Here is a 174,301-nt window from a genome sequence, read left to right as displayed (position 1 = left end):
CAGGACCGCTGGCGGTGATGAGGTCCACCGGTGCCGCTCAGGCCACCTCGATCGCTAAAGTCGGGCGCATAGACACCACTTCGGCCACCCCGGCGGCACCCCCGCGCCGGCGGTTCGCGAGTCTGCTTCGGGCGGCGGCACCCGCGCTGCTAGTCGCCAGTGTCGCCGCGCGACTCGGCTGGACATATTTCTCGCCCCACGGTGCGAACTTCGTCGACCTGCACGTTTACCTCGGCGGCGCCGCCGCGATCGACCATCCCGGCACGCTGTACAGCTACGTCTACGCCGATCAGACGCCGGACTTCCCGCTGCCGTTCACCTATCCGCCCTTCGCGGCGGTGGTGTTCTACCCCCTGACCCTGCTGCCCTTCGGCCTGGTCGCCTTCGCGTGGCAGATCGCGACGATGGCCGCGCTGTACGGCGCGATACGGATCAGCCAGCGGTTGATGGGCGTGGCGCCCGGCGTCGACGGCCGCCGCCTGGCCATGGCGTGGACGGCGGTCACGATCTGGATCGAGCCGCTGCGCAGCACGTTCGACTACGGGCAGGTCAATGTGTTGCTGATGGTGGGGGTGCTGTGGGCGGTGTTGACGACGCGGTGGTGGCTGTCGGGCCTGCTGGTCGGCGTCGCTGCCGGAATCAAGCTGACGCCCGCAATCTCCGGTGTCTACCTGCTCGGCGTGCGGCGGTGGGCCGCGGCGGCCTTCTCCTTCGTGGTCTTCGTCGCCACCATCGGCGTGTCGGCACTGGTGGTCGGGGACCAGGCCCGCTACTACTTCACAAAACTGCTGGGCGACGCGCACCGCGTGGGCCCCATCGCCACGTCGATCAATCAATCCTGGCGCGGCGGCATCTCCCGGATCCTTGGCCACGACGCCGGCTTCGGCCCGCCGGTCCTGGCCGCCATCGCCGTCACCGCGGTGCTGGCCATCCTGGCCTGGCGGGCGTTGGACCCGTCCGACCGGCTGGGCAAGTTGCTGGTGGTCGAGTTGTTCGGGCTGCTGCTGTCGCCGATTTCCTGGACTCACCACTGGGTGTGGCTGGTGCCGCTGATGATCTGGGCGATTCACGGGCCGCTGCGCGAGCGGCGCGGCGCCCGGATCGTGGGCTGGGGCTGGCTGGCGCTGACCATCGTCGGCGTGCCGTGGCTGCTGCTCTTCGCTCAGCCGACCATCTGGCAGATCAGCCGGCCGTGGTATCTGGCCTGGGCCGGCCTGATCTACATCGTGGCGGCCGTGGCGACGTTGGCCTGGATCGCCGCCGGCAAGGGCGCCGAGCGTCACGCTGGCGTGACGGTCGAAGACCGGGCCGCGTCGGAGGACTAGCTCCCGACGATCCCGTCGATGTCGTGCGCCATGGCCACGTCCTTCTCGGTTATGCCTCCCTCGGAGTGCGTGACCAGAGCGAAAGTAACTGTCCGCCAACGGATATCGATATCTGGGTGATGGTCCTTACTCTCCGCGTGCTCGCCGACCCGGCGCACCGCGTCGATACCGGCGAGGAAACTCGGGAACTTGATCGAACGGCGCAGGGCGCCGTCGACACGCTCCCATCCGTTGAGATCGGGCAGTGCGGCGTCGACCTGCTCATCCGTTAACACAGCCATGTCTCGACCGTATACCGTCTGGCCATGCCGACCCAGATCGTCGTCGCGGGAGCGGTCATCCGCGGCGCCAGTGTCTTGGTGGCGCAGCGCGTCCGGCCGCCCGAGTTGGCCGGCCGCTGGGAGCTGCCCGGCGGCAAGGTCGCGCCGGGTGAGACCGAGCCCGACGCGCTGGCCCGGGAGCTGGCCGAGGAGCTGGGGCTGACCGTCGGCGACGTCGCGGTGGGCACCCGCCTGGGCGACGACATCGCGCTGGACGGCATGACGCTGCGGGCCTACCGCGTCCACCTGCTCGGCGGCGAGCCGCACGCCCGTGACCACCGGGCGGTGCGCTGGGTGACGGCCGCCGAGCTGACCGATGTCGACTGGGTGCCCGCCGACCGCGGCTGGGTCGCTGACCTGGTACGGACGCTCGCCGGCGGGGCCTCATAACAAGTCCACAGCCTTTCGGCAGCTGACATTCAGCGCCGCAGAAGGTCACGAAGGTGAACTTGGAGATATAACCCAACGTGAACTTGTAGTAAACGACTTGACCTAGAGGTGGGTGCCGACGGCGATCCTGCGCCCGCGCCGAAAGCCTCTGGTCCGCAGAACCCATGCTGAGCAGACGGATTTTCGTTAACAGGCCGCGTACGGCGGAGGTGATAGACCCTTTCCCCGCATCCGATGTGGGTGCGCGGTCCGGGCCGCCGACATCGATCGCGCCGCCGATGCGGCATGGGCCGACGCTCAACACAACGCACCTGGGGTCGAGGCGACGGCCCGGCTACGACGCAGCGATACGGAGTAGAAGGGGTACCTGTTGACTCTCACACCACACGTTGGTGGGGCGCTCGAGGAGTTGCTGGAACGCAGCGGACGGTTCTTCACGCCCGGCGAGTTCTCGGCCGACCTGCGCACGGTGACGCGGCGGGGCGGCCGCGAGGCCGACGTGTTCTACCGCGACAGGTGGAGCCACGACAAGGTGGTGCGCTCCACCCACGGGGTCAACTGCACTGGTTCGTGCTCCTGGAAGATCTACGTCAAGGACGGGATCATCACCTGGGAAACCCAGCAAACCGACTACCCATCGGTGGGCCCGGACCGGCCGGAATACGAGCCGCGCGGATGCCCACGCGGGGCGTCGTTCTCCTGGTACAGCTACTCGCCCACCCGGGTGCGTTACCCGTACGCCCGGGGCGTGCTGGTCGAGATGTACCGGGAAGCCAAGGCGCGCCTCGGCGATCCCGTGCTCGCCTGGGCCGACATCCAGGCGGACCCCGAACGTCGACGGCGCTATCAGCGCGCCCGCGGCAAGGGTGGACTGATCCGGATCACCTGGGCCGAGGCCACCGAGCTGATCGCGGCCGCCCACGTGCACACCATCAAGACCTATGGTCCCGACCGGGTCGCCGGCTTCTCGCCCATCCCGGCGATGTCCATGGTGTCCTACGCCGCGGGGTCCCGGTTCTTCGAGCTGATCGGCGCCCCGATGACGTCGTTCTACGACTGGTACGCCGACCTGCCGGTGGCCTCGCCGCAGGTGTTCGGCGATCAGACCGACGTCCCGGAATCCGGAGACTGGTGGGACGCGGCCTATTTGATGATGTGGGGCTCCAACGTGCCGATCACCCGGACCCCCGACGCGCACTGGATGGCCGAGGGGCGCTACCGCGGCACCAAGGTGGTGACCGTCAGCCCCGACTACGCCGACAACACCAAGTTCGCCGACGAGTGGATGCCGTGCGCGGCCGGCACCGATGGGGCGCTCGCGATGGCGATGGGGCACGTCATTCTCTCGGAATGCTATGTGCAGAAGGAGGTTCCATTCTTCGCCGACTTCGCGCGCCGCTACACCGACCTGCCGTTCCTGATCAAGCTGGAAGAGCGCGGCGACATGCTGGTGCCGGGGAAGAACCTCACGGCGGCGGACCTGGGCAGAGGCTTCGAGGCCGAAGAGAACTCAGCGCTCAAACCGGCGGTGTGGGACGAGGCCACCGACTCGGTGGTGGTGCCGCACGGCTCACTGGGATTCCGCTACGGCGAGGACGGCGTCGGCAAGTGGAACCTCGACCTCGGCTCCCTGGTGCCGGCGCTCAGCGTGCGAAATACGCACGCCGCCAACGGCGATGGCGAAACCGCGCTGGTGCACCTGGCCAGCTTCGACACGATCAACGGGGAAGGCGCCACCGTAAAGCGCGGTGTCCCGGTGCGCCGCGTCGGCAAGCACCTGGTGTGCACCGTTTTCGATTTGATGCTCGCCCAGTACGGCGTGGCCCGCCCGGGATTGCCCGGCGAATGGCCCACCGGCTACGACGACCCGACCCAGCAGAACACCCCCGCGTGGCAGGAGGCGATCACCGGCGTGTCGGCCGCGCAGGCCATCCGCGTCGCAAAGGAATTCGCCCGCAACGCAGAGGAATCCGGTGGCCGGTCCATGATCATCATGGGCAGCGGGATCTGTCAGTGGTTCCACGGCGACGCCATCTACCGGGCGGTGCTCGCGCTGCTGATGCTGACCGGGTCGATGGGGCGCAACGGCGGCGGCTGGGCCCATTACGTCGGCCAGGAAAAGGTGCGTCCGCTCACCGGATTTCAGACGATGTCGATGGCCACGGACTGGGTGCGCCCGCCCCGGCAGGTGCCGGGTGCGTCCTACTGGTACGCGCACACCGACCAGTGGCGGTACGACGGCTACGCGGCCGACAAGCTGGCCAGCCCGCTGGGCCGCGGCCGATTCGCGGGCAAGCACACGATGGATCTGTTGGCCTCGGCCACCGCGATGGGCTGGAGCCCGTTCTATCCCCAGTTCGACCGGTCCAGCCTGGACGTCGCCGACGAGGCGCGCGACGCCGGCCGCGAAGTCGCCGACTATGTCGCCGAGCAGCTTCGCGACCGCAAGCTCAAGCTCTCGGTCACCGATCCCGACAATCCGGTCAACTGGCCACGGGTGCTTACGGTTTGGCGGGCCAACCTGATCGGATCGTCGGGCAAGGGCGGCGAGTACTTCCTGCGCCACCTGCTGGGGACCGACGCCAACATCCAGGCCGAGCCACCGGCCGACGGGATACCGCCCGCCGACGTCGTGTGCGAGGGAGACATCCCCGAGGGCAAGCTCGACCTGATGATGTCGATCGACTTCCGGATGACCTCGACGACATTGGTGTCAGATGTCGTGCTGCCGGCGGCGACCTGGTACGAAAAGGCCGACATCTCCAGCACCGATATGCACCCGTACGTACACGCGTTCAGTGCCGCGACCGACCCGCCGTGGGAAACCCGTTCGGATTTCGAGGCTTTCGGCGCGATTGCGCGCGCCTTCAGCGCGCTGGCCAAGCGTCACCTGGGCACCCGCCGCGACGTGGTCCTCACGGCGCTGCAGCACGACACCCCCGACGCGATGGCCTATCCCGATGGCACCGAAGAAGACTGGCTGCACACCGGCGCGACACCGGTGCCAGGGCGGACGATGGCCAAGCTGACCGTGGTGGAACGCGACTACGGCGCCGTCTACGACAAGTGGCAGACCCTGGGTCCGCTCGTCGAGACGTTCGGGCTGACCACCAAGGGCGTGACCGTGCATCCGTTCCGGGAGGTCGAGGAACTGGCGGCCAAATTCGGTGTGATGAATTCCGGTGTGGCAGCGGGCCGCCCGGCGATCACCACCGCCGCGCGGATGGTCGACGTGCTGTTGTTGCTGTCCGGGACGACCAACGGCCGGCTCGCCGTCGAGGGCTTCCGCGAGCTGGAGAAGCGAACGGGCCAACGGCTGGCGCATCTGGCCGAGGGCAGCGAAGAGCGGCGCATCAGCTATGCCGACACCCAGGCGCGTCCGGTCCCGGTGATCACCAGTCCGGAATGGTCGGGCAGCGAAACCGGTGGGCGCCGGTACGCGCCGTTCACCATCAACATCGAAAACCTGAAGCCGTTCCACACGCTGACCGGCCGGATGCACTTCTACCTGGCCCACGACTGGGTCGAGGAACTGGGCGAGCACCTGCCGGTGTTCCGTCCGCCGCTGGACATGACGCGACTGTTCGGCCAGCCGCAGCTGGGCCCGACGGATGATGGGATCGGCCTCACCGTAAGGTATTTGACGCCGCACTCGAAGTGGTCGTTCCACTCCACTTACCAGGACAACCTCTACATGCTGTCGTTGTCCCGGGGCGGGCCGACGATGTGGATGAGCCCCGGCGACGCGGCCAAACTCAAAGTCCGCGATAATGATTGGGTCGAGGCCGTCAATGCCAACGGCATCTACGTGTGCCGTGCCATCGTCTCGCATCGCATGCCCGACGGTGTGGTGTTCGTCTATCACGTGCAGGAACGCACGGTGGACACACCCCGCACCGAAACCAATAACAAGCGCGGCGGCAACCACAACGCGCTGACCCGCGTCCGCATCAAGCCCAGCCACCTCGCCGGGGGTTACGGCCAGCATGCGTTCGCCTTCAACTACATGGGACCGACCGGCAACCAGCGCGACGAGGTCACCGTGGTGCGCCGCCGCAACCAGGAAGTGACGTACTGAATGAAGGTCATGGCGCAGCTGGCGATGGTGATGAACCTCGACAAGTGCATCGGCTGCCACACGTGCTCGGTCACCTGCAAGCAGGCCTGGACCAACCGTCCCGGCACCGAATACGTGTGGTTCAACAACGTCGAAACCCGACCGGGCCAAGGCTATCCGCGCACCTACGAGGACCAGGAACGGTGGCGCGGCGGCTGGATACGCGACAAGAAGGGCCGGCTGCGGTTACGCGACGGCGGCCGCTTCCAGAAGCTGCTGCGCATCTTCGCCAACCCGCGGCTGCCGATCATCGACGACTACTACGAGCCCTGGACCTACGACTACGAGAACCTGACCACGGCGCCCGCGGGTGACACGTTTCCCACCGCGGCACCCAAGAGCCTGATCAGCGGCGAACCGATGAAGATCTCCTGGGGGCCGAACTGGGACGACAACCTGGCCGGGTCACCGGAGATCCTGGCGGGGGACCCGATTTTGAAGAAGGTCAGCGAGGACGTCAAACTCGCGCTCGAAGAGACCTTCATGTTCTACCTGCCCCGGATCTGCGAGCACTGCCTCAACCCGTCCTGCGTGGCGTCGTGCCCGTCGGGCGCGATGTACAAGCGCAGCGAGGACGGCATCGTGCTGGTCGACCAGGACCGCTGCCGAGGGTGGCGGATGTGCGTCTCCGGATGTCCTTACAAGAAGGTCTATTTCAACCACAAGACCGGCAAGGCCGAGAAGTGCACGCTGTGCTACCCGCGGATGGAGGTCGGGTTGCCGACCATCTGCTCGGAGACCTGCGTGGGTCGGCTGCGGTACCTGGGGCTGGTCCTCTACGACGGGGATCGGGTGCTGGAGGCGGCGTCGGTGGAGAACGAAACCGACCTCTACGAGGCGCAGCGTCAGATCCTGCTGGACCCCAACGATCCCGAGGTGATCACCGCCGCACGCGCGGAGGGCATCTCCGACGAGTGGATCGAGGCGGCCCAACGCTCGCCGGTGTACGCGCTGATCAACAACTTTCAGGTCGCGCTGCCCCTGCACCCGGAATACCGCACCATGCCGATGGTCTGGTACATCCCGCCCCTGTCGCCGGTGGTCGACGCGGTCAGCCGCGACGGTCACGACGGGGAGGACGTGGGCAACCTGTTCGGCGCGCTGGACGCGCTGCGCATCCCCATGCAGTACCTGGCCGAGCTGTTCACGGCCGGCGACACCGCCGTGGTCGAAGGCGTGTTGCGGCGGCTGGCGGCGATGCGCTCCTACATGCGCGACATCAATCTCGGGCGCGAAACCCAGCCGCACATACCGCATTCCGTCGGGATGAACGAAGAGCAGATGTACGAGATGTACCGGCTGCTGGCCATCGCCAAATACGAAGAGCGGTACGTCATTCCGACCGCGTTCAGCCCGCAGGCCCGCGACCTGGAGGAGATGGGCTGCTCGTTGACGGGTGATGGCGGCCCGGGCATGTACGAGTCGGGTGAACCGGTGCCGGTCTCCGTGGAGACGTTCCACGCGCTCAAGCGGCCCGGCGGCGAGGCGGCCGCCAACGGCCAGCGGTCCGCGCGGGTGAACCTGCTGAATTGGGACGGGCGCCAGGTGCCCGCCGGGATGTTTCCCGAAGAGCAGAAGCAATGAGGCTGCTGGCCGGGCGCCGGGGACGCACCAACGCCCTGCAGGACCGACTGGTATGGCAGGCGGCATCGCTGCTGCTGGCCTACCCGGACGACGAGCTGGCCGCGCGGCTGGACACCGTCGACGAGCTGCTCAGCCACATCGGCGCGCCCGAGGCGACGCTGCTCGGACAGACGGTGGCCGCGCTGCGCGCCCGCGAGCCGATGGCCGCCGCGATGGACTACGTTGCGACGTTCGACATGCGGCGCCACTGCACGATGTACCTGACGTACTGGACCGCCGGGGATACCCGCAACCGCGGCCGGGAGATGGTCGAGTTCGCCGCCGCCTACCGGGAATCGGGCGTGCGGCCGCCGCGCGCCGAGGCGCCCGATCACCTGCCCGTCGTGCTCGAGTTCGCCGCCACCGTCGATCCCGAGGTGGGGCGGCGGCTGCTGGCCGAGCACCGTGTTCCCATCGATGTGTTGCGGGGCGCCCTCGCCGACGCGAAGTCGCCCTATGAGCCCACCGTGGCGGCGGTGTGCGCGACGCTGCCCGCCGCGACGGACCAGGACGTGCGCCGCGCGGAGCGCCTGGCGCAAGCCGGCCCGCCCGCGGAAGCCGTTGGGCTGCAACCATTTAACTTGACCGTGCCGCCCCGACGCGAAGGAGCGCCAGGTGTTTAGCAACGTATTGTTCTGGGACATCGCGCCGTACGTCACGCTGACGGTCTTGATCGTCGGCACCTGGTGGCGGTACCGCTACGACAAGTTCGGCTGGACCTCACGTTCCTCGCAGATCTACGAGTCGCGGCTGTTGCAGGTGGCCAGCCCGATGTTCCACTTCGGCATCCTGGCGGTTTTCGCCGGACACGTGATGGGCTTGTTCATCCCGCCGCGGGTGACGCAGATGCTGAAGATGAGCGACCACGTCTACCATCTGCAGGCGGTCATCGCCGGGTCGGCCGCCGGCCTCGCGACCCTGGCCGGGATCGGATTGCTGATCTACCGGCGGTTCACCCGCCCGGCGGTGTCCATGGCCACCACCCGCAGCGACAAGCTGATGTATGTGGTGCTGGTGCTGGCCATCGTGGTGGGCCTGTACTGCGACCTGATCGGCACCGGGCCGCACGGCGGCGAGTTCCACTACCGGTACACGGTCGGGCTGTGGTTCCGCCGGATTTGGATCTTCCAGCCGCACGGCGAGGTGATGATCAACGCGCCGCTGGACTACCAACTGCACGCCTTGATCGGCATGGTGCTGTTCACGCTGTTGCCGTTCACCCGGCTGGTGCACATCTTCAGCGCGCCGATCGCCTACCTGTTCCGGCCGTACATCGTCTACCGCAGCCGCGAATCCAAGGGCGAATTGGTCGGTACGGCGCCGCGCCGCAGGGGATGGTAGGGGGCGCTCGGCGGCCCGTTGAGTGTGCGTCCTGGGCTTTCGTTGTGCGGCCATGGTGTCGACACGCCGGGGCGGGCCGCCCTGGACGCACACCGGACAGCGCGCGGGCCGCACCTGCCAGTTCGCCTTCGAGTTCGCTTTGGAAGGCCCCCCGCTGCCACAATCACCGACGTGCCATTTCGTAACGTCGCCATCGTCGCCCACGTCGACCACGGCAAGACCACCCTCGTGGACGCGATGCTGCGGCAATCCGGGGCGCTGCACCACCGCGGTGACGACACCCAGGAACGCATCATGGACAGCGGTGACCTCGAGAAGGAAAAAGGCATCACCATCCTGGCCAAGAACACCGCCGTGCACCGCCTTAACGCCGACGGCACAGTGACCGTCATCAATGTGATCGACACGCCCGGGCACGCCGACTTCGGCGGGGAGGTGGAGCGCGGGCTGTCCATGGTGGACGGCGTGCTGCTGCTGGTCGACGCGTCCGAAGGGCCGCTGCCGCAGACGCGGTTCGTGCTGCGCAAGGCGCTGGCCGCACACCTTCCGGTGATCCTCGTCGTCAACAAGACCGACCGGCCCGACGCGCGCATCGCCGAGGTGGTGGAGTCCAGCCACGACCTGCTGCTGGACGTCGCCTCCGACCTCGACGACGAGGCCGCCAAGGCGGCCGAGCACGCGCTGGGCCTGCCGACGCTGTACGCGTCCGGCCGGGCCGGCGTCGCCAGCACCACCCAGCCGGCCGACGGCGAGGTGCCCGCCGGCGACAACCTGGACCCGCTGTTCGACGTGCTGATGGAGCACATCCCGCCGCCGTCGGGGGACCCCGAGGCGCCGCTGCAGGCGTTGGTGACCAACCTCGACGCGTCGGCCTTCCTCGGCCGGCTCGCGCTGATCCGCATCTACAACGGCAAGCTGCGCAAGGGCCAGCAGGTCGCCTGGATGCGTGAGGTCGACGGCCTGCCCGTCATCACCAGCGCCAAGATCACCGAGTTGCTCGCGACCGAGGGCGTCGAGCGCAGTGCCACCGACGAGGCGATCGCCGGCGACATCGTGGCGGTCGCCGGGCTGCCCGAGATCATGATCGGCGACACGCTGGCCGATCCCGATCACGCCCACGCGCTGCCCCGGATCACCGTCGACGAGCCGGCGATCTCGGTGACCATCGGTACCAACACCTCTCCGCTGGCGGGCAAGGTGTCGGGCCACAAGCTGACCGCGCGCATGGTCCGCAACCGCCTGGACCAGGAGCTGGTCGGCAACGTGTCGATCCGGGTCGTGGACATCGGCCGGCCCGACGCCTGGGAGGTGCAGGGCCGCGGCGAGCTCGCCCTGGCGGTCCTGGTCGAACAGATGCGCCGCGAGGGTTTCGAGCTCACCGTCGGCAAGCCGCAGGTGGTGACCCGCACGATCGACGGCAAGCTGCACGAGCCGTTCGAGGCGATGACCATCGACTGCCCCGAAGAATTCGTCGGCGCGATCACCCAGCTGATGGCCGCCCGCAAGGGCCGCATGGAGGAGATGACCAACCACGCCGCCGGCTGGGTCCGGATGGACTTCATCGTGCCCAGCCGCGGACTGATCGGGTTCCGCACCGATTTCCTGACCATCACGCGCGGCACCGGGATCGCCAACGCCGTGTTCGACGGCTACCGGCCGTGGGCGGGGGAGATCCGGGCCCGCCACACCGGGTCGCTGGTCTCCGACCGCAACGGCACCATCACGCCGTTCGCGCTGATTCAGCTCGCCGATCGGGGACAGTTCTTCGTCGAACCCGGCCAGGACACCTACGAGGGCATGGTCGTCGGAATCAATCCGCGCGCAGAGGATCTCGACATCAACGTCACCCGGGAGAAGAAGCTCACCAACATGCGGTCGTCGACGGCGGACGTCATCGAGACCCTGGCCAAGCCGCTCGAGCTCGACCTGGAACAGGCCATGGAGTTCTGTGCGCAAGACGAATGCGTCGAGGTGACCCCGGAGATCGTCCGCGTCCGCAAGGTGGAGCTGGATGCCACGACCCGGGGCCGCAGCCGGGCGCGGGCCAAGGCCCGGGGTTAATCGCGCGTGCTTGGGCGGGCTGCTGGGCAGCTGCTCGATACCCTGATCGGCATGCCGAGACGAGTCCGCCGTTTCTTCGTGACGGTGGGCGTGGTTGTCTCGCTGGCCGGATTGGCGCTCGCGGCGTGCACGGTCAACCCCCCGCCGGCGCCGCAGAGCACCGACACGCCGCACAACTCGCCACCGCCGCCGCCGCGGCCGACCCAGATCATCATGGGCATCGACTCGATCGGGGCCGGCTTCAACCCGCACCTGCTGTCCGACCTGTCCCCGGTGAACGCGGCGATCAGCGCGCTGGTGCTGCCCAGCGCGTTCCGGCCGGTGCCCGACCCGGGCACGCCGACGGGTTCACGCTGGGAGATGGACCCGACCCTGCTGGAGTCGGCCGAGGTCACCAGCCAGAGCCCGTTCACGGTGACCTACAAGATCCGGCCGGAGGCGCAGTGGACCGACAACGCCCCGATCGCCGCCGACGACTTCTGGTACCTGTGGCGGCAGATGGTCAGCCAGCCCGGCGTCGTCGACCCCGCCGGCTACGACCTCATCACCGGCGTGCAGTCGCTCGAGGGCGGCAAGCAGGCGGTGGTCACCTTCGCCCAGCCCTACCCGTCGTGGAAAGAGCTGTTCAGCAACATCCTTCCGGCGCACATCGTCAAGGACGTGCCGGGCGGGTTCGCGGCCGGGCTGGCCCGGGCGCTCCCGGTGACCGGCGGCCAGTTCCGGGTGGAGAGCATCGATCCGCAGCGCGACGAGATCCTGGTGGCCCGCAACGATCGCTACTGGGGATCACCGGCCAAGCCCGCGCTCATCCTCTTCCGGCGTGCCGGGGCGCCGGCCGCGCTGGCCGATTCCGTGCGCAATGGTGACACCCAGGTCGCCCAGGTGCACGGCGGATCGGCGGCCTTCGCGCAGCTGTCCGCCATCCCCGACGTGCGCACCGCCCGGATCGTGACGCCCCGGGTCATGCAGCTGACCCTGCGCGCCAACGAGCCCAAGCTGTCCGACGCGCAGGTGCGCAAGGCGATCCTCGGGTTGCTCGACGTCGACCTGCTGGCGGCGGTGGGCGCGGGCAGCGACAACACCGTCACGCTGGACCAGGCCCAGATCCGGGCCCCCAGCGATCCCGGCTACGAGCCGACAGCGCCCCCCGCGATGACGACGCCGGCGGCGCTGGCGTTGCTGGAGGGATCCGGCTACAAGGTCGAGGGCAACTCGTCGGGGTCCCCGGCGCCGACACCGGCGAACACCGCGCCCCCCGAAGTCATCCGCGGCCGGATCAGCAAGGACGGTCAACAGCTGGCGCTGGTCATCGGCGTGGCGGTCAACGACCCGACGTCCGTCGCGGTCGCCAACACCGCGGCCGACCAGTTGCGCAACGTCGGCATCAGCGCCAGCGTGCTGGCGCTGGACCCGGTGACGCTGTATCGCGACGCGCTGAACAACCACCAGGTGGACGCGATCGTCGGCTGGCACCAGGCGGGCGGGAATCTGGCGACGCGCTTGGCGTCGCGGTACGGCTGCCCGGCCCTGGAATCGACGCAGGTTCCGGCGTCCACGGGGCCGACGACCAGTCCTCCTGGCCCGGGCTCGCCATCGACCACCGGACCGGGCACCTCCGCCACCACGCCGACTTCGACGCCGCCGCCCAGCCGCCCGGCCGACCCCAACGCCTTGGTGCAGGCGCCGTCGAACCTCACCGGGATCTGCGATCGCAGCGTTCAGTCGAACATCGATGCCGCGCTGAACGGCACCAAGAGCATCAACGACGTGATCACGGCGGTCGAGCCGCGACTGTGGAACATGTCCACCGTGTTGCCGATCCTGCAGGACACCACGATCGTCGGCGCCGGCCCGAGCGTGCAGAACGTCAGCCTGTCGGGCGCGGTGCCGGTCGGCATCGTCGGCGACGCCGGCCAATGGATCAAGACCGGGCCATAGCCCGCGTCGTCAGTCGGCCGCCCGCCCCGCTCGCGGCGGGATCACGGTGTCGACGATCAGCGCCAGCTCCCGGCGGTTCGGCGGCGATCCGGTCAGCAGGAAGTGCTGGTTGATCAAAGCCGGGCCGATGCGGGCGGTCAGTGGGGTGATCAGCGCCGGATCGAGCTCGCCCTCCGCGACGGCGGCCTGCAGGATCGATTCGACGATCCGCAGGCGGGGGGCCACCACGGCGTCGGCGAAGATGGCGCGCATCTCGGGTTCGTGCAGGAGCTGGTTGACGGTGGCCATGCCGGGGAAGGCGGTCTTCCCGGCGCAGACGTCGCGGTGGGCGCTGAACACCGTCAGCAGGTTCTCCCGGGCCGACCGGCCGGGCCGCGCCTCGGGCAACGGCGGCAAGGTATGGACCAGTGCGGCGTGCACGAGCTCGCACTTGGTCGCCCACCGCCGGTACAGGGCCGCCTTGCCGGTATGGGCGCGCGCCGCGATCCCCTCCATCGTCAGCCCGCCGTAGCCGACCTCGGCCAATTCGGCCAGGGTGGCCTCGTAGAGCGCCCGCTCGAGGACCTCGCCCCGTCGGCGGCTCCGGGCACCGGTCGGGGCGGTCTGGGTGAGCTGCGGCATCCCTCGATAGTAGCCGTATGCGTTCCTATCGGTGGCGACGAGACCGCCAACGGGCCTGCGCTGCGGGTAGGGTGCGTCCATGTCCGAGACGCCACGGCTGCTGTTCGTCCACGCGCATCCCGACGACGAGAGCCTCAGCAACGGCGCCACCATCGCCCACTACACCGCCCGGGGGGCCGACGTGCGCGTCGTCACCTGCACGCTCGGCGAAGAGGGTGAGGTCATCGGTGACCGGTGGGCCGGCCTGGCCGTCGATCACGCGGATCAGTTGGGGGGCTACCGCATCGGCGAGCTCACCGCGGCGCTGCGTGCGCTCGGCGTCGGCGCCCCCCACTACCTGGGCGGCGCCGGACGCTGGCGCGACTCGGGCATGCAGGGAACGCCGGGGCGGGGGCGGCAGCGGTTCATCGACGCCGACGAGCGTCAGGCAGTCGGCGAGTTGGTCGCCGTCATTCGCGAGCACCGCCCGCACGTCGTGGTGACCTACGACCCCCGCGGCGGCTACGGCCACCCCGACCACGTCCACACCCACACCGTCACAACGGCCGCCGTGGCCGCCGCAGGCTCCGGCGACTTCCCCGGCGAGCCGTGGACCGCGCCGAAGTTCTACTGGTCGGTGTTCGCCACCCGCGCCTTCCTGGCGGGCATGCGTGCCCTCAATGGCGAGGACCTGCGGCCCGAGTGGGCGATTCCCCCGGAGGAAGAGTTCGGCTTCGGGTACGCGGACTCCGACATCGACGCCGTCGTCGAGCCCGGCCCGCAGGCCTGGGCGGCAAAGCGGGCGGCGCTCGCCGCGCACGCCACCCAGGTGGTCGTGGGACCGACCGGCCGGGCCTGCGCCCTGTCGAACAACATGGCCCTGCCGATCCTCGCCGAGGAACACTACGTGCTGGCGGCCGGCACGGCGGGGGAGCGCGACGAGCGCGGTTGGGAAACAGATCTGCTTGCGGGGCTTGATTTCACGGCGGCCGGCACGGGGTAGGCTTGCCAATCAGGCAGCCACGGAAGGATTTCGCATGGACCCCGACCTGGACCCTAATCAGCAGCATTGGCAGGACCGGCTCGACAGCCTGCAGTGGGTTATCGGCTCGATACTCTCCAACATCGACAGCGTCCCGACCTGACCGAAACCAAGCCACGCGCCGCATCTCTCGAAGACATCGGCGCGACAGACCCCGCGATACGTTTCGTTGTCCTGGCGCTGTTGGCCGTCGACGGGGTCCTTTCTGCACTGGCCGGGGCCCTGCTGCTGCCTTCCTATATCGGGGCTGTCCCGTTTCCCGTCAGCGGCTTGATTTCTGGATTGGTCAACGCCGCGCTGGTGTGGGCCGCCGGGCGGTGGACCACATCGTCGCGGCTGGCTGCGCTGCCGTTGTGGACGTGGCTGCTCACGGTGGCGGTGATCAGCATGGGCGGCCCGGCCGACGACGTGATCCTGGGGGGTCGCGGCCTGATGGCCTACGGGGCGTTGCTGCTGATCGTGCTGGGTGTGGTGCCGCCGTTCTGGGTGCTGTGGCGGCGCGGGCGCCGGGCCTGACGTTCGTGCGGTCACGCGGGCCGGGATGTCCCCGCTTGCGGGTGTGGCAGTGCCGCTACTGTTGACTGTTGCGCAGACGGGGCCCGCACGGGTCGGAAGATAATTTCACATGTTGGGACACGCGGATGAAATTCGATCGTGGGGAAGTTACACGAAGGTGCCGCTGACTCCGGGCGAGGAGCCTACCGCTCTTCCTAATCCTGTGGTTTTGCCAAAGACCAGCGCCTCGGCGTTGCGACGGGTGTTGCGCCGCGCGCGAGACGGCGTTGCGCTCAACGTCGATGAGGCCGCCGTCGCGCTGACCGCGCGGGGTGAGGACCTCGCGGATCTGTGCGCCAGCTCGGCGCGGGTGCGCGACGCGGGCCTGGCATCGGCCGGCCGGCGTGGCCCCGGCGGCGGGTTGCCCGTCACCTATTCGCGCAAGGTGTTCATCCCGGTCACCCATCTGTGCCGCGACACCTGCCATTACTGCACCTTCGTCACCGTGCCGGGCAAGCTGCGCGCGCAGGGCGCGGGCATGTATCTCGAGCCCGACGAGATCCTCGATATCGCTGGCCGCGGAGCCGAATTGGGTTGCAAAGAAGCCCTTTTCACCCTCGGTGACCGGCCCGAGGATCGATGGCCGGAGGCGGGGCAGTGGCTTAGCGAACGCGGCTATGACTCCACGCTGTCCTACGTGCGGGCCATGGCGATCCGGGTGCTCGAAGAGACCGGCCTGCTGCCGCACCTGAACCCCGGTGTGATGAGTTGGTCGGAGATGGCCCGGCTGAAGCCGGTGGCGCCGTCGATGGGCATGATGCTCGAGACCACGTCGCGGCGGCTGTTCGAGACGAAAGGGCTTGCCCACTATGGCAGCCCGGACAAAGACCCCGCGGTGCGGCTGCGCACTCTCACCGATGCGGGCCGGCTGTCCATCCCGTTCACCACCGGCCTGTTGGTCGGCATCGGCGAGACGCTGACCGAACGTGCCGAAACCTTGCACGCGATTCGTAAGTCGCACAAGGAGTTCGGGCATGTGCAAGAAGTGATCGTGCAGAACTTCCGGGCCAAGGAACACACCGCGATGGCCGCCGTCCCCGACGCGGGGATCGACGACTACCTCGCAACGGTGGCGGTCGCCCGGCTGGTGCTCGGGCCCGGCATGCGCATCCAGGCGCCGCCCAACCTGGTGTCCCGCGACGAGTGCCTGGCGCTGGTCGGCGCCGGGGTCGACGACTGGGGCGGCGTATCACCGCTGACGCCCGATCACGTCAACCCCGAGCGGCCGTGGCCCGCTCTCGACGAGCTGGCCGACATCACCGCCGAGGCCGGATACGAACTGGTTCAGCGACTTACCGCCCAGCCCAAGTACGTCCAAGCCGGGGCGGCGTGGATCGACCCGCGGGTGCGCGGACACGTGATGGCGCTGGCCGACCCTACGACCGGCCTGGCCCGCGACGTCAATCCGGTGGGGCTGCCCTGGCAGGAGCCCGACGACGTCGCGTCCGCCGGGCGGGTGGACCTCAACGCGGCGATCGACACCGAGGGCCGCGCCACCGAAGCGCGCAGCGATCTGGACAGCGCCTTCGGCGACTGGGAATCGATCCGCGCGCAGGTGCACGAGCTGGCCGCGCGGGCCCCCGAGCGCATCGACACGGACGTACTCGCCGCGCTGCGGGCCGCGGAGCGCGACCCCGCAGTCTGCACCGACAGCGAGTACCTGGCGCTGGCGACCGCCGACGGACCCGCGCTGGAAGCGGTTGTCGCCCTAGCTAATTCGCTACGGCGCGACACGGTGGGTGACGACGTGACATTCGTGGTAAACCGCAACATCAACTTCACCAACATCTGCTACACCGGTTGCCGGTTCTGCGCCTTCGCGCAGCGCAAGGGCGATGCCGACGCGTATTCGTTGTCCACCGAAGAGGTGGCCGACCGCGCGTGGGAGGCGCACGTCGAAGGCGCCACCGAGGTGTGCATGCAGGGCGGGATCGACCCGGAGTTGCCGGTCACCGGCTACGCCGACCTGGTCCGCGCCGTCAAGGCGCGGGTGCCGTCGATGCACGTGCATGCCTTCTCGCCCATGGAGATCGCCAACGGCGTGACCAAGAGCGGGCTGAGCGTCCGCGAGTGGCTGATCAGCCTGCGCGAGGCCGGGCTGGACACGATCCCGGGCACGGCAGCCGAGATCCTGGACGACGAAGTGCGCTGGGTGCTGACCAAGGGCAAGCTGCCGACCTCGGAATGGATCGACATCGTGACCACCGCACACGAGGTGGGCCTGCGGTCGTCGTCGACGATGATGTACGGGCACGTCGACAGCCCGCGGCACTGGGTGGGTCATCTCAACGTGCTGCGCGGCATCCAGGACCGCACCGGCGGGTTCACCGAGTTCGTCCCGTTGCCGTTCGTACACCAGAGCTCGCCGTTGTACCTCGCGGGCGCGGCCCGGCCCGGGCCCACCCACCGCGACAACCGTGCCGTGCACGCGTTGGCGCGAATCATGTTGCACGGCCGCATATCGCAGATTCAGACCAGCTGGGTCAAGCTCGGGGTCGAGCGCACACAGGTGATGCTGAACGGCGGTGCCAACGACCTGGGCGGCACGCTGATGGAGGAGACCATCTCGCGGATGGCCGGTTCGGAGCACGGGTCGGCCAAGAGCGTCGAAGAGCTGACCGCGATCGCCGAGGGGATTGGACGCCCCGCCCGCCAACGCACCACGACCTACGCCCCGCGGGCCGCTTAGCAGCCCGCGGCGGCGGGTATACCCGACGCCGTGAACCGACAGATCGACGATGACCGGTTCCCCGAGTGGCGGCCGTTCGTAGACGCGGTGCAGCGGCGCCGGCCCGACGCCGGCACCTGGTGCGAGGCCTGGACGGTGCGCGACATCGTCGTCCATCAGGCCGGAAACGCCGAGGAGATCGCCCGAGTGCTGGCCGCGCACCTGGACGGCGAGCCCGTCGGCACGCGCGGCTTCGAGGAACGTGAGGGACCGCTGCGCGCGCTGAACGACGCGGACCTGTGGGACGCGCTGTTCGACCGGATGGCCACCCTCAACCGGATCGCGGAAGCGGCCGACGACGTGCCCCAGGACACCGACGTCGCGTGGACGGGCCGCACCATGAAGGTGCCCTGGTTCGCCGAACACATGCGCGAAGAGCTCGTGCTGCACGGTTGGGACATCACCGGTGACGCCGACATTCCGGCGGCCCTAGAGACCGGGCTGGCCGAGCCCTGGATGACCTCTCACAGCGTCGTGGCGGTCGGAAAACCGCTGCTGGCCAAGGGGGCCAAGCAATTGCGGCCCGGCGAGCGCGTCGAGGCCAGGCTGCGCGCCGCCGGCACCGATGACGTTGTGATCAGCGCTGAGGCCGACCGCACCGCCATCGGACTCACCGAACCCGAAGGCCCCGCCACTCTGGAAACCGACCCTGCCGCGCGCGTGCTGCTGCTCTGGGGGCGTAAGCCCGCGGACCCATCGCGAATCTGCAGCCGCGTCGGACCTGACACCCTGGGCCGCGTGCGCGGCCTGCTCAGCGGTTACTGAGCGGCGTCCGCTCGGCTCAGAAGTTGTTGCAGGTCGACATGACCGCGTTGACGGTGCCGAAGTACTTCGCGGCACCCGGCATCGCTTGGGCCTGGTCGGCCATCTGCTGGCGCTTGGGCGGCGGGGAAGCGAGGAAGCTACGCAGGAAGTTCTGCGCCATCGGCGACTGGTCGAACTTCGCGGCGGCCGCCGGATCGTTCGCGTTGAGCGCCGCCATCACCTGGCCATAGTTACAGGTCGTGTTGATGGCCGGACCCCAATCGGGGTCTGCGGACGCGATTCCGGCCCCGGCGGTCAACGCCACTGCCGCGCTGCCAACCGCAACGGTCAATTTGGTCAACGACAGCCTCATGTGTGGACACCCTTCCCCAGTTAATGCACCGCTTCACGGCCACGACATCTGCCCCGCGGTTGCCGTCCGCTCGAGGTTACCAGGCGCCGCGATTGTGCTTCCACCGCAATGCATATCGCGGAGCGCCGCGGAAGTGCGACTTTTCGCAGGTCAGCAGGCTGGGCAGCCTGTTCGCCCTCGGCGAAACCGACCCCGGTCGCGGCGTCCGAGACTGGCAGTCTTAAATCGTCAACTTAACGGGCGCGCCAAGTGGTTGACGTGTATGTGCAACGTCTAGTATCAGTAACCGAAAGCTTTGTCCTTGAGCGGCCGGAAGCACCGGGCGCGAGCCGAAGAGCAGCCCACACCGAAGTAGTACATGGAGGAGACGTCTGTGACCTACACGATCGCCGAGCCCTGTGTCGACATCAAAGACAAGGCATGTATCGAGGAGTGCCCGGTCGACTGCATTTACGAGGGCGCGCGGATGCTTTACATCCACCCCGACGAGTGCGTCGACTGCGGGGCGTGCGAGCCCGTCTGCCCCGTCGAAGCGATCTACTACGAAGACGACGTGCCCGAGCAGTGGAGCCAGTACACGCAGATCAACGCCGACTTCTTCACTGAGCTGGGATCGCCGGGCGGCGCCGCCAAGGTCGGCATGACCGAGAACGACCCGCAGGTCGTCAAGGACCTGCCGCCCCAGGGCGAGGGCGACTGAGCGGGCCGGTGCTGGATAGGCCCGGGGTGAGGCCGCGCGCCCCACGCGGGCGCGTGTCGGCGTCCCTGCCGGAATTCCCCTGGGACACGCTGGCCGACGCGAAAGCGCTGGCCGGTTCCCATCCCGACGGGATCGTCGACCTGTCCGTCGGCACCCCGGTGGACCCGGTCGCGCCGATCATCCAGGAGGCGCTGGCCGCCGCCGGTTCCGCGTCCGGATATCCCGCCACCGCCGGCACCCCGCGCCTGCGGGACTCAGCGGTCGCCGCGCTGGCCCGCCGCTTCGGCATCACCGGCCTCACCGAGGCAGCCGTGCTACCGGTGATCGGCAGCAAGGAGCTCATCGCCTGGCTGCCCACCCTGCTGGGGCTGGGGTCCGCGGACGTGATCGTGGTGCCCGAGCTGGCGTATCCGACCTATGACGTCGGGGCGCGGCTGGCCGGAGCGACGGTGCTGCGGGCGGATTCGTTGACCCAGTTGGGCCCGCAATCGCCGGCGCTGGTCTACCTCAACTCCCCGAGCAACCCGACCGGGCGCGTGCTGGGCGTCGACCACCTGCGCAAAGTGGTCGGCTGGGCGCGCGAGCGGGGCAGCGTGGTGGCTTCCGACGAGTGTTACCTGGGCCTGGGCTGGGAAGCGCAGCCGCTGTCGATCCTGCATCCGTCGGTCTGCGACGGCGACCACAGTGGACTGCTCGCCATCCACTCGCTGTCGAAGAGCTCGTCGCTGGCCGGTTACCGGGCCGGATTCGTCGCCGGGGATGCCGATCTGGTGGCCGAGCTGCTGGCGGTGCGCAAGCACGCCGGGATGATGGTGCCGACGCCGGTGCAGGCGGCCATGGTCGCCGCTCTGGACGACGACGCCCACGAGCGAGCGCAGCGCGAACGGTACGAGCGGCGGCGGGAGGCGTTGCTGCCGGCGCTGCGCTCGGCCGGATTCGCCGTGGACCACTCCGAGGCCGGCCTGTATCTGTGGGCGACCCGCGGCGAGCCGTGCGCGGACACCGTCACCTGGTTGGCCGAGCGCGGCATCCTGGTGGCGCCCGGCCACTTCTACGGCCCGCGGGGCGCGCAGCACGTGCGCGTCGCGCTGACGGCGACCGACGAGCGGATCTCCGCCGCCGTGCGGCGGCTGGCCTAGCCGAAACTGAACCGAATCCGAATCCGACCAGCTGCCACCATGGCCCCCGCCAGCGTGCACAATGCATCGAAGGTGTTTCGCCCGCTCAACCTCGGGTAAGGACGGTGGTCGTGACAACTTCGGCCGACAAGCTGCGCATCCCCCTTTCGGTCGGGGACATCGTCAAGCGGGTGTTCCTGGGAAAGCCCCTGATCACTGAGGACATCGCCTCCGAGAAGCTGTCGAATCCGGTTGCCCTGGGCGCGCTTTCGCCGGACGCCGTTTCGTCCGTCGCCTACGGTCCCGAGCAGATCCTGATCGAACTGCTGCCGCATGCCGGGCTGGCCGCCTTCCTGCTGTTGCTTCCCATCACCGGCGTCATCCTGCTCATCCTGGTGCTGGTGGCCGCCTCGTACCGGCAGGTGGTGATGGCTTACACCCGCGCGGGCGGCTCCTACATCGTCGCGCGGGACAACTTCGGGCCCCGGGTGGCGCAAATCGCCGCCGCGGCGCTGCTGATCGACTACGTCGTCACCGTTGCGGTGCAATCGGCGGCCGGGACGGTCGCGGTGGTGTCGGCGCTTCCCGCGCTGGGCCCGTACAGCCTCGAACTCACCGTCGGTGTGGTGCTTGCCATCTGCTACGCGAACCTGCGTGGGCTGAAGGAGGCGGGACTGCCGTTCGCGGTGGCGACCTATTCCTTCATCGTCATGGTCGGCCTGACGATCGTGGTCGGCGTGATTCGCGCATTCGCCGGGAACTTACCGGTTTACGATCCCGCGCACATGGCCGGAACCGTGCCGGTACACCAGGGCAACGGGTTGGTGCTGGGCGCCACGATTTTGGTGTTGCTGCGTGCGTTCGCCAACGGGGGCTCGTCGCTGACGGGGGTCGAGGCCATCTCGAACACGGTCGACTACTTCCGAAAGCCGCAGGGCCGCAACGCGCGCCGCGTGCTCACCGCCATGGCCACCGTCCTGGGCCTCCTTCTGGCCGGCGTCGCCTACCTGGCCCACGTCACCCACGCCACGCCCTATCTCACGGAATACCCGTCGGTGCTGTCCCAGATCGGCCGTGCCGTCTTCGGCAACGGCGTGATCGGCGACGTCTTCTACATCCTGGTCCAGGCCGCGACCGCGGCCATCTTGTTCACCGGTGCGAATACCAGTTTCAACGGATTCCCTGCGCTGGCCAGTTTCGTCGCCGAGGACCGCTTCCTGCCGCGCCAACTCACCAAACGCGGTCACCGGCTGGTCTTTTCGAACGGTATCATCACCCTGACGGCGCTGTCGGTGCTGTTGTTGGTGGTGACCGGAGGGTCGGTCAACGCGCTGGTCCCGTTCTATGCGATCGGTGTGTTCACCGGGTTCTCGATGGCCGGCTACGGGATGACCAAACACCATCTGACACACCGGGAACCGGGGTGGCGACGCCGCCTGGCGATCAACCTGTCCGCGGCGATCCTGTCGACGATCGTGGTGGGCATCTTCGCGGTGGCCAAATTCACCGAGGGCGCGTGGCTGGTGGTCGTCGTCTTCCCGCTGCTGGTGTTCATGCTGATGCGGCTCAACCGCGAATACCGGGCCGAGGCAGCCATTCTCGAGATGTTCCGCACCGACCGTCCGGAGTTGGTGAAGTACGCGCGACACCGGGTGTTCGTGTTCGTCGACTCGGTCGACCTGGCGGTGATCGAAGCGTTGCGCTACGGCAGGGGATTACGGGCCGACGAGCTGACCGCGGTGCACTTCATGGTCGACCCGGCCCACGCCACGCAACTGCGAAAGCGCTGGGATCACTTCGGTCTCGACACCCCGCTGCGGGTGGTGGACTGCCCGGACCGCCGGATCATCCGGGCCGCGCAGCTGCTGGTTGCCAAGGCGCGCGAGGAACAACCCCACACCAATGTGACGGTGCTGCTGCCGCGCCGGACGTTCGGGCGGCTGCTGGGCCGGCTGTTGCACGACCGCACAGCGGACAAGATCTCCAGCGCGGTGAGCCTGATCCCCGATGCGGCGGCGACGATCGTGCCCTACGACGTGGAATCGCGCATCAAGGAGGCCTACCCCGACACCTTCGAGCAGCGGATCGCCCAGGAGATCGACAAGCTCGAGGCGTGGGTGTCCAAGGGTGAGGACGAGAAGGTGGACGCCTACGAGCACCCCGAGCGGCCGGCTTCGGTCATCCTGGTGGCCGGGCTGATCTCGGGGCAGCGGGCCACCGTCGAAGGGCGGGTCAACCAGGTCGAGGACGTCACCGACCGCGGGCGCACCTTCCGACAGGTGGTCGTCGGGGACAACAGCGGGGAAATGACGGTCACGTTCCGTCCCGGTCATGGGGGCGCCGACATTCAGCCCGGCCAGCTATTGCGGATCACCGGGAAGGCGCGCCAGACCGGCAACCGGCCCATCTCGATGATCGATCCGACGTATTCCGTGATCGAGGACCCCGCGAAGGCCGTCGAATCCGGCGAATCCGGCGAAACGTAACGTCGCGCGGCGGGGGCAAAAGTGGCCGGATCTCTCTGCGAATCGCGATCGCCCCGGCCGCGGATTGCGAGACCTTTGCGACCGCGAGCAACCCGCAGCGCCGGCAATCGCTGCGGGACATGGGGATTGAGCATGTCTACGTCTCGCGCCGCGCCAAGTTCGCCGACGACGTAGCTGTTGCAAGCGCGACATCTCGCGACACCCACCTCGGGCTGATTCCTTTCCGAGGCGACCTGTCCCTGTTCGCGGTCGACGTGGCGTTGCTGACGTTCAGCCACTCCGAGACCGTTCGCCGCCTGTTGACCACCGTGTACCAACGCACGGCCGACGGCGAGCTGCCGCTGCCGCGGACCACGCACTACCCGATCCACGACGCGCCGCCACCGTCCGGCTGGTGGGTGCCGGCGCCGGCCCTGCCCCGGATCGCCGAGTGCCGCAACGCGACCCCGAAAACCACCCTAAACTGACCATCTTAACTTGTAGACTTGCCGAAGTCCGGTTTTACTCGTAGGCGATGCCGCGCACGGGCGTTGCCAGGAATGAGCGCGGCGGGGCGCCGGTTGAGAGGACCACGGGCCACGTACCGATGAGGCGTGAAAAGCCGACGAGGAGCTGAGGATGTCCGACAACATCACCTGGCACGACCACCAGATCTCTCGCGAGGCGCGCGAACGGCTCAACGGCCACAAGGGCTGCGTTATCTGGTTCACCGGGCTGAGCGCCAGCGGTAAGAGCACGGTCGCGAACATCGTCGAGCAGAAGCTGTACGAGCGCGGCGTGCGGAGCTACCTGCTGGACGGCGACAACGTCCGCCACGGGCTCAACGCGGGCCCGACTCTCCTCGAAGAGCGCCACGGAGTCGAGTTCGCGAAGCGGTTCGGTCTGGGGTTTTCCGCCGAGGACCGCGAGGAGAACATCCGGCGCCTCGGCGCGGTCGCGAAGTTGTTCTGCGACGCCGGGGTCATCACCTTGACGGCATTCATCAGCCCGTACCGGCACGATCGCGACGCGGTTCGCGCCACCCTCGCCGAGGGCGATTTCCTGGAGATCTTCGTCGATACGCCGATCGAGATTTGCGAGCAGCGTGATCCGAAAGGCTTGTACAAGAAGGCTCGCGCCGGTGAGATTCGGGGTTTCACCGGAATCGACGATCCGTACGAAGCGCCGCTGAGCCCGGAGCTGCGGCTCGAGGGTGGCACGAAGGAGGCGGACACGCTGGCCGAGGAAGTGGTCTCGCATCTCGAGAAGGAGGGCGTCATTCCCGCCCGCGCCGCTGCCGCCCGAGGGTTCGACCCACACCGCGAAGCGAGGTCATGAGATGAACTATCACGGTCACAACGGGAAACCGATCGTGGAAAGAGTGTCCACGGACGGCGCCGCCGGACAGATCAAAGGCCTGCCGCGCGTGCCGATTTCCAAGGCGACCGCGCACGAAGTGATCAGCCTGTCCTACGGGTTCTTCACCCCACTGTCGGGTTTCATGGGCCGGCAAGAGGTCGATGGAACCCTGGACAAATTGCGGCTCCCGGACGGAACGCTGTGGAGCATCCCGATCGTGTTCGACCTGTCGTCCGACGAGGTCGAGAAGCTGGGGGTCAACGAGGGCGGCAGCGTCGTGCTGGAGTACCTCGGCGCACCGATCGCGATCCTCGACGTCACCGAGATCTACGAGTACGACCTGCAGCGCTTCGCCGAGAAGACGTACGGTACAACCGATCCCAGGCACCCGGGTGTGAAGAAGGCGCTCGCGTACGCGAACCGGTTCATCGCCGGTGACGTCACGCTCATCAACGAGCCGGTGTTCAACGAGCCCTTCAAGAGCTTCTGGCTCACGCCCAGGCAGCACCGCGATGCGCTGGCAGACAAGGACTGGAAGCACGTCGTCGCCCACCAGACCCGCAACGTCCCCCACACCGGCCACGAGGCGCTGATGAAGCAGGCGTGGCTGGCCGCGAACGAAGACATGCCCGTCGACAACCTCAACACCGGCGTGCTCGTCAACGCCATCATCGGGCAGAAGCGGGTGGGGGACTACATCGACGAGGCCATCCTGCTGGCGCAGGACGAGCTGAGGAAGAGCGGGTACTTCCGCGAGGACGTGCACAAGGTGACCTTCACGCTGTGGGACATGCGGTACGCGGGGCCCCGCGAGGCGATCTTCCACGCGATCCTGCGGACGAATCTTGGCTGCACGCACCACATGTTCGGCCGCGACCACGCCGGCGTCGGCGACTTCTACGACCCGTATGACTCGCAGAACCTGCTGCAGCAACACCGGTCGGAGCTGGGCATCAAACCGGTGTTCCTGCGGGAGAACTGGTACTGCCCGGAATGCCGGGAGGTGACCAACTCCGCGTTGTGCGGTCACGACTCCCAGGCGCAAAGCTTCAGCGGCAGCCTGATCCGTAGCATCCTCACCGACGAGGTGAAGCCCACCCAGCAGGTCATGCGCCACGAGGTGTTCGAGGTGGTCTTGGACTCCGCCGCCAAATACGGCCAGGGCTCGCCGTTCGTGACCGAGGATTACCTGAAGGACAGGCTGCCGGTGTTCACGCTGAACCGGTTGGAGGAAGCCACCTCATGAGCGGTGCCGAGAAGCAGATCAAGGTCAACGTGTGGATCAACGAGGAACGGCTCGAGGCGCTGGCGCGCGCCGGAATGGCCGACTCGGCCAAGGATGCCTTCGCCGGTATGAAGCTGTTGGAGATCTACACCACCGAAGCGCAGAAGGACATTGTGCTGCAACGCTTCCCGGGGGCCAAATACGACTCCGCCACCACTAAGTCCATCGAATTGCTGCCCAAGAAGGTAAAGGACAGGCTGTTGGAGTTGTCCATCGCGCTGCACTCCACCGGTCCCGACGTGGTGGACCGCTTCCTTGCCGAAGCGCAACCCTAGCCGGAACTAACGCCGTTCAGGCGTCCAGCCGGGTGAACTGCTGCCGGCGGTATTGCTCTACGCAGGCGGCCCGCCGGATCTTGCCGCTCGTCGTGGTGGGAATCGACCCCGGTGACACCAAGACGAGGTCGGCGACATTGAGGCCGTGCGCGCTCGAAATCGCTGCGGTGACATCGTTTTTGACGATGGCAAGCCGGTGTAGCGCCTCCTCGTCGGAATCATCGCGCTGCTTCAATTCGATGATGGTCACCAGCTTTTCGGTCTCGTCCACCGGGACGGAGATCGCCGCAACCCGGCCCCCGGTGATCCCCTGGACCGTCGACTCGATGTCCTCGGGATAGTGGTTGCGCCCGTAGACGATCAGCAAGTCCTTGATTCGGCCGACGATGAACATCTCTCCTTCGGAGACGAAGCCGAGATCGCCGGTGCGCAGCCACGGCCCCTCGGGTGTGCCCGGCGACGTGTCGGCCAGCTTTCCAGCGAAGGTGTCCTGCGTTTCGTCCGGCTTGCGCCAATAGCCCTCGGCGACGTTATCGCCGTGCACCCAGATTTCCCCGACCGTTCCGGCGGGAAGTTCGATGCTCGTGTCGGGGTCCACGATCCGCACCGTCGGCGACTTCGGCATGCCGTAACTGAGCAGCGGTACGCCGGTCCCAGCTGAGCAACGTTCCGCGCTGCCCTCCGACAGCTTCTCGGGTTCGAAGTGAACGACTGCTGGTGCGCCTCTCACACTGCGGGTGGCGACATAGACGGTCGCCTCCGCCAGACCGTAGGACGGGCGCATCATGTGATCGCGAAAGTTGTACGGGGCGAATCGATTGCAGAACCGGTCCAGGGTGGTGGGGTGGATTCGTTCGGCACCGCTGACGATGCCCAGCACGTTGCCGAGATCAAGTCCGGCCATGTCGGCGTCGGTTGTCTTCCGGAGGGCCAGCTCCAAGGCGAAGTTCGGTCCCGCCGAGAAGCGGGGGCTGGGTTTGGCCAGCGCTTGGATCCACCTCGCCGGACGCTGCAGGAAAGCGATCGGACTGGTGAACTCGCAGGGGTAACCGCTCAGGATCGGGATGATGACACCTTGCATCAAGCCCATGTCGTGATAGAAGGGCAACCACGACACGATGGTGGTCTCGGGTGGCGCCATGCCATTCGAGTCCGGGAACAAGTCGAGCATCAGCTGCTGGAAGTTCACCTGAAGATTTCGGTGCGAGATCATCACCCCGGCGGGAAGCCGGGTCGAGCCCGACGTGTACTGCAGGTACGCCGTTTCGGGAGCGCCGCTGATCCGGACGCTCGGCGCGCTGGCGTCGTCCAGATCCAGGGCGTCGACCTCGACGATGGCCGGGGCCGATCCCGGCTGGTGAAAGTACTCGGTGACGGCTTCGACGGCCGTGGACGTGGTGAGGATGACGGTGGGCGTGGTGTCGGCCAGGACGGCGCTCACCCGTTCGTCGTGCGAGCCCGCCGCCGGCACGGACAGCGGCACCGCGATCAGCCCGGCCTGCATCGCCCCCAGGAACGCCACGATGTAGGCCAGGCCCTGGGGAGCGAGGATCACGGCCCGGTCCCCGACGGCGCCGTGCCGCTTGAGCTCGTGCGCGACGTTCAGGGCGCGCTGGTACAGCTGCGCCCACGTCAACGTCTCGGTAACGCCGGCCCAATCCTGTTCGTAGTCGGTATACCGGAAGGCGACGTCGTCGGGCTGCAGACCCGCGCGTTCACGCAGCAGTGACACCACGGACGCGCTCGACATGGACGTTAGGTTACCGCCTCCCGCCACGGTGCACCCGGGAGTCGCAATCCCAGCGAAAACAGCAGCCGCACCTCGGGATCGACCAGCGAAGTCGACATCAACTTCTCGATGCGCCGCACGCGGTAGCGGACCGTGTTGGGATGCACGTGCAGCGACTGCGCGGCGGCGGCGATGTCGCCGAAGCTGTCCAAATACACCCGCAGGGTCTCGGCCAGTACCGGCTCTCGCGCGCGCAGTTCGACGATCCGCGGATCGACCAATCGTTCTTCGCGGCCGACCAGGGTGAGGACCTCGTCGAGCAAGACGGTGGTACGCGCCTCGGCCAGCGATGTCACCTGCGGAATCGAAATAGGATGGCGCGCAGCGCTGTCCAGTACGCGGTCCAGCTCGGTGCGCGCGGCCGCGACCCCGGCGAGGCCGGCGACGGGGGCGGCGATGGCGGCCCGCAGCTGCACCCCCAGCTCGGAGCGCATCGCCGCGATGGTGCCGCGGACCCACGAGGTGACCGAGCGGGTCTGCGTCTGGGGCAGCAGCACATAGATTCGTGATCCACGCGAGGCGATCTGGGCATCCCGCCGAAAAGCACTGGCGCTCAGCGCCATTACGTCGGCCAAGCGTGCCTGACGGGGCGCGCTGTCCGCTGGGGTGTCCGCTGCGTCCCAGCCGATCAGCGCGGCGTCGCCGTCGGCGGCGAGGCCGAGTTCGCGTGCGACGGCGGCCGCGTCGGGCTCGCCGTCGATCAGGCCCAACAGCTGTTGCACCCGCCGCACGTGCGTGGAGGGGCGGGCCGCCAACCGCGCCATGATGCGCGAGGCCAGTACCGCCGCGCCGCGCAGCATCGCCTCGGCGTCGTCGGCCAGCGGTTGCGCGCCCTGCTGCACCCAGATCGTGCCGGCGAACGATGGGGGCCGCCGCGCATCCACCGCGGGCTGGTAGATCCCGACGGCCAGCCGCGGCCGCAGCCCCAACTCCGGACGCTCGGCCACGCGCACCACCTGATCGCTCGCCCGCAGCGCATCGAAAATGCCCCACTGGCCGATCCATTCGAGATGCTCGGGCGGCCCCGCCCGCCCCAGGATGGAAAGGCGGCGCAGCTCGTCGGCTTCGTCGTTGGATGCCGAATAGGCCAGCACGTGCGATTGGGCGTTTTCGATGCTGACCATGCCGTGGATGCGGTCGGCCAGCGACTGCGCCAAACCGAACAGGTCGGTGCCCGAGTCCTCCGCCGCGTCGGCGCGGTCCCCGTGATGCTCCAGCACGTGGTTGACCAACTGGTAGAGCCGCTCCCAGCGGGCCCGCGGCTCGACGGCGACCACCGCCGACCCCGTGCCGACCGCCGCGCTCACCAACGCGGCGGACGGCTCCTTGGCGAAGATCGCCACCGGAACGCGCTCGCGGGCCTGCTTGTCCATCCATCGCAGCGCCTCGTCGTCGGCCACGCCCAGCAGGAAGAACACGTCGGCCGAGCTCGCGGCCGCCGCCAGCCCAAGCCGCACGTCGTCACTGTCGATCAACGCCGCCGAGCCCACCGGAAGGTCCAGGCCCCGCGGCGCGTCCACCAGGCGGACCAGGGTCGCGTCCAGCGCGAGCAACAGCTGACCCAGCCCCACACCCGCCATTGTCCGATCGTACTACCGTACAGCCGTAGTCTTGTCCGATCGGCTAACTCCGCGGGTAGCCGCGGCGAGGATCCTGGCAGCATGGACGCGATAACCCAGGTGCCGCTGCCGGCCAACGAGCCGGTCCACGACTATGCGCCGCACTCCCCGGAACGCGCCCGGCTGCGCGCCGAATTGGCCGCCCTCGCCGATCACCCCATCGACCTCCCGCACGTCATCGGCGGTACGCACCGGATGGGCGACGGTGAACGCATCGACGTCGTCCAGCCGCACCGGCATGCCGCCAAGCTGGGCACCCTGACGAACGCCGTCCACGCCGACGCGGCGGCGGCGATCGACGCCGCAATGGCCGCGAAAGCTGCCTGGGCGGCGATGCCGTTCGACGAGCGCGCGGCCGTCTTCTTGCGCGCCGCCGACCTGCTGGCCGGGCCGTGGCGGGAGAAGATCGCCGCCGCGACGATGCTGGGCCAATCCAAATCCGTCTACCAGGCCGAGATCGACTCGCCCTGCGAACAGATCGACTTCTGGCGGTTCAACGTGGCGTTCGCGCGTCAGATCCTGGCGCAGCAGCCGATCAGCGGACCGGGGGAGTGGAATCGCAGCGACTACCGCCCGTTGGACGGATTCGTCTACGCGATCACGCCGTTCAACTTCACCTCGATCGCCGGCAACCTGCCGACCGCGCCCGCGCTGATGGGCAACGCCGTCGTGTGGAAGCCGTCGATCACCCAGACGCTGTCCGCCTATCTGACCATGCAGCTGCTCGAGGCCGCGGGGCTGCCGCCCGGTGTGATCAACCTCGTCACCGGCGACGGCTTCGCGGTTTCCGACGTGGCCCTGGCCGACCCGCGGCTCGCCGGCATCCACTTCACCGGGTCGACGGCCACCTTCCAGCACCTCTGGCAGCAGGTCGGCGCCAATATCGGCCGTTACCAAAGCTATCCGCGGCTGATCGGCGAGACCGGTGGCAAAGACTTCGTGGTGGCACACCCCTCGGCACGGCCGGATGTACTGCGCACCGCGCTCATTCGCGGCGCGTTCGACTACCAGGGGCAGAAGTGCTCGGCGGCGTCGCGGGCGTTCGTCCCACATTCGGTGTGGCGTCGGATGGGCGACGACTTCCTGGGCCAGACCGCTGCGCTGCGCTACGGCGACGTCACCGACCTGACCAACTACGGCGGCGCGCTGATCGACCGGCGTGCGTTCATCAAGAACGTCGACGCCCTCGAGCGAGCCAAGAGCGCGGCCCATGTCACCATCGCCGTCGGCGGCGAATACGACGACAGCGTCGGCTATTTCGTCCGCCCCACGGTGTTGCTCTCCGATGACCCGACCGACGAAGCGTTTGCCACCGAGTATTTCGGTCCGCTGCTGTCGGTGCACGTCTATCCCGACGACGACTACGAGCGGATCTTGGACGTGATCGACACCGGGTCGCGGTACGCGCTGACCGGCGCGGTCATCGCCGACGACCGCGACGCCGTGCTGGCCGCCCAGGACCGCCTGCGCTTCGCCGCGGGGAACTTCTACGTCAACGACAAGCCGACCGGCGCGGTCGTCGGACGTCAGCCGTTCGGGGGATCGCGCGGCTCGGGGACGAACGACAAGGCCGGGTCGGTGCTGAACTTGTTGCGCTGGACGTCGGCCCGCACCATCAAGGAGACGTTCGTCCCGGCGACCCACCACACCTACCCGCACATGGCGGCCGACTGATGGGCGGCGTGTTCGCCAGCACCATTCGGCCCGCGATCATGGCCGCCAGCCGGCGACCGGGGTTGCGCCGGGCCGCCGAAGGGCTGCCGGTCACCCGTCGCGTGGTGCACCGCTTCGTGCCCGGCGAGACGATCGACAGCGCGCTGGACAGCGTTGCGGCCCTTCGCTCTTCGGGCCGCCATGTCAGCGTCGACTACCTGGGCGAGGACGTCACCGCCGCCGACGACGCCGGTGCGGCGGTGCGCGTCTATTTGGACCTGATCGACCACCTGGCCCGCTTCGGCGACAACGCCGCCGTCCGCCCGCTCGAGGTGTCGCTGAAGCTGTCGGCCCTGGGACAGTCGCTGGATCGCAACGGTGAGAAGGTCGCCCGGGAAAACGCCTTCGTGATCTGCCAAGCGGCGCAGCGGGCGGGCGTCTGGGTGACGGTGGACGCCGAAGACCACACAACGACGGACTCGACGCAGGCAATCGTGCGCGACCTGCGGTGCGAATTCTCTTGGCTGGGCGTGGCTTTGCAGGCCTACCTCCGGCGCACGCTCGACGACTGCGAGGAGTTCGCGGCGTCCGGGGCGCGGATCAGGCTGTGCAAGGGCGCCTACGACGAACCGGCCGCGGTGGCCTACCGCGATCCCGCCGCGGTGACCGATGCGTACCTGCGCTGCCTGCGGGTCTTGATGGCCGGCTCGGGCTACCCGATGGTGGCCTCCCATGACCCGGCGATCATCGAGGCGGTGCCCGCGCTGGCACGCGAATCTGGCCGGGGAGCAACCGATTTCGAGTACCAGATGCTGTACGGCATCCGCGAGGTCGAACAGCGGCGGCTGGCCGCATCCGGCAACCACGTCCGCGTCTACGTGCCGTTCGGCACCCAGTGGTACGGCTACTTCATGCGCCGGTTGGCCGAGCGGCCCGCCAACCTGACGTTCTTCTTGCGCGCGCTGGCGCAGCGCGGTCACTGAGCGGCGTAGCCTTCCGGCCATGAGCCTGGTCATCGAGGAGATGCCCGATCTCGGTATCACCCGGGTCTCGCGCTGGGTCTTCAACTGTTACGTCCTGCACGGCGGCGACGGCGCGGTGGTCGTCGACGCCGGACTGCCGCGGGTCGCCAGCGATCTGGCGCCCGTTCTGGGTCATGTCGGCACCGTGCATGCCGTGGTGGCGACTCATGGGCACAGCGATCATGTCGCCGGCGCGGCGGAACTGACGGCCCGCTATCGCGCACCAATCTGGTTGCCCGCCCGCACACTTACCTATCTGGGCGGAGCCAAGCCGCGCACGCCGACGCCGGCCCGCGCCGCACGTATCTGGCCCACCCTGATCGACCAGCCGCTCGATCGCATCGGTGTGGCGGGGCTGCTCAGCGGCGCCCGGGTGGCGGGATACGGCACGCCGGCCGGCATGCGCTGGACGGGGCAATCCCCAAGCGGTGGCCTTGCCGACGACCAGCCGCTGCCCGGCGCGCCGGATTGGACCGTCATCAACGCGGGCGGACACACCGACGACAGCATCGCGCTGTGGAATTCGACGACCCGAACGCTGCTGTCCGGCGACGCCGTGCTGACCGTTCGCGGCAAGGTTTGGCACACACCGGAGATCGTCGACCCGGCGAGCGCCGCCGCCACCCGCAGGCGTCTCGAAAAACTACCGGTCGCACACCTGCTGCCCGGCCATGGCCGACCGGTTCACGTCGCCGAAACCGTGTGGCCCGAACAGCGCCGTTGATGTTCAAGACCGATCGACCGTGCGCTCACGGCTTTGAGTGTGAACACCCGGCGGCGACACGCCGACCATTCCCGCCCTGGACGCACACTCAACGCCGCCGCGGGCGGTCACCCGCGAAACCGCGCACCACATGCGCGCGCACGAACTCGGCCGCCACCTCGGGATCGTCCATGTCCCGGATCGAGGACGGCGTGCTGAACAGCGAGAAGAGGATGCGCGCAAACCATTCCGCGGCGGCCTCGACGTCGAGGTCCTTGCGCACCTCGCCGGTCAGGCGGGCGGCCGACAGGTAGGGCGCGAAGAAGTCGACGCATTCGCGCAGCAGCACGGCGGCGTCCTTGGTCAGCAACAGGCTGACGGCATCCTCGTCGAAGTACTTCTCGGAGGCGATGGACCGCCGAGCCTGGGTCACGAAAACGGCTGCCTGGCTTAACTTTTCTTCGAGCGAGCCGCCCCGGTCCATGGCTCGGGACATCTCGCGATAGAACCACTCGGAAGCGTGTTCCGCGCAGGCCTCGATGATGGCGCCCTTGTCGCTGAAGTACTCGTAGATGGTGCTGCGGGACACGCCGGCCGTCCGGGCGATGTCGACGATCGTCGCCTTCTGCAGCCCCTGCTTGCGAAAGCAGGCGTATGCGGATTCCACGATGAGCTCGCGCGTATCGGCCGCCTGTGTCAATGCGGAAGCTTCAGTCGTCATGGCACCAACGCACCCCGGGGCACCAGCCCCGCGTCGGCCGAGGCGAAGGCGTCGTTGACGTCGGCCAGATGGAACGGATCGGGCATCAGGCGGTCGAACGGAAAGCTGGTGTGCTGCAGGAAGCTCAGGCCGATCGCCAGCGTCACGGGGTCGTAGAACATGACGCCGCGCACGGATTTGTTGCCGTAGACCAGCGCGCTCGGATCCAGTTCGAAAGTCCGCCCCATGCCGACGTTGCCCACCTCGAGGAGCGTGCCGCCGTTGTTGAGGAACCCGATCCCCTCGGGGATGACGCCCGGCACACCGACGACCTCGAGCACCCAGTCGGCGCCGATGCCGTCGGTGCGCCAGTGGACCTGCTCGGTGACTTGCGCGGTCGAGAGCACGCTCGCGTCGATGCAGTGGGTGGCGCCGAAATCGGCGGCGACGTCGAGTCGTTCGGTGATCTTGTCGATGACGATGACCTCCGCGGCCCCCGCGGTGCGGGCCACGGCCGCGGCGTTGATGCCCAGCCCACCCGCGCCCTGGATGACGACCGTGTCACCGAGCCGCACATCCCGCAGCGCGAAAAGCACCTGCGCCAGAGCGCAGTTCAGCGGGGCGACGGCCGTGTCGGGCAGCTCGTCGGGCACCTTGTACAGCGGTTGGCGCCGGCTGGTGTAGTAGTACTCCCCGTAGGCCGCGACGAAGTGCGGCGCCTGATCGTGCGTCCGGTATTCGCCGGCCATCAGGTTCTGGCACGCATAGGACCGGCCTCGCGCGCAGGCGTGGCATTGACCGCAGAACCAGAAGTACGGTGTCACCACGCGATCGCCGACGGCCAGCGGCTTGCCGGTCGCGTCGGCGGTCAGGCCCTCACCGAGTTCGGCTATCTCGCCGACCATTTCGTGACCCATGGCGAACGGGCACGGCAGCGGCAGTTCGCCGCGGAAGATGTGCAAGTCGGACCCGCAGATGCCGGCCATCCGCAACTTGAGCGCCGCCGTCCCGGGCGCCGGGGTGGACAACGGAAATTCGGCCAGCTCGATGGGCCCGCCGTGGGCGGTCAGCAGCGCGAGCTTCGGCATGATCGTTTCCCTCAGTTGGCCGGCGCCAGAATCAGCCCGCTGGTGGGTACCCCGGTGCCCGAGGTGACCAAGACATGTTCGACGTTGTCGACCTGGTTGTAGGACGTGCCGCGCACCTGGCGCACCCCCTCGGTGATGCCGTTCATGCCGTGGATGTAGGCCTCGCCGAGCAGGCCGCCGTTGGTGTTGATCGGGAACTCCCCACCCAGCGACAGCCGCTCGACGGTGGCGAAGTCCTTCGCCTCGCCGCGCCCGCAGAACCCGAGCTCTTCGAGCTGGGTGAATACGAACGGCGTGAAATGGTCGTAGATGAACGCGGTTTGGATGTCTTGCGGCTTGAGCCCCGAGTCGCGCCACAGCCTGTTGGCCACCACGCCCATCTCGGGCAGGCCGGTGATGTCGTCGCGGTAGTAGCTGGTCATCATCTCGCCGTTGGCGGCCGCGCCCTGGGCCGCCGCGGTGATGATCGCCGGCGGCTGGCGCAGGTTGCGCGCACGCTCGGCGCTGGTGACGACGAGCGCGACCCCGCCGTCGCTTTCCTGACAGCAATCCAGCAGGCGCAGCACCGGTTCGACGATCCAACGCGAATTCTGGTGGTCTTCCAGCGTGATCGGGCGCTGGTAGAACCAGGCATCGGGATTGCGGGCCGCGTGCGCGCGGTCGACGACCGCGATGCGGCCGAAGTCCTCGTTGGTGACCCCGTACGTCGACATGTAGCGCTGGGCGTGCATCGCGACCCACGCTGCGGGAGTCAGCAATCCGAACGGTGCGTAGTGCGCCATGAACAACGGTGTTTCTGCCATGCTGCGTCCGCTGCCACCGAACCGGAAACCGGACCGCTCGTTGAAGGCGCGCCAGCACACCACGACGTCGGCGACGCCCGTCGCGACGGCCATCGCGGCGTGCACCACGGTGCCGGCGGCGGCGCCCCCGCCGTGGTGGACGCGGGAGAAGAAGCTCAGGTCGCCGATCCCCACGTTGCGCGCGATGTCGATCTCGTCGCTGGAGTCCATGGTGAACGTGACCATGCCGTCGACGTCACCGGGCGCCAGGCCGGCGTCGTCGAGCGCGGCGCTGACCGCCTCGCACGCCAATTGGAGTTCGCTGCGGCCGGATTCCTTGGAGAACTCGGTCTGGCCGATCCCGACGATGGCCGCGGCACCGGGCAGCGAGCCGCTCACGCGGCCGTCCCGTCGAGCAGGCTCAGGATCGCGGTGCCCGAGACGTGATCGCCCAGGCTGTTGGAGCCCTTGAACGTCACCTCGACGAAGTTCTCCCCATCGGTGCCTTCTGTCTTGCCGGTGACGGTGCCGGTGAAGCGCAGGGGATCGTCCGGAAAGCACGGCACGCCAAGGCGGATCGACAGCTTCTTGACCATCGCTTCCGGCCCGGCCCAGTCGGTGAGGAACCGCACGCAGTAGCCGTTGGTGGTGAGGATGTTCATGAACAGATTCGGTGAGCCCTGCTTGTTGGCGTAGTCGCGGTCGTGGTGCACGGGCATGAAGTCGCGGGTGGCGATCGCGCCAGCGACGATCATCGTTGTGGTGATGGGGATCTCGAGCGGGGTGACCCCGTCCCCGACGGAGATGTCTGCCCAGCGCAGGGTGGTGGTGCGGCTCGCGGTGGTCGTCATCAATGTCCTTCCGAATACGTTGCGCCGAGGTGGGCCAGCTGTGCGGTAGCCGGGCCGAGCGTGAGCTCGTTGTGCTTGGCCCACAGGAAATAGCGGTGCAGGGGATAGGTGGCGTCGATGCCGATGCCGCCATGGACGTGCTGGGCAGTGGCGGCGACGCGGGCCCCTGCCTCGGCGGCCCAAAACTTCGCGATGCGCGCGGCGCGGCCGGCCGGCCGCCCGTGCGCGACCAGCCACGCCGCGTGCCACGTGGTCCACCGGATGGCTTCGACGTCGATGAACGCGTCGGCCATCCGCTGCTGCACGGCCTGAAAGCTGCCGATGGGCCGGCCGAATTGCTCGCGGCCCGTGGTGTATTCGGCCGCGATCCGCAGGGCTCGCTCCGCGACGCCGAGCTGAATCGCGCACAGCCCGACCAGCGCGCGGGTGTGCAGCGACTCGAGCAGGCCTGTCCCGACGATCAGGTCGGCGTCCGAAACCGTTGCGCCGTCGAGATACACGTCCGCGTGTGGTTCGCGGTTGGTGGTCGCCGCCGGCCGGATCTCGACGCCGTGGGCGTCGGCCGCCACCAGGAACAGGCCGGCCTCACCGCCGTCCATGGCGGCCGGGATCAACACGGTGTCGGCGAGTTGGGCGGCCGGAACCAGCTCCTTGGTGCCGTCGAGCCGCCAATTGCCGCCGTCGCGTCGCGCGGTGGTGGCGGGAGTCGTCGCGTCGGAGCGGCCCGGCTCGGCCAGACCCGCGGTCAGGATGCGGCTTCCGGCGACGACGCCCGGCAGAAAGCGTTGCTGCTGTTCGGGATTGCCGTGCCTTGCGATGGGGTCGGCCCCCAGCGCCAGCGTCGCCCAGGCCGGTACCGGAGCCACCGCCCAGCCCACCTCGGCCAGCAGTACCCCGAGCTCGACGAAGCCGCCGCCGTTACCGCCCACCGACTCCGGCAGCGCGGTGCCCAGCAGGTCGATGGCCGCCAGCTCTTTCCACAGTGCTTCGTCGAAGCGGGTGTCGCCGGCTTCCAACTCGGTCAGGCGCTCTGGCGTGGCGCGTCGCTCGAGGAGGCCGCGGGCGAGCTTGGAGATGGTCTCCTGCTCTTCGGTGAAGGTGAAGTCCATGAGTTCCGCCTAGGTGGCCGGCCGGAACTGGTGCAGCACCAGGTCGTTATCGAAGCTCTGGTAGTACACCTCGACCGGCATCCCGGTTGTAACGTCGGCCGGGTGGATGCCGGTCAGGTTGGACACCAGCCGCACGCCCTCCTCGAGTTCCACCAGCACGACGACGTAGGGATACTCGAAGAACGGAAACTTCGGCTCGTGCGGCATCACGTAGCTGTAGACCGTGCCGCGGCCCGACGACTCGACGGTGCCCCAGTCCAGGGAACGGCAGTGCGGGCACATCGGGCGCGGCGGGTGGCGCAGCTGCCCGCATCCGCCGCAGCGTTGGATCAGAAGCTTGTTGTCCCGCAATCCATTCCAGAAGAACTCGGTGTCCGGGGTAATGGCCGGCGCCAGGCGGGTCGCCATCAGCGCTCCGGCCTGAATCGCAGCACCCGGAATCGCTGCCTTCCCAGGACCTCGCCGTTCTGGTCGGTGTAGGTCGTCAGCCAGGTCAGGAAGAAGCCGGTGCCCAGCGCCGTCTTCTTCTCCTCGGAAACCGATTCGTACACCGTCGTCGCGCTGATGACGTCGCCCAGTCGCGGGTAGCGCTCGATCTCGAACTCCGAGTTGGTCGCCACCGTGCTGGTGTACCCGGCCTCGTCGAGGAATGCCGTTGGATTGCTTTTGATTTCGATGGGTGCGCCACCACGCTCGCCGATGCCCTCCAGGAGCGGTGACGGCATCGTCCAGGTCTGCAGCATCACCGGCGGCGACACGATGCCGCCGAACCGCGACTTCTCGGCGAACTCCGGGTCCAGGTAGACGGGGTTCATGTCGGCCATCGCGTACGCCCAGTGCCGGATCATCGGCTGGTTGACTGGATCCGGGGCCAGCGAGGGCTTTCCGGTGCCGCCGGTCGGCCGGCCGACGAGGGCCTTAACCTTGGCGCTGACGGTTTCTGTGTCGGTCACTGACGGCTGTCCTCCTATGTTGCGGTGGCGCGAAGGTCACGGGGAGCTCGCGGCATGCCCAATCCGGCCATGGCAATGATGTCACGCTGGATTTCGTTGGCGCCGCCACCGAACGTATTGATGACTGCCCATCGGTATGCGGTTTCCAGCGCGCCGCGTAGCGGTGCGTCGGTGCCCTGGCGTACCCCGTTGTGGTCGAGCACTTCAAGCAGCTGGCGGGCGACCTGCTGGGTCAGCTCGGTGCCGAACACCTTGGCGGCCGACGCTTCTCCCATGCTGAGCACGCCTTTGGTCATCGCGGCGTTGATGCGAAGGTTGACCAGTTTGTAGGCGGCGACTTGGGCCTCAACCCGGGCCAGGGCGAGCTGCACCCACGGCTGGTCGATGACGCGGCCGCCGTCGAGGTCGGTACTGACGGCCCACTCCAGGGTCTTCTCGAACAGCGGCTCGAGCGCCCCGAGGTTGCCGAGGGCCGCCCGCTCGAAGTTCAACTGGGTGGTGATCAGCTGCCAGCCCTGGTTCTCACCACCCACCAGCGCGCTGGCCGGGACCCGCACGTCGTCGTAGAACGTGTAGAAGGTGGAGATGCCGGGCATCGTGTGCAGCGGCTGCCAGGAGAACCCGGGCGACGAGGTGGGCACGATCAGGATGGAAATGCCCTTGTGCTTCTTGGCATTCGGATCGGTGCGGGCGGCCAGCCAGATGTAGTCGGCGTAGGCGGCGCCGCTGGTGAACATCTTCTGGCCGTTGATCACGTATTCGTCGCCGTCGCGGACCGCGGTGGTGCGCAGCGAGGCGAGGTCGCTACCCGCTCCGGGCTCGGAGTAGCCGATCGCGAACTCGACACTGCCGTCGAGGATCGCGGGCAGGAACTGCTGCTTCTGTTCCTCGGTGCCGCACTGCATCAGGGTCGGCCCAACGGTGTTGAGCGTCACCAGCGGGATCGGGGCGTTGACCCGCTGCGCCTCTTCGGAGAAGATGAACTGCTCGATCGCCGAGAACCCGCGTCCGCCATACTTTTTGGGCCAACCGACGCCGAGCAGGTCGGCCGCGGCCAGCGCCCGCACGCACTCGCGCACTTCGGGGCCGCCCTCCATACGTGCGCTGAGCGCGAGGCTGCGTTCGGGCGTCATCACCTGTTCCAGCGCGGCGCGGATCTCGGCGCGCAGCCGCTCCTGCTCGGGCGAGTACTCCAAATCCATCGGTTCAGGCCCCCAGCCGCACCGGCATGCGCTTGACCCCGGGAACCATGGTGGCGCGCATCCGGTCCACCCCACCCGCCAGCTCGAGCTTGGGGAAGCGGCGCAGCAGCTCGTCGAACATCACGCACGCCTCCAGCCTGGCCAATTGCGCACCGACACAGGAATGCTCGCCGCACCCGAACGCGATGTGCGGATTCGGGTGCCGGGTCACCTTGAACTCCTCGGAGTCGGCACCGAAGATCTCCTCGTCCCGGTTGGCGGAGCCGTAGAGCATCACGACCACATCGCCCTCGGCGATCCGCTGGCCGCGGATCTCGACGTCGGTCGTCGCGGTGCGCGCCATGTGCACGACGGGGCTGGTCCACCGCAGCATTTCCTCGACGGCGCCCGGTATCAGCGCGGGATCGTCGGCCAGCAGGCGGCATTGGTCGGGGTGCGTGATCAACGCTAGCGTGCCCAGCGCGATCAGGTTGCGTGTGGTTTCGTTGCCGGCCACCAGCAGCAGGTAGGCGAAATTCAGCAGGTCTTCATCGGTCAGCCGGACCCCGTCGATCTCCGCGCCGGCCAACACCGACAACAGGTCGTCGCGCGCGTCCACGCGCCTGGCGGCGATCAGCTTCTGGAAGTACTCGTACAGCTGCCCCATAGCGACCATCGGGTCGAGTTCGATCTCCGGGTCGGCCGTTCCAGTGGCCGCGTCCGACCACGCCCGGAACTGCTCCCAGTCATCGGCGGGCGCGCCGATGAGCTCGGCGATCATTCGGGTGGGCAGCGGAGCGGCGATCTCATCGGCGAACTCGTGCACGGAATCCGGCTCGATGCCGTCGAGGATCCCTCGCACGATCTCGCGGATCTTGGGCTCCAGGACGGCCACCCGCCGCCGGGTGAACCCGGAGTTGATCAGCTTGCGCAACTGCCGGTGCCGGGGCGGGTCGGTGAAGATGAGGTTGCCTTCCTGCACCGCGTTCCCCATCTGCGGATCGGGAATGGTGATGCCCCGGGTGGAGGTGAACGTGGCCGGGTTGGTGGACACGAACCGGATGTCCTCGTACTTCAACAGCGCCCAGAAGTTGGTGACGTCGTTCCAGCACACCGGCGCCGTCGCGCGCAGCTCGCGGTACGCGGGGTACGGATCGCCGGCATAGAAGTCGGGGGAGTGCAACAGAGAAGCGGGCAAAGTGGTCCGCACGGCGGCCTCCCTGAGCAGACGATCCGACACATTGACGTAATGTGTCTTGCGGCCTTGTGTCTACCCCGCGCGGCCCACCCGTGTCAATACCGGCGCGAAACCGGAAAATAGCACGCAATTCGCGTGGTTAGTGATTGACGGCACGGAGGCATGGGTGTACACCAAGTGGTTAGATGACCGACGTTCGGGTGAGGAACCGCATGACCGAGCTGCAAACTCCGCGATCTCTTGTCGACACCTATCAGCTCTACATCGACGGCAGATGGGTCGAGCCGGAGGACGGTCGCTACGACGACATCAACCCGGCCACCGAGGAATCCATCGGCACCGCCCCGGACGCGAGCGTCGCCCAGGTCGGCGCGGCGATCGACGCCGCGCGGCGGGCGTTCGACAGCGGGGCGTGGGGCCGGATGGGCCCCGACGAGCGGGCCGGCTGCCTCAATCAGCTCGGTGCGGCCCTGCTCAAGCACGCCGACGAGATCTTCGCGCTGTCACAGGTCGAATGGGGCTGCGTCACCAACGAACGCATGATGCAAATCGACGGCGCCGGCTACATGTCGATGCATGCGGCCCAGCTCGCGACGAAGCTGGTCGACGAGCCGGTCACCGGGATCGGTGCCGGAACGACGTTGTTGCGCCGCGAGCCGCTCGGTGTCGTATCGATCCTGACGCCGTGGAACTTCCCGCACTGTCTCAACGTGATGAAGGTGAACAACGCCCTGGCCGCGGGCAACACCGTCGTGCTCAAGCCCTCACCGCTGACGCCGCTGGCGGGCCTCGCGCTGGCGCGCATCATCGACGAGGAGACCGACATCCCGCCGGGCGTCGTCAACGTCGTCACGCCGTCGGGCCTCGAGGCCGCCAAGCTGCTCACGACGGATCCGCGCATCGACATGATCAGCTTCACCGGCAGTTCCGCCGTCGGGTGCGAGGTCATGCGGGCCGCGGGTGACGCCATGAAGCGGCTGTTGCTGGAATGCGGCGGGAAGTCGGCGAGCATCATCCTCGATGACACGCAGGTGACCGACGACATACTGCGGCAGATGCTGTTCGATTGCTGCTCGCTGCATGCCGGGCAGGCCTGCATCCTGCACAGCCGGCTGCTGCTTCCCGATTCGTTGCACGACGACGTCGTGGACCGGCTCGTCGCGCTCGCCCGCGACGTCAAGGTCGGCGACCCCACGGACCCGGCGGTGGAGATGGGGCCGCTCATCAGCGCGGCGCAACGCGAGCGTGTGCAAGCGCACGTCGACGGTGCGGTCAACGACGGAGCGAAGCTGGCGACCGGCGGCGGCCGTCCGGCCGGCCTGGATGTCGGCTACTACTTCGAACCGACGATTCTCACTGGTGTGCAACCGGATTCGACGATCGCGCAGGAGGAAGTGTTCGGGCCCGTGCTGTCGGTGCTGCGCTACCGCGACGACGACGACGCCGTCGCGATCGCGAACAACTCGTGCTACGGGCTTTCCGGCGCCGTGTGGGGCACCGACGTGGACCGGGCCGTCGCGGTCGCCCGGCGCATGCGCACCGGTCAGGTCGCGGTCAACGGCGTCGGGCCGGGCGATGCGCCGTTCGGCGGCTTCAAGCTGAGCGGGTTCGGCCGGGAAAGCGGCGGTATCACCGGGCTGCACCAGTACATGGAGGTGAAGGCCATCGGGATCCCGGCATGACGGGACCCCTCACCGGGCTCCACGTCGTCGAACTCGCCAACGAGATCTCAGGTCCTTACGCCGCAAAGCTTTTCGTCGACCTCGGTGCCGAGGTCACCAAGATAGAGCCGCCCGCCGGAGATTCGTTGCGCCGCTGGGGTCCGTTCCCGGGCGGAGTCTGCGACCCGCAGCGCTCCGGACTGTTCGAGTACCTCAACGCCGGAAAGCGCGGCGCCACCCTGGACCTGGCCGAGCCGGGTGATCTGGCGGCGACCCGCGAGTTCATCGCGCCGGCGCACGTGCTCATCGAGGATCTCGGTCCGGGAATGTTGGAACGCCGGGGGCTGGGCCCGGACGCCCTGAGCCGGCTGAACCCAAACCTGGTGTTGCTGCGCATCTCTGGATTCGGTCAGTGCGGGCCCTGGCGGCAGCGGCAAGCCACACCCCTGACCGTGCAGGCGGCGTCGGGATGGATCAGCGCCCGGGATCCGGACCGCCCACCGGTGCAGGTCGGTGCCCGCATCTCCGAGTACGTCGCAGGCGTTTACGGCGCGCTGGGCGCGCTGACCGCCTTGCGGCTGCCGACCGCCGGCCGGGTCAGAGAGGTCGACGTCTCCCAGCTCGAGGCACTGCTGTCGACGCTGCCCTATCCGATGCTGATGGCACAGCGCATGAAAGGCCTCGGCTTGCCCGCGAACCTGCGGTCGGCGCCCATGCTGGGTGTCGTCCGGGCCGCCGACGGCTGGGTGGGCATCAACTGCCTGACGGGCCAGCACTGGCTGGATGTGTGCGCCATGCTCGGCCTGCCCGAGTACGGCGAGCATCAGATCGCGATCATGATGGGCGGCCCGGAGCGCGACGAATTCTTCCGCAAGGCGGAGCCGTTGCTCGCCCAGCAGACCGTCGGCGAGATCGTGGAACTCGCTCAGGCCCTGCGCATTCCGGCCGCGCCGGTCAACGACGGGGCCACCGTGTCGACCTGCCCGCAGTACGCCGAGCGCGGTTTCTTCGTGCAATCCGGTGGGCCCGGTTGGTCGTTCCAGCGGCCCGGGCCGCCGTTCCGTTTCGCGAAAACCCCGGTGCCGCAACCCCGCCCGGCGCCTAACCTGGGCACGGGCCCCGAACCGTGGGCCACCGCGGCGCGCTCGCTTAACAGGACCGAGGGGCCGCTGCCCTTTTCCGGCCTGCGCGTCCTCGACCTGACCACGTTCTGGGCCGGGGCCTACCTGACCTGCTACCTGGGCGCGTTCGGCGCCGACATCGTCAAGGTCGAGTCGATCCAGCGGCCGGACGGACACCGCTACTCCGGCGCCTTCGCCTACGAGGGCGACGACTGGTATGAACGCAGCCCCATCTGGCAGGGCACCAACCTCAACAAGCGCGACCTCACCCTCGACCTGACCTCCGAGCGGGGCCTCGGCATCGCCCGGCGGCTGGCCGCGGAGGCCGATGTGGTGGTGGAGAACTTCTCGCCCCGGGTGGTCGAGCAGTTCGGCCTGGACTACGAGGCGCTGGTGGCGCTGAACCCTGACGTGATCGTTGTGCGGATGCCGGGATACGGCCTGCGGGGCCCGTGGCGCGACTACGTCGGGTGGGCGCTGAACTTCGAGCAGACCTCGGGAATGTCGGCCGTGACCGGTTACCCCGACGGTCCGCCATGCAACCCGCAGGGCCCCGCCGATCCCATCGTCGGCGTGCACGCGGGGGTCGCGCTGCTGGGCGCCTTGGAGCACAGGAGCCGCACCGGTACGGGTCAGCTGATCGAGATCGCCCAGATCGAGGTTGCCGCCTGCGTGACCGCGGAACCGGTGATCGAGTACTCGATGACCGGCGTCGTGCGTCCGCGGGAGGGCAACAGGCGGCGCGGCTACCTGCAGGGCGTGTATCCGACCAGTGTCGACGGGGTGTGGGTGGCGTTGTCGCTGCCCGACGAGGGGCGGCTCGACCACGACGTGTTCGACGAGATGGTCGCCGCGTGGACCCGCACCCAGACCGCCGCCGACATCGTGGAAACCCTGCGTGCACAGGGCATCCCGGCGGAACGCGTGATCACCGGCGATCAGATGTACGACGGCGAGCTGATCGGGGCCCAGCTCGACGCGCGCGGCTACTACGAGGAGCTGGTCCACCCGATCACCGGGCCGCACCGCTTTCCCGGCTGGCCGTTTCGCATCACCCCCGGACCGCCCCGCCACCACCGCGCCGCCCCGCCGACGCTGGGCCAGCACAACGACGACATCCTGGGCGGGTTGGGCCTGTCCGCGGACGAGATCGCGAGACTGCGGGCCGAACGGGTGATCGGTGAGCGGCTGCTCAACGCGTGAGCGGCACCGACACCGTGAATCACGCGGTCGCCCGACAGCCGGTCCGATCACTCTGTTGCTATACCTCTGGGTACTTCATGATGTCCCGGAGTGGGGCGTGTGCCCCAGACGCTACCGCCGGCCGCCGGCCGCAAGTATTCGCCCTTGGCGGGGCCTAGAATTGGGTGACTTGCCCCAGTACGTGTATGACAAACCCAGGAGGCGGAAATGACTGAGCATCGTCACGTCGAATGGGACCCTGACACGCGCCGCATCCTGACGACCCGGCTCTTGTTGCGCCCTTGGCAGCTCGACGACGACACCGCCGCCTATGGGATATACGGGGACGCGGAGGTTTCGCGTTGGCTGTGTCCGGCGCTGCCCTTGATCACCGACGACGCGCACATGCGTCAACTCTTGGGCGCATGGATCGCCGAAAGCGACGCGACCGGCCTGCCCCTGGGCCGATGGGCGATTACCGATAGAGACTCTGGCGACCTGATCGGGGGAGTGGCACTGCTTCCGCTTCCACCTGGCCGCACCGATCTTGAGATCGGATGGCAGGTCGCACCGACGCTGTGGGGTCGCGGCTATGGCGCGGAAGCCGGTCATGCGGTGGCTCATCAAGCATTCACAAATGTTGGTGTCAGTGAGGTCTTCGCAGTCGTGCGGCCAGGCAATCATCGCGGGGTGGCTACGGCGCGGCGAGTGGGCATGGAATGGGTCGGTGAGACGGACAAGTACTACAACTTACCCCTTGAAATCTACCGACTGAGCAAAGCCGATTTGGATTTGCCAGAGCCGGCCTGCGCACCGGCGCCGGGATCGCAGTAGTCCCGAATACCACAGCGGTGCGGCCCTGCGCTGAACAATCTGGACAAGGCGCGGCCTTTAGCTGTCGCAGGGGGGTCGCCCCGGACCATAGACCGGGGGCCCCGCTTCCGATGGGTGGTATGACCCAGAGCGCGGGAGGCGCAGGGGCTTAGCGACTCAATACATGGTAGAAGGTGACCTGGGCCTCGCCGCCTTCAGCGAACTGGGCCAACGCTCCCACGCTGAGCGCGAAGTGTTCGGTCTGGACGTGGAGGTCGACACCGTGCTGGTTTCGGAATCGCTGATAAAGTGTGAAATGTCCTGGCTGATCTCGGTCTTCGTGGAGCCGGAAGGTGCTCACGTCTCCTTCGGCCAGCGACTGCGGGATTAGCTCAGCAAGCGCACGCCGCAAGTCGTCTCCTCTGCCTGGCAAGGCCGTGGCCTCGGTGATCAGCACCACTTCTTCATCTGCGCTGTACATGGTTGACACTCCTTCATTGTCGCCCCAAGGCTGTGAACAATCACGGCACCGAGTAATTAACCTGCGCCCGCCGCCATCTCGTGTACACGTCGTCACATCGGTGGTTGCCTTTAGGCATACGCTCCAACGTCGCCTGTCGCCGCGTGTAATCGCAACCGCCGGCTAAACGTATTCGCAGCCACTTTACTTCCCGGTCTTTGTTTCTGAGCATTACAACCCGCTTCCGTCAATACAGTCATGACTCGCCAGCACCGGCTGCACCGGTTCTCAACTGGGCGCTGGCTCCTCACCGAAGCGCGAAGCTCTCGTCCCCTGATCGCCCGGGTTAATTTCGCGAAGCTTCGCCCCTCACGCGGTGATCGACGGCGAACGCCGTCACGGTATTGCGGTGTCAGCAGTTGATCTCGCGCCGCGCCAGAACTCACCCGGGTGAAACAACGCCGGGGTGATGACAGCTCACCCCGCCGGGCAGCAGATTGATACCAGTTAGAGGTAGACACGCATTGCGCCGGGTGTAATCGCCAGGGCTACAACTGTTCTTGCCGGGTAAAGGGCCCAGCAGGAGTCGCCGAGAATGAACAGCAGAAAGGTCTCACCATGCACTTCGATTCCAAGAAGGTCATCGTCCTCGGGGGCAGTGCCGGTATGGGGCGGCAGGTCGCCGTGGATATCGTGCGGCACGGCGGCAGTGCGGTGATCGTCGGCCGGTCTAAGGACCGCGTTGATGACACCGTGGCCGAACTGACCGCTGGGGGTGGTCAGGCCTGGGGGATCACCGCTGAGTTGACCGATCGGAGCGCGGTCGGCGACGTTCAGCGCGTGGTCTCCGAGCACCACGGCGATGCGACGTTGTTGGTCAATGCGGCTGGATTCTTTGTTCCCAAGCCGTTTCTCGAGTACGACGCGTTGACCTATGACTCGTACATGGAGCTCAACTATGCCTTGTTCTTCCTGACGCAGACAGTCGTTGAGGGCATGATCGCCCGCGGGGAGGGTGGCTCCATCGTCAACATCGGCAGCATGTGGGCACATCAGGCGATTGCTCTGACGCCGTCGTCGGTGTACTCGATGCAAAAAGCCGGGCTGCACGCGCTGACCCACAACCTCGCGATCGAGCTTGCCGAGCACAAGATCCGCGTCAACGCGGTGGCACCGGCCGTCGTGAAGACTCCCCTCTACGAGGGCTTCATCCCGAAGGACGAGATCGACGCCACGCTTGACACTTTTGCGCCGCTTCACCCCCTGGGACGCGTCGGCACCCCCGCCGACGTCGCCAACGCCGTGACGTACCTGCTCTCTGATGAGGCCAGTTGGGTCACCGGCGCGATTCTCAACGTCGACGGCGGCATCATGGCGGGCCGCAACTAACCCGGCAACGACGCTGGACGGGACGAAATACAAAGCGCAGCACACCAAGGCTGCGTGAACGAAGGAGATCGAGTGTCACACAATTACAGCAAGAACCGCGCCGCGGTTGACGCGCTAACCCCCGAGCAATACCGCATCACCCAGGAGAGCGGCACGGAGCTTCCGTTCACCGGCGAGTACTGCGACAACCATGAACCCGGCATCTACGTTGACATTGTTTCTGGCGAACCGCTTTTCGCCTCGGTGAACAAATTCGACAGTGGAAGCGGCTGGCCCAGCTTCACCCAGCCCATCGACGCGGACAGCCTTGTTGAGAAGCACGACCGCAGCCACTTCATGGATCGAGTCGAGGTGCGATCAGCCCACGCGGACAGCCATCTGGGCCACGTATTCCCGGATGGCCCTGCAGAAGCGGGCGGGTTGCGCTACTGCATCAACTCGGCATCTCTGCGATTCATCCACCGCGACGACCTGGAAGCCGAGGGTTATGGGCAATATCTGCACTTGTTCACACAGGATGGATCGGAGCAACACCAAAGCGTCGGCGAGCAGAAATCATGACTGACAATAAGATCGCCGTTCTTGCCGGCGGCTGCTTTTGGGGCATGGAGGACCTGTTCCGCAAGCAGCCCGGTGTGGTATCCACCCGGGTCGGCTACACCGGTGGCAGCAACACGCATCCCACCTACCGCAATCACCCCGGCCACGCGGAGGCACTTGAAATCACCTACGACCCAGACGAGACCGATTACCGGGCACTGCTGGAATTCTTCTTCCAGATCCACGACCCGACCACGAAGAACCGTCAAGGCAACGATGTCGGAACCAGCTACCGGTCAGCGATTTTCTATCTGGACGACGAGCAGAAGCAAATCGCAGTGCGCACCATTGCCGACGTCGAAGCATCAGGCCGCTGGCCCGGCGCAGTCGTAACCGAGGTCAACCCGGCCGGCGAGTTTTGGGAAGCCGAACCCGAGCACCAGAACTACCTGCAGCGGTATCCATCCGGCTACACCTGCCACTACGTCCGCCCGGAGTGGGCGTTGCCCAACCGCGGTGACGGTGCGGGCGGCGCGGGGGCAGTCACGCCGGAACATGCCGAGCCGACTCAATAGCGACGTGGGCTCGGTAACTCCGCCTGATTGGCAGGTGCTGCTGAGTGCGTACGCGCCGTTGGTGCTCTATCGGGCCGTATGTGGTGTGGGATGGGTTCTACCGCGACTCGGCCCCCGGCGAGCGGCGGTGACGGGATGACTCAGAACCCGAATCTGGCTGCACTATCACTGGCGGGGGTATCGGTCTGGCTGGATGACTTGTCGCGCAGCCTGCTGCAGTCCGGCAAGCTGCGGCAGTTGATCGACACGAGAAGCGTTGTCGGCGTGACCACTAACCCGTCCACCTTTGAGCGCGCACTGACACACGGGCGCGCCTACGATGGCCAGATTGCCGAGCTCACGGGCCGCGGTACCGATATCGATACCGCAGTCCGCACGGCGATCACCGACGACGTTCGGGCGGCCTGCGATGTGCTCCGCCCGCAGTGGGAGGCGTCCGACGGCGTCGACGGGAGAGTTTCCATTGAGGTCGACCCGTCGCTGGCGAACGACACCGATGCAACAGTCACTCAGGCCGTCGAGCTGGCCAAGGTCGTCGACCGGCCCAACGTGTTCATCAAAATACCGGCGACCACAGCGGGGCTGCCGGCGATCACCGCCGCGCTGGCCAAAGGTGTCTCAGTCAACGTCACGCTGATCTTTTCTGTCCAACGGCATCGAGCCGTGATGAACGCCTATCTGGCCGGTGTCGAAGCCGCCAGCCAGGCGGGCGTTGACATATCTCAAATCCACTCTGTGGCATCGCTGTTCGTATCCAGAGTGGACACCGAAGTCGACAAGCGACTCGAGGTGATCGGCACCGATGAGGCGCTCAGACTGCGAGGACAGGCGGGCATTGCCAACGCGCGATTGGCCTACGCGGCCTACCAGCAGGTCTTCGAAGCCGAGCCTCGCTTCGCCGCGCTGCGCGCCGCGGGTGCTCGCGTGCAACGGCCGTTGTGGGCCTCCACGGGTGTAAAAAACGCCGCTTACCCTGACACGATGTACGTCACGGAACTCGTGGCACCAAACACGGTCAGCACCATTCCTGAACCGACGCTGGAGGCGGTGGCCGACCACGGCGTCATCGCCGGTGAAACCATGGCGGGCCAGGCGGTGCACGCGCGGGAAGTGTTCGACCGGCTGACGACGGTCGGTGTCGATCTGCCCAATGTGTTCGCCGTACTTGAACACGACGGGGTGTCCAAATTCGCGGCGTCCTGGTCGCGGACGCTTCAACGCTGAATACTTTGCGGCTCTGTAACTGTCACTCAGCTAGGAGACCGATCAGATGTCCCCCTCGGGTGGGTCCTGGATTTGATCGAACAACAAGGAGGGAACTGTGACCGGCTACGTCGCTGGCGTCATTGGTGGCATTGTCGGCGGACTCGCAATCGCCGCGCTAGGCATGGCCTACGGTGCGGCGAGTGGGCGGGGTTTGTGGGCGCTGCCCAACAGCATCGGCGGCCTCATTCTGGGCCCAAGGCGCGCCCACACTAGGATGTTTGGAGTGGCCACCCTCGTCGGCGTCGCCCTCCACGTCCTACTCTCGGCCGTATTCGGCATCGCTATCGTCCTTCTCGCGCAGGATTTCACGCACGCGTACCTCGCGACTGGTCTGGTGGCCGGCGTGGCGCTGTGGCTCATAAATTATGTTGGCATCGGCGCGATCCATGTTGGTGCACGGGGCGTCGCGAAGGTAAATCCCGTGCCGATCGCGCTCGGGCTTCACCTGTTATTCGGATTCATTACTAGCGTGGTCGCTGTTTCGATCCTGCGAGCGTGAGGCCTTTCGGTCACGGAAGACCGCAAACGCAGGCTCGTAATCTATTGCAACTAGGCTTCTTCCAATGCTTCACCAAGTGATTGAAGAACCTTGTTGTGCTGCGCGTTGACAAGCGTGTGGCCCACCACCAACGCAGCGACGACGGGCCATTCCATGATCCCGAACAGGGCCATCGCACCGACGCCGGCATAGAACGCCAGATGTTCCGGTGCCGGTAGCATCAGGCCGATGCTCCAGGGCAACGACGGGGTAACCGTATGCGGGGACTGAGCTCTCGCTTTATCCATCACGTCCCTTGATCTCCCGCCCGATCACATGAACTCGACGACGATGCCCGGATCGTTCTCGACGCGGGTCCGTGCAAACGGCTGTCAGCGCCCCGAGGGGACCATGTAGCGAACATGCAGGATCAGCCTTGCCTTTCACCGTCGATGCCGCCCCGGAACCGTCGTGATCAGCGCCTGCCGGATGCTGTTGGTTGCCTCTGACTGACGCGTTGTCGGTCGTTCTCGGAGCATGGTCGACTGCGGAGTCGAATAGCAATTCGCGCAATTGTTTTCGACCGCGGTTCAGCCTCGAACTTACGGTCCCTTGCCGGGAGTCGGTCATGGCGGCGATCTCCTTGTAGGAGTATCCGGCAATGTCGGCAAAGTACACGACGATGCGAAACTGCTCGGGCAGCCCCATCATTGCCGCCTTGAGGTCGGGGTCTGGCAGCAGTTCGAGGGCCTGGTCTTCGGCCGACCGGAGGCCCCCGCGCGTGTGTGGGGCACTGGCCGCTAGCTGTCGATCGGTGATCTCACCACTCGGATGTTGCGCGGGACGGCGCTTTTGCCTCCTATAGCCGTTGATATGGGTGTTGGTCATGATCCGCCGCAGCCATGCTTCGAGGTTTGTGCCTGGCTCGAACGCGCGGAAACCGGCATAAGCATGGAGCATTGTTTCTTGCACCAGATCCTCCGCGTCCACTCGGTTGGAGGTCATCCGGAGAGCTTGCCGATACAGGGGTTCAAGGAGCGGGACGACGGCGCTTTCAAATTGAGCGGTCAGCGGGACGTCTGGCGCCTTTGTACATTCGGCGCGTACGCGGCCCACGCTACGTTCCCTCCCTCGCGAAAAGCAGTGGCACGCCTAGATACTGGCCATCGCTTGCCCGAGTCAGGCACGACCGAACCGGGGGGGGACCGGTGCGGGAGAACGGTCCGGGCACCCGAGGAACGCGGGGACCAAAAGCGCGAGCGTCTGGATGCGGCGGCGCCGGTCAGTGCATCGTCTTCTTCCGGCCGCTGTACATGCGCTGCCTTGGCCGCGCCTGCGTTCAGGCGCGTTTCTTCCATGGCCGATCCCCGAATCACGCGGCCCTGGCCGCGGGTACGGCATTTTCTTGCGTCCACAACACCTCCGGTTGTCATTCCGGTGCCAGGGTCCACCGCCGCGGGGTGAGTGGTCATCACCCGACGGGGCAATTCATCCGGGTGAGCGGCACGTGGTCGTGAACGCCATCCACAAACTCAACACCAACCGGGTCGTGCATCGACTGCTGCGGTGAACTTGCCGGCCCGCTCCACCGGTCTTGACGATTCGTCTGCCGTCGATCACCCGGGTGAGTGGCGGAGGTGGGCGACGACAGTTCACCCCTCTGCGCGTCATGATCAGAACATCTTCAGCTGCGCAGGTGTGTGCCGTTGTCTCGGCACAGCAGCGGACCCGCCAGCGCAATAAGACCTGGCAGATACGGAATGGAGAGGGCACCGATGGGGATTTCTGAATTCGACGATGTGCAGGCCCATCTCCTCGAACCAGAAGAAAGCCTGGACTCAGAAGAGACTGGCATCGACCTCGACGAGGGCTACTCACCCCCGGAACGGCCCCGTGAACTGCGAGCGTGGGGTCTCACCGCGAGGGAAGCGCGGACCCATGAAAGCCTGGCGCGCCGACTGGCCCGTGAGGTGCCCGAAGTGACCGATCAGTGGGATGGCGACGGAATCGGTGATAGCGCCGACAGCGATGGGGAGCCAATCGACGATCAGGTCGGCGACATGCGCGCAGGTCGGCTCGTCGCGTTCGACGTCGACCCCACGGATCCTGGTGCGGATTACCTTGCCCACGACGTCGGTATTGACGGCGGCGCTGCCTCGGCTGAGGAGGCCGCCATGCATATCATCGGCGACGAAGACACCAGCGCCGGTGGGGAATGGCGTCTCTGATGACCCGTCGTCCGGCCCGTCGGTGAAATTTCACCTGTGGTGACCCGTGTTGTGATCCTCGGCGGCGGCCCGGCCGGCTACGAGGCGGCATTGGTTGCAGCTGCACGAGATCCGGCCGTAGCCCGCGTCACCGTCGTCGATTCCGACGGGGTGGGCGGCGCCGCGGTGCTGTGCGACTGCGTGCCGTCGAAGACCTTTATTACCTCCACGGGGCTGCGCACTGAACTGCGACGGGCAACCCGCCTGGGTTTCGACATCCACATTGACGACGCCAAGATCTGTTTGGCGGAGATCCACCAGCGGATCAAGATGCTCGCTACCGAGCAATCGGTGGATATCACCGCCCAGCTGCTGAGCTTGGGTGTCGAGTTGATCGCGGGCCGCGGCGAGCTGGTTGATGCGGCTCCCGGTCTGGCCCGGCACCGCGTCAAGGTGAGCGCGCGCGACGGCAGCACCACGATCCGCGATGCCGACGTGGTGTTGATCGCCACCGGCGCGAGCCCCCGGGTCCTGCCGTCGGCGCATCCCGACGGCGAGCGCATCCTGACCTGGCGCCAGCTCTACGACCTGGATTCGTTGCCTGATCACCTCATCGTGGTGGGATGCGGGGTGACCGGCACCGAATTCGCCAACGCCTACATCGAACTGGGCGTGACCGTAACGGTGGTGGCCAGCCGCGACCGAGTGTTGCCGTACGAGGACGCCGACGCCGCGCAGGTGCTCGAGGAATCGTTCGCCCAACGCGGCGTCAAACTGATCAAAAACGCCCGGGCGCAATCCGTCAGGCGGACCGGCGACGGGGTGCTACTGACAATGACTGACGGCCGCACCGTAGAGGGCAGCCACGCATTGATGACACTTGGGTCAGTGCCCAACACCGGCCGGCTGGGTTTACAGCGCGCGGGCATCGAACTCGGCCCCGGTAATTACATTGCCGTCGACCGGGTGTCGCGGACATCGGTCGCGGGCATTTACGCGGCGGGGGACTGCACTGGTGTTCTGCCGTTAGCCTCGGTTGCCGCCATGCAGGGCCGGATCGCGATGTATCACGCGCTTGGTGAAGCCGTTAATCCGCTCCGGCTGCGCACCGTCGCGGCGACGGTGTTCACGCACCCAGAAGTCGCGACGGTCGGCGTCTCGCAGACCGCGATCGACGACGGCTCGATTCAGGCCCGCAGCATCATGCTGCCGTTGAAAACCAACGCACGAGCGAAAATGTCGGAGCTGCGCCAGGGCTTCGTCAAACTATTTTGCCGGCAGGACAGCGGCGTGATAATCGGGGGCGTGGTGGTCGCGCCGATCGCTTCGGAATTGATATTGCCGATCGCGATGGCTGTTCAAAACCGGATCACGGTCGACGATTTGGCCCGGACGCTTGCGATCTATCCGTCGCTGTCCGGCTCGATCACCGAAGCGGCGCGCCGGCTCATAGCCCGCGACGATCTGAACTGATGGACGAACTAATTCGGCCGACGCGGGCTCGGTGGTGGCAGGAATGGTTGGTGCCGCATCGCGTCGCTCGACTAGCGATTGCCATCATCGGAGTCCCGGTGGCCCTGTGGTGGCTGCAACCGTGGAAGTTGTTGACCAGGACCACCGCCGATGAACCTCTGCCGCCTGGAGCGCAGACGACCCACTGCGGCGAGTTCACGGGCCACATCCACCGAACCAGCGGGGTTGCGCGCCTGCTAACCCTAGGCGACGGGGCGCAGATTCTGCGGCTGGAAAATCTGCATACCATTTTGGGACCACGACTGCGCGTATGGCTCAGCGATGCACCGGTCGACGATGCCAGATTTCCATGGCGAAAGTTTGGGCATTGCAAGCACATAGACCTCGGGAGCCTACGCGCCAACCGCGGTAACGCCGATTACGCCGTGCCCAACGGTGCCGACACCGGCGCGCTCGGCAGCGTAGTTCTGTGGTGCGAGCGCTTCGGTGTGTCCTTCGGCGCGGCGCAATTGCGACCCCCGACCCAATGAGTCCCTCCGCCCGGCCCGTCGCCAAGCCGTATTAGTCGCGCATCCTGTGCCGCGAGCGCACGATTCACCGCACGGCAGGGCGCCGCGGAGAATCCCTTGAAGCGGGCGTCACTCAATGCATTCGATGCAACAGATCGCAGCTTGCGCGAAATCACCCGGGTGAATCGTGCTGAAGAGTGATGACAGAAGGCCCAGGCCCGGGCGATGCTCGTGCTGGAGATCTCCACAGCCGTCTACCACGCCGCAGTCGAGGACTCCGTGGCCGGCCAAGGAACAGCAGACCTCATGCGATCGATCCCCGACACCAGGTGGATACCCGAATACCAGACAGGAGAAGAGATATGGAGGCGGTCCCAGTTCACCGTCAACCGCAGAAGGCGGAACCGACCACCTCGGTTGTGATCGTTGGCAGCGGGTTCGCCGGTTTCGAGTGCGCGCGCCGACTGGTCCGACGGCTAGACAGGGCGGGTGCCTCGGATGTGAGGGTGACCATTGTTTCACCGGTCGATTACCTGCAGTACACGCCTTTGCTCGCGGATGTGGCCGGTGGGCTCGTCGACCCGCGGTTTGTCTGTGTTCCGCTGGCCGGAACGCTCAAGGGCGTGCGGGCGGTGCGCGGCCAGGTCGATAGCGTTGACTTCGATCGGCATATGCTGTCGTTCATCGATCCGGAGGGTCGGGTAGGGACGCTGTCGTGGGATCGGCTGGTCTTGACACCAGGCTCGGTGACCCGCGTGTTCGATACACCCGGTTTGGCCGAATATGCGCACGGACTGAAGTCGACGGCCGAGGCGCTGTATCTGCGTGATCGTGTGATCGAGCAGTTGGAACTGGCTTGCGTCGACGAAAACGAGGAGCGCGCGGCCGCGCGACGCACGATTGTCGTTGTCGGTGCGTCGTATTCCGGTTCCGAATTGGCGGCGCAGCTCCGCGCGCTCGCCGACGCAGCGGCGAAGCAGATGGGCTTTGATCGGGCCTCGGTGCGGTTTGTGCTGGTGGACTTGGCCAATCAGGTCATGCCCGAGCTGGGGCGGAAGCTCGGCGACGCTGCGATGCGTGTGCTGCGCTCTCGCGGAATCGACGTGCGGTTGGGCACGACCCTCAGGGAAGTTCACGCCGATCATGTTGTGCTCATCGATGGTTCGCGCATCGACGCTTACACGGTAGCGTGGGTGGCTGGCGTGAGCCCGTCACCGTTGATCGCCACGCTGGGATTGGAAACCGAGCGGGGCCGGCTCAAGGTACGGGCCGATTTGCAGGTACCAGGTTATCCCGACTTGTTTGCCGCGGGCGACGCCGCCGCCGTTCCGGATCTAACCCGGCCGGGCAAGATCGCACCGCCCACAGCACAGCACGCGACCCGACAAGGTAAGACACTGGCCCGCAACGTCGCGGCGAGTCTCGGCTACGGCCAGCGAAAGGACTATCGCCACAGCGACCAGGGTATGGTGGTCGACTTGGGTCCGCGCTACGCCGTCGCCAATCCGCTCGGCGTGCACCTGTCGGGCTATGCCGCAAAGTTTGTCGCCCGCGCCTACCATCTTTACGCGCTTCCCCGGCCCGTCAACCGCTGGGCGGTCGCACTCGCATACCTCACCGACGTCTTCTTCGCCCGCACCGTGTTGTCAATGGGATTTGTTTTCGGCGCCAACCCTCAATTCGCGGCCAGCGGAGTCGCCCAGCTACCGAAGGCAGCGGGGGCAGAATGAGATTCAACGACCCCACTGTTGTTTCTGGCCGCGGACGCACCGCCTGTCCTTTCCTCCAACAGAGAACAGATTGCGGTATCCCAGGCGCTGCTGGCGGCGATACGACGGCACCCTACGTGATCGCCGCGGTCGTATTCCAGCAGCACATCCAGCCCCCGCCTTGTTCGGGTTGATCACTACAGCAACACGGAGCACCAATGACTATCGTCAACAAAGGATTTCGCGGACGTCGCGCTGAGTCGGGCCCCGATCTGCCGCCCGGCCAGCATCTGACCGACGACTTCCCTGTCTTGCAAGCAGGGCCGACTCCTCGGATCGATCTCGATCACTGGCGATTCACCATCCGCGACGAGCTTGGCGCCGAACACTCGTGGACCTGGGCGAAGTTCAAGCGCCTGCCCTGCGAGCGTCTCAACGTGGACATCCACTGCGTTACCACGTGGTCCAAGCTGAATACCAAGTGGGAAGGCGTTTCTCTGGACACACTTTTCGAATCGATCGACACCGCAGCCGGATTCGCACTGGTCGGTTCCTACGGCGGCTACACCACCAACCTTCCCTTGGGCGACCTTCTCGGCGGCAAGGCCTGGATCGTCTACGCGTACCAGGGCGCACCGCTTGGCGCGGTGCACGGCGGCCCGGCGCGGCTCTTGGTGCCGCACCTGTATTTCTGGAAGTCCGCGAAGTGGGTGAGATCCATCGAGCTGCGCGACAGTGACACGCCGGGATTCTGGGAGCGGTTGGGCTACCACAGCTACGGCGACCCGTGGCGAGAACAACGCTACGCCGGCGATTGACGGCGGCCGTGGATCTTCAGGTGAAACCGAAGTTGCAGTGGCGGGTTGCCCGCGTGGTGGACTCTGAACCCGAGACGGGGTCCGCGCAAACGATCGGGCTGACCGTGCCGGGCTGGAGCGGCCACTCGGCGGGTCAGCACGTCGATCTCAAGCTGACTGCCGAGGACGGGTACAGCGCGCAACGCAGCTACTCACTGAGCAGACCAGCCGACGGCGAGCGCATCGAGCTCACTGTGCAGCAGATTCCAGACGGGGAAGTCTCGCCCTACCTCACCGGGCTCACCGCCGGCGATGAGGTCGAACTTCGAGGACCCATCGGCGGCTGGTTCGTCTGGCGGCCTGACGAGGGGGACCGGATTCTGCTCATTGGTGGCGGATCGGGAATCGTGCCGTTGATGGCCATGCTGCGACAGCGGGTAGTGATGGGCAGCGCCGACTTTCGGTTGGTCTATTCGGTTCGCAGTCCCGACGACGTGTACTACGCCCAAGAGCTGCGCCGGCTCGAGCGCAACTGTGACTGGCTGCAGATCGCGCTGGTCTACACCAGGGTGGCCGCGCCGCGGACAACCCGGCCGCCCGGCCGGGTCCGCGCCGCTGACCTCGTGTCGACGGATTGGGCGCCCGACCATGTTGCGCGCGTCTACGTTTGCGGTCCAACGGGGTTCGTGGAATCGGTGACCGCGAAGCTGATCGAGCAGGGGCATCAGCCGTCGGCCATCCGGACCGAGCGGTTCGGGCCGAGCAGCTAATCAAGGAAACGAGGAGCGATGACCGAACCAACGCACGTCGACGGCAACGCGGTCGCTGGCGCCTTTGCAGAAGTGCTGGGATTCGACGTCACCGCCGTGACGTTGACCTGCGGGAAATGTTGTCGCAGTGGGGCCTTCGCCGAGAGTCACGTCTATCACCGCGGGCCCGGCATCGTGGTGCGCTGCCCCTGCTGCGAAAACGTCCTGGCCCGGCTTGTGCAAACGCCCACCGATGTGTGGTTGGACTTCCGCGGCGCCGAGTCCTGGCGTGTCCCGATCCCGGCGGACTGATGGAGTCACTCGACGCACTCGCTGGTCGGGTGCGCACCGCCGACATCGTGGACGCCATGGGGCGACTGCACCGACATCGGTGTCATCTCCTCGACCTGGTGAGCCCCACTCCCGATCGCCAGCTGTTCGGCCCCGCCGTGACGATCTCCTACTTCCCGACGTGCCGGGCCGCGCTCCCGCCCGAGCGCTACAACTTCAAGAGGTTGTTCTACGACGCCATCCAAGGTGGCGCCGAAGGGCGCGTGCTGGTCCTGGCCAGCAATGGCTGCACGGACGCGTCACTGGGCGGTGGGACAAAGTTATCGCGGGTTCGAAACCATCGGCTCGCAGGCATTCTCGCGGACGGGCGGCTGCGCGACTTCGCCGAGCTCGAACGCTTCGACATCGCCATCTATTGCCGCGGCGAGACAACGCGGTGGGGCGGCGACTCCGTCACCCCCTTCGAGGTGAACCGTCCCGTCGTGGTCGCCGGGGTGACCGTCCGTCCCGGCGACTACGTCTTCGCCGACGCCTCCGGCGCCGCCGTCATACCCGCCGCCGATGTGCGCGCTGTGCTATGCGCCGCCAACCAAGTCGCGGCGGAGGACGCGGCGGCCATCGCCACCATCAGATGCGAAACTCCAACCACACCGGGAAACAATGAGAACTGAGCGCCCGGTGCGGGAAGAATTTGGGGCATCGGCCGCGGGGGCGACTTGCTCGAGCGCGCCCCAGTCGAGAATCCGCACCGCAGACTCGATTCATCGTCGGCCGCTCACCCGGGTGAATTGCGCAGCCGGATGACGACATCTCGCCCCGTCCGCACCGATAGTGGTCGTTGATCTGAGTCGGTGACCTCCAACGCCTGGACCGACCGCCCTTCTCGGACAACATATCTGGCGCAACAACTCCGGCTCAGGAATCTATGACGAGAGGAAGACCCTATGGACAAGCCCGAATTTTTCGACACACCCGGATACGGCGAGATCGCCCGTACCCGTAACCACTACAGGCAAGCGTTGCGCATCGGCGATCGCATCGAGATCTCGGGCCAAGGCGGCTGGGAGGCGGACTTCTCCTTGTCGGCCACATCCCTGGAAAAGGAGATCGTCAAGGCGTTCGACAACGTCGAAAAGACCCTCGCCGAGGCGGGGGCCACCTGGAGCGACGTCGTGAGCGTCCACTCCTACCACGTTCCCACCGCCGACGAAGCCATTGGTGATGAACATATGTCGGTGATGGTGGACCAGTTCAGCAAGCGGTTCGGCGAAAACCCGCCGTTGTGGACCGCGTTGGGCGTAGAAGCGCTCGCACTACTCAACCAGCATGTCGAGATCGAGGTCGTCGCCATCGTCGGTCCCGGCGGCAAGTAGACGTCGGTATCAGGCCGCCGAAGTCGACGACTCACCCGTGGAACGGAGGCAGCGTGGACCGCATTCTTCATGCCCTGATCGGTGACGCGCCTGGCGCCGTCGATGCCGCCATCAAAACCTCGACCCTGTTTCTCACGGCTGCGATCCTGTTCCGGTTTATGGAGCGCCGCACCCTCGCCGAATTCGCGCCGTTCGACTGGATCGCTGCGGTAGCCGCCGGAGCCATCGTCGGTCGGGCTGCTACTGCCAGCGATAGCTCGTGGCTGAACGCAACCGTGGCGCTCATTTGCCTTCTTGCCGCCCACGCGGTACTTGCGAGATTGCGCTTCATTCCGGGGATTCGACGTTTTATCGATCCGCCTCTTAAAGTGCTGATCCGCAACGGCCGCGTCGACCGACGGAGCCTGCGTCGATGCGGAATGACCACCGCCGATCTCGAGGCTGTACTACGACAGCACGGACACGAAAGCTCCGATCGTGTTCACCTCGCGATCTTCGAAGCCAAAGGTGCCATCTCCATTCTGTTGACGGATGGGGGATGTGATCGGCATGGGGCTCGAGTTTGATGCGCCGGCGGCGATTATCGTGCCCGCCATGTCGGAGTCGATTGCAGCGCATCACCAAAGCGATTGATGTCGATGGATCGATGTCCCAGCCGCGTCCGCTGCACCCGTTCTATGCCGATGGAATTCACGGCATACGAGAAGAAGAGATGGAAATGGATGACACTGGTGACGTTGTGCTGATCGCCGAAGCGACAGCGCGACCCGGTAAACGAGACGAGTTGCTGCGCTCTCTCCTCGATGACCTCATTCCTAAGGCCCTGGTCGAACCGGAGGTCTACGTGTTCCGGCTTCACGAGGACCGCGATCAGGCCGGTCACTTCATGCTCTATGCATGGTTCCACGACGGAGGATCGACCGAATCACGGCTCGCCACAGAATATTCCGCCGCCATATCTAGAGTTCTAGCCGAGGTGGCCGAAGGTGGCCACGCCATGATCACCTGCTACGAGGTGCTCACGGAATAGGGCCGATTCGGTCGCGGCTCCCAACGCTCCGCAATCACGCGCATATCAGCCGGTACCGAGGGGGAGTCGATCTGGAATGGGCGTAGCACCCCACTAAACGGCGTTGGCTTTATGCCACAGACGATGTCAGTTTCAAACAGATTGGAGAAGGGCTCAATGGGCACCGTTAGCAGCATGCTGGATACTTATCCCAGGGATCTCGGTCGTATAGACAGGGCCAAATTGATCCGATGTATCGAGACCTGTCTAGAGTGCGCTCAAGCCTGCACGGCGTGCGCGGATTCTGACCTGAGCGAAGAAAGGGTCGCTCACCTCACGAAATGCGTTCGCACAAACCTCGACTGTGCCGACATGTGCGCGACGACCGGCCGCGTACTGTCTCGTCACACCGAATACGATGCAAATATCACCCGGGCGGTGCTGGAGGCATGCGCGGTCACCTGTAAGGCTTGCGCCGACGAATGCGATCTGCACTCAGCACATCATGAGCACTGTCGCATTTGCGCCGCCGTGTGCCGCCGCTGCGAGGAAGCGTGTCGCGAGCTTCTCGCCTCATTGGGCTGAACGATCCTCGTGCACAACCGGTGTCACTCACGAAGAGATCTGAGTGAGCGGGGCATGGGGGACGCGCTTTCAGCCCGGAAGTCGGCCGCGGGGCGGTGGGAAATTGCGATTAGTGATCCAGCGCAGACCGTCGAGTGCAGCCGCGCAACCGCTGGCTGCGGCGGTGATCGCTTGGCGGTAGCGCCGGTCGATTAGGTCGCCGGCGGCGAATACGCCGTCCACCGAGGTGTGGGTCGTCTCGTCGCGCGTTCGGACGTGACCGCGGCTGTCGAGGTCGAGAAGCCCCTTCAATCGATCCGAGCGAGGCATCTGTCCGACGGCGACGAACACCGCGGCAATGTCGATGTCGTAATCGGCAGTGCTATCGGTGTTGCGCACCCGGAGGCCGGTGACGTGGTGTCTGCCGTGGACGGCCAGCACTTCACTGGACGTCAGGATCGTGACGTTCTGATGGGCGCGCAACCGAGCGACGGCTATTCCCGATGCCCGTAGCCGGGGGCGGTGGTGGACGAGGGTCACGTGGCGGGCCCGGGATGCAAGATAGAGCGCCTCTTCGGCCGCGGCGTCGCCACCGCCGACGACAGCGACCGCGCAACCGGTGAACTGCGCACCGTCGAGTTTGGCGCTGGTGCTAACTCCGTGGCCCAAGAGGTCGCGCTCGCCGGGAACATTGAGCGGCCGGTTGATGGAGCCCATCGCGAGGACGAGGGCGCGGGCGTGGTGCAGTTCGTCGTGTATGGCGATCGTCTTGATGTCGCCATGGAGATCGAATCGGTCGACGTCGCCTGCGTGAAGCTCGGCGCCGAAACGCTTTGCCTGGTCGCGCATCGCAGCCGCCAGCGCGGGTCCACACACGGACGGAGCAATACCGGGGTAGTTGTCCACCGGCCCAGCGGCCATCAGTGCACCACCGGGCGCCTCGCCCTCCATGACGAGGGTGTCCAGTCCGGCTCGCGCGGTGTAAATCGCCGCGGTGTAGCCGGCGGGGCCCGACCCGACGATGATGACATCCCGAACCTGGCTCGCGGATCGCATCAGGTGGTGCTGTGTTGGGCGGGCCGTGCAGCGTTGCGGAGTTGGCCCGTGGTCAGCGCGCGCCTCGCCGTCGGAGTCATAGGTTGATGGCGTGTCCCGTGAGGGCGTGGAAGCATTCCTGTAGTCCTTCGCCGAGCGTGGGGTGGGTGTGCACATTGCGGGCCAGCTCGGTCGCGGTCAAGTCCCAGAGTTGGGCGGCGGTGAGTTCGGGGAGTAGCTCGCTGACTTCGGCGCCGACGAGGTGGGCTCCGAGTAGCTCGCCGTGCGCGGCGTCGGCGATGATTTTGATGAAGCCTGCGCGCTCGCCTAGTCCGTGTGCTTTGGCGCTGGCCTGCATGGGGAAAGTGGCTACCCGTATGTCGTAACCGCTGGCGCGGGCCTGGTCTTCGGTATAGCCGAAGCTGGCGACTTGGGGTTGACAGAACGTCACGCGCGGCATCATGCGGTAGTCCAAGGGCATGGTCGGGGCGCCGGCGATGGTTTCGGCTGCGATGACTCCCTGGGCCGAGGCGACGTGGGCGAGTTGAACTTTGGCGGTGACGTCGCCGATCGCGAAGACGTGGGGAGCCGAGGTGCGCATGCAGTCGTCGATGTCGATCGCCCCACCTGTCGTGAGGTGCACACCCAGCTTGTCGAGGCCGAGATTTTCGACGTTGGGGCAAAAGCCGATGCAGATGAACGCGCGGGCGGCTTCGACTGAGGTGGCGTGGCCGTTGCGGTCATCGTGGGTGACGGTGACGTGGTTGCCGTGGTCGATCACCGAGTCCACCCGGGTGTTGGTGTGGATGGGGATGCCGCGGCGTCGGTACTGGCGGGTCAATTCCTTTGACACGTCGGCGTCTTCGTTGGGGAGTGCACGGTCGGCGTACTCGAGTATTTGGATGTCGACGCCGTAGCTGTTGAGGATGTAGGCAAATTCCATGCCGATTCCGCCGGCCCCGATGATGACGATGGACTCGGGTATTGTTGCGTCGAGGATCTGCTGTTCATACGTCACGATGTTGTCGCTGAGGGTGACCCCGGGCAGCATCCGCACCCGTGAGCCGGTGGCGATGATGGCATTGTCGAAGCGGAGGCTGGTCGTGCCGCCGTCACGTAGCTCTACGTCCAGTGTGTGTGAGCCGCTGAAGCGGCCGCGGCCGTCGATTTCGGTGATCTTGTTTTTGCGCATCAGAAAGTGGACGCCGCGGACTCGGGCGTCGGCAACTTCGCGGCTACGTGACACGGCACGCGCGTAGTCGAGGTGGATGTCACCACGTATGCCGAACTCGTCCGCCTGATGGGTCACGATGGAGGCGATCTCGGCGTTGCGCAGCAAGGCTTTTGACGGAACACACCCGGTGTTGAGGCAGACCCCGCCCCAATAGCGTTCTTCGATGATCGCGACGGTCATGCCGAGTTGGGCCGCGCGGATGCCGGCGACGTATCCGCCCGAGCCGGCGCCCACGACCACCAGGTCATACTGGCCGGGGATTGATGTGCTCATCGCTCGGCGCCTCCCTGTGGTGATGAGTAAAGCGGCTGCGTCGGTTCATCTCTCAACGGCGGGGCGCCAGTGCCGGTGCCCCGCCGTGGTCGCGGGCCAAGAATCAGACCGACAGTGCCTGGCGTTGTCGAGTTGCACTGATGGAGTCCGCCAGCAGCCACAGGGCCAAGCCCAGCAGCGCGATGTCTTTCATGAGGAATTCGCCATTGGCCGACAGGACGGGGAAGCCACCCGCGGTCGGTTCACCGATCCCGGGCGTGCTGACCATAAAACTGAGCGTGCCAAGGAAGAACGCTGTCGCCATCACACCGCCGATCACCGAAGCCTTCGGATACCACGGCCTCAAGGCCAGCAACGCTGCGATCACCAACTCGGCCGACCCTAGTACTCGGCCGAACGCGCTGATCGACATGAGGTGATATACCCAGCTCAAAAACGGGCTGTGGGCCACTAACGGTGAAACGCCGTGGGATTCGTAGTAGGTGAATTTCATTGCGCCGAACCACGCTATGACGACGACCAGCCCGTAGCGCGCGATGAGTGGTGCGGCTCCTACCCGTCGTAACACATGATTCGTCCGCCCACTGTCCTCCGTGGTCTCGCCCACAGCCATGAGATCCCTCTCCTCTCATTGCATTTACTTGCCATTCGCCAGGATCGGCGGTTCTGCACGCGCATCACCCCGAACTGAGGTGTTCGTCCACTCAAGTGGTCAAGGCGATACAAGCCCAACGAGACCGGTGCCTGCGCGGAAAGGATCCGCACGCTTTGTCGACTATGAGCTTGCTGCCGGGCCGGGTGAGATGGCATCACCCCCGAAACCGATTCACCCGGGTGAAGACGATCGGCGGTCTTGGCCCCAAGGGGCGGTGGCGTCCCACAACTCGGGTCTGCGGAGGTGCTGCTTACTGAATGTCCAGCTCTCGTCGATGTCGTACGATTTCGTCGGTGTCGCTGTTCAGCCAATCGGCACGGCAGATCGATCGTTTCCGACATCGGCTTCCTGCGCTGTCGGGCGCCTGTGTCAGATGAGGTGGGCGACGCGAACCCCTACCATGAGATATTTGCCCAGTGCAATACGTATTCTATTCTGCGCCGACATTTTCCAGAATAACTGCTACCGCCTGCCCCGAGCCGATGCAGATCCCAATCACGCCATAACGGGCGCCGCGTTCACGCAATTCGGTCGCCAGCGTCAACAAATAGCGAGTTCCGGTAGCCCCGAAGGGATGCCCGATCGCGACCGCGCCACCGTTGGGCGTCAGCTTGTCATCGGGCACCACGAATCCGCCCAGCTGGTTTGGCAATTCCCGCAGCACGCCGAGCGCCTGGGCGCTGAACGCCTCGTGCACCTCCCACACGTCGATCTGCTCGGGGGTAAGTCCTGCCCGGCGGATCGCGGCCGGGATCGCCCATGCAGGGGCCACGCCCATGATGAGGGGGTCGATGCCGTAGACCGCGCTCGATACCACTCGGGCTAAGGGTTCGACGCCGAGTTCCCTGGCCCGCTCCCCGGAAGCGATGACTACGGCACTGGCGCCATCGCTTAAAGGCGAGGAGTTCGCGGCCGTCATCTGGGTCGTGCCGGGCTGAGCCGGTAACGCCGCGAGCGCCTCGGCGGCGGTGTCATCGCGGATGAACTCATCATGTTCTGCCACTCGGGCAGGTGTTTTCTTCGTCGCCGGGATCGTCACGGGAATAATCTCTTTGGCTAGCCGCCCTCGGTCACGGGCAGCCTTGGCATGTTGCTGGGATCGCAGCGCGAAGGCGTCGATCTCCTCGCGGTTCAGTGAGTAGCGGTCGGCGACATTTTGCGCGGTCTCGATCATGCTGATGTAAGCGTTGCGGGCCAGCAACACCGGGTTGGGCGGACCTCCAGCACCGCTCCACATGGTGTCGAGCATGAGAACCGGACCTCGGGGACTGAACGCGGCGTCGCCCTTCATCAACGCCCACCCCGATCGAGACATCGACTCGACTCCACAGGCGATACCCAGGCCGAGGTCGCCGGCCTTGATCGCGTGGCTGATGGTCACCGCCGCGCTTAGTGATGATCCGCAGAATCTGTTCACGGTGACCCCGGCCACCGTGTCAGGAAATCCGGCAGCCAACGCCGCCCACCGGGCGACGTCGCCCATGCCTTCGTGAGCTGGGTTCACGCAACCCGCCACGATGTCTTCCACGGCATCGAGTGGCACACCCAGCCGGTCGCAGGCGCCCTTCATCGTCATACCCAGCAAGTCATCGGCCCGGATACCCGACAGCGTGCCGCCATAGCGGGTGAACGGAGTTCGTACACCCCCCAAAACATAAGCCTCAGTCATCTCCACCCTTTTCGAATGCATCGAGTCGGAAGGCCTCATTCATCCGTTGGCAGGAGGCCCGAAAATTTTCATCAGCCAGCCGCGCTGTCCGGAGCCGCCGGCGCAGCGGGCCGCGACACGGGACGGAGCAATCCCTGATATTGGTCGGCCACCAGGTCCCGGTATTCAGGATGGCGCAGAATGTAGTCACCCGTGATCTTGCACCGCGGAATGACCGTGTGTCCGGCTCGCCGGATCAGTGCGAGCACACCACTGATCATCGCCGAGGAGACGCCCCGATCGCGCCATTGCGTATCGACTTCGGTGGCCATCAACACGATGTGGCCGCGGTAGCGGCGGTAGGGCTGCCGACCGATCACCTGGTCGCCTAAAGTGGCCTCGAACCGACCGTCTTGGGCGTTGTCTGTGATCACCGTCTGTAGTCCATCGTGGGCACTGCGTTCGATACTGCCCATCGGCCTTGGCGATTCACTCACAATCACGTATCCCTTCCATGTCATCACAGCCGCCAAGTACGGCGGAAATCAAGCGTGGGCAACCGCGGCCACGTGATCGTGCCCGGCCTTGCTAATCGCTGACTGCCTGTCATCCGGTCAGCAGCCGATCAACCTGTGCGCCAGAATATTTAGGGCCGATTCCTGCCTGGCCGCCCGAACGGTTAGTTGCGGCCGGCCATGATGCCGCCATCGACATTGAGAATCGCGCCGGTGACCCAACTGGCTTGTTCGGAGAGCAGATAGGTGACGGCGTTGGCGACGTCGGCGGGGGTGCCCACTCGTCCGAGCGGATGAAGCGGCGCGAATGTCTGCAGGGTGTCGTCGATCTCGTCTTTCGGGATGAACGCTTCATAAAGCGGGGTCTTCACGACCGCAGGTGCCACCGCGTTGACGCGAATGTCGTGCTGGGCAAGCTCGATGGCGAGATTGTGGGTGAGCGCATGCAGCCCGGCTTTTTGCATCGAATACACAGACGAGGGCGTCAAACCAATGGCCTGATGTGCCCACATGGCGCCGATGTTGACGATGGAACCGCCCTCACCGTTGGCGATCATGCCCGCAACGACGGTCTGGGTCAGGAAGAACAAGGCATAGTTCAGCTCCAGATACGAGTCATAGGTGACCGCGTCGAGCTCGAGAAACGGCTTCGGGATGAAGTATCCGGCGGCGTTGACCAGTAGTGTCGCGTCGTCGTGCTGCTCAGACAGCGCACGCTGCACATCCGCGACGGCAGCGCGGTCCGTCAGCTCGGCGGCGATGCCCCAGGCTTGGCCCCGCCGGCTCGTCAGCTCGGCGACGGTGTCATCGACACGGTCCTTCGAGCGTCCGACAATCACCGCGCTGCCGCCGTGATCGACGACGTCGAGCGCGACCTGCCGCCCCATACCGGCACTGCCACCGACCACAACGATCTTCTTGGCCTCAAAATGCATATCAGGTTCCCTTCTAGTTCTCCTCGACGGCTTCGGCTGTGCCGCTGCCCTTCTGGATCCATTCGCCAAGACATACGACGCCCATGCTGCGACGTCCCCACAAGCGGGGCGACAATCCCGCCCGGATCCGTTCGTACTGAGGCTGCGGCCAGGCGAGGTGAGCTGTCATCACCCCAACCACCTATTCACCCGGGTGATCGAGGCGATGTGGTGAAGTTCTCACCTGTCCTGGCGCCACCATCGGGTGCCATCGGCAGTGCCCGTGAGAGTGATGCGCGGGTCGCTAGGTCCGTGCGGATCGCGTCGGCTTCGGCGAATCTGCAGCTGGTGCGCACGTGCCTTCGGTGTTCGACGGCTGCGCTGTCACCTCGGCAGGGGTGGCCTCTCGGCACGGGAGTAGTCGAGACTCACGTCGCCGGAGATGCCGAACGTGGCGGACTGGTGGGTGATGATGGAGGCAATCTCAGCGTTGCGCAGCAGCGCTTTTGAGGGAACACGGCTCCTGTTTTGTTGGCGGCGTGAGGTTCCCGCTAGCAGACGTAACGCGGGTATGGCCGCCATGCCGCGCGCAGCCGACGTCAGCACCTACGCAACCTCATTGGCGGGCGTGTCAGTCCGTTTTAGCGAGCGCCGCCTGTCTGCGGGTTGCGTCGATCGCGTCCGCCAGCAACCACAGCGCCAAGCCTATGAGCGCAATGTCCTTCATCAAGAACTCCCCGTCTGCGGACAAAACGGGAAAGCCACCAGCAGATGCCTCGCCGGTGCCGGGGGTCGTGATCATGAAACTCAGCGTGGTCACGAAGAACAGCGAGGCGACTATGCCGCCCACCACGGAAGCCTTTGGGAACCACGGCTTGACGGCCAGCAGTGCTGCAGTAATCAATTCGATCGATCCGTTCAATCGACCAAAGGCATCGATGGACATGATGCTGTAGAACCAACTCAAGAAAGGGCTATTGGCAACCCAATGTGAAATACCATGGGATTCATAGTAAGTGAACTTCATGGCGCCGAACCAGGCCAGGACTATGACCAGACCATACCGTGCGACGAGAGGCGCAATGGCGGTCGTTCGAGACTTTCCTGGCCCATCAATCTTGATGGCGATGGCCTCATTCTGCGACATGCTGTCTCCGTTCTGCGTGTGTCCTTGCACCGCATGGTCGCTGCCGAACTCGCACTGCCTTCGTTGGCGGCGCAGTTGGTCGAGACGGTGATCCATGCGGTTTGCGGTCGCGGGCAAGATCGACGACCACTATCTCTGCGCATGGGGTGAGTTGTCCTCATCCGGATGCGCAATTCACCCGGGTGAGGCGCCAGGACATCTTCGCAGCGCGGGCAGCGCGATATGTTGCAGGGCAACACGATCAGCGAGTGCGCGGAAGCATCCGACTAGCTGGGTGTGCGGCGTCCCACCGCGCATCGATGCGGGTCACGCGGCGATTCTCCATGACGAGCCACAACGCTCCGGCGACCGCGCCGAGAACGGCGATGAGCACCGTGGTGGCAAGCCATTCGTAGTGCCGGTAGGCGGCGGTTGCCGCCGTACTGATCAGCGCGACCGTCGCAACGGCCAGCAGGATCAACCCTGGCCAGAAGAAGTTGTCCTTCATCGCGATACCCGCGTGCGGTTGCGTGGTCCGGGAGTGATCCGTCGGATCGTCATGCGTGTCTCCCATCACCGATCCTTCCGTCGTTGGACGAGATATCAAAACATTTGCTCACTGCGCGGACCGGGCGACATGGAGGATCGACGCGAACCACCGACGTACATCCATCAGCACAGGCGTGTATGTGGTCACGTCGAGCCGTCCCCGTCGCGGATGAGCAGCTCGGGCAGCGCAATTGCCCCAATCGTTGTCACGAGCCACACCACAACCGTCGTGGCTAGCCAGGATGCCATGCCGTCAATAGTGAGCCCGTGCGTCAATACCGACGCGAAGATCAACGCGACGATCGTCAATGCCAAGCCGGTCCCCCCAAGCAGCAGCGACGCATACCCATGGGGCAACTTCAAGATTGACAGGGACAGGATTGCCTGCGTCACCGCGAAGATCGCTACGGCGACGATGAATCCCGGTACCGACAACCAAACTCTGGGAACGATCCAGGCCGCAACCAATAGTCCGATCGCCCACGATGCCAGAAGCACAAATGCGCGCAGCAGGATTTGCCTGCCGGTGCCGGCTTCGGCGCGCCCGCCGCCGGTGACCGCGCTGCCGTTCCCATCGACGGCGTTGACCGAGGCCCGCGGCCTCATGGCGGCATCGCCGGCGCCGGCGACGACCTTTTTGGCCTCGAAGCCTGTAGGCACGTCCTGATTCCCTTCCCGATCTCCCTGGCGGCGGCTGGGTCAGTGCTCTTTGGCTATGTTCATGAGCCCGCCGACATCTGCTCTTCGATGAGGCTGCCCCCGCGTGGGGTGAATCGTCATCACCCCAACCGTCTGGTCACCCGGGTGATTAACGCGAGGCGTTCTCAGGCGCGACGATCCAGGATCAGCACCGTCCGGCCAGGCCCAAAAGCAGGCCGACTACAACAGGCCGAGTTCTCGCGCTCGGCTGACCGCCGCGCTGCGGTGCTCAACTTGGAGCTTGCGGTACACGGCGCGCTGGTGAGTCTTCACGGTATTGAGCGAGACGTATAGCCGCGCACCGATCTCACGTCGCGATAACCGGGTGGCGAGCAGGCGAAGAACCTCGAGCTCCTTGGGGGTTAGCTCCTCACCGGCCGCGCACCCCTCGTGGCGCGAAGGCACAGCGACGCCCGCGCTCCGCTCGGCCGACGCGAGCAGCGTCGAGCCGATGCCATTGTCCGCGCAATCGCGCACCAGGGTGCCGACCTCTTCGAGGATCGCCTTCGCGGTTTGGTGGTCGCCGTGATGCTTGAAGATCTCCGCTCTGGCCAACAGCGTCTTGGCCACCTCGAGGATTGCTCCACCCTGGCGGGCCGACATGACGGCCATGTCGGCTGCGGCCACCGCTGCAGCCGCATCACCGCGCATACGGAGGACCTCGGCCGTGGCAAGCGACACCATCACGTCCACGAGGTGTTCCGCATCCGCCAGGTCCCGCGAACTGCCGGAAGCCCGGCGGATCTGACGTTCGGCGTCGGCGAGCTGGCCACGTTCGGCCGAAATCAGCGCCAGATGGCCCAGCGCATAGATGCGGGCGCGACGATCGCCCGCCTTCTCGGCCAGCTTTACGGCCCGCTGGAACGCGGCTTGCGCTTCGTGGGTGCTGCCCGAAAAGTACAGCGCGGATCCATAGATGCAGTAGGCAATGGATCGGCCCAGCGGCGCCTCGCCGAGATCGAGGGTGACCGCCTGGCGAGCCGTCTCAAGCGCCGCAGCGACGTCAGCCGTCTTGAACGAGTGAACGGCGCGCAACACGACGACTTGAGCGCCGATGACGCCGCCATCTGCGGTGTCGGCCGCGGCGGCTCGTGTTTCGACTGCCTCGATCCACTCGGCGGCGTCATCGAGTTGACCAACGCTCAGGGCGATCCAGGCGCGGGCTACGCTCAGCCGCGGATCGTGTAGAACGGTCTCCTCGGGAAGCAGATCAAGCAAGGCGGAGACGGTCGACACGCCGCCGCCGTTGAATTCGTCGACCCAATCCGCGGCGATCAGATCGGCACCGCGCGCGATGTCACCGCCAGCAACCAGGTGACGCACCGCTTCATCGATGAGGCCCTCGGCCTCGAACCAGGTCGCGGCGCGTCGGTGCAGATCGGCGACGAGATCGGGCTCGCTGCGACGCAACTCGGTGCGCAGTAACTCTCCGAAGAGTTGGTGATAGCGATACCAGTGACGCGACGCGTCCAGTGGCGCCACAAACAGGTTTTCGCGTTCGATCTTCTCCAAGACCGAGGCCGAGGCAGACGTTTGCAGCACCGCGTCGCACAGCGGACCGCTGAGTCGTCCCAAGATCGAGGTATGCAGCAAGAAGCTGCGCAGGTGCGGAGGTTGACCGTCGAGCACCTCGGCCATCAGGTAGTCGACGATATGACGGTTGTCGCCCGCGAACGTCTTGATGAACGCGGCGGTGTCGGCACGCCCGGCAAGCGAGAGGGCGGCAAGGTAGAGGCCGGCAACCCACCCCTCGGTGCGTCGGTGCAACAGTTGAATATCGGCGTGCGCCAAGCCCAGCCCGAGGACGTCGTTCAGCAGATGGTCTGCCTCAGTGGCGCCGAAACGTAAATCGTCGGTTCGCAGCTCGGCAAGGTCACCGCTGGCCCTCAGCCGCGCTAACGGCAGCAAAGGATCCGATCGGGTGGCTAACACCAAGTGGAGATTCGCCGGCAACCGGCTGATGAAGAACGCCAGCTGCTCATGGACCGCTCGACTTACCACTAGGTGGTAGTCGTCCAGGATGAGCACCATCGGGCTGGCGATCGTGTCGAGATCATTGAGCAGGGTAGGCAGTACAACCTGCACTGGGTCGGCGCCCATCGCGAGGAGTTCGACCGCGCGAATCCCCACCCCGGGACTGACCTTCTGCAGCGCGGCGATCACGTACATCCAAAACCACACCGGGTCGTTGTCGGCGGGATCAAGCGACAGCCAGCCAAACCGCTGGTCCTCGCCCGCGGCCAGGGCCCACTGCGCCAGTACTGTCGTCTTGCCCCAGCCCGCCGGCGCACTCAATAGGGTCAGCTTGCGGTGGCGCCCCGCCGACAGTACGTCTAGCAGGGCGGCCCGGTGAACGAGCTGGGCCCCGATGGCCGGGACGTGCAGCTTGGTGGCGAGCAGCACTGCTCGCGCGGCGGCTTCTCCGGAGTCGTTGTCGCTGCGGCCAGCTGAGCCGGTCATGTCCGAACTCCGCAACTCCGTTGAACCCAGCAGCCGGGCGGGAAAAATCGGCTTTGACGCGCCGTGGCTGGGCGCTGGCGTCTCGGCATCCCAGTTATTCTCCGCAGGGTCGGGCGGGCTCATTCTGCCCGGCAATCGCGGTGATCCTATTGAATCAAATCCGTTCTCCTCGATCACCTCCGGCGCACGCCAGCGGTGCCCGTTTCGGCTGGCAGACGCACGTGCCGCCAACGGCTCGAGGATGTTCTCGTGAGCCGCGCTCACGCTGTGCCCGCTCACCGTATATCTCCTCTTTCCCCATCGATGGGATGACTGCTGCAACTCATGACACCGCGGCGAACGGATGGTGAGCGTCTCAACATGAGGTGATCGAGCGTCTCAAAGTGAGACACCGTGGTGGCGCCGGCAGGCGGCCCTCCGACATCTTCGCGCTCATGGTCGTCGGTTCACCAAGACATACCCACCGACGCCGAACACCACCGGGATCATCATCAACATTCCCAACACTGCGCTCATCATCGATTTCTCAATTCCTTTGCGTAGTTGCTCTTCGGCGCCGGTTCCCCGTTTGGCGGTGGCGATCACGGCGATTCAGAGCTCAATGACTACGTTGGCAGCGCGGGCACCGCCGTCACCATCGCCCAGCGGGTGATCTTTAGGGCCGGCTCGGTGTATGCCTAGTGGGCTTGATATTTGACGGACTGGTTAATCGCCAAGGGCGGATGAGTTGCGGCTATTAGGCGCGCGAAGTGATGGCGCTCTTGGCAAACGCCTTGTGCACGTGGGTCTTTACCGTGTGAGGGGAGGGTTGCAGTTGCTGCGCGATGGAACGGTTCGGCGTCGGTGAGGTTGTCGCACCCCGTTGTTGCCCGCGGGTGAGTGACGTTGCGTCGTAATCGTTCGGTAGCACGAATCATTCGATCATTTCGCTGACCGATCGTGCATCGCGCGCACAAACCGACCACAGCCGAGTTCTCAGCAAGATCGCAGCAGGGGACGCAATCAGAGTCATTGGGCCAAGAACTCTCGTTGATGAAGAACGTCACCGGCGAAAAAAACGGTCGTCACATTGAGTCCTTTTCATGGAATCCGGCGGGCTGAGACGCGCTCACCGCAGCCCCAGCCCGCCGAACGGTCAGATAGCCGACGACGTGTAATCGCCTGCGACGACTCCGAGTAAGGCGGAGGCTGTGCCCAGCCGGGTCATGACACTCGCTCCTCGACGTCGACGGGTGACGCCTTAAACGCCGAATCGCAATGGTCGATGGGGAAGTCGCCGCCCAGCGGGTTTTCCGACGCCGCGGAAGCGGCGGGGTCACAAGCTCCGGAATGGCCATAGTCGACGCTTACCTGGCTCCCGGCCGCGAGCACCGGGTCGCCGGCGGCGATGGCGGAGCTGATGGCTCCGGTGACCACCTGCGGGACTTCATGCAAGAGCGTATGTCCTGCGGTGGGCCGGTGGATGAGCGTAGCTCCGGGGATACCGTCGGCCAGCGCCCGCGCGTGCCACATCGGCGTGAGCTTGTCCGCTCCTCCACTGATGATGGTTGTCTTGGCCGTGATAGAGCTCAGGGTCTGAGTGCAGTCGTACTCCTTTAGACCGCGCAGGAAACCGACTTTAGTCGTCGACGGGGTGGCGTTGATGGCGGCCGCAGACATAGCGACCAAAGACTTCGGAGCGGCTTCACCGTATCCGCCATGTCGGGTCAATGCCGCGCAGACCGGCCGGGCGAGGAATTGAACTATCTCGTCGGTACCAATGCGCGGCATGCGGAGTACGAGGTGGTAGAGCATGCTTGCCGCGGGGGTGTTGAGCAGCCGGCCGAGACCGTGCGAGCAGAGGTTCCCCGCGGCAGTTGCGACGAGAACAAGGCTTTCCGGCTCAATGGGACGTTTGCTCGCTGGCCGGCGAAGATAGGCCAAGGCCGTCATGCCGCCCATCGAGTGTCCCGCCAAGGTGAGTGGGCCCGTAACACCAAGCGCGACAAGCACCTCGGCGAGGTCTTCGGCGAGTCGGTCGATCCGATACGTGTGCATCGACGCAGTGCCGGAGTCGCCGTGGCCACGGTGGTCGTAACTGATGATTCGGATGCTGTTGCCCCAGAGACGGATCAGCTGCGTCATCTGGATGTTCCAGGACTGCATGTTCGAGCAATAGCCGTGGAGAAGTACGACTGTATGGCCAGCGGTGTGAGATCCCCAGTCGCGAACGGACAGCGAGACGCCGTCGCTCGTGGTAACTATGCGGTTGCAGGCCGGCGATCGGCGCGTGCCGGGCATTCGCTTACGGCTGCATCGCGTTTGCGGCGTCTGTGGCGTCATCGCTTCACCAGACATGGCAGTGTTTCGGCGTGTGCATCTCGCGTGCGTTCTGCCAGACCCTGCAAACGATGTGGAAGAAGTAGCAGCAGGCGTTGTCCGGAGAGAATCAGGCAGCTCGGCATCGTCGTTGCCCCTCAGCTAGCTCGACTTGCCTGCGCATCGAGATCTACAGTCCTGCTTGCTGTTCGGTCAGCGAGCTGACGTGGCCGGCGGTCATCGGGACACCATCGCGTACCCAGCGAGACCGAACGCCACTGGCACCATCGCCAGCATTCCAAGCGCCGCATTCAACATTGTTCGCTCTTTCCCTCGTGTGCTCACCGGTATGTGGTTCGGCCTAGCTAGGCCGCCGCTTGGGTGAGAACGTAATTAGATGTCGACTACTACGGTCGTCGTTCGGACAGCGCAAAACCATCGCCCGAGGGTTGATGTTTAGGGCCCGATGGATGCAGTACTAGGCGGCCCCATATTTGACGTGTCAGTCAATTAGCGCCGCGTATGAGCTGGGCCAATTGGGTGCGGGAGGCAATGCCCAGCTTGGCGAATGCGTTGTGGACGTGGGTTTTCACCGTGTGGGGGGAGAGGTTCAGCTCGGTGGCGACGTCGCGGTTGGTCGCGCCGTGTGCGATGAGGTTGATGACCTTGAGCTCGGAGTCGGTGAGGCTGTCCCAGCCCGTTTTTGGCCGCTGGTGCGTGGCGATGCGCCGTTCCACCCCCAATCGGCGCAGCGCGCGGCCGACGCGGCGGGCATCGGCACTCGCTTCGCACTCGATGTAGGTGTCGAATGCCGCGTTGAGCTGGTCGATCGCCTCGGCGTTGCGCTGTGCGCGCGCCAGCTCGCCGCCGGCATCCTCGGCAGCGCTTGCGTAAAGAAGCGGGCGCGAAGACGAGCGAAGCAACTCCGCGGCAGCCACCAATGCTGGAGCGTCACGCCCGAGTATCCCGCGGGCATACTCCGCCACCCCTGCCAACAGCGGCACCGGTGGCTGCTCGCACTCCAGCATCTCGGTGGCCTGCAGAACCCGCGCGCGCAAGCCGGCATCACCGGCGGCTGTGGCCACCTGCGCACTCAAGATCAGCCGATCCAAGGCATAGACCTGCAGTGGTGTCCCGAGTAGGGCGATGTCACCGCCGAGCCAGCGCACCGCTTCATGAATGTCGTCGCGCTGCCACGCCGCAAGCGCGAGCACATACGCCGCTCCTCGACGGATGGCAGGTGAGCCGGTGGAGTAGGCATCGCGTGCCTCATTGGCCATCTGCTGCAACACGTTTCGGTCATCCGTCCGCACCGCCACCGAGGCCATAATCACGATGCGCAGCAGGTCCGGCTCGCTCGCGCCTGTCGGCTGGGGTGACGGCAAGGGCTGAGCCGCGTCGCGAGCGGCCGACAACCGGCCCGCAGCGAGGTGAACAATCCCGCCAATGACAGTCCACATATTGAGGACCATCGCGTTGCCTTCCCGGCGGGCCTGCCCTGCGCCGTCGGCGACCCGGCCCGCCGCGTCGTCCAACCGGCCCAACACTCCCAGTAGGATTGCGTAGTACATTGCGGCATAGTGATGCGCCAAGGCCGCATCATTCGTGTAGCCGAGCGAACAAAGCTGTTCGAGGCGGCCTAGGCCGCGGACCCTGTGCCCCTCACCAATGTCGAGCAAAGCGAGGGTGACCTCCGCCATGATCGTGGCCTCGAGATCACCGGTGACTGCCGCGGCGGCGGCAGCTTCGTCGGCCGCTGTGCGCTGTTGCCCTCTTTTGTCCTGCAACACAAGGTTGTAGGCCAGCCAGGCCAGATGTCGTGCCCGGGTGACCTCGCTGATGTCGCTCAACTCGAGTGCTCGGCGATTCTCCTCCGCCCGCCACTGGGTGCTGTGCTTGGTGTGCGCCGGGAGCCGGAGGCGGATCTCGGCCTCGACTTCGGGCGAGACCGCCTCTGAGAGCGCTACGACGGCTAACTCTTCGGCCTCGCCATGACGGCTGGCCCTGTTGAGCCATTCCACCGTTTCCGCGACCAGGGATCCATGCTCGGCGTCGTCGGCGGGCAACAGCTCCAACGCACGCTTGCTCAAGTCCGCGGCCCCACTCGCATCGCCGCGGCCAACCGATTGGGCGGCTTGCCGCAGTGCCTCGATAGCCTCCCGGTCTCCCGGCTCGGCGCTGCGTGCCAGCTGCGTAGCCACCTCGGCCGGGGCCGCGCCGATACTCAGCATGACCGACGCCGACTGGCGCTCCATCGCCCGCCGCAGCGACTGCGGCAACGCCTGCCGCGTGGCCTCACGCAGCAAGTCGTGTCGAAATCTCAACTGCTCACCGTCGTCGACGAAAAGATCAGCGCGCAGAGCCTCCTCCAGCGCCGACAGCAAGGAGACCGGGCGGCGGTCAAGCATCGCGGCCAACAGCCCGGCCGAGAACCGGTCGGGCAGCACCGCGGCCACCCGCACCACCTCCGAGGCACTATCGGAGAGCACGTCCAGGCGCTGCTGCATGCCGACGCCCAGCCGCCGCGGCAGTCCATATCCGGTGGCCACCACCCGCCCGCCGGTGACAGTGAGCCGGTCCTCCTCGCCCAGCCCCGCGACCAGCTCACGGACCAGAAACGGATTCCCGTGCGCCTTGGCGGCCAAACTGAGCAGCGACGCATCCGCCCTCGCCCGCACCGCGTCTTGGACCATGTCGGCCACCGCGTCCGGCGTCATGGCCGCCAATCGCAAGAATGTGGCATTCGCGCGGTGCAGTACTGCCAAGGTCTCCTGCACCGCCGGCCCGCCGGCCCCGGTGCGGGCGGTAAGCACCCACAGCACTGCCACATCCGGCCGCACGGTGGCCAGCGACCGCAGCGCCAACAGCGTGCCGTTATCGGCCCAGTGAATGTCCTCCAACATGATCGCCAGCGGGGTTTGCGCCGCCGTCGCATGAATCGCTTCGGCCAAGTCGTGCACCACCCAGTAGCGCAGATCGGCCGAGCCGCCGAGTCGGCGCAAGGCCTCGGCGTCACCCACCGGCGGATCGGCGTTCAGCGTGGCCATGAACAGCGAGAAGAATGGCACCGTCTGCTGATATTCGAACGCCTCCCCGAACAAGGTGCGCACACCGCGCTTGTCGGCCAGGGTCAACACCTCGGTCAGCAACCGACTCTTGCCGATGCCGGGCGGGCCTTCGATGACCAGCACGCCCCCGCGCCCCTGGGCCACCGCGGCAACCAGCGCGCCGATCAGTTTCAGCTCGTCTGCCCGCCCCCGAATCGGCGGAGTGACCAGCGGCTGACCGCCGATATCAAAAACGCCGGTTGAAGGCCCCACCGGGTTGTCCTGTCTACCGTTTGCCGGACCGCCACTGCGGTGCTCGTCATTGTAGGCCCGCCCACGTCATCCACCCGATCTGCCGTCGGTCAATCAGCGCCGCGCATGAGCTGGGCCAATTGGGTGCGGGAGGCAATGCCCAGCTTGGCGAATGCGTTGTGGACGTGGGTTTTCACCGTGTGGGGGGAGAGGTTCAGCTCGGTGGCGACGTCGCGGTTGGTCGCGCCGTGTGCGATGAGGTTGATGACCTTGAGCTCGGAGTCGGTGAGGCTGTCCCAGCCCGTTTTTGGCCGCTGGTGCGTGGCGATGCGCCGTTCCACCCCCAATCGGCGCAGCGCGCGGCCGACGCGGCGGGCATCGGCACTCGCTTCGCACTCGATGTAGGTGTCGAATGCCGCGTTGAGCTGGTCGATCGCCTCGGCGTTGCGCTGTGCGCGCGCCAGCTCGCCGCCGGCATCTTCGGCTGCGCCTGCGTAAAGAAGCGGCCGCGAAGACGAGCGAAGCAACTCCGCGGCAGCCACTAATGCCTGGGCGTCACGTTCGAGTATCCCGCGGGCGTATCCGGCGACCCCCGAGAACAGCGGCACCGGTGGCCGTTCACGCTCCAGCGCCTCGGTGGCGTGCAGGACACGTGCGCGCAGGCCGGCATCACCGGCAGCCGAGGCCACCCGTGCGCCCAAGATCACCAGATCTAAGACCTCAGGCGTGAGCGGTGTCCCAAGTAGCGTGATATCGCCCAGCCAGCGCATCGCGTCATGGACGTCGTCGCGCTGCCAGGCCGCCAGCGCGAGCACCTGCGCCGCCGCCCGGCGTACCGTCGATGCGCCGGTGGGATAGGCATCACGGGCCTCAATGGCCATCTGCTGCAGCAAGTTTCGGTCACCGGTATGCACCGCCACTTCGGCCAGAAGGGCCATGCGGATCATGTCCAGGTCGGTCGCGCCTGTCCGCTGTGGGCGCGGCAGGGATTCAACCTCGGCGCGAGCTGCGGACAACCGCCCCGTCGCGAGATGGACCCAGGCGGCGATATTGGCCCAAATATCAAGGGCCATCGCGTTGCGCTCCCTGCGGGCTTGCTCTATTCCGCTTTCGATCTGGGCTGCCGCGTCGTCCAATCGGCCGACCACCGCCAGGAGGTTCGCGTGGTGTGCTGCGAGCAAGTCATGGGCTGCCGTCGGATCACTCGCGCGGGCGAGCGCGCAAGTCTCTTCGAGGTGGCGTAGGGCACGGTCCGCATACCCATCCGCACAATCGAGACAAGCGAGGGTGACATCGGCCACGATCTTCGACTCGAGATCACCAGTCGCTTTAGCAACCGCGGCAGCCTCGTCGGCCGCCCCGCGCTCTTGTCCGCGTTGGTCGAACAGCAGGTTGTACGCCAGCAGGGCCAGATGCCGCGCCCGGGTGACTTCGCCGATTCCGCCCAACTGCAGCGCTCGGCGATTTTCCTCGACCCGCCGTTGGGCACTGTGCGTATTGATCGTCGGGAGCCGGAGGCGAATCTCGGCCTCTTCCTCCGGCGACGCCGCCTCCGAGAGCGCCGCGACGGCCACTTCTTCTGCCTCGCCGTAGCGGCTGGCCCGGTTGAGCAACTCCACCGTTTCAGCGACCAATGACCCGTGTTCAGCGGCATTGGCGGGCAACAGTTCCAACGCACGCTTGCACAAGTCCGCGGCCGCACTTGCATCGCCGCGGCCCACCGACTGAGCGGCCCGCCGCAGTGCGCCGATCGCCTCTCTGTCCCCGGGCTCGGCGCTTCGCGCCAGCTGGGTGGCCACCTCGGCGGGGGCCGCTCCCATGCCGAGCATGACGGACGCCGACTGGCGCTCCATCGCTCGGCGCAGTGACTGGGGTAAGGACTGCCGGGTGGCCTCGCGCAGCAAGTCATGCCGAAATCTCAGCCGCTCACCGTCTTCCAGGAGCAGATCCGCACGCACTGCCTCCTCGAGCGCCGACAGCAATGAGGCTGGCGACCGTTCCAGCATCGCGGCCAGCAAGCCAGCCGAAAACCGGTCGGGCAGCACCGCGGCCACCCGCACAAGCTCTGAGGCCGCGCCGGAGAGCAGCTCCAGCCGCTGGTGCATCGTTGCGCCCAGACGTCGCGGCAGCCCGTCTCCGATGACTGTCGCGTGGCCGCCGGAGAGATTGAGCCGGCCCTCCTCGCCCAGCCCCCCGACCAGCTCGGTGACCAAAAACGGATTCCCGTGCGCCTTGGCGGCCAGATCCAACAGCGGCGCATCCGCCCTCGCCCGCACCGCGTCTTGAACCATGTCGGCAACCGCATCCGGCGTCATCGCCGTCAATTGCAAGAATGTGGCGTTCGCGCGATGCAGCACCGACAAGGTTTCCTGGACCGCCGGCCCACCAGCGCCGGTGCGGGCGGTCAAGACCCACAAAACAGGCACACCCGGGCTCACCGTGGCGAGCGACCGCAGCGCCAACGCCGTGCCGTTATCGGCCCAGTGGATGTCCTCCAGCACAATCGCCAGGGGGGTTTCCGCGGCCGCCGAGTAAATCGCGTCGGCCAGATCGTGCACCACCCAGTAACGGAGATCCGCCGAGCCGCCCAACCGGCGCAAGGCCTCGGCATCACCGACAGGGGGATCCGCCCGCAGGGTCGCCATGAAGAGCGAGAAAAATGGCACCGTCTGCTGGTACTCGAACGCCTCGCCGAATAGCGCCCGAACACCGGCGTTCTCGGCGAGCGCCAAGACCTCGGTCAGCAAGCGGCTCTTCCCGATGCCCGGCGGCCCCTCGATGACCAGTACGCCCCCGCGGCCCTGAGCGACCGCCTCGATCAGCGCGCCGATCACCTTCAGCTCGCCCGCCCGCCCACGAATCGGCGGTATGTGCACGTTGCCCGACGCCCTCGTGGTGCTCACGCGAACCGCCGCCCCCCGACGTGAAGTAGGCGGGCGGAAGACCTCCCCGTTGTGTCGTCCACAGTTCTCGCCACCATTAGCGCTGGTAGCCAGTGTAGGCGTATTCCTCTGACCGATCTCCTGCGCATAGGCGAGACGCAGCGGACCGCGACCGGGATTGTGGGTGTCCATCGAGTATGCCTCGAAAAGCCGCTCTGGTTCCCGGCCCGATCTCATGCTGCCACCTGGACTTCCACAGAGAGGTAGTCGGCTATTTCGTGTGTTGCAGGCCAGTCACCATCGCGCACCGCTCGGCTGAGCAACTCCACTAATGGACTGCAGGCGCCCAACTCGGCCAGCCATGAGGCCACCGTCTCAAAGATTTGATCAGCTTGGACGCGTACGGCGCGGCCGTCGTGCAGGCGATCGGTTAGCTGATAGATAGTCATTTCTCCACGCCTTTTCGCTGGCTTGTGCCGGAATGGCCGACGCGGATCGCCTGACGACCGAGCCGCCGTCGCGTTCGACGCTGTGTGCCGTTGCTGCTTCACCGTCACTCCTCGATCGGTATTAGCTGACATGACCAATGACACCGCCGCGGGCGTAGACTGAACGTCTCAATCTGAGCAGCGTTGTGCGTCTCAATGTGAGACGCCGGTATTGGGGGCGGCTGCACCGCTCGGTCCGGGAGCGAGGTCCATGCGTCGATGAGCTTGCGGGGCGACGTCCCAACCGACGTTCGCCGGGTGCGGGAACAGTTCTTGTGCGAGGGCGCCTTGGAGGCAAAGACCTTGCCCCCAAGCGTGCTGGAATCTTGGCGTCGCTCGCAGGCGCTGCACCTAGACCCCGATCGCGTCGAACTGCCCTATGTGCGCGAACCCGATAGGGGTTCAAGGTTGTCGCGCGCGGCCGCGCCAGTCCTGCAACGGGTCGCCGATGAGCTGGCTGCCCATACTGTCGGCGTTCTCCTGACATCGACCGACGGCGTGGTGGTTGATCGGACCGCCCCAGAAGTGTCCGTCCTCAACGCCTTTGACACGACTAGCATCGCACCGGGCTACAGCTTGTCTGAAGAGGCGGCGGGCACCAACGGAATCGGCACCGCGCTGGAGACTGGACGGCCCGCATTCATCCGCGGCGGTGAGCACTATGTCGCGATGTGGTTCGGTTTCGCGTGCGCGGGGTCGCCGATCCGTGACCCGATAACGGGCAGAATTATCGGCGTCGTCAATCTGAGTTGTCTGTCTGTCCAATCAGATCCACTGTTGCTCGCGCTGGCGACCAGCGCCGCTCACCAAATTGAAGATCGCATGCGCGTGGTGGCTCATGAGGGTGAGACGGCACTGTTGGAGGCGTATCTGCGGCAGGCACGGCGGTCTTCGAGCGGGGTCCTTGCGATGGGTGGCGACGTGGTGTTGATGAACCCCTATCTGCGTCGGACACTTCACGGTAACGATCAGACTGCGCTGCTCGAACATGCCTCGGATCTACTCGGCTCCACGCTCTCGGGCACGGCGCTGGCTGTTCTGCCAAGCGGGCACATCGCCAAGATCACTGCCGCCGACCGCTCGACGATATGCGGTAGCCGGACCAATGTCGTTTTCCACGTTGATCTCTCTTCCCAGACAAGCTCGCAGCGCCCTCAAATCGGCCACTCGGCGCACACTCGAATCCCTGGCCTGGCCGGTCGCGACGGCGCCTGGCTGCGCTGCTGCCAGGAGGTGCGGCAGTGCTGCAGCGACCGTCACTGGGTGATGATCGAGGGAGAGAAAGGATCTGGCCGGGCGCGGCTAGCCCAGGCGGTGGGGCAGCACGTCAAACCGGGCCGAACCGTTCGGGTGCTGCGCGCCGAAACGTTTTCCAGCGTTACGCGTCTCGTCGCCGAGCTGGCGGCTGCGTCCGGCGATGAGGACTTCGCGGTGGTAATCGCCGACGTGGATGCCTTCGATGACGACACACTCGAATCGATCACGTCGATGCTCGGCACCCGCGCAGGCCGGGGGTGGATCGCGGCGACCAAAAGTTCCGCGCCTCCTTCCGCACCGATTAAGCAGATGCTGCCGCTGTTCACCCATACTGTCACGGTGCCGGCGCTGCGACACAGGATTGACGACCTCAAGGAATTGGTGCCGCTTTTGCTGCGCGAGATTACCCGGGGTGCTGATGTGGAGCTGGCACCCGATGCTATGCGCCAACTCAGCAGGCTGCCGTGGCCGGGCAACGTCGCGCAGCTGCGGCGGGTTCTGACCGAAACCGTTGCCCGCCAACGATCGGGCATTATCAGCGCCGACAAGTTGCCACCGGAGTGCCGCTCGATCACGCGGCGGAAGCTGACCCAAATGGAAGCCCTTGAGCGCGACGCAATTGTCCGTAGCCTGCAAGACAACGGCGGCAACAAGCAAGAGGCGGCTCGCGCCCTGGGAATGTCGCGGGCGACCATCTACCGCAAGATAAACGACTACGGCATCGCGTAACACCCGTACGCTGCCGGGCCAAACGCATTGGTCACCAACATCATCGCGAAGCGCCGCGTCCGTCGTCATTTGCTCCCCCAAGCTCCGGATGTCAAAGCGGGGGCGGCCGCCCGCGCCGCGGCCCTCTGCGGCAACCCGATGAACGGGCTGCCCGCTTCCCGATTCGCACCGCGCCGCCGCCTCGACAAACCGGGTGTCAGGTCTGATATCGGCTGACTGCGTGGGCGCCATTGCGAATACGTAATGTCTAGCGAGGTTTTGCCCGGCTGCTCGCAGCACTCGCCAAATCGCCCGGGTGAATCAATTTGCCGGGTGATGACCACTCATCCCACCTCAATGAATGCTGGCGAACAGATCGCGAGCGGAGGGTACGCGGAGCCGACCATCTACCGGATTTGCGTTCGGGGCCGCATACGCGTGCAACGGGTCGCGATGACAGTGGACAACCTTGCTGCGTTGATCACCGCGGAACCCATCGCCACAAATTGGAGAAACCAGATGAAGCCACGCGAATTTCGACGATCGCCTGCTGAATACGGCTCCGGCGCCGCGCGGACACCATGGCTGCTGCATCGAATGCGGGACGCGGCCGCCATTGCCCGGCGTTGGGCGCATCGGAAAGGAGATGCCGCGATGGACACCGTCCCGGCGATTGACGATCAACTTCACGCGCTGCGGCCCATCTGCAGTGCCCAGGGGGTGTCGAGCGGCACCGCATGCGGTGCGCCGGCGGTAGCGATCGCCGAGATACACGCGATCGACGAATGCGACCAGATGGGGCTCACCCCGGACGGCGACCTCGTCGAGACGCTCTGTCAAACCTGCCTGGAAATCGTTCAGTGGGCGATGGCGACCTACGTGGGTGACACACGCGAGATGGCGTCTCGATGTGGCACCCACCCGGCGTGCACAACCTGCGGGCGCCCCACTGGATATTTGCGCAGCGTCTTCGCTGCGCGTCCGATCGGGCTCGCGGGGCTGACATCGTGAGTCGACTACGCATTGCCTCCCTGTTTCTGGCTGTGGTTTCCGGGGATTACGCGGCCCTCAGGCTGATTTATGGTCAACTAGCCGATTTCGGCGTCGCCGTCGCCGTTTGCGCGGGATCCTTGGTCACGGCGGGGTTGATCTCCCATGCCGACAACCGGCGCCGGAAGGCGGTGGCGCGGGGACGAGCGGCCGTCTGGGAACGCCGTGACCAGCAGGCGGCCGCTTCCGGCCAACGGTGCCCGTCATGCGGGGGTGCAGGCCAGAAATTCAGTGAATCACCAAGCTTCGTTGATCGGCAGGGTGCGCGCTTGTGCAATGCATGCGCGCCGGCCCTCAACTCAGGGCCGGCACGATGAGCCCACGGCCTGTCTCGGCGCCAGTTCTGCTCGGTGAGCAATGCGAACGGGCGCGGCGAGGGACGGCGAGCGACGCCTTCACGTCACGTGAATTCGGTTGGGGTCGTGGGGCACCCGATGACCCGGGCGTGGAAGTGCTGACATGAGTGCACCCGCCGCCGTACCGGGTTCGTCGCGGCCCAGTCTAAGAGCAGCCCAGGCACGAAATTCTCGACCGTACCCCGTCCGAGCGGACGCCGTCGTTGACGTCATCCCGGACGGTCCGAGCATGGCCGCGCGCGTCGCCTGGCTGAGCGCCCGGCTGATGATCCGGCCCGTGTTGGGCGTGGGCAGCTACCTGCCCTCGGCGCCGTGGCCATGGGGCGTCGTCGATTTCACCGCCCGGGCGATCACGCCGGCACCGGGCACGGTGCGCACCGGGACCGAACTCACGCACTGCACCGCGCAGCTGATCCGCGCGGCCGGCGTGCTACCGGCCGACGGAACCGGCCGGGTTGTGCTGTATCTGCACGGCGGGGCCTTCCTCACTTGCGGCGCGTACTCGCACGGCCGACTGGGGAGCACGCTGTCCGGTTTCGCCGACAGCCCGGTGTTGGTACCCAACTACCGGAAGATTCCCAAATATTCGATCGGCGATGCGATCGACGACTGCTACGAGGGCTACTCGTGGTTGCGCCGAAAAGGATATAAGCCCAACCAGATCGTGCTGGCCGGTGATTCCGCCGGCGGCTATCTGGCGCTGACGTTGGCTCAACGCCTGCTCGAGTGCGGTGAACAGCCCGCCGCGCTGGTGGCCATGTCACCGCTGCTGCAACTGGCCGCACAACCTAAAACGACGCACCCCAACATCGGCTCGGATGCGATGTTTCCGCCGAGGGCGTTCGACGCCTTTCGTAGCTTGATCATCCGCGCCGCAGCACACCGTGACGCCGACGGGCATTCCGACGGGCTCTACGAGCCGCTCGATCACATCTATCCGGGCCTGCCGCCCATGTTGATCCATGTGTCCGGTAGCGAGGTGCTGCTGCACGACGCGGAGTTGGCGGCTCAACGACTGGCCATCGCTGGTGTACCCGTCGAGGTACAGGTATGGCCGGGCCAAATCCACGTGTTCCAATTCGCTGCGCCGATGATCCCCGAAGCCACCCGCTCGCTGCGCCAGATCGGCGACTACATCCGCAAAGCGACCGGATAACCAAGCGACCCTGAGGTTATCGAAGATGGATTTCGGGGCGCTGCCACCAGAAATCAACTCCGGCCGCATGTATTCCGGCCCGGGCTGCGGGTCGATGCTGGCTGCCGCAGCAGCTTGGGACGGGCTGGCCGCCGACCTGGATTCCACGGCGGCCTCCTATCAGTCGGTGATCTCGGATCTGACCGGCGCAGCATGGCTGGGTGCTGCATCGGTGGCGATGACGGCGGCCGCCGCGCCCTACGTGGCATGGGTGACCACGACCGCTGCGCTGTGTGAGCAGGCCGCCGTCCAGGCCAGGGCCGCCGCCGCCGCGTTCGAGGCCGCGTTTGCCATGACGGTGCCCCCACCGATCATCGCAGCCAACCGCGCGCGGCTGATGTCGCTCATCGCGACCAACATCCTCGGGCAAAACACCCCGGCGATCGCGGCGACCGAAGCCGAATACGGCGAGATGTGGGCCCAAGACGCCGGGGCAATGTATGAGTACGCCGGCGCGTCGGCCGCCGCTTCGGCGCTACCCCCGTTCACCCCGCCGGCGCCCACCACGAATCCGGCAGGGGCCGCCGGCCAGGTTGCTGCGGTTGCCGATGCCAGCGCCACGCCGGCCGGCACCGCGACCCAGACCGTCATGTCGACGGGCTCGCAGCTACTTTCGGCGATACCCGGTGCAATCCAGGGGCTTGCGGTGCCTGCACCCGCCGCCGGGGCTGCTGTCCCAACATTGTTGCAATTGCTGGGCTTACTGAGCCCGGTGAACCTGACCGTTGCATCGGCGTCGACGGCCATCACGTCGACGGGCATGGGCGGGTCGTATGCGGGCCTGGGATATGCGGTGCACTACGACCCGGACGGTGCAAGCAAGATGGATGCCATTCTGGCACGCCTGGGAGCGATTGCGGGGGACCCGGCAACAGGGGAGTTTGCGTCACCGGGTCCGGCAGAGCCGGGGGCGGCCGGCGGCGCGGGACCTGCGTTGTCAGCGGGTTGGGGCCGGGCCTCCTCAATCGGCGCACTGTCGGTGCCGCCGAGCTGGGCCGCGGCCACTCCCACGATCGGACGCGTATCGGTCGCATGGCAGACCACCCTGTCCGGTGCCGCCCCGGCGGTCGTGGCAACGGGCTCGGAAAGCATGCTCAACGAAATGCTCTTGGCGAGTATGGTCGTGCGCGGCATCCGGGGTGCTCCCCGTCAGGGCCGGCCACGATCAAGCTAGCGGTGTCGGGGCGCCCGCCCGGCAACGACGACGGGCCCGGCACCGCGCTGGGTGTGGCACAACGCCGGGCGGCCCGACCGTGGTGGCCCCGCCCCGATGCCTTTCCGCTCACCCGGGTGAATTCGCTCGCCGGGTGATGACGGCTCACCCCGCGCCGGTGAATTCTGATCGGCAGCTGGCGAGCGGAGGGCAAATGCGGCCGACGATGTACCGGATCTGCATTCAAGGCCGCGTGACCGAGCGGCTCGGGTCCGCATTAGAAGGAATGCGGTTCGAGGCCGGTGCGACCGAAACGGTGTTCACCGGTGAAATCCGCGACCAGTCACAGCTTTACGGACTCCTCGACCGGGTCCGTGATCTAGGCCTTGAGCTCGTCAGCGTACAACCGCAGTCCGCGGCCGGCCCCACGACAACAACCCGCATCAGGAAGGACCTGTAATGCAAGCCATCACCGTTTCAGACCGCGACGCCGGTATCGCCGGCCTGTCGTTGACGGACCTGCCCTACCCCCAGGCGGCCGACAATGACGTCGTCGTGCGGGTGCACGCAGCGGGCTTCACCCGCGGGGAGCTTGACTGGCCGCACACCTGGATCGACCGTGCGGGCCGCGACCGGACGCCGAGTGTGCCCGGCCACGAGCTGTCGGGCGTCGTGGTTGAGTTGGGGTACGGCACAACCCTTTTGAGCGTCGGTCAGCGGGTGTTCGGGCTCGCGGACTGGGCCCGCAACGGCTCGCTCGCGGAATACGTCGCCGTGGAGGCTCGCAATCTCGCACCGCTGCCGGCGGACATCGACCATACGGTGGCCGCGGCGCTGCCGATCTCTGGGTTGGCCGCCTGGCAGGGCCTGTTCGACCACGGTCGCCTCGCCGCCGGACAAACGGTTCTGATCCACGGCGCCGCGGGTGGGGTCGGGTCGATCGCGGTGCAACTCGCCCGCGAGGTCGGAGCGCGCGTCATCGGTACCGGTCGGACCGCCGACCGAGACCGGGCGGAGGAGTTCGGCGTCCACACCTTCCTCGACCTGGAGACCGAGAAGCTGGAGGACGCGGGCGAAGTCGACGTGGTGTTCGACGTGATCGGCGGAGATATCCTGGCCCGCTCGGCGGCTCTGGTGCGGGCCGGCGGAACGCTCGTCACGATCGCCGAGCCGCCGAAGACCCTGCCGAGTGATGGGCGGGCGATCTTCTTCCTGGTCGAAGCCGACCGCGCCCAGCTCGCCGACCTCGCCGCGCGAGTAAGGGATGGACGCCTGAAGCCGGTCGTGGGTAGCGTGCTGCCACTCGCCGAAGCTGCCGCCGCATTCGCTCCCGGCAAGCGTATTCCCGGCAAGACGATTCTGCGCGTAGCTGAAGACTGAGAAGGAAAGGCAGCTGAAAATGGCGTTAAAACTGCCACTCGCCGCACTGACTGTTGCGGTGATGCTCGCGCCTGCGGCCCATGCGGAGCCGGCGCCAGAGAACTCGGATCAAAATCCGGTTGTCCGACCAGTTTTCAATCAACCAACAAATGTTCCGGGCAAATCACTTGAAGCAGTGACCGTCAGCTATCCGCCCGGAGCGAAAAGCGGAGCTCACCACCACGCGAAATCGGCGTTCATCATGGCCTACGTGATCTCCGGAGCGATCCGCAGCCAAGTCGAAGGTGAGCCTGCACGCGTCTATCACGCCGGTGAGACGTGGAGTGAAGCCCCCGGCGCACACCACACGATCAGTGAAAATGCCAGCACCACGGAACCTGCTGAACTACTCGCAGTCTTCCTACTCGATACGGGCGACGCCCCGCTCACCACGGCCGACAACGCGAAAAGTGAGGCGTCGCGTTAGCGATCCAAAAGTTTGGATTGCTCGACATCAACGACTTGACGACATCATCCATCTCCGCAATACGACACACAGCTGGAGCAGTCCATGCACACGCATGATCCGAGCCGGGTTGTCCGGATAGCCCTACGATTTTCGCTCGCGGCGGCCTTTCTGTCCGCTGTTGCCGACCGATTCGGTTGGTGGAAGCCGTTTGGGCAGGGTAGCTGGGGGAGCATGGGGGCTTTCGCCGGCTATGCCCACCAGCTTGTTCCGTTTGCTTCTGGATGGTTATTGACCGTCGTTGTGTGGGCTGCCACCGCCACCGAAGCGACCCTGGCAGTCTTGCTGCTGGCCGGCTCGCGGCCAAAACTCGTCGGCATGGCGACTTGCTTGGTGCTCATAATATTTGGAACCGCGATGGCTGTATCCCTCGGTATAGAATCGCCGCTTAGCTACAGTGTGTTCTCCGCAGCAAGCGCAGCCGCGGCCTACGCGATACTTGGCACAACACCGCCGCCTGCACCACACACCCCTGGCGCCTCCTCCAGTCCGGACACTCGCAACCGTCGCCAGCCAATACAGGCTTCCGTAGCGGTCATCGGGAGTGACGGTAGATGAAGGCCGGCAAAGACTTCGACGTGGTCGTCGTGGGCGGCGGGGTCGGCGGCGTGGCCGCCGTGCGGAAGCTTGCGTCGGCAGGCTTTGCGGTAGCGCTCATCGAGGATCGTCTGGTCGCGGGGGAGTGCCATTACTGGGGCTGCAACCCGAGCAAAACACTGCTTCGTCCGATCGAGGTGTTCAATCTAGCGAAGGCCGTTCCTGGTGTGCGAGAGGTCGTTTCGGACGAAGGACTGGACATTGCGGCCGTCTTCGCCAAACGCGACGCGATCATCGAGCACCTCTCGGACCAAGACCGAACAGCATCATTGCGGCAAGCGGGTGTAGCAGTGCTTCATGGGTTCGGCCGGTTGAGCGGCGAGCGAACAGTGCGGGTGACGTGTGCCGATGAGACCCAAGCCGTTTTGGAGGCACGCCACGCGGTCGTTGTGGCCACCGGCACACGTCCTAACGTGCCGGAGATACCGGGGTTGGCGCAAGCACGCCCGTGGACCAATCGGGACTTGACGACCATGACGGAAGTGCCACCTCGCGCGCTGGTGGTGGGTGGCGGCCCCGTCGGTGTGGAGTTCGCGACTATCCTCACCGGTTTGGGCTCGGCGGTAACACTTCTGGTACGCGGGAACGCTCTGCTTCCCGGCTGCGAACCCGAAGCCCGCGACCTGGTCGCGCAGTCACTGCGAAGCAAAGGCGTCACGATCCACTTTGACACGGAGTTGTCGGCGGTAGCCCGCCCCGTGGCGGGCGGGCCCGTCACCGCGACTTTCGACGGCCAGGCCATCGAAGTAGACGAGGTCGTCCTGGCCGCCGGACGGCGCACCAACACCGACGACATTGGACTGGAAACCCTTGGCCTGCCAAGCGGCGGGTTCGTTTCTGTTAACGACCATCTCCAGGCGCTCGACGTCACAGGCGACTGGCTGTACGCCTTGGGCGATACCACCGGGCGTGCTCGGTTGTCGCATATCTCCACCTACCACGGCCATCTCGTGGCCGACATCATCGCGGCGCGGGCCGCGGGGCGAGAACTCAAGGAGAACGAGTTGGCCGCCCGTGATGCGGGCAGCCTTGCGCAGGTTATCTTCACCGAGCCTCAAGTCGTCAGGGCGGGCCGCTCAGAAAGTCAAGCTCTAGCAGAAGGATTCGTGGTGCGGACGCGAACTGCCCGTTACCCCGGCACTCTGTCATTCCTGGCCCTTTTCCGGGATGGTTTCCAGGGATGGGCGAAGTTGGTCATTGACGCCGAGACGAACACACTGCTCGGGGCGACATTTGTCGGCCCGGAGTTCTCCGAATTAGTGCAGGCAGCCACCCTGGCTATTGTCGCGAAGATTCCAGTCAGTCTCCTGCGCCATGCTGTCGCGCCACATCCGACGGTCAATCAGGTCTGGGATCTGCTACTCGACCAAGAGTCCGAACTTGCCCCGTTACCGGAAAACGGGAGGCAGAGAACACAGGACAACAATGGTCAAGCGAATCACCTTGTTTATCAGTCTGGTTAGACAACGATTCTTAAGGAAAACCACAATGACTTACGCCTGGTTGGTCGTCTCACTGTGACCATGCTCGCAGCGGGGGTCCGAGCTTTCGGTGGCGAAGTGGAGACGATCGAAGTGGGCGAACCGCGGCCGTTGGCGGCCGATGAGGTCCTCATCGAGGTTCGCAGTGCCGGAGTTGGCAACTGGGACGACATCATTCGCACCGGCGGCTGGGACGTCGGCATCGGCCCTCCGCTGGCGCTCGGCGTCGAGGCCGCCGGGGTCATCAAGGCCGTTGGTGCCCACCCGAACGGATTCAGTGTGGGTGATGAGGTGCTATGTCATCCGGTGCCGCTGCGCGACCAAGGCACGTGGGCGCCCTTCGTGATCGCAGCCGTAGGATCGCTCGCCCGCAAACCGCAAGGGATTTCGTGGGAGACCGCAGCGATGTTTCCGGTGCCGGCGTTGACCGCTGAGCAGGTCGTCGGCGAGGCGTTGGCCCTTCACGCTGGAGAAACGTTGCTCGTTCACGGCGCGGGCGGGATCACGGGCGGGCTCATTGTTCAGCTGGCCGCCCTACGCGGCGTCGATGTGCTCGCCACTGCCAGCCCGCGCAGCGCCGACCGAGTCTTGGGGTATGGCGCTCGCGAAGTAATCGACTACCGCGATCGGATGTGGCCACAACAGGCAAGGGCGTTGGCGAAGGACCCCATCAACGCCATCGCTAACGCAGTCCCCAGCGGTGCCGCTGCGGCGATGACCGCACTTGCCGACGGCGGCCGGCTGGCCACCATCACTCCCGACCCGCCCGCATCCATCCGTGGCATCGGCGTGACCGCGGTTTACGTCCGTTCCGACGGCGCTCAACTCGACCGCCTGACCGCGCTACTCGCCTCTCATCGGCTGAGCATGCCAACCCCGCGTTCCTGCAGCCTGGATCAGGCCGCCTACGCCCTCGCACAAGTCGTCGCAGGCCACGAGTCCAACGGAGTGGTCATCACGCGGGACATCTCACCCAGTTGACATCACATACCGACGAAAACCTCACAGCACCAAGGAGTCTCGACGTGACCACCATTACCCGTATCCGCACCGGAGTGGCCGATCACATCGGCAAATACGCCGACGCTGTCGCCGTATCCGGCGGCGGCACCCAGATTTTCGTCTCCGGAACGCCCGGGGTGCGCGAAGACGGTACCCTGCCCGAGGACTTCGCCGACGAAGCCCGGCAGTGCTGGGCCAATGTCGAAAAGGCGCTCGCCAAGGCCGGCGCCAAGCTCACCGACATTGTCTACATGCGCCAATGGGTCACCAGCCGTGACAACGCGTCCGCCTACCTGGCGGTGAGCAAAGAGATCATCCGCCACGAACCCGCCGCCATGTTCAGCATCATCGATGGGCTGGTGTGGCCCAACATCCGCGTGGAAGTCGAAGTCACTGCCATCGTGCCGGCATGAGCGATCCGAGCGCCGACGCGAGCCATCCTCGGGCTGCCCGAAAATGTCTATCACGCCACGACCATCCCCACCGCCGACTACACCGCCACGACCTTCCGCCGCGCCAAACCGATTCCGCTCGATGACGTGGTGCATTTCGACCGGTGGTGAGCAGGCGAATTCAAGGAGGACACCCGCGGCCGAACAGCGCCGGCAATGACGCTGCGAGACGCGGCACCGACCAGCCGTGCGATGGTGGTCGCGGTGATGGTGTCAATGGTCGCGTTCCTCGACTCCACGGTCATCAACCTGGCTTTGCCGGCCATCGAGCACGACCTCGGCGGCGGCCTGGCGTTGCAGCAATGGATCATCGATGGCTACCTGTTGGCAACGGCGGCCGCAATTCTGCCCGGCGGGTCCATTTCGGATTTGTTCGGACGCGTTCCGGTGATGAGGTTCGGGCTGTTGACGTTTGGGGCGGGCTCGGTTCTGGCGGCGGCCGCCACCTCACCGGCGATGCTGGTCACCGCGCGCCTCATCCAGGGGCTGGGTGCGGCTTTTCTCGTGCCGGGTTCGCTGGCGCTGATCAACACGATGTTCGACAAGGCACGCCAGTCCGCGGCGATCGGCGTCTGGACCGGGTGGACGGGAACCGCCTTCGCGTTGGGCCCCCTGCTGGGCGGAATGTGCGTCGATTTCTTGGGCTGGCGTTGGATTTTCGTGTTGTCAGCGATCCCCATGGCGGTCGGGTATGCACTGACGTTCTGGCTGTGTCCGATGTCGGGGCGGGTCGAAGGCGCCCGTGTCGATACCGCCGGGGTGGGCCTATCGGCGGTAGGGCTGGCCGCGACCGTATATGCGTTAATCGAATCGCAACGCGACGGCTGGACCGTCCCGACGGTCTTCACACCAGCGGTGATCGGGATCGCCGCACTGGCCGGCTTCGTGAGTTGGCAGCACCGCAGCAGGTCTCCGATGCTTCCGTTGCCGCTGTTCACCTTTCGCAACTTCGCTGCCGCCAACCTCGTCACCGCGTTCGTCTACGGCGGGTTGACGCTGGGATCGCTGGCCATCGCCCTCTACACCCAAGAAATCGGCGGATACTCAGCCACCGCGGCCGGACTGGCCACCCTGCCGATCCCGGCGCTGTCGTTCCTATTCGCCCGCCATGTCGGTCGCATTGCCGCGCGGGTGGGATCACGCGCGTTCCTGATTGTCGGCCCCGCTTTGGCGGGGATCGGGCTGCTGCTGATCCGCCCGAAACCTAGTGGATTCCAGGCGATTACCGACCTGGTCCCCGGAATGACCGTGCTGGCCATCGGACTGGTCGTGACGATCACACCGCTGACGTCGGTGACACTGGCGTCGGTGCCGACCCAACACAGCGGCATTGCGTCGGCGATCAACAACGCCGTCTCGCGTTTGGCCGCGCTGATGTCGATCGGGTCCCTGGGCCTGATAAGCGTTGGCGCGGCGAGCGCCACCGGATTCGCCCACGTGTTAGAGGTGAGCGCGGCACTATTCGCCCTGGGCGCGTTGTGTGCCGCGCTGTTGATAACCAATCTCCCTGCGTGTCAACCTGTGCCCTGCGACATCGCGGCGCTATGCCGCGACCGGCCCGGTGTGCAACCCGCCCTGGCCAGCAGCCCCTCGGCCGCGACCGAACCATCCCCTCCGCAGTAATCGTTCACCCGATCGGCCCAATCCACGCTTCGGTTCACGGCGGCGTACTACTCATCCGGGTGAATAGGTAGGTGGGGTGATGACAACTCACCCCGCCTGGCTGCAGTCTCAGAACGACCAGAACCCGGCGGGAGTGTCACCCGTTTGCGGGCGCCCCAGCCGAGGGCTTTACGCCTGTCTGCGATATGAACAACGGCGGTCCACCCGGAGCCGTCAGGAGAACCAGGGAGGTTCATCATGAAGATCGTAGTCATTGGCGGGCGCGGGCTGATCGGCTCGAAGGTAGCGTCGAAGCTCAGCGTGCAGGGACACGACGTGATCCCCGCCTCACGTCGATCAGGTGTCGATTCACTCACTGGCGAAGGACTCGCCAACGCGGTCGCCGGTGCGGATGTCGTGGTCGACGTCGCCGATTCACCGTTGTTCGACGATGAGCCTGTGATGCATTTCTTCACGACGGTGACCACGAATCTTCTTTCCGCTGAGAAAGAAGCGGGAGTCAAGCACCATGTCGCGTTGTCCGTAGTGGGCGCGCAGATCATGCCAGATAGCGGCTACAACACCGCTAAAGCAGCTCAGGAAAACCTGATCAAGGATTCCGGCAGGCCTTATTCGATCGTGCGGGCAACCCCGTTCTACGAATTTGCCGTTGGCTTGGCCGATTCCGCGACGGACGGAGACATCGTGAGATTGCCACACGCGTTGTTCCGTCCCATTGCAGCCGACGATGTGGCCACCGCGGTGGCCAACGCGGCTGTCGGGCGCCCTACCAACGGAGTAACGGAGATCGCTGGGCCAGAAGCGATGGGGATGGACGACTTTGTCCGCGCGGGCCTTGCCGCCATTGGTGATCAACGCCGGGTCATGACTGACGCCCAGGCGCCGTACTTCGGCGCGGTGATCGACGATCACACCCTTGCACCCGACGAGAACGCCACCATCTTCACCACTCGATACTCCGACTGGATCGACGCACACTCCAGCCGTCGCAGTTAGCGAAATTTTCTGGAACGCGCATGATCCCGATCACGCCAGGCCCGCTCTTGATTGCGTAACAGGCAGGTCTCCAAGTTTCCAATGTCTGGACCGCCCCGCCACCAGCGCGCCGCCCCGCCAGCACAACGACGACATCCTGGGCGGGCTGGGCCTGTCCGCGGACGAGATCGCGCGCCTGCGAGCAGAGCGGGTCATCGGCGAGCGGCTCCTCAACGCGTGAAATCTGTTGCGGTGGAGGTCGACACGCTGATGAGATGGCCGTAAGGGTCGCGCAATAGCATCGACCTTCTGCCCCACGGTTGTGTCGTCGGCTCCATCACCCAGGTCACGCCAATGGTGTCGATGCGCGAGTATTCGACGTCGACGTCGTCGGCTGTGAAGTCGAGAATGGTCTCGCCGTCGTGTGCCCCCAGGTTGGCCTCGCCAAGGGCGCGCGACGCGCGGTCCTCGGTGAAACCGAATCGGGAAAATCCGACCGACGCCGGTCCCGCCGGCATCTCGAGGTAGTGCTCATTGAACGGCACCGAGACGTCGAGCAGCGCCGCGTAGTACGCGGCGATCGGTTCGATCGCTGCCGAGACGAAGCGCACCTGCGTCAGTTCGAGCCGCGGCTCTGGCGTCATACCGCGACCGGAACGTCGAGATCGGTTTGCGCATAGTTGAGGAAGTAGGCGGTAAAGACGGCCAGACCCAGGTACGCGTAGGCCTCCGCGAGTTGTTCGTCGTTCCAGCCGGCATCGAGCGCGTGGCGCCACGTGGTATCGGCAACCTTCCCGCGGTTGGCGGCCGCCTCCCTGACCAGTGCGGCGATCGCATCGACCTTGTCGTCGCCCGTGGCGGTTCCGGCCCGCAGAGCCGCGATCCGCTCGTCGGTCCATCCCGCCAACTGTGCGAGCCGGCTGGTGATCCCGACGACGTAGTCATTGCCCATGGCGCTACCCGCCGCGAGCATCAGAGCGGCGGACAACTGCGGGCCGACAGTGCCGTGTTCGGCGGTCGCCGCACGAAGCGATGTGTAGGCGACGAACACCGCCGGTGAGTGCGCCATTTGCGCATGCAGATTCAGCGGGCGCCCGGTCGGTGAAAATTGGATCACTTGTTCCAGCAGCTTGCGGGAGGCGTGCGGCGCATCGTCAACGGTGTGGGTTGGTATCCGGCTCATTTACTGACCTTCATCTGATCGGTGTGGATGGGTGATTGGAAGGACGCCGCAGCGCCCCGAAATGTGACTCCCTGGGTCGCGGTGTCACATTCGGCCGGTCCATTCCGTCCTTGACTTCATGGATGCTCATGACGACCGGGTGAGCGGTGCATGGAAGGCGAATCGCGCCTATCTGGTGGACCTCGCATTCCGGATGCTTGGCGACGTCGGGGCGGCCGAAGATGTGGTGCAGGAGGCCTTCTTCCGGCTGGTGCAGGCACCAGTGGGTGGCATCAAGGACGAGCGTGGCTGGCTGATCGTGGTGACAAGCCGGCTGTGCCTGGATCACATGAAGTCGGCGTCGTCGCGTCGCGAACGCCCGCAAGACATTGCTGAGCAGCAACGCGATCGCGATTTGTCAGCCATCGATCCCGCCGATCGGGTGACCCTCGACGACGAGGTCCGGCTGGCCCTGCTCATCATGCTCGAACGTCTCAGTCCCGCAGAGCGGGTGGTGTTCGTATTGCACGACGTCTTCCAAGTGCCCTTCGACACGATCGCTGCCACGGTCGGAAGCCACGCACCCGCATGCCGGCAACTCGCGCATCGGGCCCGGCGCAAGATCAACAGGTCTCAATCAGGCCGCTCGGCGGGCTCCGACCTGGTGGAACCGGCCCAGCACCGCGCGATCACCAGGGCATTTATCGAAGCATGCTCGACCGGTGACCTCGACGCGCTGATGGCTCTGCTGGATCGCGACGTTTCCGGTGAACTCGATGTACGCAGTGGAGCTGTCGTGATCGGCGCCCACCAAGTCGGCATCAACATCCTGCGCTACTGGGGCCGGGCCGAAACCGTCCTGGTGGCGCAACCGGTGTGCAATCAACCGGCGATCCTGGCCTTCGTCAACCGCCGGCTTGAGGGCCTGCTGGCGCTGACGATCGAGGACGGCAAGGTAGTAAAAATCCATGTCCTCGTGCGGGATTCGACGCTAGACCCTTTACGCGCCGAACTCGGTAGCGCTCGGTAGGAGTCACATAGTTACCTGCCTTCTCGTCCTCTTATACATGAGTACGCCGGCACGCCAACCAAATCCGGAAACCAGCAACGGACAATTCGTTGCCGTAGGACCCTCGAGGACGGTCCGGTTAATCATCAGGCCGTTGACCAAAGTTCTCAACCCGCTCGTCGGCACGATGGCCGGACGACGCTGCCTGCCGATGATGGCCCGGGTCCAGCACGTCGGGCGTCGATCCCGCACGCTCTACGCCACCCCAACGAGCGCCGCCGTCGCGGGCGACATGATCGTGGTGCCCTTGTCATTCGGCAACCGGTCGGACTGGGCGCGCAATGTACGGGCCGCCGGGCACTGTGTCGTGCAGCTACGCGGCAGGCGTTACCTCGCTGTGCAACCCCAATTCGTGGCAGCGATGGACGCGAAACAGTTGGTGCACAAGGCGTTTAACGCCATCGAACGATTCGGATTCAGGCTGCTGGGCGTCCGGCAGTTTTTGCTGCTGCGCATTCAAACGAGTGAATGAGGAAGATCATGAAAACACTTGCCACACTTGATCGTCCAAACTGGCTGCCGTCCTCGGCGTGGCCGTGGGAGACGTACGCGCTCAGTCATGACCGAGGTCGCATTGCGGTCACCGACATCGGCGGCGGCCCGACCTTGTTATTCGTCCACGTCGGAAGCTGGAGTTTCGTGTGGCGTGATGTATTGCTGCTCCTGCAAAACGATTTTCGCTGTGTCGCTGTCGATGCGCCCGGTTGTGGGCTCAGCGATCGGCTGTCTTCCCCGACGCTTGCCGAAGCGGGTGACGCGGTCACCGCCGTCATCGATGCACTGCAATTGCGCGACGTCACGCTGGTCGCCCACGACTTGGGCGGCCCGGCCGGACTCCTGGCTGCGGCGCGCCGCGCCGATCGAGTGGCGGGCCTGGCGGCGGTCAACTGCTTCGCGTGGACGCCCACGGGTCCGGTCTTTCGGGGCATGCTCGCCGCGATGGGGAGTGCCCTCGTCCGGGAACTGGACGCCGCCACGGGTGTGCTCCCTCGCTTGACGTCGACCAGCTTCGGGGTTGGCCGACACTGGGGCCGCGCGGATCGCACGGTCTTCCGGGCAGGCATCGACGCGTCGGCTCGCCGCGCCTGGCACGCCTATTTCCGGGACGCGAGAGGCGCGCCCGCACTGTACGCAGAAGTCGATACCGCGTTGCAGGGCGCCCTCGCCGACCGGCGGGTGCTGACGGTCTTCGGACAATTCAACGACCCGCTGCGCTTTCAGCCGCGTTGGAAGGCGTTGTTCCCCGCAGCGCGCCAATTGAAGGTCCGTCGCGGCAACCACTTTCCGATGTGCGACGACCCGGATTTGGTGGCCGCGGCGCTGACGTCCTTTGTTCCCTGACCGCACTCCTAGCCGGCCGCCTTACCCGTGAGCCTTTGGTAAACGGCTCGTCACATGCGAGGCTGCTGGCATGGTCATCGCGATCGCCCGCCCCAAGCTCGAAGGAAACGTCGCCGTCGGCGACGACCGCCAGATCGGTTTCGCCGAGTTCGGCGACCCGCAGGGGCGCGCGATGTTCTGGTTGCACGGCACCCCCGGCGCGCGCCGGCAGATCCCGGTCGAGGCCCGGGTCTACGCCGAGCAGCACAACATCCGCCTGATCGGCCTGGACCGGCCCGGCATCGGTTCGTCGACACCCCATCGCTACGAGAACATTCGGGCGTTCGCCGACGACCTGCGGACGATCGCGGACACGCTTGGCATCAACGACATGGCCGTCATCGGCCTGTCCGGGGGCGGCCCGTACGCCCTCGCGTCGGCCGCGGTGCTGCACGAAAGGGTCGTGGCGGCCGGCGTGCTCGGCGGCGTCGCGCCCTTCCTCGGCGACGAGGGCATCACCAGCGGCCTGATGAACCTGGGCAAGCGGGTGGCGCCGCTGCTGCGGCTGGGCGGTGACCCGCTGCGGATCGGCGCGAGCCTGGTGGTCCGGGCGATCCGTCCGGTCGCCAATCCCGCGCTGTACCTGTACGCCGCGATATCGCCCGAAGGCGACCGGCGCCTGCTGACCCGGCCCGAGTTCGGCGCGATGTTCCTCGACGACCTGCTCAACGGCAGCCGCAAGCAACTGGCGGCCCCGTTCAACGACGTCATCCTGTTCACCCAGGACTGGGGATTCCGGCTCGACGAGGTCAAGGTCCCGGTGCGCTGGTGGCATGGCGACAGCGACCACATCGTCCCGTTCGCCCACGGTGAGCACGTCGTGTCGTTGCTGCCCGACGCCGAGCTGTTCGTGCTGCCGGGCGAGAGCCACCTCGGCGGGCTCGGACGCGGCGAGGAGATCCTGTCCACCCTGATGAAGATCTGGGACGAGCGGGACTGACCCGGTGGCCGCCGGGTAGCCTGCTCACGTGCTGCTGGCGTCCCTGAATCCCGCGGCGGTCACCGCCACCGACATCGCCGACGCGGTACGCATCGACGGGGCCGTCTTGAGTCGTAGCGACCTGGTCGGCGCCGCCACATCGGTGGCCGAGCGGGTCGGCGGCGCGAACCGGGTCGCGATACTGGCCACGCCCAGCGCGGCGACGGTGCTCGCGGTGACCGGGTGCCTGATCGCCGGCGTGCCCTTCGTCCCGGTGCCCGCCGACGTGGGTGCGGCCGAACGCCGGCACATGCTCACCGATTCGGGAGTGCAGGCCTGGCTGGGCCCCGTCCCGGACGAGCTGGAGGGACTGCCGCACATCCCGGTGCGGCTACACGCCCGCTCCTGGCACCGCTACCCCGAGCCATCACCCGACGCCACCGCGATGATCATCTACACCTCCGGCACCACCGGCCTGCCCAAAGGTGTGGTGCTGAGCCGCCGCGCGATCGCGGCCGACCTCGACGCCCTGGCGCAGGCGTGGCAGTGGACGGCCGACGACGTGTTGGTGCACGGGCTGCCGCTGTTCCACGTGCACGGGCTGGTGCTGGGACTGCTCGGGTCGCTGCGGGTGGGAAATCGCTTCGTGCACACCGGAAAACCCACGCCGGCGGGCTACGCCCACGCCGGGGGCACGCTGTACTTCGGGGTGCCGACCGTGTGGTCGAGGGTGGTGGCCGACGAGGCCGCCGCCCGCGCGCTGCGCCCGGCGCGGCTGCTGGTCTCCGGGAGTGCGCCGCTGCCGGTTCCGGTGTTCGAGGGGCTGGCCCGGCTCACCGGGCACCGGCCCATCGAACGCTACGGCGCATCTGAATCGCTGATCACGCTGTCGACCCGCGCGGACGGCGAGCGACGCGCCGGATGGGTGGGCCTACCGCTCACCGGCGTGCAAACCAGGCTGCTCGACGACAGCGGCGGCGAGGTGCCGCACGACGGGGAAACCGTTGGCAAGCTTGAGGTTCGGGGGCCGATGATGTTCGACGGTTACCTGAACCGCCCCGAGGCCACCGCCGAGGCGTTCGACGCCGACGGCTGGTATCGCACCGGCGATGTCGCCGTCATCGACGGCGGGGGCATGCACCGCATAGTGGGCCGCGAGTCGGTCGACCTGATCAAGTCCGGTGGCTACCGGATCGGCGCCGGCGAAATCGAGACGGCGCTGCTCGGGCATCCCGGGGTGCGGGAGGCCGCGGTCGTCGGCATGCCGGACCAGGACCTGGGCCAGCGCATCGTCGCGTTCATCGTCGGCGCGGAAGGCCTGAACGCCGACGACCTGATCAACCACGTCGCCCAAGAACTTTCGATGCATAAACGGCCTCGCGAGGTCCGCCTCGTCGACACGCTGCCCCGCAACGCGATGGGCAAGGTGCTCAAAAAGCAGCTGCTGGCCGACGGCTGACACGCAGCAAGTTGCCAGCTTCAGCGAAGAGCGTGACCGTGAAGCTTCACCTACCGTCGTAACCGTGTATCGACGCAACCGGACCGTGAGCGGCGCCCATGGGTGAGCCGGGCACCGCTGCCACCACTCCCATGCGGCGGATAGCGGCGGCCTGTCTCGTGGGCTCGGCCATCGAGTTCTACGACTTCCTGATCTACGGGACCGCGGCCGCCTTGGTGTTTCCCACCGTGTTCTTCCCGCGCCTCGGCCCGACGCTGGCCACCATCGCCTCGATGGCGACGTTCGCGACGGCGTTCCTGTCCCGCCCGTTGGGCGCGGCCGTCTTCGGATATTTCGGGGACCGGCTGGGCCGCAAGAAGACGCTGATCGCCACCTTGCTGATCATGGGCGCGTCGACCGTGAGTGTCGGCATGGTTCCCAGCACAGCGTCGATCGGCATCGCGGCACCGTTGATTCTCATCGTTCTGCGGTTGCTACAGGGATTCGCGGTCGGCGGCGAATGGGCGGGGTCGGTTTTGCTCAGTGCCGAGTACGCGCCGTCCGGCAAACGCGGCTGGTACGGCATGTTCACCCTGTTGGGCGGTGGCACCGCCGGGATCCTGGCCAGCCTGACCTTTCTCGTCGTCAACCTCACCATGGGTGAGAAAAGCACCGCGTTTATGGACTGGGGATGGCGGGTGCCCTTCCTGATCAGCAGCGCGCTGATCGGTATCGCCCTCTATGTACGACTGAACATCGACGAGACCCCGCTGTTCGTGGAGGAGAAGGCCCGCGACGAGCTGCCCAAGGCGCCGCTCGCGGAGCTGTTGCGGTTCCAGCGGCGCGAGATCGTGCTCGTCGCGGGCGCCTTCCTCGGCGGCATGGGCTTCGTCTACCTGGGCAACACCTTCCTGGTCATGTACGCCCACAACCATCTCGGCTATTCGCGGAGCTTCATCTGGGGCGTCGGCGCACTGGCCGGGCTGACCAGCATGGCGTGCGTGTCGTTCTCGGCGTGGATCTCCGATCGGGTCGGCCGCCGCCGGGTGATGCTATGCGGGCTCGCGGCATGCCTGCCGTGGGCGTTCGCGGTCATCCCGCTGCTGGACACCCGCAAGCCGGTGTTGTACGCGGTCGCCGTCCTCGGCATGTTCGCGGCCGCGGCGGTGGCCAACGGGCCCACGGCGGCGTTCGTTCCCGAACTGTTCGCCACCCGCTACCGCTACAGCGGAGCGGCGGTGGCGATGAACCTGGCCGGCATTCTCGGCGCCGCCGTGCCGCCGCTGGTCGCCGGCACGCTGCTGGCCACCTACGGCGGCTGGGCGATCGGGCTCATGATGGCCACCCTGGTCATGGCCAGTTTCGTGTCCGTGTATCTGCTGCCGGAAACCATGGGTACGGCGCTGCGCGCCGCCCCGGCCGCCGAGAAGGTTGCCGCCGACGTATAGCTGCGCTCAGTTGGCGTGCAGGTCCTCGTTGAGGGCGATGCCCTGGCCGCCGCGGGGCACCACTTCGACGGCGCCGCTGACCGAATTGCGGCGGAAGAGCAGGTTGTTGCCGCCGGACAGCTCCAGGGCTTTGAGCACCTGGCCGTCGGGCGTGGCGACCTTGGTGCCCGCGGTCACGTACAAGCCCGCTTCGACGACGCAGTCGTCGCCCAGCGAGATGCCCAGCCCCGCGTTGGCGCCGAGCAGGCACCGCTTGCCGATCGAAATGACTTCCGTGCCGCCCCCGGACAGGGTGCCCATGATGGAGGCGCCGCCGCCGACGTCCGATCCGTCACCCACCACCACGCCGGCCGAGATGCGGCCCTCGACCATCGACGCGCCCAGCGTGCCGGCGTTGTAGTTGACGAAGCCCTCGTGCATGACCGTGGTACCCGGCGCCAGGTGGGCACCCAGCCGCACCCGGTCGGCGTCGGCGATGCGCACCCCGGTCGGCACCACGTAGTCGGCCATCCGCGGGAACTTGTCGATGCCGTAGACGGTCACGGGTCCGTGGCGGCGCAGCCGCGCCCGGACCGCCTCGAACCCTTCGATCGCGCACGGTCCGCGGTTAGTCCACACGACATTGGTCAATACCCCGAACAAGCCGCCGGCGTTCAGCCCGTGCGGCGCCACCAACCGATGCGACAGCAGATGCAGCCGCAGGTAGGCGTCGTAGGCGTCGGCGGCCACGTCGTCGAGCGAGCCGATCACCGTGCGCACGGCGATGCTCTCGGTGCCGCGGTCGTCGTCCCGGCCGACCAGTGCGACCAGCTCCGGGGGGATGTCCGACAGGGCGAGCCGCGACGTGCCGCCGGTGCCCGATTCGGTCAGTTCCGGTGCGGGAAACCACGTGTCGAGGATCGATCCGTCGGCGGCCAGCGTCGCCAGCCCGATGCCTACAGCTCCAGTCACGGCGGTCAGGTTACTTGCCGCCCGGCAGCGGATAACCTGGGACCCGTGCTGGACTTGCGCGGGGATCCGATCGAGCTGACCGCTGCGTTGGTCGACATCCCCAGCGAATCGCGAGACGAGGCGCGCCTGGCCGACGAGGTGGAGGCCGCCCTGCGCGCCCAGACGTCCGGCTTCGAGATCGTTCGCAACGGCAACGCCGTGCTCGCCCGCACCCGGCACCAGCGGCCGTCGCGGGTCCTGCTGGCGGGGCACCTGGACACTGTCCCGGTCGCCGGCAACCTGCCCAGCCGCCGCGCGAACGGCGACCTGTACGGCTGCGGCGCCGCGGACATGAAGTCGGGTGACGCGGTCTTCCTTCATCTGGCCGCGACCGTCGCCGAGCCGGCTCACGACCTGACGCTGGTGATGTATGACTGCGAGGAAATCGAGGCGGCGGCAAACGGTTTGGGGCGCATCGAGCGCGAGCTGCCGGACTGGCTGTCCGCCGACGTGGCCATCCTGGGCGAACCCACCGGCGGCTACATCGAAGCCGGTTGCCAGGGGACGTTGCGCGTCGTGATCTCGGCCACCGGCACGCGCGCCCACTCGGCACGACCATGGTTGGGGGACAACGCTATTCACAAGCTGGGGGCCGTCCTGGATCGGCTGGCCGCATACTCCGCCCGCACCGTGGACATCGACGGTTGCGAATATCGCGAGGGCCTGTCGGCGGTGCGCATAAACGGCGGCGTGGCGGGCAACGTGATTCCCGACGCGGCCGCGGTCGCGGTCAACTTCCGCTTCGCCCCCGACCGGTCGGTGGCCGCGGCGCTCGAGCACGTGCACGAGGTGTTCGGCGGGCTCGACGTGCAGATCGAGCAGACCGACGCGGCCGCCGGCGCGCTGCCCGGGCTGTCCCAGCCGGCGGCCAAGGCCTTGGTCGAGGCGGCCGGGGGGCAGGTCCGGGCGAAGTACGGGTGGACCGACGTCGCACGTTTCGCCGCGTTGGGCATACCGGCGGTCAACTTCGGGCCGGGCGACCCCAACCTCGCGCACACGCGCGACGAGAGCGTTCCGGTCGCCAACATCACCGCCGCGGTGGAGATGCTGCGCGGCTACCTGGGCGGTTAGCGGGCCCCGCAGCGCTGCGCCTGCGCGGCGGCGTCGGCGGACGCCGCGCGCATCCCCACCTTCGCCAGGTCGCCCGACACCGCCAGCAGCGCCGCGCTGTCGCCGGCCGCCAGCGCCTGCGCGTGGGAGAGCGCGAGCTGCCCGGCGGCGCAGTCGATCTCGTCACAGAGCCGGGCCAGCGGATCCGCCGCTCGGATGTCACCGAGCCGCACGGCCTCGTGCCAGGCGCGCACCGCCACCGCCCGTTGCCCGCCGCGCTCGGCCATCCGGGCGGCGTCACGGGCGGCCGCCACCGCGCCGTGCGCGTCGCGCATCGACGAGAGCCGCCATGCCCGCGCGACACCGAGTTCCGGCGCGAACAGCGCCGACTTGGTTCCGTGCCGGGATTCGGCCCGGCCCAACGCCTTCCCCGCGGCCGCGATATCGCCCTGCTGGGCCAGCGCGGTGGCCAGCAGGGTCAACGACAGCGGACCCCACGAATAGCCGGTGCGTTCCAACGTTGCGGCCGTCGGGCCGAGTAGCGCTGCGGCTCGGGCGAATTCGCCGTCGGCGAGTAGCACGTGGGCCAGCAGCACCTCGCCGATCGCGCGGCCCGGCTGCTGCAACTCGGCGAAATCGGTGAACTGCTGGGCGAGTTCGCGGGCCCCGTCGAGCCGGCCCGCCATCAACAACGCGGTGGTCTGTCCCAGTCCGATCGTGAAGCGCAGCAACCCGGGATGTTCGGCGGCCAGCGCGCGCTGGGCCAGCGGCTCGACGTCGCCGAAGCGGCCCTGGCGCGCCGCGCACAGCGCCGCCGCGCTGGCCGCCCAGGCCACCGCCTGGTCGTCGGCGTCCGGGGCGGCGAGCACCTCGTCCGCGACCTTCACGGCGTGCCCGACGTTGCCGGCGTTCATCGCGAACGTGGCGCTCAGCGCGTCCAGCGTGGTGCGCGCGCCCGGATCCGAGACGCGACCGCGGATCGTCCGCAAGAACGCGGTGGCCCGCTCGGGCTCGCTGAGCATCCAGAACTGGTTGGCCGCGCGCAACAGCGTCCAGTCCATCAGCGCGGCTTCGGTCAACGCGGTGGGGTCCACGCCGGCCAGCACCGCGTCGGCCTCGCGGCCGCGGCCCTGCCACGCCAGCGCGTGTGCCAGCGCCAGCCGCGCCGTCAACCCGCCGGAGCGCTCCAGCGCCGAAGCGGCCAACCGTTCGCCGAGGGCCAGGTCGCCCAGGCGCAGCGCCTGCTGCGCGGCGCCGACCACCTCGGCCGTCGGCTGGGAGGCGTCGCTGTCCAGGGCCAGCGCCGCCAACCGGAGCCGGTCGCTGAGGTGGTCCGCCGGATGCTGCGACAGCAGCCGCACCAACTCGGTTCGTCGTTGCTGGGCGCCGTCGCCGCCGAGCGCGGCCCGCGCTCGCTCGGCAAACAGCGGGTGGGCCGTGTACACGACCGGGTCGTCCGACGCTCCGCCGCGCGCCCGCGTTTCCACCGCCCCGCAATCCGTCGCCTCGCCGATCGCGTCCGCGCCGGTAAGGACGCTCAGATCGGCGAGCGACAGCGGCTCCGCGACGGCGAGGTAGTCCAGCACCGACCGGGCCCCGGATGGCATTTCGGCGAGGAACGCGTCGACCTCGGCCGGTGTGGTCATCCCGCCCGGCGGTTCGATGTCGATCCGGGGGAGCAGCCCGTCGGCCCACAGCGCCGCGATGGCGTCGGGAGCCGAGTCGGCGCGGCCGGTGACGATCATCCTGGCCGCGCCCGCCAGCGCGAGCTGGTAGATCAGCGTGGCCGACAGGATGTCCAGGTCGTGGGCGTCGTCGACGACCAGCAGCAGGTCGTCACCGTCCAGCGATGCCCGGGCCGCGCGCAACAGCGCGGCCGGTTTGCCGAGGTCGGCGATCCGCACCAGGTGGCTGAACGCGCCGAACGGCACCGCGCGTTCGGTCGGGGTGCCGGTGACCCAGCGGATGCGCGTGCCGGGGTGCCGGTGGCCGAAGCCTTCGGCGGCCATTCGGGCCAACGTGGACTTGCCGCAGCCGTCCGGTCCCAGCACGACGGCACCCCGCCCATCCGCCAGCGCCGCGTCCAGCCGCTCCAGGGCCGACGCGTGCTGGGGAACGTTCCATCGAATCGGCATCGCCGGATTTTATTGCGCGCGGTGTGCGGCCCGCAGCAAGCCTGGTCTACCTTTCGTTGTATGCGCCCGGAACGCTTTCGTTGTATGCGCCCGGAACGCGAGCCATCAGGCGACTGGGCGGTGTGTGTGTACTGCGCGTCCGGTCCGGAGCATCCCGAATTGCTCGCGGTCGCTGCCGAACTCGGCGAGGCGATCGCCGAGCGCGGCTGGACGCTGGTGTGGGGCGGCGGCCGGGTGTCGGCGATGGGCGCGGTGGCCACCGCGGCGCGCGCCCGCGGCGGCCGGACCGTCGGCGTCATCCCGCAGGTTCTGATGCGCGTCGAGATCGCCGACACCGAAGCCGACGAGCTGATCGTCACCGAGACGATGCATGAGCGCAAACACGTGATGGAAGAGCGCGCCGACGCGTTCATCGTGCTGCCCGGTGGCGTCGGCACCCTCGACGAGTTGCTGGACTCGTGGACCACGGGCTACCTCGGCCTGCACCGCAAACCCATCGTCATGCTGGATCCCCTGGGGCATTACGAAGGCCTGTGGCTCTGGCTGTGCGGACTGCTCGACAGCGGGTACATTTCACAGCCGGCGATGGACCGGTTGCTGCTGGTCGACAAGGTGAGCGCCGCCGTGGAGGCGTGTGCGCCCGATTGAGCCCGCCGGCAATCTGGTGATCCCTACTAGGCTGTCCGCCGAGTTGCTTACAGGAAACGAGGGATGACGTGTCCGATCACGACGGCGGAGCGCGCACGGCGGTCAAACTGACCGATATCGCATCTCGGGCGCCGGGCCTGCTGGCCGACATGCCGGTGATCATGCGCGGGGCGATGACCGGGCTGCTGGCCCAGCCGGGCTCGAAGAAATCGATCGGAACGGTGTTCCAGGAACGCGCGGCCCGCTACGGCGATCGGATCTTCTTGCGGTTCGGTGACCAGCAGCTGACCTATCGCGACGCCAACGCCGCCGCGAACAGGTACGCCGCGGTGCTGGCCGCGCACGGCGTCGGCCACGGCGACGTCGTCGCGATCATGCTGCGCAACTCGCCCAACGCGGTGCTGACCATGCTGGCCGCGGTCAAGTGCGGCGCGGTCGCCGGCATGCTGAACTACCACCAGCGCGGCGAGGTGCTGGCCCACAGCCTGGGCCTGCTCAAGGCCAAGGTGTTGGTCGCGGAGACGGACCTGGTCAGCGCGGTGGCCGAGTGCGGCGGCTCGGGCGACACCGAGACCATGACCGTGGAGGACCTGGAACGGTTCGCCGCCAGCGCCCCGGCCACCAACCCGGCGTCAGTATCGGCCGTGCAGGCCAGGGACACCGCGTTCTACATCTTCACCTCGGGCACAACGGGATTCCCCAAGGCCAGCGTGATGACCCACCTGCGGTGGCTGAAGGCGCTCGCGGCGTTCGGCGGCATCGGGCTCCGGCTGAAGAGCTCCGACACGCTCTACAGCTGCCTGCCGCTGTACCACAACAACGCGCTGACGGTCGCGCTGTCGTCGGTGATCAACTCCGGGGCGACGCTGGCGCTGGGCAAGTCGTTCTCGGCGTCGAAGTTCTGGGACGAGGTCATCGCCGCCGACGCCACGGCGTTCATCTACATCGGCGAGATCTGCCGGTACCTGCTCAACCAGCCACGCAAGGCCACCGACCGCGCGCACCAGGTGCGGGTGATCGCCGGCAACGGGCTGCGACCCGAGATCTGGGACGAGTTCACCAATCGGTTCGACATCGCCCGCGTGTGCGAGTTCTACGCCTCCAGCGAGGGCAACACCGCGTTCATCAACATCTTCAACGTGCCCCGGACCACCGGCGTCTTCCCGATGCCGTTGGCCTACGTGGAGTACGACCCCGACACCGGAGCCCCGTTGCGCGACGACAACGGGCGGGTGCGCCGGGTGCCGGCCGGGGAGCCCGGCCTGCTGCTCAGCCGGGTCAACCGGCTGCAGCCGTTCGACGGCTACACCGACAAGGAGTCGAGCGAAAAGAAGTTGGTGCGCAACGCGTTCCGTGAGGGTGACGTGTGGTTCAACTCCGGTGACGTGATGAGTCCGCAGGGCATGGGGCACGCCGCGTTCGTCGACCGCCTCGGCGACACGTTCCGGTGGAAGGGGGAGAACGTCGCCACCACGCAGGTGGAGGCGGCGCTGGCGTCCGACGAATCCGTGGAGGAATGCACCGTTTTCGGTGTCGAGATCCCCCGCACCGGCGGCCGCGCCGGCATGGCCGCGGTCAAGCTGCGCGACGGCGCGGAGTTCGACGGCAAGTCGCTGGCCCGCGCCGTGTATGGCCAGCTGCCCGCCTACGCGCTGCCGCTGTTCGTGCGGGTGGTCGAGTCGCTGGAGCACACCACGACGTTCAAGAGCCGCAAGGTGGAGTTGCGCGAACAGGCCTACGGGCCCGACATCAAGGACCCGCTGTACGTGCTGGCCGGCCGCGACGAGGGTTACGTGCCGTACTACGACGAATACCCCGACGAAGTGGCCGACGGGAAGCGCCCGCAGGGCTGACGCTGCCGTTGACGACGACCGTGCGGCGCGCCGCACTCCCGATCCCCGGGCCGCACCCGGCGCCGTGACCGGGCACCATAGACGTGTGCAATCCACTTGGTGCGGGCGTCCGGTCGCCGGCGATCGCCCGCTGATCATGGCGATCGTCAACCGCACCCCCGACTCGTTCTACGACAAGGGTGCGGCCTTCAGCGACGAGGCAGCCCGGGCCGCTGCGCACCGCGCCATCGCCGAGGGCGCCGACGTCATCGACGTCGGCGGGGTCAAGGCGGGCCCGGGCCAGGAGGTCGATGCCGAAACCGAGCTCGCCCGTCTGGTCCCGTTCATCGAATGGCTGCGCGGCGCCTATCCGGACCAGCTGATCAGCGTCGACACCTGGCGTTCCGAGGTGGCCAAGGTGGCCTGTGCGGCCGGGGCGGATCTGATCAACGACACCTGGGGCGGCATCGACCCGGGCCTGGCCGAGGTCGCCGCGGAGTTCGGTGCGGGCCTGGTGTGCTCGCACACCGGCGGGGCGCTGCCCCGCACGCGACCGTTCCGGGTGAGCTACGGAACCGCCGCGCGCGGCGTGGTCGACGACGTTATTCGCCAGGTCACCGGCGCCGCGGAGCGCGCGGTCGCCTGCGGGGTGGCCCGCGACCGGGTGCTGATCGACCCCGCTCACGACTTCGGCAAGAACACCTTCCACGGGCTGCTGCTGTTGCGCCACCTGGGCGATCTTGTTAATACCGGATGGCCTGTGCTCATGGCTTTGAGTAACAAGGACTTCGTCGGGGAGACTTTGGGTGTGGAATTGACCGAGCGGCTAGAGGGAACGTTGGCGGCCACCGCGCTGGCGGCCGCCACCGGTGCCCGCATGTTTCGCGTGCACGAGGTCGCCGCCACCCGAAGGGTGCTGGAAATGGTGGCCTCCATCCAGGGGTCACGCCCGCCGGCGCGCACCGTGAGGGGACTGGCATGACGGCATCCGACCTGGTCGGCGACCTCACCGACGACGCGGTGCTGGCCGCCCGGCCCGGCGACACCTGGCTGTCCAATCGCAGCTGGAACCGTCCGAGCTGGACGGTCGCCGAGCTCGAGGCCGCGAAGGCGGGGCGAACCATCTCGGTGGTGCTGCCGGCCCTCAACGAAGAAGAGACCATCGAATCGGTGGTGGAAAGCATCTCACCCCTGGTCAAAAGCTCTGGGGGGCTGGTGGACGAGCTGATCGTGCTGGATTCCGGCTCGACGGACGACACCGAGATCCGCGCCGTCGCCGCCGGCGCCCGGGTCGTCAGCCGTGAGCAGGCGTTGCCCGAGGTACCGACCCGGCCCGGAAAAGGGGAGGCGCTGTGGCGCTCGCTGGCGGCCACCAGCGGTGACATCGTCGTCTTCGTCGACTCCGACCTGATCAACCCGAACCCGATGTTCGTGCCCTGGCTGGTCGGGCCGCTGCTCATGGGCGACGGCGTCCACCTGGTCAAAAGCTTCTACCGGCGGCCGCTACAGGTCGGCGACGTCGGGGGCGCCGCGGGCGCCACCGGCGGTGGGCGGGTCACCGAACTGGTGGCCCGGCCGCTGCTCGCGGCGCTGCGGCCGGAGCTGGGTTGCATCCTGCAGCCGCTCGGCGGGGAGTACGCGGCGACCCGCGAACTGCTGACGTCGGTGCCGTTCGCGCCGGGCTACGGCGTTGAGATCGGCCTGCTGCTGGACACGTTCGACCGGTTGGGCCTGGGCGCCATCGCCCAGGTCAACTTGGGAGTGCGCGCGCACCGCAACCGGCCGCTGGCCGAGTTGGGTGCGATGAGCCGCCAGGTCATCGCGACCCTGCTCTCGCGCTGCGGGATTCCCGATTCCGGGATCGGGTTGACGCAGTTCTTCGCCGTTGGTCCCGAGGGGCCCGATGGTCAGAGCTACACCCAGCACACGTCGCCGGTGTCGCTGGCGGACCGTCCGCCGATGAAGGTCTTGAGGCCGCGCTAAAGCCGCGCTGCGTGGTCGCGCTGTCGGTGGCATAGGGCAGTATCGACGACGTGGCGTTGGTGTTGCTTTACCTGGTGGTGCTGGTGCTGGTGGCGATCGTGCTGTTCGGCGCGGCGAGTCTGCTGTTCGGTCGCGGTGAGCAGCTGCCGCCCCTGCCCCGGGGGACGACCGCGACCGTGTTGCCCGCCTACGGGGTGACCGGCGCGGACGTCGACGCAGTCAAGTTCACCCAGGCGTTGCGCGGATACAAGACCAGCGAGGTGGACTGGGTGCTGGACCGGCTCGCCCGCGAGGTCGAGGCGCTGCGCGGCCAGCTCGCCGCGGTGCCCGCCCCCGCGGCGGCAGAGGACGATTCCCAACCGGTGGAACCCGAGGACGGCCTGGATCGTCAGGACTAGATGTGAGCGATGACGAGCTGGTTCGGTGCAGCTGGGCGGCCATTCGGCCCGGACCTGATTTCGAGTTGTACCGCGACTACCACGACCAGGAGTGGGGCCGCCCGGTGCACGACGGGATGGCGCTGTTCGAGCGGATGAGCCTGGAGGCGTTCCAGAGCGGGCTGTCGTGGCTGATCATCCTGCGCAAACGGGAGAACTTCCGGCGCGCCTTCGCGGGATTCGATTTCGAGCAGGTCGCCGGCTACACCGATGCGGACGTGCAGCGGTTGATGGCGGACACGGGAATCGTGCGCAACCGGGCCAAGATCGACGCGACCATCGCCAACGCGCGTGCCGCCGCCGAGCTGGGAACCTCGGCTGACCTCGCGGAGCTGCTCTGGTCTTTTGCGCCCGCACCGCGCCCCAGGCCGGCGGATGGCTCCGAAGTTCCCTCGGCCACACCGGAATCGAAGGCCATGGCGCGCGAGCTCAAGCGGCGCGGGTTCCGCTTCGTCGGGCCCACCACCGCCTATGCGCTGATGCAGGCGACCGGCATGGTCGACGACCATATCCGGGGTTGTTGGGTGCCTTCCCCCCGGTGACACGCGGCCGGGCAATCGGCGTTCAGCGGCCCCCAGGCCCGGAGAACCGGGTCTTTGTTCAACTCGTGACCTGGATAGGGAACAATAGAGGGGTGATTTGGCAGTTCGATGTCGGGTATGGCTGGAAAATCGCTGGCGGGGCATGCTCGGCGCCGACCAGGTCCGCAACGTCGGACCAGCTCGAACCTGGAGGGAGCACTCGATGGCGGCGATGAAGCCCCGGACCGGCGACGGTCCTCTGGAAGCAACCAAGGAGGGGCGCGGCATCGTGATGCGGGTACCACTTGAGGGAGGTGGTCGACTGGTCGTCGAGCTGACGCCCGACGAAGCCGCCGCCCTCGGTGACGAACTCAAGGGTGTCACGAGCTCCAGCTAAGGCCTGCCGGCGGACCGCGGGGCTACGCACACACCTTTCGATAAATGTCCAGGGTTTGCTCGGCGACGCGGGCCCAGGAGAATTCCTCGACGCAGCGCTGGCGTCCCGCCTCGCCGTAACGCTTCGCCTTTTCGGGGTCGGCGACGAGCGCGTTGACCGCTTCGGCCAGTCTGGTCTGGTAACCGGCCGGGTCTCCGGCGTCGTAGTGCGCCAGCGAACCGGTCACCCCGTCGAGGACCACCTCGGGTATCCCGCCGACATCGGACGCCACCACGGCCGTCGCGCAAGCCATCGCCTCCAGGTTCACGATGCCCAGCGGCTCGTACACCGAAGGACAGACGAAAACCGTTGCCGCCGATAATATTTCACGTATCTCGCCGATCGGCAGCATTTCTCTGATCCAGAACACGCCCTGCCGATCGTGGGCCAGCCGCGCCACCGCGGACCGAATCTCCTCGGCTATCTCCGGGGTGTCGGGGGCGCCCGCGCACAACACCACCTGCACCTCGGGGTCGAACTGGTGCGCCGCCGCCACCAAGTGGGCGACGCCCTTCTGCCGGGTGATCCGGCCGACGAACGCCACCGTGGGCCGGTCTGGGTCGACGCCGAGTTCGGCCAGCACAGACCCGGCATGCGTCGGCCCGGCCGGATGCCAGACGTCGGTGTCCACCCCATTGCGGATGACGTGCACGACGCTGGGATCCAGGGCGGGGTAGACGCGCAGGATGTCTTCACGCATCGCGGAGCTGACCGCGATGACGGCGTCCGCCGCCTGCACCGCGGTGCGCTCCACCCACGTCGACACCTGGTAGCCGCCGCCGAGCTGTTCGGCCTTCCACGGCCGCAGCGGCTCGAGCGAATGGGCCGTCAGGACGTGGGGAATGTCGTAGAGCAGCGCCGCCAGATGACCGGCCATGCCGGTGTACCAAGTGTGCGAATGCACGACGGTGGCCGCCGACGCGGCGTTGGCCATCATCAGGTCCGCGGACAACGTCGACAGCGCCGGGTTGGCGCTCCGCAAGCGTGGATCGGACTGGTGCACGATGGCGTTCGGCCGCGGCGCACCCATGCAATGCACATCGACCGCGCACAATCGGCGCAGCTGGGCGACCAGTTCCGTGACATGTACACCGGCGCCCCCGTAGACCTCTGGTGGGTATTCCCGAGTCATCATCGCCACCCGCATACCCGCACGGTAGTTCGGTCGCGACGAGGAGCGCGAGTCGGGGCCCGGGCAATCGGGGAGCGGCTCGGCGGGCCAAATACCTTGACGGACAGCCGCACAGAACACCGCCAATAGCGCCGTCCCTCTGGCAGCGCCTCGCGGCGGCCGATAGGTTTGAACCATGAGGGAAGCGCCACACGTGCTGGGCATTGTCCTGGCCGGCGGTGAGGGCAAGCGGCTGTATCCGCTGACCGCGGATCGGGCCAAGCCCGCGGTTCCCTTCGGCGGCGCCTATCGGCTGATCGACTTCGTGCTCTCCAACCTCGTCAATGCGCGCTACTTGAGGATCTGCGTTCTCACCCAGTACAAGTCGCATTCACTGGACCGTCACATTTCGCAGAACTGGCGGCTGTCCGGTCTGGCCGGTGAGTACATCACCCCCGTGCCCGCGCAGCAGCGCCTGGGCCCCCGCTGGTACACCGGCTCCGCCGACGCGATCTACCAATCGCTCAACCTGATCTACGACGAAGACCCCGACTACATAGTCGTTTTCGGCGCCGACCACGTGTATCGGATGGACCCCGAGCAGATGGTCCAGTTCCACATCGAAAGCGGGGCCGGCGCAACGGTGGCCGGCATCCGCGTGCCGCGCGGCGAGGCCAGCGCGTTCGGGTGCATCGACGCCGACGATTCCGGCCGCATCCGCGCTTTCGTGGAGAAGCCGTTGGACCCGCCCGGTACACCGGATGACCCTGAGGCGACGTTCGTGTCGATGGGCAACTACATCTTCACCACCAAGGTGCTCATCGACGCGATTCGCGCCGACGCCGACGACGACCATTCGGATCACGACATGGGCGGTGACATCATTCCGCGCTTGGTGGGCGACGGTATGGCCGCGGTTTACGACTTCAAGGACAACGAGGTGCCGGGCGCGACCGATCGCGACCGGGGTTACTGGCGTGACGTGGGGACGCTGGACGCGTTCTACGACGCGCACATGGACCTGGTCTCGGTGCATCCGGTGTTCAACCTCTACAACAAGCGCTGGCCGATCCGCGGTGAGTCGGAGAACCTGGCACCGGCCAAGTTCGTCAACGGCGGCTCGGCGCAGGAGTCGGTCGTCGGCGCCGGCAGCATCATTTCGGCGGCTTCGGTGCGCAACTCGGTGCTGTCGTCCAACGTCGTGGTCGATGACGGCGCGATCGTGGAGGGCAGCGTGATCATGCCCGGCGCCCGGGTCGGCCGGGGCGCGGTGGTACGCCACGCCATCCTGGACAAGAACGTCGTCGTCGGGCCCGGCGAGATGGTCGGCGTGGATCTCGAGAAGGACCGGGAGCGCTTCGCGATCAGCGCCGGCGGTGTGGTCGCGGTGGGCAAGGGCGTCTGGATCTAGTACCCCGTGCTACCCGGGGACCTCCGGGATCAGCAGATGCGCGTCGTAGCGCGGGCCCCAGTGCAGCTTGACGCGACCGCGCGGCGAGCCGGCATAGGCCGCCGGGAGCTGGCCGGTGAGCGGGTTCCTCGGGCACAACCAGCGCCCTGCGACCACCAAGCGCAGCTGCTCACCGGCACGGAACAGCGTCGCCGACGGGCCCAGCGCCACGTTGACCTCGACGACCTCGTGCGCGGCGACGGGCCGCGGGTCTGTGCACGCCGCGACGGGTTCCCATGGCCGCGAAAGGTCGGCATCCAGCGCGCGCAGCGAGATCCGCTGCCAACCGGTGCTCACCCGATCGCGGCCGTAGCCATAGGAGCCTTCGAATCCGACGAACCGTCCGGCACGCCACTTCTCCACGCCGACGAACAGGTTGGCGTCGTCGCAGCCGTCCAGCTCGATCCACAGCCGCGCCGCCATCGGGCCGGTCAGCTCGATATCCGCCGGGACGGCCCAGCTGAAAGCCGCTGCGCCGGAGCGGGTTTCGAACGTGATGCCACTTTCCGCCGATGGCCGCTGGGCGGTCAGCAATCCGCCCCCGGCCAAATACATTGGCCGCCAGTGGGTGCGCGCCAGCGGCCATTCGGCCTCCTCGCGCACTGCTGCGACGGTGTCGCGGTCTTCGCGGACCTCGAGGCGGACGCTGCGGGAAGGGGGCGCCCCGTCCAGCACTCCGCGGAAAAACCTCAATTGCTCGGTCAGCGCGGGCCCGGAGTAAAAGGTCGCCCACTTGCCGGCGCGGTGGGTGTAGAGGCGGGCGTGGCCGGAACCGGCGTGCGTGAACGCGCGGATGGAGCCGCGGCTGTGCAGGTTGTTGTCGGAGAAGCTGCCGCACACCAGCATGGGCACCTTGATCGCGGAGAGGTCCGGGACCAGTGAGCGCCAGAACTCATCGCGCAACGGGTGGGCGTCCTGCATCCGTTCCAGGTCGTAGGCCTGCCGGGTGCCGCGTCGCACGTTTCGCGACCACACCCTGGTGAAGCCGGTCTCGCGAACGCCGCCCGGGAAGGTCAGGTCACGGTAGGCGTCGGTGAAGCCTTCCCACGGGCAGATCGCCCGTAGTGCCGGCGGCTGCAGCGCGGCGACCGCGTACTGGCTGATGGCCAGGTACGACACCCCGAGCATGACGACACGTCCGTCGCTCCATGGCTGTCCGGCGATCCACTGCACCAGGTCGTAGGTGTCCTCGGCCTCCTGGCGCGACAACAGGCGCCCGGTGCCGTCGGAGCGACCACAGCCGCGCGAATCGGCATTCACCACGACGAAGCCCTGCGCTGTCCACCACCCGGGATCGGGCGCCTCCCAGCCGGTCAGCGCCGAGAAGCGCACCGGTTGCGGCTGGCGCAGGATCCGGTACTGCATGGAGAACGTCCACTTGTTGCCGCGCCGCCTCGGCAGATTGTCCTTGCCGTAGGGGTGGATGCTCAGAATCACCGGTCGAGCACCGCTATCGGGCTGCCGGAAAACGTTGACCCGCAATAGTGTTCCGTCGCGGGTCGGCACGCCTACATCGCGTTCGACGTCAAGGTCGGCCGGTGGATCGGTCACCGCGACGGGCGGCTTGGCGACGCCGCGTATCCGGCTAATCGCGTACCGGAGCGCGCCGGGGCGTCGCCACGGCCGATCCCGGGCGGGCGCGGCATTTCGGGCCACGCGAATACCCTAGGCGCGTCGGCCCGGCCGCTACCAGATGTAGGGCATCAACCGATAGCGCACCCGCTGCCGGTATTCGTGGTACCCGGTCAACTCCTGGGTGAGCAGCGTTTCCTCGTCGAGGATGCGGAGGACGAGCAGGATGCAGCCCGGAATGACCAAGAGCAGTGCCCAGTAGGAGCCGAGCGCCAACGGCATGCCGATCATCATGACCACGTTTCCGACATACATGGGGTGGCGCACGAATCGATAGAGACCGTTGGACACCAGCGTCTGGCCCGACTCCACTGTGATAGTGGCTGCGGCGTAACCGTTTTGGACGATCACCAGCATGGCCATCCCGAGTCCCGCTAGCACCAGGACATCACCGAGCACAGACAGCCACGCCGGCACGGACGACCAGCCGAACCGATGATCGAGCGCGCTGAGCACCATCGCCGCGAACAGGACCAGGAATGAGCCGGTGATGATGAATTTCTGGGCCGCCCGGGGTTCGGCCCGCGGGCCCGCATTCATGCGGCGCTGCAGGGCCGCGGGATTGTTCCGCGCCAGGTAGACGACGGGGATGATCGTTGCCGCCATGAACACACCGATGAAAACCCATGCCTGCCAATAACGGAACGTGCCGGCCGGTAGGAATAGGATCAGGCCGAAGGAGACGATCCCCCAGATCGATCGCATCGTCACGCGGATGCCGGTTTTCATAGCGCTCCTAACCACGCAGATCGCGGCGTCGGAAGCACATGACACCGAGGGTAATCAGTCCAGCGTCGATGGCCAACAGCCACAGCAGTGGCGTGGCGGTGAAACCCGCGCCGACCCGGGGAATGTGGGCGAACGGTTCCAAATCGAGCAGCCATTGCGAGAACCCGGCCAACGAACCGATCAGATACAAGGCGATGAACCCGACCAGAACGCCCCAGGCCACCGGTGTGAATCGTGGTGCCAGACCGAACAAGGCGACCGTCACCGCGGACAACAACCAGACTGCGGGCAGTTGCACGGCGGCGCTTGCCACCACGACAGCCACCTTGCCGCCGAGGTCGCCGGCGGCAGCACCGTAGACCAGTCCGCCGGCCAAACCGCTCACCAGCATCGCCGCCGAGGATCCGACCAATGCCGCCAGCAGGTGGCTCGCCAGCCAGCGGGCTCTCGACACCGCACCGGCCAGCGTCGTTTCGGCGCGTTGGCCCGCTTCCTCCTGGTGCAATCGCAACGTCAGCGAGACGGCGAATGCGGCGGCCGCCATCCCCATCATGGTGAACGCGACGGCGATGAAGGCCGCCTCCAAAGCGCTGGTGCCGCCCATCCGGACGACGATGTCGCGCGCGGCATTGCTGCCGCCGAGCTCGTCACCGATGCCGTGCACCACACTGCCCATCAAGACGCCATAGAGACACAGCCCCACGGCCCAGAGCAGGAGCGCTCCACGGTCCAATCGCCAGGCCAGCCCGAACACATTGCCCAGCGCGGGCGCGGCGGAGCCGGGACCGGGGCGTTCGGCAAAGAGCCCGGCACCGACGTCACGGCCGGCGAGGAGCCGGTATGCCACCGCGGTGAGCGCGACGGCTGTCGTCAGATGCAGCGTCAACACGGACCAGTGATCACCCGCGTACGGCCGGACCTGCAGCGACCACCCCAACGGCGAGAGCCACGACAGCGCACCGGAACCGGCGTCGCCGACGGCGCGCAGCGTGAACGCGGCCGCCAGAACTGCGAACGCGGCGCCGCGCGCGAACCGCGCGCTTGGGGACAGTTGCGCGGTCACCGCGGCGACGGCGGTGAACACCAGGCCGGAGCAGGCCAGCGCCGCGCCGAAAGCGAGCGACCCACCGGGGGGGACGTCGGTGGTGAGCAGTCCGGCCGCGCCGATCACGCCGGTGGCGATGGAGGCCCCGAACGACAACATCAGTGCGGCGGTGAGGCTGGCGTAGCGACCGACGGCGGTCGAGTCCACTAGCTCGGTTCGGCCCGCCTCCTCGTCGCCCCGGGTGTGCCGGATGACGGTCAGGATGACGGCCACCGCGATCAGCAGGTGGAACATGCCGGCCTTCCAAATGCCAACGGCGCCAAGGCTATCGTTGTAGACCTGCCCGTAGAGCGCGCGCTGCGCCGGGCTCGCCATGATGGAAGCAGCGAAGCCGGACCGGGCGGCCTGGGTGGGGTAGACCTTTTCGATGCTGCCGACGTACACCGTTGCCAGCGGCACCGACAGCAGGAACACCCACAGCGGCAGCGAGATTCGGTCGCGGCGCAAGTAGAGCCGCAGCATCCCCAGCGTTCCGGAGAAGTTCGAGCCACGTTGCGGCGCGGGGTACGCCGGGCGGTGCGAGCGATCCAAAGTTCCGGTGCTCATGACGCGGAAACCTTGTTCGCCGTGTCGTAGTGGCGCAGGAAGAGTTCTTCGAGCGTCGGCGGCTGGCTGACGAGGCTGCGCACGCCGGCATCGCCGAGTGCCCGGATGAGTTCCCCGAGGCTTTCGCCGTCCACCTGAGCGCGCAGGATGGTGCCCTCGACGCTGACGTCCTCGACCCCCTTGATGCGAGTGAGGTCCCCGGGATCGCCGATCATTTCGGCCTTGATCGAGGTGCGGCTGAGATGCCGCATCGAGTCCAGGGTGCCGCTCTCGACGGCCTTGCCGGCCCGGATGATGGTCACCCGTTCGCACAGCGCTTCGGTCTCGGCCAGGATGTGACTGGACAACAACACCGTCGCGCCGCGGTCGCGCGCCTCGGCCACGCACTGCTGAAAGATGTTCTCCATCAATGGATCTAGGCCGCTGCTGGGCTCGTCCAACAGCAAAAGGCGGGCCCGCGACGAGAAGGCGGAGATCAGGGAGACCTTTTGCCGGTTGCCCTTCGAATAGGTCCGCGCCTTCTTGTGTGGATCGAGGTCGAAGCGCTCGATCAGCTCGTCGCGACGCTTGCGGTCGATGCCGCCGCGCATCCGGGCCAGCAGGTCGATGGTCTCGCCGCCGGTCAGCGTCGGCCACAGCGTGACGTCGCCGGGCACATAGGCGATCTGGCGGTGCAGTGCGACCGCGTCGGTCCACGGGTCGCCGCCAAGGAGCCGCACGCTGCCGCCATCCGCCTTGACCAGACCCAGCAGGATCCGGATGGTCGTCGACTTCCCGGCGCCGTTGGGGCCGAGGAAGCCGTGCACTTCGCCTTCGCGCACGGTGAGGTCCAGGCCGTCCAGCGCCCGCACCGCTCCGAAGTTCTTTGTCAATTGCTGGATTTCGATGGGCGCGACATTGTCAACTGGCATGGTTTTCTCCTTGATCATCTGCGGTCAGGAATGCGTCGTACATGGTGCGGTCGACCATCAGTCCTTCGGTGTAGATCTCCAGCGCGGGCAGCACCATCTCGCGGGCGTAGTCACGGAGGACCGCGCGGATGTCCGTTGGTGTCTCGTGCATCTGCAGATAGAGCAAGAAGCCGCCACCGCCGGTGATGCCCAGATACCGGGCCCGGGCGCGGGGGTCTCGACTGGGCTTTATGGTGCCCGCCCGCACGCCCTCGTCCAGGTACTCTTCGGCGTTGTCGATCATCCTGCGCCACAACATGTTTGCCAGCTCGCCGCCCGACTGCATGCTGCGAACCAGGTAGGCCATCATCGGCGCGTACGACTCGATCTCGGCCATCTGCGCGAACCAGGTTGCCGGGTCGTTCGACTTGAGCGCCTCGGACTTGCTGTTGCGGATTTCTTCGGCGATGTGGTCGTCACACGCCTTGCGCAGGCCCTCCTTGGAGCCGAAGTGGTGAATGACCAGTGCGGCGCTCACCCCCGCCGCCTCGGCGATCGCGCGCAGCCCCACGCCGAACCCCTGCTCGCCGAACTGCTCGATGGCCGCATCCCGGATCCGGGCTGCGGCAGTCAGGTCGGCTGAACGCATGTTCAGTACACTAAACGCACGTTCAGTCACGAGTCAAGGAGGCACCGCGTCAAGAATTCGTAAAGGATCAGTGGCGATCGCGAGCGCGGCGGGTCGCCACCATCGGATCAGTGGCGATCGCGAGCGCGGCGTCGCCGGGCGCGGCGGGTCGCCACCATCAAGTCAGTCGCGCACCGCGGCCAAAATGCCGTCGCCGAGCGGAACCAGTGCCGGGGTGAGCCGCTCGTCCTCGGCGATGAGTCGCGCGGCTTCCCGCACCGCGACCACCTCGGCGTCGCGGGCGGCGGGATCGCCGGCTCGCCCGCCGAGTGCGGCGCGGTGAATCACGATGACGCCGCCGGGTCGCAGCAGCCGCACGCCTTCCACGACGTAGTCCGGCTGGTCAACCGGATCCGCGTCCACGAACACCAGGTCGTAGGACTCGTCGGCGAGGCGGGTGAGGACGTCTTGGGCCCGGCCGCTGATCAGCCGGGTGCGCGACGGCCCGATGCCGGCTTCGGAGAAGGCTTGCTTGGCGAGCCGCAGATACTCGGGCTCGATGTCGATCGTCGTCAAGACGCCGTCGTCGCTCATGCCGGACAGCAACCAGAGCCCACTTACCCCCGCGCCGGTACCCACCTCCGCAACGGCCTTCCCGCCACTGAGCTTGGTCAGCAGGCTCAGCAGCGCGCCCACCGCCGGCGTCACCGCGCCCGCGCCGATGTCCACGGCACGCTCGCGCGCGGCCGCCAGCAACGAGTCTTCGGAGATCGACCCCTCGGCGTGCGCGAACAGGGATTCGGCTCGACTGGGCGCCGGCTGGCCGGGGGTTTCTGCGTCGGTGCCGTCCATGCCCGCAGCGTATTCCACTTCGCTGCGCACCCCGGCATGGCGCGCCTAAGCTGCACCGTTACGACACGCCCGGCGAGGCCGCTGCGTTTAAGCTCACGCCGCGGCGGATATTTCCTGGACAGCGCTGGTAACGATCCGGTTTCTCAGCCTCAGCTCAGACTGCTCATATATCGCACATACGCCGATACGCGATGGTGTCCCTATGGATCGCGGAGCGCGTTGGCACGGGAATACGGACTGGCGGCTACGTGTTGCCGCCGGTGACGACTTGTCGCTGTTCGGCAGGACGGATTCGGAGGATTCGATCATCACCACGCTTTTGGGCCCGACCAGCATGTCGCACGCGCAGGACTGCCCCACGGACGAGTGGGTGAAGGCGTCCGACGAGTTGCAAGGCACCGCGGTCTTCGACGCGACCGGGGATAAGTCCACGATGCCCTCGTGGGACGAGCTGGTGCGTCAGCACGCCGACCGGGTCTACCGGCTGGCCTACCGCCTCTCCGGCAATCAGCACGACGCCGAGGATCTCACCCAGGAGACCTTCATCCGGGTTTTCCGCTCGGTGCAGAACTATCAGCCCGGAACTTTCGAAGGCTGGTTGCACCGCATCACCACCAACCTGTTCCTCGACATGGTCCGCCGGCGCGCCCGGATCCGGATGGAGGCGCTGCCCGAGGATTACGAGCGGGTGCCCGCGGACGAGCCCAACCCCGAGCAGATTTACCACGATGCACGGCTCGGGCCGGACCTGCAGGCGGCTTTGGATTCGCTGCCGCCGGAGTTCCGCGCCGCGGTCGTGCTGTGCGACATCGAGGGCCTGTCCTACGAGGAGATCGGCGCGACGCTGGGCGTGAAGCTCGGGACCGTGCGCAGCCGCATCCACCGTGGACGTCAGGCGCTGCGCGACTACCTGGCCGCCCATCCCGGTGCCGGCCGGGGTGCACTGCACGCTGAGCCGGCGTAGCCGGCGAACACCCAAATCGACACAGCCGGGTCCCCGCCCGGATGTAAGCCACCGGTTTTGTTGTCCTGAGATGCGCTATTGCGCACCCCTCGCGCTACATTCGAGGGGTAGGCGCTACGAAAGGACCCGGTGATGCCCGATCGAGGAGGACATCTCTTCCGCCGCGCGTTCTCCTGGCTTCCCGCACAGTTCGCCTCCCAGAGCGATGCGCCCGTCGGCGCGCCGCGCCAGTTCGGTTCGACCGAGCACCTTTCCGTCGAAGCCATCGCGGCGTTCGTCGACGGTGAGCTGCGGATGAACGCGCACCTCCGGGCGGCGCATCACCTGTCGCTGTGCCCGGAGTGCGCGGCCGAGGTCGACGATCAGAGTCGGGCCCGTGCGGCGCTGCGCGACTCGCATCCGATCCGTATCCCCAGCACGCTGCTCGGAATGCTCGCTGAGATTCCCTACGATTCGCCCGATGACATGACCACCCGGGCGTCCGACCGTTTTGCTGAGCGCGACGCCCGTGAGCAGCGCAAGCGCCCGTAGCTCGACACCGTCTCGCCGAACTCCCCGTGGTTGATCTCGCCGACTTTTGCGCACCCCGCCCGCGCGCTCATGGGCGGCCGGCGCCGAACCGTGGATACTAGGGTGGACACGACCACGCCGGTGTCGGGTATATCGCCCGGTGAAGGGCCTGTCTCAAGCGCTCAAGAAGAGGATCCAAAGGGGTAACGTGACCTCCGATCAAGGCAACGACAGCGGCAAGAACAGCGGCAACCGCTTAGCGCCGCGCCCCATCTCCCGTCCGCCGGTCGACCCCGCATCGCGTCAACTCTTCAGCCGTCCCGACGGGCTGCGCGGATCCTTCGTGGCCGACCGCGTCCGCCCGCAGAAGTATCGCGACCAGGCCGACTTCCGGCCGCACGAAGAAGAGGCCGATCCGGTCCTTCAGGAGGCGTTCAGTCGCCCGGTCGGCAGTCCCGACTCGCTGCAGCGCCACCCCGTCGACGCCGGTGCGCGGGCGGCCGAGAAAAACGGTGCGGAGCCGGACGAGCTCGACGACCCCTGGCGCGACCCGTCGGCGGCCGCGGCGCTGGGCACTCCGGCGGTCGCCCCCTCGGGGCCGCGAGGGCCGCAGGGCTACGGCGGCAAGCTCGGTGTGCGCGACGTGCTGTTCGGCGGCAAGGTGTCCTACCTGGCGCTGCTGGTCTTGCTGCTGATCGCGCTGCTCATCGGGGTGATCGGCGGGGTGGTCGGCCGCAAGACGGCCGAGGTCGCCGAGGCGTTCACCACCTCGAAGGTGACGCTTTCCACCAATGGCAACGGTGAAGGGCCGGCGGGGCGGTTCGCCAAGGTCGCCGCGGCGACCGCCAACGCGGTGGTGACTATCGAGTCCAAGAGCGACCAGGAGGGCATGCAGGGCTCCGGCGTGGTGATCGACGGTCGCGGCTACATCATCACCAACAACCACGTGATCTCCGAGGCGGCCAACAACCCCAGCCAGTTCAAGACGACCGTGGTGTTCAACGACGGCAAGGAAGTGCCCGCCAACCTGGTTGGCCGCGACCCCAAGACCGACCTGGCCGTGCTCAAGGTCGACAACGTCGACAACCTGAGCGTCGCCCGGTTCGGTGACTCGGACAAGGTGCGCGTCGGCGACGAGGTCCTTGCGGCGGGCGCGCCGCTGGGGCTGCGCAGCACCGTGACCCACGGCATCATCAGTGCGTTGCACCGGCCCGTCCCGTTGTCGGGGGAGGGCTCGGACACCGACACCGTCATCGACGCTCTGCAGACCGACGCCTCGATCAACCACGGCAACTCCGGTGGCCCGCTGATCGACATGGATTCGCAGGTGATCGGCATCAACACCGCGGGTAAGTCCTTGTCCGACAGCGCAAGCGGGCTCGGCTTCGCGATCCCGATCGACGAGGCGAAGCAGGTCGCCCAGACCCTGATCAAAGACGGGAAGATCGTGCACCCGACGCTGGGGGTGAGCACCCGGTCGGTGAGCAACGCCATCGCCTCCGGCGCGCAGGTTGCCAACGTGAAGGCGGGAAGCCCCGCGCAGAAGGGCGGAATCCTGGAGAACGACGTCATCGTCAAGGTCGGCAACCGCACGGTCGCCGACGCCGATGAGTTCGTCGTCGCGGTGCGCCAGCTGACCATCGGCCAGGACTCCCCGATCGAGGTGGTCCGCGACGGCAGGCATGTCACCCTGACCGTCAAGCCCGACCCCGACGGCAGCTAAATGTTCGGCAGTCTGAGCTGGGAGCACATCCTGGTCCTCGTCGTGGTCGGGCTGGTGGTCCTCGGGCCGGAGCGACTTCCCGGGGCCATCCGCTGGACGTCGACCGCGCTGCGGCAGGCCCGTGACTACCTCAGCGGGGTGACCACCCAGCTGCGCGAAGACCTCGGCCCCGAGTTCGACGATCTGCGCGTTCCGCTGAGCGAATTGCAGAGGCTACGGGGGATGACGCCGCGCGCCGCGCTGACCAAGCACCTGCTGGACGGCGACGATTCCTTCCTCACCGGGAACTTCGACAGGCCGGTCAACGGGGCGCCCGCCACTCCGTCGGAGCCGTCGACACCGCCCCAGACGCACGCCCCCGGACAGACACCCTTCGACGCCGACGCGACCTAGCGCGGCGATCGCAAGCGCGGCGAAGGGTCGCCCCCATCACGCCTAGCGCCGCGTCGGATCGAGCCCGAGCGACACACCCGCCAATCCACGCCGTCGCGACGACAGGTTGTCGGCCACGTTGCGCAGTTCCTTGCCCGCCGGGGAATCGGGGGCACTCAGGACGATCGGGGTGCCCGAATCGCCCGCGGCCACCAACGCGGGGTCCAGCGGGATCTGACCCAGCAGCGGCACATCGGCACCGACCGCGCGGGACAACCGTTCGGCCACCTGACGGCCGCCGCCCTCACCGAACACCTGCATCGTCGAGCCGTCCGGCAGCGAGAGGCCCGACATGTTCTCCACCACGCCGGCGATCCGCTGCCGGGTTTGCAACGCGATGCTGCCCGCCCGCTCGGCGACCTCGGCGGCGGCCAGCTGCGGCGTCGTCACGACCATGAGCTCGGCGCTCGGGATCAGCTGAGCCACCGAGATGGCGATGTCGCCGGTGCCCGGCGGCAGATCCAGCAACAGGACATCGAGGTCGCCCCAATAGACGTCGGCCAGGAACTGTTGCAACGCCCGGTGCAGCATGGGCCCGCGCCACACCACGGGCGCGTTGCCCTCGGTGAACTGGGCGATCGAGATGACCTTCACCTCGTGGGCGATCGGCGGCAGGATCATCGACTCAACCTGGGTCGGCCGGTCGGTGGTGCCCATCATGCGGGGGATGGAATGGCCGTGGATGTCGGCGTCGAGTACGCCGACCGACAGTCCCCGGGCCGCCATCGCGGCGGCGAGGTTGACCGTGACGGTGGACTTTCCCACCCCGCCCTTCCCGGACGCGACCGCATAGACCCGCGTCAGCGAGTTCGGCTGGGCGAAGGGGATGACGGGGTCGCGGGCGTCTCCGCGCAACTGCTTGCGCAGTTCGGTGCGCTGCTCGTCGTTCATCACGTCGAGGGTGACTTTCACGGCCCCGGTGCCCGGAACGTCGGAGACGGCCTGGGTGACCCGCTCGCTGATTTCGGTCTTCTTCGGGCAGGCGGCGGTGGTCAGGTAGATCGCCACGTGCACGCCGCCGTCGGGCTCGGTGTCAATGCTCTTGACCATTCCGAGTTCGGTGATCGGGCGCCGTAACTCGGGGTCGATCACCTTCCCCAGTGCGGTGCGGATTGCTGCGCTCAGGTCGGCAGTGTCATGAGGGGACATCACCGCCGAGTGTAGGCGCGTGACGTTGGGTAGGTCGGCGGCGACCCGCTTCGCCCGGCAGCACCGCGCTTGCGATCGCCGCTGGGTCAGCCGCCCGTAGCGGGACCCGGCTGCTTCGGCGCCGCCGCGTTCGGCGGGCCGGCCGGCTTGGGCGCCGGTGCGGCCGGGGGTGCAGCGGCGGGCGGGGCAGCCTGCGGGTCCGGAGGCGGCGGTGGGCCCTGCGGTGGGCCCTGCGGCGGCGCCCACGGCGGGGCGGCGGGCGGCGGGCTCTGGGAGCCGACGCAGATCACCGTGCAGCCGGGCTGCCGCGTCGGGGTCTGCTGTTGGGTGGGGGTCATCCACGGGAACATCGGCGGTGGACCGGCGCTCTGCGGTTGGCCGAGGTCGATCAGCGGCATGCGTGCCAGTGGATCGTCCACCGGCAACCCGTTGACGTTCATCGGCAGGTTGGGGCCGAGTCCCTCGGGATGCTCGAGGAATCCGTCGCCGAGCGGAGGCGGCGGACCCGTCATCGGAGGCAGGTCGACCGGAACCACCCCGGTGGCGTACGCCGAGGCCCAGCCCAGCACGTTCTGCGCGTAGGCCATCGAGTTGTTGTAGCGAAGGATCGCGGCCATCACTTGCGACGGGTCGCGGAGGTTGAGGCCGCCGCTGCACAGGTAGCGGGCCGCCGCCAGGGTGGAGTCGAAGAGGTTCTGCGGATCGGCAACGCCGTCGCCCTTGCCGTCGGACGCGTATCGCGCCCAGGTGCCCGGCAAGAACTGCATCGGTCCCATCGCGCGGGCATAGGTGGGGCGATTGCCGGTGCTGCTCTGCAGGATGACCTCGTTGCCCGGCAGCGTGCCGTCCAACGCGGGGCCGTAGATCGGGACGACGGCGGTGCCGCGCGCGTCAACCGCGCCGCCGCCCGCATGCCCCGACTCGATGCGTCCGATCCCCGCCAGCAAGTTCCAGCTGACGCCGCAGTTCGGTGCGGCCACGGCCATCCGTTGCTCGGCACTGCGATAGGCCGCCAGCGCGATGCTCGGGATGCCAAGCGCCCCAGGCGCATTCACGATCATCGCTGGCGGTGGTGCCGACAAGGCGGGTTCGGCGACGTGGAAAGCGGTCGGGGAACGGTCGATGGGGACGACGGCGGGCCCCGACAAGTCGGGAATGCTAGGGGAGACAGCTGCCACCGGGGTGATGTTCGCGTGCACCGGAGGGAGTTTTTCGGGGAGCGAAGGCGCCGCTCCGCTCACGGCTCCGGCGAAAATCAACGGGGTGATGGTCGCGACCCCGAACGCGCGCGTGCGTGTTACCTGAAGCGCTCGTTGCCGCTCCGCAGCGGCGGCCGGGTGTGCACCCCGGCGTCCCCCAATGCGCACTCGACCGTCCTAGGTATGTGATCTGGTCAACTGCTTCTCAGCCGTGAACTAGATCACCATACATAACTCTTGTGACCAGAGTGGCGCAATGGTCGGAACTGGTTTATGCCCTATTTCCTTGCGTTGCGGTCGACGCTGTCATCGCCCTGCACCGCCTCAGAACCCTCGGATTCGGCGTCCAGATTCGCCAGCAGGGAGCGTAGGTCCTCGAGCTCGTGACGCAGATATTCGCGGGTCACGACCTCACCGACCGCCAGTCGCACGGCGGCGAGTTCGCGGGCCAGAAACTCGGTGTCGGCTTTGGTCTGCGCCGCGCGATGGCGATCCTGTTCGAGCGCGACCCGGTCGCGATTTTCCTGACGATTCTGGGCGAGCAGAATCAGCGGCGCCGCATAGGCGGCCTGCGTGGAGAAAGCCAGGTTGAGCAGGATGAAGGGGTAAGGGTCCCACCGCAGACCCACCGCGAACAGGTTCAGCGCAATCCACATCACCACGAGGATGGTCTGCACCAGCAGGTAGCGGCCGGTGCCGAAGAAGCGCGCGATCGATTCGGTGATCTGGCCGACGGCCTCGGGGTCGAGGCGAGGTGAGTACCTGCGCGACGTCCGCGGGGTGTAGAGCCGGCGCGGGGTCGGGGACGTGCTCACGCGGATCCTCCCAGTTCATCGAGCCGGCCGGTGGCGTCGAGCGCCTGCACATCGACCCGCCAGTCGTGCGGCAACAAGTGATCGAGAAGATCGTCCACCGTCACCGCGCCCAATAGGTGGTTCTGGTCATCGAGGACCGGTCCGCACACCAGGTTGTAGGCGGCCAGGTAGCGGGTCACCGCCCCCAGCGGCGTTTCCGGCGTCAGGGTGAGCAGGTCGTTGTCGACTATCCCACCGACCAACTCCGCCGGTGGTTCGCGTAGCAGTCGTTGCAACTGCACACAGCCCAGGTACCGACCCGTGGGTGTGGACGTGGGCGGGCGCACCACGAACACCATGGACGACAGGGCCGGGGTGAGGTCGGGGTCGCGGACCCGGGCCAGCGCCTCGGCGACCGACGTGTCAGGTGTCAGCACCACCGGATCCGACGTCATCAGGCCGCCCGCGGTGTCGGGCGAATGTGCCAGCAGCCGACGTACCGGGGCCGAATCGCCAGGGTCCATCCGGGTCAGGAGCATCTCGGCGTCGGTCGGATTCAGCACGCCGAGCAGGTCGGCGGCATCGTCGGGATCCATCTCCTCGAGCACGTCGGCGGAGCGTTCGGTGCCCAGCTCGGACAGCACGTCGGCCTGGTCCAGCTCGGGCAGTTCCTGCAGGACATCCGCCAGCCGGTCGTCGTCGAGCGCTTTGAGCACCTCGTAGCGCCGCTTGGGCGGCAGCCCGCGGATGGCGTCGGCCACATCGACCGCCTTCCAGCCCTCGAACTGGTTCAGCAGCTGCGCCACCCCCTGGCCCGGCAGCGCCAGCGCCGAAGGGGTCAGGCCCTGCACGTTTTGCCAATCCACGACGTGCACGGGGCCGCGCCGGCCCAGCCGCCGCTGACTGCGGACCGCCACCCGGCTCACCATCCAGTCGCGGGTGCGGATTTGTTCGATGCCCAGGTCGGTGACGACGACGTCGAGGCCGGCCAGCTCAGGCAGCGCGGGGTCGTTGACCCTGACCTGGGTGTCGAGCACCTGGCCGATCGCCAGCACCTCGCCCGGACGCTGTTCGAAGTGGCGCAGGGACACGCTGCCGGTGTTGAGCGTGACCGCCTCCGGCTCGATCGCGGTGACCCGGAGCATCGGGATGAAGATGCTGCGCCGCGTCGCCAAATCGACGACCAACCCCAGCACTCGGGGCTGCTGACGCACGATGCTGATGCTGATCACCACATCGCGGATCCGGCCGAAGGACTCGCCGAGTGGACCCAGCACCAACATCCGCGAGAGCCGGGCGATGTACACCCTGTTGACCGATGCCATGGGGAGAGCCTAGGCAGCGCCGGGCGGCGGGGCAGATGGCGGCGGTGTTGGCCCGCTTACGCGATGGTGCTAACGCGAGTGCATCGCGAAGATCGCGAAGATCAGGCCCACCACCAGGGTCGCGACGCCGATGACGATGCCGGCGACCGCGAGGCCGTAGCCGTCTTGCTGGGTGCGCTTGATCTGATTGAGCGCGACCACTCCCATCACGATGCCCGCGATCGAGCCGAGGCAGCAGCAGAACACGCCGGTGAACGACGAGATGAGCGACGCGATAGCGAGCTTGTTCGTGCCCGGCTTGAGTCCACTCGGCAACCCGTAGCCGCCCAGGTAGTCCGGGGAGGGGTAGTAGCCGCCCGGATAAGACGGTGGCCCGTAGCCGGCGGGCGGCCCGCCGAATTGCGGGGGCACCGGCGGGTACGGCGGTGGGCCGTAGCCCGGCGGCTGTTCGTACCCCGTCGGCTGCCCGTATCCGGGTGGTGGCGGCGGGTATTGGCCCCCATAGCCGGGGTGGTGCTCGGTGGGATACGCCGGCGGCGGATAGGCCGGGGGCGGATATTCCGGTGCCGGCGCCGATGCGGGCGGCTCCCACGGCCTCTCTGGCTGGTCCGGGGCCCCGCTGCCGGCGGGCGTCGGTTTGGCCTGGTCGTCGCGGGCGCGTTCGCCGAAGTCATCGCCGGGCGCTGTCATGCTGTTCAACCTAGCCGATGCTCAAGTGGAGGATTGGCGGCGAATCGCCGCGGACGTGCGGACCGCGGGGTCTTGTTTGCGCAGGTTGGCGTGCGGTCGCTGGATAGGCTACGAGGGCCCGAGATGTGACCTCGGCCAGGGCGGAGGAGAATGAGCACCAATGACTAGTCCTTTCCAGCCCGGTCAAGTTCCAGGCGCCACGCCCCCCGGTGCGGCGGCCGCTCGGCGCGGCGTGCCCTCGCTACCGACCCCGCCCAAGGGCTGGCCGGTCGGCTCTTATCCGACCTACGCCGAGGCGCAGCGCGCCGTCGACTACTTGTCCGAGCAGCAGTTCCCGGTGCAGCAGATGATCATTGTCGGCGTCGACCTGATGCAGGTCGAACGAGTGACCGGCCGGCTGACGTGGCCAAAGGTTCTCGGCGGCGGTGTGCTCAGCGGGGCCTGGCTGGGCCTGTTCATCGGGCTGGTGCTCGGATTCTTCAGCCCGAATCCGTGGGCTGCGCTGGCCACCGGCCTGGTCGCCGGTGTCTTCTTCGGATTGATCACCTCAGCGGTCCCGTACGCGATGGCCCGTGGCACAAGGGATTTCAGCTCGACCATGCAGCTGGTGGCCGGCCGCTACGACGTGCTCTGCGATCCGCAGAACGCGGAGAAGGCACGGGATTTGTTGGCGCGCTTAGCGATTTGAGGCCGCGCGCGAGAGGTGTGAATCGGTGGTGAAACGTCCTGGGCGCCTGCGCCGGATGGGCGTCATCGTGCTGGCGACGGTGACCACCACGGTGGCGCTCTCGGGCTGCGGGTCCGCCGCCAACGGGCTGGTGATCACCTTCTTCACGCCGGCCACCGACTCGGCCACGTTCACGGCGGTGTCCCAGGAGTGCACCAGGCAATCGCGGGGACGGTTCACCATCCAGCACGTGAGCCTGCCGCGGGGTCCCGGGGAGCAGCGAGTGCAGCTGGCGCGGCGGCTGAGCGCCCACGACCGCGGGCTGGACGTGATGGCGCTGGACGTGGTGTGGACCGCCGAGTTCGCCGAGGCAGGCTGGGCCGTGCCGCTATCCGACGACCCCGAAGGGCGGGCCGACGCCGACGCCACCGCTGACACCCTGCCCGGCCCGCTGGCGACGGCCCGCTGGAAGCACAGGCTGTATGCCGAGCCCGTCACAACCAACACAGAATTGCTTTGGTACCGGCCCGATTTGGTGAGCCAACCGCCGCTGGACTGGGACGCGATGGTGGCCGAGGCCGCCCGGTTGCACGCGGCGGGTCAGCCCGCCTGGATCGCCGTGCAGGCCAACGAGGGCGAGGGCCTGGTTGTGTGGTTCAACACGCTGCTGGTGAGCGGCGGAGGTCAGGTGCTCTCCGAGGACGGCCGCCAGGTCACGCTGACCGACACGCCCGCGCACCGGGCCGCGACCGTCAACGCGCTGCGCATCCTCAAGTCCGTCGGTACCGCCCCCGGGGCCGATCCGTCGATCAGCCGGACCGACGAAGGCACGGCCCGCCTGGCGGTCGAACAGGGCAAGGCCGCACTGGAAGTCAACTGGCCGTATGTGCTGGCCTCCATGCTGGAGAACGCGGTGAAGGGCGGTGTCCCCTTCCTGCCGCTGAACCGCGACCCGGCCCTGGCGGGCAGCATCAACGACGTCGGGACGTTCGTGCCCAGCGACGAGCAGTTCCGCATCGCCTACGACGCCAGCCGGCGGGTCTTCGGATTCGCGCCGTATCCCGGTGTGGCGCCGGGCCGGCCGGCCAAGGTGACGCTCGGCGGGTTGAACCTCGCCGTGGCGAGCACTACCCGCCACCGTGCGGAGGCCTTCGAAGCCGTGCGCTGCCTGCGCAGCCTGCAGAGCCAGAAGTACGTTTCGATGGCGGGTGGCCTGCCCGCGGTCCGGACGTCGTTGTACTCCGACCCGCAATTCCAGACCAAATATCCGATGTACACGATCATTCGGCAACAGCTCACCGATGCCGCCGTGCGGCCGGCGACGCCGGTGTATCAGGCGCTGTCGCTGCGGCTGTCGGCGGCGCTGAGCCCGATCGCCGAAATCGACCCGGAGCGAACGGCCGACGAACTCACCGCGCAGGCGCAGAAGGCCATCGACGGCAAGGGGCTGTTGCCGTGACCACAACCGCCGCCGCGCCGCGCCCCCGGGCCCGAAACCAGCTGCCGGAACGGCGACTTGCCTTTGTGCTCGTCGCGCCTGCGGCGATCCTGATGCTGGCGGTGACGGCCTACCCGATCGGCTATGCGGTGTGGCTGAGCCTGCAGCGCAACAATCTCGCCACCCCCAACGACACTGCGTTCGTCGGGTTGAGCAACTACCAAACGATCTTGACCGACCGCTGTTGGTGGACCGCGCTGGCCGTAACGCTGGGAATAGCAGCGGTTTCGGTGTCGCTCGAGTTCGTGTTGGGCCTGGCGCTGGCACTGGTGATGCACCGCACGCTGGTCGGCAAGGGCCTGGTGCGCACCGCGGTGCTCGTTCCGTACGGCATCGTCACCGTGGTCGCGTCGTACAGCTGGTACTACGCGTGGACGCCGGGAACCGGCTATCTGGCCAACCTTCTGCCGCAGGGCAGCGCCCCCCTGACCGCCCAGATCCCGTCGCTCGGCATCGTCGTCCTGGCCGAGGTTTGGAAGACGACCCCCTTCATGTCGCTGCTGCTGCTGGCCGGGCTGGCGCTGGTGCCCGAGGACTTGCTGAAGGCCGCCCAGGTCGACGGCGCCGGGCCGTGGCGGCGGCTGATGCGCATCACCCTGCCCATCATCAAGCCGGCGGTGGTGGTCGCATTGCTCTTCCGGACGCTGGACGCCTTCCGCATCTTCGACAGCATCTACGTGCTGACCGACGGCGCCAACAACACCGACTCGGTGTCAATCCTGGGTTACGACAACCTCTTCAAGGGGTTCAACGTCGGATTGGGCTCGGCGATCAGCGTGCTGATCTTCCTCTGTGTGGGCATCATCGCGCTTGTCTACATCAAGGCGTTCGGCGCCGCGGCGCCCGGTGGTGACGTCGATGGCCGCTAACACGGTGGGCCCCGGGCGGGCCTGGGCCGGCTGGGTCCTGCTAGACACCGTTGTGGTGGTGTACGCACTTGTTCCGGTGTTGTGGATCCTCAGCCTCTCGCTCAAGCCGACGTCAACGGTCAAGGACGGCAAGCTGATTCCGTCGTCGGTGTCCTTCGAGAACTACCGCGGCATCTTCCGCGGTGACTTGTTCAGCTCGGCGCTGGTCAACTCGATCGGGATCGGGTTGATCACCACCGCAATCGCGGTCGGGCTCGGCGCGATGGCGGCCTACGCGATCGCCCGGCTGAACTTCCCGGGCAAGCGGATGCTGATCGGTGCCACCCTGCTCGTCACCATGTTCCCCGCGATCTCGCTGGTCACCCCGCTGTTCAACATCGAACGCTTCGTCGGCCTGTTCGATACCTGGCCCGGGCTGATCCTGCCCTACATCACGTTCGCTTTGCCGCTTGCCATCTACACGCTGTCGGCGTATTTCCGGGAGATTCCGTGGGATCTGGAGAAGGCGGCCAAAATGGACGGCGCCACACCGGCCCAGGCGTTCCGCAAGGTGATCGTCCCACTGGCCGCGCCCGGGGTGGTCACGGCGGCGATTCTGGTGTTCATCTTCGCCTGGAACGACTTGCTGCTCGCGCTGTCGCTGACCGCCACCAAGGCGGCGATCACCGCCCCGGTGGCCATCGCGAACTTCGGTGGCAGTTCGCAATTCGAGGAACCCACCGGGTCGATCGCGGCCGGGGCCGTCGTGATCACGGTCCCGATCATCCTCTTTGTTCTAATCTTCCAACGAAGAATTATCGCCGGGCTGACCTCCGGCGCTGTGAAGGGATAGCGCGATGGCCGAGATTGTGCTGGACCATGTCACCAAGAGCTACCCGGACGGCGCCACCCCGGTAAAGGACCTCAGCATCACCATCGCCGACGGCGAGTTCCTGATTCTGGTCGGCCCGTCGGGGTGCGGTAAGACGACAACGCTGAACATGATTGCCGGCCTTGAGGACATCTCGTCGGGCGAGCTGCGCATCGGTGGAGAGCGCATGAACGAGAAGGCGCCCAAGGATCGGGACATCGCGATGGTGTTCCAGTCGTACGCGCTGTATCCGCACATGACCGTGCGGCAGAACATCGCGTTTCCGCTGACGCTCGCCAAGATGAAGAAGGCCGAGATCGCCCAGAAGGTAGAGGAGACCGCCAAAACCCTTGACCTGACTGAACTGCTCGACCGCAAGCCCTCCCAATTGTCGGGCGGGCAGCGACAGCGGGTCGCGATGGGCCGGGCGATCGTGCGCCACCCCAAAGCCTTTTTGATGGACGAGCCGCTGTCCAACCTGGACGCCAAGCTGCGCGTCCAGATGCGCGGCGAGATCGCACGGCTGCAGAAGCGGCTGGGCACCACGACTGTCTACGTCACCCACGACCAGACCGAGGCCATGACGCTGGGAGACCGGGTGGTGGTGATGCGCGGCGGCGTCGCGCAGCAGATCGGCACCCCCGACGAGCTCTACGAACATCCGGCCAACCTGTTCGTCGCGGGGTTTATCGGCTCGCCGGCCATGAACTTCTTCCCGGCCACGTTGACGCCCACCGGGCTGACGCTGCCGTTCGGGGAAGTGGTGGTGACACCGGAAGTACGACAGGCGATCGCGCAGCACCCCGCGCCGGAGAACGTCATTGTCGGGGTACGGCCCGAGCATCTGCACGACGCCGCGTTGATCGATGGGTACCAGCGCATCCGGGCGCTCGCCTTCGAGGTGAAGGTGGATTTGGTTGAGTCGCTGGGTGCCGACAAGTTCGTCTACTTTTCCACCGCGGGGTGGGCGGCGCACTCCGCCCAGCTCGAGGAGCTGGCCGCCGCCGCCCACGCACACGAAAACCAGTTCGTGGCAAGGGTTCCCGCGGAGTCCAAAGCGGCAATGGGGCAGTCTCTCGAGCTGGCGTTCGACACCGCGAAGCTCGCCGTTTTCGACGCCGGCTCCGGGGTGAACCTGACCAACGCGGTGTCTGGGGAGCGGTGAGCCCGATCCTGGACCAGGTGCGGGCCCACCTGCGCCGCCACTTCGCCGGCGCAGAGCCCGATTCGGCGAGCGTGACCTTCCTGGGTACCGAACCCATCGAGGTACTGCGCTTTCGCGGGAGCGACGGGCTGGTGCACTATGTGTCGCTGGGCTGTTCGCGCTATCCGATGACCGACCCGACACAGATCGTCGACGACCGGACGCGGGGCCCGCGCGCCGAAGTCGTGCTGAGCCTGCGAAATCCGGGGCCGGTCAGCGGCATTGCCCGCAGCCTGGCGGTACTGGCCGCGACACCTGCCGTCGAGGGGTTGGTGCTGACCGCCGACGCGTTGGTCGATCTCGGTTCGCCGCTGTGGGCGCGACCCGGGGGGCGGGTGCCGTTTACCGCGGTGTTGTTGGGCCCCAGCGACATCGACGATCTGCCGCTGGAACCGCCCCGCGACCCGGTGCAATTCCTCGCGGCGACTCCCATCACCGCGACCGAAGCGGCCTGGGTGCGGTTGAAGGGCGCCGAAGCCATGCGACAGGCGTGGCAGAACGATGGCGTCGACGTGCTGAATCCGAATCGACCTGCCGCACAACCTAATTGATAGCTCAGCCGCTGGACTAGAGCCAGTTGAGTTTTCGGAAGCTGAAGTACAGAGTCAGGCAGGCAGTGACCATTATGCCGACCACCACCGGATAGCCCCAGTGCCACTTCAGCTCAGGCATGAACTCGAAATTCATGCCATAGATGCCCGCGAACATGGTCGGCACCGCGATGATGCCGGCCCAGGCCGATATCTTGCGCATATCGGAGTTCTGCTGCATGCCCACACGGGCCAATGCCGCCTGTATGAGCGAGTTGAGCATGTCGTCGTAGCTGTTGATATGGTCCGCGGCCTCGGACTGGTGGTCGGCGACGTCGCGCAGGTAGCGCCGGACTTCTTTCGAGATCAGGTCCTTGTTTTCCACCTGCATTCGGTGGAACGCGCCGGACAATGGGTTGACGCACCGGCGCAGTTCGACGACCTCGCGTTTGAGGAGATAAATCGGTTCGACGTCGAGCTTGCGGCCCGGGGCAAACGCCACCTCCTCGATGCTGTCGATGTCGGACTCGACCAGACCGCTCACCTCGAGGTAATGGTCGACCACGTCGTCGGCGATGGCGTGCATCACCGCGTACGGTCCCAGGCGCATCTGCTCCGGGTCGGCTTCCATCCGCTTTCGCACCTCGGATAGCCCGCCGTGTTCACCATGGCGGACGGTGACCACGAAATCCTTGCCAACGAAGACCATGATCTCGCCGGTTTCGACGATCTGGCGGGCCTTCGTCACCGATTCGTGCGCGACGTAGGTAACGGTCTTCAAGACAAGGAACACCGTGTCGTCGTAGCGCTCAAGCTTGGGCCGCTGATGCGCGCAGACCGCGTCTTCGACGGCCAACGGGTGCAGTCCGAAAACGTCTGCGACGTCCTGCATCTCGGTTTGGTCGGGCTCGCGCAGACCGACCCAGACGAAGGCCTCGTGTCCGAGCATTTCGATCTGGCGCACCTTGTCCCGGGCCGCGGCAGGGCTGAATTTCCCGGGCAGCCGGTGGCCCTCGGCGTAGATGGCGCAGTCGACCAACGTCTCGTTGGGGGAGTTGGGTTGGGGATCGGGATGCGGCGGACGCGGCTCGTGGGCGAGCGGCCGAAGCGCTTCGGGCAATGCGTCAAAACCCTGGAACACATCCACCTCCGATCGCTGCGCAGGTCTGACCGGGCGGTGCTTCATGCTACGCGCCCTGGCTTTGCAAAGCGCGCCGATCCGCGCGCGGCGGAATGGCCGGGCGTCGGACCGGAGGTTGGCAGCCCAGAGGGGTGCGCTAGTTTCGTGCCCAGACCCGAATCTGCATGACTACCTCCACAAGGAGCATTTCGACGTGAGCGCAAGTCCTCTCAAGGTCGCCGTCACCGGCGCCGCCGGCCAGATCGGCTACAGCCTGTTGTTCCGCCTGGCGAGCGGTGCACTGCTGGGCCCCGACCGCCCGATCGAGCTGCGTCTGCTCGAGATCGAGCCGGCGCTCAAGGCGCTCGAGGGCGTCGTGATGGAGCTGGACGACTGCGCGTTCCCGCTGCTGTCCGGGGTGGAGATCGGCGCGGACGCGAACAAGATCTTCGACGGCGTGAATCTGGCACTGTTGGTCGGCGCGCGGCCGCGTGGCCCGGGCATGGAGCGCAGCGACCTGCTGGAGGCCAACGGCGCGATCTTCACTGCGCAGGGCAAGGCGCTGAACTCCGTCGCCGCCGACGACGTCCGCATCGGTGTTACCGGCAACCCGGCCAACACCAACGCGCTGATCGCGCTGAGCAACGCCCCCGACATCCCCAAGGAGCGGTTCTCGGCGCTGACCCGCCTGGACCACAACCGGGCCATCTCGCAGCTGGCCAAGAAGACCGGCGCGAAGGTCACCGACATCAAGAAGATGACGATCTGGGGCAATCACTCCGCCACCCAGTACCCCGACATCTTCCACGCCGAGGTCGGCGGCAAGAACGCCGCCGAGGTGGTCAACGACCAGAACTGGATCGAGAACGACTTCATCCCGACCGTGGCCAAGCGCGGCGCGGCGATCATCGACGCGCGTGGTGCCTCCTCGGCCGCCTCGGCCGCGTCGGCGACCATCGACGCCGCCCGCTCGTGGCTGCTCGGCAGCCCGGACGGTGACTGGTTGTCGATGGCGGTCTACTCCGACGGCTCCTACGGCGTGCCGGAGGGAATCGTGTCGTCGTTCCCGGTGACCACCAAGGATGGCAACTGGTCGATCGTGCAGGGGCTGGAGATCGACGACTTCTCCCGCAGCCGCATCGAAAAGACCACCGCCGAGCTGGTCGACGAGCGCAACGCGGTGACCGAGCTGGGACTGATCTGACGCCACCCGGTCGTCGCGGAACGTCATCCCGCGCAGATTAGGCCTACTAATCGGTAGTCAGTACCCTGGGGCGCGTGTCCGAGTTGATTGAATCGATACAGACGCGCGCCGAACAGGGCGCGATCACCGACGCGGAGATCTTCGAGGCACACGTAGGCGGCAAGCTTTCCGTAGGCCTGACGGCCCCCCTGGACACCCGGCGGGCACTGTCGATCGCGTACACCCCGGGTGTGGCGCAGGTCAGTCGCGCGATAGCCGCCGATCGCAGACAGGCCGCCCGGTACACGTGGGCGAACCGGCTGGTCGCCGTCGTCAGCGACGGCAGCGCCGTGCTGGGGCTCGGCGACATCGGCCCCGCCGCGTCGCTGCCCGTGATGGAGGGCAAGTGCGCCCTGTTTCAGGCGTACGGCGGCCTGAACGCGATCCCCATCGTGCTGGACACCAAGGATCCCGACGAGATCGTCGAAACCCTGGTGCGACTGCGCCCGACGTTCGGCGCGGTCAACCTCGAGGACATCGCCGCGCCGCGCTGCTTCGAGATCGAACGGCGGGTCATCGAAGCGCTGGACTGCCCCGTGATGCACGACGACCAGCACGGGACGGCGATCGTCGCGTTGGCCGCACTGATGGGCGCCACCAAGTTGCTCGGCCGCGACATGACGTCGCTGCGGGTAGCGGTTTCCGGCGCCGGGGCGGCGGGTGTCGCGTGCACGAATCTCCTTCTGGCGATGGGTGTTTCCGACATCACGGTGCTGGACTCACGCGGGATCCTGCACACCGGGCGCGACGACATGAACAGCGTGAAGAGCGTTCTGGCGCAGCGCACGAACCCTGACGGCCTCACGGGAAGCATGGCGGAAGCGCTGCGCGGCGCCGATCTGTTCCTCGGGGTGTCCGGTGGTGTGGTGCCCGAGGAGATGATCGCCACAATGGCGCCCGACGCGATCGTCTTCGCGCTGTCCAATCCCGATCCGGAGATCCATCCGCAGGTGGCGGCCAAGTACGCTGCGGTGGTGGCCACCGGCCGCAGCGACTTCCCCAACCAGATCAACAACGTGCTGGCCTTCCCCGGCGTGTTTCGGGGAGCGCTGGATGTCGGGGCGCGCCGGATCACCGAAAAGATGATGGTTGCCGCGGCCGAGGCGATCTTCTCGGTCGTCAGTGACGACCTGGCGTTCGACCGGATCGTCCCGAGCCCGCTGGACCTGCGCGTCGGGCATGCGGTCGCCACGGCGGTGGCCCTGGCCGCGGACCCCGCAGACATCGCGGGGTGAGGACCGGCCGGCTGGCGGTGCCGCTGCTCGCCGCCCTACTCGTTGTGGCCGGCTGCGGGACCGACGCCGGCGACCACCGCGCCCGTCCGGAACTGGTGGTCGGCTCCGGGACGGATTCCGAGTCGGCGCTGCTGGCCGGCGTCTACGTGGCCGCGCTGCGGTCCTACGGTTTCGCGGCGCGCGCCGAGACCGCCGACGATCCGATGGCGCGCCTGGACTCGGGCGCGTTCACCGTCGTCCCGGCCCTGACCGGCCGCAAGTTGGAGAGTTTGCAGCCCGGCGCGGTGGCGATGTCCGACGCGGATGTCTACCGCGCGATGGTGGCCGCGCTGCCCGAGGGAGTCGCCGCGGGCGACTATGCGACCGCCGCGGAAGACAAGCCCGTGCTGCTGGTGACGGGACCCACCGCTAAGGCATGGGGCGGCAGCGATGTCAGCGCGGACTTGAGCACGCTGCCGAAGCACTGCGCCGGCCTGGTCGTGGGCACCGTCACCGGCCGTCGGGCCCCTTCGAGCGTGGGCACCTGCCGGCTTCCCGCTCCGCGCGAATTGCCCGACGAGACAACGATGTTCGCCGCGGTTCGGGCCGGGCAGCTGACCGCGGGGTGGACGACGACCGCCGACCCCGGCCTCCCTGCCGACCTGGTCACGCTCGCCGACGGCAAACCCGCGCTGATCCGGGCCGAGAACGTGGTGCCGCTGTATCGCCGCAACGCGCTGAGCGATCGGCAGCTGCTGGCGATCAACGAGGTCGCCGGCGTGCTGGACACCGCGGCCCTGGTCGACATGCGCCGCCAGGTGGCCGGCGGAGCCGACCCGCAGGCTGTCGCCGGCGGGTGGTTGGCGGAACACCCGCTGGGGCGGTAAGGCGGGCGTCAGCGCTTGGGCATGAGCTGGTGTACCACCTGCTGCAGGCGCCCCATGACCGGCCCGGCCAGCAGCCGCTCAGGTCTCGAACCGGTCAGCCGAACCACCAGGTCCATAGCCTTCACGTCCGGTCCGACCAGCACCCTGGCCTTGTTCTTCTGCACGGCGCCCAGGATGATCTGGGCCGCCCGTTGTGGTGTGGTCTTGGCCTGCTGTTCCTCGAACTTCTCGGCCAGGCCGTCCTGGTCGAGCCCGTCGGCGAAGATGGCGTTGCGGGCGAACCCCGTCTTGACCCCGCCCGGGTGCACCGTCGTGACCCGCACCGGATGGCCGGCCCGCACCATTTCCTGTCGCAGCGCCTCGCTGAATCCACGTACCGCGAACTTGGCGGAAACGTACGCGGCCTGGCCGGGAGCCGAAAACAGGCCGAGCGCGCTGGAGACGTTGATGACGTGGCCGTCGCCGGAGGCGATCAGGTGCGGGAGGAATGCCTTCGTGCCGTTCACGACGCCCCAATAGTCGACGTCCATCACCCGTTCGATGTCCTCGAACCGGCTGTCTTCGATGGATCCGACGAACGTGATGCCGGCGTTGTTGTAGACCTGGTTGACCTGACCGAAATGCTCGCCGACGGTATCCGCGTAGGCCAGAAAAGCCTCGCGCTCGGTCACGTCGAGCCGATCCGCCTTGACTTCCGTTCCGATCGCCTTCAACTGCGCCTCGGTCTCGGCCAGGCCCTCGACGCCGACGTCGCTGATCGCGAGCCTGGCGCCCGCGCGTCCCAGTTCTAGCGCCAATGCCTGGCCGATCCCCGAACCCGCGCCCGTCACCACGGCGACCTTGCCGGCGAACCCATGCATGCGTACTCCCTCGTAATGGCGTGCTGCGCCAGGCTATCCATTACCCACAGTGCCCGGTGGGGCGGCCATCACTGCTTGGGCATCAGCCGGCCCATGACGGGCCCGAAGAGCTGCTGATATCCGGGGCCGGTCAGCCGCACCAAGGCGTCCAACACCTTGGCGTCCGTGCCGACCAGGACTCGGGCCTTCTTCTTGCGCACGGCCTCCAGGATGATCTGGGCGGCTCGTTGCGGGCTGGTCTTGGCGAGCCGTTTGTCGAACAGGCTGGCCAGCTGGGCCTGGTCGAGCCCCTCGGCGGCGGTGGCGTTGCGGGCGATCGCGGTTTTGATGCCGCCGGGGTGCACGGTGGTCACCGCCACGGGATGCCCGGCCGCCACCATTTCCTGTCGCAGCGCCTCGGTGAATCCCCGGACCGCGAACTTGGCCGAGTTGTAGGCCGCCTGCCCGGGCACCGAGAACAACCCGAACACGCTGGAGACGTTGATGACGTGGCCGTCGCCGGAGGCGATCAGGTGCGGCAGGAATGCCTTCGTGCCGTTGACCACGCCCCAGAAGTCAACGTCCATCACCCGTTCGATGTCCTTGAACTGGCTGACTTCGACGTCGCCGGTGAAGGCGATGCCGGCGTTGTTGTAGATCTGGTTGACCTTGCCGAAGTGCTCCTTGACCGCGTCGGCGTAGGCCAGAAACGCCTCGCGCTCGGTCACGTCGAGCCGGTCCGCCTTGACGTCGGCACCGATCGCCTTCAGCTGCGCCTCGGTTTCCGCCAGGCCTTCGACGTCGACGTCGCTGATCGCGACCTTGGCGCCCGAGCGGGCCAACTCAATGGCCAGCGCTTGCCCGATGCCCGAACCCGCGCCCGTCACCACGGCGACCTTGCCGGCGAATCCCTGCATGAGCACCCTTCCTTGTCGGCTCGTTTGCGTCGAGGCTAGCCGGTACCGGCGGTCACTCGTACCGGCGGGTGGTCGCGTCGCGCCGGGCTCAGGCTCAATTGCCCGGCTCCTCACTCGCACCCTTCGGGCGCTCGCCGTCGCCGGGCTCGGCTCAGCGGAACGCTATGTCGAGGATCTCCTGCTGTTCGACCGCGTGCACCTTCGACGAGCCCGACGATGGGGCCGACATGGCTCGGCGCGAGATCCGCTTGAGCCCGATCAGCTTGTCGGGCAGCAGTTCAGGGAGCTCTAGGCCGAACCGCGGCCAGGCACCCTGGTTGGCCGGCTCCTCTTGCACCCAGAAGAACTCGTTTGCGCTGGGGTAACGGTCGAGCGTTTCGTTGAGCCGGCGCTTGGGCAGCGGGGCGAGCTGCTCGATGCGCACGATCGCGACGTCGTCCCGGTTGTCCTTGGCCTTGCGCGCCACCAGCTCGTAGTAGATCTTGCCGCTGGTCAGCAGGATCCTGGTGACCTTGGTGCGGTCACCGATGCCGTCCTCGTAGGTCGGCTCTTCGAGCACGGAGCGGAACTTGATCTCGGTGAAGTCCCTGACGTCGCTGACGGCGGCCTTATTGCGCAGCATCGACTTCGGCGTGAAGACGATCAGCGGCCGCTGAACTCCGTCGAGGGCGTGCCGGCGCAGGAGATGGAAATAGTTCGACGGCGTCGACGGCACCGCGATGGTCATCGAACCCTCCGCCCACAGCTGCAGGAAGCGTTCGATGCGGCCGGAGGTGTGGTCGGGGCCCTGGCCTTCGTGGCCGTGCGGGAGCAGCAGCACCACGTTGGACAGCTGGCCCCACTTGGCCTCGCCGGAGCTGATGAACTCGTCGATGATCGACTGCGCGCCGTTGACGAAGTCGCCGAACTGCGCCTCCCACAGCACCAGGGCGTCCGGGTTGCCCACGGTGTAGCCGTACTCGAATCCGACGGCGGCGTACTCCGACAGCGGTGAGTCGTACACCAGGAACTTGCCGCCGGTGGGCGTCCCGTCGGTGTTCGTCGCCAGCAGTTGCAGCGGGGTGAACTCTTCGCCCGTGTTGCGGTCGATGATCACGGAATGCCGCTGGGAGAAGGTCCCGCGCCGGGTGTCCTGGCCCGACAGCCGCACCAGCTTGCCCTCGGCCACCAGCGACCCCAGCGCCAGCAGCTCGCCGAAGGCCCAGTCGATCTTGCCTTCGTAGGCCATCTCCCGACGCTTTTCCAGCACCGGCTGCACCCGCGGGTGCGGGCTGAAGCCCTCCGGCAGGGCGAGGAACGCGTCACCGATGCGGGACAGCAACGCCTTGTCCACCGCGGTCGACAGGCCCGCAGGAAGCATCTGGTCCGCCTCGACGGATGCGCTCGGCTGTACGCCGTGTTTCTCCAGGTCCCGGACCTCGTTGAACACCCGTTCCAGCTGACCCTGGTAGTCGCGCAGCGCGTCCTCGGCCTCCTTCAGTGAGATGTCGCCGCGGCCGATCAGGGCTTCGGTGTAGCTCTTGCGGACCCCACGCTTGATGTCGACGACGTCGTACATCGCGGGGTTGGTCATCGACGGGTCGTCGCCTTCGTTGTGGCCGCGCTTGCGGTAGCACAGCATGTCGATGATGACGTCCTTCTTGAACTTCTGCCGGAAGTCCACGGCCAGCTGTGCCACCCATACGCAGGCTTCCGGGTCGTCGCCGTTGACGTGGAAGATCGGCGCCCCGATCATCTTGGCGACGTCGGTGCAGTATTCGCTGGATCGCGAATACTCCGGCGCGGTGGTGAAGCCGATCTGGTTGTTGACGATGATGTGAATGGTGCCGCCGACCCGGTACCCGGGCAGGTCCGCCATGTTCAGCGTCTCGGCGACGATGCCCTGGCCGGCGAAGGCTGCGTCACCGTGCAGCATCATCGGCACCACCGAGAAGGCCTTCTCGTCCCCGTCGTCGTGGGCGCCGCGGTTCAGCAGGTCCTGCTTGGCCCGGACGAGGCCCTCGAGCACCGGGTCCACGGCTTCGAGATGCGACGGGTTGGCGGTCAAAGAGACCTGAATGTCGTTGTCGCCGAACATCTGCAGGTAGACGCCGGTGGCGCCGAGGTGGTACTTGACGTCACCGGAGCCGTGCGCCTGCGACGGGTTGAGGTTGCCCTCGAATTCGCTGAAGATCTGCGAGTACGGCTTGCCGACGATGTTGGCCAGCACGTTGAGCCGGCCGCGGTGCGGCATCCCGATGACCACCTCGTCGAGGCCGTGCTCGGCGCACTGGTCGATCGCCGCGTCCATCATCGGGATCACGCTTTCCGCACCTTCTAGCGAGAACCGTTTCTGCCCAACGTACTTCGTCTGCAAGAACGTCTCGAACGCCTCGGCGGCGTTCAGCTTGCTCAGGATGAATTTCTGCTCGGCCACCGTCGGTTTGACGTGTTTGGTCTCGACGCGCTGCTGCAGCCACTCTTGCTGTGAGGGCTCGAGGATGTGGGTGTATTCCACGCCGATGTGGCGGCAGTAGGCGTCGCGCAGCAGGCCCAGCACGTCGCGCAGCTTCTTGTACTCGCGGCCGGCAAAGCCGTTGACCTTGAACACCCGGTCGAGATCCCACAGCGTCAGCCCGTGGTTGAGGATTTCCAGGTCGGGGTGGCTGCGGAAGCGGCTGCCGTCCAACCGCAGCGGGTCGATGTCGGCCATCAGGTGGCCGCGATTGCGGTAGGCCGCGATCAACTCCATCACCCGGGCGTTCTTGTCGACGATCGAGTCTGGGTTGTCGGTGCTCCACCGCACCGGCAGGTATGGGTTGCCCAGTTCGCGGAAGATGTCGTCCCAGAACGCGTCCGACAGCAGCATCTCGTGGATGGTGCGCAGGAAGTCACCGGATTCCGCGCCCTGAATGATCCGGTGGTCGTACGTCGAGGTCAGCGTGATCAGCTTGCCGATTCCCAGTTCGGCGATGCGCTCCTCGCTGGCGCCCTGGAACTCGGCGGGGTATTCCATCGCGCCGACTCCGATGATGGCGCCCTGGCCGGCCATCAGCCGCGGCACCGAGTGCACCGTGCCGATGGTGCCCGGGTTGGTCAGCGAAATCGTCACGCCCGCAAAGTCTTCGGCGGTCAGCTTGCCGTCGCGGGCCCGGCGCACGATGTCCTCGTAGGCGGAGACGAATTCCGCGAAGCGCATCGTCTCGCAACCCTTGATGCCGGCCACCACCAGCGAACGCTTGCCGTCCTTACCCTGCAGGTCGATGGCCAGGCCCAGATTGGTATGGGCAGGTGTGACCGCGGTGGGCTTGCCGTCGACCTCGGCGTAGTGCCGATTCATGTTCGGGAACTGCTTGATGGCCTGCACCAGCGCGTAGCCCAGCAGGTGGGTGAAGGAGATCTTGCCGCCGCGGGTGCGCTTGAGCTGGTTGTTGATGACGATCCGGTTGTCGATCATCAGCTTGGCCGGGACGGCCCTGACGCTGGTGGCGGTCGGCACGTCCAGCGAGGCTGACATGTTCTTGACGACGGCCGCCGCGGCGCCGCGCAGCGTCTGCAGCTCGTCGCCTTCGGCGGGCGGGGGAGTCGGGGCTTTGGCTTTGGCCGGTGCTGCCGCGGGGGCGCTGGCGGCACCGTTGCCGGCGGCGGGTTGGGCCGGCGCGGCGGTCTGGGCGGACGGCTGGGCGACCGGCGCGGGTTTTGCTTGCGGGGCGCTCGCGGCGGGCTGGCCGTCGCCGGCGGCCGGGGCGCTCGAGGCCGATTCGCCGGTCGGCTCGGGGTTGTAGTCGACCAGGAACTCGTGCCAGCTCGGATCCACCGACGAGGGATCATCGCGGAACTTGCGGTACATCTCCTCGACCAGCCATTCGTTCTGCCCGAATGGTGAACTTATGTTGCTCACGACCGCTGTTCGCCTCAATTCCTCTGTCCTGCAAGCGCTTACGCAGCTGTTGCACGGCGCCTGTACATTTCTCGGGCCTCGGATTGTGGAGCATGTCACAGCAGTGGCGATGCTCAACGATTCCCGCCCTATAAAGGCTAACCTTTCGCCAGCAATTCGCCAGGGAGACGGGGGTCGGAGGGGCGCTAGCCGGCTTCGTGGAACGGCGGCACCAGGTGCAGGGCGCGCGGCCACCGCACGGGCGGGGCGCCGAACGCCCTGTCGGCGTTGCGGACGATCTTCTTGCCCGCGAAGTAGTTGCCCACGGCCCCGACGACGATCCCGATGCCCACCGGGAGCAGTTTGCCGAACACCAGGGCGCCGCGTCGCAGCGCGTACCGCTTGACCCACGACTTGAACAATCGCGAGTTCAGCCGTGACATCGACGACAGCGGCACGGCGGCCACGCTCTCGGAAATCCAGCCGCCGTTGGTACGGCTCGGGCCGAAGAGCTGGGCGACCGCTTCCTTACTGTTGTCGCCGACCAGTACCGACAGCACCAAAGCCCGGCGGCGTTCCCGGTGATCGGCGGGGATGTCGTAGACCACCGCGACGGCCAACACGAAGAACGCGGTGGCCTCTAGGAACGTCACCGTTTCCGCCGCGGCGGCAGACAGCGCGCTCAAGGTGCCGATGCCGGGGATCGTCGCCGCCGCGCCCACCGCCATGCCGCTGGCCGTCACCATGCCCACGTAGCGCTTCTGCAGCTTGGCGAGGATCTCGGCAGGGCTGCTGCTCGGGTGCGCGTTGCGCAGCCGGGACACATAGGCCTCGGCCGCCGGTCCTTGGACCCGCGAGCTCCGCTCGATGACCTGGGCCAAAGCCCGCGCGGACGTCTTGGGCCGGCCGTTGGTGGGCGTCGGCGCCTGCTCCGCGTGCGACATGCTAAAAAACCGGTTCGAAGACCGCTTCCGTCGGGCCCGCATCTTGCCTCTCCTGCAAATGGCGTCCTACCAGGCTAACGTGCGCGCTGCAGAACGCCGACCGAACACGAAACCTTCCCGCGGGGTGTACCCCGGATCGGGTCCGTCGCTGCCCTCAATCGTGTCAGCGGCCATAATGCAGGCTGGATGTCCGTGACGGTCCGGGCCTGTCGACAGACCGGCCCCGTCCAGCCGGGCATCCACGGAAGCTGAAACGAGGTGGGTAGATGACCGCGGCGACGCCTCCGTCGTCCGGGGTAACCCGGCGCGCGGCGCCGAACCCAGCCCAACTCACCAAGCGCTGGAACTTCCTCACCCAGAACTCACCGCAATCCCAGAAGCCCTGGAACGCGCTCTGGGCGATGATGATCGGCTTCTTCATGATCATGGTCGACTCGACCATCGTCGCCATCGCGAACCCGACGATCATGACCAAGTTGCACATCGGCTACGACACGGTGGTCTGGGTGACCAGCGCCTACCTGCTGGGTTATGCGGTCGTGTTGCTGGTGGCCGGGCGGCTCGGTGACCGATTCGGCCCCAAGAACCTGTACCTGATCGGTCTGGTGGTGTTCACCGTCGCCTCGGTGTGGTGCGGGTTGTCGGGCAGCGCCGCCATGCTGATCGTCGCCCGGGTGGTGCAGGGTGTCGGCGCCGGGGTGCTCACCCCGCAGACCTTGTCGACGATCACCCGGATCTTCCCGCCGGAGCGGCGCGGCGTCGCGGTAAGCCTGTGGGGAGCCACCGCCGGGGTCGCCAGCCTGGTGGGCCCGCTTGCCGGCGGCGTACTGGTCGACGGGCTGGGGTGGCAGTGGATTTTCTTCGTCAACGTCCCCATCGGTGTGGTCGGGCTCGCGCTGGCGTACTGGCTGGTCCCGGTGTTGCCCACCCAGGGACACCGATTCGACGTGGTCGGCGTCGCGCTGTCCGGCGTGGGGATGTTCATGATCGTGTTCGGGCTGCAACAGGGTCAGGCCGCGCACTGGCAACCGTGGATCTGGGCGATGCTGGTCGCCGGAGTCGGGTTCATGACGGTGTTCGTGTTCTGGCAGTCGATGAACACCGACGAGCCGCTGATTCCCCTGGTGATCTTCCGTGACCGCGACTTCGGTCTGTGCAACGTCGGGGTGGCCATCGTCTCGTTCGCCGCGACCGGAATGATGCTGCCGCTGACGTTCTACGCGCAGGCCGTGTGCGGGCTGTCGCCGACGCGCTCGGCCCTGCTGATCGCGCCGATGGCGATCGCCAACGGTGTGTTCGCGCCGTTCGTCGGCAGGATGGTCGACAAATACCATCCACGGCCGGTCCTCGGGTTCGGCTTCTCGGTGCTGGCGATAGCGCTGACCTGGCTCACCTTCGAGATGTCGCCGGCGACGCCGATCTGGCGGCTGGTGTTGCCCTTCTTCGCGTCGGGCGTCGGGATGGCGTTCGTGTGGTCGCCGCTGACCGCCACCGCGACGCGCAACCTGCCGCCTCGGCTGGCCGGCGCGGGCTCCGCCGTGTACAACTCGGTCCGCCAGCTCGGCGCGGTGCTCGGAAGCGCCGGGATGGCCGCGTTCATGACCGCACGGATCGGCGCCGAGATGCCGCCGCAACCGTCCGGCGGTGTCGGCGAGGAGGCGCCTGCCACACTGCAACTGCCCGAATTCCTGCGTGACCCGTTCGCGGCCGCGATGTCGCAATCTGTGCTGTTGCCCGCGTTCATCGCGCTGTTCGGAATCGTGGCCGCCTTGTTCTTGCTCGGCTACGCGCCGTCGGCAATGTCTGGCGGCCCATCCGAGGTGGGCGACCTGGTCGGCGACGACTATGACGACGACTACTACGTCGAATTCATCCTTCTTCGGGAACCCGAGGCCGCCCCGGCATCGCGAGCGGCGTACGGGCGCGAAAGCCGTGCAGGGGCGCCGGCCGATCGGCCCGCGCGCCCGCGCCCGCCGTCGGCATGGCACAGTCGGCGCGACGACCCCGTCCCGAACGGTGGCCCAATCGGTTTCGCGCACAACGGCTCCCATGTCGACACCCGTCAGCGCTTCCGTCCGGTAACCGAACTCTCGGCGCGCGGTCACCGGCACCGCGATGCCGACGACGACCCGACCGGCTACGGTCGCCACTCGTCCGGCAACTAGGGCCGGGCCGGTCCTCACGTCGGCTGCGTCAACGCCAGAAACGCGCCCAGGTCGATCAGCCCCGCGGGCGTGCTGGGCAGGTACTCGGTCAGCGACCCCGAGCGAACGATGACAGCTGCATACTGGGCCCGGCTGATGGCTACGTTGAGTCGGTTCCTGTTGAGCAGGAACGACATTCCGCGCGGCACCACGTCCGCGGAAGAGGCCGTCATCGAGATGAACACCACCGGCGCCTGCCCGCCCTGGAACTTGTCGACCGTGCCAACCCGGACCCCGCCGAGCCCGTCGGCGGCCAACCGCCGGCGCAGCAGCGCCACCTGGGCGTTGTAGGGCGCCAACACCAACACGTCGGAAGCGGTCAGGGGCCGGGTGCCGTGCTCATCGGTCCACGGTGTGCCGAGCAGTCGATCGATCTCGGCGGCGATCGCCTCCGCCTCCTCGTGGCTCTCCGTCGAGTTGCCGTGGTGCCCTACGGTGAGCGTCCGCACGCCGGGCCGGTATCCGGCAAGGTGTCGGGCGGCGGTGCACTCGTGGGAATGCAGCCTGCCCTCGTAGGACAGGGCGGACACCGCGGCGCACACCGCCGGGTGCATCCGGTACGAGAGGTCGAGGAAATAGCCCCGTTCGTCGGCCAGCGTGCGCTGGCCGTCCACCAGCCAGTCGAGGGCGGACGTGTCAACCGGGTCGGGATGGGTTCCCTGGCTGACCTGCGGCAGCTGCTGGGGGTCACCGAGCAGCAACAGGTTCGCCGCAGCCGGCGCCACGGCGATGGTGTTGGCCAGACAGAATTGGCCCGCCTCGTCGATCACCAGCAGGTCCAGGCTGTCGCGCGGGACCCGATTGGCGTTGGCGAAATCCCATGCGGTTCCGCCCACCACGCAGCCCGCGGTGTCGGCGATGAATGCGGCGTAAGCGCCGCCGTCGATTTCCTGCCAGCGCGGGGCGCTGTGGTCGTTGCGTTTCTTCGCCACCCGCGCCGGCTCCAGCCCGGCGTCGATGACGCAGTCCAACAGGTTCTCCACCGCGGCATGCGATTGCGCCACGACGCCGACGCGCCAGCCGTGGTCGGTGACCAGGCGCTGGATCACCCGGGCGGCGGTATGCGTTTTGCCGGTGCCCGGCGGTCCGTGCACCGCCAGGTACGACGAATCCAAATCCAGTACCGCGGTGTCGATGTCGGCTAAAGTCTCGGCGCCATGCGGCGGCGCGGTCCCGCTGCGTGTGCGGGGCGCGCGGCGCAGCAGGATGTCGGCGACGGCGTTGCGGGGTAGCTGCGGCAAGCCGGCCGCCACGGCGGCGGCCGTCGCCTCGATCGACTCGCGCAGTGCGGTCGTCGGAATCGGCGGGCCCGGGGTGAGCGCGAACGGGAGCTGGTGGAATGGCTTGCCGTCGTTGCCTACTCGCTCAACGATGGTCACCTCGGTGGGCAGCGCCGGATCGTCGGCCTCGACGACAGTGGCGCGTCCGGCCGCCCGCCGGTCGGGATCATCGGACATCCCCGGGGGGGCCGGCGGGTCGTAGAGCGCGAAGACGTCGGCCACCAGCTCCCCGCGTGCCAGCTCGCCGCGCAATCGGACCCGCCGCTGCGGCTTGCGCGCGCGGGGCGGCGTGTTCCAGTCCACGCTGACGGACGCGTGCTCGGCGATGAAGACGTCCGTGTTGTCCGCCCACTCCTCGACGGGGAAGTTCAGCCGGTCAAAGTGGGCCCACCAGAACGGTTTGTCCTCGCGCCGGTGGTAGCCGCGCGCCGCGGCCAGCAGTGCCACCGCCATCTGCTCGGGCGTGCGCTCACCGACGGCGGCGTCACCGGTGAACGCCGACAAGGTCACCGCCAACTGGTCACGGTCCTCGACCGTGTTGCCGCCCCGGACGGGCTGGGCGCCGACCGGTACGACGCCGGATTCGTAGGCGCGCAACATCAACCAGTTACGCAGTTCCTGGGTCGAGCGGCAGTCGTAGTGGTTGTAGTCCTCGATTTCCTTGAGCACGGAGGCGGCCTCGTCGCGACGGCCGTCGGCCTGCAGTTCGCAGTACCGGGCGTAGGAGGTGATCGAACCGGTGGCCGTGGTCACGTCGCCGGCCCGCAGCTGCGCTCCCATATAGAGCGGTTCCAGCGCCTTCAGGCTGAACGACTCCGCACCCACGCGAATGCTCTTGCGCACCAACGGGTAAAGGTCTACGAGCGTTCCGCTGCGGAGCAATTCGTCAACCTGGTCCTCGCCGACCCCGTAGCGGCCGGCGAGCCGCAGCAGCGCGGTCTTCTCGTACGGCGCGTAGTGGTAGATGTGCATGTTCGGACGGCGCTTGCGGCGCTTGGCCACCATCGCCAGGAAATCGGTCAGCGCCTTGCGTTCGTCCACCCGGTTGTGCGCCCACAACGGACGGAACGTGCCGGCCGGCCCCGCTTCCAGGACGCCGAACAGGTATTCCAGACCCCACTCCCGCCCGTCGACAGTCCACAGCGGGTCGCCCTCGAAGTCGAAGAACAGGTCGCCTGGGTCCGGTTCGGGTAGCAGCGTCAGCGGCTGCGGGTCGACGATCTCGAAAAGATGCGTGCCGGTTTCGCGTTGGCGGACTTGAAGACTCGCCTGGGGTGTCAGTTTGCCGATCGCGCCGGACGAGATGTCCGCCACCGGGCCGGTGTGCCGGGCGAGCTCGGACACCGTGGTGATTCCGGCGTCGATCAACTTGTCCCGCTGGCCCACTCGCATGCCGGCGACCAGCAGCAGATCGTCGGTGGCCCGCAATTGCTCGGTGCACAACGGGCAACGCAAGCAGGCGCCCACGCCCTCGTCATCCCAGCGAACCGCGGCGCCCCCGGCGTGGTGCTCGTCGAGGAGCCGCTGCAATCGGGCACGCTGAGAGCGGTAGACCGGAACGAGGTCGCGGACGCGGTAGCGCGCCGCCGTCCCGTCGCCCAGGTGCAGTTCGGCCTCGGGGGCCACCGCCACACCGGATGCGGCCAGCGCGTCGGCGTACGCGGCCAGCTGGAGCAGCGCGGTGACGTTGGCCGAACGGGCCAGCTTGGTGTCGATCACTCGGTAGTGCTCGTCGTCTCGCACCAAAAAGTCGGCGAAGCCGAGGAAGCGGCCGTCGAACATGGCGGCCTGATACACCGCGGGCGCGCCGCCGGCGATGGCGCGCCGGGTCGCCTCGGCGGCCGCCGCGAGGCCGGCGGGCGTGTAGGCCGGGCGGCCGATGACCGCAACGCCATCGCCGAACTGCTCGCGCAGCCGGTCCAATTCGCGTCGCTCGTGCTCGTTCCCGAGGACAGCGGTCCGCGCGAGCAGATCGTCCTCGACCGTGGCGGCGGGTCCCCAGCCCAGCTTCGCGTCGAAATCCCGCAACAGGGCGTACTCACAGCGGGCTGCTGCGGCGAGGTCCGACGCGCTGTACACGATGCTGTCGCCGGTGACGAACACAGCAGCAACTGTAGGTGAGGGGACTGACGGAAAGGCGGGCTCAGTGACCCGGTGCGTTACCGATCAGCTCCACGCCGTTGCCGTTCCAGTGGAATCGCACATCGGTGTTCAGCCCGTTGATGCCGCTGGGGTAGGTCAGCGCCACCGTGTCGCCGGTGGTCTGCGACGCGTCGACGCCATTGAACCCGTAGGTGTCGGGGACCCCCTGCGGGATGAACTGCCCGAGATGGAACAGCACCGCCCGGGTGGTGGGGTTGACGGCGTTGGTGTTGGCCTTGATGATCACCGCCGACAGCTGGGCGCACTGGTTGTAGTTGCCGGCCAGCGGCTCGGGGTTCCAGCCTTGCTGGCTGCGCGGGTCGCGCGGGAGCTCGGAGACCACCTTCGCGATCGTGGGGGAGGCGAGGTTGACCGCGCACGGGTCCGCCGGCGCGGCGTTACTGCCGGGCGGCGCGGCGGCGCCGGAAGGCTGAGCCGGGGCGGTGATGGACGGGGTGTCCGTAGTCGTCGTAGCCTGCGGCGTCTTCGCGACCGTGGAGTCTCCCGAACCACAGCCGGTCAACGTCACGGCGATCAACGCGAGAGCTGCCGAGCCGGTCAGTGGCTCGGTACGGCGGGGTATCGACCACACATCGCGCACCGTACCGTCATCGCGCGCGCCGGTGTGACAGGCATGGCCGGGCCCGGCGCGGCTGTGCTCATGATCACGGGGCCAAGACCACGGGGCCCGATGGTGGTGACCCGCACCGCTTAGGTCCGCCGAGCTCGCGATCACCACGGGGCCCGATGGTGGTGACCCGCAGCGCTTAGGTCCGCTGAGCTCGCGATCACCAGGGGGCCCGATGGTGGTGACCCGCAGCGCTTAGGTCCGCTGAGCTCGCGATCACCACGGGGCTCGATGGTGGTGACCCGCAGCGCTCAGGTCCGCTGAGCTCGCGATCACCACTAGACTCCTTGGACGATGACCCTCCCGGACACCTCGCCTGAGGCTGCCTCTCCGACGTTTGCCGACCTGCAGATCCACCCCTCGGTCCTGCGGGCGATCGCCGACGTCGGCTACGAGTCGCCCACTGGCATCCAAGCGGCGACCATTCCGGCGCTGATGGAGGGCTCGGACGTGGTCGGGCTGGCGCAGACCGGCACCGGCAAGACCGCGGCGTTCGCGATCCCGATCCTGTCCAAGATCGACGCCACCAGCAGGGTGACGCAGGCGCTGGTGCTGGCCCCCACCCGGGAGCTGGCGCTGCAGGTGGCCGAGGCGTTCAGCCGTTACGGGGCCCACCTCCCGAAGATCAACGTGCTGCCGATCTACGGCGGTTCCTCCTACACGGTTCAGCTGGCCGGGCTGCGGCGCGGCGCCCAGGTGGTGGTCGGTACCCCCGGCCGGGTGATCGACCATCTCGAACGCGGGACACTGGACCTGTCGCACGTCGACTACCTGGTGCTCGACGAGGCCGACGAGATGCTCACCATGGGCTTCGCCGAGGACGTCGAACGCATCCTGGCCGACACCCCCGAGTACAAACAGGTCGCCCTCTTCTCGGCGACCATGCCGGCGGCGATCCGCAAGCTCACCACCAAGTACCTGCACGATCCGCTCGAGGTCACCACCAAGGCGAAAACCGCTACCGCGGAGAACATTTCACAGCGCTACATCCAGGTCGCCGGTCCGCGCAAGATGGACGCGCTGACCCGGGTGCTGGAAGTCGAGCCGTTCGAGGCGATGATCGTCTTCGTGCGCACCAAGCAGGCCACCGAGGAAGTCGCGGAAAAGCTAAGGGCCCGAGGCTTTTCCGCGGCCGCCATCAACGGCGACATTCCACAGGGCCAGCGGGAGCGGACCGTCGCCGCGCTGAAGGACGGTGGCATCGACATCCTGGTCGCCACCGACGTGGCCGCGCGCGGGCTGGATGTGGAGCGGATATCGCACGTCCTCAACTACGACATCCCGCACGACACGGAGTCCTACGTGCACCGCATCGGACGCACCGGCCGAGCCGGGCGCTCGGGAACCGCGCTGCTGTTCGTCTCCCCGCGGGAGCGCCACCTGCTCAAGGCGATTGAAAAGGCGACGCGGCAAACGCTCACCGAGGCCGAGCTGCCCACCGTCGAGGACGTCAATGCCCAGCGGGTGGTGAAGTTCGCCGATTCCATCACCACTGCGCTGGGCCGTCCGGGAATCGAGCTGTTCCGCAAGCTGGTCGAGGACTACGAACGCGAGCATGATGTCCCATTGGCCGACATAGCCGCGGCCCTGGCGCTACAGTCCCGCGACGGCGAAGAGTTTCTCATGTCGCCCGAGCCGCCGCGCGAGCGGCGCGAGCGGCACACCGAACATCGCGAGCGTCCCGAAAAGCCAAGGCAGACCAAACCTTTCACCACCTACCGCATCGCGGTGGGCAAGCGACACAAGATCGGCCCCGGCTCGATCGTCGGCGCCATCGCCAACGAGGGCGGCCTGCATCGCAGCGATTTCGGCCACATCGCGATCGGCCCGGACTTCTCGCTGGTGGAGTTGCCGGCCAAGCTGCCCAAGTCGACGCTGAAAAAACTCGAGCACACCCGCATCTCGGGAGTGCTGATCAACCTTCAGCCGGACCGGTCGGCGACCAAGCCCCGCAGCCGGGACGGCGGAAAGCCGCGCAGGAAACACACCGGATGACCCTGTCCGAAGAACAAGACGCCCAGGGCGGACTCGAGCAGACCGCCCACGTCGACCGGGTCGCCTCCCTGACCGGAATCCGTGCCGTCGCTGCCCTTCTCGTCGTCGGAACCCACGCGGCCTACACCACCGGTAAGTACACCCACGGCTATTGGGGCCTGGTTGGCTCCCGGATGGAGATCGGCGTGCCGATCTTCTTCGTGCTCTCCGGCTTCCTGCTGTTCCGGCCGTGGCTGAAATCAGCCGCCACCGGCGGGCCGCCACCGTCGCTGAGTCGCTATGCGTGGCATCGGGTTCGGCGCATCATGCCGGCCTACGTCATCACCGTGCTGTTCGCCTACGTGCTGTACCACTTCCGCGAGGCGGGACCCAACCCCGGGCACACGTGGCTCGGCCTGGTGCGCAACCTGACGCTGACGCAGATCTACTGCAACGGCTACCTGGGGAAGTACCTGCATCAGGGCCTGACTCAGATGTGGAGCCTCGCGGTGGAGGCGTCCTTCTACCTGCTGCTCCCGTTGCTGGCATACCTGCTGTTGGTGCTCGTCTGCCGGCGGCGGTGGCAGCCGAGGTTGCTGCTGGGTGCGCTGGCCGCGCTGACGCTGATCAGCCCGGCCTGGCTGATCCTCGTGCACACCGATCACTGGTTCCCCGACGGCGCGCGGCTCTGGCTGCCCACCTACCTGGCCTGGTTCCTCGCCGGGATGCTGCTGGCCGTGCTGCAGGCGATGGGCGTGCGCGGCTACGCGTTCGTGGCCATACCGCTGGCCACGATCTGCTACTTCATCGTCTCGACTCCCATCGCCGGCGCGCCCACCACGTCGCCGGCGACGCTGAGCGAGGCCCTGTTCAAGACGTGCTTCTACGCCGTGATCTCCGCGCTCGCGGTGGCGCCGCTGGCCCTGGGGGACCAGGGCTGGTACTGGCGGCTGCTGGCGACGCGGCCAATGGTGTGGCTGGGGGAGATCTCCTACGAAATCTTCCTCATCCACCTGATCACCATGGAATTCGCCATGGTCTACGTCGTCCGAGCCCACGTCTACACCGGCTCGATGCTGGGCCTCTTCATCGCGACGATGGCGCTGACCATCCCCTTGGCCTGGCTGCTGCACCGCTTCACGCGCGTGCGGACCGGAGCGCCCGGGTCGTCGGGTCCCGGTCTGACGAAACGGCCGCCTAGCGCCGGGCGGAAACCGGCGTGACGATCGGCACGACGAACTCTTCGATCATCGCCCGCTCGTCGGCGTCGTCTCGGCCCGGGAACTGCAGCAGCGAAGTGATCACTCGCACCACCCAGCGCGCCCGGCGCTCCACCACGGCGGCATCTTCCGGCCCGAGTGAGCCGACGAACGCGGCCGCGAGGGCGGTGATCACCTCGGACTGCCCGGCCACCTCGGCGCCGATCGGAGGCCGGGTGATGGCGAACCACGACGCCAACGCGCGGCTGCCGCGAACCATCCGCAGCGTGGCGGTGATGCTCGCGACGAGCCGTTCCCGGGGATCGTCGATGCCGCCGATCTGCTCCTTGATCGCGCGGCTGAGCCGACGGGTTTCGCGGTGCACGTAGGCGGTTCGCAGCGCCTCGCGGTTCTCGAAGTACCGGTACAGCGTCGCGCGGGAACAGCCGGCGGCCCTGGCGATGTCGTTCATGCCGATCGAAGCCTGGTCGCGCTCGGTATAGAGCTGCTCGGCCGCGTCGAGGATCCGGTCCGCGGCCGCTTCGGTGCGGTGCGTGCCCAGCCAGTCGTTCGGCATCAGCGCTTCACCCTGATCGGTACCGACAGTGGGCGCCGCACGTAGCTTCCCCCCGACCAGACGATCGCGGACTCGTCGACCTCGAAATCCGGGCAGCGGGTGAGCAGTTCGGTCAGGGCGACCCGGGATTGCATCCGCGCCGCCGCCGCGCCCAGGCAGTGGTGCGCGCCGTGGCTGAAGGTCATGATGTTGCGCGGGCGTCGCGTCACGTCGAGTTCGCCGGCGTCCGGACCATATTGGCGCTCGTCGCGGTTGGCCGACCCATACAGCAGGAACACTTTGCGACCGGCGGGGATGGTGGTGTCGCCGATCGTCACGTCGCGGGTGGTCGTGCGGGCCAATCCCTGCACCGGCGAGGTCAGCCGGAGCAACTCCTCGACCGCGTCGGGGATCAGCCCCAGATCATCGGCAAGCAGCCGGCGCTGGTCGGGGCGTTGATGCAGCAAAGGCATTGAGCCGCCGAGCATTCCGGTGGTGGTGTCGTTGCCGCCGGTGACCATGGTGAATGTGAACGCCAGCACCGACAGTGTGCCGGCGATATCACCGTGGGCGCCCACGCCGGCGGCCACCAGGTGCGAGATGGTGTCGTCCTCGGGCTCGGTCCGGCGGCGCTCGATCAAGGCGGTGAAGTAGGCCATCATCGACCCGACCGCATCACCCACCGTTTCCAGCGCACCGGCGACGCCGCCCTCAACGGTGTTGGCCGCGACGATCACATCGGTCCATCCATCGAATTGCGCCCGATCCGCCTCGGGGACACCGAGGTAGTGCGCGACCACCATCGACGGCAGGGGTTTGAACAACTCGGTGACGATGTCACCGCCGCCGTTCGCGCGCAGCCGCTCGATGCGCCCGACGACGAACTCGCGCACCTTGGGCTCCACCGCCTCAACCTGTCGGGGAGTGAAGCCGCGCGACACCAGTTTCCGAAACTCGGTGTGCACCGGTGGATCCTGCATGACAAACGGTGGATTGTCCTGCAGCCCAATCATTTCCAGGTCGCCGTAATTGACGGTCAATCCCTGCGCGGAGGAAAATGTCTCGTGGTCACGGGAGGCGGCCCACACGTCGGCGTGCCGGGACAGCACGTAGTAGTCATGGTCGGGCCGCTTGGCCGGCACGACGTGGTGCACCGGATCGTGGTCGCGAAGCGCGCGGTACATCGGCCACGGATCCCGCCAGGTGTCGGCGGTCGCCAGCTCGAACTTGACCGGTGCGCTATGAGACATAACCGTGACCATGTCTCATTCGTACGACAATCGTGGGGCAATGTCAACTGCCCTACCGCCGAGTGCCCGGCCAGCAGGGCAGTCGACATCGACCGCCCGGCCCGCCGGGCGATGAGTAGAGAACTAGATCCCCGCGCCCGGGTTGAGGATGCCCCGCGGGTCCAGGGCCTGCTTGATCCGCCGATTGAGGTCCATCACCTCGGGCCCGAGATAGCCGGCCAGCCACGGCCGCTTCAACCGGCCGACGCCGTGCTCGCCGGTGATCGTCCCGCCGAGCCCGACGGCCAGATCCATGATCTCGCCGAAGGCGAGATGGGCCCGCTCGGTCATCGCAGCGTCCGCGGGGTCGTACACGATCAACGGGTGGGTGTTGCCGTCACCGGCGTGGGCGATCACTGAGATGGTGAGGTCACGCTCGGTGGCGATGCGCGCGATGCCGGTGACCAGTCTGCCCAGCGCCGGGAGCGGGACCCCGACATCCTCGAGCAGTAGCGATCCCTTCGCCTCCACCGCGGGGATGCAGAACCGGCGGGCGGCCACGAACGCTTCGCCCTCGTCGGGGTCGTCGGTCGAAAACACCTCCGTCGCACCGTGTTCGGCGAACACCGCGGCCATGATCTGGGCGTCTTCGCTGCCGGCCCCGCCGCGTTCGTCGGACCCGGCCACCAGCATCGCGGCAGCCCCCCGGTCCAGGTCCATGCGCAAGGTGTCCTCCACGGCGTTGATGGCCACCGAATCCATGAACTCCAGCATCGACGGGCGCAACCGCGCGGTGACCCCGAGCACCGCATCGACCGCCGCCTCGACCGTGGCGAAGCCGGCCACCACGATGCTGGACGCGTTCTGCTTGGGCACCAGGCGCAGCGTTACCTCGGTGACGACGCCCAGGGTGCCTTCGCTGCCGACGAAAAGCTTCGTCAGCGACAGCCCCGCGACGTCCTTGAGCCGCGGGCCGCCGAGCCGGACCGCCGTGCCGTCGGCCAGCACCACCTGCATCCCCAGCACATAGTCGGTGGTGACGCCGTACTTGACGCAACACAAGCCGCCGGCGTTGGTGGCGATGTTGCCGCCGATGCTGCAGATCTCGAACGACGACGGATCGGGGGGATACCACAGGCCGTGCTCGGCGGCGGCCTTCTTGACCTCGGCGTTGAACAAACCCGGCTGGCACACCGCGGTGCGGGTGACCGGGTCGACGGTGATGTCGCGCATCTTCTCCGTCGACAGGACGATCCCGTTGTCCAGCGCCGTCGCCCCACCGGACAGGCCGCTGCCGGCGCCCCGGGTCACCACCGGGACCGCGTGAGCACATGCCCAGCGCAACACGGTTTGCACGTCCTCGGTGCACCGCGGCCGGACCACGGCCAACGGTTTGCCGGCCGACGGGTCGAAGGCGCGGTCCTGGCGGTAGCCCTCGGTCACGGTCGGGTCGGTGACGACCATGCCGTCGGGCAGGCCGGCGATGAGCTCGGCCAGGACATCAGCGGTCACGGACCGATCCTACGGGCCCATCGGCGGCTGTACAGTTGAGCGATTCTCCGAAAGGTCGGGTCAGAGATGTTCGGACGGCGAGATCTCAGCAAAGTCGGCATCCGTGCGTTTGCGGAGGTTCTCTCCGTCGAGCAGTCGGCGATTGCCGTCACGATCGGCAACCCGAACCTGGTTGGCAACACCGAAGTTCGTTGGAAGCTGCTGTTGCGGGTCACGCCGGACGCCGAACCGCCGTTCGAGGCCAGCCTCACCGCGCTGCTACCTCAGCTGAGCCCACCGCGTCCGGGCATGAGACTGCCGGTGCTCTACGACCCGAAGGACCACAGCCGCGTCCAAATGGACCGCCAGCCGGCCGCCACGGCCGACGTGGCAATCGACGCCGTGACCTCGGGCCGTCCCGACCTGGCGGGCGCTCAGGTCATGGGTATGCCGATGGCCGATGTCATCCGCCAAGCCATTGCCGATCCGACCGCATTCCGGGAGGAGATGATGCGGCGCGGAGCCGAGATGCAGCAGCAGGCGTTCGGCGCCATGGAGGCGGCGCAGACCCAACAGGGTGCAGTCCCGATCGAGCGGCTCGAGAGGCTGGCCGCGCTGAAAGACCGGGGGCTGCTTACCGATGAGGAATTCGAGCAGCAAAAGCGCAAGATCCTCGGCGACTGACGGATCACGGCGGCGACTGCCGACTCGCCTCCAACTCCGGCGCGCGGTCCAACTCCCGCAGCGACGGCAGCCGTATGGCCAACAACCCGATCAGCAGAATCGGCACCGCCAGCGCCAGGAAGGTGGCGTTCAACCCGGCGGCGTCGGCGAGCGGACCGGCCACCAGCAGGCCCAACGGCCCGGCGGCGTAGGTCAGCCCCGCCATCACCCCGACCACCCTGCCGCGCAGATGATGTGGCGCCCGGGTCTGCATGACGTAGTTGTAGATGGGCTGGATCGGCCCGTAGACCAGGCCGGTCACCGCGCAGAGCACCAAGATCACCGGCAGCGGTGGCAGGAACGCGATGCCCACCGTCGCCGCGCCGAAGGTCAGGGTCGCCGTCAGCACGGCCGTACGCCGCCGGGTGTATTTCGAGAGCGCCGCATAACCCAGCGCGCCCGCCACCCCGCCGACCGCGAGCGCCATCAGCGCCCAACCCAACTGGGCGGGCTGGTGCTGGTCGGCGAAATACTTTGGGAACAAAACACTTTCCATCGGCAGGTACAACGCGGTGACGGCCAGGTCGATCAGGCCGAGCGTCCGGAGCACCCGCAGACTCCAGACGAACCGCAGGCCTTCGACGATGCCGGAGACCAACCCGTCGGGGCGGGTCGCGTGGTGGGGCTTGCCGGTGCCCTCGAGCCGTAGCGCACCAATCGCCAACAGCGACAAGCCGAAACAACCCGCCGTGACCCACATGGTGTTGACGCCGCCGACCGTGGCGATCATCAAGCCGCCGATGCCGGGGCCCACCATGAAACCGAGGTTGAGGATCGCCTCGTAGAGGCTGTTGGTGCGGTCCAGCGACCAGCCCGCGCGGGCGGCGGCCTCGGGCAGCATCGACTGGCGCGCCGTTGCCCCGGCCGGGTCGAAGGCGGCCGCGCAGAAGGCCAACCCGGCCAGCTCGGCGACGTTCATCGCGCCCGCGCCGAACAGCCAGGCGGTCAGCGGGACGGCGCTCACCGCCGCGCCGGAGAGTGAGTCGGAAACGAGCGAAATCCGGCGGCGGCCGAAAAAGTCGACCGCGGTGCCGGCGACCAGGGTGGACAGCACCAGTGGCAGCGTCATGGCCGCGGCCACGATCGACGCGTCGCGCGCGCGGTCGTGATGCTGCAACGCCAGCCACGGAAACGCGATCACCGAGATGCCGGTACCGGCCGTCGCCATCAGCGTGGCGGACAGGATCAGAAACGCCGGGCCGCGGCTCGTATGGCTCATGAAATATCCCGGGGAGAATTTAGCCGTTGATGTGCGGCGGGACCACTGAATATTCAGGGCGTTCGGCCGGCGCCTACCGGCTGACTGCAGGATGTTCATGTGCTCGCTCACCCTCGTACCGGCCAGGCGTTCGATTCTCCAGTGGTTCCCGGCACCGGATGGCCGGGTGATCCGGCGACCCCGCAGACCACGGTGGCCGCCGACGCCGCACAGGTTGCCGCGCTCGCCCCGCACGCCGCGTCGATCCCCGAGCTCGACGCCCTGATCAGCGTCTGCCGGGCCTGCCCGCGGTTGGTCGAATGGCGCGAAGACGTGGCCGTCCTCAAGCGCCGCGCGTTCGCCGACCAGCCGTATTGGGGCCGGCCCGTTCCGGGCTGGGGGTCGGAGCGACCGCGGCTGTTGATCGTCGGGCTGGCGCCCGCCGCGCACGGGGCCAACCGGACCGGACGCATGTTCACCGGTGACCGGTCCGGCGATCAGCTTTACGCGGCGCTGCACCGAGCCGGGCTGGTGAACCAACCCACCAGCGTTGACGCCGCGGATGGGTTGCAGGCCAATGGGATTCGCATCGTGGCACCGGTGCGGTGCGCGCCCCCGGCCAACGCCCCGACGCCGGCGGAGCGCGACACCTGCTGGCCGTGGCTGGAGGCCGAATGGCGGCTGGTGTCCGATCATGTGCGCACGATCGTGGCGTTGGGCGGGTTCGCCTGGCAGATCGCGCTGCGCCTGCCGGGCGCATCCGCCATGCGCAAACCGCGGTTCGGCCACGGGGTGGTGGCGCAATTCGCCCCTGGTGTGCGGTTACTCGGCTGCTACCACCCGAGCCAGCAAAACATGTTTACCGGTAGGTTGACACCAGCAATGCTCGACGACGTTTTCCGAGACGCGAAAAGGCTGGCAGGGATTAAGTGACTGACGTTCTGATTTCCGGCGCCAGCGTGGCCGGTGCAACGGCGGCTTATTGGCTTGGACGGCACGGTTATTCGGTCACCGTGGTGGAGCGCCACCCCGGGCCGCGGCCAGGCGGTCAGGCGATCGACGTGCGCGGGCCGGCGCTGGGAGTGCTGGAACGCATGGGGCTGCTGGCCGCCGCCCAAAAACGGAAGACACAGATTCGCGGTGCTTCCGTCGTCGACCGCGACGGCAACGAGCTCTCCCGCGACACGGAGTCGACGCCCACCGGCGGGCCCATCGACAGCCTCGATATCGAGCTCTTGCGTGACGACCTCGTCGAATTGCTGTACGGCGCAAGCCAATGGACGGCCGAATACATCTTCGATGACACCATCACCGGCTTGGACGACGACGGCGCAGCCGTCAACGTGACCTTCGAACGTGCCCCTGCGCGCAGCTTCGACCTGGTCGTCGGGGCAGATGGGCTGCACTCGAACGTGCGCCGATTGGTGTTCGGCCCCGAGGACCAATTCATCGAGCGGTTAGACACTTACGCGGCGATCTTCACCGTGCCCAATTTCCTCGACCTGGACTATTGGCAGACCTGGCATTACGGGGACTCCACGATGGCCGGGGTGTACAGCGCCCGCAACAACAGTGAGGCCCGGGCCATGCTGGGTTTCATGGACACCGACCTGCGCATCGACTACCGCGATACCGAGGCGCAGTTCGCCGAGCTGGAGCGGCGGATGGCCGACGACGGGTGGGTGCGTCCCCAACTGCTGGAATACATGCGCGGCGCACCGGATTTCTACTTCGACGAGATGTCTCAGATCAAGATGGATCGCTGGTCGAAGGGCCGGGTGGCGCTGGTCGGTGATGCCGGATATTGCTGTTCGCCGTTGTCGGGCCAGGGAACCAGCGTCGCCCTCCTGGGCGCCTACATCCTGGCCGGCGAGCTCGCCACGGCGGGTGATGACTACGAACTCGGCTTCGCCAACTACCACAAAGAGTTCAACGATTACGTCAAGCGCAACCAATGGCTGGTCGTCGACAACATTCCGGGCGGGGCTCCGATCCCGCAGGAGGTCTTCGACCGCATCGTCAGTTCGATCACGCTGAAGGATTACTCGATTACGAAGGACCACTGACGCCCGGGAACGTTCGCACGCCATCAGGCGTTGACGCGAACGTGCGTCTTTCCGTCCTTGATCTCGTCCCGGTGCGCACTGACCAGACGACCAGCGATGCGCTCGCCGCGACCGTGCAGCTGGCACAGGCCGCGGATCGCCTGGGTTTCACGCGCTACTGGGTCGCCGAGCACCACAACATGCCGTCCGTCGGCGCCACCAGCCCGCCGGTCCTGATCGCCTATCTGGCCGCGCAGACCACGCAGGTGCGGCTGGGATCCGGGGGTGTGATGCTGCCGAATCACGCGCCGCTGGCGGTGGCCGAGCAGTTCGCGCTGCTGGAGGCCGCCGCCCCGGGCCGCATCGACCTGGGCATCGGCCGGGCGCCCGGGTCCGACCCGGTGACCTCCTACGCGCTGCGTAGCGGCCGGGACGACCGAGACATCGAAAACTTTCCGGAGTATCTCGACGACGTGGCGGCGCTGATGAGCGCGCGCGGCGTGGTGGTGCCGCTGCGCTCGGGGGACTATCGCCTCAAGGCGACCCCGGCGGCGGCCAGTGAGCCGCGCCTGTGGCTGTTGGGCTCGTCGATGTATTCGGCACACCTGGCCGCCGCCAAGGGGCTGCCGTACGTCTTCGCGCATCACTTCTCGGGCACCGGAACCGAAGAGGCGCTCGAGCTCTATCGCTCCCGATTCAGGCCCAGCGCCCTAACTCCCGAACCGGTGACGTTCCTGACGGTGAACGCCGCGGTGGCCGAAACACGCGACGAGGCAACGGCATTGATGCTGCCCAACCTGCAGATCATGGCGAAGCTGCGCACCGGACAGCCCCTCGGCCCGGTGCCCCTGGTCGAGGAAGCGCAAGGCGCCGAGCTGACGCCACAGCAGGAGCACATCGTGGAGAGCGGGCTGCAACGAGCGGTCCTGGGTACACCGGCCGAGGCCGCCGACCAGTTGCGGGCGCTCGCGCAGCGGTTCGACGTCGACGAGGTGATGGTGCACCCGGTCGCCTCGGCCCGCCGCGGCACCGATCCGGTCACCGCGCCGGCACGGGTGCTGACCCTGGAGTTGCTGGCCAAGGAGTTGTTCTAACCGGTCAATCCGTCACAGCCGATCGCTCGGATCCGACGCCCGCGATCGCGCTCCTGGTCGTGATCCAGCGTTGCAGTTCGTCCGGCGGCAACGGCGCGCTGTGCACGAACCCCTGGGTGATGGTGCAGCCGTAGCCGCGCAGCGCGCTCAGGGTTGCCTCGTCTTCGACCCCCTCGGCGACGAGGTCGGCGCCCAGGTTGTGCGCCAAGTCCACGGTGGACTGCACGATGGCAACCGATCGCGGGTCCTGGGCCAGCCGCGCCACGAATCGCCTGTCGAGTTTGAGCTCGTCGACCGAGACGTCCTGCAGGCGCGCCAGCGACGACCATCCGGTGCCGTAGTCGTCCAGCGAGATGCGAACGCCGAGAAGCTGCAGGGCGGCGACGGTGTTGCGGGAGCGGTCCGAGTCGACGAGGGCGCTCTCGGTGATCTCGACGATCAGCGCCTCGGGCGGTAAGCCGTGGACCCGCAGCAGTCGCTCGATGGTGACCGCGAGGTCGAGGTCGAGCAAATTCGTCGTCGACAGGTTCACCGCGACGGTCAGCGGAATGCCGTGGTCGCGCCAGGACCGAATCTGCTCGAGCGTGGCGTTGATGGTGCGATGGGCGACCGTGCGCATCAGACCGGCCCGCTCGGCGGCCGGAAGGAATTCCTCCGGCAGCAGCAACCCGCGGGTGGGATGCTGCCAGCGCAGCAGCGCCTCGACGCTGTGGACGGCTCCGTCGCTCGCATTCACCTTGGGCTGGTAGTGCACCGTCAATTGATCGCCATCGATCAGCGCGGCCCGCAGCTCCCCGACGAGGTTGGGGTCGTGGTCACGGTCAATCTCGAAGGCGGACTCGTACACCGCGATCCTGCTGAGGGCGGACTTGGCGTGCGGGATCGCCGCCTCGGCGCGATTCAACAGCTCTTGCGGATGGTCGCAATGATCCGGGTAGAGCGCGATGGCGATGGACGCATCGATCTGCACGCTGATGGCGTCGAGTTCGAATGGGATGCTGACACCTTCGAGCAACCGACCCGCCTGGGCGCGTGCGGCGACGAGATCCGATCCCTCACCGAGCAGGATGGCGAATTCCTCGTCGCTCACGCGCGCAAGCAGATCATCGCGACGAACGCTGTGCGCCAGTCGGTTTGCGATGTGCCACACCAGCTCATCGCCGAAGTGGCGACCGACGGACTCGTTGATCTCCCGCAGCTTATGAAGATTCAGCAACAGCAGCGCACGATTCGACGACGTCCTGACGGGTGACGCGGAAGCCGACAGCTCGGTCAGCGCCGTCGCCAGTGATCGCCGATTGGGCAGGGTGGTCAATTCGTCCGTCATAGCCTGCTTGTGGCTTTCGGCCAGCATGCTGATATCCCGGAAGGTCACCGAGAATCGGGCGGCGACCGCAACGAGGCTCAGTGCGGCGAGCGTCGACGCGAGCCGCGAATCGTGCCCCAGGATGGCGACGCCCAGTGCTACGACGGTGCAGGTCACCGGAACCGCGTAGGAGCTGAGTCCACGCCGGGGCGCCGGCGCCGCCGACGACCATCGCGCCCAGCTGGCCATCGCCACCAGCAGCGACGAAGCCGGCCAGAGCGCGTCCAGCGTGGTGCCGACCCGGTATGAGCCCGCAGATGTTTGAAAGAGGTAGGCCGTGTCGGCGACCGCGAAGCCAACCAGCCCGACCACAAGAAACCCCCAGCGAAACTCGCTGCGCCAGCCGAGGATTGGCAGCATGCCGACGGCCAGCGCCAGCAGGACCAGATCGCCCCACGGGTAGACCAGACCCACCAGCACGGTCGCGGGTGTCCGTGCGGCGGCGGCATGCATGGGCCCGGCCCGCAGCGCCGCGGCCAGCGCGGCGACGGCCAACGCGCACACCAGGGAATCGAGTCGGATGGGCATCGGCACCCGCTTCAGACGCGATTGCATCAGCAGCAGAATCCCCGCATAGACGAACGGATAGAACGCCAGGTATTCGGGATCGGCAACCGAGGGCGAGTGGGCGTTCGGGACCCATAAGGCATAGGCGACGTCACCGAGCGCCGACAACGCCATGCCCGCCGCGATCAAAGACCACGCAAGGCGATCGGCCTTGAGGCGGTATGCGCGAACGGCGATCAACCCGGCCGCCAGCAGGTTCAACGCCGAGTACAGGGATTTGGCGAAAAAGACGCTGTGGCTGGCATCCGGGTAGAGGGCGCTGGTCGCGGTGAAGGCGACCACGCCAATCATCAAGAGGGCCAAAGCGATCCGGATCGCAGTCGGGGGCCACCGGATGCCGTCGATACCTTCCTGCGGTTGCACCGTCCCTACGTCAGCGGCCCGCCGGAGCATCGGTGCGGCACTCGGCTCAGCGACCTCCACTGCCGCCGGGGCGGGTCCAGCCAGCTGCGGCGTCGAGAGCGAGAGGGACAGATCCGGCACGAAGCTCCGAATGCATTGTCCGCCTTCACGTTTAGCGGTGTACATGGCCAGGTCGGCATGCCTGAGGAGCTGCTCGACGCTGCAGTCCGACGATGCGGTGGCCACCGTGTAACCGACACTCGGTCGGACCGGTATCGGAACGCCATCGACCAGAATCGGGGCGTTGAACGCCTCGAGAACTCGATTCGCCGCCTCTTGTGATTCCTCGACGGACCCCTCTATGAGCACGGCGAACTCATCACCACCGAGGCGAGCGGTGACGCACTTTTCGTCCAAGGCGGCGGTGAGTCGCCCGGCGACCCGGATCAGCAATTCGTCACCGGCAGGGTGGCCGAGGGCGTCGTTGACCGATTTGAAGTTGTCGAGGTCGAGGCACAACACCGCTATGGGCGAAATTTCGCAGCTTCGCCGGGCGACGGTCTGCTCGAGCCGATCGAGGAAGTAGGCCCGATTGGCCAGCCCCGTCAGGCTGTCACGGAACGCTTCCCGCGCCACCTCGGACAGTAATCTCTGGTTCTCCATCAGCATGACGAACTGCCGGACGAGTACCGCGGCCACCAGGATCCCCAGCGCGATCAGCAGAGGTCCGTGCGCCATCAACCTGACCGCGCGGGTCAGCCCAACTGCGGCGGCCACCAGCAGCGGCAGGTACGGCAGCCACAGCCGGGTGCGCGACCGTATTTCGTCGTCACGCGCCCCCGGCACCGGGACCTCGTAGACGCTCGACAGCGCGGCGAGCGCGATCATGGCGAGCCCGCCCACTCTGCCGAGGTCCACGAGATCGCTGACCTGGTAGCTGCCGATCCCGCTCTTGAACACCATCGCGATGTCGGCAATGCTGATCGTCGTCACGCCCCCGGCCAGCAGGTTGCGGCTCGGCGGGTCGCCGCGACGAACCCGGGACAGCATCAGGATCGCGGTCGTCAGCAGGAGGACGTCGTTGAAGACTTCGGCGACCGTCGTCGCCCGGGAGCCGCTGTCCTCGCGCAGCTGTTTGTCGAGGACGAAGACCCATGACACGACGAACAGCGACGTCGCCACGATGAGGCCGTCTAGCACCAGTCGCCGCGGGCTTTGTCGCGAGAAGCGCGACAACAGCACCAACGATGCATAGGCGCCGAACGGCCATAGCAACAGCACGATCTCCGCGGCGGCGGGATGGGTGGCGTGGGCCAGTTTCGGACGCACGTCGTACACGGCCCAGATGACCTCGCCCGCCGCCCAGCCCAGCTGGGCCGTCACCATTGCCAGCCATCCGGCCCTGTGCCGCCCGGCCGCCGACCGGGCCGCGTAGCCGGCACACCCCGCCCCGAACAGCAGGCAGACAGCCAGGGCGATTTCGTCGACCGGTCGGGTTGCGTAGGCGCCCTCCCAGCCGCCGATCGAGGACGCCACCACGAGCGCGGCCGCCAAACCGTATGCGCCGACGAAGAGCCAACCGAGGCGCGGGGGCAGCCTGAATCGACGCCATGGGTTTCGCGCCCAGGGATTCATACCCGCTCCAGCCGATCCCGCGCCGTTTGGTGAGCCATCGAGGAGTTCACCGCGCGCTAGTGGAGAATAAACCTCCGCGTCAGGTTCAGGGTCAACGTCGCGTGAGTACCACGACGGGAATCGGCCGCGAGGTCTTCTGCTGGTAGGCCGTGTACCGGTCGCCGTTGTTCTTATTGACGATCTGCCAGAGCCGGGAGTAATCGGGGTCGTCCGGCAGCACCGCGCGGGCGGTTACCGCCAAACGCCTTGGCCCGACATTGATTTCCACGTCCGGATGCTTGCGCAGGTTGTGATACCAGCCGGGGGCGCGCGGGTCGCCCCCCTTGGAAGCGACGATCAGGTAGTCGTCGCCGTCCCGGGCATAGGTGAGCGCCGCTGTTCGCGCCTGGCCCGTCTTGGCGCCCACGGTATGGAGTAGCAGGCTGGGTATCAGCAGCATGCGATGACCGATCCAGCCGTTCGTGCTGCGATAGACGGTGTCGTGTACGCGCAGAACCTGAGGCAGCAACCGCTGCTCGACCCAGGACGGAAGTGCCATCCGCCCAGTATTACTGGCTGGCGTCGATGCGGGCCAGGGCCGAGCGCAGGATTTCCGCGGTGGCGTCCCGGTCGGGGTCGCGCCGCAGCAGCATCCCCTTGGCGACCGACAGCTTGTCGCCGTTGCGCCGGGGCAGCACGTGCAGGTGGATGTGGAACACCGTCTGGAAGGCGGCGCTGCCGTCGTTGATCGCGATGTTGGTCGCGTCGGCCAACTCCGTCGCGCGGGCGGCCCGGGCGATCCGTTGGCCGATGGTGACCATCCCCGCCAGCGTCTCTGGTGGCGTGTCGGTGAGATCCACGCTGTGCCCCTTGGGGATCACCAGGGTGTGTCCGCGGGTAAATGGGCGGATGTCGAGGATCGCCAAGTAGTCGTCGTCTTCATAGATCCGGATGGCCGGGGCCTCCCCGGCGACGATCGCACAGAACACGCAGGACATGTCGCCCACGGTACTGGCCGGCCCGGTGCGGGGGATACGCTGCCGCAGTGGACGCTCGCGACGTGGCCTTTGCCGGCGCGGCCGCTCAGGCAGGAATGCTGGCCGACGGCAAACTGACCGCGCCCGAGCTGCTCGAAATCTACCTGGAACGGATCGCGCGGCTGGACAGCCAGCTGCGCTGCTATCGCGTGGTGCTCTCGGACAGCGCGCGCTACGAGGCCGCCGTCGCGCAGGACCGCCTCGACGCCGGCGAGCGGCTCCCGCTGCTCGGGGTGCCGATCGCGATCAAAGACGATGTCGACGTCGCCGGCGAGGTGACGACCTACGGCAGTGGCGGACACCGCACCGCCGCGACCTCCGACGCGGAGGTGGTCCGCCGGCTACGCGCCGCGGGCGCCGTCATCCTCGGCAAAACCAATGTGCCCGAGCTGATGATGTTTCCCTACACCGAATCGCTGACCTTCGGTGCGACCCGCAACCCCTGGAATCCCCGGCGCACTCCGGGCGGCAGCAGTGGCGGTAGCGCCGCCGCGGTGGCCGCCGGACTCGCTCCGCTGGCGCTGGGGTCCGACGGTGGCGGGTCGATTCGCATCCCGGCGATCTGGTGCGGCCTGTTCGGTGTCAAACCACAACGGGATCGGGTGTCGTTGGAGCCGCATGACGATGCGTGGCACGGGCTGAGTGTCAACGGCCCGCTCGCCCGGTCGGTGCTGGACGCGGCTCTTTTCCTCGATGCGACGTCGACCGTGCCGGGGCCCGAGGGGGAGTTCGTGGCCGCGGCGACGCGTCACCCCGGCAAGCTGCGAATTGCCTTGAGCACCAAGTCGCCAACCCCGCTGCCCGTCAGGATCGGCAAGCATGAGCTCACGGCGGTCGAACAGGCCGGCGCGTTGCTGCGCGATCTGGGGCATGACGTGATCACCGCCGACCCCGACTATCCGCCATCGGCCATCATGACCAATTACCTGCCCCGCTACCTGCGCGGTATCAGTGACGACGCCGATTCACTGGCTCACCCTGAACGTCTCGAAGCGCGCACCCGCAACCTGGCGCGCGCCGGTTCGTTCTTCTCGGACCGCCGGATGACCGCCCTTCGCGACGCGGAGCCGGCGGCGGCCGCGCGGATCCAAGCGATCTTCGACGATGTCGATGTCGTCGTCACGCCCGGCAACGCGACGGGCCCATCCCGCATCGGTGCCTACCAGCGCCGCGGCGCGGTATGGACGCTGCTGGCGGTGGCGCAGCGGGTGCCCTACCAGCAGGTCTGGAATCTGACCGGACAGCCTGCGGCGGCCGTGCCGTGGGATTTCGACGGTGACGGCCTGCCGATCGCCGTGCAGCTGGTGGGCCGGCCGTACGACGAAGCGACGCTGTTGTCGCTGGCGGCGCAGATCGAATCCGCCAGGCCGTGGGCACACCGGCAACCGCCGGTGTCATAAGGGCTGCGCCTCATCGATTGCGCCGACCCGCTTCGCCCGGCTTCGCCGCGCTCGCGATCGACGCGGTCATCGATTGCGCCGACCCACTTCACCCGGCTTCGCCGCGCTCGCGATCGACGCGGTCATCGATTGCGCCGACCCGCTTCGCCCGGCTTCGCCGCGCTCGCGATCGACGCGATCTCGCGCCACGCGGCCAGCTTGGCACCCGGCCGGACGGCGTGGGCCGGGCTCGTCGACGGCAGCCGCCGGTACTCGACGCGCTCGTCGACCTCGGCGAGCCTGCGGTACAGCTCCGCGGCCTTGGCGCCGTTGAAGTAGACCCGCGCGATCGTTGGGTACCGCGCGAACAGTCCACCGAAGTCGTTGACCGCCAAGCTTTTCGGCTCGATTGCCGCATCCGCGCTGCCGGCGCGGCGGCATGCGCGCAACACGTCCCAGAGGGCCACGCCCGCCGATTGCAGCGCGGCCAGCCGTGATTCGTACGGCGCCGTCGCGTCGAACCCGAACAGCTCGCCGGTGATCGGCCAGAACGCATTTCGGGGGTTGCCGTAGTACTGACCGACCGCCAGGGATTGTGCGCTCGGAAACGACCCCAGGATCAGGACACTCGCGTGCTCATCGACGATCGGCGGGAATCCCCGCAGCAGTGGTGCGCTCATCGCTCTCCATCATGGCTCGCGATCGACGCCCGTTGTACGTTGGCGAAGTGGACGAGGACCTGCTCGACGGACTCGAGGGCAGCGCACGCGCCGAACGGGCCGAATTAGTGGAGTGGCTGCTCGAGCAGGGCATCACGCCCGACGAGATCAGGACGACCAATCCGCCGCTGTTGCTGGCAACCCGCCACCTCATCGGTGACGACGGCACCTACGTGTCGGCCCGGGAGATCAGCGAGGCCCACGGCATCGACCTCGGGCGGTTGCAACAGATCCAGCGCGCGATCGGTCTGGCCAGAGTCGACGACCCCGATGCGGTCATCCACATGCGCGCCGACGGTGAGGCCGCCGCCGCCGCCGAGCGTTTCGTCGAGCTGGGCCTCGATCCCGAGCAGGTGGTGCTGGTCGTCCGGGTGCTCACCGAAGGCCTGTCACGCGCTGCCGAGGTCATGCGCTATTCGGCGCTGTCGGCGATTATGCGGCCCGGGGCCACCGAACTGGAAATCGCCAAGGCGTCAAAGGCATTAGTCAGCCAGATCGCGCCCGAACTCGGCCCGCTGCTGCAGCACATGATGTTCATGCAGCTGCGCCACATGATGGAGACCGAAGCGGTCAATGCCGCCGAGCGCGCCGCCGGCCAGCCGCTGCCGGGAGCGCGTCAGATCACGGTGGCCTTCGCCGACCTCGTCGGCTTCACCCGGATCGGCGAAGCGGTGTCGGCGGAGGAGCTGGGCCACCTGGCCAACCGGCTGGCGGTCCTGGCCCGTGACATCACCGTCCCGCCCGTGCGATTCATCAAGACGATCGGCGACGCGGTCATGTTCGTCTGCCCCGACCCGCTGCCGATGCTCGACGTCGTGGTGAAGCTCGTGGACACCATCGACACCGACGCCGACTTTCCTCGGCTGCGAGCGGGGGTGGCCTCCGGCATGGCGGTGAGCCGGGCCGGTGACTGGTTCGGCAGCCCGGTCAACGTCGCGAGCCGGGTCACGAGTGTGGCGCGCCCCGGCACAGTGCTGGCGGCGGACTCGGTCTGGGAGGCGATCGGCGACGCCGGCACATTCGATGGGTCGTTCGCCGGTGCCCGCCGCCTCAAGGGCATCAAGAACGAGGTCAAGCTCTTCCGGATCCGCCGCGGGGACGGTTCTGGCGGTGACTGACCGGGAAATCCTGCGGACATGGGCAGGCCCGGACGACGCTAGGGGGCGTTGGGCTCCGTCATGCGCGGGTCCTACGCGGCCGGTTTTCTACCCTGACATCCGGCGCTTGAGAATTGGTCGTTTCCGGGCCTGCTTCGCTACCAAAAATACAACTTTGAACTGCCCATATCAACGGGTTGGCCGCACTTGAACGCACCTTTCGCGCGCGGCCCGGCGCTGGGGTTGCGTTCGCCGGCGGTGAACGCCATTCCATTACCGGTGCAACGATGTAATCATGTAATTATGAAATCTCACCACGCCCACGGCCGGCGCTACGGCCGCCCCGGCGGCTGGCAGCAGGCACAGCAACCCGACGCGAGCGACGCCGCCGAATGGTTCGCCGGGCGCCTGCCCGAAAGCTGGTTCGACGGCGACCCGACGGTCATCGTCGACCGCGAAGAAATCACTGTCATCGGAAGACTGCCCGAACCGCAGGGCTCGGAGAAAGAGACCGAGGCACGCGCGGAAGGACGCGCATCGCGGTTCCGCGAGGAAACCCGTTCGGAGCGAATGCGGATCGCCGACGAGGCGCAGGATCGCTACGGCCGCAAGGTCTCCTGGGGGGTCGAGGTCGGCTCCAGCACCATCGCGGAGCGAATCCTCTTCACTCACATCGCAGTACCGGTGATGACGCGCCTGAAGCAACCGGAACGGCAGGTGCTCGACACATTGGTCGACGCCGGCGTCGCCCGGTCCCGCGCGGACGCGCTCGCGTGGTCGGTCAAGCTCGTCGGCGAACATGCCGAGGAATGGTTGGCCAAGTTGCGTAGCGCCATGTCGGCGGTCGACGATCTGCGCGCCGAGGGCCCCGACCTTCAGTCGTAATTCAAAGGCGCAGCGCGGCTACGGATTTGGATCCGCTCAGCCACCGTAATTGGTCCACCAGGTATGCAGGTCCTCGATGGCCGGGGGGTCCCCGTAGACGTCACAGAGCATGAGTTTCGCCTCGTTGGTCCATATCACGTTGGGGTGGTCCTTATAGGTGCCGCACGCGATCATGCCCGCGGTCACCGACGGCGTGCTGTCGTGGTGCCAGCCATCCGGTGACGCTCCGGCTCCGGGACAATTCATCAGCTGCACCGCGGCGACGTCGTCGTCGAACGCCTTCTTGAGCACGTTCGCATCGGCGAACAGGCCGTAGACCGCGCGGGATGGGCCGCCCTGATTGGTGTTCTGGTCGCAGTCGACCATGGCCAGCGCATTCACCCAAATGCTGTTGGACTTAGGGGTCGCGGGCGTGCAAGCGCCACTGGGATACCCGGCGGGCAGCATGCCCAGCAACTTGCTCTGCGGGTTGGCGGGCCGGGTGGTTGTCGTGGTGGGGACGGTCCTGGTGGTGGTGGTCGTCGTCGACGTGCGGTTCGCCTGCGGACTGTTGTCGTCGCCTCCCATGAATATCGCGATGCCCACGGCGGCCAGCACGACGACGATCACCAGCGCGGCGACCGCGGCGACGATGGGCCAGGGGTTGCGTCGCCTCGGTGGGGGTTGATTCCAGGCGGGTGGGCCGCTGAATTGTTGTGGTGCACTGCCCCAATTCTGTCTCTTATACACATC

The 174,301-nt window shown here is 67.1% G+C and carries 156 protein-coding genes and 2 pseudogenes; 93 read left to right on the top strand and 65 right to left on the bottom strand.

Translation table 11 applies throughout. The annotated features are described in order from the left end of the window. Positions 1 to 17: 17 nt before the first annotated feature. Positions 18 to 1,325: a mannosyltransferase gene (locus A5781_RS08835; protein WP_067203849.1), complete on the top strand. Its 1,308-nt coding sequence runs from the start codon at positions 18 to 20 to the stop codon at positions 1,323 to 1,325. Here A5781_RS08835 and A5781_RS08830 read toward each other — a convergent pair. After that, the gene (locus A5781_RS08830; protein WP_067203848.1) at positions 1,322 to 1,606 is read right to left on the bottom strand and encodes a 4a-hydroxytetrahydrobiopterin dehydratase; all 285 of its coding nucleotides are present in this window, start codon (positions 1,604 to 1,606) and stop codon (positions 1,322 to 1,324) included. The genes A5781_RS08835 and A5781_RS08830 overlap by 4 nt on opposite strands. Positions 1,607 to 1,630: 24 nt before the next feature. On the opposite strand from A5781_RS08830, the gene A5781_RS08825 reads away from it, so the two are divergent. From A5781_RS08825 to A5781_RS08795, 7 genes are all read left to right on the top strand, one after another. Continuing rightward, positions 1,631 to 2,035, top strand: a complete 405-nt coding sequence (locus A5781_RS08825) for a (deoxy)nucleoside triphosphate pyrophosphohydrolase (RefSeq protein ID WP_067203847.1) — start codon at positions 1,631 to 1,633, stop codon at positions 2,033 to 2,035. A gap of 370 nt (positions 2,036 to 2,405) precedes the next feature. Next, positions 2,406 to 6,113 carry a nitrate reductase subunit alpha gene (locus A5781_RS08820; protein WP_067203846.1) on the top strand — a complete coding sequence of 1,236 codons (3,708 nt, stop codon included), beginning with the start codon at positions 2,406 to 2,408 and terminating at the stop codon, positions 6,111 to 6,113. Beyond that, a complete protein-coding gene (narH, locus tag A5781_RS08815) occupies positions 6,114 to 7,736 on the top strand; it encodes a nitrate reductase subunit beta (RefSeq protein WP_067203845.1) in 1,623 nt (540 codons plus the stop codon). Then, positions 7,733 to 8,398, top strand: coding sequence for a nitrate reductase molybdenum cofactor assembly chaperone (gene narJ / locus A5781_RS08810; protein ID WP_067203844.1), 666 nt, complete (start codon positions 7,733 to 7,735; stop codon positions 8,396 to 8,398). Before narH ends, narJ begins: the two co-directional genes overlap by 4 nt. Further along, a complete protein-coding gene (gene narI, locus A5781_RS08805) occupies positions 8,391 to 9,116 on the top strand; it encodes a respiratory nitrate reductase subunit gamma (RefSeq protein WP_067203843.1) in 726 nt (241 codons plus the stop codon). Before narJ ends, narI begins: the two co-directional genes overlap by 8 nt. Before the next feature lie 171 nt (positions 9,117 to 9,287). Continuing rightward, positions 9,288 to 11,177 (top strand): translational GTPase TypA, encoded by a 1,890-nt coding sequence (gene typA, locus A5781_RS08800; protein WP_067203842.1) that lies wholly within the window; start codon positions 9,288 to 9,290, stop codon positions 11,175 to 11,177. 45 nt (positions 11,178 to 11,222) lie between these two features. Then, positions 11,223 to 13,115 (top strand): ABC transporter family substrate-binding protein, encoded by a 1,893-nt coding sequence (locus A5781_RS08795; protein ID WP_197503753.1) that lies wholly within the window; start codon positions 11,223 to 11,225, stop codon positions 13,113 to 13,115. A 9-nt stretch (positions 13,116 to 13,124) separates the two neighbouring features. On the opposite strand, the gene A5781_RS08790 is transcribed toward A5781_RS08795, so the two are convergent. Further along, complete coding sequence (locus A5781_RS08790) at positions 13,125 to 13,736, bottom strand: TetR/AcrR family transcriptional regulator (protein WP_067203840.1); 612 nt, start codon at positions 13,734 to 13,736, stop codon at positions 13,125 to 13,127. Between the two features lie 79 nt (positions 13,737 to 13,815). On the opposite strand from A5781_RS08790, the gene mshB reads away from it, so the two are divergent. The 4 genes from mshB (at position 13,816) to A5781_RS08770 (ending at position 18,805) form a co-directional block, all read left to right on the top strand. Next, positions 13,816 to 14,718 carry an N-acetyl-1-D-myo-inositol-2-amino-2-deoxy-alpha-D-glucopyranoside deacetylase gene (mshB, locus tag A5781_RS08785; protein WP_067203839.1) on the top strand — a complete coding sequence of 301 codons (903 nt, stop codon included), beginning with the start codon at positions 13,816 to 13,818 and terminating at the stop codon, positions 14,716 to 14,718. Positions 14,719 to 14,811: 93 nt separating this feature from the next. After that, the gene (locus tag A5781_RS08780; protein WP_067203838.1) at positions 14,812 to 15,273 is read left to right on the top strand and encodes a hypothetical protein; all 462 of its coding nucleotides are present in this window, start codon (positions 14,812 to 14,814) and stop codon (positions 15,271 to 15,273) included. Positions 15,274 to 15,382: 109 nt separating this feature from the next. Further along, positions 15,383 to 18,001, top strand: a complete 2,619-nt coding sequence (locus A5781_RS08775) for a bifunctional FO biosynthesis protein CofGH (RefSeq protein WP_082939278.1) — start codon at positions 15,383 to 15,385, stop codon at positions 17,999 to 18,001. A gap of 30 nt (positions 18,002 to 18,031) precedes the next feature. After that, complete coding sequence (locus tag A5781_RS08770) at positions 18,032 to 18,805, top strand: maleylpyruvate isomerase N-terminal domain-containing protein (protein WP_067203836.1); 774 nt, start codon at positions 18,032 to 18,034, stop codon at positions 18,803 to 18,805. Positions 18,806 to 18,821: 16 nt separating this feature from the next. On the opposite strand, the gene A5781_RS08765 is transcribed toward A5781_RS08770, so the two are convergent. Further along, entirely contained in the window at positions 18,822 to 19,157 is a 336-nt protein-coding gene (locus tag A5781_RS08765; protein WP_067203835.1) for a hemophore-related protein, read from the bottom strand. A gap of 373 nt (positions 19,158 to 19,530) precedes the next feature. Here A5781_RS08765 and fdxA point away from each other — a divergent pair, with 373 nt between their 5' ends. The 7 genes and pseudogenes from fdxA (at position 19,531) to A5781_RS08730 (ending at position 26,359) form a co-directional block, all read left to right on the top strand. Then, positions 19,531 to 19,857 carry a ferredoxin gene (gene fdxA, locus A5781_RS08760; protein WP_055398945.1) on the top strand — a complete coding sequence of 109 codons (327 nt, stop codon included), beginning with the start codon at positions 19,531 to 19,533 and terminating at the stop codon, positions 19,855 to 19,857. A gap of 53 nt (positions 19,858 to 19,910) precedes the next feature. After that, complete coding sequence (gene dapC, locus A5781_RS08755) at positions 19,911 to 20,996, top strand: succinyldiaminopimelate transaminase (RefSeq protein ID WP_067203834.1); 1,086 nt, start codon at positions 19,911 to 19,913, stop codon at positions 20,994 to 20,996. Between the two features lie 110 nt (positions 20,997 to 21,106). Beyond that, positions 21,107 to 23,461, top strand: coding sequence for an APC family permease (locus A5781_RS08750; protein ID WP_067203869.1), 2,355 nt, complete (start codon positions 21,107 to 21,109; stop codon positions 23,459 to 23,461). Between the two features lie 14 nt (positions 23,462 to 23,475). After that, positions 23,476 to 23,873 (top strand): annotated as a pseudogene (locus tag A5781_RS08745) (hypothetical protein); the annotation flags it as partial. 206 nt (positions 23,874 to 24,079) lie between these two features. Further along, positions 24,080 to 24,778 carry an adenylyl-sulfate kinase gene (cysC, locus tag A5781_RS08740; protein ID WP_067203832.1) on the top strand — a complete coding sequence of 233 codons (699 nt, stop codon included), beginning with the start codon at positions 24,080 to 24,082 and terminating at the stop codon, positions 24,776 to 24,778. 1 nt (position 24,779) lies between these two features. Beyond that, the gene (gene sat / locus A5781_RS08735) at positions 24,780 to 26,045 is read left to right on the top strand and encodes a sulfate adenylyltransferase (RefSeq protein WP_067203831.1); all 1,266 of its coding nucleotides are present in this window, start codon (positions 24,780 to 24,782) and stop codon (positions 26,043 to 26,045) included. Further along, the gene (locus A5781_RS08730; protein ID WP_067203830.1) at positions 26,042 to 26,359 is read left to right on the top strand and encodes a hypothetical protein; all 318 of its coding nucleotides are present in this window, start codon (positions 26,042 to 26,044) and stop codon (positions 26,357 to 26,359) included. The genes sat and A5781_RS08730 overlap by 4 nt, the downstream gene beginning before the upstream one ends. 16 nt (positions 26,360 to 26,375) lie before the next feature. On the opposite strand, the gene fadD21 is transcribed toward A5781_RS08730, so the two are convergent. Then, entirely contained in the window at positions 26,376 to 28,109 is a 1,734-nt protein-coding gene (gene fadD21 / locus A5781_RS08725; protein ID WP_067203829.1) for a fatty-acid--AMP ligase FAAL21/FadD21, read from the bottom strand. A gap of 5 nt (positions 28,110 to 28,114) precedes the next feature. Next, the gene (locus A5781_RS08720) at positions 28,115 to 29,728 is read right to left on the bottom strand and encodes a CdaR family transcriptional regulator (protein ID WP_067203828.1); all 1,614 of its coding nucleotides are present in this window, start codon (positions 29,726 to 29,728) and stop codon (positions 28,115 to 28,117) included. Positions 29,729 to 29,809: 81 nt separating this feature from the next. On the opposite strand from A5781_RS08720, the gene pruA reads away from it, so the two are divergent. From pruA to A5781_RS08705, 3 genes are read left to right on the top strand one after another with little or no spacing between them, the layout of a single operon-like run. Beyond that, positions 29,810 to 31,441, top strand: coding sequence for an L-glutamate gamma-semialdehyde dehydrogenase (gene pruA / locus A5781_RS08715; protein WP_067203827.1), 1,632 nt, complete (start codon positions 29,810 to 29,812; stop codon positions 31,439 to 31,441). Further along, positions 31,441 to 32,403 carry a proline dehydrogenase family protein gene (locus A5781_RS08710; RefSeq protein ID WP_067203826.1) on the top strand — a complete coding sequence of 321 codons (963 nt, stop codon included), beginning with the start codon at positions 31,441 to 31,443 and terminating at the stop codon, positions 32,401 to 32,403. The genes pruA and A5781_RS08710 overlap by 1 nt, the downstream gene beginning before the upstream one ends. A gap of 19 nt (positions 32,404 to 32,422) precedes the next feature. Next, positions 32,423 to 33,166, top strand: coding sequence for an MBL fold metallo-hydrolase (locus A5781_RS08705; RefSeq protein ID WP_067203825.1), 744 nt, complete (start codon positions 32,423 to 32,425; stop codon positions 33,164 to 33,166). An 88-nt stretch (positions 33,167 to 33,254) separates the two neighbouring features. Here the strand turns inward: A5781_RS08705 and A5781_RS08700 are convergent, their stop codons facing one another. From A5781_RS08700 to A5781_RS08660, 9 genes are read right to left on the bottom strand one after another with little or no spacing between them, the layout of a single operon-like run. Further along, positions 33,255 to 33,866, bottom strand: coding sequence for a TetR/AcrR family transcriptional regulator (locus A5781_RS08700; RefSeq protein WP_067203824.1), 612 nt, complete (start codon positions 33,864 to 33,866; stop codon positions 33,255 to 33,257). Further along, positions 33,863 to 34,933, bottom strand: a complete 1,071-nt coding sequence (locus A5781_RS08695; RefSeq protein WP_067203823.1) for a zinc-binding dehydrogenase — start codon at positions 34,931 to 34,933, stop codon at positions 33,863 to 33,865. The genes A5781_RS08700 and A5781_RS08695 overlap by 4 nt, the downstream gene beginning before the upstream one ends. An 11-nt stretch (positions 34,934 to 34,944) precedes the next feature. Further along, on the bottom strand, positions 34,945 to 36,114 hold the full coding sequence (locus tag A5781_RS08690) for a lipid-transfer protein (protein ID WP_067203822.1): 1,170 nt from the start codon (positions 36,112 to 36,114) through the stop codon (positions 34,945 to 34,947). Further along, complete coding sequence (locus A5781_RS08685) at positions 36,111 to 36,566, bottom strand: MaoC family dehydratase (RefSeq protein ID WP_067203821.1); 456 nt, start codon at positions 36,564 to 36,566, stop codon at positions 36,111 to 36,113. Before A5781_RS08685 ends, A5781_RS08690 begins: the two co-directional genes overlap by 4 nt. Next, positions 36,566 to 37,675, bottom strand: a complete 1,110-nt coding sequence (locus A5781_RS08680; protein ID WP_067203820.1) for an acyl-CoA dehydrogenase family protein — start codon at positions 37,673 to 37,675, stop codon at positions 36,566 to 36,568. Before A5781_RS08680 ends, A5781_RS08685 begins: the two co-directional genes overlap by 1 nt. Positions 37,676 to 37,684: 9 nt before the next feature. Beyond that, positions 37,685 to 38,083, bottom strand: coding sequence for a Zn-ribbon domain-containing OB-fold protein (locus tag A5781_RS08675; protein ID WP_067203819.1), 399 nt, complete (start codon positions 38,081 to 38,083; stop codon positions 37,685 to 37,687). Continuing rightward, positions 38,083 to 38,628: a MaoC family dehydratase N-terminal domain-containing protein gene (locus tag A5781_RS08670; protein WP_067203818.1), complete on the bottom strand. Its 546-nt coding sequence runs from the start codon at positions 38,626 to 38,628 to the stop codon at positions 38,083 to 38,085. The genes A5781_RS08675 and A5781_RS08670 overlap by 1 nt, the downstream gene beginning before the upstream one ends. A gap of 14 nt (positions 38,629 to 38,642) precedes the next feature. Beyond that, positions 38,643 to 39,830 (bottom strand): acyl-CoA dehydrogenase family protein, encoded by a 1,188-nt coding sequence (locus tag A5781_RS08665; RefSeq protein WP_067203817.1) that lies wholly within the window; start codon positions 39,828 to 39,830, stop codon positions 38,643 to 38,645. 4 nt (positions 39,831 to 39,834) lie between these two features. Then, entirely contained in the window at positions 39,835 to 41,019 is a 1,185-nt protein-coding gene (locus tag A5781_RS08660) for a cytochrome P450 (protein ID WP_067203816.1), read from the bottom strand. 200 nt (positions 41,020 to 41,219) lie between these two features. Here A5781_RS08660 and A5781_RS08655 point away from each other — a divergent pair, with 200 nt between their 5' ends. From A5781_RS08655 to A5781_RS08645, 3 genes are all read left to right on the top strand, one after another. Beyond that, complete coding sequence (locus A5781_RS08655) at positions 41,220 to 42,689, top strand: aldehyde dehydrogenase family protein (RefSeq protein ID WP_067203868.1); 1,470 nt, start codon at positions 41,220 to 41,222, stop codon at positions 42,687 to 42,689. Beyond that, positions 42,686 to 44,992, top strand: coding sequence for a CaiB/BaiF CoA-transferase family protein (locus A5781_RS08650; protein WP_067203815.1), 2,307 nt, complete (start codon positions 42,686 to 42,688; stop codon positions 44,990 to 44,992). Before A5781_RS08655 ends, A5781_RS08650 begins: the two co-directional genes overlap by 4 nt. Before the next feature lie 207 nt (positions 44,993 to 45,199). Next, the gene (locus A5781_RS08645; RefSeq protein ID WP_067203814.1) at positions 45,200 to 45,805 is read left to right on the top strand and encodes a GNAT family N-acetyltransferase; all 606 of its coding nucleotides are present in this window, start codon (positions 45,200 to 45,202) and stop codon (positions 45,803 to 45,805) included. Positions 45,806 to 45,953: 148 nt separating this feature from the next. On the opposite strand, the gene A5781_RS24920 is transcribed toward A5781_RS08645, so the two are convergent. Next, positions 45,954 to 46,265, bottom strand: coding sequence for a putative quinol monooxygenase (locus A5781_RS24920; protein ID WP_156624492.1), 312 nt, complete (start codon positions 46,263 to 46,265; stop codon positions 45,954 to 45,956). Between the two features lie 597 nt (positions 46,266 to 46,862). Between A5781_RS24920 and A5781_RS08635 the strand changes: the two genes are divergently transcribed. The 5 genes from A5781_RS08635 to A5781_RS08615 all read left to right on the top strand — a co-directional run bounded on the left by A5781_RS08635 (position 46,863) and on the right by A5781_RS08615 (position 50,513). Beyond that, positions 46,863 to 47,633 (top strand): SDR family NAD(P)-dependent oxidoreductase, encoded by a 771-nt coding sequence (locus tag A5781_RS08635; protein WP_067203812.1) that lies wholly within the window; start codon positions 46,863 to 46,865, stop codon positions 47,631 to 47,633. 72 nt (positions 47,634 to 47,705) lie between these two features. Beyond that, positions 47,706 to 48,194 carry a peptide-methionine (R)-S-oxide reductase MsrB gene (gene msrB, locus A5781_RS08630; protein ID WP_067203811.1) on the top strand — a complete coding sequence of 163 codons (489 nt, stop codon included), beginning with the start codon at positions 47,706 to 47,708 and terminating at the stop codon, positions 48,192 to 48,194. Continuing rightward, positions 48,191 to 48,748, top strand: a complete 558-nt coding sequence (gene msrA / locus A5781_RS08625) for a peptide-methionine (S)-S-oxide reductase MsrA (RefSeq protein WP_067203810.1) — start codon at positions 48,191 to 48,193, stop codon at positions 48,746 to 48,748. Before msrB ends, msrA begins: the two co-directional genes overlap by 4 nt. A gap of 135 nt (positions 48,749 to 48,883) precedes the next feature. Continuing rightward, positions 48,884 to 49,972 carry a transaldolase gene (tal, locus tag A5781_RS08620; RefSeq protein ID WP_067203809.1) on the top strand — a complete coding sequence of 363 codons (1,089 nt, stop codon included), beginning with the start codon at positions 48,884 to 48,886 and terminating at the stop codon, positions 49,970 to 49,972. A gap of 97 nt (positions 49,973 to 50,069) precedes the next feature. Beyond that, positions 50,070 to 50,513, top strand: coding sequence for a hypothetical protein (locus A5781_RS08615; protein ID WP_067203808.1), 444 nt, complete (start codon positions 50,070 to 50,072; stop codon positions 50,511 to 50,513). Between the two features lie 50 nt (positions 50,514 to 50,563). Here the strand turns inward: A5781_RS08615 and A5781_RS25515 are convergent, their stop codons facing one another. Together A5781_RS25515 and A5781_RS24915 are read right to left on the bottom strand one after the other, a co-directional pair. Continuing rightward, positions 50,564 to 50,755: a hypothetical protein gene (locus A5781_RS25515; RefSeq protein ID WP_156624489.1), complete on the bottom strand. Its 192-nt coding sequence runs from the start codon at positions 50,753 to 50,755 to the stop codon at positions 50,564 to 50,566. 37 nt (positions 50,756 to 50,792) lie between these two features. Then, positions 50,793 to 51,608, bottom strand: a complete 816-nt coding sequence (locus A5781_RS24915) for a sigma-70 family RNA polymerase sigma factor (protein WP_369817697.1) — start codon at positions 51,606 to 51,608, stop codon at positions 50,793 to 50,795. 644 nt (positions 51,609 to 52,252) lie between these two features. On the opposite strand from A5781_RS24915, the gene A5781_RS08605 reads away from it, so the two are divergent. From A5781_RS08605 to A5781_RS26120, 12 genes are all read left to right on the top strand, one after another. Continuing rightward, positions 52,253 to 52,720, top strand: a complete 468-nt coding sequence (locus A5781_RS08605) for a DUF5709 domain-containing protein (protein WP_067203806.1) — start codon at positions 52,253 to 52,255, stop codon at positions 52,718 to 52,720. A gap of 36 nt (positions 52,721 to 52,756) precedes the next feature. Further along, on the top strand, positions 52,757 to 54,172 hold the full coding sequence (locus A5781_RS08600) for an NAD(P)H-quinone dehydrogenase (RefSeq protein ID WP_067203805.1): 1,416 nt from the start codon (positions 52,757 to 52,759) through the stop codon (positions 54,170 to 54,172). Positions 54,173 to 54,270: 98 nt separating this feature from the next. After that, positions 54,271 to 54,702 carry a DM13 domain-containing protein gene (locus A5781_RS08595; RefSeq protein WP_197503748.1) on the top strand — a complete coding sequence of 144 codons (432 nt, stop codon included), beginning with the start codon at positions 54,271 to 54,273 and terminating at the stop codon, positions 54,700 to 54,702. Between the two features lie 341 nt (positions 54,703 to 55,043). Continuing rightward, the gene (locus tag A5781_RS08590) at positions 55,044 to 56,411 is read left to right on the top strand and encodes an NAD(P)/FAD-dependent oxidoreductase (RefSeq protein ID WP_067203804.1); all 1,368 of its coding nucleotides are present in this window, start codon (positions 55,044 to 55,046) and stop codon (positions 56,409 to 56,411) included. 197 nt (positions 56,412 to 56,608) lie between these two features. Then, the gene (locus A5781_RS08585; protein ID WP_067203803.1) at positions 56,609 to 57,208 is read left to right on the top strand and encodes a sulfite oxidase-like oxidoreductase; all 600 of its coding nucleotides are present in this window, start codon (positions 56,609 to 56,611) and stop codon (positions 57,206 to 57,208) included. Between the two features lie 8 nt (positions 57,209 to 57,216). After that, a complete protein-coding gene (locus tag A5781_RS08580) occupies positions 57,217 to 57,957 on the top strand; it encodes a ferredoxin reductase (RefSeq protein WP_082939274.1) in 741 nt (246 codons plus the stop codon). Between the two features lie 18 nt (positions 57,958 to 57,975). After that, complete coding sequence (locus A5781_RS08575; RefSeq protein ID WP_067203801.1) at positions 57,976 to 58,248, top strand: DUF6510 family protein; 273 nt, start codon at positions 57,976 to 57,978, stop codon at positions 58,246 to 58,248. Beyond that, complete coding sequence (locus tag A5781_RS08570; RefSeq protein ID WP_067203800.1) at positions 58,248 to 58,898, top strand: RraA family protein; 651 nt, start codon at positions 58,248 to 58,250, stop codon at positions 58,896 to 58,898. The genes A5781_RS08575 and A5781_RS08570 overlap by 1 nt, the downstream gene beginning before the upstream one ends. A 273-nt stretch (positions 58,899 to 59,171) precedes the next feature. Then, complete coding sequence (locus tag A5781_RS08565; RefSeq protein ID WP_067203798.1) at positions 59,172 to 59,600, top strand: Rid family hydrolase; 429 nt, start codon at positions 59,172 to 59,174, stop codon at positions 59,598 to 59,600. Between the two features lie 53 nt (positions 59,601 to 59,653). Continuing rightward, entirely contained in the window at positions 59,654 to 60,166 is a 513-nt protein-coding gene (locus A5781_RS08560; RefSeq protein WP_067203795.1) for a DUF421 domain-containing protein, read from the top strand. A gap of 41 nt (positions 60,167 to 60,207) precedes the next feature. Then, on the top strand, positions 60,208 to 60,630 hold the full coding sequence (locus A5781_RS08555; RefSeq protein ID WP_156624485.1) for a putative quinol monooxygenase: 423 nt from the start codon (positions 60,208 to 60,210) through the stop codon (positions 60,628 to 60,630). A 156-nt stretch (positions 60,631 to 60,786) separates the two neighbouring features. Beyond that, the gene (locus tag A5781_RS26120) at positions 60,787 to 61,194 is read left to right on the top strand and encodes a four-helix bundle copper-binding protein (RefSeq protein WP_082939273.1); all 408 of its coding nucleotides are present in this window, start codon (positions 60,787 to 60,789) and stop codon (positions 61,192 to 61,194) included. Between the two features lie 69 nt (positions 61,195 to 61,263). Here A5781_RS26120 and A5781_RS08550 read toward each other — a convergent pair whose 3' ends face one another. The 16 genes from A5781_RS08550 to A5781_RS24900 form a co-directional block, all read right to left on the bottom strand. After that, the gene (locus A5781_RS08550; RefSeq protein WP_067203791.1) at positions 61,264 to 62,229 is read right to left on the bottom strand and encodes an NAD(P)/FAD-dependent oxidoreductase; all 966 of its coding nucleotides are present in this window, start codon (positions 62,227 to 62,229) and stop codon (positions 61,264 to 61,266) included. Between the two features lie 76 nt (positions 62,230 to 62,305). Next, complete coding sequence (gene lpdA, locus A5781_RS08545) at positions 62,306 to 63,703, bottom strand: dihydrolipoyl dehydrogenase (RefSeq protein ID WP_231990674.1); 1,398 nt, start codon at positions 63,701 to 63,703, stop codon at positions 62,306 to 62,308. A 115-nt stretch (positions 63,704 to 63,818) separates the two neighbouring features. Beyond that, positions 63,819 to 64,328, bottom strand: a complete 510-nt coding sequence (locus A5781_RS08540) for a YkgB family protein (protein WP_067203787.1) — start codon at positions 64,326 to 64,328, stop codon at positions 63,819 to 63,821. A gap of 472 nt (positions 64,329 to 64,800) precedes the next feature. Next, positions 64,801 to 66,039: a thiolase family protein gene (locus A5781_RS08535; RefSeq protein ID WP_067203784.1), complete on the bottom strand. Its 1,239-nt coding sequence runs from the start codon at positions 66,037 to 66,039 to the stop codon at positions 64,801 to 64,803. A 71-nt stretch (positions 66,040 to 66,110) separates the two neighbouring features. Further along, the gene (locus A5781_RS08530) at positions 66,111 to 66,452 is read right to left on the bottom strand and encodes a GNAT family N-acetyltransferase (RefSeq protein WP_231987261.1); all 342 of its coding nucleotides are present in this window, start codon (positions 66,450 to 66,452) and stop codon (positions 66,111 to 66,113) included. A 245-nt stretch (positions 66,453 to 66,697) separates the two neighbouring features. After that, a complete protein-coding gene (locus A5781_RS08525; protein ID WP_067203782.1) occupies positions 66,698 to 67,468 on the bottom strand; it encodes an SDR family NAD(P)-dependent oxidoreductase in 771 nt (256 codons plus the stop codon). A 13-nt stretch (positions 67,469 to 67,481) separates the two neighbouring features. Next, on the bottom strand, positions 67,482 to 67,637 hold the full coding sequence (locus A5781_RS25510; protein WP_156622562.1) for a hypothetical protein: 156 nt from the start codon (positions 67,635 to 67,637) through the stop codon (positions 67,482 to 67,484). Between the two features lie 441 nt (positions 67,638 to 68,078). Next, positions 68,079 to 68,594 carry a YkgB family protein gene (locus tag A5781_RS08520; protein ID WP_067203865.1) on the bottom strand — a complete coding sequence of 172 codons (516 nt, stop codon included), beginning with the start codon at positions 68,592 to 68,594 and terminating at the stop codon, positions 68,079 to 68,081. Between the two features lie 241 nt (positions 68,595 to 68,835). Then, a complete protein-coding gene (gene usfY, locus A5781_RS08515; RefSeq protein ID WP_082939271.1) occupies positions 68,836 to 69,147 on the bottom strand; it encodes a protein UsfY in 312 nt (103 codons plus the stop codon). A gap of 119 nt (positions 69,148 to 69,266) precedes the next feature. Then, the gene (locus A5781_RS08510) at positions 69,267 to 69,782 is read right to left on the bottom strand and encodes a hypothetical protein (RefSeq protein WP_369816411.1); all 516 of its coding nucleotides are present in this window, start codon (positions 69,780 to 69,782) and stop codon (positions 69,267 to 69,269) included. Positions 69,783 to 70,001: 219 nt separating this feature from the next. Further along, positions 70,002 to 71,990 carry a LuxR C-terminal-related transcriptional regulator gene (locus A5781_RS08505; RefSeq protein WP_231990672.1) on the bottom strand — a complete coding sequence of 663 codons (1,989 nt, stop codon included), beginning with the start codon at positions 71,988 to 71,990 and terminating at the stop codon, positions 70,002 to 70,004. Positions 71,991 to 72,713: 723 nt separating this feature from the next. Then, the gene (locus A5781_RS25830; RefSeq protein ID WP_197503755.1) at positions 72,714 to 72,866 is read right to left on the bottom strand and encodes a hypothetical protein; all 153 of its coding nucleotides are present in this window, start codon (positions 72,864 to 72,866) and stop codon (positions 72,714 to 72,716) included. A 618-nt stretch (positions 72,867 to 73,484) separates the two neighbouring features. After that, positions 73,485 to 74,561: an alpha/beta fold hydrolase gene (locus A5781_RS08500; protein ID WP_255360809.1), complete on the bottom strand. Its 1,077-nt coding sequence runs from the start codon at positions 74,559 to 74,561 to the stop codon at positions 73,485 to 73,487. A 524-nt stretch (positions 74,562 to 75,085) separates the two neighbouring features. Beyond that, the gene (locus A5781_RS08495; protein ID WP_082939269.1) at positions 75,086 to 77,899 is read right to left on the bottom strand and encodes a LuxR family transcriptional regulator; all 2,814 of its coding nucleotides are present in this window, start codon (positions 77,897 to 77,899) and stop codon (positions 75,086 to 75,088) included. Positions 77,900 to 77,988: 89 nt separating this feature from the next. Continuing rightward, positions 77,989 to 80,781 (bottom strand): LuxR family transcriptional regulator, encoded by a 2,793-nt coding sequence (locus A5781_RS08490; protein WP_067203776.1) that lies wholly within the window; start codon positions 80,779 to 80,781, stop codon positions 77,989 to 77,991. Positions 80,782 to 80,993: 212 nt separating this feature from the next. After that, a complete protein-coding gene (locus A5781_RS24900; protein ID WP_082939267.1) occupies positions 80,994 to 81,209 on the bottom strand; it encodes a hypothetical protein in 216 nt (71 codons plus the stop codon). 297 nt (positions 81,210 to 81,506) lie between these two features. Between A5781_RS24900 and A5781_RS08485 the strand changes: the two genes are divergently transcribed. The 13 genes from A5781_RS08485 to A5781_RS08430 all read left to right on the top strand — a co-directional run bounded on the left by A5781_RS08485 (position 81,507) and on the right by A5781_RS08430 (position 95,003). Further along, positions 81,507 to 83,234 carry a sigma-54-dependent Fis family transcriptional regulator gene (locus tag A5781_RS08485; RefSeq protein WP_304441369.1) on the top strand — a complete coding sequence of 576 codons (1,728 nt, stop codon included), beginning with the start codon at positions 81,507 to 81,509 and terminating at the stop codon, positions 83,232 to 83,234. A gap of 315 nt (positions 83,235 to 83,549) precedes the next feature. After that, positions 83,550 to 84,224 (top strand): phosphoenolpyruvate carboxylase, encoded by a 675-nt coding sequence (locus tag A5781_RS08480; RefSeq protein ID WP_231990670.1) that lies wholly within the window; start codon positions 83,550 to 83,552, stop codon positions 84,222 to 84,224. Positions 84,225 to 84,722: 498 nt separating this feature from the next. Beyond that, positions 84,723 to 85,775, top strand: coding sequence for an alpha/beta hydrolase (locus A5781_RS08475; protein WP_067203772.1), 1,053 nt, complete (start codon positions 84,723 to 84,725; stop codon positions 85,773 to 85,775). Between the two features lie 25 nt (positions 85,776 to 85,800). Next, complete coding sequence (locus A5781_RS08470) at positions 85,801 to 86,988, top strand: PPE family protein (RefSeq protein ID WP_156624483.1); 1,188 nt, start codon at positions 85,801 to 85,803, stop codon at positions 86,986 to 86,988. A 193-nt stretch (positions 86,989 to 87,181) separates the two neighbouring features. Continuing rightward, a complete protein-coding gene (locus A5781_RS08465) occupies positions 87,182 to 87,427 on the top strand; it encodes a hypothetical protein (protein WP_067203860.1) in 246 nt (81 codons plus the stop codon). Further along, complete coding sequence (locus A5781_RS08460; protein WP_067203770.1) at positions 87,427 to 88,347, top strand: NADP-dependent oxidoreductase; 921 nt, start codon at positions 87,427 to 87,429, stop codon at positions 88,345 to 88,347. Before A5781_RS08465 ends, A5781_RS08460 begins: the two co-directional genes overlap by 1 nt. A 19-nt stretch (positions 88,348 to 88,366) precedes the next feature. Further along, positions 88,367 to 88,813, top strand: a complete 447-nt coding sequence (locus tag A5781_RS08455; protein ID WP_067203768.1) for a cupin domain-containing protein — start codon at positions 88,367 to 88,369, stop codon at positions 88,811 to 88,813. 84 nt (positions 88,814 to 88,897) lie between these two features. Continuing rightward, positions 88,898 to 89,410 carry a hypothetical protein gene (locus A5781_RS26115; protein ID WP_231990669.1) on the top strand — a complete coding sequence of 171 codons (513 nt, stop codon included), beginning with the start codon at positions 88,898 to 88,900 and terminating at the stop codon, positions 89,408 to 89,410. Beyond that, positions 89,407 to 90,912, top strand: a complete 1,506-nt coding sequence (locus A5781_RS08450) for an NAD(P)/FAD-dependent oxidoreductase (protein WP_067203766.1) — start codon at positions 89,407 to 89,409, stop codon at positions 90,910 to 90,912. The genes A5781_RS26115 and A5781_RS08450 overlap by 4 nt, the downstream gene beginning before the upstream one ends. Before the next feature lie 96 nt (positions 90,913 to 91,008). Continuing rightward, entirely contained in the window at positions 91,009 to 91,911 is a 903-nt protein-coding gene (locus A5781_RS08445; protein WP_231990668.1) for an NADP-dependent oxidoreductase, read from the top strand. A 44-nt stretch (positions 91,912 to 91,955) separates the two neighbouring features. Continuing rightward, positions 91,956 to 92,345 (top strand): Rid family hydrolase, encoded by a 390-nt coding sequence (locus A5781_RS08440; RefSeq protein ID WP_067203762.1) that lies wholly within the window; start codon positions 91,956 to 91,958, stop codon positions 92,343 to 92,345. Between the two features lie 195 nt (positions 92,346 to 92,540). Continuing rightward, positions 92,541 to 94,007, top strand: a complete 1,467-nt coding sequence (locus A5781_RS08435) for an MFS transporter (protein WP_067203760.1) — start codon at positions 92,541 to 92,543, stop codon at positions 94,005 to 94,007. A 237-nt stretch (positions 94,008 to 94,244) separates the two neighbouring features. Then, the gene (locus A5781_RS08430) at positions 94,245 to 95,003 is read left to right on the top strand and encodes an SDR family oxidoreductase (protein WP_067203758.1); all 759 of its coding nucleotides are present in this window, start codon (positions 94,245 to 94,247) and stop codon (positions 95,001 to 95,003) included. 209 nt (positions 95,004 to 95,212) lie between these two features. On the opposite strand, the gene A5781_RS08425 is transcribed toward A5781_RS08430, so the two are convergent. Together A5781_RS08425 and A5781_RS08420 are read right to left on the bottom strand one after the other, a co-directional pair. Further along, positions 95,213 to 95,626: a glyoxalase/bleomycin resistance/extradiol dioxygenase family protein gene (locus A5781_RS08425; RefSeq protein ID WP_067203756.1), complete on the bottom strand. Its 414-nt coding sequence runs from the start codon at positions 95,624 to 95,626 to the stop codon at positions 95,213 to 95,215. Continuing rightward, on the bottom strand, positions 95,623 to 96,165 hold the full coding sequence (locus A5781_RS08420; protein ID WP_067203754.1) for a carboxymuconolactone decarboxylase family protein: 543 nt from the start codon (positions 96,163 to 96,165) through the stop codon (positions 95,623 to 95,625). Before A5781_RS08420 ends, A5781_RS08425 begins: the two co-directional genes overlap by 4 nt. A 118-nt stretch (positions 96,166 to 96,283) precedes the next feature. Between A5781_RS08420 and sigI the strand changes: the two genes are divergently transcribed. The 6 genes from sigI to A5781_RS08390 all read left to right on the top strand — a co-directional run bounded on the left by sigI (position 96,284) and on the right by A5781_RS08390 (position 102,398). Continuing rightward, positions 96,284 to 97,174: an RNA polymerase sigma factor SigI gene (gene sigI, locus A5781_RS08415; RefSeq protein ID WP_067203752.1), complete on the top strand. Its 891-nt coding sequence runs from the start codon at positions 96,284 to 96,286 to the stop codon at positions 97,172 to 97,174. A 133-nt stretch (positions 97,175 to 97,307) separates the two neighbouring features. Next, positions 97,308 to 97,685 (top strand): nitroreductase family deazaflavin-dependent oxidoreductase, encoded by a 378-nt coding sequence (locus tag A5781_RS08410; protein ID WP_197503746.1) that lies wholly within the window; start codon positions 97,308 to 97,310, stop codon positions 97,683 to 97,685. Between the two features lie 8 nt (positions 97,686 to 97,693). Further along, complete coding sequence (locus A5781_RS08405; protein ID WP_067203859.1) at positions 97,694 to 98,554, top strand: alpha/beta fold hydrolase; 861 nt, start codon at positions 97,694 to 97,696, stop codon at positions 98,552 to 98,554. A 70-nt stretch (positions 98,555 to 98,624) separates the two neighbouring features. Further along, positions 98,625 to 99,533 (top strand): alpha/beta fold hydrolase, encoded by a 909-nt coding sequence (locus A5781_RS08400; protein WP_067203747.1) that lies wholly within the window; start codon positions 98,625 to 98,627, stop codon positions 99,531 to 99,533. Positions 99,534 to 99,561: 28 nt separating this feature from the next. Continuing rightward, positions 99,562 to 100,971, top strand: a complete 1,410-nt coding sequence (locus A5781_RS08395) for an acyl-CoA synthetase (protein WP_067203744.1) — start codon at positions 99,562 to 99,564, stop codon at positions 100,969 to 100,971. Between the two features lie 98 nt (positions 100,972 to 101,069). Continuing rightward, positions 101,070 to 102,398, top strand: a complete 1,329-nt coding sequence (locus tag A5781_RS08390) for an MFS transporter (RefSeq protein WP_082939264.1) — start codon at positions 101,070 to 101,072, stop codon at positions 102,396 to 102,398. A gap of 6 nt (positions 102,399 to 102,404) precedes the next feature. On the opposite strand, the gene dapD is transcribed toward A5781_RS08390, so the two are convergent. Beyond that, entirely contained in the window at positions 102,405 to 103,358 is a 954-nt protein-coding gene (gene dapD, locus A5781_RS08385; RefSeq protein ID WP_156622569.1) for a 2,3,4,5-tetrahydropyridine-2,6-dicarboxylate N-succinyltransferase, read from the bottom strand. Between the two features lie 36 nt (positions 103,359 to 103,394). On the opposite strand from dapD, the gene dapE reads away from it, so the two are divergent. Then, positions 103,395 to 104,459: a succinyl-diaminopimelate desuccinylase gene (gene dapE, locus A5781_RS08380; RefSeq protein WP_067203738.1), complete on the top strand. Its 1,065-nt coding sequence runs from the start codon at positions 103,395 to 103,397 to the stop codon at positions 104,457 to 104,459. On the opposite strand, the gene A5781_RS08375 is transcribed toward dapE, so the two are convergent. Continuing rightward, on the bottom strand, positions 104,456 to 106,573 hold the full coding sequence (locus A5781_RS08375) for an AAA family ATPase (RefSeq protein WP_067203736.1): 2,118 nt from the start codon (positions 106,571 to 106,573) through the stop codon (positions 104,456 to 104,458). The two genes, dapE and A5781_RS08375, sit on opposite strands and share 4 nt — an antisense overlap. Before the next feature lie 84 nt (positions 106,574 to 106,657). On the opposite strand from A5781_RS08375, the gene A5781_RS08370 reads away from it, so the two are divergent. From A5781_RS08370 to A5781_RS08340, 7 genes are all read left to right on the top strand, one after another. Beyond that, the gene (locus A5781_RS08370; RefSeq protein WP_067203734.1) at positions 106,658 to 107,221 is read left to right on the top strand and encodes a TIGR00730 family Rossman fold protein; all 564 of its coding nucleotides are present in this window, start codon (positions 106,658 to 106,660) and stop codon (positions 107,219 to 107,221) included. Positions 107,222 to 107,289: 68 nt separating this feature from the next. Next, positions 107,290 to 109,074, top strand: coding sequence for a long-chain-acyl-CoA synthetase FadD6 (gene fadD6 / locus A5781_RS08365; RefSeq protein ID WP_067203731.1), 1,785 nt, complete (start codon positions 107,290 to 107,292; stop codon positions 109,072 to 109,074). A gap of 85 nt (positions 109,075 to 109,159) precedes the next feature. Then, complete coding sequence (folP, locus tag A5781_RS08360) at positions 109,160 to 110,035, top strand: dihydropteroate synthase (protein WP_067203729.1); 876 nt, start codon at positions 109,160 to 109,162, stop codon at positions 110,033 to 110,035. Continuing rightward, positions 110,032 to 111,036 (top strand): glucosyl-3-phosphoglycerate synthase, encoded by a 1,005-nt coding sequence (locus A5781_RS08355; RefSeq protein ID WP_067203725.1) that lies wholly within the window; start codon positions 110,032 to 110,034, stop codon positions 111,034 to 111,036. Before folP ends, A5781_RS08355 begins: the two co-directional genes overlap by 4 nt. Before the next feature lie 50 nt (positions 111,037 to 111,086). Continuing rightward, positions 111,087 to 111,434, top strand: a complete 348-nt coding sequence (locus tag A5781_RS08350; protein WP_067203722.1) for a DivIVA domain-containing protein — start codon at positions 111,087 to 111,089, stop codon at positions 111,432 to 111,434. 2 nt (positions 111,435 to 111,436) lie between these two features. After that, positions 111,437 to 112,015 carry a DNA-3-methyladenine glycosylase I gene (locus tag A5781_RS08345; RefSeq protein WP_067203720.1) on the top strand — a complete coding sequence of 193 codons (579 nt, stop codon included), beginning with the start codon at positions 111,437 to 111,439 and terminating at the stop codon, positions 112,013 to 112,015. A 202-nt stretch (positions 112,016 to 112,217) separates the two neighbouring features. Next, a complete protein-coding gene (locus A5781_RS08340) occupies positions 112,218 to 112,391 on the top strand; it encodes a DUF3117 domain-containing protein (protein WP_003878471.1) in 174 nt (57 codons plus the stop codon). A 22-nt stretch (positions 112,392 to 112,413) separates the two neighbouring features. Here the strand turns inward: A5781_RS08340 and glgA are convergent, their stop codons facing one another. Then, a complete protein-coding gene (gene glgA / locus A5781_RS08335) occupies positions 112,414 to 113,577 on the bottom strand; it encodes a glycogen synthase (RefSeq protein ID WP_067203718.1) in 1,164 nt (387 codons plus the stop codon). A gap of 160 nt (positions 113,578 to 113,737) precedes the next feature. Here glgA and glgC point away from each other — a divergent pair, with 160 nt between their 5' ends. Then, positions 113,738 to 114,952, top strand: a complete 1,215-nt coding sequence (glgC, locus tag A5781_RS08330) for a glucose-1-phosphate adenylyltransferase (RefSeq protein ID WP_067203715.1) — start codon at positions 113,738 to 113,740, stop codon at positions 114,950 to 114,952. Between the two features lie 9 nt (positions 114,953 to 114,961). Here the strand turns inward: glgC and A5781_RS08325 are convergent, their stop codons facing one another. The 6 genes from A5781_RS08325 to A5781_RS08300 all read right to left on the bottom strand — a co-directional run bounded on the left by A5781_RS08325 (position 114,962) and on the right by A5781_RS08300 (position 121,373). Further along, positions 114,962 to 116,647 carry a CocE/NonD family hydrolase gene (locus tag A5781_RS08325; protein WP_067203712.1) on the bottom strand — a complete coding sequence of 562 codons (1,686 nt, stop codon included), beginning with the start codon at positions 116,645 to 116,647 and terminating at the stop codon, positions 114,962 to 114,964. Between the two features lie 30 nt (positions 116,648 to 116,677). Beyond that, on the bottom strand, positions 116,678 to 117,352 hold the full coding sequence (locus A5781_RS08320) for an isoprenylcysteine carboxylmethyltransferase family protein (RefSeq protein WP_067203710.1): 675 nt from the start codon (positions 117,350 to 117,352) through the stop codon (positions 116,678 to 116,680). A 7-nt stretch (positions 117,353 to 117,359) separates the two neighbouring features. Further along, positions 117,360 to 119,003, bottom strand: coding sequence for an ABC transporter permease (locus A5781_RS08315; RefSeq protein ID WP_156624481.1), 1,644 nt, complete (start codon positions 119,001 to 119,003; stop codon positions 117,360 to 117,362). Next, positions 119,000 to 119,914, bottom strand: a complete 915-nt coding sequence (locus A5781_RS08310; protein ID WP_067203857.1) for an ABC transporter ATP-binding protein — start codon at positions 119,912 to 119,914, stop codon at positions 119,000 to 119,002. Before A5781_RS08310 ends, A5781_RS08315 begins: the two co-directional genes overlap by 4 nt. Further along, positions 119,904 to 120,542 carry a TetR/AcrR family transcriptional regulator gene (locus A5781_RS08305; protein ID WP_067203708.1) on the bottom strand — a complete coding sequence of 213 codons (639 nt, stop codon included), beginning with the start codon at positions 120,540 to 120,542 and terminating at the stop codon, positions 119,904 to 119,906. Before A5781_RS08305 ends, A5781_RS08310 begins: the two co-directional genes overlap by 11 nt. Positions 120,543 to 120,704: 162 nt before the next feature. After that, positions 120,705 to 121,373: an O-methyltransferase gene (locus tag A5781_RS08300; RefSeq protein ID WP_067203855.1), complete on the bottom strand. Its 669-nt coding sequence runs from the start codon at positions 121,371 to 121,373 to the stop codon at positions 120,705 to 120,707. A 202-nt stretch (positions 121,374 to 121,575) separates the two neighbouring features. Between A5781_RS08300 and sigE the strand changes: the two genes are divergently transcribed. The 4 genes from sigE to tatB all read left to right on the top strand — a co-directional run bounded on the left by sigE (position 121,576) and on the right by tatB (position 124,963). Continuing rightward, entirely contained in the window at positions 121,576 to 122,337 is a 762-nt protein-coding gene (gene sigE / locus A5781_RS08295; protein WP_067203706.1) for an RNA polymerase sigma factor SigE, read from the top strand. A 132-nt stretch (positions 122,338 to 122,469) separates the two neighbouring features. Further along, complete coding sequence (rseA, locus tag A5781_RS08290; RefSeq protein ID WP_067203703.1) at positions 122,470 to 122,868, top strand: anti-sigma E factor RseA; 399 nt, start codon at positions 122,470 to 122,472, stop codon at positions 122,866 to 122,868. Positions 122,869 to 123,055: 187 nt separating this feature from the next. Then, positions 123,056 to 124,570 carry a S1C family serine protease gene (locus A5781_RS08285; protein ID WP_067203701.1) on the top strand — a complete coding sequence of 505 codons (1,515 nt, stop codon included), beginning with the start codon at positions 123,056 to 123,058 and terminating at the stop codon, positions 124,568 to 124,570. Beyond that, complete coding sequence (gene tatB / locus A5781_RS08280) at positions 124,571 to 124,963, top strand: Sec-independent protein translocase protein TatB (RefSeq protein WP_067203699.1); 393 nt, start codon at positions 124,571 to 124,573, stop codon at positions 124,961 to 124,963. It begins immediately after the preceding gene. A gap of 42 nt (positions 124,964 to 125,005) precedes the next feature. Here tatB and A5781_RS08275 read toward each other — a convergent pair whose 3' ends face one another. The 5 genes from A5781_RS08275 to A5781_RS08255 form a co-directional block, all read right to left on the bottom strand. After that, complete coding sequence (locus tag A5781_RS08275) at positions 125,006 to 126,151, bottom strand: Mrp/NBP35 family ATP-binding protein (RefSeq protein ID WP_156624479.1); 1,146 nt, start codon at positions 126,149 to 126,151, stop codon at positions 125,006 to 125,008. 86 nt (positions 126,152 to 126,237) lie between these two features. Continuing rightward, on the bottom strand, positions 126,238 to 127,518 hold the full coding sequence (locus tag A5781_RS08270) for a lytic transglycosylase domain-containing protein (RefSeq protein ID WP_067203697.1): 1,281 nt from the start codon (positions 127,516 to 127,518) through the stop codon (positions 126,238 to 126,240). Between the two features lie 110 nt (positions 127,519 to 127,628). Continuing rightward, entirely contained in the window at positions 127,629 to 128,165 is a 537-nt protein-coding gene (locus tag A5781_RS08265; protein ID WP_067203694.1) for a DUF1003 domain-containing protein, read from the bottom strand. After that, positions 128,162 to 129,469 (bottom strand): magnesium transporter MgtE N-terminal domain-containing protein, encoded by a 1,308-nt coding sequence (locus A5781_RS08260; RefSeq protein WP_067203692.1) that lies wholly within the window; start codon positions 129,467 to 129,469, stop codon positions 128,162 to 128,164. Before A5781_RS08260 ends, A5781_RS08265 begins: the two co-directional genes overlap by 4 nt. Before the next feature lie 69 nt (positions 129,470 to 129,538). Next, positions 129,539 to 130,159 (bottom strand): DUF4190 domain-containing protein, encoded by a 621-nt coding sequence (locus A5781_RS08255; protein ID WP_067203690.1) that lies wholly within the window; start codon positions 130,157 to 130,159, stop codon positions 129,539 to 129,541. Between the two features lie 160 nt (positions 130,160 to 130,319). Here A5781_RS08255 and A5781_RS08250 point away from each other — a divergent pair, with 160 nt between their 5' ends. From A5781_RS08250 to A5781_RS08225, 6 genes are read left to right on the top strand one after another with little or no spacing between them, the layout of a single operon-like run. After that, entirely contained in the window at positions 130,320 to 130,847 is a 528-nt protein-coding gene (locus A5781_RS08250) for a general stress protein (protein WP_067203688.1), read from the top strand. A gap of 25 nt (positions 130,848 to 130,872) precedes the next feature. Beyond that, positions 130,873 to 132,285, top strand: coding sequence for an extracellular solute-binding protein (locus A5781_RS08245; RefSeq protein ID WP_067203686.1), 1,413 nt, complete (start codon positions 130,873 to 130,875; stop codon positions 132,283 to 132,285). Then, positions 132,282 to 133,193, top strand: coding sequence for a carbohydrate ABC transporter permease (locus A5781_RS08240; RefSeq protein ID WP_067203684.1), 912 nt, complete (start codon positions 132,282 to 132,284; stop codon positions 133,191 to 133,193). Before A5781_RS08245 ends, A5781_RS08240 begins: the two co-directional genes overlap by 4 nt. Then, entirely contained in the window at positions 133,183 to 134,025 is an 843-nt protein-coding gene (locus A5781_RS08235) for a carbohydrate ABC transporter permease (RefSeq protein ID WP_067203853.1), read from the top strand. The genes A5781_RS08240 and A5781_RS08235 overlap by 11 nt, the downstream gene beginning before the upstream one ends. Positions 134,026 to 134,029: 4 nt before the next feature. Then, complete coding sequence (locus tag A5781_RS08230) at positions 134,030 to 135,208, top strand: ABC transporter ATP-binding protein (RefSeq protein WP_067203682.1); 1,179 nt, start codon at positions 134,030 to 134,032, stop codon at positions 135,206 to 135,208. Continuing rightward, complete coding sequence (locus A5781_RS08225; RefSeq protein ID WP_067203680.1) at positions 135,205 to 135,798, top strand: suppressor of fused domain protein; 594 nt, start codon at positions 135,205 to 135,207, stop codon at positions 135,796 to 135,798. Before A5781_RS08230 ends, A5781_RS08225 begins: the two co-directional genes overlap by 4 nt. A 16-nt stretch (positions 135,799 to 135,814) precedes the next feature. Here the strand turns inward: A5781_RS08225 and corA are convergent, their stop codons facing one another. Beyond that, positions 135,815 to 136,918 (bottom strand): magnesium/cobalt transporter CorA, encoded by a 1,104-nt coding sequence (corA, locus tag A5781_RS08220; protein ID WP_067203852.1) that lies wholly within the window; start codon positions 136,916 to 136,918, stop codon positions 135,815 to 135,817. 193 nt (positions 136,919 to 137,111) lie between these two features. On the opposite strand from corA, the gene A5781_RS08215 reads away from it, so the two are divergent. The 3 genes from A5781_RS08215 to A5781_RS08205 all read left to right on the top strand — a co-directional run bounded on the left by A5781_RS08215 (position 137,112) and on the right by A5781_RS08205 (position 140,241). Then, positions 137,112 to 138,101 carry a malate dehydrogenase gene (locus A5781_RS08215; protein ID WP_067203678.1) on the top strand — a complete coding sequence of 330 codons (990 nt, stop codon included), beginning with the start codon at positions 137,112 to 137,114 and terminating at the stop codon, positions 138,099 to 138,101. Between the two features lie 74 nt (positions 138,102 to 138,175). Continuing rightward, on the top strand, positions 138,176 to 139,375 hold the full coding sequence (locus tag A5781_RS08210; RefSeq protein ID WP_067203676.1) for an NADP-dependent malic enzyme: 1,200 nt from the start codon (positions 138,176 to 138,178) through the stop codon (positions 139,373 to 139,375). Beyond that, entirely contained in the window at positions 139,372 to 140,241 is an 870-nt protein-coding gene (locus A5781_RS08205) for a glycine betaine ABC transporter substrate-binding protein (protein WP_067203673.1), read from the top strand. Before A5781_RS08210 ends, A5781_RS08205 begins: the two co-directional genes overlap by 4 nt. An 8-nt stretch (positions 140,242 to 140,249) precedes the next feature. On the opposite strand, the gene A5781_RS08200 is transcribed toward A5781_RS08205, so the two are convergent. The 4 genes from A5781_RS08200 to A5781_RS08185 all read right to left on the bottom strand — a co-directional run bounded on the left by A5781_RS08200 (position 140,250) and on the right by A5781_RS08185 (position 146,842). Beyond that, positions 140,250 to 141,101, bottom strand: coding sequence for an SDR family oxidoreductase (locus A5781_RS08200; protein ID WP_067203671.1), 852 nt, complete (start codon positions 141,099 to 141,101; stop codon positions 140,250 to 140,252). 68 nt (positions 141,102 to 141,169) lie between these two features. Further along, on the bottom strand, positions 141,170 to 141,997 hold the full coding sequence (locus tag A5781_RS08195) for an SDR family oxidoreductase (RefSeq protein ID WP_067203670.1): 828 nt from the start codon (positions 141,995 to 141,997) through the stop codon (positions 141,170 to 141,172). A 151-nt stretch (positions 141,998 to 142,148) separates the two neighbouring features. Continuing rightward, positions 142,149 to 145,877: a multifunctional oxoglutarate decarboxylase/oxoglutarate dehydrogenase thiamine pyrophosphate-binding subunit/dihydrolipoyllysine-residue succinyltransferase subunit gene (locus A5781_RS08190; protein ID WP_067203667.1), complete on the bottom strand. Its 3,729-nt coding sequence runs from the start codon at positions 145,875 to 145,877 to the stop codon at positions 142,149 to 142,151. A gap of 185 nt (positions 145,878 to 146,062) precedes the next feature. Next, positions 146,063 to 146,842, bottom strand: a complete 780-nt coding sequence (locus tag A5781_RS08185; protein WP_067203664.1) for a hypothetical protein — start codon at positions 146,840 to 146,842, stop codon at positions 146,063 to 146,065. A gap of 224 nt (positions 146,843 to 147,066) precedes the next feature. Between A5781_RS08185 and A5781_RS08180 the strand changes: the two genes are divergently transcribed. Next, positions 147,067 to 148,965: an MFS transporter gene (locus A5781_RS08180; RefSeq protein WP_067203662.1), complete on the top strand. Its 1,899-nt coding sequence runs from the start codon at positions 147,067 to 147,069 to the stop codon at positions 148,963 to 148,965. A 14-nt stretch (positions 148,966 to 148,979) separates the two neighbouring features. On the opposite strand, the gene A5781_RS08175 is transcribed toward A5781_RS08180, so the two are convergent. Then, entirely contained in the window at positions 148,980 to 152,387 is a 3,408-nt protein-coding gene (locus tag A5781_RS08175; protein ID WP_067203660.1) for a TM0106 family RecB-like putative nuclease, read from the bottom strand. A 40-nt stretch (positions 152,388 to 152,427) separates the two neighbouring features. Continuing rightward, positions 152,428 to 153,027 carry an LppP/LprE family lipoprotein gene (locus A5781_RS08170; RefSeq protein ID WP_067203657.1) on the bottom strand — a complete coding sequence of 200 codons (600 nt, stop codon included), beginning with the start codon at positions 153,025 to 153,027 and terminating at the stop codon, positions 152,428 to 152,430. Between the two features lie 321 nt (positions 153,028 to 153,348). Between A5781_RS08170 and A5781_RS08165 the strand changes: the two genes are divergently transcribed. Both A5781_RS08165 and A5781_RS08160 read left to right on the top strand, forming a co-directional pair. Then, positions 153,349 to 155,049 carry a DEAD/DEAH box helicase gene (locus tag A5781_RS08165; protein ID WP_067203655.1) on the top strand — a complete coding sequence of 567 codons (1,701 nt, stop codon included), beginning with the start codon at positions 153,349 to 153,351 and terminating at the stop codon, positions 155,047 to 155,049. Further along, on the top strand, positions 155,046 to 156,251 hold the full coding sequence (locus tag A5781_RS08160) for an acyltransferase (protein WP_231990667.1): 1,206 nt from the start codon (positions 155,046 to 155,048) through the stop codon (positions 156,249 to 156,251). The genes A5781_RS08165 and A5781_RS08160 overlap by 4 nt, the downstream gene beginning before the upstream one ends. On the opposite strand, the gene A5781_RS08155 is transcribed toward A5781_RS08160, so the two are convergent. The 3 genes from A5781_RS08155 to A5781_RS08145 all read right to left on the bottom strand — a co-directional run bounded on the left by A5781_RS08155 (position 156,226) and on the right by A5781_RS08145 (position 159,524). After that, positions 156,226 to 156,804 carry a TetR/AcrR family transcriptional regulator gene (locus A5781_RS08155; RefSeq protein WP_067203652.1) on the bottom strand — a complete coding sequence of 193 codons (579 nt, stop codon included), beginning with the start codon at positions 156,802 to 156,804 and terminating at the stop codon, positions 156,226 to 156,228. The two genes, A5781_RS08160 and A5781_RS08155, sit on opposite strands and share 26 nt — an antisense overlap. Further along, a complete protein-coding gene (locus tag A5781_RS08150; RefSeq protein ID WP_197503744.1) occupies positions 156,804 to 158,045 on the bottom strand; it encodes a cytochrome P450 in 1,242 nt (413 codons plus the stop codon). Before A5781_RS08150 ends, A5781_RS08155 begins: the two co-directional genes overlap by 1 nt. Before the next feature lie 111 nt (positions 158,046 to 158,156). Beyond that, positions 158,157 to 159,524, bottom strand: a complete 1,368-nt coding sequence (locus A5781_RS08145; RefSeq protein ID WP_067203650.1) for an FAD-binding oxidoreductase — start codon at positions 159,522 to 159,524, stop codon at positions 158,157 to 158,159. A gap of 66 nt (positions 159,525 to 159,590) precedes the next feature. Here A5781_RS08145 and A5781_RS25825 point away from each other — a divergent pair, with 66 nt between their 5' ends. Continuing rightward, complete coding sequence (locus A5781_RS25825) at positions 159,591 to 160,187, top strand: SHOCT domain-containing protein (protein ID WP_067203647.1); 597 nt, start codon at positions 159,591 to 159,593, stop codon at positions 160,185 to 160,187. A 4-nt stretch (positions 160,188 to 160,191) separates the two neighbouring features. Here the strand turns inward: A5781_RS25825 and A5781_RS08135 are convergent, their stop codons facing one another. Continuing rightward, positions 160,192 to 161,445, bottom strand: a complete 1,254-nt coding sequence (locus A5781_RS08135; RefSeq protein ID WP_067203645.1) for an MFS transporter — start codon at positions 161,443 to 161,445, stop codon at positions 160,192 to 160,194. Positions 161,446 to 161,529: 84 nt separating this feature from the next. Between A5781_RS08135 and A5781_RS08130 the strand changes: the two genes are divergently transcribed. From A5781_RS08130 to A5781_RS08120, 3 genes are read left to right on the top strand one after another with little or no spacing between them, the layout of a single operon-like run. Further along, positions 161,530 to 162,357, top strand: a complete 828-nt coding sequence (locus A5781_RS08130) for a uracil-DNA glycosylase (protein ID WP_067203643.1) — start codon at positions 161,530 to 161,532, stop codon at positions 162,355 to 162,357. Further along, positions 162,354 to 163,490 (top strand): FAD-binding protein, encoded by a 1,137-nt coding sequence (locus A5781_RS08125; protein ID WP_067203640.1) that lies wholly within the window; start codon positions 162,354 to 162,356, stop codon positions 163,488 to 163,490. Before A5781_RS08130 ends, A5781_RS08125 begins: the two co-directional genes overlap by 4 nt. A gap of 41 nt (positions 163,491 to 163,531) precedes the next feature. Further along, positions 163,532 to 164,563: an LLM class flavin-dependent oxidoreductase gene (locus tag A5781_RS08120; RefSeq protein WP_067203638.1), complete on the top strand. Its 1,032-nt coding sequence runs from the start codon at positions 163,532 to 163,534 to the stop codon at positions 164,561 to 164,563. Positions 164,564 to 164,567: 4 nt separating this feature from the next. Here the strand turns inward: A5781_RS08120 and A5781_RS08115 are convergent, their stop codons facing one another. The 3 genes from A5781_RS08115 to A5781_RS08105 form a co-directional block, all read right to left on the bottom strand. Beyond that, the gene (locus A5781_RS08115; RefSeq protein WP_082939262.1) at positions 164,568 to 168,473 is read right to left on the bottom strand and encodes a bifunctional diguanylate cyclase/phosphodiesterase; all 3,906 of its coding nucleotides are present in this window, start codon (positions 168,471 to 168,473) and stop codon (positions 164,568 to 164,570) included. A gap of 91 nt (positions 168,474 to 168,564) precedes the next feature. Continuing rightward, positions 168,565 to 169,011, bottom strand: a complete 447-nt coding sequence (locus A5781_RS08110) for a nitroreductase family deazaflavin-dependent oxidoreductase (protein ID WP_067203635.1) — start codon at positions 169,009 to 169,011, stop codon at positions 168,565 to 168,567. Between the two features lie 10 nt (positions 169,012 to 169,021). Continuing rightward, entirely contained in the window at positions 169,022 to 169,450 is a 429-nt protein-coding gene (locus A5781_RS08105) for an HIT family protein (RefSeq protein WP_067203633.1), read from the bottom strand. 47 nt (positions 169,451 to 169,497) lie between these two features. Here A5781_RS08105 and A5781_RS08100 point away from each other — a divergent pair, with 47 nt between their 5' ends. Continuing rightward, the gene (locus A5781_RS08100) at positions 169,498 to 170,889 is read left to right on the top strand and encodes an amidase (RefSeq protein ID WP_082939261.1); all 1,392 of its coding nucleotides are present in this window, start codon (positions 169,498 to 169,500) and stop codon (positions 170,887 to 170,889) included. A 122-nt stretch (positions 170,890 to 171,011) separates the two neighbouring features. Here A5781_RS08100 and A5781_RS08095 read toward each other — a convergent pair whose 3' ends face one another. Continuing rightward, entirely contained in the window at positions 171,012 to 171,548 is a 537-nt protein-coding gene (locus A5781_RS08095) for a DNA-deoxyinosine glycosylase (protein WP_067203629.1), read from the bottom strand. Positions 171,549 to 171,559: 11 nt separating this feature from the next. On the opposite strand from A5781_RS08095, the gene A5781_RS08090 reads away from it, so the two are divergent. Both A5781_RS08090 and A5781_RS08085 read left to right on the top strand, forming a co-directional pair. Continuing rightward, on the top strand, positions 171,560 to 172,705 hold the full coding sequence (locus A5781_RS08090) for an adenylate/guanylate cyclase domain-containing protein (RefSeq protein ID WP_067203627.1): 1,146 nt from the start codon (positions 171,560 to 171,562) through the stop codon (positions 172,703 to 172,705). A 282-nt stretch (positions 172,706 to 172,987) separates the two neighbouring features. Next, positions 172,988 to 173,569 carry a hypothetical protein gene (locus tag A5781_RS08085; protein WP_067203624.1) on the top strand — a complete coding sequence of 194 codons (582 nt, stop codon included), beginning with the start codon at positions 172,988 to 172,990 and terminating at the stop codon, positions 173,567 to 173,569. A gap of 36 nt (positions 173,570 to 173,605) precedes the next feature. Here A5781_RS08085 and A5781_RS25820 read toward each other — a convergent pair. After that, positions 173,606 to 174,301, bottom strand: a pseudogene (locus A5781_RS25820) (hypothetical protein); the annotation flags it as partial.

The organism is Mycobacterium sp. 852002-30065_SCH5024008 (genome assembly GCF_001665645.1).
Classification (GTDB): Bacteria; Actinomycetota; Actinomycetes; order Mycobacteriales; family Mycobacteriaceae; genus Mycobacterium; species Mycobacterium paraffinicum.
Note: the sequence above shows the minus strand (reverse complement) of the source record. Positions and strands in the feature narration are given on the sequence as shown.

Excerpts from the sequence above, each read along its gene's own strand:
- A5781_RS08835 (WP_067203849.1), top strand. The coding sequence starts at position 18 with ATGAGGTCCACCGGTGCCGCTCAGGCCACCTCGATCGCTAAAGTCGGG.
- A5781_RS08830 (WP_067203848.1), bottom strand. The coding sequence starts at position 1,606 with ATGGCTGTGTTAACGGATGAGCAGGTCGACGCCGCACTGCCCGATCTC.
- A5781_RS08825 (WP_067203847.1), top strand. The coding sequence starts at position 1,631 with ATGCCGACCCAGATCGTCGTCGCGGGAGCGGTCATCCGCGGCGCCAGT.
- narH (WP_067203845.1), top strand. The coding sequence starts at position 6,114 with ATGAAGGTCATGGCGCAGCTGGCGATGGTGATGAACCTCGACAAGTGC.
- narJ (WP_067203844.1), top strand. The coding sequence starts at position 7,733 with ATGAGGCTGCTGGCCGGGCGCCGGGGACGCACCAACGCCCTGCAGGAC.
- A5781_RS08790 (WP_067203840.1), bottom strand. The coding sequence starts at position 13,736 with ATGCCGCAGCTCACCCAGACCGCCCCGACCGGTGCCCGGAGCCGCCGA.
- mshB (WP_067203839.1), top strand. The coding sequence starts at position 13,816 with ATGTCCGAGACGCCACGGCTGCTGTTCGTCCACGCGCATCCCGACGAC.
- A5781_RS08775 (WP_082939278.1), top strand. The coding sequence starts at position 15,383 with ATGTTGGGACACGCGGATGAAATTCGATCGTGGGGAAGTTACACGAAG.
- A5781_RS08765 (WP_067203835.1), bottom strand. The coding sequence starts at position 19,157 with ATGAGGCTGTCGTTGACCAAATTGACCGTTGCGGTTGGCAGCGCGGCA.
- cysC (WP_067203832.1), top strand. The coding sequence starts at position 24,080 with ATGTCCGACAACATCACCTGGCACGACCACCAGATCTCTCGCGAGGCG.
- sat (WP_067203831.1), top strand. The coding sequence starts at position 24,780 with ATGAACTATCACGGTCACAACGGGAAACCGATCGTGGAAAGAGTGTCC.
- A5781_RS08730 (WP_067203830.1), top strand. The coding sequence starts at position 26,042 with ATGAGCGGTGCCGAGAAGCAGATCAAGGTCAACGTGTGGATCAACGAG.
- fadD21 (WP_067203829.1), bottom strand. The coding sequence starts at position 28,109 with ATGTCGAGCGCGTCCGTGGTGTCACTGCTGCGTGAACGCGCGGGTCTG.
- A5781_RS08720 (WP_067203828.1), bottom strand. The coding sequence starts at position 29,728 with ATGGCGGGTGTGGGGCTGGGTCAGCTGTTGCTCGCGCTGGACGCGACC.
- pruA (WP_067203827.1), top strand. The coding sequence starts at position 29,810 with ATGGACGCGATAACCCAGGTGCCGCTGCCGGCCAACGAGCCGGTCCAC.
- A5781_RS08710 (WP_067203826.1), top strand. The coding sequence starts at position 31,441 with ATGGGCGGCGTGTTCGCCAGCACCATTCGGCCCGCGATCATGGCCGCC.
- A5781_RS08705 (WP_067203825.1), top strand. The coding sequence starts at position 32,423 with ATGAGCCTGGTCATCGAGGAGATGCCCGATCTCGGTATCACCCGGGTC.
- A5781_RS08700 (WP_067203824.1), bottom strand. The coding sequence starts at position 33,866 with ATGACGACTGAAGCTTCCGCATTGACACAGGCGGCCGATACGCGCGAG.
- A5781_RS08695 (WP_067203823.1), bottom strand. The coding sequence starts at position 34,933 with ATGCCGAAGCTCGCGCTGCTGACCGCCCACGGCGGGCCCATCGAGCTG.
- A5781_RS08685 (WP_067203821.1), bottom strand. The coding sequence starts at position 36,566 with ATGACGACCACCGCGAGCCGCACCACCACCCTGCGCTGGGCAGACATC.
- A5781_RS08680 (WP_067203820.1), bottom strand. The coding sequence starts at position 37,675 with ATGGACTTCACCTTCACCGAAGAGCAGGAGACCATCTCCAAGCTCGCC.
- A5781_RS08675 (WP_067203819.1), bottom strand. The coding sequence starts at position 38,083 with ATGGCGACCCGCCTGGCGCCGGCCATTACCCCGGACACCGAGTTCTTC.
- A5781_RS08665 (WP_067203817.1), bottom strand. The coding sequence starts at position 39,830 with ATGGATTTGGAGTACTCGCCCGAGCAGGAGCGGCTGCGCGCCGAGATC.
- A5781_RS08655 (WP_067203868.1), top strand. The coding sequence starts at position 41,220 with ATGACCGAGCTGCAAACTCCGCGATCTCTTGTCGACACCTATCAGCTC.
- A5781_RS08650 (WP_067203815.1), top strand. The coding sequence starts at position 42,686 with ATGACGGGACCCCTCACCGGGCTCCACGTCGTCGAACTCGCCAACGAG.
- A5781_RS08645 (WP_067203814.1), top strand. The coding sequence starts at position 45,200 with ATGACTGAGCATCGTCACGTCGAATGGGACCCTGACACGCGCCGCATC.
- A5781_RS24920 (WP_156624492.1), bottom strand. The coding sequence starts at position 46,265 with ATGTACAGCGCAGATGAAGAAGTGGTGCTGATCACCGAGGCCACGGCC.
- A5781_RS08635 (WP_067203812.1), top strand. The coding sequence starts at position 46,863 with ATGCACTTCGATTCCAAGAAGGTCATCGTCCTCGGGGGCAGTGCCGGT.
- msrA (WP_067203810.1), top strand. The coding sequence starts at position 48,191 with ATGACTGACAATAAGATCGCCGTTCTTGCCGGCGGCTGCTTTTGGGGC.
- tal (WP_067203809.1), top strand. The coding sequence starts at position 48,884 with ATGACTCAGAACCCGAATCTGGCTGCACTATCACTGGCGGGGGTATCG.
- A5781_RS08605 (WP_067203806.1), top strand. The coding sequence starts at position 52,253 with ATGGAGAGGGCACCGATGGGGATTTCTGAATTCGACGATGTGCAGGCC.
- A5781_RS08590 (WP_067203804.1), top strand. The coding sequence starts at position 55,044 with ATGGAGGCGGTCCCAGTTCACCGTCAACCGCAGAAGGCGGAACCGACC.
- A5781_RS08585 (WP_067203803.1), top strand. The coding sequence starts at position 56,609 with ATGACTATCGTCAACAAAGGATTTCGCGGACGTCGCGCTGAGTCGGGC.
- A5781_RS08575 (WP_067203801.1), top strand. The coding sequence starts at position 57,976 with ATGACCGAACCAACGCACGTCGACGGCAACGCGGTCGCTGGCGCCTTT.
- A5781_RS08570 (WP_067203800.1), top strand. The coding sequence starts at position 58,248 with ATGGAGTCACTCGACGCACTCGCTGGTCGGGTGCGCACCGCCGACATC.
- A5781_RS08565 (WP_067203798.1), top strand. The coding sequence starts at position 59,172 with ATGGACAAGCCCGAATTTTTCGACACACCCGGATACGGCGAGATCGCC.
- A5781_RS26120 (WP_082939273.1), top strand. The coding sequence starts at position 60,787 with ATGGGCACCGTTAGCAGCATGCTGGATACTTATCCCAGGGATCTCGGT.
- A5781_RS08550 (WP_067203791.1), bottom strand. The coding sequence starts at position 62,229 with ATGCGATCCGCGAGCCAGGTTCGGGATGTCATCATCGTCGGGTCGGGC.
- A5781_RS08540 (WP_067203787.1), bottom strand. The coding sequence starts at position 64,328 with ATGGCTGTGGGCGAGACCACGGAGGACAGTGGGCGGACGAATCATGTG.
- A5781_RS08535 (WP_067203784.1), bottom strand. The coding sequence starts at position 66,039 with ATGACTGAGGCTTATGTTTTGGGGGGTGTACGAACTCCGTTCACCCGC.
- A5781_RS08525 (WP_067203782.1), bottom strand. The coding sequence starts at position 67,468 with ATGCATTTTGAGGCCAAGAAGATCGTTGTGGTCGGTGGCAGTGCCGGT.
- A5781_RS25510 (WP_156622562.1), bottom strand. The coding sequence starts at position 67,637 with ATGACAGCTCACCTCGCCTGGCCGCAGCCTCAGTACGAACGGATCCGG.
- A5781_RS08520 (WP_067203865.1), bottom strand. The coding sequence starts at position 68,594 with ATGTCGCAGAATGAGGCCATCGCCATCAAGATTGATGGGCCAGGAAAG.
- usfY (WP_082939271.1), bottom strand. The coding sequence starts at position 69,147 with ATGGGAGACACGCATGACGATCCGACGGATCACTCCCGGACCACGCAA.
- A5781_RS08505 (WP_231990672.1), bottom strand. The coding sequence starts at position 71,990 with ATGTACGTGATCGCCGCGCTGCAGAAGGTCAGTCCCGGGGTGGGGATT.
- A5781_RS08500 (WP_255360809.1), bottom strand. The coding sequence starts at position 74,561 with ATGCCCGGCACGCGCCGATCGCCGGCCTGCAACCGCATAGTTACCACG.
- A5781_RS24900 (WP_082939267.1), bottom strand. The coding sequence starts at position 81,209 with ATGACTATCTATCAGCTAACCGATCGCCTGCACGACGGCCGCGCCGTA.
- A5781_RS08480 (WP_231990670.1), top strand. The coding sequence starts at position 83,550 with ATGACCACTCATCCCACCTCAATGAATGCTGGCGAACAGATCGCGAGC.
- A5781_RS08475 (WP_067203772.1), top strand. The coding sequence starts at position 84,723 with ATGAGTGCACCCGCCGCCGTACCGGGTTCGTCGCGGCCCAGTCTAAGA.
- A5781_RS08470 (WP_156624483.1), top strand. The coding sequence starts at position 85,801 with ATGGATTTCGGGGCGCTGCCACCAGAAATCAACTCCGGCCGCATGTAT.
- A5781_RS08465 (WP_067203860.1), top strand. The coding sequence starts at position 87,182 with ATGCGGCCGACGATGTACCGGATCTGCATTCAAGGCCGCGTGACCGAG.
- A5781_RS08460 (WP_067203770.1), top strand. The coding sequence starts at position 87,427 with ATGCAAGCCATCACCGTTTCAGACCGCGACGCCGGTATCGCCGGCCTG.
- A5781_RS08455 (WP_067203768.1), top strand. The coding sequence starts at position 88,367 with ATGGCGTTAAAACTGCCACTCGCCGCACTGACTGTTGCGGTGATGCTC.
- A5781_RS26115 (WP_231990669.1), top strand. The coding sequence starts at position 88,898 with ATGCACACGCATGATCCGAGCCGGGTTGTCCGGATAGCCCTACGATTT.
- A5781_RS08450 (WP_067203766.1), top strand. The coding sequence starts at position 89,407 with ATGAAGGCCGGCAAAGACTTCGACGTGGTCGTCGTGGGCGGCGGGGTC.
- A5781_RS08435 (WP_067203760.1), top strand. The coding sequence starts at position 92,541 with ATGACGCTGCGAGACGCGGCACCGACCAGCCGTGCGATGGTGGTCGCG.
- A5781_RS08430 (WP_067203758.1), top strand. The coding sequence starts at position 94,245 with ATGAAGATCGTAGTCATTGGCGGGCGCGGGCTGATCGGCTCGAAGGTA.
- A5781_RS08425 (WP_067203756.1), bottom strand. The coding sequence starts at position 95,626 with ATGACGCCAGAGCCGCGGCTCGAACTGACGCAGGTGCGCTTCGTCTCG.
- A5781_RS08420 (WP_067203754.1), bottom strand. The coding sequence starts at position 96,165 with ATGAGCCGGATACCAACCCACACCGTTGACGATGCGCCGCACGCCTCC.
- sigI (WP_067203752.1), top strand. The coding sequence starts at position 96,284 with ATGGATGCTCATGACGACCGGGTGAGCGGTGCATGGAAGGCGAATCGC.
- A5781_RS08405 (WP_067203859.1), top strand. The coding sequence starts at position 97,694 with ATGAAAACACTTGCCACACTTGATCGTCCAAACTGGCTGCCGTCCTCG.
- A5781_RS08400 (WP_067203747.1), top strand. The coding sequence starts at position 98,625 with ATGGTCATCGCGATCGCCCGCCCCAAGCTCGAAGGAAACGTCGCCGTC.
- A5781_RS08390 (WP_082939264.1), top strand. The coding sequence starts at position 101,070 with ATGGGTGAGCCGGGCACCGCTGCCACCACTCCCATGCGGCGGATAGCG.
- A5781_RS08375 (WP_067203736.1), bottom strand. The coding sequence starts at position 106,573 with ATGCCGATTCGATGGAACGTTCCCCAGCACGCGTCGGCCCTGGAGCGG.
- A5781_RS08370 (WP_067203734.1), top strand. The coding sequence starts at position 106,658 with ATGCGCCCGGAACGCGAGCCATCAGGCGACTGGGCGGTGTGTGTGTAC.
- A5781_RS08355 (WP_067203725.1), top strand. The coding sequence starts at position 110,032 with ATGACGGCATCCGACCTGGTCGGCGACCTCACCGACGACGCGGTGCTG.
- A5781_RS08340 (WP_003878471.1), top strand. The coding sequence starts at position 112,218 with ATGGCGGCGATGAAGCCCCGGACCGGCGACGGTCCTCTGGAAGCAACC.
- glgA (WP_067203718.1), bottom strand. The coding sequence starts at position 113,577 with ATGCGGGTGGCGATGATGACTCGGGAATACCCACCAGAGGTCTACGGG.
- glgC (WP_067203715.1), top strand. The coding sequence starts at position 113,738 with ATGAGGGAAGCGCCACACGTGCTGGGCATTGTCCTGGCCGGCGGTGAG.
- A5781_RS08320 (WP_067203710.1), bottom strand. The coding sequence starts at position 117,352 with ATGAAAACCGGCATCCGCGTGACGATGCGATCGATCTGGGGGATCGTC.
- A5781_RS08315 (WP_156624481.1), bottom strand. The coding sequence starts at position 119,003 with ATGAGCACCGGAACTTTGGATCGCTCGCACCGCCCGGCGTACCCCGCG.
- A5781_RS08310 (WP_067203857.1), bottom strand. The coding sequence starts at position 119,914 with ATGCCAGTTGACAATGTCGCGCCCATCGAAATCCAGCAATTGACAAAG.
- A5781_RS08305 (WP_067203708.1), bottom strand. The coding sequence starts at position 120,542 with ATGCGTTCAGCCGACCTGACTGCCGCAGCCCGGATCCGGGATGCGGCC.
- A5781_RS08300 (WP_067203855.1), bottom strand. The coding sequence starts at position 121,373 with ATGGACGGCACCGACGCAGAAACCCCCGGCCAGCCGGCGCCCAGTCGA.
- sigE (WP_067203706.1), top strand. The coding sequence starts at position 121,576 with ATGGATCGCGGAGCGCGTTGGCACGGGAATACGGACTGGCGGCTACGT.
- rseA (WP_067203703.1), top strand. The coding sequence starts at position 122,470 with ATGCCCGATCGAGGAGGACATCTCTTCCGCCGCGCGTTCTCCTGGCTT.
- tatB (WP_067203699.1), top strand. The coding sequence starts at position 124,571 with ATGTTCGGCAGTCTGAGCTGGGAGCACATCCTGGTCCTCGTCGTGGTC.
- A5781_RS08275 (WP_156624479.1), bottom strand. The coding sequence starts at position 126,151 with ATGTCCCCTCATGACACTGCCGACCTGAGCGCAGCAATCCGCACCGCA.
- A5781_RS08260 (WP_067203692.1), bottom strand. The coding sequence starts at position 129,469 with ATGGCATCGGTCAACAGGGTGTACATCGCCCGGCTCTCGCGGATGTTG.
- A5781_RS08255 (WP_067203690.1), bottom strand. The coding sequence starts at position 130,159 with ATGACAGCGCCCGGCGATGACTTCGGCGAACGCGCCCGCGACGACCAG.
- A5781_RS08250 (WP_067203688.1), top strand. The coding sequence starts at position 130,320 with ATGACTAGTCCTTTCCAGCCCGGTCAAGTTCCAGGCGCCACGCCCCCC.
- A5781_RS08235 (WP_067203853.1), top strand. The coding sequence starts at position 133,183 with ATGGCCGCTAACACGGTGGGCCCCGGGCGGGCCTGGGCCGGCTGGGTC.
- A5781_RS08230 (WP_067203682.1), top strand. The coding sequence starts at position 134,030 with ATGGCCGAGATTGTGCTGGACCATGTCACCAAGAGCTACCCGGACGGC.
- A5781_RS08200 (WP_067203671.1), bottom strand. The coding sequence starts at position 141,101 with ATGCATGGGTTCGCCGGCAAGGTCGCCGTGGTGACGGGCGCGGGTTCG.
- A5781_RS08195 (WP_067203670.1), bottom strand. The coding sequence starts at position 141,997 with ATGCAGGGATTCGCCGGCAAGGTCGCCGTGGTGACGGGCGCGGGTTCG.
- A5781_RS08185 (WP_067203664.1), bottom strand. The coding sequence starts at position 146,842 with ATGCGGGCCCGACGGAAGCGGTCTTCGAACCGGTTTTTTAGCATGTCG.
- A5781_RS08180 (WP_067203662.1), top strand. The coding sequence starts at position 147,067 with ATGACCGCGGCGACGCCTCCGTCGTCCGGGGTAACCCGGCGCGCGGCG.
- A5781_RS08165 (WP_067203655.1), top strand. The coding sequence starts at position 153,349 with ATGACCCTCCCGGACACCTCGCCTGAGGCTGCCTCTCCGACGTTTGCC.
- A5781_RS08160 (WP_231990667.1), top strand. The coding sequence starts at position 155,046 with ATGACCCTGTCCGAAGAACAAGACGCCCAGGGCGGACTCGAGCAGACC.
- A5781_RS08155 (WP_067203652.1), bottom strand. The coding sequence starts at position 156,804 with ATGCCGAACGACTGGCTGGGCACGCACCGCACCGAAGCGGCCGCGGAC.
- A5781_RS08150 (WP_197503744.1), bottom strand. The coding sequence starts at position 158,045 with ATGGTCACGGTTATGTCTCATAGCGCACCGGTCAAGTTCGAGCTGGCG.
- A5781_RS25825 (WP_067203647.1), top strand. The coding sequence starts at position 159,591 with ATGTTCGGACGGCGAGATCTCAGCAAAGTCGGCATCCGTGCGTTTGCG.
- A5781_RS08135 (WP_067203645.1), bottom strand. The coding sequence starts at position 161,445 with ATGAGCCATACGAGCCGCGGCCCGGCGTTTCTGATCCTGTCCGCCACG.
- A5781_RS08115 (WP_082939262.1), bottom strand. The coding sequence starts at position 168,473 with ATGAATCCCTGGGCGCGAAACCCATGGCGTCGATTCAGGCTGCCCCCG.
- A5781_RS08110 (WP_067203635.1), bottom strand. The coding sequence starts at position 169,011 with ATGGCACTTCCGTCCTGGGTCGAGCAGCGGTTGCTGCCTCAGGTTCTG.
- A5781_RS08105 (WP_067203633.1), bottom strand. The coding sequence starts at position 169,450 with ATGTCCTGCGTGTTCTGTGCGATCGTCGCCGGGGAGGCCCCGGCCATC.
- A5781_RS08095 (WP_067203629.1), bottom strand. The coding sequence starts at position 171,548 with ATGAGCGCACCACTGCTGCGGGGATTCCCGCCGATCGTCGATGAGCAC.
- A5781_RS08090 (WP_067203627.1), top strand. The coding sequence starts at position 171,560 with ATGGCTCGCGATCGACGCCCGTTGTACGTTGGCGAAGTGGACGAGGAC.
- A5781_RS08085 (WP_067203624.1), top strand. The coding sequence starts at position 172,988 with ATGAAATCTCACCACGCCCACGGCCGGCGCTACGGCCGCCCCGGCGGC.